The organism is Streptomyces sp. Z26 (assembly GCF_003665095.1).
Classification (GTDB): domain Bacteria; phylum Actinomycetota; class Actinomycetes; order Streptomycetales; family Streptomycetaceae; genus Streptomyces; species Streptomyces phytohabitans.
The window spans coordinates 2,578,358-2,805,496 of the sequence record NZ_RCHV01000002.1; the positions used below are offsets into that span (position 1 = coordinate 2,578,358).

Genomic DNA, 227,139 nt, shown 5'->3' on the forward strand with positions numbered 1-227,139 from the left:
GCAGGTCGTCCGTACCTCCCGCGCCCCCACCCGTATCCGTGCCCTCACCCGTGTCCGCGCCGCCCGTACGACCCGCGCCCGCGCCGCCCCCGGTGCCGGTGCGGCCCGCCGCCAGTCGTCCCGCGATGACGCGGTCGCACACCGCGTACACCTGCCGGATCGCCTCCCCCGCGCGGCGGTTGGCGGGGGTGGGCCAGTCGCGTGGCGGCTTCAGGGGCGTGTACGCGCGGTGCAGTACGTAGTCGCTGATGGTGGGGAAGCAGCGGTCGGTGACGTCGACCGCCTCCTCCAGGTCCGTGCCGAAGAGGATGCGGGTGACGGTGCGCAGGGCGAGCCGGTTCATGTCCGCCACCAGGTCGGTCACCGCGCCCCCGCCGCTCCCCCCGCTCCCGCCGTCCGCCGCGAGCGCGCGCCAGCGTGCCACGGCCAGTTCGGCCTCGGCGGCGACCGCGCCACCGTAGCCGTCGACACGGCGGCGGGTGAACAGGGGCTGTACGAGGCGGCGTTGACGCCGGTAGTCGGCGTCCTGGGCGGTGAGCAGACCGTTGCCGAAGGACTCGCGGATCTCGGCGTAGAACGGGTTGTCCTTGCGGAAGTTGGCCGCGTCCGTGGCGAGCACCTGCTGTGCGCCCGCCGCGGAGAACACGCCGTGCACGACGGTGCGCAGGCCCGGTGGCCCGGCCCGGAAGCGTACGACGTCGCCGTGCGCGGCGCGGGCGTGCAGGAAGGCGTTGAGCGAGTCCCGCTGGAGGTCGAGCATCGAGCCCACGACGGGGAGTCCGGTGGGGCCCGGAATGTCGGTGCCGGTAACGGTCATACGGCCATTCTGCCCACGACGCGACACACGCAGGGGGCTCCCCAGGGTGTGATGAGGCGCCCGCTGCGGCAACATGTGTGAAGTGCCGCGCCAGCGGAGGCGGGTGTGACCCGTGTGGCGAGCGTTGCGTGGCGAGAGATCGCCGTGCCCACAATCCAGTTGACCCGAGGACTCCGATGACCGACATACCGGTGGCCCTGACGGTGCTCACATCCGTGGGAACGATCGCCGCCGTGGCGATGGCGCCCGTACTGGCCCGTACGCGGGGGCGGTTGCGGGCGTACGGGCAACGGGCGGCCACCGCCGAGACGGACCTCGGGAACGTCACCCAGCACCGCGACGAGCTGGAGGCCCGACTCCGCACCACCGAGGCCGAGTTGCGCCACCTCGCCGGTGCGCGCCTCCCCGACCTGGCGACGTCGCTGTCACACCCGCACATGCCCGTACGGGGTCCCGCCGACGAGCGGGTCACCGGCACCGAGTTGGACCGCGCGCTGACGGAGGTGCTGGATCAGGTCGCCGACGCCGTCGGCAAGGAGCGGCTGCGGATCGACGCGGCGGCGCAGAGCGCGTTGCGCGGCACGGCGACGACGATCCAGGCGCTGCTCTACCAACTCCAGTCGCTGCTCCAGGAGATGCAGGAGCGGTACGACGAACCGGCGCTCGCGCAGGACCTGTTGGCCGCCGACTTCCTCAACGAGCAGGCCCTCCGCCGTATCCAGACCTCCGCCGTCCTCTGCGGCGCCTGGCCGGGGCTGACGCGGCAGGACTCGCACCTCACGGACATCGTGCTCGGCGCGATGTCCCGGCTCCAGGGCTACGAGCGCGTCCAGGTCACCAACCAGCTGCGTGGCCCGGCCGGTGTGGTGGCCCGCGCGGTCGAACCGGTGGCGGTGGCGCTCACCGAACTCATCGCGAACGCCCTCCACCACTCCCGCCCCGACCTGCCCGTGACCGTCACCGTGCAGCAGGGCAGCACCGGCGCGTCGGTGATCGTCGACGACGCGGGCGTCGGCATGCACGAGGACGAGGTGCAGCGCGCACAGCGGCTGATGTCGGGTCAGGAACCGGTGCTGCTGACGGAGTTGGGCGATCCCGTACGGTCCGGGTTCGCGGCGATCGGGCAGCTCGTACGGCAGTACGGCTTCAGCGTGCACGTGGAGACGTCGCCGTACGGGGGCGTACGGGCCGTACTGCACGTGCCGGGTGAGCCGCTGCTGACCATGCTGGACGAGGACGCGTACCCGCGGTCGCCCATGGCGCCGCTGCCGACGCCCCAACCGGTGCCGCCCGCCGAACCGGCGACGCCCGCGGGTCCGGCGGCACAGGAGGCGACGGGCCGGGAGACGGCGGCCCAAGAGGCACCGGGCCAGGAGGAGTTGCCGCGTCGGCGCCGCCGCAGACCGGCACGGCAGACCCCGGCACCGGCCCCGCAGGCGCCGCACCCGTACCCCCACCCCCGCCCGGTGAACGACGACACCGTGACCCTCCGCGCCGCGGACATCGCCGCCGAGGCCGAACGGTGGTCGCGCGGGGCGGCGTCGGCGCCGCCGCCTCCGGAGATCGAGGCGGAGGCCGAGCGGAGCGCCGCCCGGTGGGGCGACTTCCAGCGCGGCACCACGTCCGGCCGCGCCGCCTCGACCGGTGACACGGGCGAGTACCCGCTCCCGCCGCACCCCGGCCCCGGCCCCGCCACGGACGGTCCGAGCGCCGCGAACGGCCCGACCGCCGCCCCCACAACCCCCGACCCCGACCCCGCCAGCGAAGGGAACCCCACCGTATGACCCATCCCGCCCGGCGCCCGGTGCACGAGGACATGTCCTGGGTGCTCGGTCCGCTCCTCGAACTCCCGCACGTGGTGCACGCCGCCGTGATCTCCGGTGACGGCCTCATCCAGGGCCGCTCGCCCGGCCTGGAGCGGGAGCCCGCCGAGGGGGTGGCCGCGATGATGTCGGCGCTCCAGGGCGCGGCCCGTACGACCACGGCGGCGTTCTCCGGCGCGGAGGACGTACGGCTGCGGCAGACCGTCGTCGAGTCCGACCGCGGCTGGGTCTTCGCCATCCCCGCGGGTGAGAACACCTGCCTCGCCGTCTTCGCCGCCCACGACGTCAACATGCGGGTCGTCACGCACCAGATGCAGGTGCAGGTCGCCACGCTCGGCGCGAAGGCGATGAGCAGCCCGCCCCGCGACGACGTACCGGCATGACCGGCGCGAGCGGACGCCCCCGGCCCGGTCGGCGTCTCGTACCGGCGTACCTCGCCGCGTACGGCCGCGCCGGACCGGCCCGCACCCTGGACCGGCTGTCGCTGCTGCACCTGGCCGCGACGCCCGACGGCCCCCCGCGCCCCGGCGCCACCGGTCCCGCCACCGCCCCGGCCGTGGCCCCTCCGTCCGCCGCCGCGCTCCGCCCGGAGGAGCGGCGGCTGCTCGAAGTCCTGCGGCCGGGCGCCCTGCCGCTCGCCGAGGCCGCGGTGCATCTGCGGCTCCCCCTCAGCGTGGTACGGGTGTTGGTGGCCGGTCTGGTGGACGCCGGACACCTCCACGCCCGCCCGCCCGTGCCCCGACACCTCATGCCCGAACGCGAGATACTGGAGAAGGTTCTCGATGGACTCCGCACTCTCAAGTCCTGCTAGCGGCCCCGCCGGCGGTCATCTGGCCGACATGGACCAGACGTTGGTGAAGCTGCTCGTGGCGGGCCCGTTCGGAGTCGGCAAGACGACCTTCATCCGTACGTTGTCCGAGATCGCCCCCTTACACACCGAGGAGGTCATGACGCGCGGCGGCGCCCTGGTGGACGACCTGGCGGGGCTGCGCGAGAAGTCCACGACGACGGTCGCGATCGACTTCGGCCGCCGTACGCTCCCGGGGGACGTGGTGCTGTACCTCTTCGGGGCGCCCGGCCAGCGGCGGTTCCAGCCGCTGTGGCAGGACATCGCGCGGGGCGCGCTCGGCGCGCTGGTGCTGGTGGACACGCGGCGGTTGGACGACTCGTTCGAGGTGATGGACCTGGTCGAGGAGGCCGGGCTGCGGTACGCGGTCGCCGTCAACCCGTTCCCCGGCGCGCCCTCGCACAGCACCGAGAAGCTGCGCGACCACCTGGACCTGCACCCGGACACGCCGCTGGTGCACTGCGACGCGCGGGAACGGGAGCAGGCGACGGACGCGCTGATAGCGCTCGTGGAGCACGTGCTCGCGCACACGCCGGAGCGCGGCGCGCACACGCCGCCGTCCGGGGAGCCCGTATGACCTCCCCCTCCGCGGCGTTCCCGGTCGCGGACGCGGAGACGGCGGCCCGAACCGCCCTGTACGGGCCGGAGTTCGCGGCCGACCCGTACCGCGTGTACGAGGGGCTGCGCGCGTACGGCCCGGTCGCACCCGTGGAGATCGCCCCGGGCGTCGGCGCCCTGCTCGTCACCGACCACCGCGCGGCGCTGGACCTGCTGCGCGACCCGGAGACCTGGTCGAAGGACCCCCGGCGGTGGCAGGAGACCGTGCCCGCCGACGCGCCCGTACTGCCCGCGCTGGGCTGGCGGCCCGACGCGCTCGCCAACGACGGTACGGCGCACCGCCGTTACCGCCGCGTCGTCACCGACAGCTTCGCGCTGGTGCCGCCGCACGAACTGCGCGAGCACACGCGGCAGGTGGCCGAGCAGCTGATCGCGCGCTTCGCCGGGAACGGGCGGGCCGACCTGGTCGCCGAGTACGCGAGCAGGCTGCCCGTGCTCCTCCTCAACCGCCTGCTCGGCGCGCCCGAGGAGCAGAGCGACCGGCTGGCCGCCGCGTTCAGCGGGATGCTCGCCGCCGCGACGGCGGAGGAGTCGGTGGCGGCGAAGGCGCTGTTCTTCGGTTACGTCGACGAGTTGATCGCGCTGGGCGGGCTGCGCGGCGGGCCCGACCTGACGTCGCGGTTCGTGGACCATCCCGCGCGGCTGACGCACGAGGAGTTGCAGGCGCAGATCGTGCTGACGGTGACGATGGGGCACACCGCGACCGCCAACCTCATCGGGAACGCCCTCGCCCGCATGCTGTCCGACGACCGCTACTACGGCAGCCTGTCGGGCGGCGGCCTCACCGCGCGCGACGCGCTGCACGACGTGCTGCACAACGACCCGCCGCTGGCCAACCTCTCCCCGCACTTCGCGCGGCACGACACCGACCTGCACGGCACGCCGGTACGGGCGGGGCAGCTCGTCCTCGTGTCGTACGCCGCCGCCAACACCCAGCGCGGGCGCACCCGTCCGGGCGAGTCCGGGGGCGCGGGCGGTTCCGGTGGCGGCGCGCACCTGGCGTGGGCGGCCGGGCCGCACGCGTGTCCGGTGCAGAACCCGGCGCTGCTCGTGGCGACCACCGCCATCGAACGGCTCACCGCCTGGTTGTCGGACATCGAACTGACCGTGCCGCACCCCGAACTGGCCTGGCGGCAGGGCCCGTTCCACCGCGCGCTGGTCGAACTGCCCGCGCGCTTCTCCCCGATCACGCCCGCGGAGGCCGGGGTCCCGCGCCCGTTCGGCTGAGGCGCGGGGGGTCGGCGTCCGGAGCGTCGGTGCGTGGGACGCCTGCGTACGGGTGCACGGGCCGACCGGTCACGCGCGCCCCACCCGTACGCCCCCGTGCACCCGTACGCCGCCCGTCGCCTTCCGCCTCCCGCGCCCCGTACGCCACGCCCGCCGGACGTACGCGGCCCCGGCGCCGGGCCGGGGCACCGCGGGCCCCAAGTCGCTCACGGGGAAAGCGTTTTCGCCAGAAGGGCGGATCTCGGTCACCGGAGGCGCGGAAGCGGCGCATCCAGGCCGGAACGCGGCGGATGAGGCCGGTACCGTGCTGACGCGGGCAGCCCCGACAGGGCAGACTGGCCGCTGCGGAAGCGGAGCGCACGACGGCAGGGGGCACCATGGGCGCCGAGGGCCATACGGGACGCGACACCGGGCAGCGGTCGGAGCTGCGGTTCACGGTGCTCGGGCCCGTCCGGGCATGGCGTGGTGAGAGCGCTCTCCAGACCGGCTCGCCACAGCAACGGGCCCTGCTGGCCGCCCTGTTGCTGCGCGGCGGCCGTACGGCGACCGCCGAGGAGCTGATCGACGGCCTGTGGGGTGAGGAGCCGCCGGAGCAGGCCAAGGCCACGCTGCGCACGTACGCGTCCCGCATCCGGAAGGCCCTGGCGCCGGACTCGGACCTGCTGGTCAGCGAGTCCGGCGGGTACGCGACGCGCACCCACGCCTACGGCGCCGTCCTCGACGTGGACGTCGCCACCACCCTCGCCAACGACGCCGACAAGTGCGCCGCCGCGGGCGACCGCTGCCGCGCGCGCGAGCTGTACGACGCGGCGCTGGCCCAGTGGGACGGCGAGCCGCTGGCGCACCTGCCCGGCCCGTACGCGGAGGCGCAGCGCGCCCGGCTCGTCGAGTGGCGGCTGGGGCTCCAGGAGCACCGGCTCGACCTGGACCTCCAGGTCGGCTGCCACGCCGAGGCCGTGTCGGAGCTGACGGCGCTGACCGCCGCGCACCCGCTGCGCGAACGGCTGCGCGAGCTGCTGATGCTGGCGCTCTACCGCAGCGGGCGGCAGGCGGAGGCGCTGGCCGTGTACGCGGACACCCGGCGGCTGCTGGCCGAGGAACTGGGCGTCGACCCCCGGCCCGAACTGGCCGAGCTGCAACGGCGCATCCTCGACGCGGACGCCGGACTGGCCCTCGTCTCGGCCAAGTCGGCGCGTACCGACACCGAGGACGCCGTACGTCCCGCCCAACTTCCGGCCACCGTGGCCGACTTCACCGGCCGTACGGACTTCGTCGCGGAGCTGAGCGAGCAACTGGCCGCCGCCGAGGGCACGGTGATGGCGGTGTCGGCGGTCGCGGGTATCGGCGGCGTCGGCAAGACGACGCTGGCGGTGCACGTCGCGCACGCCGCGGCCCGGCACTTCCCGGACGGCCAGCTGTACGTCGACCTCCAGGGCGCGGGCCGCAGCGTCGCGGAGCCGGAGGCGGTCCTCGGCGCGTTCCTGCGGGCCCTGGGCACGCCGGACACGTCGATCCCGGACGGGGTGGAGGAGCGCGCCGCGATGTACCGTTCGCGGCTCGCCGGGCGCCGCGTGCTGACCCTCCTCGACAACGCCCGCGACGCCGCGCAGGTACGCCCGCTGCTGCCCGGTACGGCGGGCTGCGCGGCGCTCGTCACCAGCCGCGCCCGGATGGTCGACCTGGCGGGCGCGCACCTCGTGGACCTCGACGTGATGAGCCCCGACGAGGCCCTGACCCTCTTCACCCGCATCGTCGGTGAGGAGCGGGTCGCCACCGAACGGCAGGCCGCGCGGGACGTCGTGGCCGCCTGCGGCTTCCTGCCGCTGGCCCTGCGGATCGCCGCGGCGCGGCTGGCGGCACGGCGCACCTGGACCGTCTCGATCCTCGCCAGCAAGCTCGCGGACGAGCGACGTCGCCTCGACGAACTCCAGGCGGGCGACCAGGCCGTGAAGGCCACCTTCGAGCTGGGCTACAGCCAGCTCGACGCCGAACAGGCCCGTGCCTTCCGGCTGTTGGGTCTCGCCGAGGGCCCGGACCTGTCCCTGCACGCCGCCGCCGCGATGCTCGACCGCGACCCGGAGCGCGCCGAGGACCTGCTCGAATCCCTCGTCGACACCTCGCTGCTGGAGTCCGCCGCGCCCGGCCGCTACCGCTTCCACGACCTCGTACGGCTCTACGCGCGCACCTGCGCGGAGCGCGACGAGTTCCCGCCGTCCGAACGGGACGCGGCGCTGGCCCGGTTGCTGGACTACTACCTGGCGACGGCCACCGCCGTGCACAGACTCGACCGGCCGGGCGAACGGATGGTGGACCACCTGGAGGACACCGGCGTCCAACGCGGCCTGGCGTTCACCGAGTTGGCCGCCGCCACCAGCTGGCTGTTCACGGAGTCCGGCTGCTTCCTCGCGTGCGCCCGGCAGTTGGCCGCGGGCCCGACGCTGCGCCGTGCGGTGGACCTGCTGCTCGTCACCAGCGACCTGGCCGAGGCGGGCGTCAACATCCGGCAGTACGAACTGGTGGCAAGCGAACTCCAGAACGCCGCCCATGAGTTGGGCGACGCGCACGCCGAGGCGCGCGCCCGCGCGGTGCTCGCGCTGATCTGCCTCACGACTGGCAGCTTCGAGCGCGCGGACCAGGAGGCCAGCCGGGCCGGGCTGCTGGGGCAGGCGGCGGGCGACCCGATCTCGTACTCGTACGCGCTCAACGACCGTTCCATCGCCGCCAACTACCTGGGGCGGCACGCGGAGGCCGAGGAGTACGTCACCCAGGCCCTCGTCACCTTCCGCGAGACCGGCAACCGGCCCTCCGAGGCCAGCGCCCTGTGCAACCTCTCCCGCGCCCGCATGGCGCTGGGCCGCACCACCAGCGCGATCGAACTCGCCCACCAGGGCGTGGCGATCTACGCCGACATGGGCCTCACCCTCCGCCTCGCCAACGGGCGTTACACACTCGGCGTCGCGCTCGTGAACTCGGGCCGGGTCGCGGAGGGGCTGGGGCAGCTGAACGAGGCGCTGGCCATCTTCCACGAGAGCCGGCAGAGCCTCTGGGAGGGCGTCACCCACTTCCGTATCGCGGAGGCGCACCTGGCGGACCGGCGCCCCGCGCAGTGCGCCGCCCACGCCGAACAGGCCCTCGCCCTGCACGGGATCGGCGGCGAGTGGCGGCGCGGCACCGTGCTGCTGTGCCTCGGCAAGGCCCTGGACTCGCTGGGCCAGTCGGACCGTGCGCGCGCCTGCTGGCGGGAGGCGCTGGCCATCTTCGAGCGGCACGGGTCGGTGGAGGCCGCGGACGTACGGGAGTTGCTGGCGCCGTCGGTGGCCGCGTAACGGTCGAGGAGGCACGGCGGAGGGTCGTACCGGGTCGGCCGGGCGGCCCTCTCCGGTGTTCCCGGCCGGACGCGTCTCGGGCACGACCCGGGCACGGCCTGGCCCCGTACGGGCGGGTGGTGGCCCTTCGTTGCCCGACTCCCTTGCGCACGGCGGGAGTTGGGGCGGGCGTCGGCCCAGGTCGGCGGCGCTGTCGCAGAACGGAGACGGCCCGGGGACGGCGCGGCGACGGACTCAGGACGGAACGCCAACGATACGTTCATCGATCGTTTATCGCCCTCCGGCATTCTCTTACCCATCGAGCCGTCGCCTCGGGGGGCAGGCGGATCGATGGGGGAAGGTCGTTGTCCCGTACGGGTCCGCGGCCCTGAAGCGCCCGTCCGGCGGCCCACGGGGGAGCCGCTGGGCGGGCCCTGCCACCGATCAAGGAGCAGTGAGCATGAGCACGCAGCAGAACACCGTGACCGACATCGAAGAGGCCGCCGAGAAGAAGCGCAAGAAGGCGCGCGAGGCGGACGGGATCAGCACGCAGGGGGACCACCACGGCTCCAGCGAGCCCGCGAACCTGGGCGCGCAGGGGGACCACCACGGTTCCAGCGAGCCCGCCAACTAGACCACAGCGCACGGGGGGCAGGCGGCCCGGCATCGGCGGCGTAGAGGGGGTGCCGCCGGTGCCGGGCCGCACTGTGTCCGGGGCGGGGCGTTCACGTCAGGGTGTGTCCAAAAGAGGAAACTGTCCGGATTCCATCACTAAGCGGATATCTGGCGGGCACAGACTGTCATAGACGCCCTTCACCGGTCCGGTGGCCGGACCGCACGGGTGCCCTCGCCCCAGCCACAAGGAGTTGTTGTGACCGCCGCAAAGAAGTTCCTCGCCCTCGCCGCCGCCACGGTCGGCGTCCTCGCCGCCACCGCCGGTCCGGCGCTCGCGCACACGCCGCAGGGCCCGCACATATCCGACCGGCAGGCGCAGGTCACCACGCTGGACCACCACGGCGCCGGTGAACCCGCCCAGGGTGACCACCACGGCGCCTGAGCCCCGCGCGCGGCCCCGGGGACCGGCCCGGCCCTCGGGGCCCGGCCCCACCACCGCGCCCCGCCGTCCGTCGGCCACCCCACCTCCGTACGCCCACGCCGTACGCGCACCCGTGCCCGTACGCACCGACTCCGTACGCGCCCGCCCGCGCGCGGGAGCGCGGAGGGTGACGGAGTGCGGAGGGTGACCACGGCCCCGCCCGTTTCCGGCCACGCCACGCGCCACGCGCGCGGGGCGTGCCGACGGGGGCGTACGGACGTGGGCGTACGCGCCCGGAGGCTCGGGGTACGCCGACTCCGGTTCCGCCCGCCGCGGGCGCGGCATGCCGCGCAACTGACGAAGTGTCCCCGAGGGTGGATCCGGCCGCTCCGGCAGAGGCCCTGACACGGCGGGAGGGTCGACCGCCGGATGCCCGCGCCGGGCCCCGCCCGGCGGTCGCGGTGGCGGGGTCGTGGGGGCGGGCGTAGCGTCGGGGACGGACGACGCACGGTGCGCACCCGTACGGGAAGCGAGGCGACGCCGGTGATGACCAGGAGAAACGTACTCGGCTCCCTGCTCGCCCTGCTGGGCGCGGCGCTCGCGGTGTGGAGCCCCTTCCTCGACTGGTACGGCGGCCGGGAAGGCCGTGACTTCCGCGTCGGGGAGCTGTTCACGTCGGACGGTGTGTCCGGCGTCGACGCGACACTGCTGCGCGGGCTGTTCCTGCCGATGGCGGTCGCCGCCGTCGTCGCGCTCGTGGGCGTGCTGCTGCGGTCGATCCTGCTGCTCGGCCTGGCCGGGCTCGCGGTGCTGGCCTTCACCGTGCTGTGGATGGTGCGCCAGGGGCAGGCCGCGGGCAGCATCGCCGTCGGTGAGGGGCCGAGCCTCGGGGCGGGTGTCGCGCTGGCCTTCTGCGGCGGACTGGTGCTGCTGGGCGGCGCGTTGGGCGTACGCGGCCGCCGCAGGCGGCGGGGCCGCCACCGCGTCGCGGACGACAACGGCTCCGGCGTGCGCGAGGGGCGTACGGCGCGGGGCGTACGGGGTCCCGCCGGGGTGACGGCGGGCACGGAGGCGGCGCGCGGCGCCGGGGAGCGTACGGAGAGTGCGCCGGTGACGGCGCCGTACCCCGAGGCGCGCGGACCGGCGGAGGGCGCGGACGTACGGGAGGCGGGGGCGGGTACGGGCGCGGGCCCGCGACGTGACGCGCCTCCCCCGGCGGCCGACAGAACCGACGCGGAGGGTCCGGCCGCCACGGAGCACGTGGTCGAGCCCGGCGACGGCGTCGGGTTCCGGGACGACACGGCGGCGGCGACCACGGAACCGGAGCGGGAGGCGGAGCCCGAACCGGAGCCGGAAGCGGAACGGGAGCCCCAGCCCGCCGCGGGCGGCACCCGGCTCCGCGCGGCCGAAGCCGCCGAGCCGGACGAGCCGGACGAGCCGGACGGACAGGCCGACGACGCAGGCGCGTACCCCGCCGGGGAGGACGACGACCGGGGCGGCCGGAGGGAGACCCTCCCCCGGCGCCTGCTGCACCGCATGCACCGCGGCCACCACGACCACCGCGACGCGGCCTGAAGCCGCCGCCACCCACCTCAAGCCGCCGCCACCGGGCCCGCGCCGGGCCCGGTGGGGTCAGCCCTGGCGGGACTGGCCGGTGCCCTTGGCCGCGTCCAGGGCGTACACGCAGCGGTCCTTGCTGCACGCGTAGACCACGCCGCCGACGGCCACCGGCGAACCGGTGATCTCCCCGCCCGTGGCGAGCTTCCAGCGGAGCTGGCCGCCGACCGCGTCCAGGGTGTAGAGGCAGTGGTCGGCGGAACCGAAGTGGACGCGGCCCGCGGCCACGACCGGAGCGCCGATCACGTCCCCGCCCGCCGCGAAGCGCCAACGCGGGGTGCCGCTGACGGCGTCCAGCGTGTACAGCGCGCCGCCGCTGCCCAGGTGCACCAGCCCGTCGGCGACGACCACGGACTCCGTGGAGTGCCGCGACTCCGTCGCGATGCGCCACCGGTCGTGGCCGGTCGTGGCGTCCAGGGCGTAGACGGTGCCGAGGTAGTCCGCGAGGTACACGCCGCCGCCCGCGACCGCCGGGCCGGGGACGAAGGTGGGGGCGCAGAGGTACGCGGCGGGCGCGTCGAACCGCCAGCGCTCCGCGCCGCTCGCCACGTCCAGCGCGAACACGCGGGAGCCCGCGCAGACGTACACCGCGCCGTCCCCCGCGACGGTGAGCCGTACGGGAACGCCGCCGGTCGCGGACGAGTCGCCCACCGGGTACGCCCAGCGTTCCGCGCCGGTGCGCGCCTCCATCGCGTAGAGGCGGCCGTCGCCCCAGGCGTAGACGGTGCCGTCGTGGATGACGGGGCCCGCCTCCGGGGTCTCGAAGTCGGCCTGCGCGCCGGTGAGTTCCCACAGCTGTTCGCCGGTGGCGGCCTCCCACGCCTGGACGCCGCCGCCGCGGGTGCCGGTGACGACGGTGCCGCGGTCGACCTTCAGGGAGTAGACCCAGCCCTCAGTGCCCAGGCGCCAGCGCTCGGCGCCGTCGGAGGCGTCCAGCGCGTACAGGCTGGGCCCGTCCGAGGCGTGCACGCGGCCCCCGGACACCGCCATGGACCAGGCGACCTCGCGGGTCTTGAACTGCCGCCGCCCGGTGGCCACGTCCAGCGCGTGCACCTCGAACGACGTGACGTACAGCAGCTCGTCGGCGACCACCGGGGTGCCCCACACGTCGTTCGACATGCGGAAGCGCCACGGCCGCCAGCGCGCCGGGGCGACCCCGTCCGCCGCCGCGGCCGTCTGCGGCGGCGGCAGCGGCTGGGCGGGGGCGGCGTGCGCCGGGGCGGACGGCGGGCCGTGCGGCGCGGTGGCGCCGCCGGGCGGGCGCACCCAGCCGGTGGCGGGCCCGGCCTCGGAGTCGCGCACGTCGTCGGTACGGCGCGGGCCGGGGCCGATGGGCACCTGCGCGTTGGGCAGCCGTACGGGGGTGCCGTCGGGTCCGGGCACGCTCGGCGGTACGACGGGGGGCGAGGCCACGGAGGCCGCCGCGGCGCCGGAGCCGTACGCCCCGGCGTTCGAGCCGAGCGCCGCCGGGCCGCCGGGCCCGGCCGGGAAGCTCGGCGCGTGGGGGCCGCCGGGACCGTACGCGCCGCGGGGCGCGGGCGCGTCGGCCCGCCAGGCGGAGTCCCAGTCGGTGCCGCCGGGCGGGCTCGCGTGCCCGGCGGGCGCGTACGGGGCGTGCTCCGGCGGCGCGTGGCCGGGGCCGTGCCCCCCGGGGGGCGACGGGGGCCTGGACGGCACCGGCGGCATCGCCGCCAGGTCCGGACCGGCGGGGCCCGCGTGGCGGGGCCCGGATCCGTGGCCGCCGGAGGGGTCCGCGGCGCGCGCACGGGGCGCGCGGGCGCCGCGCTTGCGCTCGATCAGCGCGACCGCGCCGCCCGGCAGCCAGGCCGAGGCGGTGCCGCTGTCGTCGCCGCCGGAGGAGAAGAGGTGCGGGGCCAGCTGCGTCTGGAGGTCGGCTGGGCTGGGCCGCTCGTCGGCCGTCATGCGCATGCAGGACTCGATGAGCGGGCGCAGCTCCTCCGGCATGCCCTCCGTGTCGGGCCCCTCGCGCAGCAGCATGAAGACGGTCTCGACGGGGTTGGCGCCGTGGAACGGCGCGTGCCCGGTGGCGGCGAAGACGAGGGTGGAGGCGAGCGAGAAGATGTCGCTCGCCCCGGTGACGCTGCGGGAGTCGCGGGCCTGCTCGGGCGACATGTACGCGGGGGTGCCGACGGCGACGTTGGTCATCGTCAGCCGGGTGTTGGAGACGCCGGAGGCGATGCCGAAGTCGATGACCCGCGGGCCGTCCTCCACGACGAGCACGTTGGACGGCTTCAGGTCGCGGTGCACCAGACCGGCGCCGTGGATGGAGTGCAGCGCCTCCGCGATGCCCGCCGCCAGCCAGCGCACCGCCTGCACGGGCAGCGGCCCGCACTCGTTGACTATCTCCTCCAACGAGGGGGCCGGTACGTACGCGGTCGCCAGCCACGGCACGGCGGCGCGCGGGTCGGCGTCGACCACGGCCGCGGTGTAGAAGCCGCTGACCGCGCGGGCGGCCTCGACCTCGCGGGTGAAGCGCACGCGGAACAGCTGGTCCTCGGCGAGCTCGGTCCGGACCGTCTTGATCGCCACCCGGCGTCCGGACGCCGAGCGTGCGAGATACACCAGCCCCATGCCGCCGGCGCCGAGACGGCCGAGCACCTCGAACGGCCCGATCCGGCGCGGATCGTGCTGCGTCAGCTGCTCCACCACTTGCCTGCCACCTCCCCGTAGGGGCGTCCTGGTCGTACCCGCCCCGTGCAGCTTCTCACTGCCGTACCGGACCCCGGGGTCCGAGGCCGATTCTTCCTGGCAAAGCCGACGGTTGCGAACCCGGGGGGCGGCCCGGCCGTGTCGCGTCCACGCGCCGGCAGCGCACAAACAGGCGGAAAACAGGCGTACCCCTCCGCTCCGCCGTCAGGCGGCGTCGTCGGGAGCGCCCGTGTCCTCCGTGGTGAGGACGGCGAAAGTCGCGCCCTGGTTGTCCACCAGCAGCGCGTTCCGCCCGTACGGGGAGTCCTCGGGGCCGCGCAGCGTACGGCCGCCCAGCCGCTCCGCCGTACGGACCGCCTCGTCGCAGTCCCGTACGGCGAAGTACGTGCGGAAGTGGGCGGGCATCTCGGCCGGGTAGCGGTCGTCGAGGAGGCAGCGGCCGCCGATGGCGTGCTCCTCGTCGACCAGCTCGTTGCGGGGTGTCCACATCAGGTAGTCCTCGCCCAGGACGGCCGACAGGTCCGTGCCGCCGAAGCCGAACACCGAGGCGTAGAAGGCGTCGGCGGCCTCGGCGTCCCGGGTGAAGACCTCCGCCCAGGCGTACGCCCCCGGCTCGCCCCGTGCCTCGAAGCCGTCGTGCAGGCCGGGCTGCCACAGCTGGAAGACGGCGCCGCCCGGGTCGGCGGCGACCGCGGTGACCCCGGCGTCACCGAGCGCGAACGGCTCCGTCATGACCTGCCCGCCCGCGGCCCGTACGCGTCCCACCGCCGCGGTGACGTCCTCGGTCGCGAGGTGGAGCAGCCACTCCGTGGGCATCCGGCCGTCCGGCTTGGCGAGGAGCCCGGCGACGGGGCGGCCGTCGAGGAGGGCCACCGTGTAGCCGTGGCGGTCGGCGCCCGCGTCGGCGCGTACGTCGGCGCGTACGTCGGCGGCGTCGGTCTCGGGGCGGGGCTCGACGAAGGTCCAGCCGAACAGCTCGCCGTAGAAGCGTCTGCCCGCCGCCGCGTCGGGCAGCATGGCGACGACCCAGCAGGGTGCGCCCTCGGGGCTTCCAGCCATCCTCGACCACCTCCGGTCGTGCTGTCGTGACCGCGCTCGGTGAGCAACGTGGTCCAGGGGAAAAGCGCCGAACAACCGCACGCTAACCGGCTGGACCGACAACCGCAGGAGCGCGCGCACCCGTTTGCCGTCGCCAGATCGCGCGCCGATCACCCGTCGGTAAGCTGACGACATGACAGGACAGGTGCGAACCGTCGACGGCCGCGTGGCCGGGCGCCGCGGGCAGGCGACGCGGCAGAAACTGCTCGACTGCCTCGGCGAGATGCTCAACTCCTCGCCGTACCGCGATGTCAGGGTCATCGATGTCGCGCGCAAGGCGGGCACGTCCCCCGCGACCTTCTATCAGTACTTCCCCGACGTCGAGGGCGCGGTGCTGGAACTGGCCGAGTCCATGGCCCGGGAGAGCGCGCGGCTGAGCGAGCTGGTGGCGGGCCGTTCCTGGGCGGGCAAGTCGGGGAAACAGACCGCGGACGCGTTGGTGGAAGGTTTCCTCACCTTCTGGCGCCGGAACGAGGCCATCCTGCGCGTCGTCGATCTGGGCGCGGCGGAGGGCGACAAACGGTTCCACAAGATCCGTACGCGCATCCTCAACTCGATCGCCAACCCGCTCGCCGGGAGCGTCAAGGAGTTGCAGGCCAAGGGCCGGGGCGCGGACCCCGACGTGAGCGCGAACGCGATCGCGGGCTCGCTCGTGGCGATGCTCGCCGCGGCGGCGGGGCAGCAGAAAGGTTTCCAGAGCTCCGGCGTGAAGCAGAGCGAACTCAGGCCCAGCCTGGCGCTGTTGGTGCATCTGGGAGTGACCGGCCGGAAGCCCGTGAAGTAGCGCGGGGACGGTACGGGCCGTCCCGCCCGCGCGCGGGTGCGCGCGGACGGGGAGCCGCTGAAACGTTCTGGCTCGACGCTCGGAAACGCTCGGAAACGCCCGGAAGCACTCGGCGCCCGGAAGCGCTCGGGCCTCAGAAGCGGCTGTACAGCAGCTTGTTGGGCGACGAGGTGCCCGCCGAGCCGACCTTGCCCGCGCTGCTCGCGTCGAGCAGCGCCTCGCTGACGGTGGCCGGTGACGCGCCGGGGTGCGCGCCGAGGTAGAGCGCGGCGGCGCCGGTGACGTGCGGGGTGGCCATCGACGTACCGCTCATGGTCGCGTTCGCCGTGTCCGACGCCCGTCCCGCCGAGACGATCTGGTGGCCGGGGGCGAACAGGTCCACGCACTTGCCGTAGTTGGACGAGGGCCAGCGCGCGTCCGCGTCCGTGGTCGCGGCGACGGTCAGCACGTCCGGGGCGCGGGCCGGGGACTGCTGGCAGGAGTCGGTGTTGTTGTTGCCCGCCGAGACGGCCACGGTGACACCGGCCTTGACCATCCCGGTGACCGCCGCGTCCTTGGCGTCGGTGGCGGCGCCGCCGATGCTGACGTTGGCGACGGCGGGCTTGACCGCGTTGGCGGTGACCCACTCGTAGCCCGCGATGACGTCGGCGGTGGTGCCCGCGTTCTCGCAGTCCAGCACGCGGACGGCGATCAGCTTGGCGGACTTGGCGACGCCGTACGTGGCACCACCCACCGTCCCGGCGACGTGCGTGCCGTGCCCGTGGCAGTCGTCGGCCTTCGCGTCGTCGTCGACCAGGTCGACGCCGTAGCTGGCGCGGCCCCCGAACTCCTCGTGGCTGACGCGGATCCCGGAGTCGACGATGTACGCGTTGACGTCGCCCGCCTCGGAGTCGTACGCGTAGCTCCCGCTGAGCGGCAGGTCGCGCTGGTCGATCCGGTCCAGGCCCCAGGTGGGGTCGTCCTGGCTGCCGTCACCGCGCTCGACGCGGTTCTGCTCGACGTACGCCACGGCGGGGTCGGCGGCGAGCCGGCGTGCCTCGTCGGGTGCCGCGGTGACCGCGAAGCCCTTGAGGGCGCTGCTGTACGCGCGCCGCACGGTGGCGCCGGACGCGTCCGCGTCGTCGAGCAGGCTGTCCGCCAACTGCCGTACGGACGTACGGGACTTGAGCTGTGCCGCGCCCGCGGCCCGCTGGCCCGACTCCTTCATCACGACGATGTACTCGCCGTCGACGGTGCCGGGGGCGTCCGCGCCGCGTATCTCCCCGGTGGCGGCCGGGTCCGGCGTGTCCCCGGTGCCCACGGCGCCCGCGCCGACGGCGGTGCCGCCGAGCACGAGGAGCGCCGCCGCCGAGGCGAGGGCTATTCGGGACTTCTTCTTCGTTCTCTTCGCGTGCTGCAACGGAGCCAGCCCTTTCGGTAAGGAGCCTTTCGGTCGGGCGTGCGATGGCTGCTCCGTTCTAGCCGTACACATGTGGCACTAAGGGCACATGTACGGCATAGCCGACTTCTCAGGGGAAGTTAGTTATCTAATCGTTATCTCGCCTGTCGGGAGGGTGGTCAAACACCCGCGCACGAGGTGATTGCGGGACATCGGCCGGGGAGGCGGCGACGGCGGTGACCGGACACACGGGGAGGGGCGCGCGTAGGGGGTGTCGGAGGGGGAAGAACTCCCGTTCAGCGGGCGGCGATAGCACATCTGACGGACCGGCGCGAGTGACGCAAAACCGCCCGACTACGCTTCTCGGCATGCACATGTCCATGCGCAGGTCCGAGCATGGGACCCCCGTCCACGTCATCGGCGGCGGCCCCGGCGGCCTCGCCACCGCCGCCGCCCTTCGCGAGCGCGGTTTCCGGGCGGTCGTCCTGGAGAAGTCCCCCTCCGTGGGCGCCTCGTGGCGCGCCCACCACGACCGGCTGCGGCTGCACAGCACGCGCCGCTGGTCCGCCCTCCCGGGGCTGTCCATACCCCGGTCGTACGGGCGTTGGGTCGCGCGCGACGACTACGTCCGCTACCTGGAGGACTACGCCGCGCACCACCACGTCGAGGTGGCCACCGGCGTCGCGGTCGACCGCGTCGAGCGCACCGGCGACGAGTGGACGCTGCACGCCAACGGCGGGCGGCTGCTGCACGCGTCGGCGGTCGTCGTGGCCACCGGCTTCCACCACACGCCCCACGTGCCCGACTGGCCCGGCCGTCCGGGCTTCACCGGGGACGTCGTGCCCGCGTCCGCCTTCGGCGCCGCGGAGGCGTACGAGGGCCGGGACGTGCTCGTCGTCGGCGCGGGCGGCACCGGTACGGAGCTGGCCGCCGAACTCGCGCGCCGGGGCGCCGCGTCCGTACGGCTCGCCGTACGGACGCCGCCGCACGTCGTCCGCCGCTCCACGCTGGGCTGGCCCGCGCAGGCGCGCGGCGTCCTCTTCCGGCGGGTCCCCGTCCGCGTGGGCGACCGGCTCACCGCTCGCACCGACCGGCTGACACCGGCACCCCGTACGGAGCCCGTGCCCGAGCCCGCGCGGGCGTCCGAGCCCGTACCCGCGCCGGAGCCGGACGCCGCGCCGGACGCCGTACCGGCGCTGGCCGGGGCGGTGGCGCCCGGCGGGGCGGCCGACGGGGCCGCGCCGTCCGCCGCGGCCGAACCGGCCGGGCGGCTCGCGGGGCCGGAACGGCTCGGGGAGGAACGCGTCCGGGAACTGGCGGAGTGGCAGGAGCTGGAGGCGTCCTTCGACGCTCCGGGGCGGCGGACGACCGTGGACGCGGACCCGGCGCCCGTACCCGCCGCCGGGCTCTACACGCGGGCGTCGCGCGGCACGTTGCCGGTGCTGGACACCGGCATCCGGAAGGCCGTGCGCAAGGGGCGGGTCGAACTGGTCGCGGCGGTACGGGAGTTCGACGGCGCGGACGTCGTCCTCGCGGACGGTACGCGGGTCTCGCCCGACGTGGTCGTCGTGGCGACGGGGTACCGGCACGACCTGGCGCCGCTGGTCGGGCACCTCGGCGTGCTGGACTCCGACGGCCTGCCGCTGGTCCACGGCCCGCGCACCCACCCGACGGCGCCGGGGCTGCACTTCACCGGCTTCACCACCCCGCTCAGCGGCGCCCTGCGCGAACTGTCCCGCGACGCGCGGCGCATCGCGCGGGCGATCAACCGCAACGCGGTGTGAGCCCGCCCGCGCCCCGCCCCGGCAACCGGCCCGCGTCGGCCCGTACGTGCGCCGCGACGCCCGTGCGTCCGGGGGCGGCGGAGGGGCGCAGGACCAGGTCCCCGTCGTAGTCGCCGCCCGCCTCGCGCCGGTACGGGATCGGCGCGGCGGTCGGCAACTCCCGCAGGCGCGCGCGGAGTTCGGCCACCCGTGCCCGCGCCTCGGGCGCGGTGAGGCGGTCGGCGCCGTACACCGCGTACGGCGGCAGCGGCGCCATGCCCGTGTACCAGAACGTGCCGTGCAGCAGCGGGAACAGCACCTCGTCGAGCTGCCCGTGCACGCCGCGCGGCCCGAAGCCGGAGGCGCGGGCGCCGACCGAGGTGACGGCCAGGGCGCGCTTCCCGGCGAGGCCGCCGTCGCCGTAGCGGCGGGTGCGGCCGTGCCCGTCCCGGACGCCGAACGCGAAGCCCTGCACCAGCACCCGGTCGAACCAGCCCTTCAGGATCGCGGGCGGACCGAACCACCACAGCGGGAACTGGAACACCAGCGCGTCCGCCCAGCCGACCTTCTCCTGCTCGGTACGGATGTCGGCGCTCAACGCACCGCGCTCGTACGCCCGTTGCTGCTCCTCGCCGACGAACAGCCGCTCCCCCGCCCCGGCGCCGTCCGGCCGTACGTCACCGGCGCCGAGCACCGGGTCCCAGCCCATGGCGTACAGGTCCGACTCGCGGTGCTCGTGCCCGTACGCGCCCAGCGCGCGCAGGCCCTCGGTGCGGAGGTGGGCGTTGAGGGAGCGGCGTTCGGGGTGTGCGGAGATCCAGAGAACCTTCATGCCTCCGAGCGTGCGGCGCGGCCCACGACCGGCGACAGTGGCCGGATGGACCGACTGTGAAAGAATCCGGCCATGCCCCGGGAACCCCGACCGCGCCCCCGGAACGCGGACGCGCCGCCGCACCGCGTGGCCGTCCTCGTGCGGGACGGCGTGCTGCCGCTCGAACTCGGCCTCGTGCACCAGCTGTTCGGCGCCGCCGTCGCCCCGCCGGGCGCACCGGACGCGGGGCGGCGGCTGTACGCGGTGGTGACCTGCGCGCCCGCACCCGGCGAGGTGCGCACGGACGCGGACTTCCCCGTCCTGGTCCGGCACGGCCTGGAGGCGCTGGCCGAGGCGGACACGGTGCTCGTACCGGCCTCGCACGGGCCCGACGAGCCGGACGTCCGGGGCGGGTCGGACCCCCGGCTGGCGGCGGCGCTGGCGCGCGTACGGCCCGGCACCCGTACGGCGTCGATCTGCACCGGCGCGTTCGTGCTGGCCGCCGCCGGGCTGCTCGACGGGCGGCGCGCGACCACCCACTGGAAGTCCGCGGCGCGGTTCCGCGCGCTGTTCCCGGGCGTACGGCTCGACCCCGACGTGCTCTACACCGACGACGGCGACGTGCTCACCTCCGCCGGTGAGGCCGCGGGCATCGACCTGTGCCTGCACATGATCCGGCGCGACCACGGCGCGGCCGTCGCCAACGACGTGGCGCGGTCGACGGTCGTACCGCCCCACCGGGACGGCGGGCAGGCGCAGTTCATCGCGCGGCCGGTCCCGGAGCCGGAGCGGCGCGCGTCCACCGGCGCGGCGCGGGCGTGGGCCCTGGAGCACCTCGAACGGCCTTTGACGCTGCGGGAGTTGGCGGAACGGGAGGCGATGAGCGTACGGACCTTCACCCGGCGCTTCCACGAGGAGGTGGGCGTCACGCCGCTGCGGTGGCTCAACCGGCAACGCGTCGAACGGGCCCGGCAGTTGCTGGAGGAGACGGACCTGCCCGTCGACCGGGTCGCGGCGGACGCGGGCTTCGGCACGGGCGCCTCGCTGCGGCAGCACATGCGGGCGGCGCTGGGGGTGTCGCCGCGCGCCTACCGCGCGACGTTCCGCGGCCCGGCGGCGCTGCCCACCGACGCGGAGGTCACGCCGCCGCCGTGACCTCCGGGCGGCGCCGGATCACCAGCGCCATCAGCGCGGCAGACGCGCACAGCGCGCCCGACGCGATCCACACCACGTCGTACGAGCCGGTCGCGTCCCGCGTGACCCCGGCCAGGAACGCCACCATCGAGGCGCCCGCCTGGTGCGAGGCGAGGACCCAGCCGAAGACGATCGCGCCGTCCGCGCCGAAGTGCTCGCGGCACAGCGCGATGGTCGGCGGCACGGTGGCCACCCAGTCCAGGCCGTAGAAGACGACGAAGAACAGCATCGACGGCCGTACGTCGCCCGCGAACAGCAGCGGCAGGAACAGCAGCGAGACGCCGCGCAGCGCGTAGTAGACGGCCAGCAGCCTGCGCGCGTCGAAGCGGTCCGTGAACCAGCCGGACGCGACCGTGCCCACCAGGTCGAAGACGCCGATGACGGCGAGCAGCGAGGCGGCGGCGGGCACGGGCATGCCGTGGTCGTGCGCGGCCGGTACGAAGTGGACGCCGACCAGGCCGTTCGTACTGGCGCCGCAGATCGCGAAGGTGCCCGCGAGCAGCCAGAACACCTTCGTACGGGCCGCCGACGACAACGCGCCCAGCGTCCGCCGCGCGGCGCCCGACGACGGCTCCACGGGCCGGACGTGATCGTCGCCCGCGCCGTACGGGCGCAGGCCCACGTCCTCCGGGTGGTCCCGCAGCAGCCACACCACCAGCGGGACGACGGCGAGCGCCGCGCCGCACACCGCCAGCGACGCCGTACGCCAGCCCGGCCCCTCCACCAGCACCGCGACCAGCGGCAGGAACACCAGCTGGCCCGCGGCGCCACCCGCCGTGAGCACACCGGTGACCAGACCGCGGCGGGCCACGAACCAGCGGTTGGTGACCGTCGCGGCGAACGCGAGCGCCATCGAGCCGCTGCCGAGTCCGACGAGCACGCCCCAGCACAGGAACAGTTGCCACGGCGCGGTCATGAAGACGGTCAGCCCGCTGCCCGCGGCGATCAGCAGCAGCGCGCAGGCGACGACGCGGCGGATGCCGTAGCGCTCCATCAGGGCGGACGCGAAGGGCGCGGTGAGGCCGTACAGCAGGACGTTGACGGAGACCGCGCCCGAGACGGTGCCGCTGGACCAGCCGAACTCGTCCTTCAGCGGGTCGATGAAGACGCTCGGCGTCGCGCGGAAACCGGCCGCGCCGACCAGCGCGACGAACGCCACGACCGCGACCCACCAGGCGCGGTGGACGCGCGGACGGCGACCGGGCGCGGGAACGGGCGTGGGCGTGGGAACGGGCGCGGGAGCGGCCTCGGTGGGCGACGGGGGCGCGGGGGACGGCGGGCCGGGCGGGAGCGTGTGGGTCACGCGACCAGCCTGGCCGTGGCGGCCGTACGGAACGAGTGGCCCGAAGGCCATGATGTGCGAGGATCGGGCCATGAGCGTGTTCCGGCACCCGGGGCGCCACCGCGTCGCCGTCCTCGTACGGCACGGCCTGCTCCCCCTCGAACTCGGCATCCCGCACCGCGTGTTGGGCCAGGCCCGGAGCGCGGCGGGCGAGCCGCTGTACTCCGTCGCGACCTGCTCCCCGACGCCCGGCGCGGTGCGTACGGACGCGGACTTCACCGTCGACGTCCCGCACGGCCCGGAGGCGCTGGCCGAGGCGGACACGGTGCTCGTCCCCGCGTCACACGGGCCCGACGAGCCGTACGCCCGGGGCGCGTTGGAGCCCCCGCTGGCGGCGGCGCTGGAACGGGTACGGCCCGGCGCCCGGATCGCCTCCATCTGCACCGGCGCGTTCGTGCTGGCCGCCGCCGGGCTGCTCGACGGGCGGCGCGCGACCACCCACTGGGCGTCCTGCGCCCGGCTCCAACGCCTCTTCCCCGACGTACGCGTCGACCCGGACGTGCTCTACGTCGCCGACGGCCCGGTGTGGACGTCCGCGGGCGTCGCCTCCGGGATCGACCTGTGCCTGCACATGGTGCGCGAGGACTTCGGCGCGGCCGTCGCCAACGCGGTGGCGCGCCGCACCGTCGTACCGCCCCACCGGGACGGCGGGCAGGCGCAGTTCGTCGAACGGCCCGTCCCCGAGCCCGGCACGTCCGGCACCGGCGCGGCGCGGGCATGGGCGCTGAAGCACCTCGAACGGCCGCTGACGCTACGGGAGTTGGCGGAACGGGAGGCGATGAGCGTACGGACCTTCACGCGCCGTTTCCGGGCGGAGGTCGGCGTGAGCCCGCAGCAGTGGCTCACCCGGCAGCGCGTCGAACGGGCCCGGCAGTTGCTGGAGGAGACGGACCTGCCCGTCGACCGGGTCGCGGCGGACGCGGGCTTCGGTTCGGCGTCGGCGCTCCGGGCGCACCTCCAGACGGCGTTGGGGGTGTCACCGAGCGCGTACCGGCGGACGTTCCGCGCGACGGCGACGCGTACGGCGGGGACGGCGACCACAGCGGGTACGACGGCAGGTACGGCGGCGGGCTGAGGCGTACGGGCGGGTCGGGTGGCGGCGCACCCGCGCCCACCGCGAGCGGGGCACGGCGGAACCGCCACCCGGCCCCGGCGTCGGACCCTGCCTCCGGAGGGAGGCCGGCGCCGACCGCGACCCGTACTCGTCGAGGCGTCCGGCGACCCTCGGCGTCCCCTCACGACGCGCCGCTTCACCCAAGAGTGAGGAACCGTGCACAGTACGTCAACACCCGGCGTCCGCCCGGCGGTCCGGACCGTACGCCCCCCAGGCGGCGTCCGTCACGCCTCGGTCGCGGGCCCCAGCTCGCACCAGATGCGCTTGCCGCCGCTCTCGCGGTGCCAGCCCCAGCGGTCCGCGAGGCCGGAGACCAGCTCCAGGCCACGCCCGTTGGTGTCGTCGCCGTCCGCGTGCCGGGGGCGGGGCGCGCGGCTGCTGGCGTCGTCGACCTCCAGCCGTACGGCACCCGTGCCCGCGTCGGTGCCGGCGCCGGAGTGCGGATGCGGCAGCAGCATGCGGAGGACGGCGGGGCAACCGGTGTGCACGACGGCGTTCGTGACCAGCTCGGAGATGAGCAGCACCACGGTCTCCGCCAGCGGCTCGTCCTGCCCGATCCCGCACCCCGCCAGCCGCGCGCGGGCCCAGCGGCGGGCGCGGCCGACCTCGGCCGGATCGGCTCCGATCTCCAGGACCTGAAGCACCTGTACCCCTCACACCACCTGGACGCCTGGACGTGTCACCTCGCGCGTCCGCCCCGCGACGGCACGCGCACCCGGCCGGGAGCGGTCCGTACGCCCCGGCCTCCCCGTACGGGAGACCTCCGGGGTCACCGGCGCACCGCGGCGGAAAGGCCGCGCTCCGCGGCCCCGCCGTCACCGGGCGTCGTACGGCGCCGGGGGCACCGCCGCGCGCTCGGTGCACCGCGGGGCGGCTCACACGCCAGGGAGCGTACCCGATATCCCACAAAGTGCCGCAGTGCCGGAATTCCGCACGGAATCACGGGGAGCACGCGGCGGGCGCACGGTCCCGCGCGCCGGGCGCTCAGGCGGAGAGCGGACCGGCGGTCGCGCTGCGGCCGGTGTCGGTGGCCGCGTCCAGGTCCGGGTAGCAGTCGAACAGCCGACGCACGCCGAGCGCCGCCAGCACGCGGTTGACGTGGGAGCCGTCCTCGGCGCCGCGCGCCGGGAGGATCAGCCGCAACTGGCCCGCGCAAGACCGCATCAGTCGACGCGACGCGATCAGGACACCCACACCGCTGGAGTCGCAGAAAAGGACCTCGGACAGGTCCAGCACCAGGCTGCGCCGACCGTCCGCGACCGCGTCGTGGACGTGCTGCCGTACGGCGGGCGACGTGACCAGGTCCATCTCGCCCGACACACGGAGGACCGCCCACTCCCCCCGTTCCTCCTCGCACACTTTCAACGACACGTGTCCCATTCCCTTTCGCTCGCCGGGCCCGCTCACCACGCGGCGGGCCCCCGACCGCCCTGCCGGGAGTCATCCCTTCCCGGCTCGGCTGCCCGACCGGTGACGGCCGAAACTGCTCGCGCGTACGACCCTATGCCGCGACTCTATGCCGCGCTCGACCCGTTCCTCCCTTTGGTTCCGACCGGAACCGCGCAACGGGAAGGCATATTCCCCCCGTTCACGGGGGACGGAGATCGATACGGGCCACCGTAAAGTGACGGGATCGGCACCAACAGCGATCCCCGTGACCGGCACATTGCCGCAAAGGGGCGTACCTTGTCAGCCCCCCGGACTACATTCGGGGCGGAGACGGGGTGACGTGGCGCTATGGGGAGCGGAGCCGTATGGCACAGGACACACCACCACGCTGGGACCGGAAGATGCAGCAGCGGCTGGCGCGCGGTGAGGCCGCCGCGCTGAGCGAGCTGTACGACCGGTTCGCCCCGCTCGTGCACGGTCTCGCGCACCGCGTCCTGGACGACGAGGACGCGGCGGACAGCACCACCCGGGACGTCTTCGCGTACGTGTGGGAACACCCCGACGCGTACGACCCGCGGCGGGGGCCGCTGCGTTCGTGGATCGCCGCGCTGACACAGGAACGGGCGGCGGGCAGACTCCGCAGACAGGAGCGCGAGGGCTCCCCGGAGCAGATCGAGGAGAAGGTGCGCACCGCCTCGGCGGCGGCCCGCGCCGACTACATCGTGACATCGATGCCCGCCTCGCTGCGCGCCGCGCTGGAGCTGGCGTACTTCCAGCGCCGTGACTACCGGCAGACCGCCGAACGGCTCGGCGTCACCGAGGACGAGGCCCGCCGACGGCTCCGTCTCGGGCTGCAACTCCTCTCCTCCGCCACGACGCGCGGCCTGCCCGCCGCGTCGGCGGCGCCGCCCCGCGTACCGCCGGGCGTCGGGCGGCCGCGGTGAGCGGGCGCGACGGAGCGCGGGGGACGGGGCGCGAGGGGACGACGACGAGTCGGACGGCTGCCCAGGCCCGGACGGGGCCCGGGGCGACGGCGGCGAGGACGGGCGCGACGGCGGCCCGGACGACGGCGGTCCGGAGGGCGTGGCGCGGCTGCCGCGCATACCCACGCCGCGCAAACCCGCCGAGGACGGCGACTGGCCCGCGCGGGCGTCGGTGCCCCGGCCGCGGACGGGTGCGGGCGGCGACGCCGAGACGGCGGCGGAACCGGCCGCGGGACCCCGTACGGAACGGATGGAACGTACGGAACAAGCCGAGCGCGCGGAACGGACGGCACGGAGCGCGCCCGACGCGCCCGCCGATCCGGACCGACCGGCCGAGGGCGCCGGGCCCGACGCGGCGCCCGAGTACGACCACGTCCTGCTCAAGTCCCTGCTCGGCGCCTGGGCGTTGGCCGCCTGCTCCGCCGAGGAGACCACCGCCCTGGAGTCGCACCTCACCCGGTGCGGCGCCTGCGCGGACGAGGCGCTGCGGCTGCGCGACGCCGTCGGGCTGCTGCACCACGAGGACAGCCTCGACCTGGACCCGACGCTGCGTTCGCGGGTCCTCGACGGCTGCCTGGACCGCCGCCCCGCGCGGGTGCCCATCCCGGAGTGGGCGGTGCCGTACGACGCCGAGTCCGCGCGGCTGGAGGCGCTGCTGCACGACATGGCCGAGGCGGAGTGGCGCGCGCCCGTACGGCTGCGCTGGTTCGACGGGCGGGCGAGCGCCGTACGGGAGACGACGGTGGCCGGGGTGATCGGCCACCTCCTCGCCGTGGACGGGCTGGTGGCCGTCGCGCTGGGGCTGCCCGACCCGCTGGCGGCGCTGCCGCTGCCGAAGGCGGCGGGCCCGTCGGCGCGCACGGAGGCGCTGTGGAGCGCGGGCGGACTGCCCGACCTGGAGGGGGCGTTCGGCGGGGTGCCGGGCGCGGCCGCGCGCCCCGGGCGGGCGGCGGAGGCGCGCGCGGACCCGGAGGCGGAGGCGTACGGCGGGCTGTTCACGGGGCACGCGGCGGCACCGGCGGCGCGTGCCGTACGGGCGCGGTGGCGGGACCAGGGGCACACGCTGCTGCGTACGATCTCCTTCGCCGGCCCCGGCGTGACCGGGCTCGACGTGGCGTACCACGACTTCCGGCTCCCCCTGAAGGACGCCCTCCTGGAGCGCGCCTTCGAGTGCTGGGTGCACGCCGGTGACATCGCGGAGGCGGTCGACTACCCGTACGAGCCGCCCGCGGGCCCGCACCTCAACCTGATGGTCGACCTCGCCGCGCGGCAGCTGCCCGGCACCATCGCGCACCGCCGCCGGGCCGGACTGGCCGCGCCCGCGCGGCGGTTGTCCGCGGCGGGGGCGCCGGGGCGGACGCTGCACCTGGAGGTCGAGGGGGCGGGCGGCGGCCACTGGTACATCCCGCTGGACTCGCCCGGCACGGCCGCGACGCCGGAGGCGGCGGTGGCCCATGTGGCGCTGGACGGCGCGGAGTTCTGCCAGCTGGCGGCCGGGCACGTGCCGCCGCAGGAGGCGGCGGCGGGGCAGGAGGGCGACCGGGAGGCGATCCGCGACGTGCTGTACGCGGCGGCCTCGCTGTCCCGGCTGTAGCGCGCGGCGGTACGTCCCGGCCGCGACCGTACGACGCCGCCCGGCCCCCGCGTCCGTACGCGCGGGGGCCGGGCGGCGCGCCGCGTCAGGTGAAGACGACCGTGCGGTGCCCGTTCAGCAGGACCCGGTGCTCGCTGTGCCACTTCACCGCGCGGGCCAGCGCCTGGCACTCGACGTCCCGGCCGACGGCGACGAGTTCGTCGGGGGTGAGGTCGTGCTCGACCCGTTCCACCTCCTGCTCGATGATCGGGCCCTCGTCCAGCTCGGCCGTCACGTAGTGCGCGGTCGCCCCGATGAGCTTCACGCCGCGCGCGTGCGCCTGGTGGTAGGGCTTGGCGCCCTTGAAGCTCGGCAGGAACGAGTGGTGGATGTTGATGATCCGGCCGGACAGCGCCTTGCACAGGTCGTCGGAGAGCACCTGCATGTAGCGGGCGAGGACGACGAGTTCGACGTCCTCCTCCTCGACCAGTCGCAGCAGCTCCGCCTCCGCCTCCGGCTTGCCGTCCTTGGTCACGGGGATGTGCCGGAACGGGATGCCGTACGAGCCGACGAGTTCCTCGAAGTCGGTGTGGTTGGAGACGACGGCCGCCACCTCGACCGGGAGCGCGCCGATCCGGGAGCGGAACAGCAGGTCGTTCAGGCAGTGCCCGAACCGGCTGACCATCAGCACCACCCGCATCCGCGCGCCCGCCCGGTGCAGCTGCCAGTCCATGCGGAACGAGTCGCCTATGGCGGCGAATCCGGCGCGCAGCTTGTCGAGCGTGACGGGTGCGGCCGACCCCTCGTCGGCGCGACCCGTACCGGCGCTGAAGTGGACGCGCATGAAGAACAGGCCGGTGCCGCGGTCGCCGAACTGCCGGCTGTCCTCGATGTTGCACCCGGTCATGAACAGGTAGCTGGAGACTGCGTGCACGATGCCCTGCTTGTCCGGGCACGAAAGGGTGAGGACGTACTCCTCCGGCTCGCTCATGCCCCACAGCGTGGCACACGGAGGGCCGTTCGCGCCCGGGTCCGGCGGACCCCGTATCGCGGACCCGCCACGGCGCCGTCCCGACCGGTCCGGTCCGGGTCCCGCCCGGGTCCCGCCCCGGTCAGACGGTGCGGAGCGACACCGCGAGCGCGTCCAGGGAGCGCGGGCGCTCGTCCGGGTCCTCGCCGTCGTTCGCCGCGAGCCGCACGTGCGCGTCCCGCGCGGCGCGTACGGCCTCGGGCCAGGCGTGGTGCTGCATGTACGTGCCGACGGGGGCGTCCGCGCCGACCTGGTGCATGATGCGCAGCACCCGGAGCACGGCGGTGTCCACGAGGGCGGCCTCCTGCGAGTCCCGGAAGATCGTCCCCACGTACTTCTCGGCCGACCAGCTGTCCAGCCAGGTGTCCTCGACGAGGCGGTAGACCGCGTCGGTCACGTCGCCGTAGCCGGGTACACCCGCCGCCCAGCACTCCTGCTGGAAGACGGGGTCGGAGAGCATGTGCAGGGCCGAGCGCACGTTGCTGCGCCAGCGCCACCAGGGCATGTCGTTGACGGGCATGCCGTCCATGGTGGTGGACCGGCGCCCACGGCGGGAAGGGTTCTCCGAAGCTCGCTGCATGATGCTCGACCATACGTTCCCGGGCGTCCCCACGGTTCGGCCCCCCGCAATTCATCCGCACGTCACCGCCCCGTGACCGGACGGCACCGCCCGGTTCCCGGCGGCCCGGCATCGTCGTGCCACATGACTGCCCGGCGCCGCTCCACCCAGGTCACCGCCCTCGCCGCCGCGGCGGTCGCGTGCGTCTCGCTGCTGTCCGGCTGCGGGGCGCTGCCCGGTACGGCGGAGGCCGACGACGACGGGATCGCCGTGATGACCTGGGCGCCGGAGGGCACCCGGGCCACCGACGTGCCCGGCATGCCCGCCATGGCGCAGGCGTTCGCGCGCTGGGTCAACGCGGAGGGCGGCATCCACGGCCGCCGCCTGGAGGTCTTCACCTGCGACGACCACAACGAGTCGGTGGGCGCCGCCCGTTGCGCGGCCCGCGCGGTGGAGGAGGACGTCGTCGCGGTCGTCGGCTCGTACAGCCAGCACGGGCGGTCCTTCATGTCGCCGCTGGAGGGCGCCGCGATCCCCTACCTCGGCGGATACGGCCTCACCGAGGAGGAGTTCACCAGCCCGCTGTCGTACCCGGTGAACGGCGGCCTCCCCGCGCTCGTCGCGGGCAACGGGCAGCAGCTGGCCGCCGGGCGGTGCGACCGCGTCGCGCTGGTACGGCCCGACAACGTCGGCGGCGACCAGCTCCCCCGTCTCCTCGACGCGGGCCTGCGCGGGGGCGGCGCGACCGCCGCGGTGCCCGCCGCGGACGTCCGGGCCCCGGAGGACGCCACCTCGTACCGGGACGCGGCGCGGCAGGCGCTGGAGGGCTCCGCCACCGGGTCGAAGGGCGGCGGGCGGTCCTGTGTGACGGCGATGCTCGGCGGGCGTACGGGCACGTTCTTCGACTCGTTCCGGCGGCTGGTCGACGCGGACGCGCCGGTCCGTACGGCGTCGGTGGTCGGCGGGGTGCAGCAGTCGCTGGTGGACCGTACGGGCGGCTCGGCCAGCCCGCTGGAGGGCACGTACGCGACGGGCTGGTACCCGGCGGGGAGCGACGGGCGCTGGGACGCGATGCGGAAGGTCGTGCGCGAGCACGCGTTCGGGGACAACCGCATCGACACCGACGACCCCGGCGTACAGACCACCTGGGTCGCGTACACCGCGCTGCGGGCGGCCCTGGAGTCGCTGGACGCCGACGAGGCCGTCACGGCGGACACGGTGCGGGACGCCCTCGACAACGGCGGCGCCATCCGTACGGGCGGCCTGACGCCCCCGCTGCGCTGGCACTACGAGGACCTGCTCGCCGCCCACGACTTCCCGCGGATCGTCAACACCAGCGTCACGTACCAGCGGGTCGACGAGGGCCGACTGGCAGCCGTACGCGACGGCTTCGTGGACGTGGAACGCACCCTGGAGGGCGGCGCGGCGGACCTGTAGGGGCGCGCGCGTCCGGGCGGTGCGTCAGAGCTGGGTGATCTCGCGCGCGCTCAGACCGTACTTCGCGGCGGTCGGGTTCCACAGGCCCGCCGCCTCCTTCTTGGCCGTCGTCGCCTCGCCGCTGGCGCGGTTGCCCGCCGCGTGCTTGTCCGTCGAACGGGCCTTGCCCTTCGGGCAGCCCTTCTTGCCCGCGACCTGCCCGGCCCAGGCGGCGTACGCGGAGTCGGCCTCGGCGGACGCCTTCCAGGCTCTGGTGAGCGCGGTGTTGAGGGCCTCGCTGTCGGGCAGTTCGCCGGTCTCCAGCTCGCCGAGGCTGGTGACCAGCCCGTTGCGCTGCTTCGCGGCGGCGCGCAGGTCCGCGGCCGCCTCCGGGAGCTTCTTGCAGGACTTGATGTTGGCCACCGCGTTGATCACGGACGTACGGCTGTTGTTGCTGCTCTCCAGCAGCTTGTCGAGCGCCTTGGCCTGCTTCTCCGCGGGGTCGGCCGGTGCGACCGACTTGTCGCCGCCGTCCGCGCCGGGCGCGGTCGGGGTCGCGTCGGACGAGGAGTCGGAGTCGCCGTCCCCGCCCATGCTCATCACGGCGCCGGCGGTGAGCCCGATGACGGCGACGACCGCGACGCCGATGAGCACCGGCGGCGAGAGCGGCCCCCGGTCCCGTTCCCGCCCGGCGCTGCGCCGTGCGGCACGCCCCTGCGGCGGCTGCCCGCCGTACGCGCCGTGCCCGCCCGGCCCGTTGGGGCCGCCCGGCCCGCCGGGCGGCGGGGTGCCGTGGCCGACGCGTGGCATGTTGCGGGTGGCGCCCGTACCGCCGGTGCCGCCCGCGGCGGGCGCTCCGGGCGCGGGGTCGCTGCGGAAGAGGCTGTCGAACTCGGCGAGCGGCTTGCGCTCCTCGGGCGGCCCGGGGTGGATGCCGTACGTGTCGGGGGCGGGCGCCTGCCGGGGCGCGGCGGCGGGCGGGTGGCCGGGGTCGGTGCCCGGCCCGGGGCCCGCACCGGACGCGGCGCGGTCGCCGGTCCCCGCCTCCGGCGGGAGGGGGCTGCGGAGCGGCGCGGCGGCGGCGTTCGGGTCCGGGGCGGCGACCGGCGGGATGAGCTGGGTGGAGACGGAGTCGGGGTTGCCACCGGGCGCCTGCGCACCGTACGCGGCGGGGTCGGGGACGGGGCCGCCGTGCGTGCCGTGACCGCCGTACGTGCCGTGGGTGTCCTGGCCGTGCGGGCCGGGGTAGCCGTAGCCGCCCGTGCCGCCGGGCTGCCCGTCCGCCCCCATCGAGGGCAGCAGCTGCGTCGCCTCGGCGTGGTCGCCGTGGCCGCCCGCGTCGGATGCCTGCGGCCCGTCGGGTATCCCGTACGACGGGCCGCCGGGTATGTACGGCGCCGGGAGCCCGTCGCCGCCCGTGCCCGGTACGCCGGGCTGCGGCCAGCCGTTCGCCGCGCCGCCGCCGGTGCCGTACGCGGGCGTGCCCGGGTCCTGCGGCGGGATCAGCTGCGTGGCCTCGGAGTCGGCGGCGCCCGGCGGTCGCACCGCGTACTCGGGTCCCTCGGAGCCCTCCGGCACGCGCAGGGCGTCCAGCCCGTCGAAGCTCTGCGTCTGCCCGGACCACGCGCCGGACCCCCCGCCCGGCTGCCCGCCGTCCTGCGGCCCGTACCCGGGCGCCGGGGCGTACCCGGGCGCGGGCGGGGCCTGCGGCGGGGGCGTGTGTCCGGCGTCGGGCGCGCCCGGCAGCCCGTACGGCGCCTGTCCGTCGGCCGGGGGCAGCGCGCCCGGCGGACCGGCCGTCCCGCTCGGGTCGCCGTCCGCGCCGGGCGCCGGGGCCGCCTCCGGGCCCCACGGCTGTCCCCAGGGCTGGCCTTGGGCGGGTTGGGGCGTGGCGGCGGCGGCCTGCCGCTGCTGCTCGATGGTCCACGGCTCGCCGTTCGCGGGCAGCACGACACCTTCGTACGGCGGCTCGGCGCCCTGTCCGTGTCCGTGTCCGCTGTGCGTTGTCACCGGGACTCCTCGATCGCGTGTCGCCTGACTGCCGATCCGGCCGTCCGACCGACCGGCGGAGGCCGGGCGACCGACTGCCCTCACGGCGGACTGCCGAAACCAACGGCTCACGCTACCGGTTCGCTCGGACTGCCCACCACGTCCCTGATCAGAGGCCCGTGGACGTTCACCGCATTACGGCACCAAGCGTGCGAACAGGTCGTATCACCCCTCCTCCCCCGTCCCGGAGCGCGGCGTCCGGGCGGTCTTCCCGGGCCCTCGAAGACCGCCCGGCCACCACCTACGCGACCGCCGGTTCCAGCCGGGCGGTGAAGTCGCGGACGACCGGCACCTTCGCGTACGGCTCCAACCTCTGCTGGAAGTCGTCCAGGTACTCGCCACCGCGGTCCGACCGCAGGTCGGTGATGATTTCCACCGCTTTCGTCCCGGTATGGCAGGCGTGTTCCACCTCACCCTGCTGCAACTGCCCCTCCGCGAGGAGGAAGAGGCCGATGGCCCGCCGCCGCGCGCGCCCCTCGGGGTGCCCGGCGAGCGCCTCCTCCGCCCGTTCGACCGTGCCCTTGGACTGCTGGAGGTCGCGGTGGCAGTGGGCGAGTTCGTCCGCGAGGTACGCGCGGTCGAAGTGCGCGATCCACACCGGGTCGTCGCCGGAGTCCCCCTGCCCCTCCGCGCGCTCCAGGGCGGAGAGCGCGTGATCGGCGGCCTCGCGGCAGGCGCGCCCGTCGCTCATCAGGGCGTGCCCGCGCGCCTCCGCGGCGTGGAACATCGCCTCCGCGCGCGGCGTGACCTGCCCGCGCGCGCCCTCCTGCGCCGCGCGCGCGAGCTGGGTGATCTCGCGCGGGTTGCCGAGGGTGGCGGCGAGGTGGCTCATGCTCGCGGCGAGCACGTATCCGCCGTACGCGCGGTCCCCGGCGGCGTGCGCGAGCCGCAGCGCCTGGATGTAGTAGCGCTGGGCGAGCGCAGGTTGCCCGGTGTCCACCGCCATGTACCCGGCCAGTTCGGTGAGTTGGGCGACGGCGGAGAACAGGTCGCGGCCGACGGACTCGCGGTACGAGCCCGCGAGCAGTCCGGACACCACGCTGTTCAGGTAGTGCACGACGACCGGCCGTACGTGCCCGCTGCCGTGCCGGTGGTCCAGCTCGGAGAGCGCGCGGCTCATGGAGCGCACGGCGGCGACGTCGGCGGCGCCCACGCGCGGCCCGTTCGTACGGGCGACCTGTTCGTCCTGGCCCGTGATCAGCCAGTCCCGGCTCGGTTCCACGAGGGCGGCGGCGGCCACGTTGGAGCCGGTGAGGAAGTCCCGGCGCCCTATGTCGCTGCGCCACAGCTCGCAGACCTGCTCGACGGCGCCCGCGACCGTGGGCGCGAACTGGAGGCCGACACCGGAGGCGAGGTTCTTGCCGTCGGCCATGCCGATCTCGTCGAGCGTGACGGTGCGGTCGAGCTTGCGTCCCAGCGCCTCGGCGATGACGGCGGGCGCCCGGCCACGCGGCTGCTGTCCACGCAGCCAGCGGGCCACCGAGGTCTTGTCGTAGCGGAAGTCCAGGCCGTGTTCGGCGCCGCACAGGTTGACCCTGCGGGCGAGCCCGGCGTTGGAGCACCCGGCTTCCTGGATGAGTGTCTGCAGCCTCTCGTTCGGCTGCCTTGCGACCAGCGGCCTCGCGGCCATGCGATTCCCCTCCTGATGAAGGCACTTGAATGATCACTGCCCTGGCCGATCACTGCCCACCGCAAATGCCAAGAATTCCGGCAGTACGCGGCAATACACCGGAGGGGGACTACCCGTTCCCGCTCCGTCCTCCTTGCACGCGCCCCCGCGCATGCACCCGTGCGCCCCAAATGCGGGCGCGTCGTCGCTGATCGGAGCGCCGCCACGCCGTAACCCCGGCCCGGAGCAGGAGTTGTGACGGTCGTGGAGAACGCCATGGGAGTCACCTCGTCCGCCGTCACCTCGCCCGGAAACGCCTCGTCAGAGGCCGTACGGGACCGTACGGAACCCGCCGTTTCCGACTCGGAGCACGGGGGCGTACCGCTTCCGCGCCCCCCGCGGTCCGCGCACACCCCGCGCCCCCGCCAGCGCCCCGACGCGCCCCTGGAGCACGCGGTGAGCTACGCCGGGGAACTCGGCTGGGACGTCTTCCCCGGCACCTGGCTGGAGGTGCCCGCCGGGGTGCCGGTGTGCAGCTGCGGCGACGCGCGCTGCGCCGCGCCCGGCGCGCACCCGGCCGGGCCCGGCTGGGCGGGCGAGGCGACGCACAGCCCGGGGGCAGTGCGGCGGCTGTGGTCGAAGGAGCGGCGGGCGGCCGTACTGCTGCCCACGGGGCGCGCGTTCGACGTGCTCGACGTGCCCGAGACGGCGGGCTGCCTGGCGCTGGCCCGGCTGGAGCGGCTCGTGCCGCAGCCCGGTCCGGTGATCAGCAGCCCCGACGGGCGCATGTACTTCCTGGCGCTGCCCGGCACCGCCGCGAAGGTGTCCGACCTGCTGCGGGGGTGGGGCTGGTCGCCCGGCGGGCTGGACCTGTCCGTACGCGGCGAGGGCGCGTGGGTGGCGGCCCCGCCGACCCGGCTGGGCGCGCGCGGCGCGGTGCGCTGGGCCTCCGGGCCCGGTTCGGCGGGCCGCGCGCTGCCGGACGCGGAGACGCTGGTGCCGGCGCTGGCGTACGCGTGCGGGCGCGCGGCCACGGAGCAGGCGACGGCGCGTACGGAGCGGGAGCCGACGCGGGGGCGTACGGCGGGCGCGCGGCACCGGTCGGGCAGGTGAGGCGTACGCGCCGGGTGCGGCGGACGGGGGCCTGAGCGGGCCGGGCGCGCGGCCGTACGGGCCGGGCAACGGGCCGTGGCGGCGCGGGAGTCGCGGCCCGCACCGCCACGGCCCGTACGGGTGCGGCCGCCGTCAGCCCCGGCTGACCGCCGCCAGGATCTCCGGCAGCCGCGCCGCCGTCCGCGGCGCCATCACGCGCAGCGTCACGGCGCACACGCCCGCGCCGTACAGCACGCCCGCGGGCAGCACCACCCACAGCGCGCCGTGCGCGTCCGACACGTGCAGCCAGACCGTCAGCGCCAGCAGCGGCGCGCAGGCGAGGGCGCCGCCCAGCATGCCGCCGAATATGCTCAGGTACGCCAGCGAGCCCTGGCCGGGCGCGACGTTCTTGGTGCCCTCCTCCGGGATCGAGTACGCGAAGTACGTCGACGAGCAGACGCCCGTGGCCAGCAGCACCCCGAGCAGCCCGAGCGCCAGCCCCAGCACCTCCGGCAGCCGGTCCCACGCCCCGAGCAGCAGCGCGGAGAGCACCGACACCGCGCACACGTACGGCACGGCGACCAGCGCGATGGCGAGCATCCGCGCGCGCAGCTCCACGTACGCGTCGCGGGTGGAGGCGATCGTCGAGGCGACCATCCAGAAGCCGGAGTGGTCCTGCCCGAACTGGTTGTACATCTGGATGCCGAGCATGCCCGCCGCCCAACAGGCGTTGTACGGGCTGCCGTTGCCCTGGATCGCGAAGACGACCGGCAGCAGCACCCCGACGCCCAGCGACGACGCCCAGCCGACCTTCGTCTTCGGGTCGCGCCAGGCGTAGCGCAGGGTGCGGACGATCACCGCGCCCGTACGGCCCTCCGGCAGCAGCGCGAGGGGCCCGCGGACCGCCGTGCCGCGCGTGGCGCCGGTCGGCTCCTCGGCGGCCTGGAGCGTCGACACGTCCGGCGACACCATCAGCCGGTGCAGCGTCCGCTGCCACCACCACAGGGTCACCGCCAGCGCGGCGCAGGAGAGCGCGAACTGCGCGAGCGCCAGGGCGTACTCGCCGTCGCTCACGGCCCGTACGGCGCCCACCGCGGCGGCGGGCGGCACCCAGCGGAGGACCTCGGCGGCGGGCTCCAGCACGGACAGGCCGTCGGGCTCGGACAGCTTCTGGAGGCCCAGGTTGACGACCTGGGCGCCGACCGCGATCAACAGGCCGCTGAGGACGGCGAGATCGCGGCCGCGGCGGCTGGTGAGCAGCCGTACGTTCGCCGTCGCGACCGCGCGCGCGAACGCCACGCACGTCAGCAGCGTCAGCGGCAGCGCGAGCAGCGCCACGACCGCCGCCGCCGGGCCGTGCGCGACGGCGACGACCGCGCCGAGCAGCAGCGTGCACGTGAACGCCGGGCCGATGCCCACCAGCGAGGCCCCGAGCATCGCGCCGACGAGCCGCTGCGGGCGCAGCGGCAGCATCGCCAGCCGCGTCGGGTCGAGCGTCTCGTCGCCGTCCGCGAAGAACAGCGGCATCACGGCCCAGCCCAGCGCCAGCAGCGCGGTGAGCGGGACGACGACGGCCTCCGCGTACTCGTTGCCGCGCAGCAGCACCAGCCCGAGCAGTTGGAAGGCGGCGACGAGCGCGGCCAGCACGATGGAGGTGACGAACGCGGCGGTACGGCCGGTGGACTGGCGCAGCCCGTTCCGCAGCAGCGAGAGCTTGATCCGTACGAAGACGGACAGGAGCGTCGCGGCGGAGACGGTGGCGGTGGGGGCACGGCCCGGTACGGGCGCGGGTCCGGTCGCCGGTCCGGGCACGGCGCTCACCGGGCGTCCCCGCCCAGCCAGTCGAGGCTGTCCCCGGCCGTGGCGGACGTACCGGCGCGGGCGCCGACCAGTTCCAGGAACGCCTCCTGGAGCGAGCCCGCGTCGCCCCGCACCTCCGCCAGCGTGCCGTGCGCGCGGATGCGGCCGGTGGCCAGCACCGCGACCCAGTCGCAGAGCGACTCGACCAGCTCCATCACGTGGCTGGAGAAGACGACGGTCGCGCCCGAGCCCGTGTAGCGCTCCAGCACGCCCCGGATGGTCTGCGCGGACACCGGGTCGACGCCCTCGAACGGCTCGTCCAGGAACAACACTTCGGGGTTGTGCAGCAGCGCGGCGGCCAGCCCGATCTTCTTGCGCATGCCGGTGGAGTAGTCGATGACGAGCTTGCTCTGCGCGCCCGCCAGGTCGAGCACGTGCAGCAGCTGCGACGTACGGCGCTCCACCTCGGCGTCGGGGAGGCCGCGCAGGGCGCCCATGTAGGTGAGGAGTTCGCGGCCGGAGAGCCGTTCGAAGAGGCGCAGGCCCTCGGGCAGCACGCCTATCCGGGACTTGACCGCGACCGGGTCCTGCCACACGTCGTGCCCGGCGATGCGCACGGTGCCGGAGTCCGGCCGCAGCAGGCCCGTCACCATGGAGAGGGTGGTGGTCTTGCCCGCGCCGTTCGGGCCGACGAGGCCGACGAACTGGCCCGCCGGGATCTCCAGGTCGATCCCGGCGACGGCGACCTGCTGCCCGAACTCCTTGCGCAGGCCCCGGATGCTGACGGCGGGCACCGCGTCCGTACGCGCCGCCGCGTCCGTACGCTCCGCCGGGGCGCCGTCGCCCGTACCGCCGAACTCCGGGCCTCCGGGGTCCGTACCGCCGGGTCCCGTGCCGTCCCGCCCCGTACCGTCCTGGTCGCCTGCCATGCCGCCGCGCCTTCCGCCGTCCCCGTGGGCCGTGGGGGACGTGCCGCGCCCCCCGCCGGCGTCCACCATAGCCACGGGCCCGGGGACGGCCACGGGTGCGGGGCGGCGGCGTACGCGCGGGGCGGCCCGCCCGTACGGCCCGCGCGGGGGCCCGCGTACGCCCGCGCCCGTACGCCGCGACCCGGGCCGGGTCAGCCGACCGGCGGCAGCGTCGCCTGGAGGAAGGGCTCGACGACGCGCCGCCAGCCCTCCGGCTGGTCGTAGTGGATCAGGTGACCGGCGTCGGGGACCTCCGCGTAGATGCCACGGGGCAGCACGCGCACCATCTCCTGCGCCTCCGCCCGCCCCAGCTCGCCGTCGATGCCGCGCACGACGAGCGTCGGGCACTGCACCTGCGCCAGCTCGTCCCAGTGCGCGTCGTGCACCCAGGTCTCGCGGGCCCGCAGCATGTGCTCCGTGGAGAACACCGGCCGCCAGCCGTCCGCCGCCTCGGTCATGACCTCCGCGAAGAACTTCCCGCGCGACGGCCGGGGCCGCTCCAGCCGCGGATCGTCCTCGCCGAACCACTTGCGCACGTCCGCGAGCGTCGCGAACGGCACCGGCCACGACTCGTACCAGGCGGCCCACTCGCGCTGCGACTGCTCACCGAGCGCGGACGCCCGCATGTCGCAGATCACCAGGGACTGCACCAGGTCGGGGCGCTTGGCGGCGAGCTGCCAGGCCGTCAGGGCGCCCATGGAGTGGCCGACGAGGGCGAGCGGGGCGAGGTCGAGCTGCTCGATGGCGGCCTCGGCGTCGGCGACGTACGACTCCCGGTCGTACCCGGCGTCCTCCGGCTTGTCGCTGCGGCCGTGGCCGCGCTGGTCGAGACCGATGGCGTGGTAGCGGGAGGAGAGCCAGCGCGCGGTGTCGGCCCAGTGCGCGGCGCGGCCCATCAGGCCGTGCAGGAGGAGTACGCCGTGGGGTTTGCGCGGGCCGCCCGACGCCGGGTCGGCGGGCCCGTGCTCCGCGCGGTGCTCCCCGTCCGGCTCGTGCCCGCCCTTGGGCGGGTCCGCGAACTCCCACGCGGCGAGACGGATTCCCTCCCGCCCCGTCACGTCGATACGTCGCACCATGCGTCCTGGCACCCCCACTCCGTCTGACCGCTGCGCAGATTATCGAACTTCTATTCGAACAAACCGTGCTTCCCGCCAACACCCCTCGTTCGAGTGACCGCGCCCCGGGGTTGGCCACGGGCCCCGGGGGGAGACAGTCTCCGGAGAGGGGGACCGACCTCGGGTGCTCGGGGCTCCGGGTCGGCGCGGGGGGGGGCACGAGGGGGCGGGGCTCCGGCCGCCGAAAGCACCGGAACCCCGCCTTCCGGCCCATCCCGCACCGACTGCCGTACAGCTCACGGACCGCGCCATCACCGGCTCCCCTCCGCCCGCCTCTCCGTGCGTAGCGACAGGGTGACACGACGCGGTCATCACCGCTCGCATTCCGGCAACTTGGTTGGACGTAAAGGGAGTTGGCCGGTCACGCACGGCGGACGACGCGCGGCCCCGGAGCTCCCCGGCCCTCACCCGCCCCCGTGCGTACGCGGCCCCCGCACCCGCCCCGTCGGCGTCCGGCCGCGGCGTCAGCGCTTGGCCACGAAGACGTGCGCCGCGACCCCCGGCTCCAGCTCCGCCGCCTCACCGCTGCTGCCCACGTGCACGCTCCCCGCGGTGCCCGTCGTCACGCTGACCACCGCGCCCGGCTGCACACCGGCCCGCCGCAGCGTGTACATCAGCTGGGCGTCCGCCTGGATCGGCTCCCCGATGCGGCGCACCACCACGTTCTTCCCGTCCGCGCCCGGCCGCAGCTCCGAGAGGCTGACCATGCCGTCGTCCAGGAACGGGTCGGCCTCCGCCTTCTCCCCCAGCTCCTCCAGCCCGGGGATCGGATTGCCGTACGGCGACTCGCTCGGGTGCCGCAGCAGCTCCAGCACGCGGCGCTCGACGGCCTCGCTCATCACGTGCTCCCAGCGGCACGCCTCCGCGTGCACCTGCTCCCACTCCAGGCCGATCACGTCGACCAGCAGGCACTCCGCGAGCCGGTGCTTGCGCATCACGCGCGTCGCCAGCCGACGGCCCTCGTCGGTCAGCTCCAGGTGCCGGTCGCCCGCCACCGTGACCAGGCCGTCCCGCTCCATCCGCGCCACCGTCTGGCTCACCGTGGGGCCGCTCTGGTCGAGCCGCTCCGCGATGCGGGCACGCATGGGCACGACGCCCTCCTCCTCCAGCTCGAGGATGGTGCGGAGATACATCTCCGTGGTGTCGATCAGTCCGGACATGCGCGCCCCTCGTCAGTTCGTGCGGTGGCCCTGCCCCAATTCTGACGCATCGCACCGACAACCGTGCGGGTCCGGTCGGTTTGCCGTATTGACAGCGCACTGGTCCAGACCTCAACGTGAGCGCGGCAGCGGCCGCGGCCCCCCGGCACAAGGCCATCACCCCGACCCGAAAGGCCGCGTGTCATGGGCCAGAACGAGCTTGCGGCGGACTTCTTCGATGCGGCGATCGGCCTGTTGCGGCAGGTCAGAGACGCGGAGGCGGACAGCGTACGGGCCGCGGGCGAGCTGGTCGCGGACACCGTCGAGGAGGGTGGCCGCCTCTTCGCGTTCGGCGCCGGGCACTCGGCGCTCCCCGCGCAGGACGTCGTCTACCGCGCGGGCGGCTTCGCCGTCATGAACCTGCTGTCGGTCCCCGGCATGGTGGGCGTGGACGTGCGGCCCGCCACCCTCGGCAGCGCGCTCGAACGCGTCGAGGGGCTGGCCACCACCGTCCTGGACGCCGGACCGGCGCGCTCCGGCGACCTGCTGGTGCTGATCTCGCTGTCCGGCCGGAACGCGTTCCCGGTGGAGCTGGCGCGGCACGCCCGTTCGCTCGGGATGAAGGTGGTCGGCGTGACCTCGGTGGCGTACGCGCGGGAGACCACGCCGCGGAACCCGTCGGGCACGTTCCTCAAGGACCACTGCGACGTGGTCCTCGACAGCCACATCCCGGTCGGTGACGCGGAGTTGACCGCGCCGGGCATCCCGGCGCCGTTCGCGCCCGCCTCGACCGTCGTCACCAGCGCGCTGATGCAGGCGGTGATGGCCACCGCGGCGGGCGCGCTCGCCGCGCGGGGTGTCACGCCGCCGCTGCTGCGCTCCGGGAACGTGGACGGGGGCCTCGCCTGGAACGACAAGGTGATGGCGGAGAACGCGGACCGGATCTTCCACCACCACTGAGCGGCACGCGGGACACGGCACGCGGGGCACGGACGGACCCGCGCGCCGCCCGGTGCGCGGAACCCGGGCGGCGCGCGGTCGTACGGGCGGCGGCCGTACGTGCGTCGGAACTGCCGTACGCCGTACGGCAGTCACGCCCTACGGGTCGCCGACCCGCCCGTCAGGCCCCGCAGTTGCCCTGCGTCGCCTCTCCGGCGAAGCGGGCGCCGAGCCAGTCCAGCGCCGGCCCGTTGCCCTCGATCGCCGCCTGTACGTGGGCGGCGCCGGGGAACGACTGCCACTGCACCGCCACGCCCTGGTCGCACCAGGCGCCGCGCAGCCCCGTGCCCAGCTCGTACGGGATCGTGGTGTCGGCCTCGCCGTGGTAGAGGAAGACGGGTGCCGACGGCTTCTTCGTGCCGATGTCGTTGGCGCCGATCTTCTCCTTCCAGTCGGGCTGTTCGAGGGGGTTGCTGACGGTGTAGTCCTCGATCTTCTTGCCCTTGGCGGCCTCCTGGATCTCCCCGAGGCAGCCCTCCCGCACCGTCTCGACGAGCGCGCGGCCGTCGTCGTTCAGGTACTTGTCGAGGTCCAGCTCCGGGTAGGCGGTGTCGTGGCCGATGGCGGCCATCGCGATGTACCCGGCCTCGTCACCGCCGTTGACGTGCTCGGCGACCTTCATCAGGTCGGCCGGGACGCCGCCGCTCGCCGTGCCCTTGACCTTCAGCTCCGGGGCGTACGACGGCTGGAGCTCCGCCGCCCAGGCGCTGGCCTGGCCGCCCTGCGAGTAGCCCATGATGCCGACGGGCGACTCGGTGCTGACGCCCAACTGCTGTGCCTCGGGCATGCGTTGGGCCGCGCGGGCCGCGTCGAGGAGGGCGGTGCCCTCGGCCTGCGCGACGGTGTACGTGTGGTCGCCGGGGGTGCCGAGGCCCTCGTAGTCGGTGACGGCGACGGCGAAGCCCCGCACGAGCGCCGCGTTGATCAGCGGCGCCTCGGTCGTGCTGCCGTCGTGGAACCCGGCGGAGGGCGCGCACTTGTCGCCCATGCCGACCGAGCCGGCCGCGTACGCGACGAGCGGGCGGGGGCCGGTCTTGCCGTCCTTGGGCACGACGACGGTGCCCGAGACGGTGTTCTCCCCGCCGGTGGCGGTGGTCGAGGTGTACTGGATCTTCCAGGCGGTGGCGTCGGCCGGGTAGCCGGGCCAGTACTGGAAGTCGGTGGGCTCCGAGCTGACGACGTCCCCGGGCGCCGCCGTGTCCGGCGCTTCGGGTGCGGCGGTCGGCTGCTGCGCGTGCGCGCCGCCCGTACCCCCGAGCACACCCAGGACGGACAGCGCGAGCGCGGCGGTGACCGCCCCCGCTCTGTGCCGTCGGGGCGCCGGTGATGAGGTCTTCATACGGGTCTCCCAACTCTCCTGCGACAGGGGTGGTGGGCAGCACCGTACTGACTCGTCAGTAGCGCCGCCATGGTGCGTGCGGTCAATTCCCCCGTACGCGTACGTCCGTACGGGCACGGGGCGCGTACGGGCGTCGGCGCGCGTACGGGCCCCGGCTCACCGTTCCGGCTCCGGCCCGCGTACGGCGTCCGCGGCGCGGGCCGCCAACCGGCGTGTGGCGCGGGCCAGTTCGGGCGGTGACTCCACCGCGTACGGGACGCCGACCGCCGCGACGGCGCCCGCGAGCCAGTCCCAGTCGTCCGGGCCGGTGACGTAGCGGCAGCGGTCCGGGCCCGCGGGGCGGAGCGTCCCGGCGCGGGCCGCGAGCGCGCGGGCGACCCGCGCGGCCGGGGCCTCGAACAGCACCGACCCCACCGGGGCGGCGCCCTCGCCGCCCGCCTCCGAGCCCGTCGCCGGGTACGCCGCCGCGAAGACGGGCCCCGCGCCGGGCGGCGGGGGTGGGCGCGGCACGAAGGTGCTGCCGGGGACGGCGACGCGGCGCACCCGGTCGAGGCGGAAGGCGCGCCAGGCGGCGCGGTCGAGGTCCCAGGCGAGCAGGTACCAGCGGTCGGCGCACAGCACCTGCCGGTACGGCTCGACGCGGCGTTCGCGTTCCCGCCCGTCGCGGCCGGTGTGCAGGAAGCGCGCGTGGCAGCGGACGTGCGCGGCCGAGGCGAGCAGCCCGAACGCAGCGAGCCCGCCCGCGCCGTCGCCGCCCGCCGGGCCGAACCCCCGCGCGGCGGGCGCGGATTGGGTCGCGGGCCCCGCCGACTCCCGTGCGGCGGGCGCCGGTTCGGTCGCGGCGCGCACCGCGCCCAGCCGGGGCCGCAGCCGGTCCGGCAGGCTCCGTTCGATGCGGCGCAGCGCCGTCGCCGCGGGCCCCTCCCCCGCACCCGCGGCGTCGCCCGCCGCCGTCTCGTGCGCCGCGACGTGCCGCAGCCCGACGACCGCGGCGACGGCCTCCTCGTACGACAGCGCCAGCGGCGGCACCTCCCGGCCGGGCAGCAGGCGGTAGCCGCCGCCGGTGCCGCGCGCGGCCGCGACCTCGTAGCCGAGGCCGCGCAGCCGGTCGATGTCGCGGCGGAGCGTGCGCGGCGGCACGCCGAGCGCGGCGGCCAGCGCGGGCCCGCTCCAGACGCGCCGGGACTGGAGGAGCGACAGCAGGTCCAACACGCGCGTGCTCGGACTTCCCATCCGCGCAGCGTGGCATTGCGGCCGGGATCCGGCCACAAGGTTCCGTACGGTCCGGGGGAGAGCACCGCGCACGAAGCCACGGACGGAAGGACCAGCGACATGACCATCGCCGTCACCACCCCCACCGGCCACGTCGGCTCCCGCGTCGTACGGCTGCTGCTCCAGGCGGGCGTACGGCCGCGGCTCCTCGTCCGCGACCCCGCCCGGCTCGACGCGGCGACCCGCGAACGCGCCGACGTACGGCGCGGGGACCTGACCGACGCGGCGTTCGTACGGGAGGCGGTCGCGGGCGCCCGCAGCGTCCTGTGGGTGGACCCGACGCCGCACACCTGCGCCGAACCCGTCGAGACCTCGCGGCGTACGGGCACGGCCGTCGCGGACGCCGCCCGCGCGGGGGACGTGGGGCGGGTGGTGCTGCTCAGCAGCGTCGGCGCGGAGAAGCGGCACGGCGCGGGGCACCTCGACGGGCTGGCGCGGATCGAGGAGCAGCTCGACGCGAGCGGCGCCGACGTGCTCCACCTCCGCTGCGGCTACTTCTTCAGCAACCTCGCCCTCGACCTCGCCGGACTCGCGGACGGCGTGCTCACCACCTCCGCCGACCCGCACCGGCCGCTGCCGTGGGTCGCGCCGGGCGACATCGGCGAGGTGGCCGCCGCCCGGCTCCTCGCGGACGGCTGGCGGGGGCGCGTGGTGCAGGCCGTGCACGGGCCGGAGGACCTGAGCTTCACGGACGTGGCGACGGTCCTCACCGGCGCGCTCGGGCGGCCCGTACGGCTGAACGCGGTCGGGGACGACGACGTACGCGCGACGCTGCGGGCGGCGGGGCTGCCGCCGGGCGCGGTGGAGGGGATCGTCGGCATGACGGCGGGCACCCGCGACCTGGTGCCGGAGCAGCCGCGCGACGTCGTCACCACGACGCCCACCACGCTGGCGGGCTGGGCGTACGCGCACCTGCGCCCGCTCCTGGCCTGACCACGCGCGCCCCCGGGCCCCGGGGACGCCCGCCCGTCAGGCGCGCGGCAGGACGTGCGCCAGGTCGACGGCGGCGGCGACGCGTACGGCGACGTCCTCCGCGTACGTCGCGTCCACCCGGTCGAAGCCCCGGCGGCTCGCGCCCCGCAGGAACGTGGCGACGCCGAGCGTACGGCCGCGGCTGCGCAGCACCACGCACAGCCCGTGCACGGTGCCCTCCGGCCACTTCCGCGCGGCCGCCCAGTCCGCGAGGGCGTCCCCGATCCCCTGCTCGCCGGAGCGGCCCTGCTGGAGGGCGGAGGCGGCGACGCCGCCGATGCTGGTACGGACGGAGCCGCCGCGTTCCAGCGCCTGGACGGCGGGGTGGCTGCCGCCGTAGCCCACGGGTATGCCGTGCCACACGTCCGGCTCGACGGGCGGGCAGGGCCCGGGGACGGTGGTGGGCGTCGCGGCGGCCCGTACGAGCCGGGCGGAGGCGGCGGACGCGCCGGGGCCCGTGACCGGGGCGCCGGATGTCGCGCCGCCGGGGGTGCCGGAGGTCGCGGCGTCCGCGCCCGGGTGCGGGTACGGGTCCGCGACGAGGTCGAGCAGCGCGTGGTCCGCGAAGCCCGCGAGGGCGAAGTCCAGATGGACGGTCGCGGCCTCCATCGGGTCCTCGCACTCGGCGGCGGCCCGCGCGGCCCGGTGCAGCTGGTTGTCGCGGAAGCGGAGGCGGGCGACGTCCTGCTCGTTCCGCTTCGGCTGCGTCACGTCCTGGAACAACCAGGCCACCCCCAGCGGCACCGGCTCCTCCGCGAGCGGCGAGGCCAGCCGCAGGAAGCCGCTGCGCCAGCAGCGCCGCGCGGCGCCCTCCGCGTCGTCCCGCGCGCTCTCGGCGCCGACCGCGCTCCCGCCGCCGCCACCGGCGTCCCGGTCGGCGCGGAGCGTCACCCACAGCTCGGTGGGCGCGGGCGGGGTGCCCTGCGAGAGGACGTGGTGGAGCGCGTTCTCCAGCTCCTCCAGGCCCTGGTCGAGCAGTTCGCCGAGCGGCCGTCCGAGCATCGCGGCGCGGGGCGCCCGCAGGGAACGGGCCGCGTGCGCGTTGACGACGACCGGCCGCAGGTCCGCGTCCACGAGGACCACGCCCCAGGTGGCGTCCTCGAACAGCGCCTCGCTGAGCGCGATCGAACGCTCCAGGTCGATCTGGGTGTGCACCTCGCTGAACGCGCAGTACACGCCGGAGGCGCTGCCGTCCGTCCCGTTCACCCCCGACGACTGGGTGCGGACGAGCACGCGGCGGCCGTCCTTCGTCAGCAGCGCGAACTCGTGCACCTGGCGGCCCGGCGCCTCCATCGCGCCGAACAGCCGCCCCTCCACGTCCGGGGCGTCGGCCTTGAGCACCGCCCAGCCCGCGAGTCCGCGGCGGCCGACGGCCTCCTCCTGGGTCCAGCCGAGGATGCGTTCCGCCTCGCGGTTCCAGTGGGTGACGACACCGTCGGCGTCGAAGGCGCAGAGGGCCGCGTCCATGCCGTCGAGCAGTGCGGCGAGCAGCAGTTCGTCGTCCGCGCCGCCGCCCCCGGGCCGGTCACCGGCCGCGCCGTCTCCCGGCACCGCACGTCCTCCGCCGCCTGAGGCGGAGTGTTCGGAGTGGGTCTCGGACTGAGCGGTCACCTGGCACCCCCTGCTGGACGACGCCTGCTACGAACGCGCGGCACGCACGGATCATTCAACTCGAACGTGACTCAGGGCACACCCGGTTCCCGCAAATCGTTGCCGCCCCGAAATTCCCTTGCGGGCCCCCGCGCCCCTTGCCTAGCGTGCGGGGTACACGAGAAGGGAGGTGGTTCGGCCAGATGTACGACAACCGGACGCGTGAGGTGACTGCGGCCTAGGGGCCGTCGTCACAGCGTGACGCCGGCTCCGCCGGCCAATCCCATTGCAGTCACCCGGCCCGTGGGCCCGTCGGACTCGTCCGACCGGCGCCCTTCCGCCGCCCCGAGGTTCCGCCTCGGCGCCCGGAGGGGAGCAGCCCACGGGCCGCCTGCTGTCCGCGACCCGTTTCCCGGGTCCGTTCCCGTACGGGTCCCGCCCGGGGCCTGACAGCGGCACCTGACCACGGCGCCTCACACCGCCTAGCCGCGCCCGTACGCGTTCCCGCCCGCCCCGTGCCGCCCCAGCGTGCGGACGAGCACGCCGAGCAGGGCCGCCTGCACCAGCGCGGAGAGGACGACCGAGACGAGCAGCAGCGCGCCGGACGTCTCGCCGCCGGGTACGAGGCTCTCGGCCGCGAGGGGCAGCATGACCGTGGGGAACGTGAGCAGCACCATCCACACCCCGGCCAGCGACGCGTCGGGGTGGCTGACGAAGGCGGCGTCGACCAGCGCGAACACGAACGCCGCCGCGACCAGCCCGAGGTAGGCGAGCGGGACCGGGTGGCCGAGTACGTGGCGGGCGCGGCCGTACAGGTGGTGCGCGGCGCCGCCCAGTCGCGTGCGGATGTCCATGGTGGTTCCTCCCGGCTGCTCCGGACCGGTTGCCGCGCGCCCGCCGGATCGCGGGCGCGTCCGCCGGAGCGGTACGTGCTTCCAGCGTGCGCCGGGCCCGTACGCGGCGCCTGAGTACGGATACTCATTCGAGTACGCGCGCACCCGTGCGAGCGACGTCCCGCCGGGTGGGACGGGGTCAGGGGCAGAGCCGTTCGACGTCCCAGCCCGCGTCCGTACGGACGTAGCGCAGCCGGTCGTGCAGCCGGTTCTCGCGGCCCTGCCAGAACTCGACGGAGTCGGCGGCCACCCGGTAGCCGCCCCAGTGCGGCGGCGCGGGCACGTCCTCGCCCTCCGGGTAGCGGGCGGCCAGCTCCGCGTACATCCGGTCCAGCTCCTCCCGGGCGGCCACGCGCGAGGACTGCTCGCTGGCCCAGGCGCCCAGCTGGGAGCCGTGCGGGCGGGTACGGAAGTACGCGGCGGTCTCGTCGCGGCCGATGTGCTCGGCGCGGCCGGACACGATGACCTGGCGGGCCACCCCGTGCCACGGGAAGAGGAGCGACACCAGCGGGTTCCCCGCGATCTCGCGGCCCTTGCGCGAGCCGTGGTTGGTGAAGAAGACGAAGCCGCGCTCGTCATACCGCTTGAGCAGCACCGTACGGGAGCTGGGGCGGCCGTCGGGCGCGGCGGTCGAGAGGATCATCGCGTTCGGCTCGTGCAGGCCGCTCCCGGCGGCCTCCTCGAACCAGCGGGTGAACTGCGCGTACGGTTCGGGCGCCAGCGCGTCCTCGTCGAGCCCCCGCGCGCGGTACCGCGCGCGCATCGCGGCGGGGTCGAGGGTCGGTTCGTCCGCGAGGGCGCGGGCGCGGGCTCGGGCGGCACGGGCTGGGGCGTCGTCGGCTTGTGGCACGCGCATATCTTGTCGTACCGACCGCGGAGAAGTGCGGGTCCTCCCGCTCTTCGCCGGGCGTACACCTGCCGGAGCGGCATCGCGCCGTGTGCCGCCTCTCACCGATCGGCGCCCGCCCCGTACCCGTGGAAACCGCTTCAGGCCCGCTGTGGCCTCCGTACACCGCGCGTTATCGTGGCCGTCCGGCCGCGCGGGCGGACCGGACGGGCGGGACGGACCGCGCGACCCCGACCGCGCGCGGGGGTACGGCGGCCCGGGTGGCCCGTACCCGTACGAGGGCGGAGGCCGCGTCCCCGAGGCCGTACCGCGCCCGGGGCCCCGGAGGCGCGCACGGGCGCGGCGACCACGCCCACCGGCGCGGTCACGACCGCGCGCACGACCACGACCACGAAGCACGCTCACGACCACGAGGAGCCGCCTGATGTCCGATTTCGTACCCGGCCTGGAGGGCGTCGTCGCGTTCGAGACGGAGATCGCGGAGCCCGACAAGGAGGGCGGCGCGCTCCGCTACCGCGGCGTGGACATCGAGGACCTCGTCGGGCACGTCTCCTTCGGGAACGTGTGGGGCCTGCTGGTCGACGGCGCCTTCAACCCCGGCCTGCCGCCCGCCGAGCCGTTCCCCATCCCGGTGCACTCCGGCGACATCCGCGTCGACGTGCAGTCGGCGCTGGCGATGCTCGCGCCCGTGTGGGGGCTGCGCCCGCTGCTGGACATCGACGAGGCGCAGGCGCGCGAGGACCTGGCGCGGGCGGCCGTCATGGCGCTGTCGTACGTGGCGCAGTCCGCGCGCGGGCAGGGCCAGCCGATGGTGCCGCAGCGGGAGATCGACAAGGCCGACACCGTCGTGGAGCGCTTCATGCGCCGGTGGCGCGGCGAGCCGGACCCGAAGCACGTCGCGGCGGTGGACGCGTACTGGACGTCGGCCGCCGAACACGGTCTGAACGCCTCGACGTTCACCGCCCGCGTCATCGCCTCCACCGGCGCGGACGTCGCCGCGTCGCTGTCCGGGGCGGTCGGCGCGATGTCCGGGCCGCTGCACGGCGGGGCGCCCTCGCGGGTGCTCGGCATGATCGAGGAGATCGAGCGCACGGGCGACGCGGTCGGCTACGTGAAGCGCCAACTCGACCGCGGTGAGCGGCTGATGGGCTTCGGGCACCGCGTGTACCGCGCGGAGGACCCGCGGGCGCGGGTGCTGCGGCGTACGGCGAAGGAGCTGGACGCGCCCCGGTTCGAGGTGGCGGAGGCGCTGGAACGGGCGGCGCTGGCGGAGCTGCACGAGCGGCGCCCGGACCGGGTACTGGCCACGAACGTGGAGTTCTGGGCGGCGATCATGCTGGACTTCGCGGAGGTCCCGGCGCACATGTTCACGTCGATGTTCACCTGCGCCCGTACGGCGGGCTGGTCGGCGCACGTGCTGGAGCAGAAGCGGACGGGTCGGCTGGTCCGGCCCTCCGCGCGGTACGTGGGGCCGGGGCCGCGCGACCCGCGGGACGTCGAGGGGTACCACGACACGGCGGGCTGAGCGGCCGTTCCCGTACGGGCGGCCCGACCCGCGACGGGCGGCCCCCGTACGGGAGTTCAGCCCGCCGGGGTCCCGGGCGCGCGGGCATCCGACGCCGCCGCGCCCGGCTCCGCCGCGTCGGCAGTGCCCGTACCGGCGGGCGTGGCCGCCGTCTCCGGGTCGGTGCCGAGCGAGTCGATCAGCGCGTCGCGGTCCGCGTTCCCGTCCGGCAGCACCAGCGCGATGCCGACGTACAGCACCAGCGACGTCACCAGCGGCAGCCCCACGACGGTCGCCTGCGCCTGGCCGTCCAGCACCCACTTGACGACCGTCCACACCCCCATGCCACCGGCCCAGGAGACGAGGGCGGCGAGCGGTCCGGCCGTACGGAACCAGGGCAGCATGCCGAGCATCAGCGGGATGGAGATGGGCCCCATGGTCGCGGCGACCATGGACACCACGACGTCGAGGACGAAGCCCTCACCGCCCGTCGCGATGGCGATCGTCATGCTGAACGCGACGAAGACGACGGTCGTGACCCGCGCGAACGTCAACTGGGCGGACTCCGCGAGGGACTTGACCCGCGGCACCAGTACGGGCGCGATGTCGCGGGTGATGACGGCGGTGATGACGTTGGTGTCGGAGGCCACCATGGACATGGTGTTGGAGAAGAACCCGGCCAGCAGCAGCCCGATGAGCCCGGCGGGCAGCAGCTCCTGGGCCATCTCGATGTAGGACCGCTCGGAGTTCTCCAGGCCGGGGACGATCAGCGGCGCCGCGAACATCGGCAGGAAGAGGATGAACGGCCACACCAGCCACAGCCCGCTGGACAGCAGCGCCGAGCGCCGGGCCTGGGAGCCGGAGGGCGCGGACATGTAGCGCTGGGCGAGGTTCCACATGCCGCCGTTGTACTCGAACGTCTTGACCAGCAGGAACGCCATGATCAGCGTCGTGGAGACGGGCCCGGCGACCGGGTCGGAGTGGCTCTCCGGCAGGTCGTCCCACATCGTCCAGAGCGAGGAGAAGCCGCCGAGTTCGCTCATCGTGGCGAACAGCATGGTGAACCCGGCGGTCAGTTGGATGAGGAACTGCCCGAAGTCCGTGAGCACGTCGGCCCACAGGCCGCCGACGGCCATGTACGCCATGGTGGCGACGCCCGTGATGCCGATGCCCCACGCCATCGGGATGTCCGCGAAGCCCTGCAACAGCACGGAGATCGCGACCCACTTGGAGGCGATGTCCACGACCTTGAGCGCCGCGCCGCTGTACGCGAGGACCTGTTGCGTGGGCAGGTCGTAGCGGCGGGCGAGGTACTCCAGCGGGGACTTGACGCCGTGCTTGGAGCGGAGCCGGTTCCAGCGCGGGGCGAACAGGAAGGCGCCGACGCCGACGCCGAGTCCGATGGTCAGCGCCCACCAGACGTACACGGTCAGCCCGTGGTCGTACGCGACGGCCGCGAAGGCGACGAAGAGGACGGCGCTGTAGCCGGACACGTGGTGCGAGATGCCGGAGAGCCACCAGGGGATGCGGCCGTCGCCGGTGAAGAAGTCGGCGATGTTCCGCACCCGGCGCTTCGACCACCAGCCGATCGCGACCATCACGAAGAAGTAGGCACCGATCACGACCCAGTCGATGACGGACATCAGCAACTCTCCCTGTTGTTCACTGACATGAACAAACACCAGATGCCTGAACAGCCTTGGTCACAGTAGGAGGGGCCCATGGGGGCGTCAAGACTCCTGACACGGACGGCATTCACGCGTCTGAACGGGGTACGGATCAGGGGCGCACGCCGCCGAACTCGCTTCGGCGGTACGGGGGTTGTGGCGTACGCGGGCCGGGAGGGGCGCGGCTCAGCGGCCGAGCACGTCGTCCAGGACGCGCGCCCACTGCGCGACGACGCGGCTCCTGCGCGCGCTGTCGTCGCTGAGCAGGTTGGCCAGACCGAGCCCGCGCGCCATGTCCAACAGGCCCTGCACGGTCTCCCGTACGCCCGGCTCCCGCTCGTCCGCGCCCAGCAGCCCGACCGCCATCCGGTGCGTCTCCCGGCCGATGCGGGACTCCAACGCGCCCACGCGCGGGCCGAGTTGCGGCTCGTACGAGGCGGCCACCCACAGTTGCAGGGCGGCGCGGAACAGCGGCCCCGTGTAGAGCGCCACGATCTGCTCGACGGCCGCGTGCGTGCTGCCCGGCGCGGGCAGGTCGCGGAGCGCCGCCGAACGCTCCTCGGCCACGTACTCCACCGCCGCCGTGAACAGGTCCTCGCGCGTGGGGAAATGGTGCTGCGCCGCGCCGCGCGAGACGCCCGCGTGCTCCGCGACGACCGTGACCGTACTGCCCGACCAGCCGCGTTCCGCGAGGCAGGTCACGGCGGACTCCAGCAGCCGCTGCCGGGTGGCGCGGCTGCGGTCCTGCTTCGGGGGCGCGCCGCGCGCGGTCAGCTCACCCATCGCGGTTCCCGTCGTTCGAGGAAGGCGGTCATGCCCTCGCGTGCCTCCTCGGAGGCGAAGAGGCGCGCGGAGCGCTCCGCGAGGCTATCGGTCCCCTCGTCGAACGCCCGCAGCACCTCCGCCGTGGCCAGCCGTTTCGACTCGGCGAGGCCCTGCGGCGAGCCGCGCCGCAACCCGTCCAGCACGGGTGCCAGCGCCGCGTCCGGGTCGTCGGCCGCGAGGGTCACCAGGCCGATACGGGCGGCCTCGGCGGCGTCGAAGCGTTCACCGGTGAGGAAGTACCGCCCCGCCGCGCGCGGTTCGAGGCGCGGCAGCAGCGGCATCGAGATGACGGCGGGCGCCAGCCCGATCCGCGCCTCCGTGAACGCGAACGTCGCGCCCGGCCCCGCCACCGCGATGTCGCACGCGCCCAGCAGGCCCGTGCCGCCCGCCCGTACGTGCCCGTCCGCCCGGCCGACCACCGGCTTCGGGAAGGCGACGAGCGCGCGGAGCAGCCGCGCCAGGTCCAGCGCCGCGCCCGCCCCGTCCCGTGGCGCGGCCGCCGCCTCGCTCAGGTCGGCGCCCGCGCAGAACGTGCCGCCGGTGTGCGTGAGCAGCACCGCGCGCGTGGCGTCGTCCCGTTCGGCCGCCGCGAGCGCCGCGTACAGCTCCGCGACGAGGCGCACGGACAGCGCGTTGCGGTTGTGCGGCGAGTCCAACGTGACGGTGGTGACGCCGCGTTCGTACGCCGTACGCACCAGCGGCGTGGTCGCCGCCGCCTCGTCGTGGTCCTCGGGTGTGCCCTGCTGCGTCGTCACGAACGCCGCTCCCTCTCCCGTTCCCTGTCCCGCAGCTGCCGCCGCAGGATCTTGCCGCTGGTGGCGCGCGGCACGACGCCGACGAACTCCACGCGCCGCACCTTCTTGTACGCCGCCACGCGCTCCGCCACGTACTCCAGCACCTCCGCGGCCGACAGCCCGGAGCCACGGCGCGCGACGACGAACGCCTTGGGGATCTCGTTCCCCTCGCCGTCCGGGACGCCGATGACCGCCGCGTCCACGACACCCGGGTGCGTGAGCAGCGCGGCCTCCAGGTCGGCGGGGGCCACCTGGTGGCCCTTGTACTTGATGAGTTCCTTGACCCGGTCGACCACGTGCAGCCAGCCGTCCGCGTCCACCCGCCCGACGTCGCCGGTGTGCAGCCAGCCGTCGGCGTCGATCAGCGCGTCGGTCTCGCCCGCGCGGCCCAGGTAGCCCTTCATCACCTGCGGGCCGCGGATGAGGATCTCGCCCTCCTCGTCCACCGCCAGGTCCCGCCCGCCGTCCGTACCGTCCCCACCGCCCGTACCGTTCCCGTCGCCGCCGCCGTCCAGGGCCACGATCCGCATCTCCGTGCCGGGCAGCAGCTTCCCCACGGTGCCCGGCGGCACCTCGCGCGCGTCGCGCGGCACCACGTGCGTGCCCGGCGACAGCTCCGTCATGCCGTACGCCTGCCGCACCGACGGCAGCCCCAGCCGCCGCGCGCACAGCGCGCTCAGCCCGGCGTCGAGCGGGGCGGCGGCGCTCACCAGGTGCTCGACGGACGACAGGTCGTACGCGTCGACCACCGGGTGCTTCGCGAGCGCCAGCACGATCGGGGGTGCGACGTACACGGCGTTGACGCGGTGCGTCTCGATCGCGGCGAGGAACTGCTCCAGCTCGAAGCGCGGCAGCACGATCACCGTCGCGCCCGCCCGCAGCGGGGCGTTCATCAGCGCGGTGAGCCCGTAGATGTGGAAGAACGGCAGCACCGCCAGCACCCGGTCGCCCGGCCCGCTCGGGGCGACGGGGTGCAGCTGGGCGAGGTTCGTGGCGATGTTGCGGTGGGTGAGCATCACGCCTTTGGGCGACGCCGTGGTGCCCGAGGAGTACGGCAGCACGGCCACGTCCGTCGCCGGGTCCACCACCGGGTGCGGCACGGGCGCCGTCGAGCGCCGCAGATCCCGTACGGAACGGTGGCCGTCCGCCTCGTCGCAGACGAACACCTCCCGTACGCCGCCGGTCCGTTCGGCGGCCGTACGCACCGTGTCCAGCAGCCCCGCCACGGTCACCACCCAGCGCGCGTCCGCGTCGCGCAGCTGGCGCGCGACGTCGTCGGCCGTGGCCAGCGGGTGGACGGGGGTGACGACCGCCCCGGCCATGGTCGCGGCGTAGAACACCGCTGGCCAGACGAGGCTGTTGGGGCTGTGCAGCGCGAGCACGTCCCCCGGGCGCACCCCCGCGTCCGCGAACCCCGCCGCGAGCCCGCGCGTGAACGCGGCGAGCTCCGCGTAGCTGAGCGAGCTGCCGTCCACGGCGTCGATCAGGGCCGTACGGTCCCCGTACTCGGCCGTGGAACGGGCCAACACCGCCTCGTGGATGGGCAGATCGACGGGCGGGACGTCCGCGTACTCGCTCTGGAACACCATGGCGGTCCCTCCGGTTGCGGGCCGCCGGACACCCCGGTCGGCCGGTTCGGGTGGTACGGGCCGTGCTCGTGCGCGGTGGGGGTGCGGGGGGGGTGGTGCGGTGCGGATGGGCGGGTGCGGTGCGGTGCGGTCGGTGGCCGGGCTGGGCGGGCGGTGCGGGTGGAACGGGCGGTCACGACTTCCGACAGTGGCAGCAGGCGCGGAACCAATCAAGCGTGCATGCATCATTCGTCACCCGGCGGCCCTCCACACGAGGCCGGACTTGAGCTGCCCAGAGTTTCGTAGAGTCCGATCACCGAGGCTGAGTCCGTTGGAGCCCCACAGCTGGCAGGGGAGCACAGGAGGTGTGCCGAGCGGTCCGGACACTCCACACTTCGTCGAGGTGGGGCCCGTCCGCGTAGCCTCTTGCGATGGTGACTGCTTTCGCATTCGACATCGGCGAGACGCTTGTCCGCGATGACCGCTACTGGGGTCGATGGGCCGACTGGCTGGACATCCCCCGTCACACTCTTTCCGCTCTGGTCGGTGCCGTTGTCGCCCAGGGCCGCGACAACGCAGACGCCCTTCGCATGTTGCGGCCGGACATCGATACCGCCGCCGAATACGACGCGCGCGAGGCGGCCGGCAAAGGCGAGGAGTTGGAGGAGGGGGACCTGTACCCGGACGTCCGTCCGACTCTCGGCGGTCTGCGAGCGGCAGGCTTCCGCGTCGTGATCGCGGGCAACCAGACCTCGAAGATGGGCGAGCTGCTAAGGGCGTTGGACCTGCCCGCCGACCGGATCGTCACGTCAGGCGAGTGGGGCGTCGCCAAGCCCGACCCCGAGTTCTTCGCCCGGGTGGCCGAGGCCGCCGGGGCCGCGCCTCACCAGATCGTGTACGTCGGCGACCACCCCGCCAACGACGTCGAACCAGCGCGAACGGCTGGACTGCGTACCGCGCACCTGCGGCGCGGCCCTTGGGGGAATCTGTGGGCTGACGCCCCGGAAGCGGAGGCAGCGGACTGGCGCATCGATTCGCTGCACGACCTGCTCGCCGTCGACTTCGGATAGCGGGCAAACAGCGGTCGCCCCCGCTTCCCTGCACGGAGAAGCGGGGGCGAAGCCGTACCGGCGGGTACCGTCCGAGCGGCGGCACGGAACGGAGTACAGCATGCCCGCACACGAGGATCGCGAGGTAGGGCTCAGAATCGCCGTCGCCCGACGTCTCGCCCGCATGACTCAGCAGGAGCTCGCGGACTCGTCGGCCGTCTCGTACGGCACGGTGCGCGCGGTGGAGCGTGGCGCGAGGGTGCCCAGCGACGAGGTCCTGGAAGAGCTCGGGGCTGCTCTCGGTGTCGATCCGTCTCGGCTGCGCGGCGGCCAGGGCGCCAGCGACTCCCGTATCCGCTCGATCCTCCCAGCCGTGTCCGCGACGATCGCGGCCTACGACGCTCCCTCAGACGGCTCGGTCCGGTCGGAGGGCGAACTACGTGCGGCGGTCACGGAGATGGTGACGTGGCGTCTGGGCTCCCAGTACCTGCGTGTGGCCCGGGAAGCACCGTCCCTGTTGGCCGAGTTGCTGCGCGCACTGCACGGAGCTGGAGGGCAGGAACGGCGGGAACACGCCCGGCTGCTCACCAACGCCCTGCGATCTGCGGACGCTGTGGCGTACAAGACAGGGCAGCTCGACCTGTCGGCACGACTGATCGAACTGATGCGCTGGGCTTCAGCCTTCGCCGAGGACCCTCTACTGGATGCGTCCGTGGCGTACGTACGCGGGGAAGTGTTCCTCGCCGCGCGAGCGCACGAAGCTGGCCTGCGGGTGCTGGAGGCGGCGATCGACCGAGCCCCTGCGCCACACGACGCGCCCGCCACAGCGGCGAGGGGCGCTCTGCACATGCGGGCCGCCGTCGTGGCAGGCAGGGCCGGTGACCCAGAAGGCGCCGACGTTCATCTCGCCGAGGCCCGTCGTCTGGGCGACCCCCTGCCGGAAGACATCTACGGTGGTACGGCGTTCGGGTCGTCGTCGGTACGTATCCACGAGGTGTCGGTGGCGGTCGCCTTGGGTGGGCAGCATCTCAGCCGCGCACTGGATATTGCGGCCGAGTGGTCGCCTCCACTGGACCTTCCTGCGGAGCGACGCTCCTCGTTCTACATCGAGTTGGGGCGGGCGCAGCTCTGGTCAGGGTTGCGCGATGACGCATTCGAGTCGCTGAAGGTCGCTCGACGTACCGCTCCCCAGCACACGCGTGATCATCGATGGGTACGGGAGGACATCGCGACGCTGCGCAGGTTGAAGCGGGGGCACTGCGAGGAGCTATCGAATTTCGCCGAGTGGTGCCACGCGATCTGAGCACTGCTACAAGCGGTAGCAGTTCCGCGACTTACAGCGGGTGACCATCTGTTCCACGCAGGGAAAGCAGATGGGACTCGAAGATGATGACCTCCAGCGCGGAGTGCGCACACGTACGGCCTCAGCACATCAGCATCGCTCGTCTGCACGGCGAAGCATGCATCGACTGCGGTTCCGTATTCGGGCGTCCGTCGAGGGCGGCCCGTGAGGCTGCCGCTGACCTCCGGGACACGCTGGGCGTCGCTGGTCTGGGCTCGCTGTCGCCCATGTACGGCGAGCACGAACTCGAAGCACCGGACGCGGCCCAGCAGGTGGCGGCCCGCCTCCGTCGCGCCTTTCAGGAAGCCACCGGGGGCGGCTTCCTCGACCTGATCACGCATCCCTGGTGCCAGCGGTGCGGGGCCGAGGCGGCGATCGAACTGGGCGACCTTCCTCTCGACACCGCGCGACGGCTCGTGCGCGCCCTTCAGAGGGAGGAAGCGTGATGACGGCGGTACGTGTACCGGAGATCGCGCAAAGCCTTCTGGAACGGGCGGCGGCAACGCGCGAGTACCGTGCCTCGCTCCTTCTTCTTCAGCTCAGCGCTGCCGAGGTCGACAGCGGTCGGGAGGCGGAGCGCGAGAACGCCGAGTACCTGCGGCACGTCAGCACGGCTCACGGGTGGCCCGGACGGAGCTTGGTGGGTGAGGAGGCCGCGGAAGCGGCCTTCACCATCGCCCTGCACGCGGGCCACGACCCGGCGGTGCAAGGCACGTTGCTGCGGATGCTCGGGGAAGCGGCCCGACGCGGGGAAGCGCAGCTCGTGCAGTGGGCGCACGTGTACGACGGCGTGCTCGTCCAGTCCCACCGGCCGCAGTTCTACGGCACGCAGTACCGCGTCGGGCCTACGGGGGTCGTGCCCGTACGGATCGCTGAGCCCGCCCACCTCGACCGGCGGCGGGCCAGCGTGGGGCTGCCGACGTACGCCGAGCAGACCGAAGCCCTGCTGCGCCGGTTCATGGACCCGTCGGCCGCTGCCACGACGTCGCCGCCGGGGTTCGGCCGTACCTCCGGTGCCGGCCGTCGGACGGCCCGGTACGGGGAGGGGCTGCGCTCCGGCACATAGACCCCCGTCCGGCGACCCGGAGGTGACGGGCCGGGTCGCCAGGCGGTTACCACGCCACACCCTTGAACCGCACGACCAGGAGAGATCGCGTGAATGACGTTCCCGGCATGACGACCGACAGCGCCGCCCAACCGGCCCCTTCCGAGCAGCAGTTGCGGGATGCGCTCGCGCGGAAACTGATCGAGTCGGGTGCGGCGCGCAGCCCTCGTGTGGTGGAGGCGGTGCGGACCGTACGGCGGCATCTGGCGACGCCGGATGCGGACATGGCCCTTACGTACGAGCCGGAGGTCGCCACGGTCACCAAGACGGACTCCGACGGCGTCGACATCAGCTCGGTGTCCGCTCCCCGTGTGCAGGCGATGCAGCTGGAACAGGCCGAACTCGCTCCCGGGCACACGGTGTTGGAGATCGGCTCGGGCGGCCCGAACGCCGCCTACCTCGCCGAGGTCGTCGGCGCGGGCGGCCGTGTGGTGACGGTGGACATCGACGCCGAGGTGACCGACCGTGCCGCCCGCTTCCTGGAGGCGACCGGTTACCGGAACGTCACCGTGCTCACCGCCGACGCCGAGAATGGTGCCCCCGAGCACGGGCCCTTCGACCGGATCGTGGTCACGGTGCAGGCCGCGGACATCCCTCCGGCCTGGCGCGACCAGCTCAAGGACGGCGGGCGTCTCGTCGTGCCGCTGCGGATGCGTGGGCTGACGCGGACGGTCGCCTTCGTACGCGACGGCGACACGCTCGTCAGCGACGGCTTCGAGCTGTGCGGCTTCGTCCCCATGCAAGGGATCGGGGAGAACCGCGTGCGCCTCGCCGTTCTCCACGACGTAGCCGGTGAGGAGATCGCCCTGCGTCTGGACGGCCACTCCGAACCGGACACCGCCGCGCTCGCGAGCGCCTTGATGTTGCCGCAGGAGAAGGCGTGGTCCGGCGTGACCCTCGGCGGTGAGGAGTCCAACGAACACCTCGACCTGTGGTTGACCACCGCGCTCGACAACCTCCCGCTGCTGGCGGCGAAGCCCCGTGCGCGGGACCACGGGCTGGTCGCCTCGGCCTCCCCGCTCGGCATCCCCACGCTCGTGGACGGCGACAGCTTCGCCTATCGCACCGTACGGGCGACCGGCGAGGAGGACCGCTACGAGCTGGGCGCCATCGGGCACGGCCCGCGCGGGCGGCAGCTCGCCGAGCGCCTGGTCGAGGAGATCCGCGTCTGGGACCGCGGCCACCGTGGTGACCGGGCCCGTATCACGGTCCGCCCGGCGGGCACGCCGGACGACCGCCTTCCCGCCGACGGCCGCGTCATCGAGCGCCGTCACTCGCGGGTCACGATCACCTGGCCGTAGCCGCCGAGAGGCGCGGTCCAGGTAGCCCAGCACATCCCTACGACTCCCTTTGGAGAGCGAGATGGCACAGGCACAGCAGACCGGTTCCGGCACGGCATGGAAGGCGGCGACCGACTACGGCGGAGCGGGCGGCGGGGACTTCGATCTGAGGATCGAGACCATCGCGTCCGCGCCCGTCCTCGGCGCGCTGCTGAACGACACCAGCGACAACTGCACCGCGACCTGTTCGTCCGCCTGCTCGAACAGCACGTGCATCGGCGGCTGACCGAGCAGCACCCGTAGTGGACGGGCCCGGGGGTGGGCGCCCGGTCGGACGCCCACCCCCGGGGGGTCGCGGCGAATCGGAGGAGTACGCATGCGCTACCGCAGTGTTGACGCGAGCATGATCAGGGCTTCGGTGTTCCCGCTCGTCGACGACGCGCCCGCGTGGCCCGGCGAGGCAGCGGGTGTCGAAGAGGTCCGCGCGTGGGTGGAACAGGTCTGGGCGGACAGCCGATGCGCCGAGGCCGTGGCCCACGCCTCCCCGCGGCTGGCTGCCGCTGTCCGGGAGGTGGCCGAGGGTTCCGCGGGGGCCTCGCGCGTACGACGCACCGGCCGGTCGCTGGCCCGCTACCTGCTGCGGATGCGCTACCGCGCGACGCCGTTCGGGCTGTTCGCCGGTCCCACCGTCGCCCGCACCGGCCCCGTGGCGCGCGCCAACTGGGGCACGGGGGATCGGGCGTTCGCGCGCGCGTCGGCCGCCTGGTTGCAGCAGGTCTCCGCCGCCCTGGAGCACGACCCGGAGGTGCTGCGGCACCTGACCGTGGTGGCCGACCCCGCAACCACCGTGCGCGGTGCGCGCATCACGGTGCTGAACCAGCCGGGCCCGGACGGCCCCACGGACACCTCCCTGCGGCGTACGCCGGTCAGCGAGGCCGCGGTGGTGCTGGCCCGTTCCCCGCTGCCCGTCCACGTCCTGGTGGCCAAGCTCAACGCCACCTACCCCGACGCCCCGAAGAAGGTCATCGAGGCGATGGTGGGCGACCTGGTCGCGCACCGCGTGCTGCTGACCGAGCTAGAGGCCCCGATGACCTGCCCCGATGCGCTGGACCACCTGGTGACCCTGCTCGACGAGAGCGACGCCGACGTACGGACCGCCGTCGGTCTGTGTTCCCTGGTCCAGCTCCTCGACCAGCACAACCGCGCCCGCCCCGAGGAGCAAACGGAGTTGCGCGCGAACGTCGCCGGGGCGATGACCGCCCTGGCCCCGGTGACCGATCGACCGCTCATGGTCGACGTCCGCCCGGACGGCGACCTCGTCCTACCGCACGCGGTCGCCCGCGAAGCCGAGCGCGCCCTGACGGTGATGGCCCGGATCACGCCGTACCCCCACGGGTCGGCGGCGTGGAAGGACTACCGGTCCCGGTTCCTGGAGCGGTACAGCACCGGAACCGTCGTCCCCGTACGCGAGTTGACCGACCCGGACACCGGTCTCGGCTTCCCCGTCGGGTACCGCGGCACGGTCCTGCCCCGGCCCGTCCTGGCCACCACGGCCCGGGACGAGCACCTGCTCGCCCTCGCCCAGGACGCGGCCCTCACCCAGCAGCGCACGATCACCTTGACCGAGGACGACCTCCGCGCGCTCAGCCTGGGCGACCCCGCAGCCGTGCCCGCCCACGTCGAGCTGTGCTTCAGCGTGCTGGCGGAGTCCACCCGCGCTCTGGACGAAGGCCGCTTCCACCTCTCCACCACCGGCCTGTCGCTGGCCGCCGGAGCCCTCGACGGCCGCTTCCTGCCCCTGCTGGAGAAGGCGGACCGGGACCGGATGACCGCCGCGTACGAGGCGCTGCCCACGCTCACCGAAGACGCGACCCGGGTGCAGCTCTCCGCTCCGCCGCTGCGGCACCACACCCACAACGTCGCCCGCACGCCCCAAACGGCCCCGGAAGTCCTGTCCGTGGGCGAACACCATCCGGCCGCCACGATCGACATCGACGACCTGGGCGTGACCGCTGAGGACGGGCGGCTGTGCCTCGTCTCCCTGTCCACCGGCCGCTGCCTGGAACCCGCGGTGATGAGCGCGGTCGAACTGAGCACCGCGACACACCCGTTGGTCCGCTTCCTGTCCGAGGTCCACCGCTCCCACGCCGCCGTCCTCGCCCCCTTCGCCTGGGGTACGGCAGCCTCGCTGCCGTACCTGCCCGAAGTCCGCCACGGCCGTACGATCCTCTCCGCCGCGTGCTGGCGCCTGCGCGCCCGCGACCTCGACGGCCACGGCAGCTGGGAGCAGCGGTTCCTCGCCTGGCGGCTGCGCTACGGCCCCCCGCAGACGGTCTACGCGGGCTCCAGCGACCGGCAGCTGCGCCTCGACCTCGACGTGCGCGGCCACCGCGACCTGCTGCGCGCCGAGTTGGCCCGGCACGACACCGTCGCCCTGCACGAAGCGCCCCCGGAGAGCGCGTACGGCTGGATCGGCCGCGCCCACGAGGTGACCATGTCCTTCGCCACCCAGCAACCCGCCGCCCCCGCTCCCGCGCGGTACGCGGTCGCCCGGCGCGACGACGGCCGTACTCCCGGCATCGCGGACGACGCGTACGTGAAGCTGTACGGCAGCACGGCCCGCGCCGACGAGGTCCTGACCCACCACCTGCCGCGCCTCCTCGACGACGTGACGACGCTGTTCCGGGGGACGTTCACCGATGGGCTGCTGTCCGCGGAACTGGTCGAGGACATGTCCGCGCCGGGCGCGTGGTTCATCCGGTACGCCGACCCCGAACCGCACCTGCGCGTGCGGCTGAGCCTGCCCCGCCCCGCGGACTTCGGCGCCGTGGCCTGGGAACTGGCACGGTGGGCGGACGCACTACGGACGGAAGGGCTCCTCCAACGCGTGCAGTGGGACACCTACGTCCCCGAACACGGCCGCTACGGCACCGGCCCCGCCCTGAAAGCCGCCGAGGACTACTTCGCCGCCGACTCGACCGCCGCGCTGGCCCAGCTGCGCATGGACCTCCCCCCTGGCCTGCGCCCGGCCGTGACCGCCGGCTCGTACGTGGACATCGCCACCGGACTCCTCGACTCCCCCACCGCCGCCCGCTCCTGGCTGATCCGGCACCTGCCGCGCGGCGACGGCCCCGCGACGCCCCGCCCCGCGCAGGCCCTCGCCGTACGGCTGGTCGAGGACGACCCCGGTTCGGTCCTCCGCGACCTCCCCGGCGGCCACGCCGTCCACGACGCCTGGCAGCACCGTCGCAACGCGCTCGCCCGCTACCGCCAGGCCCTGGACACCGCCGGGCTCCCGCCGGGCACCGTGCTGCCGTCCCTGCTGCACATGCACCACAACCGAGTCGCCGGGATCGACACCGACGCCGAGTCCGCCTGTCGGCGTACGGCCCGCGCCGCCGCCTTGTCCTGGACCGTCCGCCGCGAAGGAGAACAGCGGTGACCGCCGCCCCAGCACCCCGCGAAACCGGCCTCTCCCAGCGGCAGTCCCTCGCGCACGGACCGCTCAGCACCGCCCTGCTCCACGTCGAACGCGCCCGCCGCGGCACCGAGGACTGGCACGAAGCACGCCGTCTGCTCGCGACCACCGGCCCGTTGATCGACGGCCCCGACGCCGGATTGTTCCTCGGCGCTCCCGCCCTGTGCTTCGTGCTGCACCTGGCCGCCGACGGCACCGACCGCTACGCGCGCGCCCTGCACACCCTCGACCGTGCGGTGGCCGCACACACCCGTACCCGGCTGGCCGCCGCACACGACCGGATCGACACCGGCCGCCGCCCCGCCTTCGCTGAGTACGACCTCTTCCGCGGCCTGACCGGCATCGGCGCGCTGCTCCTGCTCCGCCACCCCACCGGCGCCGAGCTACGGGACGTCCTGGAGTACCTGGTCCGCCTCACCGAACCGTTCACCGACCCGAACGGACAGGCCCTACCGGGCTGGTGGGTGGCACACGCCCCGGCCAGCGACCCGACCGCCACCCCCGGCGGACACGCCAACGCCGGACTCGCACACGGCATCACCGGCCCCCTCGCCCTTCTCGCCCTGGCCATACGCGCAGGCGTCACCGTCGACGGGCACGAGAACGCCATCCGCCGCATCTGCCGATGGCTCGACCAGATCCGGCAGAACGACCACCACGGGCTGCACTGGCCACCCTGGACCACCCACCACAGCACCCCACCGACCCGACCGGCCACACCCGGCTGGTGCTACGGCACCCCCGGCCTCGTACGCGCCCAACAACTCGCCGCCATCGTCCTCGAAGACGCCGCGCGCAAGCGCATGGCCGAACGCGCCCTCACCTCCTGCCTCACCAGCACCCGTCAGCTCGACAAGGTCACCGACCGCGGCCTGTGCCACGGCCTCGGCGGCATCCTCCGCACCGTTCAACGCGTCGCCCAGGACGCCGAACACCCCGCCGAGTACGACCGCCAACTCGGCGTCCTCGCCCACCGGTTCGCAGCAGCACCCGAACCCGAAGACGACGGCTTCCTCCTCGGCAAGACCGGAGCAGCACTCGCCTTCCAAGACGCCGCCGGACCCCGAGGGCAGTGGGACACCTGCCTGCTCCTGACATGACCAGCCACGACCCCGACCATGTCGAGGACGCCGTCCTCGCCATCCTCGGCGGCGCCCCCGTCGAGGACACGGCCCGCACGACCGGCATCTCCGCACCCCAACTCGCCGCAGCCGTCGAGCAGTACCGGACAGCGGGCCGCGCCGCGCTCGACACCGCGCGAACCGGATGGCACCAGGTCAACATCCGCTTCGCGGACCACGAACACGCAGAGCGCGCGTTCCGCGCCTATCTCGCCCCCGCACTGCGCGCCGAACCCGTCGACCTGTGGTGGTTCCTGCGGAAAGCCCCGTACTGGCGCCTGCGCTACCACCCCGCACCCGGCACGAGCACGCAGGACGCCATCGACCACGTCACCAGCGCACTCGACAGCTCCGTCTCCTGGGGCGTCACCTCCCACTGGAAACCCGCACTCTACGAACCGGAGACCGTCGCCTTCGGCGGCCCGACCGGACTCCCCCTCGCACACGCGCTGTTCCACACCGACAGCAACGGCGTACTCGACTACCTCCACACCACGCAAACCGAACCCTCCCGGGTGCTGGAACCCCGAGAAACCTCCCTGCTGGCCATGACCACACTCCTGCGCGCCGCACGACTGGAGCTCGGCGAACAGGGCGACGTCTGGGCACACGTCGAACAACGCCGCCCACTCCCCAACGACATCGCTCCTGAGCGGATCGACTCCATGGTGAAACCGATGGAACGCCTCCTGCTCACCGACACAGGCCCGTTGGTCGACTCCGGCCCCCTCGCACCCGTACGAACGTGGTTTAAGGCCCTGGACGACAGCGGCCGACGCCTGACGGACGCCGCCGAGGACGGACAACTCACCGCAGGCAAACGCGCCATCCTCGCGCGACACATCCTCTTCCACTGGAACCGCATGGGCTTCACCACCCGACAACAGGCCATCTGGGCCCGCGCGGCACGGCAAGCAGCAACCGGCGAGACGCCGACCAGACGACCGGACTGAAGTAGCGATTCGTTGAGAGTATGGTCACCCGCCACAAGATGAAGTGTTGGCCGTGTGGGCGACAGCCGGCGCCCCTCGAACTCACTCAGAATACGGTCCCGAGCCGCTTATGTAGCATCGGCAAGTGAACGACGACTGCGCGATAGGAGCTTTGCACTCTGCACGTACGGGTTGAATGCACACCTTGCGCTCGAGCACGAACAGCTTCTTCCTCTACTATCCTCGATCGACATATGTCAGACTAGCGTCGTGAGTGAACTCGTGACCGCGATCGCCAGTGGGACGGCTGTTCTCGCCGTCGGAGGAGCAGCCTCGACTGTTCAGGTATGGAAGGTGAAGAAAAGCGCTGCTGAAGCTAGCATGACCCGTAAGCACGGGACGCGCAATTGATTGGATAGATTCGGACCGCAGGGCAAGCGTGGATTGACTACCTCCTGCAAACATGAACACGACCAGCAGACGGACAGAGCGTTGACGAGCCATCATTCACGGTCCACACGAACGAATTACGTGAAGCCACTTACCGAGCGATGGAAAAATCCCACATAAAAACAGTGACGACTTCTCCTACGGGCCCTTTGGCAACCGGATTAGGCAATTGCAACAACAGGTTGAGGAAGTCGTAAGACGCGATGATTAAAACCTTGCGAGGCACTTACTCTCCGCCGACCCAAACCTTGACATTTCCAATCGGGATGCCTTCACGTACGTGCAATTGGAACAGGGCATCTCGACAAAACGCCTGAACCACAGCCCAAAGCTGCGACCATTACGAATGGAGCACTTCGGAGATCCGATATTTATTCCATCGTGATCCCGCACTATCGAAGCAACGTGAGTATATATTACGACGACACGCAAGGAGACGAAGGTGATAGAACTACTAATAAGTGCGATCATCGGCGCGATCATTTCCTGGGTAATAGCAGTACTAATTCACCCTTTGTCAAAGCACCTTGAGACAACTTCTCGAAGACTATACCGACTGAAGCCAATTAGCGTCCACGTCGAACGCGACCCATCGCTGGCTTGGTCTGGGTTCCCCAACTGGATTCCTTCCTTTGTCTACTTTCCTGCACTTCCTCAGAGCCCACCTCCTGAACACCCCCACGATTGGTACAGATGGGCAGTTGAGCACGGAGGAGTTGACGCTTGGAGGACCGTCTTGAAGGTGACGATTACTTCACGTGAATCCGTTAGCGTCGTGGTGGAACCCCCAAAACTACGCCCCCTAGAAACGCGCGTTCGAAATCTTGAAAGTGGCATTATTGCGGTATCCCCGGTCGGTGGTGCCGCAGTGAGTCCAAGACGAATCGAGATCAACCTTGAAGTCCCATGCGCTCAGTGGGTTGACGTAGACAGTGAACCGATAGAGCCCCTGTCTTTACTTCTAGGTCCAGGCGAGACCGAACAGTTCCACATCTTTGTGGAGGCGCAGAGTGGTCGCCACGAGTGGCGCCTGGAAATTCCCGTGCTAGTGGACGGCAAGAGAATGACTGTACCGGTGAGGGACACCAAGCAACTCGATTTTGTCACATGTGGCCCTGAAGGCTTGGAGGAGTATTGGTGGACCGATGACGGTTGGATTCGAAACTCTTCATTCGGTAACACGGCATGAATTTATAGAAGCACTACGGAGGTCACCTCCAGTGTGGAATATCCTTGTTTTCAAATGTCTCCGTACCGGGGGTCGACAGATCTGCTTCGGGAACAACGACGATGAAGACGCATCAGCGTCAAACCGGCTGGGGCCCACTTCGCGAGCGGAACGCCAACTCGGCCTGAAGACCGGACGCGCAATGCTCGGCGCCGCGCGACGTGCTGCGTGCCTTGGTGGCCTCGGCGCGTAGCAGCTTGGCTGTCTGGTTGTCCTTGTAGTTGGCATGGTGCAGGAGCTTGTGCTTCTCGTGCCGTGGCGTGGTCGCTTTGGTGAGCACGGCTTCATGCTCGCCGGCGGGCCCGTCTGCTGGGCAAGAGCGTAGTGCCGCGTGTTCAGCTGCTCCAGTTCCCGCCCGAACTCTGCGCACGTGCGGAGCAGTTCGATACGGTCCGCCTCAGCAGCCGCCCGTTCGTTCCCGCGGAGTACGGGGCGCCCGAAGCGACCGGTCGCGGTTAGCTGCTGGTCGAGTGCTTCGAGGCGCGTCTGAGCGTCGTGCAGTTGAGCGGTGCGTTCAGTGATCGTGGTTTCCAGCGCTCGGGCTTCACGGACGGCCACCGCACGTTCGGCAACGTCTTGATTCCGACGGCCGAGCGCGAGCGCGTTCGGGCTCGCTCCAGCACCGGCCTGCTGTTCAGCGTGGGCGCCAGCGGCCTCCGCCTTCGCGGCTGCTGCCGTGGTGGCGCGTGCGGACGTGGCCGCCATGCGCGCGGCGTCGCGTAGAGACGTGTCGCTGAGGTGCGCGTACGGGCGGCCGCTCGTCGGTTCGGCTCGCGCGGGCCTTTACGGCGCGCAGGAGCGCGCGGGCATCGATGTGGCCGCCCACCTCGGCGGCCACGGCCTTCTCCAACGTCTCCTCGCCGTACAGGTCGACGGCGTTCACGCCGACCGCGTCGGCGAGCTTGAGCAGGGTGGAGGCGGGGACGCGGTGCGATTCCCCGAACCGCTTGAGTTGGCTCTCGATCCTGCGGTACGTGTCCTGCTTCCGCTTGGAGTCCAGCAACGTCGCGGGGTCCACGCTGTGTTCGGCGACGACACGGCGAACGGCGCGGGCCACTACGGCTCCGGACGGGTGTGTGAACGGACGTGCTGTCAGTAGGACTTGGGGAGGCCCAGGGACTGGTGGGAGACGTAGTTGAGGATCATCTCCCGGCTGACCGGGGCGATACGGGCGACGCGGGCCGCCGTGACGAGGGAGGCGAGGCCGTACTCGCGGGTGAGGCCGTTGCCGCCAAGGGTGTGCACCGCCTGGTCGACGGCGCGTACGGCGGCCTCGCCGGCCGCGTACTTCGCCATGTTCGCCGCCTCGCCCGCACCCGCGTCGTCGCCCGCGTCGTAGAGCTGGGCCGCCTTGCGGGTCATCAGCCGGGCCAGCTCGATCTCGATGTGCGCCTGCGCGAGCGGGTGCGCGATCGCCTGGTGGGCACCGATCGGCTCCTTCCACACCTGGCGCGTGGTCGCGTACTCGACGGCCCGGTCCACCGCGTACCGCGCCATGCCCAGGGCGAAGGCGGCGGTCATGACGCGTTCCGGGTTGAGGCCCGCGAACAGCTGGAGGAGACCGGCGTCCTCGTCCCCGACGAGTGCGGATGACGGCAGCCGTACGTCGTCGAGCGCCAGCTCGAACTGCTTCTCCGGCGCGGCGAGTTCCATGTCGATCATGCGGCGGGTGAAGCCGGGGGCGTCGCGCGGTACGACGAAAAGGCACGGCTTCAGCCGGCCGGTCCGCGCGTCCTCGGTGCGGCCCACGACGAGCGTCGCGTCCGCGATGTCGACGCCGGAGACGAAGACCTTGCGGCCGGTGAGCAGCCAGTCGGCGCCGTCGCGGCGGGCGGTGGTGGTGATGCGGTGGGAGTTGGAGCCCGCGTCCGGCTCGGTGATGCCGAACGCCATCGTGCGGGTGCCGTCGGCGAGTCCGGGCAGCCACTCGCGGCGCTGCTCCTCCGTGCCGAAGCGGGCGATGACGGTGCCGCAGATGGCGGGCGACACGATGAGCATCAGCAGTGGGCAGCCCACCGTGCCCAACTCCTCCAGCACGATGGACAGTTCGGTGATCCCGGCACCGCCGCCGCCGTACTCCTCGGGGAGGTTCACGCCGAGGTAGCCCGCCTTGGCGGCGTCCGCCCAGAGCGCGTCGGTGTGCCCGCCCTCGCGGACGACGTCGGTGAAGTACGTACGGCCGTAGCGCTTGCCGAGCGCGGCGACGGCGGCGCGCAGGGCGCGCTGTTCGTCGGTCTCCAGCAGGGTGCCGAGCGCTGCGGCGGGTCGGGCGTCGGTGCGGCTGGCGGTCATACGGGGCCCCCTCGGGTCGGTCGGTACGGCGGATGCGGCGGGTACGGAGCAACTGGGCTCGTGCGTACGGGTGTCGGCGCGCACGCACCGGGTCGGTACGGGCGCGGGGTACGGGTACGGGTCAGGGCGGGTCGGCGTCCGCGCCGGGGTCGCCGGGGGCGTCGCCGGGGTCCTCGTCCGGGTCCGCGACGACCGCGAGCACCGTGCCCACCTCCACCTGCGCGCCCACCTCGGCACGCAGCGCCCGCAGGACGCCCGCCGTTGGGGCCGTGAAACGGTGCTCCATCTTCATGGCCTCCAGCCACAGCAGCGGCTGCCCGGCCACCACCGGGTCGCCCACCTTCAGCCCGTCCGCGATCCGCACGACGGTGCCGGGCAGCTGCGCGAGCAGTGAACCGGGCTCCGTACGGGCCTCGTGGTCGGGGAAGCGCGGCAGCGCGGTGAACGCGAAGGCGCCCAGCGGCGAGTCGACGAAGACCCGAACAGCCGTGCCGGGCGCGGCCGTCGCGGTCCCCGCGCCGGGCCGCGCGCGGACCTCCTCCGGGTACGCGCCCACCTCGAAGGTCCGCCGCACCCCGGCCACGTCCAGGACGACGCGGTCCGGCGCGGCGTCCAACAGCCGTACGCCCGGGAAGCCTTCGGCGGTGAGCCCGGCGCGGGTCAGCGCGTACGAGACGGTGAGCACGGTGCCGTCCGGCTCGGCGCGGTACTCCTTGCGCTGCGGCTGCGACGGTACGTTCCGCCAGCCGCCGACGCGGGCCGGTACGCCCGGCGCCCCGCCCCCGTACGCCCCCTGCCGCCGCGCCGCCGCGTCGGCGAGCGCCGCCGCAAGGGCGGCGAGCCCCCGCGGGTCGGGCGCGTCGGGCACGGCGGCCGACGCGGGCGCGGTGAGGGCGGCCAGGTGCCGGTCGTAGAAGCCGGTGTCGGGGGTCCCGGCGGCGAACTCCGGGTGCCGCAGGGAACGTACGAGCAGGTCGCGGTTGGTCACCGGCCCGTGCACGCGGGCGCGTTCCAGCGCGCGGGCGAGGGCGCGTACGGCCTCGGCGCGGGTCGGCGCCCAGGCGATCACCTTGGCGAGCATGGGGTCGTAGTGCACGGACACCGTGTCGCCGTCCGTGACGCCGGAGTCGAGCCGCAGCCCGTGCGTACCGCCCGTGCCTCCGCGAACGCCTGCCCCGCCAGGGCCCGTTCCGCCACCGGCCGTTCCGCCACCGGCGACCGCGCCCGGTACGTCCAGCCGGTGCAGCACGCCGGTCTGCGGCTGCCAGTCGCGCGCCGGGTCCTCCGCGTACAGCCGCGCCTCGACGGCGTGCCCGCGCGGCGACGGCGGTTCCGGGGGCAGCCGTTCGCCCTCGGCCACGCGGATCTGGAGGGCCACCAGGTCGAGCCCGTACACGCACTCCGTGACGGGGTGCTCCACCTGGAGGCGGGTGTTCATCTCCAGGAAGTACGCCTCGCCGCCCGCGTGTGCGCCGCCGTCACCGCCGTCACCGCCGTCACCGCCGGACGCGGGCAGCAGGAACTCCACCGTGCCGGCGCCCTCGTAGCCGACCGCGCGCGCCGCCCGTACCGCCGCCTCGTGCAGCGCCGCCCGCCGCGCCTCGCCCAACTCCGGTGCGGGCGCCTCCTCGACGACCTTCTGGTGGCGGCGCTGCAACGAGCAGTCGCGCGTGCCGAGCGCCCACACCGTGCCGTGCCCGTCCGCGAGCACCTGCACCTCGACGTGGCGGCCACGTTCGACGTACGGCTCGACGAATACCTCGCCGTCCCCGAACGCCGCCTCCGCCTCGGCCCGTGCGGCGGTGATCTCCCCGTCCAGCGCGGCGAGTTCGCGTACGACGCGCATGCCGCGTCCGCCGCCGCCCGCCGACGCCTTGACCAGCAGCGGGAGTTGGTCCGCGCGGGCGTCCTCGGGGCGTACGGGGGCGAGCAGCGGTACGCCCGCCGCCGCCATCAGCTCCTTGGCGCGGGTCTTGGACGCCATCGCGTCCATGGCGTCCGGCGGCGGGCCGATCCACACCAGGCCCGCGTCCCGTACGGCACGGGCGAACTCCGCGTGCTCGGACAGGAATCCGTAGCCGGGGTGCACGGCGTCCGCGCCCGCCGCGAGGGCCGCCCGGACGATCAGGTCGCCGCGCAGATAGGTGTCCGCGGGGGTGCGGCCCGGCAGCCGTACGGTGGCGTCGGCCTCCCGTACGTGCGGGGCGTCCGTGTCCTCGTCGGAGTGGACCGCGACCGTGGCCAGGCCCAGTTCGCGGCAGGTGCGCAGGACGCGCCGGGCGATCTCGCCGCGGTTCGCCACCAGTACGGTCCCGATCACCGCGCCACCCCTCCGTACCGCGTCGTGCTCCTGCCCACTGCTCCGCCCTCCGCCCGGTCCGTCCAAGTCCCTGTCCTGGCCCGCCTGTTCACGCCAAGCGCGCCACACGCGACGCGGGGCGCCGCCCGTCGCCCGTCACATCCGGAACACCCCGAAACCGCCGCGCGCGCCCGCCACCGGCGCCGTGTGGATCGCCGACAGGCACAGGCCCAGCACGGTGCGGGTGTCGCGCGGGTCGATCACGCCGTCGTCGTAGAGCCGCCCGGACAGGAACACCGGCAGCGACTCGGCCTCGATCTGCTGCTCGACCATCGCGCGCAGCGCCGCGTCCTGCTCCTCGTCGTAGGGGCGGCCCTTCGCCGCCGCCGACTCCCGCATCACGATGGACATCACACCCGCCAGCTGCTGCGGGCCCATCACGGCGGACTTGGCGCTCGGCCAGGCGAAGAGGAAGCGCGGGTCGTAGGCGCGGCCGCACATGCCGTAGTGCCCGGCGCCGTAGCTGGCGCCCATCAGCACGGACAGGTGCGGGACCTTCGAGTTGGAGACCGCGTTGATCATCATGGCGCCGTGCTTGATGATGCCGCCCTGCTCGTACTCCCGGCCGACCATGTAGCCGGTGGTGTTGTGCAGGAACAGCAGCGGGATGTCGCGCTGGTTCGCCAACTGGATGAACTGCGTGGCCTTCTGGGACTCCTCGCTGAACAGCACCCCTTGGGCGTTCGCCAGGACGCCGACCGGATAGCCGTGCAGCCGTGCCCAACCGGTCGCCAGGCTGGGCCCGTAGAGCGGCTTGAACTCGTCGAACTCCGAGCCGTCCACGATCCGCGCGATCACCTCGCGCGGGTCGAACGGCGTCTTCAGGTCGCCCGGCACGATGCCCAGCAGCTCGTCCTCGTCGTGGCGGGGCGGTACGGCGGGCGGCGGATCGGCGTGCGCCTTGCGCCAGTTGAGGCGCGCGACGACCCGGCGGGCGCGGCGCAGGGCGTCCGGCTCGTCCAGCGCGAAGTGGTCCGCGAGGCCGGACGTACGGGCGTGCATGTCGGCGCCGCCCAACTCCTCGTCGCCGGACTCCTCGCCGGTGGCCATCCTCACCAGCGGCGGTCCGCCGAGGAACACCTTGGCGCGTTCCCTGACCATGATGACGTGGTCCGACATGCCGGGGACGTACGCGCCGCCCGCCGTGGAGTTGCCGAACACCACGGCCACGGTGGGGATTCCGGCCTCCGACAGGCGGGTGAGGTCGCGGAAGAGGGCCCCGCCGGGGATGAAGATCTCCTTCTGGCTGGGCAGGTCGGCGCCGCCGGACTCGACGAGGCTGACGCACGGCAGCCGGTTCGCGCGGGCGATCTCGTTCGCGCGCAGCGCCTTCTTCAGCGTCCACGGGTTGCTGGCGCCGCCGCGTACGGTCGGGTCGTTGGCCGTGATGAGGCACTCGACGCCGGACACCGTGCCGATGCCGGTGACGAGGGAGGCGCCCACCGCGTAGTCGCTGCCCCAGGCGGCCAGCGGCGACAGTTCGAGGAAGGGCGTGTCCGGGTCGATCAGCAGCTCGACGCGCTCCCTGGCCAGCAGCTTCCCCCGGTCCCGGTGGCGTGCCACGTACTTCTCGCCGCCGCCCGCCACCGCCCGCGCGTGCTCGGCGTCCAGCTCCGTGAGCCGGGCGAGCATCGCGGCGCGGTTCTCGGCGTACGCGGCCGACGCGGTGTCGAGCGCGGAGCGCAGTACGGGCGCGGGGCCGGTCGGGTCGGCGGCGACGTGTCGCACGGTGGGGGCGGCGGTCGGGTCCGAGGCGGTGGTCACGGCAGCAGTTCCTCCGGTATGTCGACGTACCGCGCCCGCAGCCACTCGCCGAGCGCCTTCGCCTGCGGGTCGAAGCGGGCCTGCGCGGCGACGCCCTCGCCGAGGAGGCCGTCGACGACGAAGTTGACGGCCCGCAGCCGCGGCAACAGGTGCCGGGTGACGGGCAGTTCGCGGATCTCGGGCAGCAGCGCGCGCAGCCGGTCCACGGTCAGCTCGTGGGCCAGCCAGCGCCAGGCCGCGTCGTCGCGGACCCAGACGCCGACGTTCGCGCTGCCGCCCTTGTCGCCGCTGCGCGCGCCCGCCACCTCACCGAGCGGCACGCGCCGTACGGGTCCGGGTGGCAGCGGCGGTGGCGGCTCCGGGTCCGGTACGGGCGCCAACTCCCGTGTACGGGCGGGGTGTCGGAGCGTCAGCCGTTCGCCGTCCGGCAGTACGGCCGTGTGCGGCACCTCGTCCGCCGGGACGTGGACCGCCTCGAACACCCCGTAGGGCGCGCCCTTCCCGGGCGGCGCGGTGACGTGGAAGCCGGGGTAGCTGGCGAGGGCCAGCTCGACGGCGGCGGCGCTCACCGCGCGCCCGACGACGGCCTGGTCGGGGTCGCGGACGACGAGCCGGAGCAGCGCACCGGCCTCCTCCTGCACGTCGGCGTCGGCCCGGTCCGTACGGGCGAGGGTCCAACGCACCTCGGTGGGAGGGGCGTTGGTGGCGCCCGTGAGGTGCGCGGTCATCTGCTCCCGTACGAGCGCGGCCTTCGCCTCGACGTCCAGGCCGGTGAGGACGAACACCACCTCGTTGCGGTAGCCGCCGAGGCGCGTCAGCCCCGCCTTCAGCGTCGGCGGCGGCGCCTCCCCGCGCACCCCGGCGATCCGCACCCGGTCCGGGCCGTCGGCCGCGAGCCGTACGGTGTCCAGCCGCGCGGTCACGTCCGGCCCGGCGTACCGGGCGCCGCCCGTCTCGTACAGCAGCTGCGCGGTGACCGTGCCCACGGTCACCGCGCCTCCCGTACCGGGGTGCTTGGTGATCACCGACGTGCCGTCGCGGTGGATCTCCGCGAGCGGGAAACCGGGGTGGCGCGCGTCGATCCCGTCGCGCGCGAAGAACGCGTAGTTGCCGCCGGTCGCCTGCGTGCCGCACTCCAGCACGTGCCCGGCGACGACGGCCCCGGCGAGGGCGTCCAGGTCGTCGTCGCCCCAGCCGAAGTGCGCGGCGGCGGCGCCGGTGACGAGCGCCGCGTCGGTGACGCGGCCGGTGACGACGACGTCGGCGCCCGCGCGGAGGCAGGCGGCGATGCCCGCGCCGCCGAGGTAGGCGTTGGCGGTGAGGTACGGGGCGGGGGCGCCGTCCCGCTGGGGCAGCAGGTCGGGCCGGGACAGCAGGTCGTCGCCCTCGACGTGCGCCACGTGCACGGGCACGCCGAGGCGCGCGGCCAACTCCCGTACGGCGTGGGCCAACGCGGCCGGGTTGAGGCCGCCCGCGTTGGTGACGAGCCGTACGCCCCGCTCGTGCGCGAGGCCGAGGCAGGTCTCCAACTGGCGCGGGAACGTACGGGCCCAGCCGCCGCCGGGGTCCTTCATCCGGTCGCGGGCGAGGAGGAGCATGGTCAGCTCGGCGAGGTAGTCGCCGGTGAGCACGTCGAGCGGGCCGCCGGTGAGCATCTCGTGGACGGCGTCGAAGCGGTCGCCGTAGAAGCCGGAGGCGTTGCCGACGCGCAGCGGGGCGACGTGCGCGGGGCCGGTCACGGGCGCTCCTCCCCCGTACGGGCGGCGGCCTTCCGGCCGTGCGGCGCCCGTCCCGGGCCGGGTGGACCGGCGAACGCCTGGGCGAGGTCCAGCCACCGGTCGGCGTCGGCGCCCGTGGCGGTGAGCGCGGTGTCGTCCCGGTGGACGCGCTGGGTGACGAGGCGGCAGAAGTCCACGGCGGGACCGGTGACGCGCTGCGCGGCGTCCTCCGGCCCGTACGCCCACACCGCGCCGCCACCGTCCGACGCGTCCGGGCCGTCCGACGCGTCCGGCGCCGACGGCGGGTCCAGCTCGACGCGGAACGGCGCGTCCGGCGGCTCCAGTCCGCGCACCACGTACGCGAAGTCCCGGGTCCGCACGCCGATCCAGGCGACGTGCCGCAGCCGTACGGTCGGCGCGCGGCGTACGCCCAGTGCCTCCGCGACGTCCTCGCCGTGCGCCCACGTCTCCATCAGCCGCGCCGTCGCCATGGCCGTGCCGCTCATCGGCGGCCCGAACCACGGCACCCGTACGCCGCGCGGCAGTTGACCCAGCGCGCGCCCCAACTCGGCGCGCTCGCGCCGCCATCGGTCCAGCAGTTCGGCGGGCGGCAGCGCGGCGCCCTCGGCGGCGCCGTCGTCGACGAACGCGTGCGGCGCGGCGAGCGCCTTCTCCGTCTCCCGCCGGAACGCGTCCGCGTCCCGTACGGCGAGCAGCGCGCACCGGTCCGTCCACAGCAGGTGGGCGATCTGGTGGGCGACGGTCCAGCCGGGGGCGGGGGTGGGCGACCGCCAGTCGCCGGGCGGCAGTGGGGCGACGAGGCGGTCCAGGTCGTCGCCCTCGGCCCGCAGTTCCCCGACGACCGCGCCCGCGTCCGTACCCGCTCCGGTCACGCCGCACTCCCGTCACTCGCCGCTGTCGCGCGTCCTGTCGTCGTTGCCGTTCCGGCCGTCGCCGTCGGTCCGGTTCCAGGCCGGGTCCGACCCGGTCCGGTCCGAGCGTGGCAGCCGAACCGAAAACAATCAAGCATGCCTGCATGATTTTCTGTCCGCAGACGCCGAGGGACCCCGGGGCGCGACGCCCCGGGGTCCCCGGTGCCGTGTCCGCGCGGGCGGACCCGGCGGAGAGCCGTGCTCCTCGCGGAGGTCAGCCCTCCTTGATGAAGCCCTCCTTCACCATCCAGTCGAGCGCGACCTGGTGCGGGTCCTCACCGTCCACGTCGACCTTGGCGTTGAGCTCCTGCGCCACCGTGTTGTTCAGCTTCTTGGTGATCGGCGCCAGGACCTCCGCGATCTCCGGGTACTTCTTCAGCGTCGAGGAGTGGATCTCCGGCGCGACGTTGTAGAGCGGGAAGAACTTCCGGTCGTCCTCCAGCACCTTCAGCTTCAGCGCCTTGATCCGGCCGTCCGTCGTGAAGACCTCGCCGAACGTGCAGGCGCCGCTGTCGACCTGGGTGTAGATGACGCCCGTGCTCATCTTCTTGATCTGCGACGGCGCCAGCTTCATGCCGTACTTCTTCGACATGCCGGGCAGGCCGTCGTTCCGCGCGGCGAACTCGCTCTCCACGCAGATCGACACGGCCTTCGGGTCCTTCTTCGCCAGCGCGGCGACGTCCGAGAGCGTGCGCAGCCCGTACTTCTGCTGGGTCTTCTCGGTGATCGCGAGGGCGTACGTGTTGTTGAGCGAGGAGTACGGCAGCCAGCTCAGGCCGTTCTTCCGGTCCTCCTTCTTCACCGCCTCGTACATCTTCTGCGCGTCCGGGATCGGGTTCTCGTGCCCGAGGTGGGTGATCCAACCCGTGCCCGTGTACTCGTACATGGCGTCCGCCGCACCGGTGCGGACGGCCTCGCGGGAACCGATCGTGCCCTGGATGTTGGTCTTGTCGATGACCGTGGCCCCGGCGGCCTGGAAGGCGAGGCCGAGGATGTTGCCGAGGATGATCTGCTCGGTGAACTCCTTGGAGGTCACCGTCAGTTCGGCCCCGTCGAGGGGCTTGCCCTGCCCGACCGAGCCCGGCTGCACGTCGTCGGTCATCGGGCTGCCGCTGACCAGGCCGCAGCCCGCGAGCAGCGAGGCCGACAGCAGCAGCGCCGAGACCCGGCGCACACGTACGGTCCGGAACGTACCGGCGCTCATGTCCGCACCTCCAAACCCTTGGGACGGAGCAGCAGTTCGGCCACACCCGCCAGCCAGTCGATGAGCAGTGCCAGCGCGACGGCCAGCACGGAGCCGAGGAACAGCACCGGCATCCGCTGGTTGGTGATGCCCGCGGTGATCAGGTCGCCCAGACCGCCGCCGCCGCCGAACGTGGCGAGGGTGGCGGTGCCGACGTTCAGCACCAGGGCCGTACGCACACCGGCGAGGATCAGCGGTACGGCCAGGGGCAGTTCGACCCGGCGCAGCACCTCCGAGCCGGACATGCCGATGCCCTTGGCGGCCTCGGTCAGCTGCGGGTCGATGGCCTGGAGCCCGGCGATGGTGTTGGCCAGGACGGGCAGCGCGGCGTAGATGACGATGCCGATGATGGCGGTCTCCGCGCCGATGCCGCGCCAGATGACGAGCAGCACCAGCAGACCCAGGGCCGGTACGGCCTGCCCGAGGTTGGCGACGGCCAGCACGTACGGGGCGGCCCCGCGCAGGGCGCGCCGGGTCAGGGCGATGCCCAGCGGGATGGCGATGATGAGCACCAACACCGTGGAGATCGCGGTGAGTTCGATGTGCTCGCGCACCCGGGGCCAGACGTTCCCCTCGATGGACTGCTTGGCGATGGAGTCGAGTTCGGCCCCGCGGTACCACATCCAGGTGGCGAGCAGGACGACCGCGACCACGGCCGGTACGACGGCGACCCGCTGCCAGGTCAGGCGGTCCAGGACCCGTTCGCCGGTGGCGGGAGCGGCCTCGCGGTCCTGCCGCTCGCGCTCCAGCTCGGCGACCAGGGCGCGGTCCTTGTCGCGGAGTTCGGCCGGACGGTCCTCGGTGGAGGCCGACGGCTTCGAGGGCGTGTCGCTGCTCACAGGCCCTCCTGTTCCTCGCTGGTCTGCCGCGCCTTGTGCTCGGCCAGCTCCTGGGCGTGCTCGCGGGCGTCCATGCGGTCCGCCTCCAGCAGCTCGTGGACGGAGTTCATCAGCGTCTCCAGGTCGACGACGCCGATGTACTCGCCGCGCCGCCCGGTCACCGGGACCCGGCCGGAGCTGTCGGTGAGGACGGCCTCCAGCGCGTCGCGGAGGGTGGCGTCCCGGGTCACGGTGTCGTTCACCGGGGTGCCCGCGCGCGCCAGGGAGTCCTTGACCAGGCCGAGGTCGTTGCGGCGCAGCCACTTGTGCGGGCGGCGGCGGTTGTCGAGGACGAGGACCTCGTTGGTGGAGCCGGACCGCAGCAGGTCGAAGATCTTCTGGAGCGGGTCGTCGGTGGTGACGGTCGGGAAGTCCACGACCTCCACGTCCCGTACGCGGCTGAGGTTGAGCCGCTTCAGGGCGGCACCGGCGCCGACGAAGCCGGAGACGAAGTCGTCCGCCGGGTTGGTGAGGATCGCCTCGGGGGTGTCGAACTGGGCGATGTGCGAACGTTCGCGGAGCACCGCGATCCGGTCGCCGAGCTTGATGGCCTCGTCGAAGTCGTGGGTGACGAAGACGATGGTCTTCTGGAGTTCGTGCTGGAGCCGGATCAGCTCGTCCTGGAGGTGGTCGCGGGTGATCGGGTCGACCGCGCCGAACGGCTCGTCCATCAGCAGGACGGGCGGGTCGGCGGCCAACGCCCGTGCCACGCCGACGCGCTGCTGCTGGCCGCCGGAGAGCTGGCGGGGGTAGCGGCCGCGGAACTCGGCGGGGTCCAGGCCGACGAGGTCGAGCATCTCCTCGACGCGGTTCTTGGTCTTGTTGTTGTCCCAGCCGACCATCTTCGGTACGAGGGCGATGTTCTGCGCCACCGTCATGTGCGGGAAGAGGCCGGAGGACTGGATCGCGTAGCCGATGCTGCGGCGCAGCTTGACCGGGTCCATGTCGGTGACGTCCTCGCCGCCGATGCGGATACGGCCGGAGGACGGCTCGATCAGCCGGTTGATCATCTTCAGGGTGGTGGACTTGCCGCACCCGGAGGGGCCGACCAGAATAACCGTTTCGCCCGCCTTGATGTTCATGTGGACGTTGTCCACGGCGGGGGCGGGGGTGCCCGGGTAGTGCTTGGTGAGGCCCTCCAGCTGGATGCTGGCCCCGGCCGCCTCGCCGTTGCCGCCGTTGGCCTTGCCGTCGGCTGCGCTGCCGGTGGACACGCTGGTCGCGGTGGTCTCAGGCACGGATCCCCCTCGGGATGGTCAGACGCCCGATGAGGACGTACACGGCGTCGAAGAGCAGCGCGAGGATGACGATCCCCAGCGTGCCCGCGAGCACCTGGTTGATGGCGTTGGCGCTGCCCAGGGAGGCGACGCCGCGGAAGATGATGTTGCCGAGGCCCGGCCCGGAGGCGAAGGCGGCGATGGCCGCGATGCCCATGAGCATCTGGGTGGCGACCCGGATGCCGGTGAGGATCGGCGGCCACGCGAGCGGCAGTTCGACCCGTAGCAGTTGGGCGAGGCGCGACATCCCGATCCCTCGCGCCGCGTCCACCAGCTGCGGGTCCACACCGCGCAGGCCGACGATGGCGTTGCGCACGATGGGGAGCAGGCCGTACAGGGTGAGGGCGATGACCGTGGGGGCCACCCCGAGCCCGACGACGGGCACCAGCAGACCGATCATGGCCAGCGAGGGGATGGTCAGGATGGTCGCGGTGGTTGCGGTGGCGAAGTTGCCCGCCAGCTCGCTCCGGTAGGTCGCCACTCCGATCAGTACGCCGATGACCGTGGCCAGCACCATGCACTGGAACACGGCGCTGGCATGCTGAAGGGTGTCGGTCAGCAGTTGCTGGTGCCGACTTTCCAGAAACTCCCAGAAGTTCATCCAGCTCGCCCCCGTTCTTCTGTTCTTGCCATCCGGTTCGGTTTCTCCGGTGGGTGATCGTTCAGTGGACGAACTCTGTTCTAGCCGCTCGGCAAGCGTTTGGCGCGCTTCGTTACCGGATCGGTCGCGAAGGTTTACGGGTGAAGCATGCGTATCCGTTCGGACACGGCACCCTCGGTCACCTGGGCGGCACGCACGGCGAGGGCCCGTACGGGTGCCGTACGGGCCCTCGCGGCGCGGAGGTCGGTCGGCGCCGTCACTCCAGGTGCGCGGCCAGCACCTCCGCCAGGTGGCGGCTGTTCCGGCCGCCGAGCTGCGCCAGCTGGGTGCGGCAGGAGTAGCCGTCGGCCAGCAGCTCCGTGTCCGGGTCGGCGGCCAGCGCGGACCGTACGGCGGGCAGCAGCTGGTCGTCGGCACAGGCCGCGGAGACGTCGTAGTGGCCCTTCTCGAAGCCGAAGTTGCCCGCCAGCCCGCAGCAGCCGCCGCTCAGCTCCCCGGTCAGCCCGGCCCGTTCGCGCAACCTGCGCTCCGCCCCGTCGCCGAGCACGGCGTGCTGGTGGCAGTGGTTCTGCCCGGCGACGGGCCGGTCGACGCGGGGCGGCGCCCAGTGCGGCGCGTACTCCTCCAGGGTCTGCGCGAAGGTCCGTACGGAGTCCGCCAGCCGCCGCGCGCGCGGGTCGTCGGACAGCAGCTCGGGCAGGTCCGTACGGAGCGCCGCCGCGCACGGCGGCTCCAGCACGGTCACGGGCAGCCCGGCGTCGAGTGCCGGTTCGACGCGGTCCAGGGTGCGGCGCATGACCTTCCGCGCCTCGTCGAGCTGCCCGGTGGAGACGTACGTGAGGCCGCAGCAGACCGACCGGGGCGGTACGGCGACGGCCAGCCGCGCGTCGCGCAGCACCCGTACGGCCGCCGTCCCGGCCTCCGGCGACAGGTGGTCGGTGAAGGTGTCGGGCCACAGCAGGACGGTGCGGACGTCGTCCGCGCGCGCGGCGCGCAGTTCGCCGCCGCGCTGCCGCCGCCACCAGCGGGTGAACGACGTACGGGGCAGCTCCGGCAGGTCCCGTTCCGGCGCGAGGCCGCCGAGGCGCTTGCCGAGGGCGGCCAACGGGCCGATCCGGGCGCCCGCGTTGACCAGCGGCGCCGTACGGGTCGCGGACGCGAGGCGCAGCCACTGCGGGAGCCTGCCCATGGAGTAGTGGGCGGCGGGGCGGCGGCGCCCGGCGTAGTGGTGGTGCAGGAACTCCGCCTTGTACGTGGCCATGTCCACGCCCACCGGGCAGTCGCTGCGGCAGCCCTTGCACGACAGGCACAGGTCCAGCGCGTCCCGTACCTCCTCCGACCGCCAGCCGTCCGTGACGACCTCGCCCGCCAGCATCTCGTGCAGCAGCCGGGCACGGCCCCGCGTGGAGTGCCGCTCCTCCCCGGTGACGCGGAACGAGGGGCACATGACGCCCGCGCCCGCCGCCGTGTCGCGGCACTTGGCGACGCCCACGCAGCGGCGTACGGCCGCGGAGAAGTCGCCGCCGTCGTGCGGGTAGCCGAACTCCACGTCGACGGGCTGCCGGGGCAGCGGCGCGAAGCGCAGGTTGTCGTCCATCCGGTCGGGGCGCACCAGCATGCCCGGGTTGAGCCCGCCGTCCGGGTCCCACAGGTCCTTGAACCGGCCGAAGAGGCCGACCAGTTCGGGCCCGTACATGCGCGGCAGCAGCTCCGCCCGCGCCTGCCCGTCGCCGTGCTCGCCGGACAGCGAGCCGCCGTGCGCGACGACGACGTCCGCGAGGTCGTGCGAGAAGGCGCGGAAGCGTCGGACGCCGCCCTCGGTGAGCAGGTCGAAGTCGATCCGCACGTGGATGCAGCCGTCCCCGAAGTGCCCGTACGGCAGCCCGCGCAGCCCGTGCTCGCGCAGCAGCGCGCGGAAGTCCCGGAGGTACGCGCCGAGCCGCGCGGGCGGTACGGCGCAGTCCTCCCAGCCGGGCCACGCCTCGCTGCCGTCGGGCATGCGGGTCGCGGTGCCGGAGGCGTCCTCCCGTACGCGCCACAGCGCCCGCTGCCCGGCCGGGTCCGCGACCACCGTGTGGCCGGTGGTGCCCCCGGCCGCCGCGCGGCACAGCTCCTCGGCGCGGGCCCGCGCCTCCGCCGGTCCGGCGCCGCCCGCCTCGGCGAACAGCCAGGCGCCGCCCCTCGGCAGCGCCGCGCGCGCGGAGTCGCCCACCAGGTCCTCGGCCATGCCCTCGACGGTCAGCGGGCCGTACGGCAGGAGGGAGGCGGCGGCCTCGGCGGCGGCGCTCTCGTCGGCGTAGCCGAGGACGGCCAGGGCGCGGGCGGCGGGCGCCTCGACCAGCCGTACGGTGGCCTGCGTCAGCACGCCGAGCGTGCCCTCGCTGCCGGTGAAGGCGCGGGCCCAGTCCTCGCCGTTCTCGGGCAGCAGCTCGTCCAGCGCGTAGCCGGAGATGCGGCGGGGCAGCTCCGGGAAGCCGGTGCGCAGGCGGGCGAGGTCGCCCTCGACGAGCGCCCGCGCCCCGGCGCGCAGCCGCTGCGGCACGCCCCCGCCGCCGCGGCCGAGGACGGCGCGTTCGCCGCCGTAGGTGAGGACGTCCAGCTCGCGCACGTTGTCGGCGGTGGTGCCCCAGGCGACGGAGTGGGAGCCGCAGGAGTTGTTGCCGATCATGCCGCCGAGGGTGCAGCGGCTGTGCGTGGACGGGTCCGGGCCGAACGTCAGCCCGTGCGGGGCGACCGCCGCGCGCAGGTCGTCCAGGATCACGCCGGGCTGTACGAGGGCGGTGCGCGCCTGCGGGTCGACGGCCTCGACGCGGTTCATGTGGCGGGTCAGGTCGAGGACGACGCCGACGCCGGTGGCCTGCCCGGCGATGGACGTACCGGCCCCGCGCGCGACCACGGGCACCCCGCGCGCGCGGCAGGCGGCGAGGACCGCGGCGACGTCGTCGGCGTCGCGCGGGGCGACGACGCCGAGCGGCACGCGGCGGTAGTTGGAGGCGTCCATGGTGGTCAGCGCCCTGGCGGTGGTGTCGAAGCGCACCTCGCCGCGTACGGAGTCGCGCAGCGCCCGCAGCAGGTCCGCCGTGGCGGCCGGGTCGCCGTACGGGGGCGGGGCGCCCGGGGCGGGTGGGGGCGGTGCGTCGGGGGTGTGCGGTGTGCCGGGGGTGTCTGCCGCGTCTGCTGCCATGTCCCCAGCGTGCCCGCTGGGGCGCGGCTCACCGCACCGCCTCACCGCGCCGCGCCGGGGCGGCCGGTTGCGGCGCGCGGGGCGCGGTAGTTGGCTGGCCCCCGTACGGCGGCGACCGCGCCGGGCACGACGGCAGGGAGGGCAGCGTGGGGTCCGACGGGAGCGGGGACGGCGGCGGGGCGTACGGGGGCGGGGCTTACGGGGGCACCGGGCTGTACGAGGTCCACGACCCGCGGTTCGAGGAGTGCGCCCTCGGCGACGACCGGCTGGAGACCCTGTACGACGGCTGCCGCTGGGCCGAGGGCCCGCTGTACGTACCCGCCGGCCGCTACCTCCTGTGGAGCGACATCCCCAACGACCGTCTGCTGCGCTGGGACGAGACGACGGGCGCCGTCGGGGAGTTCCGCGCCCCGGCGGGCTTCGCGAACGGCAACACCCTCGACCGGCGGGGCCGCCTCGTCAGCTGCGAGCAGGGCGACCGGCGCGTGACCCGTACGGAACACGACGGCACCGTCACCGTGCTCGCCGACCGCCACGAGGGCAGGCGCCTGAACGGCCCGAACGACGCCGCCGTCCGCTCGGACGGCTCGGTGTGGTTCTCCGACCCGGACTTCGGCCTGCTCAGCGACTACGAGGGCCACCGCGGCGAGAGCGAGACCGGCGGCCTCCACGTCTACCGGATCGACCCCGCGACCGGCGCCGTCCGCCGGGTCGCGGACGGCTTCGCGGGCCCCAACGGGTTGGTGTTCTCCCCCGACGAGCACCGCCTGTACGTCTCCGACAGCCGCGCCAACCACGTCCGCGTCTTCGACGTGACGGCGGACGGGGACGCGCTGCGCGGCGACGGCGAGGTGTTCGCGCGGTGCCCGGAGGGGCGGTTCGACAACATCCGCTTCGACGACCGGGGCCGCCTGTGGGCGGCAGCGCTGGACGGCGGCGCGCAGTGCTTCGCGGACGACGGCACGTACCTCGGGCGCGTCCGCACGCCGGAGCCCGTCGCCAACCTGGCCTTCGGGGGCGCCCGCCGCAACCGGATCTTCCTCACGGCGACCACGTCGCTCTACTCCCTGGTCTCGTCCGTCACCGGGCCGCGCCCGCGGTTCGCGTAACGGGACCGCCCCGAACGTCACAGGAAGCGCGTCACCCGTGACGGGGTACAACCCTCCCCCGGCTCCGACTGTCTTGTTGGGCAAAGCGAAGAACACGTCGGTACGGGGCGGAATACGCGGTTCGTCCGCGTACGGGTGCGCGGTGGCGCGCGCCCGCCGTCCGGCCGGGCGACATTCCGTAGGGGGACACCATGGACACGACCACATCGCGCGCGGACCACGCGGACAACGGGGTACGGGGGCCGGGCCGCGGCGGGCTCGTACGGCGGGCGGCGCTGGTCGCCGCGACGGCCGCGCTCACCGCCGTCGCCGGGGCGGCGGGGGCGGCCGGGGCGGCGGGCACCTCGGCCGGCGGGACGGACGCGGCGGGGACGAGAGGGGCGACCGGCGCGGAGACCCGGCAGATCGCGTCGTCCGTACTCGGCCAGGACTACAAGGTCACGCTCACCGCGCTCCGTTCGACCGCCGACCCGTACGCCGCCTCCGTCCGGATGCGCGCCTTCACGTGGCAGGACGGCGCCTGGCGGGAGAGCGACCGGGTCACGGTGGGCGAAGCGGACGGCTGGTTCTGGTTCCCGCTGACCGGCGGGCACGCGGTGTGCGCGTTCTCGACGTCGGGCGGCGAGCCCGCGCCCGTGTCGGTGAGCCTGCTGCGGACGCCGTCGCTGGGCTGCTCGGAGAGCGAGCACTTCGAGCTGCGGGACGGGCGCTTCCACCGCCCGTGACCCGGCCGGGGGCCGGGTGACGTCCCGCGCGTGAGGCGCCGACGGCGGCGCGCGGGGCGTCCGTACGATCGGGGTATGCCAGCCGACGCGCCGCTCACCCGCTCCTCGTTCCGCAAGCTCAGCCGGATCACCGCACCGCAGCAGCTGCCCGAGCTGCCCGAACGCCACTGGACGGACGCCGAGTTGACGCGCGTACGGCGTGGCGTGCGGGCCCGGGGCATGGACGAGCGGTGGCACGTCTTCGCCGAGGACGACACCGTGTTCGTGCACCGCAGCTGGAGCGGGCACGGCATCTACGAGGTGACCTTCGCGCCCGTGACGGAGGACGGCTCCGAGGACGGCGGCGGGTGGCGGATCGCGTCGGCCGTCGTGGAGGCGGACCCGCAGCGCTACCGCAGCCGGGGCGCCGAGTTCGAGCGCGTCACCCTCGAACTCGTCCTCAGCGCCGCCGTCCTGGGCGAGCCCGCCGAGGAACTCCGGGCCCGCCAGGAGAAGTTGCTCGCGCTGCCCGCCGACGGACTGCCCGGGTCCCCGTAGCGGGACCCGGGCGGGCCGGGCCGGTCGCGCGGGCCCGTACCGGCGGTCAGCTCACGGCGCGGGCGAACAGCCGCCGCGACGAGAGGTAGCCGCCGACGCCGGTCACCACGCACCAGGCCAGCGCGACCCAGCCGTCGTTCCCGATCGCGGAGCCGGACAGCAGCCCGCGCAGGGTCTCGGTCACCGGCGTGAACGGCTGGTGCTCCGCGAACCAGCGCAGCCCCGGCGACATCGACTCCGCCGGTACGAACGCCGACCCGAGGAACGGCAGGAACTGCACCAGCAGCGGCTTGTTGCTGGCCGACTCGACGGTCCGGGACATCAGCCCGAGCGCGGCGGCGAGCCAGGTCACGGCGAAGGCGACGGCCGTCAGCAGACCGGCGGCGGCCAGCCACTCCGGCACGGTGGCGTCGGACCGGAAGCCGACGGCGTACGCGACGCCGACGACCAGTACGGCGCTGAGCATCGTCTGGAGGACGCTGCCGACGACGTGGCCCGTCATGAACGACGACCGGGCGATGTTCATGGTGCGGAAGCGGTTGACGATGCCCTCGGTCATGTCGGAGCAGACCGCGACCGAGGTGGCGAGCGCGCCCGCGGCCACGCCCATCACCATGATGCCGGGGGTGAGGTAGTCCAGGTACGCGTCCCGGCCGCCGCCACCCGTACCGCCGCCGGGCGCGCCCGCCGTACCGGCGACCATCCCGGCGCCGAGCGAGTCCCCGAACGCGAAGACGAACAGCAGCAGCATCATGATCGGCAGCATGAAACTGCCGAGACTGACGGCCGGGTAGCGGACCGCGTGCCGCAGGTTGCGCCGCAGCATCGTCGCGGAGTCCCGTACGGCGTGCGCGAGGGTGGGGGCGGGGGCGGGGGTGCTCGTCGTACTCATCGGAGGTTCTCCTTCGCGGGGGACGCGGTGCCGGTCGGGGCGGTGGTGGCGGTCGGGGCGACCGCGCCGGCTCCGGTCGTGGCGCCGTCGCCGGTCAGCGCGAGGAACACGTCGTCCAGGTCGGGGGTGTGCACGGAGAACCCGGCCGCGCGCACGCCCGCGGCGTCGAGCCGCCCCAACAGGGCGCGCAGCGCGTCGAGTCCGCCGTCGCCCGCGACCCGCAGGGCGAGTCGTTCGTCGTCGCGGACGGCGCCGGGGAAGGCGGCGGCGGCGTGCTCGTACGCGTCGGTGGCGTCGAAGTCGAGCCGTACGTGGCTGCCGGGAACGCGCGCCTTCAGCTCCCCCGCGGTGCCCTCCGCGACGATCCGGCCGCCGTCGAGCACGGCGATCCGGTCCGCCAACTGGTCGGCCTCCTCCAGGTACTGGGTGGTGAGGAAGACGGTCACCCCGCCCTCGACCAGCCCGCGCACGGTGTCCCACATGGTGCGGCGGCTGCGCGGGTCGAGGCCGGTCGTCGGCTCGTCGAGGAAGAGCACGCGCGGGTCACCGACCAGCGTCATGGCGAGGTCGAGCCGCCGCCGCATACCGCCGGAGAAGTGGGCGGCGCGCTTCCGCGCGACGTCCGCGAGACCGAAGCGCGCGAGCAACTCCCGCGTACGCGCCCGGCCTTCACGCCTGCCGAGCCGCAGCAGGTCGGCCATGAGGAGGAGGTTCTCCTCGGCGGTGAGCAGGTCGTCGAGGGCGGCGAACTGGCCGGTGACACCGATCGCGGCGCGTACGCCGTCGGGCGACGCGGCGACGTCGTGGCCCGCGACCTGGGCGCTGCCGCCGTCGGCGGGGACGAGCGTGGACAGGATGCGCACGGTGGTGGTCTTGCCCGCGCCGTTGGGGCCGAGGAGCGCGAAGACCGTACCGGCGGGGATGGCGAGGTCGATGCCGTCGAGGACGGTCGTCCCGCCGTACGACTTGCGCAGGTCCGCGGCGGATACGGCGAGGGGCGGGGCGGGGGCGCCCGGCGGAATGGACGTGGACATGACAGACGAAGGCATGGAGTTCTCCCGTTCGGAGGCAGGGTGCGGCGGCGCGCGGCACGGCGCGCGGGGGCACGTCGTACGGGTGCGGCGTACGGGCAGGTCGTTCGGGGTGGGTGGCGTACGGGGCGGGGCGGCGCGGGCGGGTCAGGCGCGGGCGCGGGCGCGGCGGATCTCGATGGTGCCGAAGCGCGTACGGGCCCGGACCTCGACGGTCTCCTCCGCGTCGCCCGGCCCGTCGGCGGCGCCGAGCGCGTTGAGCACCTGCCCGGACCGCGAACTGGCGTCGACCCAGGCGGCCGTGCCCTCCCGGACACCGACCTCGATGGCGCCGAACGAGGTCTCCAGCGACACGTCCCCGGCCGCTACCTCCTCCACCCGCAGCGCCCCGTGGGCCGTGGTGAGGGCGACGGTGCCCGCGGCGCGGCCGACGAGGATGTCCCCGTTGGCTCCCCGGGCCCGCAGTCCGGCGGGGGCGGCGCCGACGGTCGTGGTGCCGTGCGAGTTCTTGAGCACGACCGGGCCGTCCGCGCTGCCGAGGCGCAGACTGCCGGAGCTGATGGTGATCTCGGCGGCGCCCTCGACGCGTTCCACGGTGATGCTGCCGTGCGAGGCCGTCAGACGCAGCGGACCGGTGGTGTCGAGGCGTACGTCACCCGACGAGGTCTTCACCCGGACCTCCCCGAGCCGCCCCTCGCCGTGGACCTGGGTCCAGGAGCCGGTGGCCTCCACCCGCGACCCGGCGGGCAGTTCGACGGTGACGTCCACGGTGCCGGTACGGCCGACGAGGTAGCGCTGCTTGGGCGTCCGGAGGGTCAACACCCCCTTCTCGTACCGCACTTCGGTCTGCTCGGCCGCCCGTACGTCCAGGTCCTTCTTCGGGTCGCGGGGCAGCACCTCGACGGCCGTGTCGGGGCGGTCGGCGGCGACCAGCCGGAGGGAGCCCGCCTCCACGTGGGCGGTGAGGGAGATGGCTTCGGGCGTGTCGTAAGAAGGCATGGTGGTCCCGTCCTCCTGGGTCTCGGTGACGTCCCCGCTGGTGGGGGACGGGTGCGCAAGTGGCGCTGAACGGTGCGGTGTTGGTGCGTCGGGCCGTTCGGGTGTCGGGGGCGGCGGCACGGTCGGTCCGGTGCCGCGCGGGTGGGCCGGGTCCGCTAGCGGACCCACCCCGTGAAGCTCTGGCCGACCGTGCGGTGACCGCGGGACCGCTCACCCGTACGGGTCTGGGCCCCGCCGCCGTCGACCGCGGCCGAGACCGCCCGTACGAGCCAGGCGTTGACCGACAGGCCCTCGCGGCCCGCGGCCTCCTCGGCGCGCGCCTTGAGGTGGGCGGGCAGCCGCAGGTTCACCCGGGCGGTGCCGCCCTCGTCGCCGTCGGCGGCGGGCGCGGGAGTCAACGGGGGTGCGCCGGGCGGGAGTTGACCGACGGACTCGTGTCCGGCGGGCGCCTCGTCGGCGGCGGGCCGCGTCACCACGAAGTCGGGGTCGAGGCCGCGCAGCCGTACGTCGACGGAACCCGGCGCGAGGTCCACGGTGATCTCGTCCATCGCGGCGGAGAGCACCTGGAGCATCGCCAGCCGGGTCGCCGACTCCAGCGGCGCGGTCAGCCGCTCGGCCAGCTCGCGGGCTTCGTCGCCACCGGCCTCGGCGGCCACCGCCAGCTCGCGGCGGAGGTTGTCGACATACGGCGTGAGGTCCATGACGCCATAGTGGCACCACAATGGCGCCAAGTGCAAGCGCGCTCGGAGGACGAGCACGGAAGGATTCCGCGAGCACGGCTCTGAGCTGCGAGAACGTCCGGAAAATCCATCGGGCCCCACTGGCGCCACCAGGGCCACCGCCCCCCGGTGACACCTTCAGGTGACACCACGTGGTGCCACCTGATGCCATTCGGTGCCACGGTGTCGCCGTGGCGCTAGCGGCGGGCGTTACCGGCGGCGGGCGCGGCGCTCCTCGATCTCGGTCAGCGCCTCCCGGGCGCCCTCGTCGCCGCTCTCCGCGACGGGGCGTATCAGGCTCTCGGCCTCGTCGAGGTCCCCCCGGTCCAGGTACATCGTGCCGAGCGCCACCGACCCCATCGGGTCGCCGTGGCTCACCGACCTGCGGAGCCAGCCCTCGGCCTCGGCGTCGCGCCCGACGTTCCCCAGCCCGATGCCGTACACCACCATGCCCTGCACCGACCCCGACTCGGCGGCGCGGGCCGCGTCCTGCATGGAGATCGGATGCCCGTCGTCGTACGCCGCGCGCACGAGCCGCGACAGCGCCGCCTCCGGCGTGGCCGGTACCCGTACGACATGAGGGCGTCTGCCCTGTTGCGGCCAAAATCCCATGTTGCCCCCCTCTGTCCCGGAGCACCATTGTGCGGGCGGCGGACGGACGGCGAGCAGTCCGGTCTGAGCCAACTTGGCGCGTTCGCCGGGGACATGGCCGATTAGGGCGCCGTACACGCGTACGCGCCTCGCACACCGCCCCGTATGCGCGTACGGGCGCCGGCGCACGCCCCCGTGCGCCCCCCGGTACGGGTCAGGAGGGGGTCGGGGCCACCGAGCGGGCGAGCGGGACGACCGTCGCGGGCTGCGCCGGGGCGGGCTGCCAGTCGGTCTCCAGGATCGAGTAGAGGACGAGATCGTGCCAGACACCGTCCGCGTGGCAGTAGTCGCGCAGCACACCCTCCCGCGTCATGCCCGACTTGTCGGCGGCGCGCTGCGCGGCGACGTTCGACGGGAGGAAGCCGGTCCAGATGCGGTGCAGGCCGAGGCGTTCGAAGCCGAGGACCGCGAGCAGGTGGCCGACCTCCAGGCTCAGGCCCTTGTTGGTCAGGTCCGAGCGGAGCGCGCAGCCGACCTCGGCGCTGCGGTACCCGGTCGTGACGATCTCGCCCTCGGGCGACTCCTCCACGATCAGCTTGACGGAGCCGAGGAGTTCGCCCGTACGGATGCTGCTGACCGCCAACCGGTAGAGGGTGCGCGGCCGTTGGCGGGCGGCGGTGACGGCCTGCTCCACCAGGGCCGCGGCGTCGCGACGGGTGAAGGGCCGCATCCCGAACTGCCGCGTGGTGAGCGGGTCCCCGAAGATGGCCAGCACCCCGTCCACGTCGCGCGGCGCGAACTCCCGCAGCCGCAGCTCCGTCCCGTCCACGAAGACGGGGCGGGGGGCGGCCGTCGCCCCGGCGCCCGTTCCGGCCCCGGCGTTCTCCGCCGCGCCGACCGTCCGTACCCGCTGGGTCACGCTCATCGCTGCTCTCCCTCGACGTGTTCCGGAACCGCGCTGTCCCCGGCCCCGCTGGTCCCGCTGTCTCCGGCGCCCGCGGCGGCACCCGCCCCCGGCTCACCCGTGTCGCCGCCCGCCGGGCCGAACTCCACCCGCGTGATCCACAGCGGCCTGCGCGCCCGCAGCCCCGGCAGCCGGGACAGCAGCGGCAGCAGCACGCCGCACACGAGGCCGCGCCCGCGCGCCGCGTCCACGCTCCGCACCCCGGCCACGTTCGGGTGCACGGCGCGGAGCTTCCGCTCCTCCACCGCGTCCATGCCCCACGGCATGGGCGGCGGCCGGTAGCCCGCCGGGTAGCGCCAACTGCCGCGCACCGTACGGTCGGTGACCCAGCTCGGCGGCGCGTCGAAGACCAGCGCGGCGCCGGGGAATCGGGCCGCGCACTCCGCCACCAGGCCGTACGCCTCGTCCGGGCGGAGGTACATCAACACCCCCTGCGCCGTGACCAGTACGCCGCGCGAGGCGTCCACCTCGTCCATCCAGCGCGGGTCGACGGCCGAGCGGGCGAGCGTCCGCCGACGGTCGGTGTCCGGCAGCAACCGCCGCCGGAGCGCGGCGACTTCGGGCAGGTCGACGCTGAGCCAGCGCACCCGGCCGTTGTCCACCCGCCAGAACTGCGTCTCCAGGCCCTCGCCGAGCGCCACCACCGTGCCCTCCGGGTGCCGCGCGAGGAAGCGGCGCACCTCGTCGTCGTACGTGAGGGCGCGCAGCCCCGCTCCCTGCGCCTGGCCCCAACTCCCGTCGCCGAAGCGGTCCTCGAAGGGGTGGTCCAGCGCGTCGAGCAGCTCCACGGCCTTCGGATCGTGCAGCGCGGAGCGGGGATCGCGGGCGTCGAGCACACGGTGGTACAGCGTCCACAACGTCGTCTCGGCCACGCCCGTGAGGGCGGTGTCCGCGCCCCGCTCCCGTACGTCCACGTCCATGGAATCCATCGGGCGAGAGTGGCAACGACGGCGATCCCGGCACAACGCGCGTCACTCCACCGGGGACGAACGCCACTCGTCCGGGCCACTTGTCGTTCCGGTACGGCCCGTTCGCGGACACGTACCGCCTACGTGGGGCACACCCGTACGCCCGCCCGACGCGCCCTCCCCCCGCTCCCGCGCCCGGCTGGACTCCCGTGCGCCGCCGGGCGAATCCCGTTGCGCGCGCCGGGCGGCGTACGGACACTGTGCCGGTGCTGATCAGACGCGAGACGCCCGCCGACCGCCCCGCCGTGACCGCCGTGACGGCCGCCGCCTTCGCCGTACCCGACGGGTCGGTGCCCGTCGAGGTCACCCTCCTCGACGCGCTGCGCGACTGCCCCGACTGGCTGCCCGCCCTCTCCCTGGTCGCGGCGCGGGCGCCGGAAGGCACCGAACCGCCCGTGGACGGCGGCCCGGAGGACGAGGTGCTCGGCCACGTCGTGTGCACCCGGGGCCATGTCGACGGCGTCCCCGCGCTGGGTCTCGGCCCCCTCAGCGTCCGCCCCGACCAGCAGCGGCGCGGCGTGGGCCACGCGCTCGTGCACACGGTGCTCGGCGCCGCCGACGCGCTCGGGGAACCGCTCGTCGCGCTCCTCGGCAGCCCCGCGTACTACGGCCGGTACGGCTTCCGCCCCGCCACCGCGTACGGCATCGAGCCGCCGGAGGCGGCCTGGGGCGCGTACTTCCAGGTGCGCGCCCTGAGCGCGTACGAACCGGGCACGCGCGGCACGTTCGCGTACGCGGAGCCGTTCCGCGCGCTGTGACCGGACGGGGACGGGGCACCCCGCGCACGCCCCCGCCGTACGCCGCGCGCACACCGTCCCGTACGCCGCCACGCCCGCCGCACTCCCCCCACCCGCCCCTCGCACCACCCTCTGTGCTGCGGTGATCCGTCTCGCGGTACGGACCGCGTCGGGCCGGCGGGCCGCGACGCACTAGGCTGCGCCGCGTGGCTGATATCGAGATTCCCGCTGACATCAAGCCCGCCGACGGTCGGTTCGGCTCGGGTCCCTCCAAGGTGCGCACGGAGGCGTTGAACGCCCTCGCCGCCACCGGTACGTCACTCCTCGGCACCTCCCACCGGCAGGCCCCGGTGAAGAACCTGGTGGGCCGGGTGCGCGAGGGCGTCTCCTCGCTGTTCTCCCTGCCCGACGGCTACGAGGTCGTCCTCGGCAACGGCGGCACCACCGCCTTCTGGGACATCGCGACGCACGGCCTGATCGAGCAGCGGTCGCAGCACCTGTCGTTCGGTGAGTTCTCGTCCAAGTTCGCCAAGGCCGCCAAGCTCGCCCCGTGGCTCGACGAGCCCTCCGTGATCCAGTCCGAGCCGGGCACGCACCCCGACGCCCGCGCGGAGGCGGGTGTCGACGTGTACGCGCTCACCCACAACGAGACCTCCACCGGCGTCGCGGCGCCGGTCCGCCGCGTGGCGGGGGCCGACGACGGCGCGCTGGTGCTGGTGGACGCGACGTCCGGCGCGGGCGGCCTGCCCGTGGACATCGCGGAGACCGACGTCTACTACTTCGCGCCGCAGAAGTCGTTCGCCGCCGACGGCGGCCTGTGGATCGCCGTGTTCTCCCCCGCCGCGATCGAGCGCGCCGAGCGCCTCGCCGCGTCGGACCGGCACGTCCCGGAGTTCTTCAACCTGCACACGGCGATCGACAACTCCCGCAAGAACCAGACGTACAACACCCCCGCCCTCGCCACGTTCTTCCTGCTCGCCGAGCAGCTGGACTGGCTCAACGGGCAGGGCGGCCTGGACTGGGCCGTCGCGCGCACCGCCGACTCGGCGGGGCGGCTGTACGGCTGGGCCGAGGGCTCGAAGCACGCGACGCCCTTCGTCACGGACCCGGCGCAGCGCTCGCAGGTCGTCGGGACCATCGACTTCGACGACAGCGTGGACGCGGCCGCCGTCGCGAAGGCGCTGCGCGCGAACGGCGTCGTGGACACCGACCCGTACCGCAAGCTGGGGCGCAACCAGCTGCGCGTGGCGATGTTCCCGGCCGTGGAGCCCGCCGACGTGGAGGCGCTGACCGTGTGCGTCGACCACGTCGTCGAGCGCCTGTAGCGGCGGTAGCGGCGGTAGCCGCTGGAGCGACGACGACGCGGCGCGCGTACGGGCCGGGGCGCACCCGGTCGGTACGCGCGCCGCCGCGCGTACGGGAGGGACCCGCGCGCCGTCAGTCCCGGCGCCCGAAGAGGCGCCGCAGGCCCGTCCACGCCAGGTACGCCGCCGCCAGGGTGGCCGCGCCGACGGCCAGGTCCCCGTTGTCCCCGGCGGACTCGCCGTCCGCGTCGCCGCCGCCGCGCTTCTCGTCGGCCGCCTTGGCCTTGGCGGCCTGCTCCGAGAGGACCTCGTCCTCCAGCTCGACCGGCTCGACGTCGCTGGCCTCGCCCTCCGAGCCGAACATCAGGTACCGCCCGTCGAGCGTGAACGTGACGGACTCGCCCTGCCGTTGCATCGGCACCCGTACCGTGTCGATCGGCTTCGGGCGCCCCTCGGCGGTCCAGCGGTACATCTCCGCGCCCATGTAGGTGCGCAGGATCAGCCGGGTGCCGTCCGGGGAGAACGCGCCGTCGGTGGCCCATATCTCGGTGTCGCCGACCCGGCGGAAGGTGTTCACCCCGAACGTGCTCAGCTTCTCCGGGCCCGCGTAGACGCCGCCCTTGCCCTCCCGGTTCTTGCTCGCGACGTACACCCGGCCGGTCTTCGGGTGCACCATCAACGACTCGGCGTCGCGCGGCCCGTCGGCGTAGCGCACCGTGTAGCGGGTGGGGGTCAGCGTGGTGTCGCGGAGCTTCTTCGGCTCGGGGAAGCGGTAGATCCACACCTCGCTCCAGCGTCCGCCGAGGTTGTCCCCGATGTCGCCCACGTACAGGTCGCCGTCCGGGCCGAGGGAGATGCCCTCCACGTCGCGCGGCATGATGCCGCGCAGCGAGACGGTCGCGACGGTCTTCCCGGAGCGGCTGTCCACGGCGTAGACGTACGGGCCGTCCTCGCTGTCGTTGTGCGTCCAGTACACGCCGGGGTGCGCGCGGCTGGCGGCCAGGCCGCTGGACTCGGTGATCCGCGGGTCCTCGATGGTGAAGTCGTCGGGTCCGTCGGCCAGTGCCGGCCCGGCGGCGGCGACCCCCAGCAGCCCCAGTGCGGCCAGCGCGCCCGCAAGGGCGGCGGCCCGCCGCGCGCGGCGCCCGCCGCGCGGCTCCGCCGGGGCGGAACGGGCGTACGGCGTACGGGAGTCGGCGGCGCCGGGGCCGTACGGGCCGCCGGACGGGGCCGGGCCGTACGCGGCGGCTCGCGGGTCGTGCGGACGTCTGTGCCGGTCGCCGTACGGGCCGCCCGGAACGCGGGCCCGGAGGGAACCGGCCCGGGGAGGGCCGGCCCGGAAGGAAGGTGCGCGCATGCCGCAAGCCTGCCATCCCGGGCCGGGTGACCGGCATCATGTCGCCGGCCGTCCTCCGTTCCGGGAGGATGGCCCGATGCGCATCATGTTCGTCGGTGACTCGATGACCGTCGGCAGCGCGGGCGACCTCACCTGGCGCTACCGGATGTGGCAGCACCTCAACGCGACGCACGGCGGCCCGTACCGCATCGTCGGCCCCCGCACCGAACTGCACGAGGGCTCCGTCGCCTACGCCGACCCCGACTTCCCCGGGCACGCCCGGCGCCATCTCGCGGGCTGGGGCGAGGGGTGGCTGCATCTGGCGCCGCTCGTCGGGGACGCGGTGCGCCGCGCCAAGGCGGACACGCTGCTGGTCTCCCTCGGCCTGATCGACCTGGGTTTCTACACGGACGTGCCGCAGACCACCGCGAACGTCCGCCGCTTCCTCGCCGAGGCGCGCGCCGCCAACCCGCGGGTACGCGCGGTGCTGCTGCCCGTCGCGCCCAACATCCGTGCCCTGACGGACGGTTCGTTCGCGGCGACGCGCGAGGAGTTCAACGAGCAGTTGGCGAAGACCGTCGCGGACCTGTCCACGCCGGGCGCCCCGCTGCTGCTGGCGTCGTCGCCCGCGGACTGGACGCCGGACCGCGACACGTACGACGGCACGCACCCGTCCGCCGAGGGCGAGCACCGGATGGCGGCGGCGTTCGCGGACGCGCTGCACCAGGGGTGGGGCGTGGGCGGACCGTACCGGGAGCCGTACGGCGCGGGCACGTACGGCGGCGGGACGTACGGCGGCGGGTCGGGCGGCGACCCGTACGGCGCGGGGCCGGAGGCGTACGGGCGCGGGCGGCGGACGGACGGGCGCGAGCGGGGCGGGCGGGGCGCGCGGCGGGGTCGCCGGGCGGCGCCCGGCGGGAAATCCGGCGGGCCGGAACGCACAGACGCGCCCGAACGGCGGCGCCGCGCGCGGGGGTTCGACTCTCGCGGCTGACAACTTCCGCGCGGGGAGCGGGTGTTGGCCAAAGAAAACACCGGAGGCTCCCTTGTTTTCTGCCGTGCCCCGGGCCTCAATGTTCACCGTCGGCATGACGGCCCGTCAGTGCGCGCGGCCCGTACGGGGGTACGGACCCGTGGTCACCACGGCTCCCCGGCACGCCGGCACGGTGCGGCACCGCACGCGGCACACGTACCGCCCCGCAACACCCGTACCACCTGGCAACACCCGTACCACCTGCGTCACACGCGACACCCGTACCGCGCGCGGCACCCCGCACTCGCGTCACCACTGCACCCCCCAGCGCCGCGTCCCCGGACGCGGCGGCCCGGAAAGTCCCCCAACGACCGGAAGGCAGTCGGAATGAAGCGGAACATCATCGGAATCGGTACGGCAGGCGCGGCGGCCCTCGCCCTGGGCGCGTTTGTCCTGGCACCCTCGGCCTCGGCCGTCGACCCCACCACCGCCACCATCCAGGCGGACTGCGGGAGCATCGGCTCCGGCGAGGTCAAGCTGGAGGCCACGCAGGACGGCACGGCGGCGACCATCACCCTCTCCTCCTCCGCGGTGAAGGTGCCGATCGCCATCCCGGCGAACTCGGTCGAGACGACCCTGACCCTCGCCAAGGCGGACGGCAGCGAGGTCACGTTCAGCGGCAACGCCAACCCCGCCCTCAACTCCGGCGACGACGTGAACTCCGGTCCGCTGGCCGGCACCGTCGCCGCGGGCGACTCGCTGGAGGCCAAGTCCGCCACCATCAAGGTGCTGGGCCTCACGGTGAACTGCACCGGCACGTCGGCGCAGGACCCGGGTCCGTTCACCTTCTGACCTGACGCACGACCGCCCCGCACACGGCTGACGGCGCGGGCACCCGGCACCGACCGGGTGCCCGCGACCGCGGCCGCACCGGCGCCCGTACGGCGTGCGCGTACGGGGGCGGTCGGCGCGGTGCCATCCGGCCGGTGGCATCGCACCGCCCCCGCCCCGCGCCCGCCTCCGCTCGTCGCGGACGGGTCACCTCACCAGGCGAACGCCTCGGGGGACGGACCGGGGCCGGGGAAGATCTCGTCCAGACCCGTCAACAGCTCCTCGCCCAGCTCCAGTTCGAGGGCGCGCAACGCCGAGTCCAGCTGCTCCCGCGTACGGGGGCCGACGATCGGGCCGGTGACGCCGGGCCGGGTCAGCAGCCAGGCGAGCGCCGCTTCGCCGGGCTCCAGGCCGTGGTCGTCGAGGAGGTTCTCGTACGACTGGATCTTCTCGCGCGTCCCGGGGTCGTCGAGCGCGTCGGCGGCGCGGCCGCTCGCCCGGCGCCCCCGCGTGGCCTCCTTCTTGAGGACGCCGCCGAGCAGCCCGCCGTGCAGCGGGGACCAGGGGATGACACCGAGGCCGTAGTCCCGCGCCGCAGGGACGACCTCCATCTCGGCGCGGCGCTCCGCGAGGTTGTAGAGGCACTGCTCGCTGACCAGGCCCACGCGGCCGTGCCGGGCGGCCAGTTCGTTGGCCTGGGCGATCTTGTAGCCGGGGAAGTTGGACGAACCGGCGTAGAGGATCTTGCCCTGCCGGACCAGTACGTCGATCGCCTGCCAGATCTCCTCGAACGGCGTGGACCGGTCGATGTGGTGGAACTGGTACACGTCGATGTAGTCGGTCCGGAGCCGCTGGAGGGAGGCGTCCACGGCCCGGCGGATGTTCACGGCGGAGAGCTTGTCGTGGTTGGGCCAGACCTCGCCGTCGCCCGCCATGTTCCCGTACACCTTGGTGGCGAGGACCGTCCGGTCGCGCCGCCCGCCGCCCTGGGCGAACCAGGAGCCGACGATCTCCTCGGTGCGGCCCTTGTTCTCACCCCAGCCGTAGACGTTCGCCGTGTCGAAGAAGTTCAGCCCGGCGTCGTGGGCGGCGTCCATGATGCCGTGGCTGGTGGGTTCGTCTGTCTGCGGACCGAAGTTCATCGTGCCGAGAACGAGTCGGCTGACCTTGAGTCCGGTGCGTCCGAGCTGCGTGTACTCCATGTCGGCAAGCCAACGCCTTCGAGCGTGCTCCAGGCAAGGGCATCGGGCGGCGCGGCCGGGGGTCGTCCTCGTGGGGCCGGGCGGGCACGCGTACGGGCGCGGCGGGCCGGACCGTACGGGCCGAGGGTGGGCTCGTCGGACGGGGGCGGCGCGGGGTCAGCCGCCGAAGGCGGCGGCGACGGCCACCACGAGGAACAGCATGACGAGCGCGCCGCTGACGATCCGGATTCGGGTCTTCGCATTCACGCCCCCACCGTAACCGGGGTGCTCAGCCGCCCAGCCGCCAGGCCGCCGCCGTACGGTAACGGGGCCGCCCACCAGGCACGTCGCCCCCGTCCACGGGGAGGCTGCGGACGAGCGCCAGCTCCCCGGCCGTCCAGGGCGTGCCACGGAAGGCGGCCAGCGCGTCCACGTACGGCGCGACACCTCCCGTACCTCTGGCACCTCCCGTACCGCCGGGCGTGCTCCGCGCCAGCGTGAGGTGCGCGCGGAACGGGCGGTCGTCCATGGGGAGTCCGCTCTCCCGGCCGACCGCCGAGGCCGCCGCCGCCAGCTCCGCCAGCCGCCCGTCCCCGGTGGCGACGCCCGCCCACAGCACGCGCTCCCCGAAGCGGCCCGCCCCGGCGACGCGCACCGTGGGCGGGCGGGCGTCCGCGGCGGCGCGGGCGAGGCGGCGTTCCAGCGCGGGGCGTACGGGCGCGGGCACCTCGCCGTAGAAGGCGAGGGTGACGTGCCAGTCCGCGCGGTGCGTCCAGCGGGGCCGGTCCGCGCCGGGCGGGGCGGGGAGCGCGTCGAGGGCGGCGGCGAGTTCGGCGACTGCGGCGGGCGGGGGCAGCAGGGCGGCGAAGAGCCTCACGCGGACAACCTGCCCGCCGTACGCCGCTCCCGGCCCGGCCCCGCGTCCGTCGCCACCTCGTCCGTCTCCACCGCGTCCGTACCGGCGGCCTCCGGCGCCTCGCGCGGCTCGAACACCACGCCCCGGCCACCGCCGGGCCCGCGCCCGACCCGTACGCGTACCCGCAGCCCGCTCGCCCGCGCCAGCGCGAAGCCCACCGCCACCGCGACCGCCGCCGAGATGAACGCGCCCGCCAGCAGCCCGGCGCGCGGGCCGTACGAGTCGGTGATCCAGCCCATGAGCGGGCCGCCGATGGGGGTGCCGCCGACGAACACCATCATGTAGAGGCTCATCACCCGCCCCCGCATCACCGGATCGGAGGCGAGCTGCACGCTGGCGTTCGCCGTGACGTTGAACGTGAGCCCCATCGCGCCCGCGGGCAGCATCAGCGCCGCGAACAGCCAGAACCACGGCGTGACCGCCGCCAGCCCCAGCAGCAGCCCGAACAGCACCGCCGCGCCGACCATCAGCCGCATGCTGGACGACGAGCGCCGCGCGGCGAGCAGCGCGCCGGTGACGGAGCCGACCGCCATCAACGTGTTGAGCAGCCCGTACGTCCCCGCGCCCGAGTCGAAGACCCGGTCGGTGAACGCGGTGAGCCAGATCGGGAAGTTGTAGCCGAACGTGCCGACGAAGCCGACGAGGACGATGGGCCACAGCAGCTCGGGGTGCGTCCGCACGTAGCTCAGACCCTCGCGCAGCTGGCCCTTCGTACGGGGTGCCCGTTCCGTCGGGTGCATCTCGTCCGTACGCATCAGCAGCAGCCCGGCGAGCGGCGCCAGGAACGACAGCCCGTTCAGCAGGAACGCCCAGCCGCTGCCCACGGCGGTGATGAGGACACCGGCGACGGCGGGGCCGACGAGGCGGGCGCTCTGGAAGTTGGCGGAGTTGAGGGAGACGGCGTTGCGCAGCTGGTCGGGGCCGACCAGCTCCGCGACGAACGTCTGCCGCGTCGGGTTGTCGACGACGGTGGCGAGGCCGAGGGCGAAGGCGAGCACGTAGACGTGGGTGACGTGCACGTGGCCGCTGAGGGTAAGCGCCGCCAGTACGAGCCCGGTGAGGCCCATGGCGGACTGGGTGACGAGCAGCACCTTCCGCTTGGCGCACCGGTCGGCGATGACGCCGCCCCACAGGCCGAACAGCAGCATCGGCAGGAACTGGAGCGCGGTCGTGACGCCGACGGCGGTGGCGGAGCCGGTGAGGCTGAGGACCAGCCAGTCCTGGGCGATGCGCTGCATCCAGGTGCCGGTGTTGGACACGGCCTGGCCGAGGGCGAAGATCCGGTAGTTCCGGATGCGCAGGGAGCTGAACATCGAGGTGCGGGTGGCGGCCGGGGCGTCCGGCCCACCGGCACCGGCGTCGCTCGTACCGCCGTCGCTCGTGCCGCCGGTGTCCGACGGGTCGGCCGGGGCGCCGGGCGGCGGTGCGCCCGTACGGTCACGGGGTGCGGGTACGGGTGCGGGTGCGGAGTCCTCTCCGTGGCCCGGACTCAACGGCGCTTCGCCTCCTTCTGCTGCGGTGCTCGTCCTCGTACGGTGCCGTGCGCGGTGGTGCCTTCTCGTACGTCCTCCTCGGTGCGGGGCCTCGGGTACGTGGGTGGGTGCGGGTGCGGGCCCGGGGTGCGGGGGTACGCCCGCCCGCGGGCTCACAGGTGCGCGAGCTTCTCCAGTACGGGCGCCGCGTCGCGCAGCTTCGCCCACTCGTCGTCGTCCAGCTGCCCGGCCAGCTCCGCGAGCCAGGCGTTCCGCTTGGTGCGGCTCGCGGCGAGCATGGACTCGGCGCGTTCGGTCTGGGTGACCACCTTCTGACGGCGGTCGTCGGGGTGCGGCCCGAGGCGTACGAGGCCCTTGGCCTCCAGCATCGCGACGATGCGGGTCATCGACGGCGGCTGTACGTGTTCCTTGCGGGCCAGCTCGCTGGGGGTGGCCGAGCCGCAGCGGGCCAGGGTGCCGAGCACCGACATCTCGGTGGGGCTCAGCGACTCGTCGACCCGCTGGTGCCGGAGGCGTCTGGAGAGACGCATCACGGCGGTGCGGAGCGAGTTCACGGCGGCGTCGTCGTCGCCAGGGGCGCCTGCGGTCGGTTCCGGCATTTGTTTAGCGTAACTCATTACCCCGGCTAACAACCACCCCCGGTGAGCAGCCCCGTTCCCCCCGGAGCGCCGCCCGGCGGCCCAAACCCCGCGTCACACCTTCGGGTGAGGTCGCACAGAAAAGCACCCCGGCGCTCCCGGATCGGCGGGGACGGTGGGTGCATGACATCTACGGTGCTCAGCCTGCGCGTGGACAGCGAGCTGCTCGACCGGCTCCACGGCCACGCCGCCAAACGCGGCATGAGTGTCCAGGACTACGTGGTCCGGACGCTCGTCAGGGACGACTTCGACGAACGGTTCCACACCGCCGTCGAGGAGACGGAACGGTTCTACGGGGCGGACGCGCCGCCGCACGCCACACCGCCGCCCTCGGCCCGGCGGACCTGACACCGCCGGGCCCCGGGACTTCGCGGGCTTTCGGCCCTTCCCGGGACCGGTGCCTCCAGGCCCGAGACCGTCGGGGTGGCGGGGATCGATAGGCTGGGTGGAGGACGCGAGCCGCGACCCGGCCCGGACACCGCCCGCAGCCCCGCAGCCCCGCAGCCCCGCAGCCCGACGAAGGAGCCGGTTCGATGGGCCTCATCAGCAAGTGGACCGACGGCGGGCGCGTGGCCCCCGAGCCGCTGGAGGGCGACGTCGTCCGCACCGTGCGGATCGGCACGGCGGTGTGGTGCGTGCTGCTCGTCGTCCAGCTCCCCTTCTACGGCTGGATCTCCGACCACGGCCACACGTGGTGGCTCGGCACGTGCGCGGTCGGCATCGCGCTGGGACTGTTCGGCCTCTGGTACGTGGTGCGGCGCGAGCGCGCCCTCGCCGCCTCGGCGGCGGACGGGGACGCGGCGGACGGGGACACGGCGGAGGGGTCGGCGGCGGTCCCCGGAGCGGAGCCCGGGGACGGACCGGCGTAGCCCGCCCCCGTTCCCGTAGGTCGGACCCGTACCGTTCCGCCCCCGCGGGTCACTCGTGCCAGCGCGCCCGCGCCAGCTCGTCCGTACGCGTCGGGTCCTCCAGCAGCGCCGCCGTCTCGAACCGGCGCCCCCAGTGGCCCGCCGCCCAGGCCAGCCCGGCCGCGACCCCCTCCAGGGTGGCGGCGTGCAGCACGCCGTCGCCCGTCAGGTGCCAGTCCAACTCGACGCCGTCGACGAGCAGTTCCTCGTGCTCCAGGTACGCCGTCGGCGCCCCCGGCAGCAGCACCCGTACGGCGTCGGGCACGACCCGTTCCGTACCCGCGTCCCCGCTGACCGTGCGGCCCGCGACCGCGCCCAGGCGCCGTACGTCCAGCAGCGCGGCCAACTCGGCGGCCAGCGCGGGCCGTACGGGCAGCAGCGGGCGCCCGGCGGCCAGCGGCATCAGGTCGGGGACGTCCGCCACCAGCGCGTCGGCGGCGTCGACCACCCGCACCTCGTCGCCGACGACGGCCCGCAACTCGTCCGGCAGAGTGACCTCTTCGGGGTCGAGGGCGGCCAACAGACCGTAGAGGCCATGCAGTTGGTCCGGCGTGACGGGCAACTCCGGGTCGGCCAGGCGACCCAGCAGTTCGGCCGCGCCGCCCGGCTCGTCCAACAGGGCGGCGGCGGAGGTGCGTACGCCCAGGGCCCGCAGGACCTGCGCGTCCGGCTCGCCGTCGACGGTGAGCGCGGACGCGTCCGCCTCCTCGTACAGCCCGGCCAGCAGCGCGTCGCCCCCGGCCGCCCGCAGCCCGGCCGGGCGCCGCCCGTCCAGCACGGGGTGACCGCGCAACCACCAGGCGGTGTACGGGCGTACGGTCTCGGTCACGCCGTCCGGCAGCAGCACCCGTACGGGCGCGGTGAGGGCGTCGCGCAGCGGCGGCCGGGCCAGCATCGCGAGGGCCTGCGGCCAGCAGTCGTCGTCGACGAGGTCCAGGTCCCGTACGGCGACGAGTTCGGCGGCGACGGGCGGCACGGACGGCTCGTACGGGAGGCCGTCCAGGACGTCCTCGCACCAGACGTCGGCGGCGTCGAGGAGGCCGGTGTCGTCGGGCCGCGCCCAGTCGCCGTCCTGCGGCTCGGCGATCTCGTCCGGGTCGAGGACGACGTCGGTCGCGCGGACGAGCGCGAAGTCCGCGAGCACCCCGACGGCGGCCAGCGGGCGTTCGCCCCAGCGGTCGGCCAACGCGGCGTCACAGGCGGCGAGTTCGCCTTCGCGGATGACCTGCTCGAACGGGCTGCCGGGGAAGACGAGTTCACCGGCGGGCGCGAGTTCGCCGTCCTCGTCGGGGAGCGCGAGCGCGCCGAGCCACGGCTCGTCGCCGGGCTCCAGGCCCGCGTCGCGGACGAGCGTCAGCACGGTCTCGGCCAGCTCGTCGGCGTCGGGGGTGTCGGCGTCCTCGTCCCAGATCTCGCCCGCGTCCAGCGACCCGGCGACGGCCGCGCGCACCTGCGGCGTGGTGAGCACGGCGCGGGGCGAGGCGGGGGTGGCGCCCAGCTTGTCGAGCAGCGGGTGGGCCGCGTCCGGGTGCGCCACCCGGAGGCCGAGGCGGGCGAGGGCGCCGTGCCGCCGCGAGGCGTCGGCACCGGCGTCGGCACCGGCCTCGGAGGCCGCCGTACCGCCGTCCCCGGGGGCGGGCAGCAGCACCTGCCGCGGCCCGACCGCCGTACGGCCGTCCGCCAGCGGCACCGGCAGTCCGGCGAGCCGGTCGGGGTCGACGCCCGCGAGGGAGTCGTACAGCCGCCACCACCAGCCCGGCAACCGCCGTACGCCCGCCAGCCGGTCGACCACCTCGCCGAGGGGAACGCGCGGGACGTCCAGCAGGCGGAGTTCCGGGCGGCGTTCGAGTCCGGCGGGCAGCAGGCTGGGGAAGAGTTCGGAGAGGACGACGACCGTGTCGGCGCCCGCGCCCTCGACGACCTCCGCCTCGCGGGGCCGCAGCGCGGCGCCCGACTCCGCCCCGTCCAGGCCCACTTCGGTGTCACCGGCCCCGGCGCCCGGTACGGTCTCCGGCGCGGCGTCCGGTACGGCGCCCGCCGTCGCGACCGGCGGCGCGGTGTCCGCCGCGCGCGGCAGGAACGGCACCGCGGGTAGCCGGTCGAGGACCGACCGCCGCAGCACACCGTCGAGTTCGCCCTCGCCCAGCGGCCCGCGCACCAGGTCGAGCGTGCCCGTGCCGACCGGGCGCCAGCCCGCGATCAGGTCCGTGTACGCCTCGGCCGCCCGCGCCGCCAGGAAGTCCGTCAGCGGGCCCGGCGCGACGTGCCGCCGCGTCGGCTCCAGCGGGAACGACGCGATGAGCAGCGCGGGCAGCCCCAGCGGCTCGTCCGTGGGCGTCGGCGCGTGCACGACGGGCGCGGTGGACGGCCGTTCGGGGGCGCCCTCCGCGTCGACCGGCACCGCCCACGTCACCGACCACCAGGGGCGTTCCCGCTCCTCCAGCGGCCGGTCCGCGAACAGCGCGTCGTCGGCCCGGCCGCTGGCCCGCGTGACGCGCCAGCGCGTGCGCCGTACGGCGGTGGCGGCGCCCGGCGCGGCGGGCGCGGTGCCGTCCTCGACGAGGACGTACGTGCCGCCCGCGGGCGCCGGTTCCACGCCGCGCGTCAGCGTACGGACGAACTCCGGTGTGTCCACGACGACTTCGGCCAGGCCGGGCAGTGTGAGCAGCAGCGCGTCGTCCACGGCCGCGAGCAGGCGCGCGGCCAGTTCCTCCGCGGCGGCGTCGCGCAGCGGCAGCACGACGGCCGTGTCGTAGCCCTCGGGGGCGGTGCCCTCCGCCGCGAACGGCAGCCGCAGCAGCGGGACATGGCCGTCGCGGCGGCGCAGCTCGTCGGCGAGGCCACCGCCCGGCGCCCCCGCACCGGCGCCCCCGCCCGCGTCCGTACCGCGCGCCGCGTCCGCCGCCAGCCCGCGTGCCTCCTCCAACGACCAGCGCACGCCGCACCCGTGGCCCAGCACGGCGGGCTCGTCGCTCACCGCGAGCACCGCGGCGAACCCCACCCCGTACCGGCCGACCTGCGCGACCACGCCGTCGCCCACCACTCCCGCCGCGTCCGTGTCGCGCTTCGCGGACGCGCGGAGCGTCGCCAGCGACTCGACGCCGACGGCGTCCAGCGCGGCGCCCGTGTTGGCGGCGACCAGCACGCCGTCGCGCAGCGTGAAGCGGATGCGGCCCGGCTGTCCGGCGCGGGCGGCGGCGTCGGCGGCGTTCTGCGCCAGTTCGACGACCAGCCGGTCGCGGTAACCGCCGTACGCCAGGTCCTGTTCGGCGTTGGCGTCCTCCCGGAAGCGGGCCGGGGAGGCGGTCCACGCGTCCAGCACGCCCCGCCGCAGTCGCGCGGTCCCGAACGGGTCCTCTCCGGAACCCCGCACACTCACCGTGCCGCCGCTCACGCCGCCGCCTCCTCGCCTCGTCCGCGGGCGCGCCGGGCGCCCGTCCGTTCCGTGACCGTACGGCATCACCGTGACGCCGGGGTACGGAGCACACCGCCCGCCGGACGGCCGTACGCGCGGGTGCCGTTACGCTCGCTGCCCGTGCCCGGAACCACGTTCTTCCTCCTCGCCGGTGCGGCCGTGCTGCTCGGCTCCGCCGTCCAGTCCGCCGTCGGGCTGGGGCTGGGTCTGGTGGCCGCCCCGGTGTTCGTCGTGCTGGAGCCGTCGCTCATGCCCGGCACGCTGCTGACGACGACGGTGCTGCTGCCGCTGCTGACCGTCCGCGCGGAGTGGCGGCACGTCGACTGGCACGGCCTGCGCTGGGGGCTGCCCGCGCGGCTGCCGGGCGCCGTGGCCGGGGCCTGGCTGCTGACGGCGACCGATCCGCGGCTGCTGGGCGCGCTGGTCGGGTCGATGGTGCTGGTGGCGGTGGCCGCGTCGCTGTACGGCACGCGCCGGGCGGGCGGCCCCGGGGCCGAAGTGGGGCAGGGGACGCGGCGGTTCAGCCCCGCCGCGCTGGTCGCCGTGGGCGCCGCGGCCGGGCTGACGGGCACGGCCACGTCGATCGCCGGGCCGCCGCTGGCGCTGCTCTACCAGCGCCAGCCGCCCGCACGCGTACGCGCCACCCTCGGCGGCTTCTTCCTCGGCGGCACGCTCATCTCGCTGCTGACCCTGGCGGGCGCGGGCGAACTGACGGCGCGGCAGGTGGGTACGGGGCTGCTGCTGGTGCCGTTCGTCGTCGCCGGGTTCGCGGCGGGACGGCCGCTGGCCCGCCGTCTCGGGCCCGCGCGGCTGCGTACGGCGGTGCTGGCGGTGGTGTCGCTGTCCGGCGCGGCGCTGCTGGTCCGCTCGCTCCCGCTGTGAACGGGCGGCCCGACCGGCGCCGCGCGTAAGGGCGTTGACGGTCGGTGAGGAGGCACGCGGTCAGCGCGACGTGCCGCCGCCCTCGCCGCCGCCCTCGCCGTCCGGACCGGCACCGTCGCCGTCGTGCAGCGGCAGCGCGTCCGCCCGCGTCTCGTCGATCACCGGCGGGGGCGGCTGCGGCGGGGGCGGCATGACGGCGGCCTCGGAGTGCGCCCCGCAGCCGTACGACAGCGCGACGACCTGCCCGTCCGCCGGGCCGAACTCGTTCGCGCACACCCCGAACGCCTGCCGCAGCGAGCCCGCCAGCGGCACCAGGAACCCGCAGCTGAGGCAGGACGCGGGCGCCGCCTGCGCCATCGGGCTGTCCGGCCCGTGCGCCTCCTCCCAGCGGTCGGCCGCCGTGTGCAGCCCGTACCGGGAGAGGACGCGCGTACGGCCCATGCCCAGTTCCTCGGCCACGGCCCGGATGCTGCCGCGCTCCGGCGGCGGCGCCAGCTCGCGCGACCAGCCGGAGGCGGGATCGGCCGCCGTGGCCGCGTCGCCGCCGTCGTCCGCCGGGTCCGCCGTGGCGTCCGGGGCCTCCTCGGCCGCCGACTCGCCCCGCTCGGCGGGGAGTTGGGCGCCGGGGGCGGCGGGCGCGTTCGGCGGTTCCTCGGCGTCGGCCGAGAAGCCGGGCTCCAGGCGCAGGTCCTCGGGCTCCGAGGGCAGCAGGTCGCCCGGCCCCAGGTCGCCCGGCCGGAGCCGTTCGCTCCAGGGCAGCCACTGGGGCGCGAGCAGCGCGTCGGGGCCGGGCAGCAGCACGGTCTCGTCCAGGGTCACGACCTTGGCGCGGGACGCGCGGGCCACGGTGGCGGCCCAGCGCCAGCCGCGGTAGCCGGGCTCCTGGCACTCGAAGAAATGGGTGACCACCCGGTCCCCGTCCGCGACGGCCTCGATCCACTCGCCGACCTTGCCGGGGGCGGCGGCTTCCTGGGCGGCCTCCCGCGCCAGTTCGACGGCGTCGGCGCACAGCTTGTCGGGCGTACGGCGGTTACGCGTCGCGGCACTCATGCAGCACTCACAAGAATCGTCTCTCCTACGCCGTAGCGCCGTCATAGCCGAATCGGTGTGCGCCGACGTACGACCGGGCGGGGCGTGGGGAACGGACGGAGCGGAACCAGGCGAGCCGCTGCGACGTCCGCGACCGCGCTCTCGGGCCGTGCGGAGGGCACTGTCCGCCCACGCTACCCCAACCCCGGCCGGCCGCCTCAGCGCGGTGGCCCCTTCGCGCCCGCGGCGGGCCGGGCTCGGCGTGCGTCCGCCTCCTCCGTACGGCACCCGTGGCGGGCTCCCGGTGCCGTAGGGGACACCGCCGGAACTCCCGTTCCCCGTACGGCCGACGGGCGGTGACCACATCCGTGGCCGCGCTCCGGGCCCGACCGCGCCCCGGCCCCGGCACCCGCCGTTCCCGTCGCCGTTCCCGCGCGGGGCGGTGACCGGCCGTATCTGGGGCACACTGAACGTCGTGGCCGTAGACAAGCCGTACCAGGACGTCACGGACCGGACCGCCCCGCCCGCCGGACCGACCGGTCCGCCGGACAGGCCGCCCGGTCGCTTCCGGCGCACCGCGCGCGCCGCCCGTCGGCCACCCGCCGCGCTGGTGCGCCGCCTCCGGCGGGCCACGCACGCGCAGGGCGCGGGCGAGTCCGGCCTCGGCAAGCTGATCGAGCTGCACGCCGTCAACTCCGCGGGCGACATGCTGATCACGGTCGCCCTCGCCTCCACCGTCTTCTTCTCCGTACCGACGGGCGAGGCACGCGGCCGCGTAGCGCTCTACCTGCTGGTGACCATGGCCCCGTTCGCCCTGCTGGCGCCCGTCATCGGCCCGCTGCTCGACCGCGTCCCGCACGGGCGGCGCGCGGCGATGGCCGCGGCGATGCTGGCGCGGTCCGTGCTCGCGCTGGCGATGGCGGGCGCGGTGGCGGGCGGCGGCCTGGAGCTGTACCCGGCGGCGCTCGGCGTCCTGGTCTCCTCCAAGGCGTACGGGGTGGTGCGGTCCGCCGTCGTCCCCCGGCTGCTGCCACCACGGATCTCCCTGGTGAAGGCCAACTCGCGGGTCACCCTCTCCGGGCTGCTCGCCACCGGGCTGGCGGCGCCGATCGGGGCGGGCCTGCACACCCTCGGCCCGGCGTGGCCGCTGTACGGGGCGTGCGTGGTGTTCCTCGGCGGCGCGGCCCTGTCGTTCTCGCTGGACCGCAAGGTGGACTCCGCGAAGGGCGAGTCGACGGCGCGCCTGGTCGCGCAGACGTCGTACGAGCGGAAGGGCACGGCGGGCGGTACGGAGAAGCGGCGGCGACGGCTGGGCCTGCGCGCGGCCGGGTCGTCGGTACGGACGGGCCTCGTCGCCAACGCGTCGTCCCGCGCGCTGTCCGGCTTCCTCACGTTCTTCCTGGCGTTCCTGCTGCGGGAGCACCCGTTGCCGGGCATGACGGCGGAGTTCTCGCTCGGCATGGTGGCGGTCGCGGCGGGCGGCGGGAACGCGCTCGGCACCGCGCTCGGCGCGTGGCTGCGCGACCGCGGCCCGGAGCTGATCATCGCCACGGTGCTGGCGTGCGCGCTGACCGTGACCGTCGTGGCCACCGCGCTCTACAGCACCGTGGCGATCGCGGCGGTGGCCGCCACCGCCGGGATCACGCAGGCGCTGGGCAAGCTGTCGCTGGACGCGCTGATCCAGCGGGACATGCCGGAGGCGTTCCGTACGTCCGCCTTCGCCCGCTCGGAGACGCTGCTCCAGATGTCGTGGGTGGCGGGCGGCGCGATCGGCATCTCGCTGCCGCTGACCCTGCCGTGGGTGGGCATGGCGGTGGGCGCGGGCATCGTGGCGCTGGGCGCCTCGCTGACCGTACGGGGGCTGCTGGCCGCGGCCCGGCGCGGCCCGGCCCGGCCGCGGGTGGCGTGACGCGTACGGGCGGGGCGTACGGGCGGGGGCGGGCCGTACGGCGGTGAGCGCGCGGCGCGGGCCGGTGCGGAGCCGCCGGTCGGCGGGCCCGGACCGCCCGGTAGCCTGCCCGTATGACCATTGCGATCTCGGGCTCACGGCGTGGGCGGGTGCTCCGCGCCGCCACCGCCGTCGGCAGCGTCACCCTGGGCCTCCTCGCCCTCTCCGCCTGCGAGAAGCCGACCCCGCTGGCGACGGTGACCGTCAACGGCGAGACGGTGACCGCCGAGGCCGCCTGCTACGAGGACGGCAAAACCATCGCCGAGGCCGAGGCGAAGAAGTGCGCCGACAAGAAGGCCGAGAAGACGATCAGCGTCGGCCCCGGCGACAAGATCCGCATCGGCGTCGAACCGGACATGGCGGAGGAGGGCTGGATGCTCTTCGTCAACGACCAGTCCGTGCTGCCGAAGCCGACCGAGAAGACGTACTACTCGTTCCCCGGCGACGCCTTCTTCCAGAAGCAGGGCGCGACCGGGCAGCCGGAGCCCACGGAGGACGCCCGGATCAGCGTCATCATGACGAAGGGCGGCGACTTCAAGGGCGCCTGGCACATCAAGGCCGAGCAGGAGAAGTGACGGCGACGGCGGTGCCGGTGAGGCCGGCGCCCGGAGCTGCGCGCGCGACGGCGGTACGGGACCGATGCGCGTCCTGACCGTCACGGCCGTGGCCGCCGAACGGGACGCGGTGGTACGGGCGTTCGCCGCCCCGCCGGACGCGGGCCCCGACGCCGGTGCCACCCCCGCGCATGTACGGCTGCCCGGCGGGCCGACCGCGCACCGCGTACGGGTGTCGGCCGCCGGGACGGTCGTGGAGCTGGACGCCGTCGCGGCCGGGGTCGGCACCGGGGCGGCCGCCGCCGGAACGGCCACCGCGCTGACGGCGGCGGCGCTCGGCGGCGCCCCGTACGACCTGGTCGTCTCGGCGGGCATCGGCGGCGGCTTCGCGGGCGGCGGGCTGCCGGAGGACGGAACCGCGGGCGGCGACGGACGTGCCGGCGGCCCCGTACCCGGCGCCACCGTGGTCGCGTCGGTCGTCGTGGCCGCCGACCTGGGCGCGCAGACCGCGGAGCCCGGCGGCTTCGTCCCGGTGACGGAGCTGGGCTTCGGCACCGTCACGCACCTGCCGCCCCCCGCGCTCGTACGGGCCGTCGCTGCCGCCACCGGCGCCGTGACCGGCCCCGTCCTCACCGTGTCCACCGTGACGGGCACCGCCGCACGCGCCGCCGAGCTGGCCGCGCGGCACCCCGGCGCCGCCGTCGAGGCCATGGAGGGCTTCGGGGTGGCGGAGGCCGCCGCGGCCCACGGCGTCCCCGTGCTCGAACTGCGCACCGTCTCCAACCCCGTGGGCCCCCGCGACCGCGCCGCCTGGCGCGTCCCGGACGCGCTGCGCGCGCTCACGACGGCGTACGCGGCGGCCGTACCGGCGCTGGCGGACTGGCACGCGACGCGCCGTACGGACGAGGCGTACGGTACGGGCCCGTCGCACCGTACGGACGAGGAACAGCACCAGCCGGACGAGCAAGGACAGGCGGAACGAGCATGACCGAGCAGCCCCTGCGGATCGCGTACTCCCCGTGCCCCAACGACACGTTCACCTTCGACGCGTGGGCGCACGGCCGCGTGCCCGGGGCGCCGCCGCTGGACGTCACGTTCGCGGACATCGACGTCACCAACGGCATGGCGGAGCGCGGCGAGCACGACGTGCTGAAGGTGTCCTACGCGGTGCTGCCGTGGGTCCTGGAGGAGTACGCGCTGCTGCCGTGCGGCGGGGCGCTGGGGCGCGGTTGCGGGCCGCTCGTCCTCACCCGGCCCGAGGACGCCGACACCGGGCTGGGCGGCCGTACGGTCGCCGTGCCGAGCGAACGCTCCACCGCCTACCTGCTGTTCCGGCTCTGGGCCGCCGCCGAGGTGCCGGGCGGGGTCGGGAAGATCGTGGTGCTGCCGTTCCACGAGATCATGCCCGCCGTGCGCGACGGCCGGGTGGACGCCGGGCTCGTCATCCACGAGGCCCGCTTCACGTACCAGGACTTCGGCCTGCACCGCCTCGCGGACATGGGCGAGCACTGGGAGTCCACGACGGGGCTGCCCATCCCGCTCGGCGCGATCATCGCCCGCCGCGCGCTCGGCACGGAGACGCTGCACGCGCTGGCCGAGGCGGCGCGGACGTCCGTACGGATGGCCTGGGACGACCCGGAGGCGTCCCGGCCGTACGTGCTGGAGCACGCGCAGGAGATGGACCCGAACGTCGCGGACCAGCACATCGGCCTGTACGTCAACGAGTTCACCGCCGACCTCGGCGACGCCGGCTACGCGGCCGTACGCGGGCTGCTCACCCGCGCGGCCGCCGAGGGCCTGGTGCCGCCGCTCGCCCCGGACGCGCTGCGCTTCCCCTGAGGGGACCCTGACGGCCCGTCAGCAGGGCCGGTCGTACGGGAGGGCGCCGCCGCACGGGAGGGTGCGGCGGCGTCGAACCGCCGTGCTCAGACGTCGAGTTGGTCCGCGACCGCCCGCAGCATGCCCGCGATCTTCCGGCCGTGCGGCTTGTCCGGGTACCGGCCGCGCTCCAGGGACTGGGACACCCCGTCCAGCAGCGTCGTCAGGTCCTGCACGATCGACGCCAGCTCGTCCGGCTTGCGGCGCTGCGCGGCGGCGACGGACGGGGCGGGCTCCAGCAGACTGACCGAGAGTGCCTGGTCACCACGTTGCCCCGCGACGACTCCGAACTCCACGCGCTGCCCCGGCTTCAGCGCGTCGACGCCGTTCGGGAGCACCGACGAGTGCACGAAGACGTCGCCGCCGTCGTCGCGGGAGAGAAAGCCGAAGCCCTTCTCGGTGTTGAACCATTTCACCTTGCCGGTAGGCACGTCCGTCCTCGTCCTCGTACTCGTCGGGGCAGCCCGCGCGGGCTGCTCGCGGGGGAACCGGGTGGCTCGTCGGAACTGATCACGTCGGAACTGCTGGTGGAACGGCTCCCGAGAGCAGTCGAGCGGGTCGTGGGACCCGCCACCAGCAAGGCTAATGGTCCGCGGCCCGGTGACAAGACGCCTTTTCCGGAGCGGTTGGTTCGTCGCCTGCCCACCGATCTACCCTGACCGGGTGAACGCTGAAACGCCCCGGGCTCCCGGGGATCTGCTGGTACGGGCGGGCGGTGTCGTCTTCGCGGTCGGCGCGCTCGCGACGCTGGTCACGGTGGCCCCGCTGTTCCTGGACGCGGAGCCGTTCCCGGCCCCGGCCTACTTCGTGTGCATGCTGATGGGCGTCGGCTTCGCCCTGGCCGCCGCCGGGCTGCTGCGCTCCGCCGCGGCGGAGCGGCGCGCGGCCCGGGCCGCGGTCTCCGGCCCGGCCGCCTGAGCGACGGCCCGACCGCCGGTCCGGACCTGAGCGGCCCGGCGGTACGGGCGGCCCGCGCCGTACCGCGTGCGCCCGCCCGTACGCGTAGGCCCGCCCGTACCCGGACCCTCGACCGCCCCGGTCGGGCCCCGGCTCACGCCCGCGTGGACGCGGCGCCTCCCCGCGCGGTGTGCGCCGCCAGCCAGGCCGGGAAGTCGGCCAGGCCACCGGTCAGCACCACGTCCGCGCCCGCCGCGCGCAGCTCCGCCGCGGCGCACGGCCCGGTCGGCACGGCGACGGACACGGCGCCCGCGGCGCGCGCGCCCCGTACGTCGCCGGTGTGGTCACCGACGTACACCGTCGCGCCGTGCTCCCGCAGCGCCCCCGCCTTCGCCTCCGCCCACAGCGAGCCGACGACGGCGTCCGGCGCGAGGCCGACGTGGTCGAGGTGCAGCCGCGCGTTCGGCTCGTACTTGGCGGTGACGACGACCGTACGGCCGCCCGCCTCCCGTACGGCCCGCAGCGCGTCGAGCGCGCCCGGCAGCGCGGGGGACGGGGGGACGGCGAGCGCGGGGTACGTCGCGCGGTAGCGGTCGGCCATCTCCGGCACCCGCTCGGCGGGGAACCACTCGGCCAACTCCCGTTCCAGCGGCGGGCCGAGGCGGGAGACCGCCAGGTCGGCGTCGATGCGTGTGCCGGTCTCGGCGGCCAGCGCCTCGTAGGCGGCCCTGATGCCGGGGCGGGTGTCGATCAGCGTCATGTCGAGGTCGAAGCCGACCGTCAGGGCGTACGAAGGCATGTCCGCATTCTGCCTGCCGCGCGGGCGGCGCGGCCATGGTCCCCGGGCCCGGCCCGTGACCCCGTACCCGCGTCCGCGCCCGCCGCCGTCCTCCGTCGCCGAGCAGCGGTCAGCCCACCGCCAGCCCTCCGCCGTCAGGCGCGTCCGCCGTCCGCCGTACGTCAGTCCTCCGGCAACGGCCGCCGCGCCCGCCACAGCAGGAACAGCGCGCTGGCCGCCGCCGCCAGCCGCAGCACCACCGGCCACGCGTCCCCGAGCGCGTCGCTCATCGCGCCCTCCGCGTCGGGGATCGCCGCTCCCCACCGCCCGTCGGAACGGCCCCAGAGCCAGACGCCCGTGCAGACCGCGACCAGCCCCGGCATGCCCACCGCGGCCCACTGCGCCTCCGTACGGCTGAGCCGCGGCGACCACCACGCCAGCAGCCAGCCCGCGCCGAGCAGCGCCAGATGGCCGACGACGGTGCCCGCCGCGAGCAGCGCGACACCCAGCAGCTCGACCAGGCCGCCCACGCGCGGGCCGCCCGCGCCGCGTTCGCCGCCGAACGGCCGGAAGCGCTTGGGGCGCCCGGCCTGCTCCACGGGCCCGTCCGGCGGCCCAGTGACGGGCGCCTCGGGGGCGCCCCCGGCCCGCTCCATCCCCGGCACGCCGGGGCGCGGGCCCGGTACGGACGGGCGTTCCGGCGCGCCGTCGGCGCCGTCCTCGTCGTCGGACTGCTTGAGCAGCTCGGGGAGTTCGATGCCGCCGACGAAACCGGGCACGATGTCGTTGCCCGGCCGCTCGGGGCCGTGCTGCCCGCCGCCCTCGTACGGGCCGCCGCGCTCGTACGGGCCACGGGCGTGCGGATCGGTGCGCCACCAGTCCGGGTCGCTCTCCTCCGGGCCCAGCTCGTCGATCCCCGCCAGGTGGGGCGGCGAGGCGCCGCGTGACGCGGTGGCGGTGGGCTCGGCGGGCGGCGCCGGGTCGCGCGGCTCCTTCCGCAACTGCTGCGGCAGGCGCGGGAGTCGGGCCGTCCACGGCCCGGAGCCGGTACCGGCCGTACCGCCCGTGCCACCGCTCGTACCGGCCGCGCCGCCCGTGCCGCCGGAGCCGCCCGTACCGCCGAAACCGAGGCCGCCGAGCCCGGCGAGACCGCCCAACCCGCCGCCCCTGCGCGGCCGTTCACCACCGCCACCACCGCCACCACCGCCGCTGTCGGCGGGGCGCGGGGCGGGGACACCGGGGACGGAGCCGCCGCCGTTGGCGGCGGACACCAGGTCCTCCGGCGTGCCCAGCTGGTCCAGGATTCTGCGTACGGCCGCCTTGGAGTCGGCACCGCCCTGCTCGGCCCGTATCCGGTCGATGTCCGCGCGCAACCCGCTCACCAGCCGCGCCCGTTCGGCAGCGGTCATCCGCGTGCCGTGAGCCAGGTCGCCCACCCGGCTCAGATAGTCGAACACGAGCTGGTCGCTTTCGATCCCCACGATTCCCCAACGGCTGCTCACTGATGACACCCGGCCACCCCGACCGTACCGCGCGCCCCCTCCCCCGGGCCCCTTCCACCACCCCCGGGCACCCGCTGGGCCACCACCGCGTGGGTGGCCCGTGGCGGGTCGCGTCGTGACCGTCCTGTGCGGCTCCGGTGAACGGGCGCGCGCACGCCGACGGCCAACTGCGGTGCTGTCGTAGGGTGTTCACCTGTTCACCGTGCGCACGCGCGGGCACCCGCGACCGGCACGCCCCTCCGGGTCCGGTACGCGCCACCGCCGCGTGCCCGCGCCCGGCGCCGGTCCCCCGCACGTCACAGGAGCTTCCCCCGCCATGCCCGAACACCGCCACCAGCCGGACCGACCCGACCACGACGCTTCGATGCCGCTTCCCGAGGACGATCCGGGGGCGGTGGACGATCCGAAGGTGGCGCGCACCGTCCACGTACGGGCCGGGAGTGCCACCACGACGTGGTTCAACGGGGAGGTGATGGACGTCCTCCTCACCGCCGAGCAGACCGGCGGCGTGCTGGGCCTCGTGGAGGCGACGGTGCCGCCCGGTGCCGGGCCCGGCCCGCACGTGCACCCGTACGCCGACGAGACCTTCTACCTCGTGTCCGGCGAGTTGGAGTTCCTCGACGGCGACCGGGTCTTCACCGCGGGGCCCGGCGACGCGGTGCACATCCCGCGCGGCACCGTGCACCGCTTCCTCAACAGGGGTGTGCACACGGCGAAGTTGCTGTTCTGCTACACCCCCGGCGGCGGCGAGGGCCTGTTCGCGGAGGGCGGCGACGCGCCCCGCGCGGGCGAGCAGGCGCCGTTGTGGGGGCCGGGGCACTTCGACGACCGGATGCGGGGGCTGTTCGAGAAGTACGGCTGCCGCTACGGCCTCGCGGCGACGGCCCCGGCTGACGGCTGACGTACGCGCCCCGTACGCGCCGGAGTCCCCTCCGCCCGGACGGGGGCGGAGAGGACTCCGGAACGCGGGCCGTACGCCCGTCAGTCGGGCGTCACGGCTTGTACACCGCGTCGCTGCCGTACAGCTCCCTGGTGAAGCTGGAGACGTAGCCCCCTCGGTCCGAGCCGTCGAGGTTGTACGTGAGGAAGACCCCGTAGCCCTCGCTGACGGTGCGCTTCGCGAGGTCGGTCGCGGTGCCCTCCGGCGTGCTGCCGATCTGGACGGCGGCGGGCGACATCTTCTCCTTGGGCAGGGAGATGCCGGGGACGCCCCACGTGCCGTAGTACGGGTTCCAGGCGTAGTCGAACTTCGTGGCGAGGTCCACGCCGTCGTAGGACAGGCGGTCGGCAGCCGGGCCGATGTCGTAGAGGGAGATCAGCTTGTCGGGCATCTGGTCGCGCAGGGACGAGACGAGGTGCACGAACGAGCTGTCGTTGGGCTGGCCGGTGCCGTTGTTGCCGTAGTCGGCGTACTCGTCGTCGAAGTCGATGCCGTCCAGGCCGTACTTCTCGACGGTGTCGGACAGTTGGGTGGCGAACGCCGAAGCCGCGTCCTTGGAGGGGAAGTTGGCGAAGCCCGCGCCCTCGTGGTTGCCGAGGACGGACAGCATCACCTTGATGCCCTTGTCCTGGAGCGGCCGGATCTGGTTCTCGGCGTCGTCGAGCACGCGCTGCACGTTCTCGTTGAAGTGCAGGTAGGCGGACTGCTCGTCGGTGTTGTAGTTGATGTTGGCGGCGAAGATGATCGCGACGTCGAAGACGTTGCTGCCGTCGCTGGCGAGCTGGTACTTGCCGACGTTCAGCATGCTCTCGTTGTTCACCTCGACGTACGCGATCGAGGTCGGGCCGTCCTTCGCCCGCGGCGCCGCGGGCTTCGCGGCCTCGGCGGGCTCCGGGGTGGCCGCGGGGCTGGCGGCGGCGCCACCGGTGATCAGTGCCGCCGCGGCCAGGAACGAGAGGATCGCTGTCAGAGCTCTGCCGCGACCAGTGGGGGAAGTCATGGGCCGGTCTCCTGTCGGTGGGACGCCGTCGTGAACGGGCGCCGGGACAACTGCCGTTGGTGGCTCGGCGCCGTGGTGGCTCGATGCCTTGAGCCGTGGTGCCGTCGAGCCGTGGTGCCGTCGAACCGTGCCGCGCCCCGGGTGTCCGCGCTCCGACGCCCGCCGGAGCCGTACGCACACACCCGCGGTGCGCGCTCCCATGTTCCCCGCCGGAGGCGCGGAACGCACCGGCATCCGCGGAACGGATCGCGCGGAACGGCCGCCGGGCCCGCCCCCGGGGGCTGTCCGGAGCGGGTCCGGAGCCGGGCCGGGGCGGCCCGACGGCCGTACGGCGGCGGGGAGTTCAGTGCGCGTACCGGCGGACGGACTCCGGGTGGAGGACCAGCCGGACCTGGTCGGCGGCGAGGATCGGGGCGAGGTCGGCGGCGCTCGCCGGGTCCGCCGGGTCCCAGTAGCGGGCGGCCAGCCGCCGCGCCAGGTCGTGGGCGCCGTCCGGCTCCACCGTGACGGGGCCGGTCACCGACACCCAGCGTTCGCGCTCGCCCACGGGGGCGGCGACGACGAGCGAGGCGCGCGGATCGCCGCGCAGGCGCCGTACCTTGAGCGAGTCGGGGGCGGTGAACAGCTGGAGCGTACGGTCCCCCGCGCCCGTCTCCGCGACCTCGAACCAGACCGGCCGGGGCTCGGGCGGCAGCGGTCCCCCGGCCACGGTGAGGAAGCCGTGCAGGGGCCGCCGGAGGAGGTCGAGGTCCGCCGGGGTCAGGCTGGCCGCGGCGGTACGGGCGGGGGCTTCGGTACGGGTGTCGGTACGGGCGTCGTCGGTACGCGCGTCGTCGGTACGGGCGTCGGTGGTCATCGGCGGTGTCCTTCCGTGGTGCGCGGCTACGGGAACGGATGCGGGTACGGGAGCGGGGAGCCCGGCCGGTCAGCGGTGCCAGGCACCCGCCGCCGCGGCCCGTACGGCGTACTCCTCGAACGTGCCGGGCGCCCGCCCCAGCAGCGCGCCCAGGTCGTCGGTGGTCGCGGCGAGCAGCCCGCGCTCCATCAGCACGAACATCTCCGCGACGTGGTGCGCGTCCTCCTCCCCGACGCCCTCCCCGACCAGCGCCTCGGCGTACTCGCCGGGGGTCGTCCGCCGGTACGCGATCCCGCGCCCCGACGCCCGCGCGATCACCTCCACCGCCTCGGCGAAGGTGAGTGCGCGCGGCCCGGTCAGCTCGTACGTGCGTCCCGCGTGCCGACCGGGCTCGGTCAGTACGGTGGCGGCGGCCTCCGCGACGTCGTCCACGTCGACGAACGGTTCGGGCACGGCACCGGCCGGGAGCGCCAACTCCCCGGCGAGCAGGGCCGGGTGGAAGACGTCCTCGTCGAAGTTCTGGGCGAAGTTCGACGGGCGCAGCACGGTCCACTCCAGTGCCGAACGGCGTACGGCGTCCTCGGCCGAGCGCATGTCCAGGCCGAACGGCGAGTCGCCCCAGGTGTCGGCGCCGTGTCCGGACAGCAGCACCAGGCGCCGCACCCCGGCGGCCTCGGCGCGGGCGGTGAAGTCGTGCACGGGGCCCGGTACGCGCGGCGGCACCACGTAGACGGTGGTGGTGCCGCGCAGGGCCGCGTCCCAGGTCGCGGGCGGGGCGGACCAGTCGAAGCGCGTCGGGCTCGACCGGGACGCCGTACGCACCGGGACGCCGCGTACGCGCAGCCGCGCGGCGACGCGGCGGCCGGTCTTGCCGGTCGCGCCGAGGACGAGGACGGGTTCGCCGCCGGTGGCGTCGGTGGTGTCGTTGCTCATGGACCCGATTCAACGCGAGCGGCTCGGACCATCCCATGGGTGGAACGCCGGATCGCCTGTCCGTACGTCCAGCCCACCCGGAGGGCCGCTCCGGTTAACCTCGCCGGTGTGGACGTGTTCAGTGATCTGATCCGCGGTGTACGGGCCCACGGCTCGCTGTTCGGCAGCACGGCCCTGTCGCCGCCCTGGGCCCTGCGCTTCGTGGACGGCGCCCCGTTGACGCTGTGCACCGTGCTCGGCGGGGCGGGCTGGATCGTGCCGGAGGGCGGCCACCCGCCGGTGGCGCTCCGGTCGCGCGAGACGGTGATCGTGCGCGGGCCCGCCCCGTTCGCGTTCGTCGACGAGGTGGGGACCGCCGCCGAGCCGCTCGCGTGCGGCGAGCACTGCGCGACGCCGGAGCACGGCGGGACGCGGCACCGGCTGGGCTGGCACGACCCGGGCGGGCCCGGAGAGGCGGACGGGGTGGCCGGAGCGGGGGCGACGACGCTGATCGTCGGCGCGTACCCCGTACGCGGCGAGATCAGCCGTCGGCTGCTCGACGCGCTCCCCGTCGTCCTGCACGTACCGGCGGACGGAGCGGACGGAGCGGACACGGCGGACGGAGCGGGCGCGGCGGGTGGCGGGGGCACCGGGGACGCCGTGCTGGACCATCTCGCCGCCGAGGTCGCCGTGGACGCGCCGGGCCAACAGGTGGTGCTCGACCGGCTGTTGGACTGGATGCTGGTCTGCACGCTCCGCGAGTGGTTCGACCGGCCCGGCGGCGAGCCCCCGGCCTGGTGGGCGGCCCAGCGGGACCCGGTGGTGGGCGGCGCGCTGCGCCTGCTGCACGCCGAACCGGCGGAGCCGTGGACGGTGGCCGCGCTGGCCCGGCGGACGGGGGTGTCGCGCTCGACCCTGGCCAAGCGGTTCGCCGACCTGGTGGGCGAGCCCCCGCTGACGTACCTCACCCGCTGGCGCATGACCCTCGCGGCGGACCTGCTGGTCGAACGGGCGGACGCGACGGTGGCGGACGTCGCCCGTACGGTCGGCTACTCCGACGCGTTCGGCTTCAGCGCCGCGTTCAAGCGGGTGCGGGGCGCCAACCCGAGCGAGTTCCGGCGGACCACCGCCGCCGGGCCAGCGGCCGTACCCGCGGCCGTACCCGCGGCCGTGCGCGTCTGAACGAAGGGCGGGCGGTGGCGCACGGTTCGTACGCGGAAGGGGAACGGCGGGGGGCGGCGCTAACGTGGTACGGATGAGCACCGACCAGCGGAGCGGCTGCGCCCCACCCCGTACGCTCGCGGACGACCTCCGCGCGCGCGACGACGACGCGCTCGCCGCGCTCCTGCACAGCCGCCCCGACCTGCTCTCCCCCGTCCCGAACGACCTCACGCAGCTCGCCACCCGCGCCGGGACCCGCGCGTCGGTGGTACGGGCGGTCGAGCGGCTGGACCGGTTCGCGCTCCAGGTGGCGGAGGCGCTGGCCGTGGCGGCGGACCCCTGCCCGTACGACGAGCTGCTGGCGCTGCTCACGGGCGACGGGCGGCCGGACCTGGAACGGGCGGCGGGTACGGACCCGGCCCCGGACGCCGGAACCGGCCCGGACGGCGACCCCGCCCCCGAACCCGGCCCCGACACGTACGCCCGGTGCGCCGAGCGGCTGCCGCGCGCGCTGCGCACCCTCCGCGACCGGGCGCTGCTGTGGGGCGGGGACGACCGGCTGCGGCTCGTACGGACCGCGCGCGAGGTGCTGGCGCCCAGCGCCTCCAGCCCGTCGCCGACCGGGCTGGGGCCCACGTTCGCCGAGGCCACCTCGGGCATGCCGCCCGGCCGCCTCCAGGAGATCCTGGCCGCCGCCGGGCTGGGCGCGACGCACGACTCGGTGAGCGCGCTGGCCGCGCTCACCGGGCTGTTCGCCGACGCGGACCGCGCGGCGGCGCTGCTCGCCGCCGCGCCCGGACAGAGCGGCGCCGTACTGGAGAAGCTGGTGTGGGGGCCGCCGTACGGCACCGCCGAACACCGTACGCCCAGCCCGGCCCTCGGCTGGCTGCTGGACCGGGGGCTGCTGCTCCCGGCGGGCGACCGTACGGTCGTGCTGCCCCGCGAGATCGCGCTCCGCCTGCGCGGCGGGCGCGCGCACCGGCGGCCGGAGCCGGTGCCGCCCGCCGTGGCACCGCGCCGTACGCACCCGCCGGAGACGGTGGACGCGACGGCGGCGGCGCAGGCGTACGGGGCGCTGGACGTGCTGGAGGAGCTGCTCGGCGGCTGGGAGACCGAGCCGGTGCCGGTGCTGCGGGCCGGGGGGCTCGGCATGCGGGACCTGAAGCGGACGGCCGTACGGCTCGACCTGCCGGAGCCGGTGACCGCGTTCTGGGTCGAACTCGCCTACGCGGCGGGCCTGGTGGCCTCCGACGGCACCGCCGACGAGTGCTACGCGCCGACGCCCGCGTACGACGACTGGCTCGGGCAGCCGCCCGGTACGCGCTGGGCGCGGCTGGTGACGGCCTGGCTCCCGGCGACGCGCGTGCCGGGGCTGGCGGGCGCGCGCGACGGCAAGGGGCGCGTGCTGTCCGCGCTCGGGCCCGGCCTGGACCGGGGACCGGCGCCGGACGTGCGGCACCGGACGCTGGCGCTGCTCGCGGGCCTCGCGCCGGGCGGGGCGCCCGCGCCCGACGACGTGGTGGCCCGCATCGGCTGGGAGCGGCCGCTGCGCGGCGCGGCCCCGGCGGCGGCGGACGGCGCCGAGGGCGCGGGCGCCGCGCCCGGCACCCGGGCGGCGAACGGCGGCCATGGGGAGGCGCTGCGCGCGCGGCTCGTCCGTACGACGCTCACCGAGGCCGAGCTGCTGGGCCTGACGGGCCGGGGCGCGCTGGCGGCGTACGCGCGCGAGCTGCTGCCCCCGGCGGAGGCGGCGGGGACGACGGGCACGACCGGGACGACGGACGCCGACGCCACGGGCGACCCGGACGACACCGAGGACGACCGCCCCGGCGCCTGGGGTCGGCACCTCACCGCGCAGGAGCTGCCCGCCGCCGCCGCGCGCGCCGCGCGCGGCCTGGCCCCCCTCCTCCCCGAACCGGTCGACCACGTGCTGCTCCAGGCCGACCTGACCGCCGTCGCGCCCGGCCCGCTGGAGCGGGTCCTCGGCCTGACGCTGCGCGTCCTCGCGGACGTCGAGTCGACGGGCGGCGCGACCGTCTACCGCTTCACGCCCGAGTCCGTACGCCGCGCGCTGGACGCGGGCCGTACGGCGGCGGACCTGCACGCGTTCCTCGCCGCGCACTCCCGTACGCCCGTACCGCAGCCGCTCGCGTACCTGATCGACGACGTGGCGCGGCGGCACGGGCGGCTGCGCGTGGGCGCCGCGTCGTCGTACGTGCGGTGCGACGACGACGCGGTGCTCGCGGAGATCGTGGCGGACCGGCGTTCCGCGCCGCTGCGCCCCCGGCTGCTCGCCCCCACCGTGCTGGCCTCCCCCCTGCCGCCGGACCAACTCCTCGCGCGGCTGCGGGAGATGGGCTACGCGCCCGCCGCCGAGTCCGCCGACGGCGACGTGCTGATCGCGCGCGCGGACGCCCACCGGACCCCGCCCCGTACGGCCCCCGAGCCGTCACCGGACGGCCCGCCGGTGCCTGACCGTACGCTGCTCGGCGCGGCCGTACGCGCCATCCGCGCCGGGGACCACGCGGTGACGGCCGCGCACCGGCCGAACCCGCACAAGGCCAAGGTGGCGTCCGGCGCCCGCGCGCCCGGCGGCGGACTGCCGCGCACCGACTCCCCGGACACCCTCGCCACCATGCAGTCCGCGGCCCTCACCGGCTCCGCCGTGTGGATCGGCTACGTCAACGCCGACGGCGCCGCCAGCCAGCGCGTGATCGCGCCGGTACGGGTGGAGGGCGGCTTCGTCACCGGCTACGACCACACCGCCGACGAGGTGCGCACGTACCCGCTGCACCGCATCACGGGGGTCGCGGAGCTGGCGGAGGACTGACCCGTACGGCGCTCCGGCCCGTACGGCGCGCCCGTACCACCGTCCGAGGGCCCCTGGACAGGGCGGCGGGCGCGGGCACGATGGAGCGATGACCACCGACTCCCGCACGCCGCAAGGCTCCCCCGGGTCCCACGACTCCCCCGGGCCGCACGGCTCCCGCCCGCCGCGCGCCCTGTCGTTCGACGCCGCCGCGGGGCAGTACGCCGCGAACCGGCCGTCGTACCCGCCGTCCGTCCTGGACGCCGTACGGGACGTCGCGGGCCTGCCGCTGGCGGGCGCCCGTACCGCCGACGTCGGCGCGGGCACCGGGATCGCCACCGCCCTGCTGCGCGAGCGGGGCGCCGACGTGCTCGCCGTCGAACCGGGCGCCGGCATGGCCGCGCAGCTGCGGCGCGCCCTGCCCGACGTACGGCTGGTGCGCGGCGACGGCAACGCGCTGCCGCTCGCGGACGGCTCCCGCGACCTCGTCACGTACGCGCAGTCCTGGCACTGGACCGACCCGGCGCGGTCCGTACCGGAGGCGCTGCGGGTGCTGCGCCCCGGCGGCGCGCTCGCGCTGTGGCGGAACACCAACGCCGACGACGTGCCGTGGATCGCCGCGCAGGGGGACCGCGTCCTGCGGCACTGCGGGGCGGACGCGGTCACGGGCGGGCACTCCATGGGCGCCGGGCGACCGGCGGACGACGCGGAGGCGGCGCGGCTCCTGGGCGTCGCCGGGCTGGACTGGACGCGGCGGCAGCTGCCGTGGCGCCGCACGGTGACCGTGGACACGCACCTCGCCAACCTCGGCAGCCACTCGGTGTTCCTCGTCCAGGACCCGGAGCGGCGACGGCGGTTCATGGCGGAGGAGCGCGCCCACCTCGCGGACGTCTTCCCGGGCGGCGAGGTCGAGGAGGCGTACGTGGTGGACCTGCTGGTGGTACGCCGCCCGTGACCCCGCAGGGGCGTACGCGCGCCGCCGGGGGCGGTGTGCGCGGGCACACGCTCCGGCACCGTACCGGCAGGTGTTTCACTTGTCGGGGGTGCCGGGCGTACCGCCGGTACCGCCACCCGTAGCCGTCCGCGGAGGTAACGCGTGTCCTGCTTGATCGTGCAGAGCGACAAGACCCTGCTGCTGGAGGTCGACCACGAGCAGGCCGACGCGTGCCGCCGGGCCATCGCCCCGTTCGCGGAGCTGGAGCGGGCGCCCGAGCACATCCACACGTACCGCGTGACGCCGCTGGGCCTGTGGAACGCGCGCGCCGCCGGGCACGACGCCGAGCAGGTCGTGGACGCGCTCGTGGAGTTCTCCCGCTACCCGGTGCCGCACGCGCTGCTCGTCGACGTCGCCGAGACCATGGCGCGCTACGGGCGGCTCCAGCTGGTCAAGCACCCCGGGCACGGGCTGGTGCTGGTCTCCACCGACCGGCCGGTGCTGGAGGAGGTGCTGCGGTCGAAGAAGATCCAACCGCTCGTCGGCGCCCGCCTCGACCCCGACACCGTGGCGGTGCACCCGTCCGAGCGCGGCCAGATCAAGCAGGTGCTGCTCAAGCTGGGCTGGCCCGCGGAGGACCTGGCCGGGTACGTGGACGGGGAGGCGCACCCGATCGAGCTGGCCGAGGACGGCTGGTCGCTGCGCCCGTACCAGACGCAGGCCGTGGAGGGCTTCTGGCACGGCGGCTCCGGGGTCGTGGTGCTGCCGTGCGGCGCGGGCAAGACGCTGGTCGGCGCGGGCGCGATGGCGCGGGCGCGGGCCACGACGTTGATCCTGGTGACGAACACGGTGTCGGCCCGGCAGTGGAAGCACGAGCTGGTGCGGCGCACGTCGCTGACGGAGGAGGAGATCGGGGAGTACAGCGGCACGCGCAAGGAGATCCGGCCCGTCACCATCGCCACGTACCAGGTGCTGACGACCCGGCGGAAGGGCGTCTACCCGCACCTGGAGCTGTTCGACTCCCGGGACTGGGGCCTGGTCGTCTACGACGAGGTGCACCTGCTGCCCGCGCCCGTGTTCAAGTTCACGGCCGACCTCCAGGCCCGGCGGCGGCTGGGGCTGACGGCGACGCTCGTACGGGAGGACGGCCGCGAGTCGGACGTGTTCTCGCTGATCGGACCGAAACGTTTCGACGCGCCCTGGAAGGAGATCGAGGCGCAGGGCTACATCGCGCCCGCCGACTGCGTCGAGGTACGGGTCAACCTCACCGACTCCGAACGCCTCGCCTACGCCACGGCCGAGACCGAGGAGAAGTACCGCTACTGCGCCACGACCGCCTCCAAGCGCCGGGTCACCGAGGCGCTGGTACGGCGGCACCAGGGGCAGCAGACGCTCGTCATCGGGCAGTACATCGACCAGCTGGACGAGCTGGGCGAGCACCTGGGCGCCCCCGTCATCAAGGGCGACACCCCGAACGCGCAGCGGGAGAAGCTGTTCGAGGCGTTCCGGCAGGGCGAGTTGAGCGTGCTGGTGGTGTCGAAGGTGGCGAACTTCTCGGTGGACCTGCCGGAGGCCACCGTGGCGATCCAGGTGTCCGGCACGTTCGGGTCGCGGCAGGAGGAGGCGCAGCGGCTGGGCCGGGTGCTGCGGCCGAAGGCGGACGGGCACGAGGCGCGGTTCTACTCGGTGGTCGCGCGCGACACGGTCGACCAGGACTTCGCGGCGCACCGGCAGCGGTTCCTGGCGGAGCAGGGCTACGCGTACCGGATCGTCGACTCGACGGAGCTGCTCGCGGGCGACGACGCCTGAGCGGGGGGTTCGGCGGGTTCGGCGGGTACGGCGGGTACGGCGGGTGCCGGGTACGGCGGACGCACGTGGGTGCGGGCCGGGTACGGCGGGGCGGCGGTGTCAGACGGCCGGGTGGGCGGAGCGCGTACGGACGAGCGGGTCGGCGGCCGGGCGGCCGTCGTACTGCCCGAGGACGGCGACGCTGAACGCCGTTCCGGCGAACACCCGGACCGCCCGTACGGCATTGCCGAACAGGTGCCGCGGATGACGTACGGCGTCCCCCGTGACGGCGGTGCCGAGCGCGGTCGCGCCGCGGCCCGGGACGGAGACGGCGGGCTGGTGGATCGATGCGGTGGTCATGTGACCAGCATCGTTTCCGGCCGTGCCCGGGTCATCGGCCCACGGGCGTAAACGCGGTGACCGGCGGCTAAGCCTTTGGGAGAGGTTCTCGTCCCCTGGGTGTACGCCGTGGGGTGGGCACCCCCGTAGGGGGGACCGCACCGGACGCGGGCGCGGACGCCGGGGTACGGGACGCGGCGCGGCTACGGGAACGGGCTGCGGGAACGGCCGCGGGGCTCCGCGTACGGGCGGGGGTGGCGGGCCGCGCGAAAAGCGTTCGTGCGCGCGCCGGACGCCGCCTACAATCGCCCGTCTGCCTCCTCCCGTTCCGGGACGGACGCCGCCCGTTCGGAAACCGGCCGGCGACCCGGGCGCGTACCCGCGCTCACCCTTCTCGTACCCGTACAGACCCCCGCCGGAGGCGACCCGTGCCCGCGCACGCCCCCACTCCCGACCTGCCCGAACAGCCCGCGCCACCCGACCCCGCCGACGTGCCGGGCCCACCCGGGGAGCCCGGCCCGCTCGACGCCGAGCGCGCCCACCTGGCCGCGTCCCGCACGGCGCTGCGCGCGATGCGCGCCGACGCCGAGGCCCTCGACATCGGGGACGTCACCGCGAACTGGGTGAACGCCGCCGTCCTCCAGTCCGAGATCGACCTGCGCGTCAAGTCGCTCGCGGACCTCGCGCACGCCCCGCTGTTCTTCGGCCGCCTCGACTTCGACGGCTTCCCCGACCCCTACGGGGCACCCGTACCCGCCGCGGACACCGCGCCCGACGACACCGGCGAGCGGCACACGTTCTACATCGGCCGCCGCCACGTCCACGACCACGACGGCGACCCCATGGTCATCGACTGGCGCGCCCCCGTCTCCCAGCCCTTCTACCGCGCCTCCGGCAAGGACCCGCAGGGCGTGGCACTGCGCCGCCGATTCGGCTACACGGCCGGGGAGTTGACCGCGTACGAGGACGAGCGGCTGAGCGGTCCCGGCGCGGACGCGGCCTCCGGGCCCGCCGCGAGCACGCTCCTCCAACGCGAGATCGAGCGGCCCCGCGTCGGCCCGATGCGGGACATCGTCGCCACCATCCAGCCCGAACAGGACACCCTCGTACGGGCGAGCGTCGACGGCACCGTCTGTGTCCAGGGCGCCCCCGGCACCGGCAAGACCGCCGTCGGCCTGCACCGCGTCGCGTACCTCCTCTACACCCACCGCGAACGGCTCGCCCGCACCGGCACCCTGGTCGTCGGGCCGAACCGCTCGTTCCTGCACTACATCGAGCAGGTGCTGCCCGCCCTGGGCGAGTTGGACGTCAAGCAGGCGACGGTGGACGACCTGGTGCGGCACCCGCAGATCACCGTGCGGTCCCGCGACTCCGCCGAGGCGGCGGGCCTCAAGGGCGACGCCCGGATGGCGCGCGTACTGCGCCGCGCGGTGCGCTCCGGCGTGACCGTGCCGACGGAGCCGTGCGTGGTCGTACGGGGCTCGCGGCGCTGGCGGGTCCCGGCGTACGAACTGGAGGAGATCGTCCGGGAGTTGCTCGACCGCGACATGCGGTACGGCGCCGCCCGCGACGCCCTGCCGCAGCGCGTCGCGCACCACGTGCTCGTCCGCATGGAACAGGCCGGGGAGGCCCCCGACGACCGGGTGCAGGACGCCGTCGCGCGGAACGCCGCCGTGAAGGCCCTGGTCAAGACCGTCTGGCCGCAGGTCGACCCGGCGAAGCTGGTGCTGCGGCTGCTGTCCGACGCGGACTTCCTCGCCGCGCAGGCCGACGGCGTCCTGACGCCCGAGGAGCAGCGCGCCGTGCTGTGGCCCAAGCCCGCCCGGGGCGTACGGACCGCGCCGTGGTCGGCGGCCGACGCCGTACTGGTCGACGAGGCGGCCGACCTGATCGCCCGTACGCCCTCCCTCGGCCATGTCGTACTGGACGAGGCGCAGGACCTGTCGCCCATGCAGTACCGCGCGGTGGGACGGCGCTGCTCGACGGGTTCGGCGACGGTGCTCGGCGACATCGCGCAGGGCACCACGCCCTGGGCGACGGCGAGTTGGGCGGAGGCGCTGACGCACCTCGGCAAGCCGGGCTCGGTGGTGGAGGAGCTGACGCAGGGCTTCCGGGTACCGCGCGACGTCATCGCGTTCGCGTCCCGGCTGCTGCCGGAGATCGCCCCGGACCTGACGGAGGCGACGTCCGTACGGGAGTCGCCCGGCGACTTCGCCGTACTGCGCCACGCGCCCGACGCGCTGACCGGCGCGGTCGTCGAGGCGTGCCGGGCGGCGCTCCGGCGGGAGGGCTCCGTCGGCCTGATCGCCGCCGACGCCCGTACGGAGGAGCTGGGCGCGGCGCTGCGGGAGGCCGGGCTGACACCCCTGGGACCGGGCGAGGAGACGACGGCGGACTCCCGGCTGACGCTCGTACCGGCCACGCTGGCCAAGGGGCTGGAGTACGACCACGTGGTGCTCGACGAGCCCCGCGCGATCGTGGACGGCGAGCCCGACGCGCGCACCGGGCTGCGCCGCCTCTACGTCGCCCTGACCCGCGCCGTCTCCGGGCTGACCGTGCTGCACGCGGCACCGCTGCCCGGCGCGCTCGCCGCCCCCTCCCCCGCGTGGGAGGACTGAGGCGGCGGGCGGGTCGGGCGTACGGGGTCGGGCGTACGGGGCGGCGGGGTCGGGGCGGCGGCTCAGCCCTGCGGCTGCGGGGGCTGCTGCGGGGTGTCGGGGAGTTCGGGCGTACTGGCGAACAGGTCGAAGTACATGCCGAGGGACACCAACAGCCCCAGCACGCCGAGGATCAGCCCGCCGAGCGCGACGGCCTTGACCCACGAACGGGTCTCCGCGCGCTTCACCAGCATCCCCAGCACCACACCGCCGATGATCACGGCGGTGGCGGCGAAGATCCCGTTCAGCAGGGCGGCGGTGTGCCAGGGCGCGCTGTAGAACGCGTCGATCTGGTCGTCCCCGGCGCCGCCGCCACCGCCCGTGCTGGACTCGATCTGCCCGATCAACTCCTTGCGGGAGCGCAGCATCTCGCCGAGGGACGTACCGGTCAGCGAGCTGAGGCCGAGCCCGGCGCTGACGATCGCCGCCGCACCGGCGGCGAAGCCGCCGCGGTCCGCGGCGCCGGACGCGGTGTACGGGACGGCGCCCCCGTCGAGCCCGTCGGCGTCGAGGAGGTCCTCGTCCTCGTCGTGGGAGGAGATCAGCTCCGGCTCACCGACACCGGCCGCGCCGGTGCCGTCGCGGTCGGCGCCGTCCTTGCCGCCCTTGCCGTCCTTGGCGAACGACGTGGTGGCGGGGGCGCCTTCCGGCGCCGCCCCCGCCTCGTCCGCCGCCTTCTCGGCGTCGGCGGTAGTCTGCGACCGCGGCGCGGCGGTCGGCTCGTGGGGGGTCTCCGACTCGGCGTCGCCGGTGGCGCCGGTGGGGTCGTCGTTGTTGCTGGGGTCGGTAGCCATAGGGCGCAACCCTAAGGGGCATGGCTAAGACGCGGGTAAGAGCGCGCGCACGGAATCACGTACGGGATCGCGGCGGTGACGGCGGCCGTGAGCGCGCGACGACCGCGCGGCTCCCGCACGACTCGCGCGCGGCGCCGGCGCGGTGCTCGCGCCCGGGAAGCGGGCCGCGCGGGTACGGGCCGGGGTGCGGGCGTACGGAGGGGCAAGGGCCGTACGGGGCGCGGTCGTTCACCGTACGGGCGCGCGACTCCCGTACGGCAGGCGTCCGTTCGGGCGAGGTCGACGCGATGGCCGCCTCCCCCGGCTCGATCCCGATGCCGGGGCGGGACCTCACGGCCCCGCGCCGGTACCCTCGATGGCCCGGCCGCGGGCCCCTCGGCGCCCGGTGGGTGCCCGGGGCCGCCGGACCACGGGACCGCTCCCGTACACCGGGCCGACGCGTCGAGCACGGGGGAACCCCGGGAGGCGTGAGAGCGATCTCCTCGGGCCGGGCGCCGACACCCACCAGGCGAAGGAGTCCCGTGGCAACGATCAGCGACGTGGCGCGGGCGGCGGGTGTCTCCCCGGCGACCGTCTCCCGGGTCCTCAACGGCGGCCGGGTCAGCCCCGAACGTGCCGAACGCGTCCGCCGGGTCGCCTCCGAACTGGGCTTCTCCCCGAACCGGGTGGCACGCTCCCTGCGCACCCAACAGGCCAGCGTGATCGGGCTGTTGATCCCCGACATCGAGAACCCGTTCTTCACCGCCCTCGCCCGCGGCGTCGAGGACGCGTCCCGGCGCACCCACCTCTCCGTCGTCCTCTGCAACACCGACGAGGACGTGGAGAAGGAGGCCCGCTACCTCGACGTCGCCCTCGCCGAACAGATGGCGGGCGTCATCGTCGCCGCCGCCTCCCCGCGCCGCTCCGACTTCTCCGCACTCGACGCACGCGGCACGCCCGTCGTCGCCGTCGACCGGCGGCCCGGCGCGGCCACGGTCGACGCGGTGATGGTCGACGACCAGCGCGGCGGCGACGAGGCCACCGCCCACCTCCTCGACCGCGGCTACCGCCGCGTCGCCTGCGTCACCGGCCCCGCCGACACCGCCGCCTCCGAGGAACGCCTCGCGGGCCACCGCGCGGCCATGCGCGCGGCGGGCACCCCCGACGCGTGGATACGCGCCCACACCCGGCACGCCGACCTCCGCGTCGAGGGCGGCCGTACGGCCATGGCGGAACTGCTCACCCTCCCCGAACCGCCCGACGCCGTCCTGGTCACCCACGACCTGCTGACGGTCGGCGCCCTCGAAGCCCTCCGTACGGCCGGGGTCGAGCCGCCCGCGTTCGGCGTCCTGTCGTTCGGGGACGTCCCGTGGGCGTCGCTCGTACGCCCGCCGCTGACCACGGTGCGGCTCCCCTCGTACGACCTGGGCGTGGCCGCGGCCACCCTCCTCCAGGAACGCATCGCGGGCTCGACCGGGCCCCGCCGGACGGTGACCCTCCGCCCTGACCTCCACCCCCGCGCGAGCACCTCGGGCCCGACGCCCGGTTGAGGGGGCGGGTAGTGGGTCATGAGCCGCCCGGAAACCTCGGGGGTGTCACGGTGAAGCGCGTGCGGTATATCGCCGCATGGGTACACTTGATATATACCCATAGCGTCTAGAGATACCGGAGGACTGCGATGTCTCGCACAGTGATCGACCTCGACGACGAGCTGGTGACCCAGGCCGCCGACATACTGGGCACCACGACCAAACGCGCCACCGTGAACGGCGCACTCGAGGAGTTCGTCGCCGCGGCCAAACGGCGGCAGTTCCTGGAACTGGTGGACGAAGGCGTCTTCGACGACCTCGCGGACGACGAGGTGATGGCGGGCGCATGGCGGTAGCGACGCACCTCGTCGACAAGAGCGCATGGGCGCGGTCGAAGCAACCCGCCGTCAGAGCCGCGCTGTTGCCCCTGCTCGACCGCGGTCTCCTGGCCACCTGCGCGGTGGTCGACCTGGAGGTGCTCTACAGCACACGAAACGCCACCGACCACGCACGCGGGCGCGCGATGCGGTCGGGCTTCGAGTGGTTGCCCCTCACGGATGAGATCGGCTCCCGTGCCATCGAGGTGCAGGCGCTTCTCGCCGCGCAGGGACACCACCGGGCGGCATCCGTTCCGGATCTCCTGATCGCGGCCACGGCGGAACGCCACGGGGTGACGGTGCTCCACTACGACGCCGACTTCGACACCATCGCCGCGGTGACGGGTCAACCCAGTCAGTGGGTGGTTCCGGCGGGCACCGCCGACTGATGGCGGGCGCACGGCGGTGACGCCCCCGCCCCGGCCTCGGGGCTGCGGGGTCAGGCGTCGAGGGTCGTGCGCCAGGCGCGTACGGCCGTCGCGCTGACCGGGGACGTCCAGCCCGCCGTACGGGCCGCGCCACCGATGTGGAACGCGTCGACGCCCGCCGCGCGCAGCACCGGTACGTGCTCCAGGCGGAGGCCGCCGCCCGCCAGGAGGCGCGGGCCGTAGCCCGGCTCGCGGTCGGCCCCGCGGGCGGCCTCGGTGCGCAGCACCTCCAGGCCGTCGTCGACGCCGCGCGGCGAGCCCGCCGTCAGGTACGTGTCCAGGCCGGGCAGGTCCGCGAGCTGCTTGCGCAGGCCGTCGCGGTCGGCGGCGCGGTCGATCGCGCGGTGGAACGTCCAGGGGCTGCCGTCCGTCGCCGCGACGAGCGCCTCGACGACCCGCAGGTCCGGCTGGCCGGACTCGTCGAGGAAGCCGAGCACGAACTCGTCGGCGCCCGCGGCCCGCAGGGCTCGGGCGCGGGCGAGGAGCGCGTCCAGCGCGGCGGGGCCGCCGGAGGTGAAGCCGTCGGCCGCGCGCAGCATGACGCGGAGCGGGAGGTCGACGGCCGAACGGACGCGGTCGAACGTCTCGTCGCTGGGGGTGAGGCCGTCGGCGGCCATGTCGGCGACCAGTTCGAGGCGGTCGGCGCCACCGGCCCGCGCGGCACGCGCGTCGTCGGCGTCGAGGGCGATCACTTCGAGGATTGGTCTAGACATATCGCCAAGACTGCCACAGGCCCGGCGCACCCGGTAGGTGGCCCCCACAATTGGGTGCCATGAGTACCGCGCACACCCCTCGCCCGGACGACGGCCTGCTGGAACGGTGGACCGCCACGCTCACCCGCGCCCGCGCCCACCCCCGCTCCGGGGACGCGCCCGACCCCGCACGCGCACCCGGCCCCGTACCCGACCCCACCCCGTACGGCGAGAACCTGCTCGCCCGCTGGGCCGAACCCCAGCGCCGCTACCACACCACCGCCCACCTGCGGGCCGTCCTCGACCACGTCGACGCGCTCGCCGGGCACGCCGCCGACCCCGACGCCGTACGGCTCGCCGCCTGGTTCCACGACGCCGTCTACCGCCCCGACCGCAGCGAGAACGAGGAGCGCAGCGCCCGCCTCGCGGAGCGCGCCCTCACCGAGGCCGGGGTCCCGGCGGGGCGTACGGCCGAGGTGGCGCGACTCGTCCGGCTCACCACCGGCCACGACCCGGCCGACGGCGACACGAACGGCGAGACCCTGTGCGACGCCGACCTGGCCGTGCTGGCCGGGTCACCGGAGGAGTACGCGCACTACGCCGCGGCCGTACGGCAGGAGTACGGCTTCGTGCCGGACGACGCGTTCCGTACGGGCCGCGCGGCCGTGCTGCGCCAACTCCTCGCGCTGCCGCGGCTGTTCCGGACGCCGCACGGCCGCGCGCGGTGGGAGCCGACGGCGCGGCACAACCTGCGCGGGGAGCTGGACCTGCTCGGCGGCTGAGCGGCGCGCAGGCGGTGAAGGGGCGGGAACGGCAACGGGCGCACGCGGGAACGGGCCGCCCGTCACCACGACCGCGGGCGCCGCAGCCCCGCCGAGGTGAGCCGCAGCAGCAGCTCCTTGCTGCCCACCTCGACCGCGCCGTGCCGCACGGCCGTCGCGTACCGCTCCGAGGGCACGTCGTAGTGGTCCTGGTCGAACGCCCGCCGCGGGCTGCCGATCACCTCCGCGAAGGCGTGCAGCTCCTCGTACGAGCTGTCGCTCACCATGTGCGACCACATCCGGCCGTGGCCGGGCCAGGTGGGCGGGTCGATGTAGACCGTCACGGCAGCCGTCCCAGTCCCCCCACGGGCGCGACGGCCGTGGCGGTCTTCGCGCACACCCAGTGCGGGTCCGCACCCAGCTCCGGCTCGACCTCCAGGGCGTGCAGGTCGGCGCCGCCGCAGGCGGGGCAGAGGGGCCAGCGGCCGTACCGCTCCAGCAGCGCGTCCTGCACGTCCTGCGCCACGAGCCCGTCCACGAAGGCGATGCCGTCCGGCCACTGCTCGACCCACCAGCGCCGGTGCGCCACCGCGTCCTCCACCAGGGAGACGACGTCGGCCTGGTCGACGTCGGCGGCGCGCAGGTCGGCGAGGATGCGGGCGCGGGCCGCGTGCAGGGCCTGTTCGAGGGCCTGGGCCCGGGGTGGTTGCTGCTCCATGTCTCAATTGGACCAAAGTTCCGGGCGGTGTGGGCGGTCGCCGGATTCCGCCGCCGACGCGGGGTTGACCCCCCACGGGGCCGAAAATATCTTTTTCCCGTGAGCCACAACCTGAAGGAAACTTTCGCCGACCGCGGCGGGCCACCACCCGGCCCCGCCCACGGACCCCCTCCGACCTCCCCGACCTCCCCGGGCGCCGTCGCGCAGAGCCGCGCGCCCGGCCCGCCGAGCCCGCCCGGTCCCGCCGCGCTCGCCGCGAAGGTGCGCACCATGGCGCCGTCGATGACGCGCTCGATGCAGCGCGTGGCCGAGACCGTCGCGCACGACCCGGCGGGCTGCGCGCGCCTGACGGTGACGGGGCTGGCGGAACGTACGGGCACGAGCGAGGCCACCGTCGTCCGCACCTCGCGGCTGCTGGGCTACCCCGGCTACCGCGACCTCCGACTCGCGCTCGCCGGGCTGGCGGCGCAGCAGGAGTCGGGCGCGGCGCCGTCCGTCACCGCCGACATCGCGGTGGACGACCCGATCGGCGAGGTGATCGGCAAGCTCGCGCACGACGAGCGGCAGACCCTCGCGGACACGGCCGCCGGGCTGGACACCGCGCAGGTCGAGGCGGCCGTGGGCGCGTTGGCGACCGCCCGCCGGGTGGACGTGTACGGGGCGGCGGCGTCCGCGCTCGTCGGGCAGGACCTCGCGCAGAAGCTGCTGCGGATCGGCCTGGTGGCGCACGCGCACGCGGACCCGCACCTCGCGGTGACCAACGCGGTGCAGCTGCGCGCCGGTGACGTGGCGATCGCGATCACGCACTCGGGCCGTACGGTCGACGTGATCGAGCCGCTGCGCGTCGCGTTCGACCACGGGGCGACGACCATCGCGATCACGGGCCGCCCGGACGGCGAGGTCGCGCAGTACGCGGACCACGTGCTGACCACGTCCACCGCCCGCGAGAGCGAGCTGCGACCGGCCGCGATGTCGAGCCGTACGAGTCAACTGCTCGTCGTGGACTGCCTGTTCATCGGTGTGGCGCAGCGGACGTACGAGACGGCGGCCCCGGCGCTGTCCGCGTCGTACGAGGCGCTGGCGCACCGCCACTCGCCCCGCGTGCGCTGACGGCGGCGGCCCGGGTGGCGCCCCGGGCACCGGCCGTACGGCACACCCCGGCGTACGCGGAGGCGTTGCTTCCACTACTCTTCACACTTCCCCCGCACGTGGCCCCCGGCCCAGCCGGAGGGCGCGGGCCCCGCAGGACCCCCGCAGTCCCCCGCAGACCCTCGTACTCCCCGACGACCGCAGACCGCAGACCCGCTCACGGCACGCGCGCCCGGCACCGGCACTGGCGGACCACCCGCACCACCCCCGTCCAGCACGGCACCGGCAGCAACGGATAGATCCGCATCCGCACCCGCACCGGAAAGAGCAGCTCCTCGCCATGACCTCCACCGCCGACTCGTCGTCGTACCACGCCCTGCGCTCCCAGCTGGACAGCATGACCACCGAGGCGTTCCGCAGTGAGCTGTCGGAGATCGACCGGCTGCCCACGCTGGAGATCGCCAAGATCATGAACGGGGAGGACGCCACCGTCCCCACCGCCGTCGCCTCCGCCCTGCCGCGGATCGCCGACGCCATCGACGCCATCGCCGCACGCATGGCCCGCGGCGGGCGGCTCGTCTACGCCGGGGCCGGTACGGCCGGGCGGATGGGCCTGCTGGACGCCAGCGAGTGCCCGCCCACGTTCAACACCGGCCCGGACGAGGTCATGGGCCTCATCGCGGGCGGCCCGTCCGCCATGGTCAAGTCCGTGGAGGGCGCGGAGGACAGCGCCCGGCTGGCCGCCTCGGACCTGGACGGACTGGGCGTGGGCCCGGCTGACACCGTTGTCGGGATCTCCGCCTCGGGCCGTACGCCGTACGCCGTGGGCGCCGTCGAGCACGCGCGCTCCCTGGGCGCGCTGACGCTCGGGCTGTCCTGCAACGCGGGCTCCGCCCTGGCGGCGGCCGCCGACCACGGCATCGAGATCGTCGTCGGGCCGGAGCTGCTGACCGGTTCGACGCGCCTCAAGGCGGGCACCGCGCAGAAGCTCGTCCTCAACATGCTGTCGACGATCACCATGATCCGGCTGGGCAAGACGTACGGGAACCTGATGGTCGACGTACGCGCCTCCAACGAGAAGCTGCACGCCCGTTCACGCCGGATCGTGTCGCTGGCCACGGGCGCCGCGGACGACGAGATCGAACGGGCGCTGGAGGCCACGGACGGCGAGGTGAAGCACGCGATCCTCGCCATCCTCGGCCGTGTCGACGGGCCGACCGCCGCCCGGCTGCTCACCGACGCGCACGGCCATCTGCGCGCGGCGCTCCAGGCCGCGGGCGACGCCTGACCGCCCGCCCCTCCCGGCCGCGCCGGTCGGCCTGCCCGGCCCGTCCGGCCCGGCGTACGACGAGGCCCCCGCCGGCAGCGGCGGGGGCCCGGTCGCGCGGGCGTCGGGCGCGGGGGTCAGCGCACCTCGACGGTCATCGGCGCGGAGACGGCGGTGCCGTCGCGGCCGGTGACCGTACGGAGCTGGTTCTCACCGCGCATGCCCAGCTTGACGCGCATGCGGTACGAGCCGTCGCGGTTGACGACCGTCGAGACCGGCAGCGCCTTCCACTCCGCGCCCTGCTTCTGCTGGAGCAGCACGGTGTAGCCGGGGCGGACGCCCTCGGTACGGCCCTGGACGCGGAACTCCTCCCACGTCTTCACGGTGGGGGCGTCGGACCGCGCGGTGATCAGCTCGTTGCCCGGGTCGACGGCGTCGGCGGCCGCGGCGTGCGCGCCCGCGGCGCCCGTACCCAGCACGCCCAGGGCGAGGAGACCGGCGACGACGGGGCGGGCGGCGGTGGTTCGGTTCATGCGACTTCCTGTTCCGAGAGGGAAAGTGAGGACACATCAGAGGAAACAGGAAAATACGACCGCGATCATCGGCTGATCGGTCAGTCTTGAACACCCGCCCCCGGTCCGCCTGAACGTACGATCGCGATGCCCCGCGACGCGCCCCGCGTACGCCCTCGCGATCCCCCCGCCCCCGCACCCGCCGCCGGTACGCCCGTACACGCCCCGCGCCGCGACACGTACGGCCCGGAGCGCGCACGCCGAAGGGCGGTCCCCCGGTGGGGAACCGCCCTCGACGTGCGCGTGACGCGCGTGGTGCGTGCCGTACGGACCCGGCGCGCGTGCCGGGTCCGTACGGCGATACCGCGATACCGCGGAGCCGCTGATCCGGGACGGATCAGAAGCCCATGTCACCGCCCATGCCACCGGTCGGGTCGGCGGCACCGGCCGACGCCTTCTCGGGCTTGTCGGCGATGACGGCCTCGGTGGTGAGGAACAGCGCCGCGATGGAGGCGGCGTTCTGGAGCGCGGAGCGCGTGACCTTGGCCGGGTCGTTGATGCCCTCGGCCAGCATGTCGACGTACTCGCCGGTCGCGGCGTTGAGGCCGTGGCCCGGGGTCAGGTTGCGCACCTTCTCCGTGACGACGCCGCCCTCGAGACCGGCGTTGACCGCGATCTGCTTGAGCGGGGCCTCCAGCGCGAGCTTGACGGCCTGGGCACCGGTGGCCTCGTCGCCCTCCAGCTCCAGCTTGTCGAAGACCGCGGACGCCTGGAGCAGGGCCACGCCGCCACCGGCGACGATGCCCTCCTCGACGGCGGCCTTGGCGTTGCGCACCGCGTCCTCGATGCGGTGCTTGCGCTCCTTCAGCTCCACCTCGGTGGCGGCACCGGCCTTGATGACGGCCACGCCGCCGGCCAGCTTCGCGAGGCGCTCCTGGAGCTTCTCGCGGTCGTAGTCCGAGTCGGAGTTGTCGATCTCGGCGCGGATCTGGTTGACCCGGCCCTGGACCTGCTCGGTGTCACCGGCGCCGTCCACGATCGTGGTCTCGTCCTTGGTGATGACGACCTTGCGCGCGCGGCCGAGCAGTTCGAGACCGGCGTTCTCCAGCTTGAGGCCGACCTCCTCGGAGATGACCTGGCCACCGGTGAGGATGGCGATGTCGCCGAGCATGGCCTTGCGGCGGTCGCCGAAGCCCGGGGCCTTGACGGCGACGGACTTGAAGGTGCCGCGGATCTTGTTGACGACCAGCGTGGACAGGGCCTCGCCCTCGACGTCCTCAGCGATGATCAGCAGCGCCTTACCGGACTGCATGACCTTCTCCAGCAGCGGAAGGAGGTCCTTCACGCTGCTGATCTTGGAGTTGACGATGAGGATGTACGGGTCCTCGAGCTCCGACTCCATCCGCTCCATGTCGGTGGCGAAGTAGGCGGAGATGTAGCCCTTGTCGAAGCGCATGCCCTCGGTGAGCTCGAGCTCGAGCCCGAAGGTCTGCGACTCCTCGACGGTGATGACGCCTTCCTTGCCGACCTTGTCCATCGCCTCGGCGATCAGCTCGCCGATCTGCGTGTCACCGGCGGAGATGGAGGCGGTGGAGGCGATCTGCTCCTTCGTCTCCACGTCCTTCGCCTGCTCCAGCAGGGCGGCGGAGACGGCCTCGGTGGCCTTCTCGATGCCGCGCTTGAGCGCCATCGGGTTGGCGCCGGCGGCGACGTTGCGGAGGCCCTCCTTCACGAGCGCCTGGGCGAGGACGGTGGCGGTCGTCGTGCCGTCACCGGCGACGTCGTCCGTCTTCTTCGCGACCTCCTTGACCAGCTCGGCGCCGATCTTCTCGTAGGAGTCCTCGAGCTCGATCTCCTTGGCGATCGAGACACCGTCGTTGGTGATCGTGGGGGCGCCCCACTTCTTCTCCAGGACGACGTTGCGGCCCTTGGGGCCGAGCGTGACCTTGACGGCGTCGGCGAGCTGGTTCATCCCGCGCTCAAGGCCGCGCCGCGCCTCCTCGTCGAACGCGATGATCTTGGCCATGTGAAGTGGTCCTCCCGGACGTCGGAGATCCCCCCGACACCTGGTACGAGGGGGCGCTTTTCTCCGGACCGCGCTGGCGCCCGCGACGGACGGCCCACACGCCGGATGGGTCTCTGCCCCACCCCGCCCGCGGACCTCACCGAACCGGTCCTTCTGTCACTCTCACCTTCAGAGTGCTAACGCCCATGATTAGCACTCGACCCCTCCGAGTGCAAGCGCGGCCCCCGGGCGACGGCAAGCGGAAGGGCCCGCTCCGCGATCGTGGTGATCACGGAACGGGCCCTCGTGAAGCTGTCGCGTCTGGTCGGCGCCTCAGCTCGCCACGCGGACCATGTCCGCCTGCGGCCCTTTCTGACCCTGCGAGATCTCGAACTCGACCCGCTGTCCTTCTTCCAGGGTGCGGTAGCCGTCCATCTGGATCGCGCTGTAGTGGACGAACACGTCCGCACCACCGTCGACCGCGATGAAGCCGTACCCCTTCTCCGCGTTGAACCACTTGACGGTGCCCTGAGCCATGCCTAACTCCCCTATTACTGGCCCCTCCGCGGACCCGCACTTCGCGAACCCGGGTCAGAACTCACCACCGGCCGTCAGCCGGGGATGTGCGCCGGAGCGCGTCGACCGCCGCTGAATGTATCTGCCCGAACGCCGTGTGCAACAGGTCAATTCGACGAGAATTCTGGGCAGGACATTTCCGCCATGAGCCGCAATACTCCGCAAAAGGAGGGCAATTGGGATCGGGCATAGGGAACCAACGCGACAAATGCGGCAGGAATTGCCGGGCAACTCGTCGCGTTCTCTGTGCGTGCTTGCACGCTGAGGGGGAGCGCCTTCCACTCTACTCTCTCCCTAAACCTCTGATTGCCCTTCCGGAATTCACCGGAAGGGCAATCAGGGAAACGGCCGGGAGCCGTGACGCGGCGTCAACCGCCGTGCGGCGGAGCCTCGTTGGCGGGCCGCCGGGCCGGGTACGGGGCCGGGCCGACCACGAGGCGCCGGGCCTCGCCCCGGTCAGCCGCCCGCGACGGCCGGGATGATCGAGATGCCCGCGCCGTCCGGCGTCGGCGTCTCCAGCCCCTCGGCGAAGCGCACGTCGTCGTCGTTCACGTAGACGTTCACGAACCGGCGCAGCTTCCCCGCGTCGTCCAGGACGCGCGCGCCGATCCCGGCGTGCTTCGCCTCCAGGTCCGCGAGCACCTCGGCCAACGTCGCGCCCTCGGCGGGGACTTCGCTCTGACCGCCGGTGTAGGTACGCAGGATGGTCGGGATTCGGACGTTCACGCTCATGCGGTTTTCACCTTCCGTGGTTCGGGGAGAGAGGGCGTTGCGGGTCGCGGGGTGCGGTGGCGCGCGGAGGGCACAGGCGGGACGGGACCCGCACGGTCACGTACGGGAGCCGCACGACGCGTACGGCTCAGGCGAGTCCGGCGGCGCGGAAGGCCTCCAGGCTCGGCCTGATCGTCGCGGTCGGGCCGGTCGTCGGCGCCACCGCGTCGAGCGTCTTGAGCCCGTCGCCCGTGTTCAGCACGACCGTGGTGAGCGACGGGTCCAGCACCCCGTCCTCCAACAACTTCTTCGTGACGCCGACGGTCACGCCGCCAGCCGTCTCCGCGAAGATGCCCTCCGTACGGGCCAGCAGCTTGATGGCGTCGACGATCCGCCCGTCGTCCACGTCCTCCACGGCGCCGCCCGTGCGGCGGGCGATGTCCAGGACGTACGGGCCGTCCGCCGGGTTGCCGATGGCGAGGGACTTGGCGATGGTGTCGGGCCGTACGGGCCGTACGACGTCGTGCCCGTCCTTGAACGCGCGGGACACCGGGGAGCAGCCCTCGGCCTGCGCGCCGAAGATCCTGTACGGGCGGTCCTCGACGAGGCCGAGCGCGATCAGCTCCTTCAGCCCCTTGTCGATCTTCGTGAGCTGCGAGCCGGAGGCGATCGGGACGACCAGCTGGTCGGGCAGCCGCCAGCCGAGCTGTTCGCAGATCTCGTAGGCGAGGGTCTTGGAGCCCTCGCCGTAGTACGGGCGGAGGTTGACGTTGACGAAGCCCCAGCCCTCGCCGAGCGGGTCGCCGATCAGCTCGGAGCAGAAGCGGTTCACGTCGTCGTAGTTGCCCTCGATGCCGACGAGTTCACCGCCGTACACCGCCGCCATCACGACCTTGCCCTGCTCCAGGTCGTGCGGGATGAAGACGCACGAGCGGAACCCGGCGCGCGCGGCGGCGGCGCCGACGGCGCCCGCGAGGTTGCCGGTGGAGGAGCAGGAGAGGGTGGTGAACCCGAAAGCGCGGGCGGCCTCGACGGCGATGGCGACGACGCGGTCCTTGAAGGAGTGCGTCGGGTTGCCGGAGTCGTCCTTGATGTGCAGGGAGCCGGTGACGCCCAGCTCGCGGGCGAGGTTGCGGGCCTCGACGAGCTTGGTGAAGCCGGGGTTGGTGCTGGTGGCGGGCCGGTCGACGACGTCGGCGGGGACGGGCAGCAGCGGGGCGTAGCGCCAGATGCTGTTCGGTCCGGCCTCGATGCGGCGCCGCAGGCCCTCGGGGTCGCCGGTCGGCAGGTCGTACGCGATCTCCAGCGGACCGAAACACGCCTCGCACGCGAAGATCGGGCCGAGCGGGAAGCGTTCGCCGCACTCGCGGCAGGAGAGCGCCGAGGCGGGGCCGAGCGAGACGGTGTCGCCGGCGGGCTTCTCGTGGGTTTGCACAGCCATGAAGGCGAGGCCCTTTCTCCTCATCTTCCCCGTGGCGTATCTCGCCACGAGACGGACTTGGCACCTTCCCTAGCCGGGAGCCCCGCAGTACGCGCAGGCCGGCCGGAGGGTTGCCGGGGCTTCAACGGGCCGTTCCCTCTGCCCCTCTGGATGAGCGGTGTGAAGTTGTCGTACGGGGTGCCCGGCGGTCGTCCGCGGGTCCCTCTCCGGTCCGGCCCCGGGCATGCTGGGGCGGTCACCGTTGTTCAAGACTGTAACCGAAGGCCATGGGGCGGGAGACAGCCGTCCGTACCGCGAGATGGATCACAGAGGGAGCGCACGTGCTGGACGAGGTCGGCCACTGGCTCGAACGGCGCTCCTGGTCAGCGGCCGATCGCCCCCTGTCCGCGCTGCTCGACGCGAAGCGGGCGGGCGGCGCCGACAGCGGCGTCAGCGTGGTGCTCCCGGCCCTGAACGAGGAGCGCACGGTCGGTGCCATCGTCTCCGCCATCCGCCGCGACCTGATGACCGACGCCGTGCCGCTCGTGGACGAGCTGGTGGTGCTGGACTCGGGTTCCACGGACCGTACGGCGGCGGTGGCGGGCGACGCGGGCGCGAAGGTCGTGCACCGGGACGAGGTGCTGCCGCGGCTGCCCGCGCTGCCCGGCAAGGGCGAGGTGCTGTGGCGGTCGCTGCTGGCGACGAGCGGCGAGATCGTCTGCTTCGTGGACGCGGACCTGCGGGACTTCTCGTCCCGCTTCGTGTCGGGGGTGGTCGGGCCGCTGCTGACGGAGCCGGACGTACGGCTGGTGAAGGCGGTGTACGACCGGCCGCTGGGGCCGGTGCCGTACGAGCCGGAGGCGTACGGGCCGGAGGCGTACGGGCCGGAGGCGGGCGCGCGCGAGGAGCCGGGTACGGCACGCGGCGGGGACGTGGGCGCGGGCGGCGGGCCCGGGGGCGGGCGGGTCACGGAGCTGGTGGCGCGGCCGCTGCTGAACCTGCACTGGCCGCTGCTGGCGGGCTTCGTGCAGCCGCTCGGCGGCGAGTACGCGGCCCGGCGCGAGCTGCTGGAACGGCTGCCGTTCCCCGTCGGCTACGGCGTGGAGCTGGGCCTGCTGATCGACGCGCTGCACACCGCCGGGCTGGACGCGCTGGCCCAGGTCGACGTGGGCGTACGGCGGCACCGGCACCAGGACGGGCAGGCGCTGGGCCGGATGGCGGCGGCGATCTACCGCACGGCGCAGCAGCGGCTGTCGGGCGGGCCGCTCGTACGGCCGCGGCTGACGCAGTTCGAGCGGGCGGCGTCGGGGCGGTTCGCGGCCCGTACGCACGCCGTGGACACGGAGGAGCGGCCGCCGATGCGGGACGTGCCGGAGTACGCGGCGCGGCGGCGCGCGGCGTGAGGCGCGGCGCGGCGGTGGCGGGCGGGTCGGCTGGGGCGTCCGGGGCGGGTGGGAGGCCCCGTTCCCTTTTCCGGGCGGACGACTACGCTGCGGACCATGGTCACTGAGCGTTCCGCACAGGTGGTTGTCGCGTCGAACCGGGGCCCCGTGGCCCACGCGTTCGCGGAGGACGGCGGTCTCACCGCCCGGCGCGGAGGGGGTGGGCTGGTCTCCGGGCTGAGCGCCATCGGACCCGACACGGACGCCGTGTGGGTGTGCGCCGCCCTCGGCGACGCCGACCGCGAGGCGGTACGGCGGGCCGGGCGGCGGCTTGACGCGGACGACACCGGCGGGCAGTCCGTACGGATGCTGGACATCCCGCCGGAGATCTTCGGCGCCGCGTACAACGGGGTCGCCAACTCGGTGCTGTGGTTCACGCACCACCTGCTCTACCAGACGCCGTTGGAGCCGTCGTTCGACGCGGAGGCCGCCGGGCGGTGGGCCGCGTACGAGGCGTACAACACGGCGTTCGCCGACGCCCTCGCGGAGGAGGCGGCCGAGGGCGCCGCCGTGCTCGTGCAGGACTACCACCTCGCCCTCACCCCCGCCCTGCTCCGCGAGCGCCGCCCCGACCTGCGCGTCGGCCACTTCTCGCACACGCCCTGGGCGCCGCCGGACTACTTCCGGCTGCTCCCCGACGCGACCGCCGCCGCCGTGCTGCGGGGCGTGCTCGGCGCCGACCGGGCGGCGTTCCTGACCCGGCGCTGGGCGGACGCGTTCACGGCGTGCTGCGCGGAGGTGCTGGGCGCGGAGGTCTCGTACGGCACCGGGGACGGGGACGGCACCGGGGACGGCGGGGACACGGAGACGCGGATCACGTACGCGGGCCGTACGACGCGGATCGGCGTGCACGGGCTCGGCGCGGACGGGCGCTTCCTGCGGGAGCGGTCGCGCCGCCCGGACGTGGCGGAGCGGATGGCGGAGCTGCGGGCGGAGATCGGCCCGGACCGGCGGACGATCGTACGGGTGGACCGCACGGAGCTGTCGAAGAACATCGTGCGCGGCCTGCACGCGTACCGCGAGCTGCTGACCGAGCGGCCGGAGTGGCGCGAACGGGTCGTCCACGTCGCCCTCGCCTACCCCTCCCGGCAGGACCTCGCCGTCTACCGCGACTACACCGCCGAGGTCGGCCGCGTCGCGGAGAAGATCAACGCGGACTTCGGCACCCCCGGCTGGACGCCCGTCGTACTGCACGTGAGGGACGACTTCGCGCGCTCCCTGGCCGCGTACCGGCTCGCGGACGTCGCCCTCGTCAACCCCATCCGGGACGGCATGAACCTGGTCGCGAAGGAGGTCCCCGTCGTCTCCGACGCGGGGTGCGCGCTGGTCCTGTCGCGGGAGGCGGGCGCGCACGAGGAGCTGGGCGCGGACGCGCTCACGGTCAACCCGTACGACGTGACCGCGACCGCGCACGCGCTGCACGACGCGCTGACGATGGAACCGGAGGAGCGTACGGAGCGGAACGTGCGCCTCGCGGCGGCGGCCACGGCGCTGCCGCCCGCGAAGTGGTTCCTGCGGCAGCTGGACGCGCTGCGGGAGGACTGACCGGCGGGGCCGGTCGGGCGCCCGGGTCGGGCCGGGCGCCCGACCGGGTCAGGCGCCCAGCGCCCCGGCGAGCGCGTCGAGCAGGTCGACCACCCCGGCGGGGCCGTCGACCACCAGGTCGGCGCGGGCGGCGAGTTCGGCCACCTCGTCGCTGCCGCTGCACACGAGCAGGCCGTGGCCGCCCTCGGCGCGCAGCGCCTCGACGGCGGCGAAGGCGGCGAGGTCACCGAGGTCGTCCCCCGCGTAGAGCACCGCCTCGGCGCCGGTCTCCCGTACGAACTCCCGCAGCGCCACGCCCTTGTCCATCCCCGGCGGCCGCAACTCCAGCACCAGCCGCCCCGGTTCGACGACCAGCCCGTGGCGGGCGGCGAGCGCGTCGAGCGGCTCGCGCAGCAGCGCGAAGGCCGCCGCCGGGTCGGGCGCGCGGCGGGTGTGCACGGCGAGCGCGCCGCCCTTGTCCTCGACGTGCACGGCGTCGGCCCCCGGGCCGCCGTTCACGACGCCGGTGCCGGGCAGCAGTTCCGCGAGGAGTACGGGCAGGGCCTGCCGTACGGCCTCGACGCCCGCGTGCGGCGGGGGCAGCCGCAGGGTGCCGGTGGCGGCGTCCCAGCGCTCCGCGCCGTACGCGCCGAGCACGGTGAGGCCCGGCAGGCCGGGCACGGGGACGCCGGTCGCGTCGGCGACGCCGGTGTAGCGCACGGCGAGTTCGGCGGGCCGTCCGGTGATCACGGCGACGGCGGCGAGGTGCGGGGCGAGCCGCGTGAAGGCCGGTACGGCGCCGGGGTGGGCGCGGGCGCGGGACGGGTCGGGGACGATCGGGGCGAGCGTGCCGTCGAAGTCGGCGGCGACCACGGCCTTCCCCGGTTGGGCGAGGAGGGCGGCGAGTCCGTCCCGTCCGGCGGCCGTGCCGGGGACGGGGAGGGCGGCTGCGGGCGTACGGGAACCGGGCTGCGCGGCGCTGTCCATGCGGCGGACCCTACCCCCGGCAAGCCGGACGGGACACGGGGAGCGGGTGAAGCCCCGACGAACGCCGTGGCGCCGGGGCGGCGCCGGGGTCCTACGCGCGGCGGGCGCGGCGCGCGGCGCGGCGGGCGCGGAGGCGGTTGACGGTCACCGGGTCGTGGGCGAGCGCGCGGGGGTCGTCGAGGAGGGCGTTGAGCAGCTGGTAGTAGCGCGTCGGGGAGATGCCGAGGCGCTCCCGGATGGCGCGCTCCTTCGTGCCGGGCCCGGACCAGCCGCGGCGCTCCACGGCGAGGACGGCCCTGTCCCGTGCGGACAGCTCCTCCTCGGCGGCGCCCTCCGGCTCCCGGTCCCGGTCCTCCTCAGCCATGTCTCCAAGCTACCGGCCGCCGCGGACACGCACCCCCCGCCGCGCGCCCCGCCCGCTACCGGGCGGCGCCCGCCGACTCCTCCGTCTCCGCCGTCTGCTGGAGCGTGCGGAGGATGTTGCCGGGGTCGACGCCCTCCTCGACCGCGCGCCCGATGGTCCGCTTGATCTCCGCGCTGACCTTTCCCCAGGACACCTTCCCCACCGGGTAGAACTCGGCGGTGGGCAGCTGGTCCAGGAATCGGCGCATGTTCTGGTGCGCGTCGTCGGCCCGCATCCGCGCGGACGCGGACGTGGTGACGGGCAGCAGGTCGTAGCGGCCGACGAAGTCGTAGTGGTGGTCGACGTCGAAGGCGTACGCGAGGAACTTCCCGGCGGCGTCCCCGTTCCCGTTCGCCTTGAAGGCCATGGCCCAGTCCGCGACGCCCATCGTCGACCCGGCGGGCCCGTTCCGGCCGGGCAGTACGGCGGTGCCGTACTCGACGCCCTGCCGGTCGGCCTGCTGCATCAGCGTGGGGTGTCCGTTGAGCATGCCGACCTCGCCGCGTCCGAAGGCGTCGAAGACGTCCTGCCGGTTGGTCTCGGCGGGCGCCTTCGCGCCGGTGAGCCCGGCGCCCACCAGCTCGTCGCGGAGCCACTCGAAGGTGGCGATGTTCTCCGGCGAGTCCAGGACGTAGCTGTCGCCGTTGTCGGTGTACGAACCGCCGCCGCCGAGCAGCCACATCATGGTCTCGGCCGGTGCCTCCTCGGGCCCGAGCGGCAGCCCGTACGGGATCGGCACGCCGTCCGCCTTCAGCTTCCGCGCCGCGCTCCGCAGCTCGGCCCAGCTGCGGGGTGGGGCGTCGGGGTCGATGCCCGCGTCGGCGAAGAGGGCCTTGTTGTAGAACAGCAGCCGGGTGCTGGAGACGAACGGCAGGCCGTACTGCGCGCGGTTCACCTCGCCCGCGTCCGCGAGCGCCGGGAGGTAGTCGGCCTGCACGGGGATGGGCAGCAGCTGGGCGACGTCGTAGAGGCGGCCCTGGGCGGCGTAGTCGGCGTACGAGCCGATCTGCGCGATGTCCGGCGGCTCGCCGTCCGCGACCATGGCGGCGACCTTCTCGTCCACGTCATTCCAGCTGAGGACGGTGACGTCGACGGCGACGCCGGGGTTCTTCTTGCGGAAGCCGCGGGCGAGTTCGTCCCAGTACGCCTGGGAGCCGTTGCCGCCGCCCGGGTCGCCGTAGTCGGCGGCGACCACCTTGAGGGTGACGTCGTCGCCGCCCGGCCCCGTACCGCCGCCGCACGCCGAGGCCGTCACACCCGTCGCGCCCGCCAGTCCCGCGGCCGCCATCCCCAGGAACCGACGCCGCTGCACCGCGCTCCCCCTTCCGGTCCGGTGCGCCGCGGACCGGGCGCTCTCCCGTGCCGCCCGGTCCGTGCGCGTTGCTCTGCGTTCCACCGCGGGGCCCACGCCGTCCACCCGGTGTTCCGTCCCTCGACAGCGCCCGAGTGTCCCCCGGCGGGCGGCCGAGGTCTACACCACTGCCGGTATCGCTTCCGCATCGGCCCGCGCGGCGCGGCGGCGCGGGCCGTGGGCCGGTGGTGGGGGCGGGTCCGGCGGGGCGGATCACGTAAGTGGACTAGACCTTTATGCGGTCTCCGGGCGAGACTGTGTGCTGTGAGTCCCTACGTCATCGCCCTCGACGTGGGCGGCACCGGCATGAAGGCCGCACTGATCGGCCCCGCCCCGGAGCACCGCCCGCTGTACGAGGCACGCCGCGGCACACCCCGCGAGGCGGGCCCCGACGCCGTCGTCGCGGCGGTGCTCGACTTCGCCGCGGAGCTGCGCGCGTACGGCGTCGCGCACCTCGGCGCCGAGCCCGTCGCGGCGGGCGTCTGCCTGCCCGGGATCATCGACGAGGCCGCCGGGGTCGCCGTCTTCGCCGCCAACCTCGGCTGGCGCGACGTGCCGCTGCGCGACCAGCTGCGCGCACGCCTCAACGCCCCGCACCCCGACGACGCCCCCACGGCCACGGGCGCGGGCATCCCCGTCGTCCTCAGCCACGACGTCCGTACGGGCGGCCTCGCGGAGGGCCGGATCGGCGCGGGCAAGGGCGTGGACCGCTTCCTCTTCGTGCCGCTCGGCACCGGCATCGCCGGGGCCATCGGCATCGACGGCCGCGTCGAACCGGGCGCCCACGGCGGCGCGGGCGAGATCGGCCACATCGTCGTACGCCCCGACGGGCCGCCCTGCGGCTGCGGGCAGCGCGGCTGCCTGGAGACGCTCTGCTCCGCCGCCGCCGTCGGCCGCGACTGGGCGGCGGCGTGCGGCGACCCGACGGCCACCGCCGCCGACGCCGCCGCGGCCGTCGCGGCCGGCGACCCGCGCGCCGAGGCCGTCTGGCAGGCCGCCGTCGACGCGCTCGCCGACGGCCTCCTCACCGGCCTCACGCTGCTCGACCCGCGCACCCTGATCATCGGCGGCGGCCTGGCCGAAGCGGGCGAGACGCTGTTCGCGCCGCTGCGCCGGGCCGTGCGCGAGCGGGTCACGTTCCAGCGGCTCCCCACGATCGTCCCGGCCGCCCTGGGGGACGCAGCCGGGTGCCTGGGCGCGGGACTTCTCGCCTGGGACCGACACTCCGCGGAGGTTTCCAGCCGATGACGGCGATGACACGCAAGGTGCTGACCGGGGCACGGGTGGTGCTCCCCTCCGGCGTGGCCGAGGACGCGCGGGTGGCCGTCGAGGGCCGTACGCTCGCCGTCCCCGACCTGCCGGGCGCGTACGACGGGGCGGACCCGTACGGCGCGACCGCCGGGGACGACATGTACGAGCTGGCCGGGCACTGGATCGTGCCCGGCTTCGTGGACATGCACGTCCACGGCGGCGGCGGCGCGTCCTTCTCGGCGGGCACCGCCGAGGAGGCGCTGGAGGTCGTCGACGCGCACCGGCGGCACGGCAGCACCACGATGGTCGCCTCGACCGTCACCGGCGACCTGGACGACCTGGCCCGGCAGGCCGCCGTGCTCAGCGAACTCGTCGAGCAGGGCGACCTGGCGGGCGTGCACTTCGAGGGCCCGTTCATCGCCCCCGGCCGCTGCGGCGCGCACGACCCGACGCTGCTGCGGGCGCCCGACCCGGCCGACGTACGGAAGCTGCTCGACGCCGCGCGCGGCACCGCCCGGATGCTGACGCTCGCGCCGGAGCTGCGCGGCGGCCTGGAGTCCGTACGGCTGCTGGCGGAGCACGGCGTCATCGCGGCCGTCGGCCACACCGACGCCACGTACGACGCGACGCGGCAGGCGATCGACGCGGGCGCGACGGTCGCCACGCACCTGTTCAACGCCATGCCGGGGCTGGGCCACCGGGCGCCGGGGCCGATCGCCGCGCTGCTGGAGGACGAGCGGGTCACCGTCGAGCTGATCAACGACGGCACGCACCTGCACCAGGCGGTGCTGGAGATGGCGTTCCGGCACGCGGGCGCGGACCGGGTCGCGTTCATCACGGACGCGATGGGCGCGGCGGCCGTCGGCGACGGCGTGTACCCGCTGGGCCCGCTCACGGTGGAGGTACGGGACGGGGTGGCGCGGGTCGTCGGGACCGGCTCCATCGCGGGCTCGACGCTCACGATGGACCAGGCGTTCCGGCGGGCGGTGACGGTCGACGGGCTGCCGGTGGCGGACGCCGTACGGGCGCTGTCGACGAACCCGGCGCGGCTGCTGGGCGTCGGTGACCGGGTCGGCAGCCTGGAGCCCGGCAAGGACGCGGACCTGGTGGTGCTGGACGCCGACTTCACGCCGGTGGGCGTGATGCGGAAGGGCGAGTGGGTCGTTCAGCCCGCGTGCGTGTGAGCACGGTGGGATGATGCCGTGCGAGGGGTGTGCGCACGGAGGTGCGCGGACGACGACGCGGTGGAGGAGCCATGCGCGGCGGAGCACACGGGGGCCGGAGGCCGCGCTGCGGCCGGTACGGCGCCCGCGCGGGTGTCCGGCGCGGGGCCGGGCGGGCCGCGGCGGTACGGGGTGCGGGGACGACCCGGGGTGGGGGACAGCGGGACGGGCGCCTTCCGGGCTGGGCGGACGGCCGTACCGACACCACCCGCCGAGCCGTGCGGGGGTGGTCCGCGTGATCCTCACGGTGACGCTCAACACGGCGGTCGACCTCACCTACCGGGTGCCCCGGCTGGAGCCGCACTGCGTCCACCACGTCCACGACGTGACGGAACGGCCGGGCGGCAAGGGCCTGAACGTCGCGCGCGTCCTCGCCGCCCTCGGCCACGACACGGTGGTGACGGGCTTCGCGGGCGGCCGTACGGGCGAGGAGCTGCACGCCCTGCTCCGTACGGCGCCCGGCTCGCACCGGGTGACGGACGCGCTCACGGCCGTACGGGGCAACACCCGCCGCACCGTCGCCGTCGTGGACGACACGACCGGTGACACCACGCAGCTCAACGAGCCCGGCCCGCAGGTCTCCGCGGAGGAGTGGACGGCGTTCGTCACCACGTACGAGCGGCTGCTGCCGGACGCGTCGGCCGTCGCGCTCTGCGGGAGCATGCCGCGGGGGCTGCCCGTGGGGGCGTACGCGGCGCTCGTACGGGAGGCGCGTGTCGCGGGCGTACCGGTGCTGCTGGACACCAGCGGCGAGCCGCTGCTGCGCGGCCTCGCCGCCCGGCCCGACGTCGTCAAGCCGAACATCGACGAGCTGGCCGGGATCACCGGCACCAGCGAGCCGCTGCGCGCCGCGTACGAGGCGCGGCGGCGCGGCGCGAACGCCGTCGCCGCGTCGCTCGGCGCGGACGGCGTGCTGCTGGTCACCCCGGACGGCGCGTGGCGGGCCGCCCCGCCGAGCCGCCTGGTGGGGAACCCGACGGGCGCGGGCGACTCGGCCGTCGCCGGGCTGCTGTCCGGCCTGGTCGAGGGGTTGCCGTGGCCGGACCGGTTGGCGCGGGCGGTGGCGCTGTCGGCGGCGACCGTACGGGCGCCGGTGGCGGGCGAGTTCGACACGGCGACGTACGCGGACCTGCTGCCCCGGGTCGTCGTGACGGAGCAGGCGCGGGTGGGCTGACGCGCCCGGCCGCACCGGCCCCGGGGCGGGTGCCGTGCCGGGGCCGGTGCGGGGGTGCTCGCTGGGTGCGGTGCGTGCGCGGGGTGGCGGCGGCCGGTCAGGCCGTGGGGCGGGTGAGGTCGTAGAGCGTGGTGCCGTCCACCGTGACCTCCGTGAAGTGGCCCCGGACCCACGCGCTGATCTCCGCGGCCGTGCCCGATCCCCCGGCGCCCGGCCCGCCGAACCCCGCGCCGCCGCCGGGGCCGCGGCCTTCGGGAGCGCCGTCCTCGCCACGGCCGTCCGCGACGAAGTAGCGCACACGGCCGTCCGCCACGTACTCCCGGAACTCGGCGAGCGTCGGTGACGGGTCGCTGCCGTTGAAACCGCCGAGGGCCATCACCGGTTCGCCGGTGGCGAGTTGGTAGCTGGCGGCGTTCTGCGCGCCGACGGCCGCGGCGGCCCAGGTGTGGTCGTCCGCGTCGCGGGACAGCGTCGCGGCCACCTCGGCGCCGACCCGCTGCCCGTTCAGCAGACCGCCACCGCCACCGTTGCCACCGCCACCGCCACCGCCACCGCCGCCGGGCCCGTTGCCCGGCCCGCCGCCCGGCGGCAGGGCGCGGGCCTGCCGCCCGCCGCCGGGGCCGCCCGGCGCGGCGCCGGGGGGCCGCGCGCGCTCCGCGCCCGGCCCCGGGCCGAGGCGCGCGCCGCCCATCGGCCCGCCCCCGCCGGGGCCGCCGCGTGCGGCCGGACCGGCCGTGACGATCGAGCCCTGGTGGCCGGTGCCGACGGTGTGCAGGGTGTACGCCGTGGGCCCGGCCAGGCAGGCCGCCAGCGCGAGGCAGGCGCCCCCGGCGGCGACCGCCCCGGCCCACCGCCGCGCCCGACCCGTGCGCGCGCCGGGCACCGTACCCGCACGACCCGCCGTACGACCGTCCGCGCACGACTCCCGTACGGCGTCCGCCCGTTCGGGCCGCCCCAGCCGTACGGCGAGCGGCAGCGCGACCGCCGCCGCCAGCCCGGCCGCGAGCACCAGCGGGCGCAGCCAGGGCAGCCAGTCCGGGGTGCGGTCCAGCAGGACGTACGACCAGAGGGCGGTCACGGCGACCGTACCGGCGAGGGTCAGCGCGGCGGCGTACGTGTCGCGCCGCTCCCACAGCGCGGCCGTGCCCGCGCCGACGAGCGCGGCGACGTACGGGGCGAGGGCCACGGTGTAGTACTCGTGGAAGATCCCGGCCATGAGGCTGAACACCCCGGCCGTCACCAGCAGCGCGCCGCCCCAGGCGAGGAACGCCGCCCGCCGCGCGTCCGTGCGCGGCGCCCGCCGGGTGGCCACCAGCCCGGCCACGAGCAGCAGCAGCGCGGCGGGCAGCAGCCACGAGATCTGGCCGCCCACCGCGTCGCCGAACATCCGCCCGAGGCCGCTCTCCCCCCAGGCGCCGCCACCGCCACCGGGTCCGCCACCGCCGGGGCCGCCGCCCACGCTGCCGGTCTCGTCGCCGTTGAGGCGGCCCAACCCGTTGTAGCCCAGGGTGAGTTCGAGGAAGCTGTCGTGCTGCGAGCCGCCGACGTACGGGCGGGACGAGGCGGGCCACAGCTCCACCACGGCCACCCACCAGCCGCCCGCGACCACCAACGCCAGTCCGGCGGCCGCGAGTTGGACGAGCCGCCTGCGCACGGGAGTCGGCGCGCACACCGCGTACAGCAGCGCGAGCGGCGGCAGCACCACGAACGCCTGGAGCGTCTTCGCCAGGAACGCGGCGCCGACCGCGGCCCCCGCCCCCACCAGCCACCCCGTCCGCGCGTCCTCCAGCGCGCGCAGCACGCAGGCCACGGCGACGGTCATCAGCAACGCCAGCAGCGCGTCCGGGTTGTTGAAGCGGAACATCAGCGCGGCCACCGGCGTGAGCGCCAGCACCGCACCGGCCGACAGGCCCGCCGCCGGGCCGAAGCGGCGCCGTACGGACGCGTGCAGCACGGCGACCGTGGCCACGCCCATCAGCACCTGCGGCAGCAGGATCTGCCACGAGCCGAGGCCGAACAGCCGGACGGACAGGGCCATCGGCCAGAGCGCGGCGGGCGGCTTGTCGACGGTGATGGCGTTGCCCGCGTCGAGCGAGCCGAAGAAGAACGCCTTCCAGCTCTCGCTGCCCGCCTGGACGGCCGCGGAATAGAAGGAGTTGGCGTAGCCGGAGGCGCTGAGGTGCCAGGCGTAGAGCAGGCCGGTGGCGAGCAGCAGCGCCACGTGGGCGGGCCGCGCCCAGCGCGGCGGGGCGGGGGCGGCCGGTGCGGGCGCGGGCTCGGGCACGGCGGCCGGAACGGTCGTGGCGGCGGTCATCGCGCGCCTCCCTCGGGGGCGGTGCGCTCCGGCGTGGTGTGCTCGGGGGCGTACGCGCCCCCTTCCGCCGCGTCCCGTTCCGCCGCGCCGTCCGGGAACACCCAGCCCCGCAGCAGCAGGAACCGTACGACCGTCGCCGCGAGGTTGGCGGCGACCAGCACGGACAGTTCGGCGCCGTGCGACACGGCGCCGCCCGCCGGCTCCAGGGCGGCGAGCGAACCGCTGGTCAGCGCGAGACCGACGCCGAACACGACGAGCCCCTGCGCCTGGTGGCGTACGGCACGGGCCCGGCCGCGTACCCCGAAGGTGAACCTCCGGTTGGCGGCGGTGTTGCCGAGCGCGGACAGCAGCAGCGCCAGGGCGTTGGCGGCCTGGGCGCCCGTACCGAGCCGGAACAGCGAGTACAGCCCGAGGTGGACCAGCGTGCTGACCACGCCGACCGCGCAGAAGCCGAGCAGCTGCCGCGCCAACCCGCGCGGCACGTCGGCCAGTTCGCGGTCGCGCGGGTCGTCCCCGAAGGGGCGGCGCAGGCGCGCGAGCGGGAGTGCGCCGGTGGCCAGCGCGCCGCCCACGCGCCACACGCCGCGCAGGTCCTCGACGGCGGTACGGACGAGGTCCACCCGGCTGTCCGGGTCGTCGACCCAGTCGACGGGCACCTCGTGGACGCGCAGCCCGGCGCGTTCGGCGAGCACGAGCAGCTCGGTGTCGAAGAACCAGCCGGTGTCCTCGACCAGCGGCAGCAGCCGTTCCGCGACGTCCTTCCGTACCGCCTTGAAGCCGCACTGCGCGTCGGAGAAGCGGGTGGCGAGGCTGCCGCGCAGGAGGAGGTTGTACGCGCGCGAGATCAGTTCCCGGCGCGGCCCGCGCACCACCCGGGCGTTCCGCGCGAGGCGCGAGCCGATCGCGAGGTCCGAGTGCCCCGACAGCAGGGGCGCGACGACGGGCAGCAGGGCGTTCAGGTCGGTGGACAGGTCGACGTCCATGTACGCGAGCACGGGCGCGGGCGACCCCGCCCAGACCGTACGCAGCGCGCGCCCCCGCCCCTTCTCCTCCAGCCGTACGGCCACCACCTCCGCGATCCGGTCGTCGAGCCGCGCGGCGATCTCCGGCGTGCCGTCCGTGCTGGCGTTGTCGGCCACGGTGATGCGGAAGCGGTACGGGAAGCCCGCCGTCAGGTGCGCGTGCAGGCGCAGCACGCTCCGTTCCAGGCCGTGCGCCTCGTTGTGGACGGGGATCACGACGTCGAGCACGGGCGTGTCCGGCGCGTCCGTGCGCACCGGCGTGCGCGCGGGGAGCGCGGCCGGGGGTACGGCGTGCGGCGGTACGTCGTGCGGGCACCCGTACGGCGACGGGGCGGACGGCTCGGGCGGGGTGGGCGGGGTGGGCGGCGGGGCCGCCGGTGGCCTGGTCTCCATGCCGCGACCCTCGCCAACGGGCCTGTACGGGCCGTGTGTCGCGGCTATGCGTCAGCTGTGAGTACGGGCGCGGGCAGCGGGCGCGGCCCGTCCGCGCCGCCGCCGGGCGGGCGCGTGGCGGGCAGCCGTACGGCGAACACCGTGGCGCCCGGGGCGCTCCGCACCGTCACCTCGCCGCGGTGCGCGGCGACGACGGCGGCCACGATGGCGAGGCCGAGACCCGTACCGGCGCCCACGCCCGTACCGGCGGCGGCGTCACCCGCGGGCGTACGCTCCGCCGCGCCCGAACCCGTACCCGCGCCCGTATCCGCGCCGCCCGGTGCGCGCGAGCGGGACGCGTCCCCGCGCGCGAACCGCTCGAAGACGTGCGGCAGCGTCGCCGCCGGTACGCCCGGCCCGTCGTCCGCCACCTCCAGCAGCACGTCCGCCCCCTGCCGCCGTACGCGCGCCGTGACCGTGGTGCCGGGCGGGGTGTGCGCGGCGGCGTTGCCGAGGAGGTTGACGAGCACCTGGTGCAGCCGGGCGCCGTCGCCGGTCACCGTGGCGGGCTCGGCGGGCAGTTCGAGCCGCCACGCGTGCCCGCGCGCGGCGGCGCGCGCGTCCCCGACCGCGTCCACGACGAGCGGCGAGAGGTCCACGTCCTGCCGGGCCAGCGGCCGCCCGGCGTCCAGCCGCGCCAGCAGCAGCAGGTCCTCCACCAGGCCCGTCATCCGCTCCGCCTCCGCCTCGATCCGGCCGAGCGCGTGCCGCGTGGCGGGACCGGTCGGCTCGGGTCCGCGCCGGGTCAGCTCCGCGTAGCCGCGGATCGACGCCAGCGGCGTACGCAGCTCGTGGCTGGCGTCCGCGACGAACCGCCGTACCCGCAGCTCGCTCGCGTGCCGTGCCGCCAGCGCCGAACCGACGTGCCCCAGCAGCCTGTTGAGCGCGCCACCGACCTGCCCGACCTCCGTACCGGGGTCGGTGTCGGCCGCCGGCACCCGCTCGTGGAGCACCACCTCGCCCCGGTCCAGGCGGAGTTCGGACACCCGCGTCGCGGTGGCGGCGACCCGGCGCAGCGGCCGCAGCGCGATGCGCACCATGGCCGCGCCCGCCAGCCCGGACGCGGCGACGCCCGCCGCCGCGACGCACAACTCCACGACGACCAGCGTGCCGAGGGTGTCCCGCACCGACTCCAGCGGCAGCCCGACGACGACGGTGCCGTCGGGCGTACGCACCGAGTCGACGCGGTACGCGCCGAGCCCCGGGAGGTCCACGGTGTGGGCGCGGCCGTCACGCGGGACGGCGGCGAGGGCGGAGTCCTGCGCGGGGGTGAGGAGTTCGGCGCGGTCGGCCGGGGACAGGCGCGGGGCGTCGTCCACGAAGACGGCGCCGCGCACCGGAGCGTCCCCGTCCGGTGCGTCGCGGACCCGCGCGCCGACCGTACCCAGGTCCTGCCCCGGCATCGCGACGAAGCCGAGGGCGCCTCCCGGCCCGTGGCGCGGCGTCCCGGCGGAGCGGACGGCCGCCGCCTGGAGCCGGTCGTCCAACTGCCCGTGCAGGTACGACCGCAGGGCGATCGTCGTCACCGTGCCGATCACCGCGCAGACCACGGCGGTCAGCACGACGGACGAGACGACCAGCCGCCCGCGCAACGACCAGCGCCGCCAGGGCGCGCCGGGCCGGGGAGGACGTACGGACCGGGGAACGCGTACGGGCACGGGCGCGCTCACTCCCCCGGCTTGATCAGGTAACCCGCCCCGCGCCGCGTGTGGATCATCGGGCTGCGTCCGGCGTCGATCTTTCGGCGCAGGTACGAGATGTACAGCTCGACGACGTTCGCCTGCCCGCCGAAGTCGTAGGACCAGACGTGGTCCAGGATCTGCGCCTTGCTCAGCACCCGGCGCGGGTTGCGCATCAGATAGCGCAGCAGCTCGAACTCCGTCGCCGTCAGGTCCACGGGCACGCCCGCCCGTTCGACCTCGTGGCTGTCCTCGTCGAGCACCAGGTCACCGACCGCGATCGTCGACTCCGCGCGCGCCGCCGCCGCGCCCGAACGGCGCAGCAGCCCGCGCAGCCGCGCGACGACCTCCTCCAGGCTGAACGGCTTGGTGACGTAGTCGTCGCCGCCCGCCGTCAGCCCCGCGACGCGGTCCTCGACCGAGTCGCGCGCCGTGAGGAACAGCACCGGCACGTCGGGCAGCAGCGCGCGCAGCCTGCCGAGCACCGCCAGCCCGTCCTGGTCGGGCAGCATCACGTCGAGCACGACGGCGTCCGGCCGGAAGTCGCGCGCCGCGCGCACGGCGCCCGCGCCGTCGCCCGCGCTGCGCACCTCCCAGCCCTCGTAGCGGAAGGCGAGGGAGAGCAGTTCGGCGAGGGCGGCCTCGTCCTCCACCACCAGGAGGCGGACGGCGCTGCCGTCCGGGCGGAGCCGTACGGCGGGGGCGGACGCCGCGGCGGGGGACGGTCCGGGGGACGGGGTGCCGGTCATGGCACCAGGGTGGGGGCGCGGGCTGAGAGGAGGCTTTCGGTTTCCTGTGCGTTCCCTGAGAACGGCTGCCCGCGCCGCTCGCGCCCGTACGCGCCGACGCCCCGGGAACCGGCACCGGAACCGGGGCGGGCGGGGTGGTCCGCGGCTCAGCCCGCGGGCTTCAACCAGACCTGGTCGAGGTTGACGGTGCACTTGTCGCCGTCGCCGCAGCTGATCGCGAAGCTGTTCTCGCCCTTCTTCACCTGCACGGTGGCGAAGGTGTACGTCCAGCCCTTCTCCCAGTCGCCCTTCTCGGCCTTGGCGAAGTTCTTCATCTTCAGGCCCGTGGGATGCGGCTCGTCGTTCACGCCGAGGGAGAGGTGCATGTCCTCGCCGGGCACGGCGTACCGGACGTAGAGGTCGTACGTGCCGCCGTCCGACACCTCCGTCGTCCACTTCGCGGTCGCCCCGGCGGCGTCCATGCCCGCGACGTACGTGCCGTTCCTAGCCTTCGCGCCGGGCACCGAGCCCTCGACGCGCGCGCCGCCCTCCAGCCGGAGCGTGGACGCGTCCTCCTTCGGCGGCGCCTTCTCCTCCTGCTCGCCGTCGCCGCTGCCGCCCTGCGGCTCGTCCTCCGGGGCGTCGCCGTTGCCCTGGTCGGGCTCCTGCGTCTGCTCGGAGCCGTTGGCCTTCGCGTCGCCGCCGTCGTCGTTGAACACCATGGCGGCGCCGATCCCGATCACCACGGCCGCGACGACGGCGACCGCGCCTATCAGCAGCCCGTTCCGGCTGCCGCCGCGCCCGCCCTGCCCGCCGCGTCCGGCGGCCTGCTGGCGCGTGGCGGCACGCCCGCCGGGCATCGTCTCGGGAGCGGCGTAGTGGGCGCTGGGCTGGCCCTGACCGGAGGACGCCGAGCCGTACGCGCCGGGCTGCTGCTGCGCGACCGTCTGCGCGAACTGCTGGCCCTGACCGCCGTGTTGGGCGCCGTACTGGTGCTGACCCACGGCCCGCACCTGGTGGTACGAGCGACGGGGCACGCCGCGCTGCTGCTGTGCCGAGGCCGCACCGCCGTCCGCACCGCCGCCTTCCGAGCGGTACAGATAGGCGAACGGGTCGTCGTCCTGCGGCGCACCCGTGCCGTTGTTCTCGGCGGTCATGCCCAGTCACTCCCTACTGCTCAGGTATCCGGCCGAGCCTACATCCATGGGGTGTCCCGTACGCCACCGCAGAAATGATCAGAGACTGGCCGCCACGTGAAGTTTTCGGCCACTCTCGGAGCCCGTCCCCGGACATCCCCGCACCCCGGCTCCACGCGCTCTCCCCGGGGCACCATACGGCCCCGACTACCCTGCTCTGCGCTGCCCCTTGGAGCGCGAACGCTTCTCCACGTACATCCGCTGGTCGGCGGACTGGAGCACTTCCTCGGCCGTCATCCCGCAGCCCGCCCAGCCGATGCCGAAGCTCGCCCCGACCCGTACCGCGCGGCCGTCCACGCGGATCGGCGGGATGATCGCGTTCCGCAGCCGTACGGCCAGGTCCTGCGCCTCCGCGGGGCCCACACCGTCCGCCAGCACCACGAACTCGTCGCCGCCCAGCCGCGCCACCGTGTCGTTGTCCCGCACCAGCCCGGAGAGCCGCCGCGCGACCTCGATCAGCACGGCGTCGCCGCAGTGGTGGCCGAAACGGTCGTTGATGGACTTGAATCCGTCCAGGTCGCAGAAGAGGACGGCGAGACCCTTCTCACCCGGCCCGTCCCCCTGCGGCGGCACCTCGTGCACGTGGTGCGAGTCGTACGGCGCCGGGCCGCCGCCCGGCATCTCCGGCAGGCCGCCCGGCGGCGTACCGGCGAACGGGTCGTCCACCGCGTAGCCGTCGAAGTCCTCGCCGAGTCCCGCCGCGCCGCCCGAGCGCGCCGGACCGGCCGCGGAGGGGTCCGGGTTGGAACAGAGGCGGCTGTTGAGGCGGGCGCGCAGCTCGGCGCTGTTGGGCAGGCCGGTCAGCGAGTCGTGGCTGGCGCGGTGGGCGAGTTGCAGCTCGCGGCGCTTGCGGTCCTCGATGTCCTCGACGTGCGTGAGCAGGAAGCGCGGCCCGTCGGCGGCGTCGGCCACCACCGAGTTGCGCAGCGAGACCCACACGTACGAGCCGTCGCGGCGCGCGAGCCGCAGCTCGGCCCGGCCGCCCTCGGCGGAGGTGCGCAGCAGCGTGCCGATGTCCTCGGGGTGCACGAGGTCGGAGAAGGAGTACCGGCGCAGCGACGACGCCGTACGCCCCAGCAGTCGGCACAGCGCGTCGTTCGTCCGCACCAGACGCCCGTGCTGGTCGCCGCCCATCTCCGCGACGGCCATGCCGCTGGGCGCGTACTCGAACGCCTGCCGGAAGCTCTCCTCGCTGGACCGCAGCGCCTGCTGCTCCCGCTCCAGCCGTACGAGCGCGCGCTGCATGTTGGAGCGCAGCCGCGCGTTGCTGAGCGCGATGGCGGCCTGCGACGAGTACATCTGGAGCGCCTCGCGGCGCCAGGCGCCGGGGCGGCGGCCGTTGTCGGGGCGGTCGACGGAGATCACGCCGAGCAGCTCGCCGGCGGTGTCGTAGAGCGGTGCGAGCAGCAGGTCCGAGGGGTGCCACTCGTCGGGGGTCGTCGGCGCGGGCGCCGTGGCGTACCAGCCCGGCACGTCGTCGTCCTCCAGCACCCAGCTCTCGGTGTACGGGATGAAGCGCAGCTCGCCCCAGCGCTCCCCCATGGAGAGCCGCCGGTCCCAGGAGGCGCGCGAGCCGCTCCGCCCGGCCATGGTGGCCTCGGCGGCCTCGCTGCCCGCGACGGCGGCGACGACGAGGTCGCCGTCGGAGCGGACGAGGTTCACGGCGCACAGCCGGAAGCCCAGCCCGTCGACGACTCCGTCGGCGATGGCCTGGAGGGTGTCGGCGAGGCTGCGCGCGGTGTTCAGCTGCGACACGACCTGGTGCAGTTTCCGCAGGCTGGCGAGGCGTACGTAGGGCTCCGACTCGGTCTCCATCGCCTCCCCCTGAGCGTCGACGTCCGGCTTCCCGATCCCGTTCTCCGACCAATCCTCCACGTGCACATGCACGTGCAAGCCCACTGAATCACAGTCAGCTGCTCCCCCGGTACACAGGGTCAGCGCTAAATGCCCTCTGTGACTCAAGTCACAACTGTGCGCGCATAAACGACTCCGCTCCGTGGGAGCGCTCCGACCGGCGGGAAGACCGCGCGCGGGCCGTACGACGACCGTAGAGGGTCCGGCGACCTAGGACCGGGCGCACCCGCGCTCGTACCAGCGCCCGATGCGCGTACCGGCACCCGGCGGATAGCTTTCGGGATGTGTCACACGCAGTGCAAGGTCAGGCCGCAGCCGGAGTCCCGCATCCTGGAGGGGTGAGCGAGGACGAGTTCAGAGCTGCCATGGCACGGTTGGTCGCGGGCGTGGTGCTGGTGACGGCACACGACCCGGAGGAGGGACCGAGAGGCGAGGACGTCGGCATGACGGCGACCGCCTTCATGTCGGTCTCCCTGGACCCACCGCTGGTCATGGTCAGCGTCCGGGACGGCTCCCGCATGGACGAACTACTGGAACGGCAGCCCCTCTGGGCCGCCTCGCTCCTCACCGACGGGCAGCGCCAGACGGCGGGCCGGTTCGCGATGAAGGGGCGGCTGAGCGACCGGCTCCTCTTCCAGGAGGTGCCGCACACGCGCGGCGAGCACACCGGGGCGCCGCTGGTGGACGGCGCCCTCGCGGTGGTCGAGTGCGCCACGGAGCAGCGCGTACGGGCCGGGGACCACACGCTGGTCGTCGCGCGCGTCCTGGGCGCCGCCCTGCCGCACCTGCCGGACGCCGAGCCGCTGACGTACTACCGGGGGCGGTACCGCTCGCTGTCCTGAGCGGACCCCGGGCCTCCGGGGGCCGCGGGTTTCCGGGCGCGCGGGCACGGGCCGGGAGCCTCCGGGCGGGCGGGCACGGGCCGTTGTCAGTGGCGGGGTGCACCCTGGGGGCATGGCGAAACCCACGGCTTCCGCGGGCCCCTCGGCGCGCGCGGTGGCGCCCGTACGGCGGCCCGAGCTGGCGCTGCCCGAGCTGCGGCCGCACGACGCGGACGCGCTGCGCCCGGACGGCGACCACGACGGCGCGTCCTTCACCGACCTCGACCTCGACTGCGCGGACGGCGGGGGCAGCACGTTCCTGGAGTGCGCGCTCCGCGGCTGCTCCCTGAACGGCACGAGACTCACCCGCGCCCGGCTGCTCGACTCCGAGCTGACGGGTGTGCGGGGCGTCGGCACGGAGCTGGCGGGCGCGGAGATACGGGACGTGGAGCTGACGGACGCCCGGCTGGGCGGGACCCAGCTGCACGGCGCCCGGCTGACCCGCGTGGTGGTGCGCGGCGGGAAGATCGACTTCCTGAACCTGCGGCAGTCGACGCTGACCGACGTCGCCTTCGAGGGCTGCGTGCTGGTCGAGCCCGACCTCGCGGGCGCCCGGCTGGAGCGGGTCAGCTTCACCGACTGCGCCCTGCGCGGGGTCGACCTCTCCGGCGCCACGCTGCGCGACGTCGACCTGCGCGGCGTCGCGGAGCTGGACATCGCGGCGGGCTTCGACCGGCTGGCCGGGGCGGTCGTCAGCACCGTCCAACTGATGGATCTGGCACCGGCGTTCGCGGCCCAGCTGGGGGTGCGGGTGGAGGACTGACGCGGCGGGCGTACGGGGGCGGGCGTACGGGCCCGCGGGGAGGGCCGAGGCGGGGCGCGCGAGCCACCGCGGGGCGGCGCGCGTACGAACGGCGGCGGGCGCGCGTACGGGAGCCGTACGGCCGCCAGGTGGCGCCTCCCGGGCGCGCGTCGACGGGCGGGCGGGCGAACGGCCCTCGGGGGCACGGGCGTTCAGCGGCCCGTCGCTCCGTCGATCAGCTCCCGGAGGATGTCCGCGTGACCGGCGTGCCGCCCGGTCTCCTCGACCATGTGCGTCAAGGCCCAGCGGACGCTGGGCGCGGACCGCCCCGGCCGGGACCACGGCAGCGGCGCCGCGAGGTCGGCGCAGCCGTCGAGCACGGCGTTCGCCTCCGCGACGGCCGCCCGGTAGCGGGCCACGACGTCCGCCACCCGGTCACCGGGCGCCGCCCGGAACGTCGCCTGCCAGTCCGTCACCCGCTCCCCGAGGAAGGTGGCGCGTTCGACGTGCGTGAGGTGGTGGAGCAGGCCCAGCAGGTTCGTGCCGGACGGCACCCCGGCCGTACGGACCCCCGGTTCGGGCGCGTCCTCGACCTTGGCGGCGACGGAGTCCCGCAGGTGGTCGAGGAAGCCGCGCAGGGTCTCGGCCTCGGTGTTCCCCGTCCGGGGCGGCGGGGTGTCGCGACGGCGGGCGGGACGGGCAGGTCGGTCGGTACGGGCGGTGGCGGCCATGGGGCTCTCCTCGCGGTACGGGTGGGGGCGCGGGTACGGGCAGGGGCGGCACGGTCGGCGGCCGTCCGCCCGTGCGGCGGTCAGTGTGGACGGCTCCCGCCCGCACCGGCACGGAATCTTGCGGTTCCGGCAAGCCACCGCTCTGGCAGGCTGAACCCATGAACGGCGGACAGCACGGCCACGGGCGCCCGGACGGCGACGGCACGGACCGGCACCCGGCGGGCGGGGCGCCGGACGCGGGCACCGACGACGTACTCGACGCGGTGGGCCCCCGGCTGCGCGCCCTGCGCCGCGAGCGCGGCATCACCCTCGCGGACCTGTCGTCGACGACGGGGGTGTCGGAGAGCACCCTGTCCCGGCTGGAGAGCGGGCGGCGCCGCGCCACCCTGGAACTGCTCCTGCCGCTCGCCCGCACCTACGGCGTACCGCTGGACGACCTCGTGGGGGCACCGCGTACGGGCGACCCCCGCATCCATCTGAAGCCCCTCACCCGGCACGGCATGGTCTTCGTCCCGCTGTCCCGACGGCCGGGCGCGACACAGGCGTTCAAGATGATGATCCCGGCCGTGGCCGAGCCACGGGAGCCGACACCGCAGACGCACGAGGGCTTCGAGTGGCTGTACGTCCTGAGCGGCCGCCTGCGGCTGCTGCTCGGGGAACGGGACCTGACGCTGACGGCGGGCGAGGCCGCCGAGTTCGACACGTCCCTGCCGCACTGGCTGGGCAGCGCGGACGGCGGCGCGGTCGAACTGCTCATCCTGTTCGGGCCGCAGGGGGCGCGCGCGCATCTGCGGGCCAGCCCCCGGCGGTCCCCGGCGGCCGGGCGCGAGGCGTGAACCCGAACTCCCGGCGCCGGGCCCGCGACGGCGGGCGCGGGCCGCGTGGCTAGACGCGCGGGAAGCGCGCCTGGAGCTGCCACACCGTGGGGTTGTCCGCCAGCCCCTCGTGCATGTCCGCGAGGTCCTCGATCAGGTCGTGCAGGAAGTCGCGCGCCTCACGCCGCACCGTCGCGTACGGGAAGACGAGCGGCGGATCGTCCACGTACTGCCAGTCCGCGGTGATCTCCACGCGCCCGCCCCGCTCCTCCAGCAGCAGGCAGTCGGTGGTCTCGGTGAAGTCCAGCTCGGCGCGGCGGGCCGGGGCGCTCGTCGGCGTACCGGTGGTGCCGGGTCCCAGCCGGTCGACGACCTCGCACAGCGCCCACCCGAAGTCCAGCACCGGCAACCATCCCCAGGCTGTGGACAGTTCGATCCCCGCCTTGGTGTCCGCGAGGTGGACGTCGCCGCAGAACAGGTCGTGGCGCAGGGTCCGTACGTCCGCCGCGCGGTAGTCCGTCTGCGGCGGGTCCGGGAAGCGGGGGGACAGGGAGTAGCCGATGTCGAGCACGACGCGATGGTGTCACGCGGCACGGCGGGCCGGACCCGGCGGCGTCGACTGCCGCGCGGGCGGGGTGACTTGGGGTGACCGGCTTGCGACGAGGCGTTGTCGCGGACTAGCGTTCCGGGACGGAATCCGCCGCGCGGCCCGGCAGCGGCACCCGCGGCCATGGCGCGTACAGCACGGCCGCTGTACGGTCGACGCATGTCGAAGCACGTCACGATCCGCCTGGACGAGGAGTTCCACGAGCGCCTCAAGGCTCGCGCGGCGGAGCAGGGCACCACGGTCACCGCGCTGATCACCGAAGCGACGAAACGGGAGCTGGACGAGGACAGGGCGAGGTTCCTCGCCGGGGTCGACGAGTTCGCCGAGCATTGGGACTACTTCCAGGAGCGATTCGGACTGTGAAGATCACCATGGAGTGGGCGTGGAGCGCGCTGGCGCAACACCTCCCCTCCGACCCCACCGTCTGGGACCCCTCGGGGGTGGTGGCCGCCGTCGCGCGGCATCAGAACGATCTCGTGCTCGTGGCCGACCAGCCGGAGCCGGACATGGCCTGGCGCGCGGCCGCCTTCCTGCACACGCTGGCGGTCTGCCCGCCGCTGGAATCACCGATGAACGAGTTCTACGCGGCCGCCGCGACCCGCTCGTACCTCCGCGTCGCGGGCGCCAAGGAGCTGCCGGACGCCGAGACCTTCGCCGACCTGGTGGAGGCGGCGAAGCAGGGGCGGGCGGACATCGCGGCCGTCGCGGACGAGCTGCGCACGCGCCTCGGCGACTGACCCCGCCGACCCGCCCACCGCACGGCGGCACCGCACGTCACACCACACCACGACGCGGCACCCCCGTCCCGTACGGCAGGCACCCGTACGGCACCGCGGCGGCGCTCCCGTACGGGGAGACGCCGCCGCGTGACGGCCGAACGTCAGACGTTCACACCGAAGTCCTGCGCGATGCCCGCGAGACCGGCGGCGTAACCCTGGCCGACCGCGCGGAACTTCCACTCCGCGCCGTTGCGGTACAGCTCGCCGAAGACCATGGCGGTCTCCGTGGCGGCGTCCTCGCTCAGGTCGTAGCGGGCGATCTCGGTGCCCCCGGCCTGGTTGACCACGCGGATGTACGCGTTGCGGACCTGGCCGAAGTTCTGACTGCGGGAGTCCGCGTCGTAGATCGAGACCGGGAAGACGATCTTGTCGATCTCGGCGGGCAGACCCTGGAGGTTGACGTTGATCTGCTCGTCGTCGCCCTCGCCCTGACCGGTCGTGTTGTCACCGGAGTGCACGATGGTCTGGTCGGGCGTGGCCTTGTTGTTGAAGAAGATGAAGTGCTGGTCCGAGTAGACCTTGCCCTGCGCGTTGACCGCGATGGCGCTCGCGTCGAGGTCGAAGTCGGTGCCCGTGGTGCTGCGGACGTCCCAGCCGAGGCCGACCGTGACGGCGGTGAGACCGGGCGCCTCCTTCGTGAGTGAGACGTTGCCGCCCTTGGACAGGCTTACAGCCATGGGGATGCCCTTCTCTGTGTGGATTTCAGCGGGTTCGGAATACCTTCACCCTCTCACCCTCCACAACGCAGCCGGGCCCTGGGCGGGTTCCAGGTTTCTTTACGTTCTTTGCCGTCCCGCCGCCCCGGCCCCTCCCCGGTCCGACCCCGCCCCGGAAACCAGGTGACGGCGGGCGCGCGAGGCGGGACCATGGACACATGTCCGGGCCCCACATCATCCGCGGTTCGGTCTCCCTGCCGGAGGCCGAGCTGAGTTGGCGCTTCACGAAGTCGTCGGGACCCGGCGGCCAGCACGTCAACACCACCGACAGCGCCGCCGAGTTGCGCTTCGACCTCGCCCGCACCGAGGCGCTGCCCCCGGTGTGGAAGGACCGCGCGCTGGAACGGCTCGCCGGGCGCCTCACCGGCGGTGTCCTGGTCGTCCGCGCCTCCGAGCACCGCTCGCAGTGGCGCAACCGCGAGACCGCGGCCGTACGGATGGCCGCGCTCCTCGCGGAGGCCACCGCGCCGCCGCCGCGGCAGCGGCGCAAGCGGAAGGTGCCGAGGGGGATCAACGAGCGGCGGCTGCGCGAGAAGAAGCAGCGCGCGGACGTGAAGCGCGGGCGCTCGGGCCGCGACTGGTCCTGACGGCGCCCACGGGCCCGCCGGGCACGCCGTCAGCGGACGGCGTGCCGCCCCCGCCGCCGGGACTTCCGGCCGCCGCCGCCACCGGCGGCGCCCGTCCCCGTACCGGCCGCGCCGCCGGTCCCGGCGTCACCGCCCTCGCCGTCGCCGTCGTCCTTCGCGGACGAACGCCGCGCCCGCAGGTACTCGATGGCGATCGGCAGCACCGAGATCAGCACGATGAGGATCAGGATGCTCTCGATGTGCGCGTGGACGAACTCCACCTTGCCCAGGCTGGCGCCCAGCAGCGTGACACCGGCGCCCCAGAGGGTGGCCCCGACCACGTTGAAGATCACGAACGTGCGGTAGTGCATCTGGCTGACGCCCGCGATGATCGGCGTGAACGTCCGCACGATCGGCACGAAGCGCGCCAGCACCAGGGACTTGGGGCCGTACTTCTCGAAGAACTCGTGCGCCTTCTCGACGTTCTCCTGCTTGAACAGGCGTGAGTCGGGGCGCTTGAAGAGGGACGGGCCGACCTTGCGCCCGAAGAGGTATCCGACCTGGTCGCCGAGGATCGCGGCGATCACCACGAGCAGGCAGACGAGCCAGAGCGGCTGGTGCAGGTACTTGCCGGTGGTCACCAGCAGGCCGGTCGTGAACAGCAGCGAGTCGCCGGGCAGGAAGAAGCCGATCAGCAGCCCCGACTCGGCGAACACGATGGTCAGGATGCCGATCAGCCCGAAGGTCTGGATCAGGTAGTCCGGGTCGAGCCAACTGGGCCCGAGTGCGAGGTCGGTCACCGGGCAGTCTCCTGGTCGGACGGAAGAAGGTGCGGGCCGCCCCGGGCGGCCCGGACGGACGGCGCCGCCCACGAGAGCCGCCTGTCGGATTCGAACCGACGACCTTCTGTTTACAAGACAGATGCTCTAACCAGCTGAGCTAAGGCGGCGTGCACGTGCAGTGTACCCGGCCGCGACGACGCGACGACGGGGAGTTTCCCCCGCTCTCGAGTGCTGACAACCGGACCACCTCCGGGTTAACGTCCACGCAACGTTCCTCGGGAAGAGGAGCGGACCTTTACCACGGATCGTCCGGCACGTACCTGCCGGTGAAGGAGACAACAGCATGGCCACGGTCACGTACGACTCGGCGTCCCGGATCTACCCGGGCGGCACCAAGGCAGCCGTCGACAAGCTCAACATCGACATCGCGGACGGTGAGTTCCTCGTCCTCGTCGGTCCCTCCGGCTGCGGCAAGTCGACGTCCCTGCGGATGCTCGCGGGTCTGGAGGACGTCGACGGCGGCGCCATCCGGATCGGTGACCGCGACGTCACCCACCTCCCGCCGAAGGACCGGGACATCGCCATGGTGTTCCAGAACTACGCGCTCTACCCGCACATGACGGTCGCGGACAACATGGGCTTCGCGCTCAAGATCGCCGGCGTCAACAAGGCCGACATCCGCAAGAAGGTCGAGGACGCGGCGAAGATCCTGGACCTCACGGAGTACCTGGACCGCAAGCCGAAGGCCCTCTCCGGCGGTCAGCGCCAGCGTGTGGCGATGGGCCGCGCGATCGTCCGTGAGCCGCAGGTCTTCCTCATGGACGAGCCGCTGTCGAACCTCGACGCGAAGCTCCGCGTGCAGACCCGTACGCAGATCGCCAGCCTCCAGCGCCGTCTCGGCATCACCACCGTCTACGTGACCCACGACCAGGTCGAGGCCATGACGATGGGCGACCGCGTGGCCGTGCTGAAGGACGGCCTGCTCCAGCAGGTCGACTCCCCGCGGAACATGTACGACAAGCCCAAGAACCTCTTCGTCGCGGGCTTCATCGGCTCCCCCGCCATGAACCTGGTCGAGGTCCCGATCACCGACGGCGGCGTGAAGTTCGGCAACAGCGTCGTGCAGGTCGAGCGCGAGGCCCTGACGGCCGCGGGCAACAAGGGCGACAAGACGGTCACCGTCGGCTGCCGCCCGGAGCACTTCGACATCGTCGGCGGCGGGGACAAGTCCCTGTCGAAGGACGGCCCGGCCGGCCTCGCGGTGACGGTGAACGTCGTCGAGGAACTGGGCGCCGACGCGTACGTCTTCGGCTCCGCCGACCTCGGTGGCTCGCACGAGGACCTGGTCATCCGGGTCAACGGCCGCGACGTGCCGGAGAAGGGCTCCGTGCTCCACGTCGTCCCGCGCGCGGGCGAGACGCACGTCTTCTCCACCTCGACCGGCGAGCGTCTCAGCGACTGAGTCTCCCGCCCCACGGGGCAAGCGACTTGGGGCCGTATCTCCCGAACGAACCGGGAGGTACGGCCCCGTTTCGGTCCCGGACGTCAACACGCGACTCGAACGGCGAAAGTTCTTGTCGCTCAACATGGTGACCAAATGTCGCCAAATCCTCACTGTTCGCTACCATCGCCCGCGTGAACCACGTAGCCCGCCGTATCGGCCGATCCCTCGCCCTCGTCCTCCCGGTCGTCCTGGTCCTGTCCGGGACGCTCGCGGTCGCCCGCGTCCCGTGGGCCGCCGCACCCTCCGACTCCCAGGCGCTGAGCGCGTCCGCGGACGGCGCCTCCTCGCGGCAGAGCGAGGCGCGCACGCCGCAGGACGTCCTGCGCGACCGTCTCGTCGCCCAACTCCAGCAGGAGGACCCGGGCGTCGCGCTCACCGGCCTCCAGCGGGAGGTGGACCGCAAGCCGTCGCTCGCCCGCCACTGCAAGGCCATCGCCAAGGCACTGGGCCGCGCGGCGGTCGAGAAGTACGGCACCGCGCAGCGCGCGCAGGCGTTCTCCCGCCCGGTGTGCGACACGGCGTTCGCCACCGGCGTCGCGCAGCTGCGCTGACGTACGGGCCGGACGGGACGTACGGCCGGACGCGGGGCCGCGGCGCGCGCCGCCCGGCCCGCGTGCGGGTGCGCGCGCGGCGTGCGCGGCGTGCGCGGCCCGCGTACGGGCGCCGGGCGTACGGGAGTCGGCCGTGCGCGCCGCCCACCACCGCCGCCCGCCCTCACCGACCGCCGCCGCCACCCGCCGCCGTGCCCCGGCCCCGCGCGGGCGGGGCCACCGGCCGCCGGGTGCCGGGGCCATAGGGTGCGGAGGCATGACCCGTGACCCGCACGACGCGACGTACCCCAGCCAAGCCGTGGTCCTGGCCGGAGGCCAGGGGACCCGGCTGCGGCCCTACACCGACGACCGTCCCAAGCCGATGGTCGAGATCCCCGGCACCGGCGTGCCGATCATCGGCCACCAACTGGCCTGGCTCGCCGCCGAGGGCGTCACGGACGCCGTGGTCTCGTGCGGGCACCTCGCCGAGGTGCTGGAGGAGTGGCTCGCCGCCACCGAACTGCCGTTGCGCGTCAGCACGGTGATCGAGAAGGAGCCGCTGGGCCGGGGCGGCGGCCTGAAGTACGCCGCCGCGTCGCTGCCGCGCCCCGACGAGCCGTGGTACGCCACCAACGGCGACATCTGGACCCGTTTCCCGCTGCGCGAGTTCGCCGCCTTCCACGCCGAACGGGACGCCACCGCCACCCTCGCGCTCGCCCGGCCGCGCATCCCGTGGGGCGCCGTGGAGACCGACGAGTTCGGGCACGTGCTGGACTTCATCGAGTCGCCGCCGTCGCCGTACCTGATCAACGCGGGCGTGTACGTCTTCTCCGCCGCCTTCGCCGGGCTGCTGCCGGACCGCGGCGACCACGAGCGCACCACCTTCCCGCGGCTGGCGCGGGAGCGCAGGCTGGCGGGGTTCCCGCTGCCGCAGGGCGCGTACTGGCGCGCGATCGACACCGCGAAGGATCTGACGGAGGCGGCGAAGGAGCTGGCGCGCACGGGGCCTTCGGGCGCCTGAGCCGTCTCCGCACGCCGTACGTCCGCCACCCGCGCTCCGCTCACACGCCGCCCGTCCGGCTGGAGCGGGTCGCCAACGGGCGTGCGCCCCGCCCCCGTTGACGCGAAAGGGCGGGGCGGCCCCTGACCGCCCCGCCCGTCTCTTCGCCTCGGCCGCGTCCCCGCGGCGTCCCCGCCGGAACGCCGCCGCCCGCCGCCTCGGCCGCCCGGGGTCAGCCGCCCCCGAGGAGCCCGCCGAGCGCGCCGCGCCCGCCGCCGCTGCCACCGCCCGCGTCGCCGCCGCCACCGGCGCCGTCACCGCCGCCCGTGGAGCCGCCGGACGTACCGCCGGGCGTGGTGCTGTCGTTCGTGCCGCTGCGCCCGTTGGGCACCTGCGACCCGCCGGAGCCGCCCGTGCTCCCCGTCGTGCCCGACGTCGGCTGGGTCGCCGCCGGGGGCTGCTCCTGCGGCGCCGCCGTGGACTGCTGCGGCTCCTGCACGGTCTGCCGCTGGCCGGGGGACGACGGGTCGCCGCGCCGCTGTCCGGCCGCGCCGGAGGTGGACGCCGACGGGTTCGGCGAACGGCGCGTGTCGGGAGCGCGCGAGCCGGGCGCGCGGTCGTCCCGCGCCGTGCGCTGTCCGGGCTCGCCGGGCAGCGGCGAACCGGGCAGGTGGTTCGACGGGGGCTCGCCCGGCTCGGGCACGGTGACGGTCTGCGAGGACCGTACGGCGCCGCCGAGGAGCGCGCCGAGCAGCAGCGCCGCCCCGGCCACGAACGTCGCCAGGACCGTGCCGCGCCGCAGCACGCGCCGCCGCAGGTCCAGCACCTCGACGCGGGGGCCGAGCGTCCGCCACGCCTCACCGGCGAGACGGGCGTCCATCGAGTAGACGGGGGCGCCCGCGATGATCAACGGGCTCCAGGCGGCGAGGTAGACGATGTCCGGCATGTCGTAGGCGGGCACCGTGCGCCAGCTGACGGTGACGATCAGGGCGGCGGAGATCAGCACGCCGAACCCGGCGGCGAGGCGCTGCCAGAGGCCGCAGATCGTCAGGACGCCGACGATCACCTGGAGGAACGCGACCGTGAGCCCGGAACCGACCGGGTGCGCCAGCGCGAAGTCGTGCAGCGGCGTCGCGATCGTCCACGGCTCCAGCGAGTTGAGCCAGGTCACCATGGAGCCGCGGGCGCCGCCGTCGAAGTAGACGGGGTCGCAGAGCTTGCCCATCCCGGCGTAGATGGAGATGAAGCCGAGGAAGATCCGCAGGGGCAGCAGCACCACCCCGAGGTTCATCCGCCGCCCCGGGTAGTACGCGTGCTTCACCGCGTCGTTGCGGCGCTGCCCGCCCGCGGACCTGCCGGAGTCCGCGCGCGTACGGTCGCCGCGCGGGGCGTCGTCCCCGTACGGGTCGCCGTACGCGCCGCCCGCGTGCGGGCCGTCGTCGTACGCGCCGCGCACCGGCCGCACCCCGACGAGCATCGGCTGCCCGGTGGTCTCCGGGGGGCGCGGGTCGCGCGGGCCGACGACCAACGGGGCCGTCCGCGCGGCCCGTTCGGCGTCCGGGTCCTCGATGCGGGGCAGCGTCTGCGTGGAGGCGTCGGCGGGCTCGGGGGCGTGTTCCCGTACGGCCGTGCCGACGCGTCCGGCCGGGGTGCCGAGGGTGTCGGCCCCGGCGGCGGACGGCCGTACGGCGGCCTGGAGCAGCCGTGTCGCCCCGGTGTCCTCCGGGTTGGTGTGCCCGCTCCACACGACGGGCGCGCGCCGCCGCGCGCCCGCGCGCGCGCCGGTGGCGCCCGCACCCGCTCTGCCCGCGGACGCCGGAGCCGCCACCGGCACGCCGGCGGCGGAGGCGCGGCGGCGGGCGGCGGCGTCGAGCGCGTCGTTCCGGGGCACGGGGGCGGCCAGCCGCACCCGGAAGCTCGCGTGGTTCACGATGACCTGCGCGGGGTCGGACGGGACCTTGACCGTGCTCAGTACGGTGTCGTCCTCGGTGAAGCCGCGCGTCGCGCCCCCGGCGGAACCCGAGGGGGTGGGTGTGCGGGGTGTTCTGGTGTCCACACTCATCTAACCGAGTGATGGACGTTTAAGACACTGCCTTGACCGCCCCAACTGTCGGGGGCCCGTCAAGGCTCCCGCCCGGCTCCGCCCCAACGACCGCGGCCGGGAAGCCCGTTCGGCCGCGCGGCGGTTCCCGACGCGGACCGGAAACGGACCGACACGTTCCGGAGCCCGTCGCGCACCCCGACCGGGCACCACTTCCCGGCCCGCCGCGCGATCCCGGCACCGGCACCGGTACGTACGGCGACGGCCCGGGCCCGCCCCCGTACGGCCGCGGGCCTCAGCCCCGCAGCCGCGCCGCCTCGTACAGCACGACGCCCGCCGCGACACCCGCGTTCAACGACTCCGAACCGCCCGGCATCGAAATGCGCACCCGCAGGTCGCACGTCTCGCCCACCAGCCGCGACAGGCCCTTGCCCTCCGAGCCGACGACCACCACGACCGGCCCCTCCAGCGCCTCCAGGTCGTGCAGCGTCGCGTCGCCGTCCGCCGCCAGGCCGACGACCTGGAGCCCCGCCTTCTGGTACGACTCCAGCGCCCGCGTCAGGTTCGAGGCGCGCGCCACGGGCGTACGGGCCGCCGCGCCCGCCGAGGTCTTCCACGCGCCGGCCGTCATGCCCGCCGCGCGACGCTCGGGGATGACCACGCCGTGGCCGCCGAAGGCCGCCACGGAACGGATCACCGCGCCGAGGTTGCGCGGGTCGGTCACGCCGTCGAGGGCGACGATCAGCGGCTCCTCGCCGTCGTCGTAGGCCGCGGCGGGCAGGTCGTCCGGGTGCGCGTACTCGTACGGCGGGATCTGGAGCACCACGCCCTGGTGGTTCAGCCCGTTCGTCATCCGGTCCAGCTCGGGGCGCGGCGCCTCCATCAGGTGGATGCCGCCGCGCTCCGTCGCGTAGCGCACGGCGTCGCGCACCCGCTCGTCGTTGTCGATGAACTGCTGCACGTAGAGCGTGCTCGCCGGAACGCCCTCGCGCAGGGCCTCCATCACCGAGTTCCGCCCGACGACCATCTCCGACGGGGACTTGCCGCCGTGCCTGCCCTGCGTACGGCCGCCACCGCCGCCGCCCTGCGCGCGGCGCGCCTTGGCCTGCGCCGCGCGCTGCTTGGCGTGGCCCTTGCGCATCTCGGCGGGCGGCGTCGGGCCGCGGCCCTCCAGCCCGCGACGGCGCTGGCCGCCGCTGCCGACCTGCGCGCCCTTCTTGTTGGACGTGCGCCGGTTGCGGCGCTGGCTGTTCCCGGCCATGAGGCCACCCACTTCTCTGCTTGCTGCTGCTTCTGCCGTCGCGGACGCCGTACGGCACGTACGGTCCGTGCGCCCCGCGGCGCCCGTACGACCGCGCCCGCCGACGGCCGTGTCCGGCGGTCCCGAGCGGTGGCTGCGATGTGTTGTGACGTACAAGCCTAAAGGCGGACCGCACCGGCCCGCCCACCCGGCGGTCCGGGCGTACGGGCCGGGGGGCGGCCCGGTGGCTACGCGCCGCCGTCCAGCTCCCAACGCGGACCCGCCGGGGTGTCCTCGATGACCAGGCCGGAACGCTGCAACCGGTCCCGGATCGCGTCCGCCGCCGCGTAGTCCTTCCGCTCCCGCGCCGCCTGCCGCTGCTCCAGCACCAGCGACACCAGCGAGTCGACGACGCCGTGCAGCGCGTCACCACGCCCGCCCGCGCCACCGCCGTCGGCCGACCAGCGCGCGTCCAGCGGGTCGAGGCCCAACACGCCGAGCATCGCGCGCAGTTCGGCGCCGCGGGCGACGGCGGTGTCCTTGTCGTCGGCGGTGAGCGCCGAGTTGCCCTGCCGTACGGTCGTGTGCACGACGGCGAGCGCCTGCGGCACGCCCAGGTCGTCGTCCATCGCCTCCGCGAACGCGGTCGGCACCTCGGCCGCGGGCGCGACCTCCCCGGCCAGCTCCACGACGCGCTGGAGGAAGCCCTCGATGCGGGCGAACGCCGTCTCGGCCTCGCGCAGCGACTCCTCGCCGTACTCGATGGTGGAGCGGTAGTGCGGGGTGCCCAGGTAGTAGCGCAGCACGATCGGGCGCCACTGCTTGACCATCTCGGCCACCAGCACCGAGTTGCCGAGCGACTTGCTCATCTTCTCGCCGCTCATGGTGACCCAGGCGTTGTGCGCCCAGTACCGCGCGAACTCGTCGCCGTACGCGCGGGACTGCGCGATCTCGTTCTCGTGGTGCGGGAAGACCAGGTCGACGCCGCCGCCGTGGATGTCGAAGGCGCCGCCGAGGTACTTGTGCGCCATCGCGGAGCACTCCAGGTGCCAGCCGGGACGGCCGGGGCCCCACGGCGTCTCCCAGCTGGGCTCGCCGGGCCGCGCCGCCTTCCACATCGCGAAGTCGCGCGGGTCGCGCTTGCCGGTCTCGCCCTCGCCCTCGGGCTGGCGGAGGTTGTCCAGCTCCTGGTTGGAGAGGGCGAGGTAGTCCTCGTACGACCGGACGGCGAAGTAGACGTTGCCCTCGGCGGCGTACGCGTGGCCGCGCTCGATGAGGACCCGCATCATCTCGATCATCTCGGGGATGTGGCCGGTGGCCCGCGGCTCGTTGGTCGGCGGCAGGCAACCCAGCGCGTCGTACGCGGAGTTGAACGCCCGCTCGTTCGCGTACCCGATGGCCCACCAGGGGCGGCCCAGGTCCGCCGACTTGGCGATGATCTTGTCGTCGATGTCCGTGACGTTCCGTACGAAGGTCACGTCGAAGCCGCGGTACGTGAGCCAGCGGCGCATGATGTCGAAGTTCAGCCCCGACCGTACGTGGCCGATGTGCGGGGGCGCCTGGACCGTGGCGCCGCAGAGGTAGATCGAGACGCAGCCCGGGACGAGCGGGACGAAGTCACGGATCTGCCGGGCGCTGGTGTCGTACAGGCGAAGAGTCACGCGTCAAGGGTAGTGGGCGCGGGGCGCCCCCGCGCCCCTCGCCCACCGCGCTTTCCCGGGGCCCGCCCCCGCCGTCCGCCGTACGGCGCGCGGGACTTCGGCGGGACCCCCGGTGTCGCGTCAGAGGCGACCGGCCACCTTGCGCGGCGTGATCCGCACGACGACGCGCTCGGCGTCCTGCCCGGAGTCCGGGTTGAACTCGCCGTAGCTCTTGCCCACGTACTTCCGCGCCAGCTCGTCGATCAGCTCCTGACCGCCGTCCGTCGTCATGGTGACGGTGCCGCGGATCTCCGCGTACGTGTACGGGTTGTCCGCGGGCTGCACCACGACCGTGGCACGCGGGTCGCGGCGGAGGTTGAGCGTCTTGCGGCGGTCGACGGTGGTCGAGATCAGCACGTCGTCGCCGTCCCGCTTCACCCACACCGGGGACGCCTGAGGGCTGCCGTCGGGCTGGATGGTGACGAGGGTGACGAACACCGTGTCGTCGAGGGTCTTCTTCAGGTTGTCGGAGAGCGTGGCTGACACGTGGGGTCCTCTCGTGGTTCTCGGACGGGCGGACGCTGCGAGTACCGCGATTATGCGAACGTCACGCGCGCACGCTGTGTTCCCACGCGGTGACACGGCCGTACGCCCGCCCCGCGTGACCCGTACCGACCCGACGCGCGCCCCGCTACGCGCGGACGAGCAGCGCCGTCGCGACGGCCGCGAGCCCCTCCGCCCGGCCGGTGAGCCCCAGCCCGTCCGTGGTCGTACCGGACACGGAGACCGGGGCGCCCACCGCCGCCGACAGCACGCGCTGCGCCTCCGCGCGGCGCCGCCCGATCTTCGGCCGTACGCCGATGACCTGGATCGCGACGTTCCCGACGTGGAAGCCCTCGACCCGTACGATCCGCGCCGCCTCCGCGAGGAGCGTCGGCCCGGAGGCACCGGCCCACTCGGGGCGGCCGGTGCCGAAGTGGGCACCGAGGTCGCCCACGGCGGCGGCGGAGAACAGCGCGTCGCAGGCGGCGTGGGCGGCGACGTCGCCGTCCGAGTGCCCGGCGAGCCCGTACTCCTCGCCCTCCCACAGAAGCCCGGCGCACCACAGCGGGCGACCGCGCTCGAAGGCGTGCACGTCCGTGCCGACGCCGACGAGCGGCAGGCCGGGGAGCGCCGCCGCCGTCGCTCCGGGGGGTGTCGGTTCAGAAGCCATCGGTGATCCTCCGGCGGGCGAGCACGGCCTCGGCCAGCACCAGGTCCAGGGGCCGGGTCACCTTGAACGCCTCCTCGTGCCCCGGTACGACCACCACCGGCACCCCGAGCCGTTCGACCATCCCCGCGTCGTCGGTGGCGCCCTCGCCCTCGCGGGCGATCTGCTCGTGCGCGGCGGCCAGCGTCCCGCGCGCGAAGCCCTGCGGGGTCTGGACGGCGCGCAGCAGCGACCGGTCCGGCGTGCCGACGACCGGTTCGGGCCCGCCGGTCTCCGCGGCGGCCGCGACCTGCTTGACGGTGTCCGCGACGGGCAGCGCCGGTACGACGGCGGGCGCCCCGTCCCGTACGGCCGCGGCGACCGCGTCCACGGTCTCGACCGGTACGAGGGGGCGGGCCGCGTCGTGCACCAGGACGGTGCCGATGTCGTCGGGGAGGGCGGCGAGGCCGAGCCGTACGGAGTCCTGCCGCGTGTCGCCGCCGGGCACCACCACGACCTCGACGCCGTCGAGGGTCTCGGGCAGCAGCCAGCCGCTCAGCAGGGTGCGGACCTCGGTGGCCCCGTCGGGGGGCGCGACCACGACGACGAGGGACACGGCACGGGCGCGGGCCATGGCGCGCACGGCGTGCACCAGCATGGGCGTCCCGTTCAGCGCGCGGAGCGCCTTGGGGGCGCCGGGGCCGAGCCGTACGCCCCGGCCTGCTGCCGGAATCACCGCTGCGGTACGGGAGTTGAGCGGCTCAGATGACATTGGTTGCACGTTCAGGTTTGTTTCCTCGACCGTGATGGGTATGGCCACAGCGTGTCGGGCACGACGCCTCGATCGGACCCTTCCGTGACGGCCGGTCGAGCCAGCAGTCCGGGTCCGGCACGCCAGCAGGACACGGAGCGCACCTTACCCAGGCGCCCGTGGCGTCCCGCCCGCAGGGACGTGAAGTCCATAGCGAAGCAGGCCCCCCGGCAGCAGGACCCCGCGGCGCGTCCGCCGGGGCCCGGCGCCTTCCTGAGCACCCACATCCCGTACCCGCACCCATGAGCCGACGGCGACCCGCCGACCCCGGCCGACCACCGCTGCTCGTGGGACACGCCGATGCCGCGAGCCGACATACCGCGAAGGGGACCGTACCGACGGATCGCATACCGAAGGGCCCGGTTACGGACGCGAGTCCCCGGGCCACCACGGTATGGAGGTGTGCTGGTGACGCATGACGGTCGCACGCACCGTGCGGTCGTACGCAGTGCCGTCCTACGCGGCGCTGCCGTACGGCACGGGACGGGGCGAGCCGTCCGGTGTCAGGAAGCGAGGACCTCGTCGAGCAGGGCCTCGGCCTTGTCCTCGTTGGTCTTCTCCGCCAGGGCCAACTCGCTCACCAGGATCTGGCGGGCCTTGGCGAGCATGCGCTTCTCTCCGGCGGAGAGGCCGCGCTCACGCTCACGGCGCCACAGGTCGCGGACGACCTCGGCAACCTTGATCACATCTCCGGAGGCGAGCTTCTCGAGGTTCGCCTTGTAACGCCTGGACCAGTTGGTCGGCTCCTCGGCGTACGGTGCGCGCAGCACCTCGAAGACCCTGTCCAGCCCGTCCGAACCGACAACATCCCGAACGCCCACGAACTCGGCATTGTCCGCCGGGACACGCACCGTAAGATCGCCCTGCGCGACCTTCAGAACCAAGTAGGTCATGTCCACGCCTTTGATCTGGCGAGTTTCGATAGCCTCGATCAGCGCGGCCCCGTGATGGGGATAGACCACGGTGTCGCCAACCTTGAACGTCATGTGTCAGGTACCCCTTCCGTGGCTATCCATGCTAACACGTGAACGGCCCGTTCTGAATGACGTTTTCGCAGGTCAGGGCATATTTCGGGGCTTGACAAGGGGCCCCGTATCGTGCTGTGAACAGTGTGTGCGGCGGGGTATTCGCAGGTCGGGGGCGGTCCGCGAGGGGCGTGAAACGCATGGGTCACGGCGGGGTAAACCTTGATTCGTGGTGTGTTATGCCCGTTTTGTCCGTGCTGGGAGTGCCGACCGTTCGGCTGTTCCCGGGAATTGGTCCCGCGTTCGAGTTGATCAATTCCCCCGGGCCTTCCCACCGGGCCGCGCATTCTTTCCGGAGAATCGCGCACAAGGACGTGCCGGCGATATCCGCCCGCCGTACGGCAGCACCCGTACGGCGCCACACGCCCGCCCGGGGAGGGGTGGGTGCGGGCCGGAGGACCCGGGGTCGGTAGCCTGAGCCGTCAGCAGACCACCGTCCGCGACCGGGCACGCCGTTCGGCCGCCAGAGCTCGTCCTAGGAGATGCCGCCGCCGTGAGCAGCAGCCTTCGACGCGGCGTCCTCGCCGCCAGCGCCCTCGCGCTCTCCGTCGCCACTCTCACCGCCTGCGGTGCCGGGAACAACGCCGAGACCCTCGGCGTGAAGCCGGACAACGCCGCCGCCTCCGAGGGCGACATCGAGGTCCAGGCCGCCAACGTCATCACGTCCGGTGACGGCTCCGGTCCGGCCGCCGTCACCGCGCGGATCTTCAACGCGGGCGACAAGGACCAGACGTTGAGGCAGGTCCGCCTCAACGGGACCGCCCTCAAGGTGGAGTTGACCCCCGCCAAGGGCGAGAAGGGCAAGGCCCTGCGCGTACCCGCCGGGGGCGAGCTGGCGCTCGGCGGCGCGGGCAACGCCTCCGCCGTCGTCGTCGAGGGCGCGTCGGCGCTCAAGAACGGCTCGGCGCAGTCGGTGACGTTCGACCTCAGCTCGACCGGCGACGTGAAGCTGCGGGCGCTCGTCGTGCCGGACGACCACGGCACGTACAAGTCGTTCGGGCCGAGCGTCCAGCCGTCCGTCCCCGCCGGGGAGTCGCCGTCCGGGAAGCCGGACGCGAAGAACCCGAGCGGCTCGCCGTCCCCCTCGGACGGCGCGGGCACCGAGGGCGGCACCGACGCGGACGCCGGTGACCAGGAGCGCCGGCCGGGCGGCGGCGAGTCGCCCCAGCCGGGCGCCACGGCGGGCGCCGGTACGAACGGCGGCGCCGAGTCCGGGGCGGGCGCCGAGGAGCCCGCGGCGGGCGCGGGCGGCGACGAGCACGCCGGGCACTGACGGCACACGGCGCCGCGGGCGCCGTTCGCGGCCGGTCCGTACGTACCGTTCACGCGGTCACGGACCGGCCGCGCCGTACGTACGGAGCGCGGCGTACGTGACTCCCCCGGGCGTCCGGACACCGGAACGGCGCCGCGCCGTGGCACCCACCCCGGTGACGGGGGCGGGGACCGCGGCGCGGCGCCGTGTACGGGCGTACGTGCGCCCGGCCGTACGTGCTCCGGGTCGGCTCAGGGCTCGAACTTGTAGCCCAGGCCGCGCACCGTCACCAGGTACCGGGGAGCGCCCGGGTCCGGCTCGATCTTCGCGCGCAGCCGCTTCACGTGGACGTCCAGCGTCTTGGTGTCACCCACGTAGTCCGCGCCCCAGACCCGGTCGATCAGCTGCATGCGGGTCAGCACCCGGCCCGCGTTCCGCAGCAGCATCTCCAGCAGGTCGAACTCCTTCAGCGGCAGGTCGACCTTGCCGCCGCCGACCGTGACGACGTGCCGGTCCACGTCCATCCGGACCGGGCCCGCCTCCAGCGCCGCCGGGGTGACCTCCTCGGGCTCGCCGCGGCGCCGCAGCACCGCCCGTACCCGCGCGACCAGCTCGCGGGACGAGAAGGGCTTCGTCACGTAGTCGTCGGCTCCTATCTCCAGCCCGACGACCTTGTCGATCTCGCTGTCCTTCGCCGTCACCATGATCACCGGCACGTTGGAACGGCCGCGCAGCTGGCGGCACACCTCCGTGCCCGGCAGCCCCGGCAGCATCAGGTCCAGCAGCACCAGGTCGGCGCCGTTCCGCTCGAACTCGTCGAGCCCTTCCGGCCCCGTGGCCGCGATCGCGACCTCGAAGCCTTCCTTGCGCAGCATGTACGACAGTGCGTCGCTGAACGATTCCTCGTCCTCGACGACGAGCACTCGGGTCACGGGAGGACCTCCGGGGCAGAAAGGTGTCGGTCGGAAGTGAAGGTCTCTTCGCCGTCCTCGTCCTCGAAGTCGGCGGGGTCCTGAAGTGCGCCGCTCAGGCGGTTCCGGCCGCGCCGGTGCGCCTCGGCCTTCTCCCGCGCGCTGCCCGCCTCCGGCAGCCGCAGGGTGAAGGTGGAGCCCTGTCCTTCGGCGCTCCACACCGTGACCTCCCCGCCGTGCGAGGCAGCCACGTGCTTGACGATGGCGAGGCCGAGGCCGGTCCCGCCCGTCGCCCGGGAACGGGCGGGATCGACGCGGTAGAACCGCTCGAAGATCCGCTCCCTGTCGACCGACGAGATCCCGATGCCCTGGTCGGTCACCGCGATCTCGATCAGGTCGCCGCCGGGCGCCGCTATCCGCCGCCCGGCGATGCCGACCCGCGTACGGGGCGGCGAGTAGTTGACGGCGTTCTCGACGAGGTTGCCGAGGGCCGCCGCGAGCTGGCCGCGGTTGCCCCACACGTGCAAGTCGGCGATGCCGCCGGCGGCCAACGTGATCTGCTTGCTGCCCGCCGTCTGACGACAGCGGTCGACGGCCTCGTCGACCAGCCCGGCCACCGAGATCGGCTCGGAGTCCTCCAGCGGGTCGTCGTTCTGCACCCGCGAGAGGTCGATCAGCTCCTGCACCAGACTGGTCAGCCGGGTCGCCTCGATCTGCATCCGCCCGGCGAACCGCGTCACCGCCTCCGGGTCCTCGGCCGCGTCCGACACGGCCTCGGAGAGCAGCGACAGGGCGCCGACCGGGGTCTTCAGCTCGTGGCTGACGTTCGCCACGAAGTCCCGCCGTACGGCCTCGATCCGGCGGGCCTCCGTCAGGTCCTCCACCAGCAGCAGGACCAGGCGCGAGCCCAGCGGCGCGACCCGCGCCGAGACCGCGAGGGCGTCGCCGCGGCTGGAACCGCGCCGGGGCAGGTCCAGCTCGATCTGGCGTATCTCGCCGTCGCGGCGGGTGTCGCGCGCCATCAGGAGCATCGGCTCGACGGCGAGCTGCCCGCCGCGTACCAGCCCCAGGGCGTACGCGGCGGAGCTGGCCTTGACGACGGCGTCCGACTCGTCGAGGACGACGGCGGAGGAACGGAGCACGGAGAGGACGGTGTCGACACCGGGCGGCAGCACGGCTTCGGAGTGCAGTGACGTCCGGGTGGGCCGGGCCTGCTCCCGTTCGCTCCAGCGGAACGCCAACACGGCGATCACACCGGTGCAGACACCGGCGATCGCTGCCGCTGCGGCAACCGCCGCGTTCACGTCCATGCGTCCAGGTTATGCGGGATCTGCGACCCCGCCCCAGCCCTTCCCGCCCCGACTCGAACACTCGTCCCTCAGAGTTCACCTCGGTGTCGGGGCTGATTCACTTAGGAGGACGGAAGCGGACGCATTGCCGCTCGACGGTGGGACCGCCGGGGGCCCCGCTCCCAAGTTTTACGCCATGCGAGGGAAGGACACTCATGCGGGACGCGTACCACGAGGAGCTGGACTCCATCAGCGACAGCCTGGTCGAGATGGCCCGGCTGGTCGGCTCCGCCATCGGCCGCGCCACGACGGCGATGCTGGACGCGGACCTCAACCTGGCCGAGAGCGTCATCGCCGCCGACGAGAAGGTGGACGTCCTCCAGCGCGACCTGGAGAGCCGCGCCATCCAGCTGCTGGCCCGGCAGCAGCCCGTCGCCACCGACCTGCGGATCGTCGTGACCTCGCTGCGGATGAGCGCCGACCTGGAGCGCTCCGGCGACCTGGCGCAGCACGTCGCCAAGGTGACCCGGCTGCGCTTCCCCGCCTCGCCCGTACCGCGCGACCTCCAGGCCACGCTGCTGGAGATGGGGCAGCTGGCGCAGCGGCTGATGGCGAAGGCGGCCGAGGTCATCATCACGAAGGACGTCGACCTGGCGCTCCAGTTGGAGCAGGACGACGACAAGATGGACGACCTGCACCGCACCCTCTTCCAGCACCTGATCGACGAGCGCTGGAAGCACGGCATCGAGACCGCAGTGGACGTCACCCTCCTCGGCCGCTACTACGAGCGCTTCGCGGACCACGCCGTCTCCGTCGCCCGCCGCGTCGTGTACCTGGTGACCGGTGACTACGCGGACGAGATGGACGGCGTCGCCACCACCGACGGCACGGCCCCCGTCGAGAGCGCCTGACGCGCCCCGGCGTACTCCCGTACCGCCGTACCGCCGCACCGCCGCACCGCCGTACTCCCGGAGGGCGGGGCCCCGCCCTCCGGTGTGGTGGGCGGCGTCTGTTTGGATCGCGGCATGGGTGAAGAGAACGTGAAGAGGATCGGGATCCTGCTGTTCCCGGACGTCGAGGAGCTGGACGCCGTCGGGCCGTGGGAGGTCCTGTCGTACTGGACGCGCAACTTTCCCGCCGACGGCTGGCAGGTGTGCTGCCTCTCCCCCGACGGGGAGCCCGTGACCTGCGCCAAGGGGCTCACGATCGCCGCGCACCACGCGGCGGCGGAGGCGCCCGCGCTGGACGTGCTGCTGCACCCCGGCGGCCAGGGCACGCGGCCGCAGCTGACGGACGAACGGCATCTGGAATGGGTACGGGAGCAGCGGCGGACGGTGCCGCTGATGACGAGCGTCTGCACCGGTTCGCTGGTCTACGCCGCGGCCGGACTGCTGGCGGGGCGACCGGCGACGACGCACTGGGCGTCGCTGGAGCGGCTGGCGGAGCTGGACCCGACGATCGACGTACGGGCCGAGGAACGGTTCGTCGACGACGGCGACGTGGTGACGTCGGCCGGGGTCTCGGCGGGCATCGACATGGCCCTGCACCTGGTGTCCCGGCTGGCGTCGCCGGAACGGGCACGCCAGGTGCGCCGCGGCATCCAGTACGACCCCCGGCCCCCGGTCTGACCCACCGCGGCCCCGGGCCGCGCCACGCACCTAAGGGCGCGGAACGGGGGCCGGGGCACGAAGCTGCTTCTTCTTGCCCTGGGTTCTCACTACCCGACCTTTTGTTCGGAACGGTTTGTCGCTCCCGACGCGAACAACTTCGGCGTCACCGAGCAACGACACTCCGTCCGTCCGCTGCGAACGGGTGGGAGATGTTCGGTACGGTTTCTCATCTTCAGACCGAACAAATTGGGGTGGATCGTGGGCAGGCCGTCACGAGCAAGCGTCTACCAGGGGATGTACGACGCGGTCCAAGAGCTCAAGGAGCGGTTCGGGGGGCTCCCCACCCCTGCCGAGGCCGAAGACATCTGGTCCGACCTGTGGCACGAGGAAGCCCACAACAGCACAGCGCTCGAAGGCAACACGCTGGTACTGCGGGAGGTGGCGAAGCTACTGGAAGACGGCAAGGCCGTCGGCGCCAAGCCGCTTCGCGACTACATGGAGGTACGGGGCTACGGTGACGCCGCCCAGTGGGTCTACGGCCAAGCCCTCGATCCGGGTGATTGGTCGGACGGATCCATCATCACCGTGCAAGAAGTACGGCACATCCACCATGTCCTCATGACTCCCGTCTGGACCGTCGAGCCGCACCCTGACGCTTCGGACTTCGAAGGGCCCGGCAACTTCCGACAGCACGAGATCGCCGCCTTCAGCGAAGGCATGAAGCCACCGCCCTGGACGGAGGTCGACCACCTCGTACGGGACTGGGTGGCAGACGGAGACGCTTTGCGGATGGAGAACGACGAGGTCACCACACCCGAGAAGTTGGCACGTCTCCACAATCGATTCGAACAGATCCACCCGTTTCTGGATGGAAATGGCAGAACGGGTCGCCTCGTCATGAACCTCCTACTCGGCCGCATGGGCTACCCTCCCGCGATCATTCACAAGCGCGACCGGGACAAGTACCTGAAGGCCATGCACAGAGCCGACAAGGGGGAAGACGGCCCACTCGCTGAGCTGATCGCCCGGAGTGTGACCACCAACCTCTACCGCTTCGTCCTGCCAGCGGTGGCGGGGCCTGTGAAGCTCGTACCGCTGGCTGCTCTGGCGACGGACGGCATCTCGGAGAACGCCCTGCGCGTGGCTGCCGCACGGGGACGGTTGAGAGCGGTCAAGGCCGAGAACGGCTCATGGCGCAGCAGCAGGAAGTGGCTGGAGCAGTATGTGGAGTCGAAGTACCAAAGGACGAGCAAGAGCGCAGTGAGCTGACGCTCCACGGTCCGCGGACGGCCCACGTCCAGCAAGAAGCCCCCTCCCCGGCGGCAGAACCGCGGGCAGGGGGCTCTCGTGTGCCGGGCTACTTCTTCTTGCCCTGGTTCTTGACCGCCTCGATGGCCGCCTTCGCCGCGTCCGGGTCGAGGTAGGTGCCGCCCGCGGTGACGGGGCGGAAGTCGGCGTCCAGCTCGTACGCGAGGGGGATGCCGGTGGGGATGTTCAGGCCGGAGATGTCCGTGTCCGAGATGCCGTCGAGGTGCTTGACCAGGGCGCGCAGCGAGTTGCCGTGCGCCGCGACCAGGACGGTGCGGCCGGTGAGGAGGTCCGGGAGGATGCCGTCGTACCAGTACGGCAGCATGCGCGTGACGACGTCCTTCAGGCACTCGGTGCGCGGGCGCAGTTCGCCGGGGATGTCGGCGTAGCGCGGGTCGGCGCTCTGCGACCACTCGGCGCCGTCGGCCAGCTCGGGCGGCGGGGTGTCGTACGAGCGGCGCCACAGCATGAACTGTTCCTCGCCGAACTCGGCGAGCGTCTGCGCCTTGTCCTTGCCCTGGAGCGCGCCGTAGTGCCGCTCGTTCAGCCGCCAGCTGCGGTGCACGGGGATCCAGTGCCGGTCGGCGGCGGTCAGCGCGAGGTTCGCGGTGCGGATGGCGCGCTTCTGGAGGGAGGTGTGCACGACGTCGGGGAGGAGTCCGGCGTCCTTCAGCAGCTCACCGCCGCGGACCGCCTCCTTCTCGCCCTTCTCGTTGAGATTGACGTCCACCCAGCCGGTGAACAGGTTCTTCGCGTTCCACTCGCTCTCGCCGTGGCGGAGGAGGATCAGCTTGTACGGTGCGTCGGCCATGCCCCGAGACTAATCGACCCGTGGTACAGGGGTTCGGGTGCCCTCGGCGGGTCCGGAACGGGTCCGGAACGGGTGCGGTGGCGCGTTCAGCGGGCGTCGCCGCCGTCCGGCGCCGCGTCCGGCGAGGCGTCCCGTTCGCCGGTGAGGTGGGTGAACGCGGCCAGGTTGCGGGTGGACTCGCCGCGGGAGGCGCGCCACGCGTACTCGCGGCGGATCGCCGTGGCGAACCCCATCTCCAGCAGGGTGTTGAACGAGCCGTCGGCGTTCTCCAGGACCGTGCCGAGCAGCTGGTCGACGCCCTCCGGGGTGACGGCGGCGAGCGGCAGGCGGCCGACGAGGTAGATGTCGCCGAGCCGGTCGATCGCGTAACTCACGCCGTACAGCCGGGTGTTGCGCTCCAGGAGCCAGCGGTGGACGGCGGCGTGGTTCTCGTCGGGGCTGCGGACGACGAACGCCTGGACGGAGAGGGAGTGCCGACCGACCGCGAGCGAGCAGGTCGTGGAGAGCTTGCGGGTGCCGGGGAGCGTGACGACGTACGTGCCGTCCGACGGGCTCTCCCACTCCAGTCCGGCGTCGCGGAGGGCGCCTTCGAGCACGGCGGAGGGGGAGTCCGGGTCGGAGGGGTTCGGCTCGGTGGGGTTCGGCTCAGCCATGCACGGATCGTAGGCGACCGTCCTCCTCCCGCATCGCCTCGGCGTACACCTCGGCGGTGCCCGCCGCCGTCGCGTCCCAGCCGAAGTCCCGCGCGTGCCGGGCCGCCGCCGCGCCCATCCGGGCCACGCGCGGGGCGTCGTCGACGAAGCGGCGGAGGGCGCGGGCGTACGCGGCGGGGTCGTGCCCGTCGACGAGGTAGCCGGTGTGCCCGTCCCGTACGGCCACGGGCAGGCCGCCGACGGACGCCGCGACCACGGGTGTGCCGCACGCCTGGGCCTCGACGGCGACCAGCCCGAACGACTCGCTGTACGACGGCATGACCAGCGCGCTCGCCGCCCGGTACCAGTCCGCGAGCCGCTCCTGCCCGACCGGCGGCCGGAAGTGCACGAGGTCCGCGATGCCCAGCCGGGCGGCCAGCTTCTGGAGTTTCTCCGGCTTGGCCAGGCCGGAGCCGCTGGGGCCGCCGACGACGGGTACGAGGAGGCGGCCGCGCAGCGAGGGCTGCTCCCGTACGAGGGCGGCGACGGCGCGCAGGAGGATGTCGGGCGCCTTGAGGGGCTGTATGCGGCCCGCGAACAGCGGGATCAGCGCGTGCTGCGGCAGGCCGAGGCGGGCGCGGGCGGCGGCGCGGCCGTCGGCGGGGTGGAAGCGTTCGAGGTTGACGCCGGGGTGGACGACGGCGGTCTCGCGGGGGTCGGCGTCGTAGTGGCGTACCAGCTCGTCGGCCTCCTCGGCGGTGTTCGCGATGAGGCGGTGGGCGGCCCGTACGATCTGCGTCTCCCCGATCACGCGCGCGGCCGGTTCGGGGGTGTCGCCCTCGGCGAGCGCGGCGTTCTTGACCTTCGCCATGGTGTGCATGGTGTGCACGAGGGGGACGCCCCAGCGCTGGGAGGCGAGCCAGCCGACGTGCCCGGACAGCCAGTAGTGCGAGTGCACCAGGTCGTAGTGGCCGGGGCGGTGGCCCGCCCACGCCTGCATCACGCCGTGGGTGAACGCGCAGAGCTGCGCGGGCAGTTCCTCCTTGGCGAGGCCCTCGTACGGACCCGCGTCGACGTGGCGTACGAGGACGCCCGGCGCGAGTTCCACGGCGGGGGCCAGCTCGGCGGTGGTGGCGCGGGTGAAGACCTCGACCTCGATGTCGAGGGCGGCGAGCTGCCGGGCCAGTTCGACGATGTAGACGTTCATGCCGCCCGCGTCGCCCGTACCGGGCTGGTGCAGGGGTGAGGTGTGCACGCTGAGCATCGCCACGCGGCGCGGGCGGCGGGCCCGGCCGAGGGCGCGGGGCGGGCGCGACGCGGCGGTGAGGCGGGGTGAGGGGGCGGGGTCGGCGGCGAACCCGGGGGCTTCCGGCGCGGCGGCGGACGGAGGCGGTACGGGCTCGTACGGCGGTGGGCCCGGCGGGGTGGCGGGTGTGCCGTGGGTAGGGTCGTCCGGGCCGTCGGGCCCGGGTGCCTGCTGGCTCACTCTCCGTTGCCTCCTCGTGGTGACCTGCGCCCACGTCGCCCACGGCTCCGGCCATGGACCGTGCTGGGCCACAGGTCTCAACACCGGGAGGGTTGCCCGGCATTTCGACTTTGCCGAATCTTGACCGAAGGGCGTCGGCGGGACGGTGGCGCACGGGCGGCCACCCGGCCGCCTCGCGGCCACCGCCTAAGCTCTCCGCATGCCCCCGACCGGCCCCGTGCCCGCGCGCCGCCCCGTCGGGACGGTGACCCGGGGCACGACCCACCCCAACCGGCTGCGCCGCATGGACCGTTGGATCGCCCGTACCCACGGCCCGGCCCTCCGCCGCTGCGACGGCCCGCCGCTCGCGGTCGACCTCGGCTACGGCGCCGCCCCCTGGACCGCCGTCGAACTGCTGCTGCGGCTGCGTCGCGTACGCGGTGACGCGGAGGTCGCCGGGCTGGAGATCGAGCCGGAACGGGTTGCGGTGGCGAAGCCGTACGAGCGCCCCGGGCTGACCTTCCGGCACGGCGGCTTCGAGGTCCCGCTGCCGCGCGCGCCGCTGCTGATCCGGGCGGCGAACGTGCTGCGGCAGTACGCCGAGGACGAGGTCCCGGCCGCGTGGGAGCGGCTGTGCGGGCGGCTGGCGCCGGGCGGGCTGCTGGTGGAGGGGACGTGCGACGAGATCGGGCGGCGGCACGTGTGGGTGGCGCTCGGGCCGGAGGGGCCGCGTACGGTGACGTTCGCCGCACGGCTCGCTTCGCTGGAGCAACCCTCCGACCTGGCCGAGCGGCTACCGAAGGCGCTGATCCACCGGAACGTGCCGGGAGAGCCCGTGCACGCGTTCCTGCGCGACTTCGACCGCGCGTGGGCGACGGCCGCGCCGTACGCCCCGTACGGCGCGCGCCAGCGCTGGGTACGCGCGGTGGCGGCGCTGGCCGCGCGGTGGCCGGTCGCGGACGGGCCGCGGCGGTGGCGGTACGGCGAGGTGACGGTGCCGTGGGCGGCGCTGGCGCCGGCGGGCGGACCGGCGCGCGGCTGAACGGCGGGCGCGGGGGCCGTGGGCCCCGCACCGGTCCCGGCGGGCCGGGCCCGTCAGGGCGCGTGCGGGGTGCCGAGCGCGGCGAGGAGGGCGTCGACCAGCTCGCGGTCCCGCTCGTACGTCAGCCGCACGCGCGCGGCCTCGGGCGTCAGCCAGACCACGCGGTCGACCTCGCTGTTGGGGAGGAAGGCTCCGCCGGTCGCCTCGGCGGCCCAGTAGCGGACCTCCTTCGGGCGGCACTGGGACTCGTAGCGCGCGGTCGGCAGCCGTACCCCCGGCACGCACTCCATGCCGGTCTCCTCGCGCACCTCGCGCAGCGCGCCGTCCAGCGGGTCCTCGCCGCGCTTGAGCTTGCCCTTCGGGTGCGACCAGTCGTCGTACTTGGGCCGGTGCACCAGGGCCAGCTCGATGCCGCCGCGTCCGTTCCGCCCGCCGCGCCCGTTCCGCCCACCGCCACCGTTCCCGCCGTCCCCGGCCGTGCGGCGCCACAGCACGCACCCGGCGGCCAGCACCGGCCTGCCGGGCCCGCTCCCGGCGGGGCCGCCGGGCCCGTGAGGAGTCGCCGCCGTCACCGCGTGCCTCCCCGCTCCCCCGTACGCGCCGTCCACAGCCGCCCGAACGCGAACCGCGCCGCCTCCACCTCGTGCCGCTGGTCGGCGTGCAGCACGCCCAGGGCGTACGCCGTCGCGGGCGCGATGCGCGGGGTGCGCGCCGCCGACGCTGCGGCCGAAGCCGCCTCCGCCGCGTCGCGGTGCCGGTCGAGCGCCCGGCTGGCCGGGGCGAGCCGCTGGTCGGCGTACGGGTCGACGGCCGCGCGAGCGTGCCCGTCCGGCCCGTGTGGGCCGCCCGCGCCCCGCCGCGTACGGGCCGTCCCGGCCGCGTCCGGCGCGGGCGGCTGCTCCGCGTCCGCCGCGTCGCCCTCGTCGGCGTCCATCCGCAGCAGCACCTCCTGCGCGTAGCGGTGCAGCCGCAGCAGCAGCCGTACCTGGTGCCAGGACGTGTCCCCCTGCACCTCGGCGGCGAGCGAACGGGACAGGGCCTCCGCGTTGTACGGGTGCTCCGCGCGCGCCAGCGGCAGCATGTCCACGGCGTCGTTCAGCCGCCGGCGCGCCGCCTCCGCGAGCGGCGGCAGCACCTCCTCGGCCGTACGCCCGTCGGTGTCCGGCGCGATCGGCGCCTCCGAGGCGAGCACGGCGACGGCGTCGGCGACGGCGTGGAAGCGGGACGAGCCGAGCGCCTGGAGCGCCGCCGAGTGCGCCCGCGTACGGGCCAGCGTGAGCTGCCGCTCCAGCAGCGCGCCCGCGCGCGCGGCGCCCACCGGGAGCGCGCCGCCCGCGGCCGTCCCGCCCTTGCCCGCCGGGGCGAAGCCGGGTCCGCTGCCGTCGCTCGCCAGCCGGTGCAGCGCGGCGAGCAGCCGGTCGAGGCGGGCGGCGTACGCGTACTCGCGCGCCAACGTGCCCGACAGCCAGCTGAGTTCCGTACGGAGGTGGTCGGCCCACCCCGTGTCGACGAGCGGGCGGTACGTGTGCAGCGCCCCGCTCATCCGCCGCGCCGACCGGCGCAGCTGGAGCACGGCCGCCGTGGCCTCCGCCGCCGCCTCCGGGCTGCCCGCGCTCTCGCCGTGGACGCGCAGGCTGCGCAGGAAGCCGGTGGCCTCGGTGTGCAGGTACGCGCCGAGCACGTCACCGGCCGCCGCACCCGGCCCCGTACCGGCCGTGGTCGGCGCGGCCCCGGCCGCCGGGGCCCCGGTCGCCGCCGCCGGTCCCGGCACGGTGATCGCCCGCGCGCCCGCCGCGCCCCCGACCCCCGCCGCACCCGCCGCGCCGTCCGGCGTCGGCCGGGCCGCCGCCCGCGCCGCGACGCCCGCGCGGCCCCCGGCCGCGTCGCGCGCGGCGCGGAGGGGCGGTCTGCCCGGCCGGGCGCCCACCCGCTCACCCGTGGCCGGTGCGCCCGTGTCCCCCTGCTGCCCCATCACTCCCCCTCCCGGGCACCGGACGTGCCGCGATGCCGTTCCCCCGGTCGGCCCGCGGCCCCCGCCGCGGCCCGGACCACGGCGCTCGCGCCGTCCGTACGTGCCGCGGCCGCCCCGGCGTGGGGCGGGTGCGGCGGGTCAGGTCGCCGGGGCACGTCGGCGCCTCCGGGCGTCGATCAGCGTTTCCTGGATGTTGCGCAGCGGCCGTCCGTCCGCGTCGTGGGCGACGCGCGTCCAGTCGCCGTCGGGGCCGAGGTGCCAGGACGCGGTGGTGTCCGCCGTCCCGGTGTCCAGCAGCCCGTTCAGCGAGGCGCGGTGCGCCGGGTCGGTGACCCGGACCAGCGCCTCCATGCGGCGGTCGAGGTTGCGGTGCATCATGTCGGCGCTCCCGAACCACACCTCGGGGTCGCCGCCGTTGCCGAAGACGAAGACCCGGGAGTGTTCGAGGAAGCGCCCGAGTATGGAGCGCACCCGGATGTGTTCGCTGAGCCCCGGCACCCCGGGGCGGAGCGCGCAGATGCCGCGCACCCAGATGTCGACCGGTACGCCCGCCCGCGACGCGTGGTACAGGGCGTCGATCACGTCCTCGTCCACCATCGAGTTGACCTTGATGCGGACGTACGCGGGGCGGCCCGCGCGGTGCTGGGTGGCCTCCCGCTGGATACGGGTGACCAGGCCGTCGCGGAGCGAGCTGGGCGCGACGAGCAGGCGGCGGTAGGTGGCGCGGCGGGAGTACCCGCTGAGCCGGTTGAACAGGTCCGAGAGGTCCGCGCCGACCTGCGGGTCGGCGGTGAGCAGCCCCAGGTCCTCGTAGACGCGGGCGGTCTTCGGGTGGTAGTTGCCGGTGCCGACGTGCGCGTAGCGGCGCAGGGTGTCGCCCTCCTGGCGGACCACGAGCGACAGCTTGCAGTGCGTCTTCAGGCCCACGAGCCCGTAGACGACGTGGCAGCCGGACTCCTCCAGCTTCCGCGCCCACTTGATGTTCGCCTGCTCGTCGAAGCGGGCCTTCAGCTCGACGAGCACCAGCACCTGCTTGCCGGACTCGGCGGCGTCGATGAGGGCGTCCACGATCGGGGAGTCGCCGGAGGTCCGGTAGAGCGTCTGCTTGATCGCCAGCACGTCCGGGTCGGCGGCGGCCTGCTCCAGGAACGCCTGCACGGACGTGGAGAAGGAGTCGTACGGGTGGTGCAGCAGTACGTCGCGTTCGCGAAGGGCCGCGAAGATGTCCGGGGCCGACGCCGACTCCACCTCGGCCAGGTCCCGGTGCGTGCCCGCGACGAACTTGCGGTACTTCAGGTCCGGCCGCTCCATCGCCGACGCGATCCCGGACAGCCCCGTCAGGTCCAGCGGGCCCGGCAGCGGGTACACCTCCGCGTCCCGCACCTTCAGCTCGCGGATCAGCAGGTCCAGCACGTACGGGTCGATGGACTCCTCGACCTCCAGCCGTACGGGGGGCCCGAAGCGGCGGCGCATCAGTTCCTTCTCCAGCGCCTGGAGGAGGTTCTCGGTGTCGTCCTCCTCCACCTCCAGGTCCTCGTTCCGCGTGACCCGGAACATGTGGTGCCCCAGCACCTCCATGCCGGGGAACAGCTCCTCCAGGTGCGCCGCGATCACGTCCTCCAGCGGCACGTACCGCTGCGGCGACGCCTCCAGGAACCGCGACAGCAGCGGCGGCACCTTCACGCGTGCGAAGTGTGTGTGGCCGGTGACCGGGTTCCGTACGACGACGGCGAGGTTGAGCGAGAGGCCCGAGATGTACGGGAAGGGGTGCGCCGGGTCCACGGCCAGCGGCGTCAGCACCGGGTAGATCTGCTGCCGGAAGAGGGTGAACAGGCGCGCCTGCTCCTTCTCCGTCAGCTCCGGCCAGCGGACGAGGTGCAGGCCCTCCTCCGCCAGGGCGGGCGCGATGTCCTGCTGGAAGCAGGCGGCGTGCCGCGCCATCAGCTCCCGCGAACGGTTCCAGATCAGCTCCAGCACGTCGCGCGGCTGGAGCCCGGACGCGGAGCGCGTCGCGACGCCCGTCGCGATGCGGCGCTTCAGCCCGGCCACGCGGACCATGAAGAACTCGTCGAGGTTGCTGGCGAAGATGGCCAGGAAGTTGGCCCGTTCCAGCAGCGGCGTCTCCGGGTCCTCGGCCAGCTCCAGCACCCGCTCGTTGAACGCGAGCCAGCTGCGTTCCCGGTCCAGGAAGCGGCCCGCGGGCAGGTCGCCGGTCGCGTCGTCGGGGCCGCGGCCCTCCTCGTACGTGTCCGGGTCGGAGTCGAGGTCCGGGTCCAGGTCCGGCCCGTCGCCGCCGGAGCCCGCCGTACGGCCCGCGACGTCGGGGCGGGGCCGGGCGGCGGCGTGCGGCCGGTGCGCGGCGATCGCGCCGACGGACGGCTGGGGGCGGGCGGCGGCGGACGGGCGGGGGTCCGGCGTGGGGGCGTTCTCCGTACGGGAGTCGCCCGTACGGGAGTCCCGCGTACGGGAGTCCTGCGTACGGGAGTCCTGCGAGCGCGTTTCCTGCGGGCGGGTCCGGGGGCCGGTGGCGTCGGCGGGCTGCGGCACGGCTGGCTGGCTCATGTACCCATTGTTCCGCCCGCTCACCGCGCCCGGCGCGGTGAGCGGCGTGCCTCCGGTGGGGCGCGGCGCCCGGCCGGGGCGCGGCGAGCTGGCGGCTGGCTGCATTCCGCGATGCTCGCAAGCGAGTCTGAATCGATGGTTAAGCGAACATGGCGGCCAGGGGATCACCGTGTTGCCGGGCAGGACGCGCGGGTCCGGTGCGCGGGGCGCCCGTACGAGCGCGTCCCCGGGCCCCCGGCGCTCAGCTCTCCGTGCGGTACATGAGGTCCGTCTCGTGCGTACGGAAGCCCAGCCGTTCGTACACCGTCACCGCCGGCACGTTGTCCGCGTCCACGTACAGCATCGCCGTCGGCAGCCCCCGGTCCAGCGCGAGGTGGCGCAGGCCGAGCGCCGTCAGCGCGCGGCCCAGACCGCCGCCCTGCTCCCCCGGCGCGACGCCGAGCACGTACACCTCGCCCAACTGCTCCGCGCTGTGCACCTTCGTCCAGTGGAACCCGACGAGCCGCCCCCCGCGCTCGGCCAGGAAGAAGCCGCCGGGATCGAACCAGGGCTGGCCCTTGCGGTCGTCCAGGTCGCGCTGCCCCAGGCCGCCCTGCTCCGGATGGTGCGCGAACGCGGCCGAGTTGAGCGCCAGCCAGGCCGCGTCGTCCCCGCCCGGCACGAAGGTCCGTACGGTGACGCCCGCCGGGAGCACGGGCTCCGGCAGGTCGAGGTCGGCCAGCGGGCGGCGCATCTGCCGCAGTTCGCGGAAGAGGGTCAGGCCGAGCAGCTGCGCGAGGTGCCGCGCGCCGGGGTGGCCGCCGTGCGCCCACACCCGCAGCCGCTTGCCGGACAGGGACAGCAGCGCCTCGCCGAGCCGCCGCCCGTAGCCGCGGCCGCGGTGGCCGGGGTGCACGACGAGTTCGGCGGCGGGCGCCTCGACGGGGTCGGTGTCCTCCAGCTGCGCGTAGCCGACGAGTTCGCCGTCGTGCCGCAGGAGCAGATGGCGTACGCCCTCGCGCGCGCCGCCGCGCAGCTGGAGCCTGCCCTGCTCGGAGACGGCCGCCTGCCCGTCCGTACGGGCCGCCGCGTCGATCAGGTCCTGGGCCTCCCGTACGACAGCGGGCGACACCTCTTCCACCACCAGCACGTCGCTCATGGGAAGGAGCCTAGACGCTGCCCGCGCGCGGGTGCCGATCGGTCGGCGCTGAAGGGTGCCCACGGCGCGCTCCGCCGAAACCAAGACTTCACCGTCGGGGCCCTGACACGCTACGCGCGTGGACCGTAAGCTGCCGTCGGCCGCCGACGAGCCACCGCGGACGAGCCACCACCATCCGAGGGGATCCAGGACATGGCAGCGACTTCCCAACGCAGGCGCCACGCGGGCCGGTTGACGATCACGGCCGCCGCGCTGGCCACGGCAGCCGGGCTGCTGTCGGCGGCGGTGCCGGCGAGCGCGGACACGGCCGCGCGGGACGCGGGGCACGAGCACGGCGGCGGGCACGGGCACGGCCGTACGGTCGACGTGCAGATGCTGTCGTTCAACGACTTCCACGGGAACCTCGAACCGCCCCAGGGCTCCTCCGGCAAGGTCACCGAACTCCAGCCGGACGGCTCCACGAAGGACGTCGAGGCGGGCGGCGTCGAGTACCTCGCCTCCAGCCTCCGCACCGCCCGCGAGGGCCACCGCTACTCGGTGACCGCCGCCGCCGGCGACATGGTCGGCGGCAGCCCGCTGCTCTCCGGCCTCTTCCACGACGAGCCGACCGTCGAGGCGATGAACGGGCTGGACCTGGACGTCACCTCCGTGGGGAACCACGAATTCGACGAGGGACGCGCCGAGTTGGAACGCCTCCAGAACGGCGGCTGCCACCCCGAGGACGGCTGCGCCGAGAAGGGGAAGAAGTTCGGCGGCGCCGACTACCCGTACCTCGCGGCCAACGTCACCGACGAGAAGACCGGCGAGCCCATCCTCCGCCCGTACCACGTGTGGAAGCACAAGGGCGTGAAGATCGGCTTCATCGGCGTCACGCTGGAGGGCACGCCGGACATCGTGTCGGCGGACGGCGTGAAGGGCCTGAAGTTCCACGACGAGGTCGAGACCATCGACAAGTACGCCAAGGTGCTGAAGCGCAAGGGCGTCAACGCGGTCGTCGCGCTCGTCCACGAGGGCGGCTCCCCGGCCAGCCCCGCGTACAACTACGACTGCGACAGCCCCGGCGGCGGCGACGGCATCTCCGGTCCCATCGCGGCCATCGCGGAGAAGACCACCTCGAAGGTCGACGCGTTCGTCACCGGGCACACCCACCAGGCGTACGCCTGCACCATCCCGGACCCGTCGGGCACACCGCGTACGGTCACCTCGGCCGCGTCGTTCGGCAAGCTCTACACGGACACCACCCTCACGTACGACCGCGCCACCAAGGACATCGTCCGCACGGAGGTCGGCAGCGCGAACCACGTGGTGAGCCGCGAACAGCCCAAGGCCGAGGACATGACCGAACTCATCAGCCGCTGGGGCGAGTTGGCCGCACCCATCGCGAAGCGCCCGATCGGCTGGATCTCCGAGGACATCGCGGGACGCGACGGCGGAGCGGCCGAGTTCCCCCTCGGTGACCTGGTGGCGGACGCCCAACTCGCCCACGCCAAGGAGCAGGACGACAGCGCCGACCTCGCGCTGATGAACCCCGGCGGCATCCGCGCCGACCTCGTCCACGCCGCCTCCGGCGACGAGGGCGACGGCGTGGTCACGTACGAGGAGGGCTTCACCGTCCAGCCGTTCTCCAACACCGTCAACCTCACGGACCTCACCGGCGAACAGCTGCTCCAGGTGCTGCGCGAGCAGGTCAGCGGCGACAACGAGGAGTCACCCAAGGTGCTCCAGCCGTCCGCCGGTCTCACGTACACCCTCGACATGACGAAGTCCGGCGCCGACCGCGTCGTGGCCGACTCGGTGAAGCTGAACGACGAGCCGCTGGATGCGGGCGCCACCTACCGCGTCGCCGTGAACAGCTTCCTCGCGGGCGGCGGCGACGGCTTCCCCACCCTGGCGGAGGGCGCGAACCCGCTGGTCGGCGGCGACGACCTGGCGGCGCTGGAGACGTACCTGACGGCCAACTCCTCGGCGGACGAGCCGCTGGACGCACCGTCGGCGGACCGCATCGAGGTCGTGGAGTAACCCCCTCGCGACCGTACTCACGACGCGCGGCCCCCGTCCGGAACACCTCCGCTTGGGTTCTAACGGTCCTCGCAACACCTGCGATCTGTGGGAGTTGCGAGGACCGTGGCTGTTGGGCGTGATGATCTTGCAGGGTTGAGGGAGCGTTTCCTTGCGCGGCTGGATGTCGTGGGGAATGTGACCGTGGTGGCGCGTGAGCTGGGGGTGAACCGGAACACGGCTTTCGGTTGGGCTCGGAAGGCCGGACGGATTTCGGTGCGTCTGCCGCGCCGGCATCCCGGGCGTGACGAGTACGAGCGGCTTCGGGCCGCTGGTGTCGCACGGCGGGTGGCGGCCCGGCAGGTTGGTGTGAACGAGCGCACGGCCAAGGACTGGGACTGGGGCGTCAAGAAGACCAGTTCTTCGCGCACTTATGCCGACGGGCGCCGTGTCGACTACGCCACCGGGACCGTCACGATGTGCGGTGTGACCACAGCACCGGTGGGCCTGACGGCCCTGGACAAGCAGCTCGACCCGCGGTTTCTGACACTGGCCGAGCGTGAACGGATCCGCGATCTGCGCGCGACAGGCACGTCGCTGCGGGCGATCGGACGCGCCCTGGGACGGTCGGCGAGCACCGTCAAGCGGGAGATCGACGCGAACTCGGGCAGCGAGGGCTACCAGCCCTACGCGGCCCACCGGGCGGCCGCCTCGCGCAGGCCCCGGCCCAAGGACCGCAAGCTGCTGCGCGAGGGACGGCTGCGACGCTTCGTGAAGGACGGACTGCGCAGGCGGTGGTCACCGGAACAGATCTGCCACGCTCTACGCAGGGAACATCCCGACGACGAGAGCATGCGGGTGAGCGTGGAAACGATCTACCAGGCGCTGTATTTCCAGGCTCGCGGCGGCCTGAAGCGGGAAGTACAGGCAGCCATCCGCTCCGGCCGGACCCGCCGCAAACCACGCCGGGACCCCCAGCGGCGCACACCGCGGTTCAACGACCCGATGATCATGATCAGCGACCGGCCCGCCGACGTCGAGGACCGGGCCGTGCCCGGTCACTGGGAAGGCGACCTGATCATCGGCGCAAACGGCCGTTCCGCGATCGCCACCCTGGTCGAGCGCAGCACCCGCTACACCATGCTGGTCCACCTGCCGGGCGGAGCCCACGACGCCGAGACCGTCCGCGACGGCCTCGTCACCACGGTCCAGACCCTGCCCGCCCACCTGCGCGGCTCCCTCACCTGGGACCAGGGCAGCGAGATGGCACGCCACAAGCAGTTCAGCACGGCCACCGACATGCCCGTCTACTTCTGCGCCCCGGCATCCCCCTGGCAACGCGGCTCCAACGAGAACACCAACGGACTGCTCCGCCAGTACTTCCCCAAGGGCACCGATCTGAGCGCGCACAGCCCCGAAGACCTCGAACACGTCGCCCAGGAACTCAACGGACGCCCACGCAAGACGCTCGGCTGGGATACCCCAGCCGAGCGTCTACGTGATCTACTCACCACCTAAAACCAAGTGGTGTTGCAACGACCCCTCGAACCCAAGCCGGGCGGGGGCCGTGTGTGCGTGGGGGCGCGGCTGGTCAGGCGCCGAAGGCCTCGCCCTTGACCGCCGCGACGAACGACGACCACACACCGGACTCGAACGCCAACGCCGTGCGGTGCGGGTCCTTGCTGTCGCGGACGGGTACGACGCCACGCGCGACGGCGAGGTTGGTGGCGACCTCGACGCACTGGCCGCCGTTACCGCTGTACGAGGACGTGAACCAACGGGGGGTCTCGGTCGTCACGGGATGCCCTTTCGCAACTGCTCGATCATGGCTACGGATTCCGCCTGGGAGTGGGCCTCGGCCTGCAACTGATGGTAGGCCTTGAGCACGGGCAGCACGGAGGCTCCGTCCCGTTCGAGATGGCCCCGTTGCGTCGACTCGGCGTACGACATGATCGAGCGATCGGCCATGGTGAGCACCGTGACGGGCAGGCTGAACGGTCAGCGCTCGCCCATGGAGAACGGGGCCACCTGAAGCACGGTGTTCGGCTGCTCGGCGAATGCCAGCAGGCGTTCGAACTGGGCCTGCATCACCTCGGGTTCACCCATCGGTCGCCGGACGCAGCTCTCATCGAGCACCGCGATGAGCAGCGGTGACGGGGTGCGGACACGCGCGGCTTGCCTGCGCATCGCCAACTCGACCCTCTCCTCGGCTTGTTCGGGAGAGATGGCTTCCCGTCGTACCGCGTCGGCCTCCAATACCGCGGCGTACTCGGGGGTCTGGAGCAGGCCGGGGATGACGCCCACTTCGTACAGGCGGATCTCCGCCGCCCGCGCCTCGTGGTCGACGTACTCCGGGAAGCCCTCCAGCAGGCTGCCGTGCCGGATGTCGCGCCACTCGCGCTCGAACGTGTCCGTGCCCTCTATGCCGAACGCTCGGTCGACGCTGCGTGTGAAGCGAAGAGTCGGAGGCTTCCGGGCGGTCTCCACGGCCGAGATGTGGACGCTGGAGTACTGGATGCGTTCAGCGAGATCCTCCTGGGTCCACTTGCACGCCTCGCGCATGTCGCGCAGACGTGCGCCGAAGGCTGCCCGAGGAGAGCTGTCCGGGTTCAACTCCTTGCGGTTCAAGGTGGTGCCACCAATCTTTCGTTCCCGTATGAACGGTTGAATGGTTCTCCCACAGCTTAGAACAAGCCGACTGCGCCCGGTAGTTGTGCGACCACGGAGCGAGTTCGCGCGGGCGTCACGCACGGGCGGACGCCGTACGGCCTCCCGTTCCGTACGGCGTCCGCCTCCCTCGCGGGCCCGTCGGGGCCCGACTCCCGGTGTCCACCGGTCAGTTGCCGGGGCCGCCCTGGCCCGCGCTGCCGATCGGGCCGACGAAGACGCCGGGGCCCGGCTCGGAGCCGTCGGTCACGGGCAGCGAGGAGCCGCCCGGCCATTCGAGGGTGACCGACTTCGAGTCCCCGGGCGGGGTCACGACCAGGCCCGTGACGCGGATGCCGGAGCCGCCGGAGTCGTTCATCGGGTAGCCGACGGTGAAGGAGATGGTCTTGCCCGGCTTGAGGATCGTCGGGTCGGCGGGCTCGCCCTTGCGGGTCGCGGACAGCGTGCCCTCGGCGGTCTTCAGGTCGACGCCCGCGAAGCCGGAGAGGCGGCAGCCGGTGTCGGTCTTGTTCGTGAAATCCACGGCGACGGAGCCGGTCGTGTCACCGCCGATGGTGCTGTCGCTCGCCTTGATCGTCAGGTCGTCCGTGACGCACTTGGCGAAGCCCTTGGTGGACGAGGAGCCGGAACCGTCGTCCTGCGCCGTGTCCTTCCCGCCGTCCTCGTCGGCACCACCGGAGCCCTCGGCGTCGTCCGAGCCGTCCGCACCATCGGAGTCCGCGCCGCCCTCCGCGGCCTGCGTGGTGGACTCGGACGACGAGTCGTCCTTCGCGTTGCCGTCGTCGTCACCCTGGCAGGCCGTGAGCGAGAGACCGGCGGCGACGGCCACGGCGGCGATGGTCAGCTTGCGAGCACGCATCGTTCTTCCTCGAATTCGTCGGGGTCGCGGCCACCCGGTACGCGTCGCGACGGACCGTCGGTGGCCTTTACGGGGACTAGGAGGCGCCGCGCCGGGCGGAATGTTGCACTCCGCCGCCCCTCCCTACATGCCTGTGACACGCACAGTCGGCTTCACAGGCGCACAACCCGTGGGAACAGCGGATTCCGCGCCGGTTCCGCCGCCTTTCCGCGTACGCCCGTACACCCCGGCCGCTGCTACAGGCCCGTGACCCGGCGGTCCTTGACCCGGTTCGCGGCGTGGCCCGACCCGCGCACGCGCGCGGAGGGGTTCGGGGGCGCATCGGTTCATCCGTTCCGGGGCCCGGAATTCTTTGTTGGGTAACTCCCAGACGCCCGGAATGGGGTGAGGTCCGCCGCGATCCCGTCCCTACAGTGGATTCCTGCTGACGCGCGCGCGTAACGGCGTACCGGACATCAGGTATCGGGTACCGGCAAGTGCCGTGGGAATTCCGGTGGTTGCCCGCCGTGTCGCCGTACGTCGACCGACCGGTACGGACCCCCACACGTATGGGAGAACACGGCAGTGCGGAAGAGAGCGATGAACCTGGCGGTGGCCGCGGCGTGCACCGGCGCCGTCGTCCTGGGCGCGGGCGCCCCCGCGAACGCGGCGGACGGGAACGGCCCGCACCTCACGAACAGCGCGGCGCGGGCGGCGGACACGGCCGCGGTCGCGGCCGAGCAGGACGTCATCCCCATCGACCTGCTCCTGGCGGGCTCCTACGCGGAGCCGGTCCGGGAGGCGATCGAGATCTGGAACAAGGCCGTCCCGCAGATCAAGTTCGTCGAGCAGGACAGCCCGGCGAGCCTGCGCGTCAAGGAGTACACGACGGCGAACGGGACCGGCTCCCACGCGTACGTCAACGGCCTCGGCAAGGGCTGGGTCTACCTGGAGACGGGCGACGCGAAGACGTACGAGCCGACCCGCGTCGCCACACACGAGCTGGGCCACCTGCTGTCGCTGCCCGACCTGGGCCCCGGCAGCGTCTGCTCGAAGATCATGTCCGGTGCCTGGGCCGGGCCGGAGTGCACCAACACCCAGCCGGACGCCGAGGAGATCGCGCAGGTCTCGGACTTCTTCGTGCGGAACGACCTCGGCGACCCGGTCCCGGGCTGGCCGGACCCCACGGACTGACCCCGCTGCCGGACCCCGGCACCGGTCCCGGCACCTCCCGCCGGGTGGCCCGCCGGGTGTCACACCCCGGCGGGCGGCGCGGCCAGCGTGGCGGACGCGGCACGGTGCGCGGCGCCGAACCGGCCCCCGGGGTCAACCGGGCTCGCCGTACGGGGACTTGGTGCGGGCCTCGCGCAACGCCGTGGCCCACCACGCCAGTTGGGCGAGCATGCCGGCGGCGGCCGTGCCGCTGCCGGCCGTGTCCTTCGGGCGGCCGTCCGGGCCGAACGCGCCGCCCGCGTTGTGGAAGCTGAGGGCGTCGCGGACGGTGACGGCGTGGAGTTCGGCGAAGACCTGCCGCAGTTGCTCGACGGCGCGGAGGCCGCCGCTGACGCCGCCGTACGCGACGAACCCGACCGGCTTGGCCTGCCATTCGGTGTGGAACCAGTCGATGGCGTTCTTCAGGGACGCCGGGAAGCTGTGGTTGTACTCGGGCGTGACGACGACGAACGCGTCCGCCGCGGCGAGCCGTTCGGACAGGCCCTGCCGTACGCGTGCCGTGTCCGGCTGCGGGGCGGCGCGGAAGTCCGGGAAGGCCAGGGGGAGTTCGTGGTCCGCGAGGTCGATGACGTCGACCTCCGCGAAGCCGCCGTGCCGCTCCGCCTCGCCCGCGAACCAGCCGCCGACGACGGGCCCGAACCGGCCCTCCCGCACGCTCCCGTAGATCACCGCGAGCCGCGCGCCCGTACGGTCCTGGCCGCCCGTACGGGTCCCGGCACCGGTACGCGTCTCCGCCTCGGGCTGTGCGCTGCTGACGACGGGCATGGTTCCTCCTCGGTGGGGCGGCGCGGTCCGACGCCGCGCCGCGCGACACCGACGACGATGCGACTTGAAGTGAAGTTCAAGTCAAGCGCCGCCGTGCCCGGCACGCCCCCGCTCAGGCCCCGTCCTCCGCGCCCCACCCCGGCGGCGGCTGCCCCGCTCCCGGCAGCCGCAGCAGCGCCTCCGTACCGCCGCCCTCCGGGCGGTCCAGCCGCACCTCGCCGCCCGCCTGCCGCACGGTGCGCGCCACGATGGACAGCCCCAGGCCCGACCCCGGCAGGCCGCGCGCGGACGGCGAGCGCCAGAACCGGTCGAAGACGTGCGGGAGTTCGTCGGCCGCGACGCCCGGCCCCCAGTCCCGTACCCGCAGCGTGCCCGGCCCGCCGGCCACGCCCGCGCCGGAAGCCGCCCCACCCTCGGCCCCCTCCAGCGTCACCGCCACCGTGCCGCCCGCCGGGCTGAACTTCACGGCGTTGTCCAGCAGGTTGACCACCGCCCGTTCCAGCGCGGCCGGTTCGGCCCGTACGTACCAGGGGGCGAGCCGCGCGGTGACGGTGATGCCGGAGTCCCGCAGGCGTACGCGCTCCACCGCCCGTTCGACCGTCTCGTGCAGCGCGAGGACGGCCACGGACGCGCCGGAGCCCGGTGCCGCGTCCGGGCGGGACAGCTCCTGGAGGTCACCGATCAGGTCGCCCAACTCGGTGAGCTGCGCCTTCACGGAGGTGAGCAGCGCCGTACGGTCGGCGGGCGGCAGTTGGCGACCGGTCTGCTCGCTCCGTACGAGCAGGTCGATGTTGGTCCGCAGCGAGGTGAGGGGCGTCCGCAGCTCGTGCCCGGCGTCGGCGATCAGCTGCTGCTGGAGTTCGCGCGAGGAGGCGAGCGAGGCGGTCATGGAGTTGAACGAGCGGGAGAGGCGGGCGATCTCGTCGTCGCCCTCGACGGGGATCTGCACGGTGAGGTCCTCGGTACGGGCGATGTGCTCCACCGCGCCCGTCAGCCGGTACACGGGCCGCAGCCCCGCGCGGGCCAGCGCGACCCCGGCGCCCGCCGCGCCCAGTACGCCCGCGGCGGCGACCAGGCCGAGCACGAGCGCGAGGGTGTCGAGCGACCGTTCCACCTCGGTCATCGGGCGGGCCACGGAGACGGCCGCGTTGGTGCCCTCCAGCGGGCGGGTCAGCACCCGGTAGTCCTCGCCGTCGGCGTGCGCGGTGTGCAGCGCCTCGCGGCCGTCGCCGCGCGCGACCCGTACGTCGTCGGCGGTGACGGGCAGCGGCTGGTCGCCGAAGGCCATGCAGCTGGTGCCGTTGACGTCGACGATCTGCACGGTGGACTCGAACGGGTTCGGCACCGCCTCCCGCTGCTTCTCCGGTACGGCGCGGCACTCGCCGGACTCGACCTGCCGGATGACGGCCTGGCCCGGTACGCGGTTGTCGCGGAGGGCGTCGTCGAGCGAGTTGACGAGTTCGGCGCGGACGAGCAGCCACGCCACCATCGCGCACGCGGCGACGGCGACCGCGACGGCCACGGCCACCAGCAGCGCGAGGCGCGAGCGCAGCGGCAGCGCGTTGAAGCGGCGCCGCACTACGCCCGCCCCCGGGGACCGCCGGGCCGCGCCGGACCGCCGTGACCCGGACCGGTCTGCCCCGCCCCGCCGTGCCCCGGACCTGCCGGAGCGCCCCGCCCCGCGTCGGCCTCGCGCAGCACGAAGCCGACGCCCCGTACGGTCTGCACGAGGCGCGGTTCACCGGCCGCCTCGGTCTTGCGGCGCAGGTACATCACGTACACGTCCAGGGAGTTGGACGTCGGCTCGAAGTCGAAGCCCCAGACGGCCTTCAGGATCTGCTCCCGCGTCAGCACCTGCCGGGGGTGCGACAGCAGCATCTCCAGCAGCATGAACTCCGTACGCGTCAGCTCCACCGACCGCCCGCCCCGCGTCACCTCGCGGCTGCCGAGGTCCATCCGCAGGTCCGCGAAGGCCAGCACGCCGGGCGCGGCCACGGGGGCGCCCGGCGCCGCCGCCGTACCCGTCGCGCCACCGCCCGCCTGCTCGGCGTACGAGCTGCGGCGCAGCAACGCGCGGATGCGGGCGAGGAGTTCGTCCAGCTCGAACGGTTTGACGAGGTAGTCGTCGGCGCCCGCGTCCAGGCCCGTCACGCGGTCCCCCACGGTGTCGCGCGCGGTCAGCATGAGGATCGGCACCCGTACGCCCGCGGCCCGCAGGCGTCGGGCCGCGGTGAGGCCGTCCATGCGGGGCATCAGCACGTCGAGGATGATCAACTCCGGCTCGTGCGCGGCCGCCTGCTCCAGGGCGTCGAGCCCGTCGACGGCGAGCAGGGTCTCGTAGCCCTCGAAGCTGAGGCTGCGGCGGAGGGCGTCCCGCACCGCGGGCTCGTCGTCGACGATCAGTACGCTCATGCCCTCCAGCATGCCCTCCGCGTACGGCTCGACGGCGGGCACGTCCACCGCGTACGGGTCGGCGTACGGCTCCGGGCCCCCGCCCGCGTACGGGTCCGGGTACGGCTCCGGGCCGGGGCCCGCGTACGGCTCCGCGCCGCCGCCCGTACGCGGGGCCGCGTACCGCCGGTCAGTCGTTTCCGGCACGGAGCTCGCCCAGTACCTGCTTCACGGCGTTCACGGGGATGGCGAAGCCGAGCCCGGCGCTGCTCGCCTGCGAGCCGGAGGCGCCGTCGCCGCCGTCGCCGTACATCGCGGAGTTGATGCCCACGACCTGGCCCGCCATGTTCACCAGCGGGCCGCCGGAGTTGCCGGGGTTCAGCGAGGCGTCCGTCTGGAGCGCCTTGTACGTGGTGGTCTCCGTGCCGACGTCGCCGTTGTACCGGCCGCCGCCGAACTCGAACGGCCACCGGCCGTCCTGACCGCCGCCGCCCTGACCGGAGCCGCCGCTCTCCTTCTGCACCTTCACCTCGCGGTCCTTCGCCGAGATGATTCCGCTGGTGACCGTCCCGGTCAGGCCCTCGGGCGAGCCGAACGCCACCACCTCGTCACCGACACCGATCCGGTCGGAGTCACCGAGGGGCGCGGGCTTCAGGCCGCTGACGCCGTCCACCTTCACGAGCGCCATGTCCAGGTCGGGGTCGGTGCCGACCACGTCGCCGGTGACCTTCTTGCCGTTCTCGAACGTGACCTGGACCTTGTCGGAGCCCGCGACCACGTGGTTGTTGGTGAGTATCTCGCCGTCCTTGGTGATCACCACGCCGGAGCCGGTGGACTCGCCCTCGGCGGAGGTGGCGTTGATCTCGACGACGCTCGGGCTGACGGACTCGGCGACCTCACCGACCGACCCGTTCCGCGCGGAGGTCTGCGTCACGGACGCGGCGGAGCTGCCGCCGCCCCCGTCCGACCCGCCCCCGTACGCGCCCTCGACGAGCGCCCCCGTACCGCCCCCGACCAGCGCCGCCACCACGGCGACGGCCGCGAGCAGGGCGCCGGGACGGCGGGCCCGGTGACGCGGCGGCGCGGGCGCAGGGGCCGCCGGGGGCGGCCAGGCGGCGTGCGGCGGTACGGGGGGCTGCTCGGGCGGGGGCGGTACGGCGCCGGGGTGCTGGGCGTCGGAGGGGTGCGGGTCCGGGCGGTGCGGGTCGTATGCGTTCATGGGGATCAGCGTGCTGGCCCCGCATGAGATTCGTCTGAGGGCCCGCTGAGCTTGCCGTGTGTTTCCGCGCGGGCGCCGGGCCCGCGGTGCGCGCCGGGCCCGGACACGCTCCGGAGGGGCTACGTCGGCTGGTACGCCTGCTGGTACGCCGCCGCCGCGCCCTCCCGTACGGCCGGGGTGTCGCCCCACTCGTGCAGGATGCCGTCCCAGTCGTGGGTGGCGGTGGCGGTCTCGCCCGCGTACGCCTGCCCGCTCCCGTACTCCTGCGCCGCCGGCCCCTGGCCGTGCTCCTGCCCCCAGCCCTGGTGCCCGCCGGTCCCCCAGGCCGCCTGGTCCGCCGCGACGGTGGCGTCCCACGCGGACGACGTCTGCTGGGCCGGGATGGTGCAGGTGTCGGCCCGCGTCGCGCCGGTGCCCGCCCCCGCGCCGCGGCGGTGGCGCCCGCCGGTCTCCTCCTGGCCGTACCCGGCGCGGTGCGGGCCGAGCCTGCCCTGCACGGACAGCTGCTGCGCGCGGGACACCAGGCGCGGCAGGTCCAGCCCGAACTCGGTGGCGAGCACCTGGAGGTCGACGCCGGTCTGCCAGCCGCCGACCAGTACGGCGTCCATCGCCGCCGACCACACCGGCTCCCCGCCCGGACCACCCGCACCGCCGCCGGTCGCGCCGACCACCGTGACCTGCGGCGGCGCCGACGGCGGCGGGGGCGGCGGGGGCGCCTGCTGCGGCGGCGGGGGCACGTACGCCGTGCCCTCCGCCCCGCCCTCGTCCGCGTACGGCTCCTCCGCGGCCGGCGCCGTCGGGAGCGGCGGCAGGGGCGCGGCGAGCAGTTCGTCCGCGACCGCGCGGGCGTCCTCCTTGCCCACCGTGCGCCGGGCGACGCGCACCTCCCGCTCGGTCAGCCCGAGGAGGTCGGCCACGGCGCCGTCGTTCCGTACGGTCACGGCCAGCGCCGCGAGCGTCCGCGACCTGGTGGCCTGCGCGTCGTCGAGGGTGCCCTGGACGTCTCTCACGTTCTCGTCGCTACGGCAGAACGCCTCTGCCAGTACCGCGTTGCGATCCCAAAGCTGCCTCGGTTCCATGTACCGCTCAACGGGCGCACTCCCCCGAACGCATCCGTTTTCCGCCGTGGATCACACCAACGGCCGCGAACCCTTCGGGTGGCGTTGGGCCGTCCGAAGGAGCCCAGGTCACACGGTCGGAGCAAGGGGGCGGGCGCGGCGGGCGCGGCCGGTGCGGTGCTACGCGCAGCCGCAGGAGCGCCGTACGACCAGCCCCGACGGGAACTGCCGTACGCGCTCGCGCCGCGACCCCAGCACCCGCAGCCCGTCGTCCAGCACCAGATCGACGGCGGCCCGCGCCATCGCCGGGCGGTCGGAGGCGACGGTGGTGAGCGGCGGGTCGGTGAGCGCCGCCTCCTTCACGTCGTCGAAGCCCGCCACCGCCAGCTCGCCGGGCACGTCGAGGTCCAGCTCGCGGGCGGCCCGCAGGACGCCGATCGCCTGGTCGTCGGTGGCGCAGAACAGCGCGGTCGGCCGGTCCGGGCGGGACAGCAGGTCGAGGGCGAGCTTGTACGTGTCGTAGCGGTTGTACGGGGCCTTCACCAGGCGGCCCTCCACCGGGCGGCCCGCCTCGCTCATCGCGCGGGCCCAGCCGTCGACGTGGTCGGTGACCGGGTCGCCGTTCTCCGGGGTGGAGTCGACGCCGCCGAGGCAGGTCACGGACTCGTGCCCGTGCTCCAGCAGGTGGCGGGTGGCGAGCTGCGCGCCGCCGACGTCGTCGAGGACGACCGCCACGTCGTCGATGGCCTCGGGGCGGCGGTGCAGGAGGACGACGCGGGCGTCCCAGGCGTCGATCTCCGTCGCGGAGTGCTCGCTCGGCCCCTGGCTGATGAGGATGAGGCCGGAGACCCGCATGCCGAGGAACGCGCGGAGGTAGTGCACCTCGCGTTCGTCGAGGTAGTCGGAGTTGCCGACGAGGACCATCTTCCCGCGGTCCGCCGCGGCCTGCTCGACCGCGTGGGCCATCTCCGCGAAGAACGGCTGGCGCGCGTCCGGGACGATCAGACCTATCAGGTCGGTCCGGCGGGAGGCCATGGCCTGCGCGACGCGGTCGGGGCGGTACCCCAGCTCCTTGATGGCCGCGAGCACCCGTTCCTTGGTGGCCGGGGCCACCGGGCGGGGCCCGTTGTTGATCACATAGCTGACCACCGCGGTCGACGTACCCGCCAGCCTTGCCACATCGTCCCGCGTCACCTTGGCCACAGCCGTCAGTCTACGCGGGGGGCGTCCGCCGTCCCCCCGTGCGCGCACGGTTCGTACGGCGGCCCCGCCCGCGCCCCGCCCCCGAAGGAGGCGGGGCACTCGGGGGGCGTGCGGTCAGCGCGTACGGCCGGAGTCCGCCGCCTGCCGGGTGACCGCCTCGGCGGCCTCGGTGACGCTGCGGGAGCCCGCGTCCTTCTTGCCGCCCGCGGCGGACGCCTTGTCGCCCTTCTCGGCGGAGACGAAGCGGTAGCCCACGTTCCGCACGGTGCCGATCAGCGACTCGTACTCCGGGCCGAGCTTCGCGCGCAGCCGCCGCACGTGGACGTCCACGGTGCGGGTGCCGCCGAAGTAGTCGTAGCCCCAGACCTCCTGGAGCAGCTGGGCCCGGGTGAAGACCCGGCCGGGGTGCTGCGCCAGGTACTTGAGCAGCTCGAACTCCTTGAACGTGAGGTCGAGCACCCGCCCCTTCAGCTTCGCGCTGTACGTGGCCTCGTCGACCGAGAGGTCGCCGTTGCGGATCTCCATCGGGCTGTCGTCGGCGGTGATCTGCTGGCGGCCGGTCGCCAGCCGCAGCCGCGCCTCGACCTCGGCCGGGCCCGCGGTGTCGAGCAGTACGTCGTCGACGCCCCACTCGGCGGTGACGGCGGCGAGCCCGCCCTCGGTGACGACGAGGACCAGCGGGCAGCCGGGCCCGGTGGACCGCAGCAGCTGGCAGAGGGCCCGGACCTGCGGCAGGTCGCGGCGGCCGTCGACGAGGACGACGTCGGCGCCGGGGGCGTTCACCAGCGCGGGGCCCTCGGCGGGGGCCACGCGTACGTTGTGCAGGAGGAGTCCCAGTGCCGGGAGCACCTCGGTGGACGGCTGGAGGGCGTTGGTGAGCAGGAGGAGCGAACTCATACGCTCCCACCTCCCGTTCGCGGCGTTCGGTGTCCGGCTCGTCGACCCATGGTGGGTTCCTTCCTCGGTCCCGCGAGGACGTCGGCGGCACCGCGTCGTGCCGCCCGTGAAAGCACGAAAGGACCCGGGGGCTACGCTGCCCAGGTCCCTCATTCGCAGCAGAATATCGCACCGGGCCCGGCAACGGCAGTGTGAGATGTCCGACCTGCCCGGCACGCGTGAACGGAAAGTGACGGTCGCCCGTACGTCCCGTCACCCGCACACCCTCCGGATACGGGACGGAAGCGGACATGGGGACGATGCGGCCCGCGCGGCACGCGACACCCCGGCGAGGCGCCATCATGGGACCCGCACCGGAACCGGCGAGAGGGACCACAGCATGGCGAGCGGCACGATCCGCTACTGGGCGGCGGCCAAGTCCGCGGCCGGGCTCGCGGAGGAGAGGTACGACGCCGCGACGCTCGCCGACGCGCTCGCCGACGCGCGGGAACGGCACACCGGGCGGCCCGAGTTCGCGCGCGTGCTGCTGCGCTGCTCGTACCTCGTGGACGGTACGCCCGTCGGCACGCGCACGCACGAGATCGTGCGGCTGAGCGAGGGCGGCACCGTCGAGGTGCTGCCGCCGTTCGCGGGCGGTGCGCGGTGACGGGCGGGACGCCGGGCCCGGGACAGGGGCAGGGTCCGTACGGCGGGCAGGGTCCGTACGGCGGGCAGGGTCCGTACGGGGGTGGGCCGTACGGGCAGCAGCAGCCGCCCGTGACGTACCCGCGGGACGCGTCGCACCCGGCGCCGCCGGACCGGGGGCAGGGGCAGGGGTACGTACCGCCGCAGCACGCGCAGCCACCGCACGTACCGCCGCACGCGCAGCAGACCCAGCCGCAGCCGCGGGTCCGGCCGGAACCCGAGCCCGCGCCCGCCTCCGAGCCCGCGCCCCGCGCGGCGGGTTCCTCGCGCCGCGCCCGCCCCAGCCCGATCATCGCGCCCGGACTCCAACCGGCCGCCGTCACCGCCGTACTGGCGCTGCTGCTGGCCGCCACCGCGCCGCTGCCGCGCGCCGCGCTCGCGGGCGCCGTGGTGCTGCTCCAGGCGGTGACGGCCGCGGGCTGGTTCCGGCTGAACGGGATGTGGCCCGCGCGGCAGGGCATCGTGCTGGCGTTCCTCGCGGGCGTCACGGCGGACGTCGCGCTGCTGACCGCCGGACGGGAGCACACGGGCGCCGCGATCGTCGGCTCGCTCGGCGGCTGGCTCGTGCTGGCGCTCGTCCTGCACCTGCGCAACCAGTCGAGCCCGGACGAGCGGCTGTACGCCCTCACCGCCTCGTTCACCGCCACCGCCCTCACCGTGGTCGCCGCCGGGCACCTGGCGATCGCCCCGACGAGCACCGACGCGGTCGGCGTGGGCGCGGCGGCGGTCGGCGTCGCCGTACTGGCGCGCGCGGTGCCGCTGCCCGCGTTCGTCTCGCCCGCCGTGGCGCTGCTCGCGGCGACCGGCGCGGGCATCGCGGCGGGCCGGATCACCGGCTTCGCCGCCGACGGCGCGGCGGGCGCGCTGCTGGGGCTGGCCGCCGGGGTGTGCGCGCTGGTCGGCCTGCGGGTGGCCAGTTACGACTTCCCGTCCCGTTTCGTGCACATGACGGCCGGGGTGGCGCTGCCGCTGACGTTGGCCGCGCCCGCGGTGTACGTGCTGGGCCGCGCCCTGGGCTGACCCCGGCGGGCGGACCCGGGCGGGCGGAGCGCCGCGCGGGTGTACCGGCTTCGCCACGGAGCCGTACCCCTCCCGTTCCGGGCCGCCGACCGGGCGGGACACCGCGTTACGCTCACGGGAGTCGAACTCCTGGGGGACGCGCGTATGCGGGCATTGCGGATCAGTCTTGTCGTCCTCGTGGTGCTCGCGGCCCTGTTGACCGCCGCCGACCGCGTCGCCCTGAAGCTGACGGAGGACGAGGCGGCCGAGCAGGTCAGGGCGGCGCAGGGGGTCTCCGGTACGGACTCCGCCTCCGTGGAGATCCACGGCTTCCCGTTCCTCACGCAGCTCGCCGCCCGTGAACTGGACGACGTGGACGTGGAGCTGACGGGCATGACCGCCGCCGCGAGCGGCCAGGAGGTCAAGGTCGCGCGGGTCGACGCGGAGCTGTCGGGCGTACGGGTCGACGGGGCCTTCGACAGCGCCACGGCGGACGAGGCCAGCGGCACGGCGGACGTCTCGTACCGGGACCTGAACGCGCTCGCCCCGCGCGGCGTGCGCGTCGCGTACGCGGGCGAGGAGCGCGCCGCGAAGAACCAGGTGAAGATCACCGCCCGCGTCGACGTGCTGGGCCGGGAGTTCGAGCTGCCGTCGCCCGTCTACAGCACCGTGCGGGTCGCCGAGGGGAACGTGCTGCGGCTGCACGCCGACACGATCCCGGGCTCCGGCATCCCCGGCGCGGAGCGCGAGGTCCGGCGGAACGTGGACTTCCAGTCCGACGTGACCGGCTTCCCGAAGGGGCTGGAGCTGAAGGAGGCGGACGTGACGGCCGACGGCGTGACCTTCGCGCTGGACGGCAGGGACGTGGAGCTGACGCGGTAGCGCGACCGGCCGGGAGGCGGCGGGCGACCGCCGCCGTGTACCCGCCGTCCACGGGCCGAGACGACGGGGTCCGCCGTACGGTTGCCGCACCCCGGAAGGCGTCCGCCGCCCGCGCCGCGGGGCATCCCGAGCGGCACCAGATCCCGTATGGCGGACCCTTCCGTCTCATCATGCGGATTCCCGGTGACAGTGCCCCGTGCCTCTCCTACGATCGAAGGCATGAAGCGACAGGCGGTTCTCACGAAGCGACGCGCAGTCGACCTGTGCCGCGTCGCCGCCATGCTCTGTCGCGGCGCCGTCTGACGGCCGTCCTCCGCCGCCGCGCGCGCCCGGGACCGCCGACGTACCGCACCGTACGCACGCCCCCTTCCGCACCATCCGCCGCCAGCCCCCGCTCGTGCGCGCACCGCCCCGTGCCGTGCGCGGACGACGACGTGTGAGCGCCGTTCCACGCAGAGTCCGCACGCACCCAACCTGCCCTCCGGAGGAGAACCCATGAGCCGCAGTGACGTCCTGGTGGACGCCGACTGGGTCGAGGCCCGCATCAACGACCCGAAGACGGTCATCGTCGAGGTGGACGAGGACACCTCCGCGTACGAGAAGAACCACATCACGAACGCCGTCCGGATCGACTGGAAGCAGGACCTCCAGGACCCGGTGCGCCGCGACTTCGTCGACCAGGCGGGCTTCGAGAAGCTGCTCTCGGAGAAGGGCATCGCCAACGACGACACCGTCGTCCTCTACGGCGGGAACAACAACTGGTTCGCCGCCTACGCCTACTGGTACTTCAAGCTCTACGGCCACCAGGACGTGAAGCTCCTCGACGGCGGCCGCAAGAAGTGGGAGCTGGACTCCCGCGACCTGGTCGCGGCGGTGCCGGAGCGGAGCCGCACCGAGTACCGGGCGCAGCCGCAGGACACCTCCATCCGCGCGTTCCGCGACGAGGCCGTGGCGGCGATCGGCGAGAAGAACCTGGTCGACGTGCGCTCCCCCGACGAGTTCAGCGGCAAGCTGCTCGCCCCGGCGCACCTCCCGCAGGAGCAGTCGCAGCGCCCCGGGCACATCCCGAGCGCGCGGAACATCCCGTGGTCCAAGTCGGCCAACGACGACGGCACCTTCAAGGCGGACGACGAGCTGAAGGAGCTGTACGAGGCGGAGGGCGTGGACCTGGGCAAGGACACCATCGCGTACTGCCGCATCGGTGAGCGGTCGGCCCACACCTGGTTCGTGCTGCACGAGCTGCTGGGCCAGCCCAACGTGAAGAACTACGACGGTTCCTGGACCGAGTACGGCTCGCTCGTCGGCGTCCCCGTGGAGCTGGGCTCCAACTGAGCGGTGGCGCGCGCCGCACGCGTGCGGCGCGCGCGGCGGCGGACAGGGTGACGCGTACAGAGCGGCAGAGCAGAGAAGCGGAAGAAAGGGGACCGTATCCATGTGCGGTGCACAGGCAGGCGGCCCGGACGCCTCCACCATCAAGCCCGGCGAGACGACGATCCAGGGCAGCGTGACCCGTGACGGCCAGCCCGTCACCGGCTACGTGCGGCTGCTCGACGCGACGGGCGAGTTCACGGCGGAGGTGCCGACGTCCGCGACGGGCCAGTTCCGCTTCTACGCGGCCGAGGGCACGTGGACCGTCCGCGCGCTCGTCCCGGGCGGCACCGCCGACCGTACGGTGGTCGCGCGGGACGGCGGTCTGGCGGAGGTCGCGATCGCGGTCTGAGCCGTCACGGCCACCGCGCGCGGACGGGACGAGACGAGGGCCGCGGCCCGCACCGGTGACACACCGGGCGGGCCGCGGCCCTCGCGCCGTACGGGCCCGGGGGCACCGCCGCGGGCCCGGCTACCGTGGGCGCATGGCGAAGAAGCTCGTGCTCAAGGTGACAGCCGGGGCAGACGCCCCGGAACGGTGCTCGCAGGCGTTCACGGTGGCGGCCGTCGCCGTGGCCAGCGGGGTCGAGGTGTCGCTGTGGCTGACCGGCGAGTCGGCGTGGTTCGCACTGCCGGGCCGCGCCACGGAGTTCGCGCTGCCGCACGCGGCGCCGCTGCCGGAGCTGCTCGACGGCGTGCTGGCGGACGGCCGGGTCACGCTCTGCACGCAGTGCGCCGCGCGCAGGGGCATCGAGGAGAAGGACGTGCTGCCGGGCGTACGGATCGCGGGCGCGCAGGTCTTCGTGAGCGAGGCGCTGGGGGACGACGTACAGGCGCTGGTGTACTGACCCGCCGCCCGTACGTGCGCGTGGGGCGGCGGTGTCAGCCGTCCCCGGCGGCCGGGCCGTGCGGCTCGGCGGAGAGCAGGTCGACGGCGCGGCCGTCGAGGAGGCGCTGCGTCGCGGCGGAGCGGGGCAGCATCGTCTTCTCGTAGGCCCGTACGGCGTCGGCGGGGGTGTCGTGGGTGGCGAGCGCGAGGGCGAGTTCGCAGGCGTCGAGCATCGCGAGGTTGACGCCGACGCCCAGCGGGGGCATCAGATGGGCCGCGTCGCCCAGCAGCGTGACGGTCGGGCTCGGCTCCCAGGTGTGCGGGACGGGCAGCGCGTACAGGGGGCGGTCGACGTACGGGCCGTCGTTGTCGCCGACCAGTCGGCGCAGCCCGGGTGACCAGTCGCGGTAGCGGTCGAGCAGCAGGGCGCGCAGGGCGTCGGTGTCCCCGGCGGTGAGCCCGGCGGCGGCGAGCCAGTCGGCCCGTACCCGCTGGACGCAGTACACGCGGACGTGGCCGCCGCTGGCGCGCTGCGCGAACAGGCCGCGCTCGCCGTCGGCCGCGGCGGCGCTGCCGCCGCCGACCAGGGCGGCGACCTCCGGGTGGCGGCGGTCGACGTCGTGGAACGACGCCTCCAGGAAGCTGACGCCCGTGTAGCGCGGGGTGGCCGGGGAGACCGCGCGGCGGACCCGCGACCAGGCGCCGTCGGCCCCGATGACCAGGTCGGCCTCGGCCGTGCCGCCGTCGGCGAAGCGCAGCAGCCGCGGGCCGTCGTCCGGCCCCTCGACGGCGCGCAGCGTACGACCCCAGCGCACCGTGCCGGGCTCCAGCGCGCGCAGCAGCAGGTCGCGCAGCTGGCCGCGGTCGATCTCGGGCTTGAACCGCTCGCCCTCGGCCGGGACGTGGTGGAAGCCGAGCGCGCCCGTCGCCGCGTCCAGCTGCCGCATCTCCTGCCCCTCGGGGCGGGCGAGGCGGTGGAAGGCGTCCAGCAGTCCGGCCTCGCGCAGGGCGAGCTGCCCCTGGTCCTCGTGCAGGTCGAGGGTGCCGCCCTGGTCGCGGGCGTCGGGCCCGGCGTCGGCGTCGTGGACGGTGACGGCGACGCCGTGCCGCTGGAGGACGCGCGCGCAGGTCAGGCCGCCGGGTCCGGCGCCGACGACGGCGATGCGGGGAGTGGTGGTCATGGGGGTGGTGCTCCGTTCGTACGGGGTGGGGTGCCGGGCCGTACGGCGATCGCGCGGCACCCCACCAGAAAAGCACAACGGATGAACAAGTGCAACGAGTCAACTTTTTTATCAGGGCAACCCATGCGGTAGCGTGCCCCCATGCCAGCCCCGAGCCCGCGGCACGGCGGCACCGCCCCCGAGCCGCCCGAGCCGCCCGCACCCTCCGCGTCCCCCGCGCCCCCGGGGCGCCGCGAACGCAAGAAGGCCGCCACCCGCCAGGCCATCGCGGACGCCGCGCTGCGCCTCTTCCTCGCCCGTGGCTACGACGACGTGGGCATCCGCGAGATCGCCGACGCCGCCGACGTGTCGACCACGACGCTGTTCAAGCACTTCCCGGTGAAGGAGGCCCTCGTCTTCGACCGGGACGCCGACATGGAGGCCGGTCTCCTGGCCGCCGTACGGGACCGGGCCCGGGGCGAGTCCATCCCGGTCGCCCTCCGGGAGCACGCCCTGCGCCACCGCGGCGCGGACCCCGGCGGCGACCCGCGTTTCGCGGCGTTCCTGGAGCTGGTGAACGGCACCCCCGCCCTCCGCGACTACCACCAGGCGATGTGGCTGCGGCACACCGCCGCCCTCGCCGCGGTCATCGCGGACGAGAGCGGGCTCCCCGCCGACGACGCCGCCTGCACCGCCCTCGCCCACTACGCGCTGGAGGCGCCCCGCGCCGCCCGCGCCCACGGCGGCGGCCGCGAGGCCCTGGTGCGGACGTTCCAGCTGCTGGACCAGGGCTGGCGTTCGCTGGCGCCCCCGCGCCCGTAGCGGCGGCGGCGCACCTCACGGCGACGGGTCGGGAGCGGGCGACCAGGTGGTGTCCGGGCGGCCCTTGAGGGGGTGGCTCGCGGCGTCGGATGCGGTGCGGCGCAAGGCGGAGGATCGCCCTCGTACCGGGTCGTACGTGGACGACTGCGACAACGCGGCGAGGTGCCGTAGCCGTCGTCGCGAGCCCGAGGAGATCGCCCGGACATCGCCTAGACTCGACGGGGGCCGTCATCGCAGGAGGCCCCGTGACACCGCACAAGGAGAGCCCCCGTGCTTGAGGTCTTCTTCACCACGCTGATGGTCCTGGTCGCCGTCGGAACGGCCGCGTTCGCCGGCCTCACCGTCAAGAAGCTCTACCAGGGCCAGCGCTGAACGCCTCCCTGCCCGCCGTCCCCGCTACAGATCGCCTGAGCCAGCCATGATCGAGATCCCGTCCGACCTCCACCCGGACCTCGTGCCCCTCGCCTTCCTCCTCGGCAACTGGACCGGTGCCGGAGTGGCCGCCCTCGACGGCGAGGAGGGCCCCGGCACGGGCAAGTGCAACTTCGGGCAGGAGGTCGCGTTCAGCCACGACGGCCGCGACTTCCTGGAGTACGTCTCGCACAGCTGGGTCCTCGACGCCGAGGGCCGCAAGACGTCCCCGTTGGAGACCGAGAGCGGCTACTGGCGCATCGACAAGGACCGCCAGGTCGAGGTCGTCATGATCCGCGACCAGGGTGTCGCGGAGGTCTGGTACGGGGAGATGGCGCACCAGAAGCCGCAGATCGACCTCGCCACGGACGCCCTCGCGCGGACCGCCTCGGCCGGTCCGTACAGCGGCGGCAAGCGCCTCTACGGCTACGTCAACGGCGACCTGATGTGGGTCGGGGAGCGGGCGACGCCGGAGCGGGAGCTGTACCCGTACATGTCGGCGCAGCTCAAGAAGGTCGTCGACCCGAGCGAGTGGGCGAAGGACCTCAAGGACCTGCCGGACGACGGCATCGCGTTCTTCCGCTAGAGACGCCACCGCCCCGCCCCCGCCGCCCGCCGTCTCCGGCGGCCTCGGCACGTACGGGGGCGCGCGGTACGCTGAAACGCGCCCCGTGGGGGAAGCCGGTCGGAATCCGGCGCTGACCCGCAACGGTAGGTGGTGCCCCCGCGGCACCGCGAGCCCGAATGCCCACGGCGGCGCACGCTCCTGACACTCGCCGTGGTCTGCGAGGGGAAGCCGCGCGGACCGTCGCGGGCGGGCAGTACGACGCCGGTGGCACCCGGGCAGCGCATGCCCGGACCTCCGCGGCCCGACGCGAAGGCGGACCGCGATGCCCCCGCCCACCAGCCCCCGCGAGGCCGCCCCGGCGCCGCCCGCCGAGGCGCGCGACGGGGACCCCGGCGGAGCCGGCCCCGGGACCGCCGCCGCCCGTGCCCCCGCGAAGGACGTACGTCCGGACGCCGCCGTCGAGGCGTTCCGGCGGGCCGCGCCCGGCCGCCTGCCCGTGCCGCTGCTCGCCGCCGTACTGGCCGCCGCGCTGCTGCTGTCCCTGCTGTGCGCCGTCGCGCTCGGCGCCTCCGGCATCGGCTGGGACGACACGACGCGGTACCTGCGCGCGGGCCTCACCGGCGGGCGCGTCACCGCCGAGGAGCGCCCCGCGTACACCATCGTGTGGGAGCTGCGCTTCCCGCGCGCCCTCCTCGCCGCCGTCGTCGGCGCCGGGCTGGCGGCCGTCGGGGTCGCCGTGCAGGCGATGGTGCGGAACGCGCTGGCCGACCCGTTCGTCCTCGGCATCTCCTCCGGCGCGGCGGTCGGCGCGAACGCGGTGCTGCTGTTCGGCGCGTTCGCCGGGCTCGGGGTGTGGGCGCTGTCGGCGGGGGCGTTCGTCGCCGCGCTCGGCGCGATGGGCCTGGTGTACGCCGTCGCCCGCACCGCGTACGGGCTGACGCCGCTGCGGCTGGTCCTCACCGGCACCGCCCTCTACTACGCCTTCACCGCCGTCACCACGCTGATGGTCTTCGCCGCCGAGCACGGCGAGGCCGCGCGCTCCGCCATGATGTGGCTGCTCGGCGGTCTCGGCGGCGCGTCCTGGGCGTCGCTGCCGATCGCGGCCGCCGCCGTCGCCGCCGGACTCGCCCACCTCCTCCTGGCCGCCGGTCGGCTCAACGCCCTCGCCATGGGCGACGAGACCGCCGCCGCCCTCGGCGTGGACGCGCCCCGGCTGCGCCGCGAACTCTTCCTGACGACCGCCGCCGTCACCGGCGCCGTCGTCGCCGTCAGCGGCGCGATCGGCTTCGTCGGGCTGATGGTGCCGCACGCCACGCGCATGCTGATCGGCGCCGACCACCGGCGCGTACTGGTGGTGGCGCCGCTGCTCGGCGCGGTGCTGCTGGTCTGGGTCGACGTGCTGTCCCGCACGGTGCTCGCGCCGACGGAGCTGCCCGTCGGCGTGCTCACGGCCGTCATCGGGGTGCCGTGCTTCCTGCTGCTGATGCGACGGCGGGGCGGCGGCCCCGCGTTCGGGGGTGCGTGATGCGGGTCGACGTCGACGCGGTGACGGTGGAGGCCGCGGGCGCCACGCTCGTACGGGACGTGACGCTGCACGCCGGGAACGGCGAGCTGGTCGGGCTCGTCGGCCCCAACGGCAGCGGCAAGTCCAGCCTGCTGCGCTGCGTCTACCGCGCCGCGCGGCCCAGCGCGGGCACCGTACGGCTCGACGGGGACGACCTCCGCGCGCTGACGCCCCGCGAGAGCGCCCGGCGGTTGGCGGCGCTGCCGCAGGAGGGGGTCGGGGAGTTCGCGTTCACGGTGGCCGAGGTGGTGGAGATGGGCCGACTGCCGCGGCAGCGGGCGACGGCCCGTACGACCGACGCGGACCGGCGCGTGTGCGCGGCGGCGCTGGCGCGGGTCGGCGCCGCGCACCTCGCGGGGCGCGGCTACCCGGAGCTGTCCGGCGGCGAGAAGCAGCGGGTGCTCATCGCGCGCGCCCTCGCGCAGGAGCCGCGCGTGCTGGTCCTCGACGAACCCACCAACCACCTGGACATCGCCCAGCAGTTGGAGGTCCTGGCGCTGGTACGGGCCAGTGGCCTGACCGTGCTCACCGCGCTGCACGACCTGAACCTGGCCGCCGTCCACTGCGACCGGCTGCACGTCATCGACCACGGCGCGATCGTCGCCTCCGGCCCACCGCACGACGTGCTGACGCCGGAGCTGCTGGCGGACGTGTTCGGCGTACGGGCGCACCGCGTGCGGCACCCGGAGTCGGGCGCGGTGCAGCTGCTGTTCGACCGGCTCCCGCGCTAGCCCCACGCCCCGCCCCCGCCCACTCCCCGGAGGAGAGACCCATGCGCACCCGCGCCCGTACCCTCGCCCTCGCGCTGTCGCTCGGCGCGCTCGCCCTCACCAGTGCCGCCTGCGGCGCCGACGTGGAGGACGACCCGAAGTCCGGTGCCGACGAGGCCGTCACGCTGACCAACTGCGGGCGGGAGGTGACGTACGAGAAGGTGCCGGAACGCGTGGTGACGTACGACGTCGGGATCACCGAGATCATGTTCGCGCTCGGGCTGAGCGACCGGATGGCCGGTTACGCGATGGCCGACGACAAGGGCGACCTGGACGGCGTCGCCTGGCGGGACGGCTACGAGCGGACGAAGTGGCTGTCGAAGAAGCGCGTCAACAAGGAGCTGGTGCTGGACGCCCGCGCCGACTTCGTCTTCGCCGGGTGGAACTACGGCTTCGACGAGGGCGAGGGCTTCACCCCGGCGGTGCTCGACAAGCTGGGTGTCGACTCGTACGTGCTCTCCGAGTCCTGCCGCAACGGCGGCGAGACCTCGCGCGGCCGGAGCCGCGGCGTGATGCCGCCGCTCGACGCGCTCTACACCGACCTGCGGAATCTGGGGAAGCTGTTCGGCGTCGAGGACCGGGCGGAGTCGCTGATCCGGAGGTTCCGCGCGCAGGTGGCGAGGACGGAGGCGGGCGTACCGGAGGACCGCGAGCGGCCGACGGTGTTCCTCTACGACGACGGGCGGGACAAGCCGTTCACCTCGGGCCGGTACGCGGGGCCGCACTCGATCATCACCAAGGCGGGCGGCGACCACGTGATGAAGGACCTCGAGGACAGCTGGACGACGGTCGGCTGGGAGACGGTCGTGGACCGGAACCCGGACGTCATCGTGATCAACGACTACGGCGACGTGTCCGCCGCGGCGAAGAAGCGCTTCCTGACGTCGTACGGCCCGCTGCGGAACGTCTCCGCGATCAAGCACGACCGGATCTTCACGCTGGACTACGCCGACCTCGTCGAGAGCCCCCGGAACCCGGCGGCGATCGCGGAGTTGGCGGCGTACCTGCGGAAGCTGCCGGACTGAGCCGCGCGAGGGGCCGCCGGGTGCGTGACGGCCGGGCGCGGGCCCGCCGGGCGCCCGTAGACTGGGCGCGTGGTGACCACCGACTGGCAGAGTGACCTGAGGGCGCGCGGGTACCGGCTCACGCCGCAGCGCCAGCTCGTGCTGGAGGCCGTGGACAAGCTCGAACACTCCACGCCGGACGACATCCTGGCCGAGGTCCGGCGGACGGCGGGCGGCGTCAACATCTCCACCGTCTACCGCACGCTGGAGCTGCTGGAGGAGCTGGGCCTCGTCTCGCACGCGCACCTCGGGCACGGCGCGCCCACGTACCACCTGGCCGACCGGCACCACCACATGCACCTCGTCTGCCGCGACTGCACGGACGTGATCGAGGCGGACCTGTCGGTGGCGGAGCCGTTCGCGGCGGCGCTGCGCGAGCGGTTCGGCTTCGAGACGGACATGCGGCACTTCGCGATCTTCGGTCGGTGCGGCACGTGCGAGGCGAAGCAGGCGGACGCGGAGGCCGACGGCGAGGGCCCCGAGGCGGGCGCGGGTACGGGCCCGGCGGCCGGTACGGGCGCGGGCACCGGCGGCTGACCGGCGTACGGTACGGGCGGCGCGCGCCGTAGGCTGGACGGTATGAAGAGTCCGCTGCTCTCCCTCCCCGGTGCCGTCCCCGCGGAAGCCCCCGACGAGGGGGTGGCCGCGCACTACGGCGACCTGTTCCGCGAGCAACGCGCCCTCGCCGACGGCAAGGGTTTCGTGGACCTCTCGCACCGCGGCGTCGTCACCGTCTCGGGCGCCGACCGCCTCACCTGGCTGCACCTGCTGCTGACGCAGCACGTCAGCGAGCTGGAGCCGGGCCACGCCGCGGACGCGCTGATCCTCTCCGCGAACGGGCACGTGGAGCAGGCCGTCTACCTGGTCGACGACGGCACCACGACCTGGCTGCACACCGAGCCGGACCGGCAGGGCGAGCTGGTCGCGTACCTGGAGAGCATGCGGTTCTTCTACCGCGTCGAGGTCGTGGACCGCACCGCCGGGTACGCGGTCACGCACCTCCCCGCGGGCTCCATCGCGGCCCCCCCGGCGGACGCGGTGGTGCGCGAGACGTCGTACGGGCGGGACCTGTTCGTGCCGCGCGACGGGCTCCGCGCGTTCGCCGACACGTACGGGCCCGCCGTGGGCGTGCTGGCGCACGAGGCGCTGCGCGTCGAGGCGCACCGGCCGCGGCTGGGGCTGGAGACGGACCACCGTACGATCCCGCACGAGGTGGGCTGGATCGGGTCGGCCGTGCACCTCCAGAAGGGGTGCTACCGGGGGCAGGAGACCGTCGCGCGCGTGCAGAACCTCGGCAAGCCGCCGCGGCGGCTGGTCTTCCTGCACCTCGACGGCAGCGACGTGCGGATTCCCGTGCACGGCGACGATGTGCGGCTCGCGTCGGACGGGCCCGAGGGGCGGAAGCTGGGCTTCGTCACCACGTCGGTGCGCCACCACGAGCTGGGGCCCATCGCGTTGGCGCTGGTCAAGCGGAACCTTCCGGCCGACGCCGGGCTGATCGTCGGCGCGGACGCGACGGCGGCGGCGCAGGAGGTCGTGGTCGCCCCCTGAGGCGTACGGGGTACGCGGGGCGGGACGTACGCGGGGCGGGGCGTACGGGGCGGGGCGCCGCTCAGATGTCCAGCTGCACGGTGAACGGGCCGTCGTTCACCAGCGACACACGCATCGCCGCGCCGAACCGGCCCGTCGCCACCTCCGCCCCCAACGACCGCAGTCGCGCCACGACTTCGTCCACGAGCGGTTCGGCGACGGGGCGCGGCGCGGCGGCGTTCCAGGTGGGGCGGCGGCCCTTGCGGGCGTCGCCGTAGAGCGTGAACTGGCTGATCACCAGCAGCGGCGCGCCCACGTCCGAGCAGGACTGCTCGCTCCCGCCGGGCTGTTCGGGCTCGAAGAGGCGTACCGACCAGAGTTTTCTGGCCAGTTGGGCGGCCTTCTCCTCGGTGTCGTCGTGCGTGACCCCGACGAGTACGCACAGGCCACGGCCCTTGATCTCCCCGACGGTCTCCCCGTCCACGGTGACGGCCGCGCCGTCCACCCTCTGCACCACAGCTCGCATGGCGCCATCATGCCGTGTCCGCCCACGGCTGGAACGCGTGCGTCCGTATGGGTGCGCCTCCGCTGCGCGTCCCGGCGGAGCAGTGGCACCATGCGGTACGAGATCCGCACACGCGGTGCGTAGCATGGCGACTGCGGCCAAAAGGGGATGAGGGGTCGTAAAACGATGAACAACACTGGTTCCGGACCGACGCCTTCGGGTGCGCCCGGTGTCCCGGGTCCCGCCGAGCCGTTCGCCTCCCCGGCCCTCTCCCCCGCCCGGGTCCCCGTACCGGTCCCGGCCCCCGCGCCGGCCGCCGGGAGCGCCCGCGTCGTCGCGCCCGCGCCCCCGTCCGAGCCGCGCGTGGAGGTCGACCTGTACGCGCTGCGGCTCGCGGAGGTGCGCGAACTGCGGCGTACGGCGCAGCAGGACGAGGCGGACCTCAGCTACGTACGGCGGATGCTCCAGGGCCGGATCGACATCCTGCGGGCGGAGGTGGCACGGCGTACGGCGCCGACGTCCGCGCTGCTCGACCGGCTGCCGGAGATCCTCACGGACATGCCGTCGCGGCACCGCTCGTCGGCCCGGCACGTGACGCTCGGCACACCGCACGGCGAGGAGTACCGGCGGCTGGCCGAAACGATGCTCTCCGAGGTGGAGCTGTCCGACCTCTCCGCGCGTACGGACGGCGAACTGCACGACGCCATGCGGCGGTTGGTCGGCTACGAGCAGGAGGTGTCGCAGGGCCGCGCGGCGCTCCAGCGGACGGCGGACGGGTGCAGCGCGGAGATCGCCCGCCGCTACCGGGAGGGCGAGGCCCAGGTCGACGACCTGCTGCCGCGGGACCTGCCACGGGACGACCGGCTCCCGTGACGCGGTTCCGGGCGGCGGCGGGCGGCCGGTTAACGTAAGGAACGTCCCCCGTTCCACTCCTGGCACGGCGCCCTGCCGCCGCGCGAACGCGCCACCGGAGGCCCCCATGTCCGCCGACACCCCCGCAGGCCCCCTGCCCCCCGAGCAGCCGACGCCCGCCGACCCGCACGCCGGCGCACACCGCGACCCGCACCCCGGCCCGTACGCCGACGTGGTGCTCGCCGAGGTCGTACGCTCCGGGTTCGTCGAGGGCACGCACCGCGGCTCGCTGGTCGAGCTGGCCGCCGACGGGAGCGTGACGCGGGCGCTGGGCGACGTGGTGTCCCCGATGTACCCGCGGTCCTCCAACAAGCCGGTCCAGGCCGCCGCCACCCTGCACGCCGGGCTCGACCTCGCCGGGGAGCGGCTCGCGCTCGCGGCCGCCAGCCACTCCGGCGAAAGGTTCCATCTGGAGCTGGTCGAGAAGCTGCTCGCCGAGCACGGGCTGACCGAGGACGACCTGCGGTGCCCGCCCGACCTGCCGCTGGACCCCGCCGTCGCGGAGGCGCACCTCGCCGCGGGCCGCGGCCGCACCCGTACGGCCATGAACTGCTCCGGCAAGCACACCGCCATGCTCGCCGCCTGCCGCGTGAACGGCTGGCCCCTCGACAGCTACCTCGACCCCGGCCACCCCCTCCAGCGGCTGATCGCGCGCACGCTGGGCGCGGCGGCCGGGGAGCCCGTCGCGCACACCGGTACGGACGGCTGCGGCGCGCCCGTGATGGCGGTGTCGCTGACCGGACTGGCGCGTACGTTCCGGCACTTCGCGCGGGCGGAGGCCGACAGCCCGGAGGGCCGGGTGGCGGCGGCGATGCGCGCGCACCCCGAGTACGTGGCGGGCACGGAGCGGCACGACACCTGGCTGATGCGGGCGGTGCCGGGCACGCTCTCGAAGATGGGCGCCGAGGCGGTGCAGGCGGTCGCGCTGCCGGACGGGCGCGCGCTGGCCTTCAAGGTCACGGACGGCGGCACCCGCACCCTGGCGCCCGTGCTGGCGCACGCGCTGACCGGCATGGGCGTGACCGGTCCGGTCGTCGACCGGCTGTACGGGGCGTCGCCGCTGCTCGGCGGCGGGGCTCAGGTGGGCGGCGTGCGCGCGGTGTTCTGAGGCGCGGGGGCGCGAGGGCGCAGGCGAGAGCGGGGCCGCGCGGGGGTGCCCGTACGGCCCGTGCGTACGGCGAAAAGCGCGTGCACGCGCGCGCGGGCGCGACCTAACTTGGCCGGATGACCCTCGACATCCGCACCCTCGCCCCCGACGACCTCCCCGAATGGCTCCGCGCCGTGTCCACCGGCTTCCTCCGCGGCCCGGAGGCAGGGGACGACGAGGTGAAGGTGCGGCGCGAGTTCGTCGACCTCGCGCGCACGCAGGGCGCGTACGACGGCGCGCGCTGCGTGGGCACGTTCCGTACGACGCCCCAGCGGCTCACCGTCCCCGGCGGCGCCGCGCTGCCGTCCTGCGCCGTGACCAACGTGACGGTCTCCGCCACGCACCGCCGCCGCGGCCTGCTCACGCGCATGATGGCGGACGCGCTCGACGCCGCGAAGGAGCGCGGCGACGCGTGCGCCACCCTGATCGCCGCCGAGTACCCGATCTACGGGCGGTACGGCTTCGGCCCCGCCTCCTGGGTCGCCGAGTACGAGGTGGACGTCGCCCGCACCGGCCTGGACCGGCGGTACGCGGGCCCGCCGACCGGCGTGGGCACCGTCGAGCTGGTCGACGGCCCCGACGTGCGCCGGATCGCGCCGGAACTGCACGACCGCTTCCGCGCGCAGGCGCACCGGCAGGGCGCGATCGACCGGACGGCACGCTGGTGGGAGAACTCCACCGGCCGGTGGCGGTACGCGGGCGACGGGTACGTGGCACCGTTCCACGTCCTCTTCCGGGACGCCGACGGCGTACCGCAGGGCCTCGCCGCCTACACCACCGACGACGCGTGGCACGACAAGCTCCCGCACAACACCGCCACCGTGCGGTACCTCTTCGGCACGACCACCGACGCCGAACGGGCCCTGTGGCACTTCCTGTTGTCCGTCGACTGGGTCAGCACGGTCCGTTCCGGCCACCGCGCGCCCGACGACGTGCTGCCGCTGCTGCTGCCGGACCCGCGCGCCGCGCGGCTGCGGACGTACGCGGACTTCCTGTGGCTGCGCCCGCTCGACGTGCCGCGGATGCTGGAGAGCCGTACGTACCCGGTGCCCGGCGAGCTGGTCCTCGACCTGCGCGACGCGGCGGGGCTCGCGGACGGCCGCTACCGGCTGGAGGCCGGGCCGGACGGGGCGCGCTGCACCCGTACCCGCGACGACGCCGATCTCACCCTGGACGTGGGCGAGTTGGGCACGCTGTACCTCGGTGACGAGGCGGCGTCCCGGCTCGTGGCGCTGGGCCGGGTCGAGGAGCACCGGGCGGGCGCTGCGGCGACGGCGGACGCGCTGCTGCGTACGGCGCGGCGGCCGTGGTGCCCCGACGTGTTCTGACGCGTTCCGGGGCGGTGCGTCCCGGGACGGTGCGGTGGGGGGTGGTGCGGTCTGCGGGGCGGCGGACAGGGACGGGGCCGGGACCGGTCAGGGCCGGGTCAGGACTGGGTGAAGAGCAGGGCCAGCACGGCCGCGCCGAGGCAGCTGCACCGCACGTTCCCTGCCTTGACCCCCACGGTCAGCAGCGCGCAGCCGACCACGCCGAGCACTCCGTAGTGCCACTGCACCAACTGCTCGAACCCTACGACGAAGGCCGCGAAAGCCAGGGTCATCACAGGCATCGCGCTCCCTCCTTCCGGAGGACGGACGAGGAGAAACGGATCCGGACGGGTGCGGGGGGTGCTCCGCCACGTCACCGGACGGACGGAACCTGTCACATTTGGCGGCCACCCTGACCACCCTTGGGTGAGTTGGTGACCAACTTCATCTAACTCATTCCCAGTTGGTGGAGCCTTCAAAGCACTTGGCAAACAACTTCCCGGACATCGCCGGAAGTTGTACCGTCAAAGCCGTGAGCCCTGAGACTCCCCCCGGCACCGGCGAGCGGCCCCCCTCGCGCGACCATGTCGCAGGCGTCCTGCGCGGACGCATCCAGGACGGCGCCTGGGGCCCCGGCACCAACCTCCCGACCCAGCAGGAGCTGGAGGCGGAGTTCGGCGTCAAGCGCACCGTCGTACGGCAGGCGCTCGGCATCCTCCAGCGCGAGGGCCTGGTCACGACGGGCCGCGGCGCCCCGGCGACGGTGGCCGAGTCGGCCGCGGCGCCGCGCGAGGCGGAGGCCCCGCGCCCGGCGGGCGTCGAGCTGGCGGACCGGGTGCGGGCCGCGCTCCAGGCCCGCGACGTCACCATCGACGCGTTCTCGCTCACCACGGAGACCCTCAACGCCGCCTTCGCGGGCGCCCTCCCCGCCATGACCAGCGGCGAACTGACGCCCCACTCGCTCACCGTACGGGTGCTGCTCCCCAGCCCCGAGGCCCGGCTCGCCTTCCCCCGCCCGGTCTCCGACGACTCCGGGGACTCGCGGCCACTGCGGCGCTCGCACGACAAGATGCGGCTCTACGCCACCACGCTGCGCGACCAGCTCCTCGGTCTCCAGGAGGTGGGGCTCGCCGAGAAGGTGTCGGTCGAGATCCGGACGGTCGCGATCACGCCGATGCACAAGCTCTACGTCCTCAACGGGACCGAGTCGCTGATCGGTTACTACCGGCTCATCGAGCACTCCGTCGAGATCGACAACGAGGAGATGGAGATCTACGACTCGTTCGGCTTCCGCGCCAAGCTGTTCCGCTCCTCCAACGGGCCGGACCGGCGCGACGAGCAGGACGCCGCGTTCGTCAAGGAGTCGCGGCGCTGGTTCGACTCGCTGTGGACGACCATCGCCCGCCCCTTCGACCTGGGCCACTGAGCGCGCGGCGCCGGGGAAGCCGGGGGATTCCGGGGAAGCCGGGGCGCGGATGCCGTCAGCCGGTCAGCGCCGCCAGCACCTGCCGCAGGTCCGACACGACGTGCGCGGCCCCGCCGACGCGCAGCCGGGCCACGGCGGCCGCGTCGCGCGCGAAGCCGAGGAAGGGCACCCCGGCCGCGTACGCCGCCTCGTGGTCGCTGGGCTGGTCGCCCACCAACAGGCACTCCCCCGCCCGGATCTCGACCCGCCGCACGGCCTGGACGACGGAGTGCGGGTCGGGCTTCATCAGCAGCGGATCTCCGGCGTCGCGGCCGATCACCCCGTCGAACTGCTCCGCGACGCCGACCCGCCGGAGGTAGTCCGAGACGGCCTCGGGCGCGTTGTTGCTGACGACCATCAGCCGGCGGCCGTTCACCCGCAGCGCGCGTACCAACTCGGCGGCGCCCGGGGTCGGTTCGGCGGAGGTGACGGCGACGCGCTCGTGGCGCGCCAGCACCCGTTCCAGCTCGGCGACGAGCGCGTCGCCGTCGCCTCCGGCGGGGGCGCCCGTGTCGGCCAACTCCTTCCGCACGCCCCACAGGATGCGGTGCGGGACGTCGGAGTCCGCCCAGTCCGGGTGCGCCTCGAACCGGCTCCGCCGCACCACGGCCCTCAGTTCGGCGGCGGCCAGCGCCGCCGGGTGCCCCGCGAACGTCCGGCACAGCGGCCCGTCGAAGTCGAAGAACACGGCGCGGGCGGCACCGACGAGGCGGACCAGATCGGGTGATGCGGGTGATGCGTTCGGGGTCACACTCACCCCGCCAGTGTGCTGGATGCCGGATTCCGGGGCCAGCTCCACCGTACGATCCACTCGAACCACCGCCGTCCGTACGGGACTTGGGGCCGTACGCCGCCACGGACCACCAGCCGTGCACCGGGCCCCGAACGCCCGGCGCGGGTCCGCGTGTTCGGCTCCGCGTTCGGCCCCGCCTCTGGCGGAGACCCCGGTACGCGGGCGTAAGGTCGTCTCCTCCCGACCGGCCGACCTGCGCGAGAGCCTCCCGATGACGCCCAGCACCCCCCGCCCGCCGACGTACGGCGGCGTGCTGGAAGGACCGCTGCGCGGTCACCACCGCCTCTGGTACGTCGTACGGGCCGACGGCGGCGACGGCGAACTGGCGGACCTGGGGCGGCTGAAGGTCGGGGAGCCCCGGGAAGGGGTGCTCTGGTACGACCGGCGCAGCTTCCCCTCCGAGGAGGCGCTGCTGGCCGAGCTGCCCCGGCTCGGTGTGCCCCGCGTCCCACCCGTACGGCGCGCGGGCGCGGGCGGTCCGGCGGTCCACGGCTTCATCGAGGGCAGCACCCTGGGCGAACTGGCCCCCGCCGGTGGGCACATGAGCGCCCGTCACCTCGACCAGATCGTCGAGCTGTTCCGCGCGCTCGCCCGCGTACGCCCCGGCGACCTGCCCCCGGCCGTGACCGGCGACGGGGCCGCCGCCCACGGCGCGGACGACAGCGCCGGTTTCCTCGGGGGCCTGCTGCGCCACACGCGCGAGCGGTGCTACGAGGAGCGGCGTCCCGAGTACGGCTGGCTGTTCGACCGACTCGGCGTCCCCCCGCACGCGTTCGACGACACCTCGCCGCTCGGCGCGCGGGCCGCGCGGCTGACCCCGCGCCCGTACTGCCTGCTCCACGGCGACCTGCACCGGGAGAACCTCATCGTCGCCCCGGACGACGCGCTGTGGACCATCGACTGGGAACTCGCCGCGCTGGGCGACCCGTTGTACGACCTCGCCACCCATCTGCACCTCACGCGCTACCCGCCGGACCAGGAGCGGGAGGTGACCGCCCGCTGGCACGAGGTGATGGCGCGGGAGCTGCCCGGCGCGACGGCGGGCACCGCCCGGGACCTGGACTGCTACCTGCGGTTCAAGCGTGCCCAGTCCGTCTGCACGGACGTGGTGCGGCACGCCGTCGCCGTACGGGAGGCGCCGCCCGCGGAGCGCGCGGGGCGGCTCGCCCTCACCGCGAAGGCCGTGCACCGGGTGCTGGCGCGGGCCGAGGAGGCCCTCGGCCTCACCGGGGTGCCGGGCCCGGGGGCCGTCGAGGAGATC

General features: G+C 74.4%; 205 protein-coding genes, 1 tRNA gene, 2 pseudogenes and 2 riboswitches (2 of these 210 only partly in view). Of the genes and pseudogenes, 97 read left to right on the forward strand and 111 right to left on the reverse strand.

The annotated features are described in order from the left end of the window. Positions 1–817: the 5' portion of a cytochrome P450 gene (locus tag D7M15_RS11365; protein ID WP_121517404.1), read on the reverse strand. The gene continues 665 nt to the left of window position 1, outside the view; only the first 817 of its 1,482 coding nucleotides appear in the window; its start codon is at positions 815–817; its stop codon lies beyond the left edge, outside the window. Between the two features lie 176 nt (positions 818–993). Here D7M15_RS11365 and D7M15_RS11370 point away from each other — a divergent pair, with 176 nt between their 5' ends. The 9 genes from D7M15_RS11370 to D7M15_RS11405 all read left to right on the forward strand — a co-directional run bounded on the left by D7M15_RS11370 (position 994) and on the right by D7M15_RS11405 (position 11,248). Next, positions 994–2,601 carry an ATP-binding protein gene (locus D7M15_RS11370; protein WP_206337350.1) on the forward strand — a complete coding sequence of 536 codons (1,608 nt, stop codon included), beginning with the start codon at positions 994–996 and terminating at the stop codon, positions 2,599–2,601. Continuing rightward, positions 2,598–3,023 carry a roadblock/LC7 domain-containing protein gene (locus tag D7M15_RS11375; RefSeq protein WP_121517405.1) on the forward strand — a complete coding sequence of 142 codons (426 nt, stop codon included), beginning with the start codon at positions 2,598–2,600 and terminating at the stop codon, positions 3,021–3,023. Before D7M15_RS11370 ends, D7M15_RS11375 begins: the two co-directional genes overlap by 4 nt. Continuing rightward, positions 3,020–3,451: a DUF742 domain-containing protein gene (locus D7M15_RS11380; protein ID WP_121517406.1), complete on the forward strand. Its 432-nt coding sequence runs from the start codon at positions 3,020–3,022 to the stop codon at positions 3,449–3,451. The genes D7M15_RS11375 and D7M15_RS11380 overlap by 4 nt, the downstream gene beginning before the upstream one ends. After that, the gene (locus tag D7M15_RS11385; protein WP_121517407.1) at positions 3,423–4,064 is read left to right on the forward strand and encodes an ATP/GTP-binding protein; all 642 of its coding nucleotides are present in this window, start codon (positions 3,423–3,425) and stop codon (positions 4,062–4,064) included. The genes D7M15_RS11380 and D7M15_RS11385 overlap by 29 nt, the downstream gene beginning before the upstream one ends. Further along, positions 4,061–5,332 (forward strand): cytochrome P450, encoded by a 1,272-nt coding sequence (locus D7M15_RS11390; protein WP_121517408.1) that lies wholly within the window; start codon positions 4,061–4,063, stop codon positions 5,330–5,332. Before D7M15_RS11385 ends, D7M15_RS11390 begins: the two co-directional genes overlap by 4 nt. Positions 5,333–5,709: 377 nt before the next feature. Next, positions 5,710–8,658 (forward strand): AfsR/SARP family transcriptional regulator, encoded by a 2,949-nt coding sequence (locus tag D7M15_RS11395; RefSeq protein WP_121517409.1) that lies wholly within the window; start codon positions 5,710–5,712, stop codon positions 8,656–8,658. 439 nt (positions 8,659–9,097) lie between these two features. Next, on the forward strand, positions 9,098–9,271 hold the full coding sequence (locus D7M15_RS28430) for a hypothetical protein (RefSeq protein WP_165906235.1): 174 nt from the start codon (positions 9,098–9,100) through the stop codon (positions 9,269–9,271). Positions 9,272–9,508: 237 nt separating this feature from the next. Continuing rightward, on the forward strand, positions 9,509–9,694 hold the full coding sequence (locus D7M15_RS11400; RefSeq protein ID WP_121517410.1) for a hypothetical protein: 186 nt from the start codon (positions 9,509–9,511) through the stop codon (positions 9,692–9,694). 525 nt (positions 9,695–10,219) lie between these two features. Continuing rightward, positions 10,220–11,248 (forward strand): hypothetical protein, encoded by a 1,029-nt coding sequence (locus D7M15_RS11405; RefSeq protein ID WP_127201737.1) that lies wholly within the window; start codon positions 10,220–10,222, stop codon positions 11,246–11,248. A 57-nt stretch (positions 11,249–11,305) separates the two neighbouring features. Here the strand turns inward: D7M15_RS11405 and D7M15_RS11410 are convergent, their stop codons facing one another. Together D7M15_RS11410 and D7M15_RS11415 are read right to left on the reverse strand one after the other, a co-directional pair. Continuing rightward, entirely contained in the window at positions 11,306–13,960 is a 2,655-nt protein-coding gene (locus D7M15_RS11410; RefSeq protein ID WP_206337351.1) for a PQQ-binding-like beta-propeller repeat protein, read from the reverse strand. A 204-nt stretch (positions 13,961–14,164) separates the two neighbouring features. After that, positions 14,165–15,019: a VOC family protein gene (locus D7M15_RS11415; protein WP_121517412.1), complete on the reverse strand. Its 855-nt coding sequence runs from the start codon at positions 15,017–15,019 to the stop codon at positions 14,165–14,167. 172 nt (positions 15,020–15,191) lie between these two features. Here D7M15_RS11415 and D7M15_RS11420 point away from each other — a divergent pair, with 172 nt between their 5' ends. Then, entirely contained in the window at positions 15,192–15,842 is a 651-nt protein-coding gene (locus D7M15_RS11420; protein ID WP_121517413.1) for a TetR family transcriptional regulator, read from the forward strand. 133 nt (positions 15,843–15,975) lie between these two features. Here the strand turns inward: D7M15_RS11420 and D7M15_RS11425 are convergent, their stop codons facing one another. Further along, a complete protein-coding gene (locus tag D7M15_RS11425) occupies positions 15,976–17,241 on the reverse strand; it encodes a S8 family peptidase (RefSeq protein WP_240649246.1) in 1,266 nt (421 codons plus the stop codon). A 359-nt stretch (positions 17,242–17,600) separates the two neighbouring features. Here D7M15_RS11425 and D7M15_RS11430 point away from each other — a divergent pair, with 359 nt between their 5' ends. Then, on the forward strand, positions 17,601–19,004 hold the full coding sequence (locus tag D7M15_RS11430) for an NAD(P)/FAD-dependent oxidoreductase (protein WP_121520611.1): 1,404 nt from the start codon (positions 17,601–17,603) through the stop codon (positions 19,002–19,004). On the opposite strand, the gene D7M15_RS11435 is transcribed toward D7M15_RS11430, so the two are convergent. Then, positions 18,985–19,815 carry an NAD(P)H-dependent oxidoreductase gene (locus D7M15_RS11435; RefSeq protein ID WP_121517415.1) on the reverse strand — a complete coding sequence of 277 codons (831 nt, stop codon included), beginning with the start codon at positions 19,813–19,815 and terminating at the stop codon, positions 18,985–18,987. The genes D7M15_RS11430 and D7M15_RS11435 overlap by 20 nt on opposite strands. Before the next feature lie 72 nt (positions 19,816–19,887). On the opposite strand from D7M15_RS11435, the gene D7M15_RS11440 reads away from it, so the two are divergent. Continuing rightward, positions 19,888–20,949, forward strand: coding sequence for a helix-turn-helix domain-containing protein (locus D7M15_RS11440; protein WP_121517416.1), 1,062 nt, complete (start codon positions 19,888–19,890; stop codon positions 20,947–20,949). On the opposite strand, the gene D7M15_RS11445 is transcribed toward D7M15_RS11440, so the two are convergent. Beyond that, positions 20,933–22,342, reverse strand: coding sequence for an MFS transporter (locus D7M15_RS11445; protein WP_121517417.1), 1,410 nt, complete (start codon positions 22,340–22,342; stop codon positions 20,933–20,935). The genes D7M15_RS11440 and D7M15_RS11445 overlap by 17 nt on opposite strands. Positions 22,343–22,361: 19 nt before the next feature. Between D7M15_RS11445 and D7M15_RS11450 the strand changes: the two genes are divergently transcribed. Continuing rightward, entirely contained in the window at positions 22,362–23,405 is a 1,044-nt protein-coding gene (locus D7M15_RS11450) for a helix-turn-helix domain-containing protein (protein ID WP_240649248.1), read from the forward strand. Between the two features lie 263 nt (positions 23,406–23,668). Here D7M15_RS11450 and D7M15_RS11455 read toward each other — a convergent pair whose 3' ends face one another. Both D7M15_RS11455 and D7M15_RS11460 read right to left on the reverse strand, forming a co-directional pair. Then, positions 23,669–24,088, reverse strand: coding sequence for an ATP-binding protein (locus D7M15_RS11455; protein WP_121517419.1), 420 nt, complete (start codon positions 24,086–24,088; stop codon positions 23,669–23,671). Positions 24,089–24,428: 340 nt separating this feature from the next. Further along, positions 24,429–24,824, reverse strand: a complete 396-nt coding sequence (locus tag D7M15_RS11460; protein ID WP_121517420.1) for an STAS domain-containing protein — start codon at positions 24,822–24,824, stop codon at positions 24,429–24,431. Positions 24,825–25,198: 374 nt separating this feature from the next. On the opposite strand from D7M15_RS11460, the gene D7M15_RS11465 reads away from it, so the two are divergent. Both D7M15_RS11465 and D7M15_RS11470 read left to right on the forward strand, forming a co-directional pair. Further along, positions 25,199–25,777, forward strand: coding sequence for a sigma-70 family RNA polymerase sigma factor (locus tag D7M15_RS11465; RefSeq protein WP_121517421.1), 579 nt, complete (start codon positions 25,199–25,201; stop codon positions 25,775–25,777). A gap of 139 nt (positions 25,778–25,916) precedes the next feature. Then, the gene (locus D7M15_RS11470; protein ID WP_240649250.1) at positions 25,917–27,410 is read left to right on the forward strand and encodes a hypothetical protein; all 1,494 of its coding nucleotides are present in this window, start codon (positions 25,917–25,919) and stop codon (positions 27,408–27,410) included. 85 nt (positions 27,411–27,495) lie between these two features. Here the strand turns inward: D7M15_RS11470 and purU are convergent, their stop codons facing one another. Further along, positions 27,496–28,380: a formyltetrahydrofolate deformylase gene (purU, locus tag D7M15_RS11475; protein WP_121517422.1), complete on the reverse strand. Its 885-nt coding sequence runs from the start codon at positions 28,378–28,380 to the stop codon at positions 27,496–27,498. 121 nt (positions 28,381–28,501) lie between these two features. After that, positions 28,502–29,002, reverse strand: a complete 501-nt coding sequence (locus D7M15_RS11480) for a hypothetical protein (RefSeq protein ID WP_121520615.1) — start codon at positions 29,000–29,002, stop codon at positions 28,502–28,504. 120 nt (positions 29,003–29,122) lie between these two features. On the opposite strand from D7M15_RS11480, the gene D7M15_RS11485 reads away from it, so the two are divergent. Then, on the forward strand, positions 29,123–30,415 hold the full coding sequence (locus tag D7M15_RS11485) for an ABC transporter substrate-binding protein (protein WP_121517423.1): 1,293 nt from the start codon (positions 29,123–29,125) through the stop codon (positions 30,413–30,415). Between the two features lie 24 nt (positions 30,416–30,439). Here the strand turns inward: D7M15_RS11485 and D7M15_RS11490 are convergent, their stop codons facing one another. Further along, a complete protein-coding gene (locus tag D7M15_RS11490; RefSeq protein WP_240649252.1) occupies positions 30,440–32,404 on the reverse strand; it encodes a hypothetical protein in 1,965 nt (654 codons plus the stop codon). A gap of 280 nt (positions 32,405–32,684) precedes the next feature. Further along, positions 32,685–34,073: a transcriptional regulator gene (locus D7M15_RS11495; protein ID WP_121517425.1), complete on the reverse strand. Its 1,389-nt coding sequence runs from the start codon at positions 34,071–34,073 to the stop codon at positions 32,685–32,687. Positions 34,074–34,328: 255 nt separating this feature from the next. Between D7M15_RS11495 and D7M15_RS11500 the strand changes: the two genes are divergently transcribed. Further along, a complete protein-coding gene (locus D7M15_RS11500) occupies positions 34,329–35,165 on the forward strand; it encodes a bifunctional DNA primase/polymerase (protein WP_121520617.1) in 837 nt (278 codons plus the stop codon). 132 nt (positions 35,166–35,297) lie between these two features. Here the strand turns inward: D7M15_RS11500 and D7M15_RS11505 are convergent, their stop codons facing one another. The 4 genes from D7M15_RS11505 to D7M15_RS11520 form a co-directional block, all read right to left on the reverse strand. Beyond that, positions 35,298–36,881, reverse strand: a complete 1,584-nt coding sequence (locus D7M15_RS11505; protein ID WP_206337477.1) for a transporter — start codon at positions 36,879–36,881, stop codon at positions 35,298–35,300. A gap of 80 nt (positions 36,882–36,961) precedes the next feature. After that, positions 36,962–37,873 carry an ABC transporter ATP-binding protein gene (locus D7M15_RS11510; RefSeq protein ID WP_121517426.1) on the reverse strand — a complete coding sequence of 304 codons (912 nt, stop codon included), beginning with the start codon at positions 37,871–37,873 and terminating at the stop codon, positions 36,962–36,964. Between the two features lie 191 nt (positions 37,874–38,064). Then, positions 38,065–38,988, reverse strand: coding sequence for an alpha/beta hydrolase (locus D7M15_RS11515; protein ID WP_121517427.1), 924 nt, complete (start codon positions 38,986–38,988; stop codon positions 38,065–38,067). A gap of 503 nt (positions 38,989–39,491) precedes the next feature. Beyond that, positions 39,492–40,187, reverse strand: coding sequence for a metal-dependent transcriptional regulator (locus D7M15_RS11520; protein ID WP_121517428.1), 696 nt, complete (start codon positions 40,185–40,187; stop codon positions 39,492–39,494). A gap of 183 nt (positions 40,188–40,370) precedes the next feature. Here D7M15_RS11520 and D7M15_RS11525 point away from each other — a divergent pair, with 183 nt between their 5' ends. Then, a complete protein-coding gene (locus tag D7M15_RS11525; RefSeq protein ID WP_121517429.1) occupies positions 40,371–41,126 on the forward strand; it encodes an SIS domain-containing protein in 756 nt (251 codons plus the stop codon). A gap of 160 nt (positions 41,127–41,286) precedes the next feature. Here the strand turns inward: D7M15_RS11525 and D7M15_RS11530 are convergent, their stop codons facing one another. Beyond that, positions 41,287–42,504, reverse strand: a complete 1,218-nt coding sequence (locus D7M15_RS11530; RefSeq protein WP_121517430.1) for a lipase family protein — start codon at positions 42,502–42,504, stop codon at positions 41,287–41,289. A gap of 156 nt (positions 42,505–42,660) precedes the next feature. Next, positions 42,661–43,737 carry a WYL domain-containing protein gene (locus tag D7M15_RS11535; RefSeq protein WP_121517431.1) on the reverse strand — a complete coding sequence of 359 codons (1,077 nt, stop codon included), beginning with the start codon at positions 43,735–43,737 and terminating at the stop codon, positions 42,661–42,663. 99 nt (positions 43,738–43,836) lie between these two features. On the opposite strand from D7M15_RS11535, the gene D7M15_RS11540 reads away from it, so the two are divergent. Then, positions 43,837–44,709 (forward strand): NAD(P)H-binding protein, encoded by an 873-nt coding sequence (locus D7M15_RS11540; RefSeq protein WP_121517432.1) that lies wholly within the window; start codon positions 43,837–43,839, stop codon positions 44,707–44,709. A gap of 36 nt (positions 44,710–44,745) precedes the next feature. Here the strand turns inward: D7M15_RS11540 and D7M15_RS11545 are convergent, their stop codons facing one another. The 3 genes from D7M15_RS11545 to pdxH form a co-directional block, all read right to left on the reverse strand. Further along, complete coding sequence (locus D7M15_RS11545; RefSeq protein ID WP_240649254.1) at positions 44,746–46,299, reverse strand: PAS domain-containing protein; 1,554 nt, start codon at positions 46,297–46,299, stop codon at positions 44,746–44,748. 521 nt (positions 46,300–46,820) lie between these two features. After that, on the reverse strand, positions 46,821–47,192 hold the full coding sequence (locus D7M15_RS11550) for a hypothetical protein (RefSeq protein WP_121517434.1): 372 nt from the start codon (positions 47,190–47,192) through the stop codon (positions 46,821–46,823). Positions 47,193–47,370: 178 nt separating this feature from the next. Further along, positions 47,371–47,994 carry a pyridoxamine 5'-phosphate oxidase gene (pdxH, locus tag D7M15_RS11555; protein ID WP_121520621.1) on the reverse strand — a complete coding sequence of 208 codons (624 nt, stop codon included), beginning with the start codon at positions 47,992–47,994 and terminating at the stop codon, positions 47,371–47,373. A 508-nt stretch (positions 47,995–48,502) separates the two neighbouring features. Between pdxH and D7M15_RS11560 the strand changes: the two genes are divergently transcribed. Beyond that, positions 48,503–49,603, forward strand: a complete 1,101-nt coding sequence (locus D7M15_RS11560) for a citrate synthase 2 (RefSeq protein WP_206337352.1) — start codon at positions 48,503–48,505, stop codon at positions 49,601–49,603. Positions 49,604–49,659: 56 nt separating this feature from the next. On the opposite strand, the gene D7M15_RS11565 is transcribed toward D7M15_RS11560, so the two are convergent. The 4 genes from D7M15_RS11565 to D7M15_RS11580 all read right to left on the reverse strand — a co-directional run bounded on the left by D7M15_RS11565 (position 49,660) and on the right by D7M15_RS11580 (position 54,457). Beyond that, entirely contained in the window at positions 49,660–51,225 is a 1,566-nt protein-coding gene (locus D7M15_RS11565; RefSeq protein ID WP_121517435.1) for a sodium:solute symporter family protein, read from the reverse strand. A 210-nt stretch (positions 51,226–51,435) separates the two neighbouring features. Then, positions 51,436–52,032 (reverse strand): TetR/AcrR family transcriptional regulator, encoded by a 597-nt coding sequence (locus D7M15_RS11570; RefSeq protein ID WP_121517436.1) that lies wholly within the window; start codon positions 52,030–52,032, stop codon positions 51,436–51,438. After that, positions 52,020–52,772: an enoyl-CoA hydratase family protein gene (locus D7M15_RS11575; protein ID WP_206337478.1), complete on the reverse strand. Its 753-nt coding sequence runs from the start codon at positions 52,770–52,772 to the stop codon at positions 52,020–52,022. The genes D7M15_RS11570 and D7M15_RS11575 overlap by 13 nt, the downstream gene beginning before the upstream one ends. A gap of 53 nt (positions 52,773–52,825) precedes the next feature. Beyond that, positions 52,826–54,457: an AMP-binding protein gene (locus tag D7M15_RS11580; protein ID WP_206337353.1), complete on the reverse strand. Its 1,632-nt coding sequence runs from the start codon at positions 54,455–54,457 to the stop codon at positions 52,826–52,828. Positions 54,458–54,867: 410 nt separating this feature from the next. Between D7M15_RS11580 and D7M15_RS11585 the strand changes: the two genes are divergently transcribed. From D7M15_RS11585 to D7M15_RS28210, 10 genes are all read left to right on the forward strand, one after another. Next, complete coding sequence (locus tag D7M15_RS11585) at positions 54,868–55,506, forward strand: HAD family hydrolase (RefSeq protein ID WP_121517438.1); 639 nt, start codon at positions 54,868–54,870, stop codon at positions 55,504–55,506. Positions 55,507–55,606: 100 nt separating this feature from the next. Further along, positions 55,607–56,788 carry a helix-turn-helix transcriptional regulator gene (locus tag D7M15_RS11590; RefSeq protein ID WP_121517439.1) on the forward strand — a complete coding sequence of 394 codons (1,182 nt, stop codon included), beginning with the start codon at positions 55,607–55,609 and terminating at the stop codon, positions 56,786–56,788. Positions 56,789–57,054: 266 nt separating this feature from the next. Then, positions 57,055–57,273, forward strand: coding sequence for a hypothetical protein (locus D7M15_RS28205; RefSeq protein ID WP_127201738.1), 219 nt, complete (start codon positions 57,055–57,057; stop codon positions 57,271–57,273). Further along, positions 57,273–57,893, forward strand: coding sequence for a DUF6624 domain-containing protein (locus D7M15_RS11600; RefSeq protein WP_121517441.1), 621 nt, complete (start codon positions 57,273–57,275; stop codon positions 57,891–57,893). The genes D7M15_RS28205 and D7M15_RS11600 overlap by 1 nt, the downstream gene beginning before the upstream one ends. A gap of 107 nt (positions 57,894–58,000) precedes the next feature. After that, positions 58,001–59,233 (forward strand): methyltransferase, FxLD system, encoded by a 1,233-nt coding sequence (gene fxlM, locus D7M15_RS11605; RefSeq protein ID WP_165906236.1) that lies wholly within the window; start codon positions 58,001–58,003, stop codon positions 59,231–59,233. A gap of 61 nt (positions 59,234–59,294) precedes the next feature. Continuing rightward, positions 59,295–59,498, forward strand: a complete 204-nt coding sequence (locus D7M15_RS11610) for an FxLD family lanthipeptide (protein WP_121517443.1) — start codon at positions 59,295–59,297, stop codon at positions 59,496–59,498. A 90-nt stretch (positions 59,499–59,588) separates the two neighbouring features. Next, positions 59,589–62,654 carry a lantibiotic dehydratase gene (locus D7M15_RS11615; RefSeq protein WP_240649256.1) on the forward strand — a complete coding sequence of 1,022 codons (3,066 nt, stop codon included), beginning with the start codon at positions 59,589–59,591 and terminating at the stop codon, positions 62,652–62,654. Further along, positions 62,651–63,790, forward strand: coding sequence for a lanthionine synthetase C family protein (locus D7M15_RS11620; protein ID WP_121517445.1), 1,140 nt, complete (start codon positions 62,651–62,653; stop codon positions 63,788–63,790). Before D7M15_RS11615 ends, D7M15_RS11620 begins: the two co-directional genes overlap by 4 nt. Next, positions 63,787–64,764: a thiopeptide-type bacteriocin biosynthesis protein gene (locus D7M15_RS11625; protein ID WP_121517446.1), complete on the forward strand. Its 978-nt coding sequence runs from the start codon at positions 63,787–63,789 to the stop codon at positions 64,762–64,764. Before D7M15_RS11620 ends, D7M15_RS11625 begins: the two co-directional genes overlap by 4 nt. 871 nt (positions 64,765–65,635) lie before the next feature. Next, positions 65,636–66,382 (forward strand): hypothetical protein, encoded by a 747-nt coding sequence (locus D7M15_RS28210; protein ID WP_127201739.1) that lies wholly within the window; start codon positions 65,636–65,638, stop codon positions 66,380–66,382. Positions 66,383–66,500: 118 nt separating this feature from the next. Here the strand turns inward: D7M15_RS28210 and D7M15_RS28215 are convergent, their stop codons facing one another. From D7M15_RS28215 to D7M15_RS11680, 12 genes are all read right to left on the reverse strand, one after another. Beyond that, entirely contained in the window at positions 66,501–66,701 is a 201-nt protein-coding gene (locus tag D7M15_RS28215; protein ID WP_127201740.1) for a hypothetical protein, read from the reverse strand. A 354-nt stretch (positions 66,702–67,055) separates the two neighbouring features. Beyond that, on the reverse strand, positions 67,056–67,478 hold the full coding sequence (locus D7M15_RS11630) for a hypothetical protein (RefSeq protein ID WP_121517447.1): 423 nt from the start codon (positions 67,476–67,478) through the stop codon (positions 67,056–67,058). A 35-nt stretch (positions 67,479–67,513) separates the two neighbouring features. Next, complete coding sequence (locus tag D7M15_RS11635; RefSeq protein ID WP_121517448.1) at positions 67,514–68,713, reverse strand: acyl-CoA dehydrogenase family protein; 1,200 nt, start codon at positions 68,711–68,713, stop codon at positions 67,514–67,516. 121 nt (positions 68,714–68,834) lie between these two features. After that, a complete protein-coding gene (locus D7M15_RS11640; protein WP_121517449.1) occupies positions 68,835–71,033 on the reverse strand; it encodes a biotin carboxylase N-terminal domain-containing protein in 2,199 nt (732 codons plus the stop codon). Between the two features lie 135 nt (positions 71,034–71,168). Next, entirely contained in the window at positions 71,169–72,800 is a 1,632-nt protein-coding gene (locus D7M15_RS11645) for a carboxyl transferase domain-containing protein (RefSeq protein WP_240649622.1), read from the reverse strand. A 32-nt stretch (positions 72,801–72,832) separates the two neighbouring features. Next, positions 72,833–74,575 carry an acyclic terpene utilization AtuA family protein gene (locus tag D7M15_RS11650; RefSeq protein ID WP_121517450.1) on the reverse strand — a complete coding sequence of 581 codons (1,743 nt, stop codon included), beginning with the start codon at positions 74,573–74,575 and terminating at the stop codon, positions 72,833–72,835. Continuing rightward, positions 74,572–75,447, reverse strand: a complete 876-nt coding sequence (locus D7M15_RS11655) for a TIGR03084 family metal-binding protein (protein ID WP_121517451.1) — start codon at positions 75,445–75,447, stop codon at positions 74,572–74,574. Before D7M15_RS11655 ends, D7M15_RS11650 begins: the two co-directional genes overlap by 4 nt. 253 nt (positions 75,448–75,700) lie before the next feature. Beyond that, positions 75,701–76,690 (reverse strand): glycine betaine ABC transporter substrate-binding protein, encoded by a 990-nt coding sequence (locus D7M15_RS11660; protein WP_121517452.1) that lies wholly within the window; start codon positions 76,688–76,690, stop codon positions 75,701–75,703. Further along, positions 76,687–77,478, reverse strand: coding sequence for an ABC transporter permease (locus D7M15_RS11665; RefSeq protein ID WP_240649623.1), 792 nt, complete (start codon positions 77,476–77,478; stop codon positions 76,687–76,689). The genes D7M15_RS11660 and D7M15_RS11665 overlap by 4 nt, the downstream gene beginning before the upstream one ends. A gap of 86 nt (positions 77,479–77,564) precedes the next feature. Next, positions 77,565–78,821: a betaine/proline/choline family ABC transporter ATP-binding protein gene (locus D7M15_RS11670; RefSeq protein WP_121520630.1), complete on the reverse strand. Its 1,257-nt coding sequence runs from the start codon at positions 78,819–78,821 to the stop codon at positions 77,565–77,567. A gap of 16 nt (positions 78,822–78,837) precedes the next feature. Next, a complete protein-coding gene (locus tag D7M15_RS11675; protein ID WP_121517453.1) occupies positions 78,838–79,485 on the reverse strand; it encodes an ABC transporter permease in 648 nt (215 codons plus the stop codon). A 256-nt stretch (positions 79,486–79,741) separates the two neighbouring features. Beyond that, positions 79,742–82,669, reverse strand: a complete 2,928-nt coding sequence (locus D7M15_RS11680) for an FAD-binding and (Fe-S)-binding domain-containing protein (protein ID WP_121517454.1) — start codon at positions 82,667–82,669, stop codon at positions 79,742–79,744. A gap of 212 nt (positions 82,670–82,881) precedes the next feature. Between D7M15_RS11680 and D7M15_RS11685 the strand changes: the two genes are divergently transcribed. From D7M15_RS11685 to D7M15_RS11695, 3 genes are all read left to right on the forward strand, one after another. Continuing rightward, positions 82,882–83,778, forward strand: coding sequence for an SMP-30/gluconolactonase/LRE family protein (locus D7M15_RS11685; protein WP_121520632.1), 897 nt, complete (start codon positions 82,882–82,884; stop codon positions 83,776–83,778). Positions 83,779–83,969: 191 nt separating this feature from the next. Further along, positions 83,970–84,503, forward strand: coding sequence for a hypothetical protein (locus D7M15_RS11690; RefSeq protein ID WP_240649258.1), 534 nt, complete (start codon positions 83,970–83,972; stop codon positions 84,501–84,503). Positions 84,504–84,578: 75 nt separating this feature from the next. Beyond that, a complete protein-coding gene (locus tag D7M15_RS11695) occupies positions 84,579–85,040 on the forward strand; it encodes a hypothetical protein (RefSeq protein ID WP_121517455.1) in 462 nt (153 codons plus the stop codon). A 46-nt stretch (positions 85,041–85,086) separates the two neighbouring features. Here D7M15_RS11695 and D7M15_RS11700 read toward each other — a convergent pair whose 3' ends face one another. From D7M15_RS11700 to D7M15_RS11730, 7 genes are all read right to left on the reverse strand, one after another. Next, positions 85,087–85,932 carry an ABC transporter permease gene (locus D7M15_RS11700; RefSeq protein WP_121517456.1) on the reverse strand — a complete coding sequence of 282 codons (846 nt, stop codon included), beginning with the start codon at positions 85,930–85,932 and terminating at the stop codon, positions 85,087–85,089. Further along, positions 85,929–86,981 (reverse strand): ATP-binding cassette domain-containing protein, encoded by a 1,053-nt coding sequence (locus tag D7M15_RS11705; RefSeq protein WP_121517457.1) that lies wholly within the window; start codon positions 86,979–86,981, stop codon positions 85,929–85,931. The genes D7M15_RS11700 and D7M15_RS11705 overlap by 4 nt, the downstream gene beginning before the upstream one ends. Positions 86,982–87,110: 129 nt before the next feature. Beyond that, positions 87,111–87,962: a DUF4097 family beta strand repeat-containing protein gene (locus D7M15_RS11710; protein ID WP_121517458.1), complete on the reverse strand. Its 852-nt coding sequence runs from the start codon at positions 87,960–87,962 to the stop codon at positions 87,111–87,113. A 155-nt stretch (positions 87,963–88,117) separates the two neighbouring features. Further along, on the reverse strand, positions 88,118–88,663 hold the full coding sequence (locus D7M15_RS11715) for a hypothetical protein (protein WP_121517459.1): 546 nt from the start codon (positions 88,661–88,663) through the stop codon (positions 88,118–88,120). Between the two features lie 228 nt (positions 88,664–88,891). Beyond that, a complete protein-coding gene (locus D7M15_RS11720; RefSeq protein WP_127201741.1) occupies positions 88,892–89,293 on the reverse strand; it encodes a sel1 repeat family protein in 402 nt (133 codons plus the stop codon). Positions 89,294–89,486: 193 nt separating this feature from the next. Next, a complete protein-coding gene (locus D7M15_RS11725; RefSeq protein ID WP_121517461.1) occupies positions 89,487–90,197 on the reverse strand; it encodes a GNAT family protein in 711 nt (236 codons plus the stop codon). After that, entirely contained in the window at positions 90,194–91,165 is a 972-nt protein-coding gene (locus D7M15_RS11730) for a class I SAM-dependent methyltransferase (RefSeq protein WP_240649260.1), read from the reverse strand. The genes D7M15_RS11725 and D7M15_RS11730 overlap by 4 nt, the downstream gene beginning before the upstream one ends. A 245-nt stretch (positions 91,166–91,410) precedes the next feature. Between D7M15_RS11730 and D7M15_RS11735 the strand changes: the two genes are divergently transcribed. Then, positions 91,411–91,962, forward strand: a complete 552-nt coding sequence (locus tag D7M15_RS11735) for an N-acetyltransferase (protein ID WP_121520636.1) — start codon at positions 91,411–91,413, stop codon at positions 91,960–91,962. Positions 91,963–92,147: 185 nt separating this feature from the next. Beyond that, positions 92,148–93,266, forward strand: a complete 1,119-nt coding sequence (gene serC / locus D7M15_RS11740) for a phosphoserine transaminase (protein ID WP_121517463.1) — start codon at positions 92,148–92,150, stop codon at positions 93,264–93,266. 112 nt (positions 93,267–93,378) lie between these two features. On the opposite strand, the gene D7M15_RS11745 is transcribed toward serC, so the two are convergent. Continuing rightward, positions 93,379–94,602 (reverse strand): hypothetical protein, encoded by a 1,224-nt coding sequence (locus D7M15_RS11745; protein WP_346428797.1) that lies wholly within the window; start codon positions 94,600–94,602, stop codon positions 93,379–93,381. A gap of 76 nt (positions 94,603–94,678) precedes the next feature. Here D7M15_RS11745 and D7M15_RS11750 point away from each other — a divergent pair. Then, positions 94,679–95,332 (forward strand): annotated as a pseudogene (locus D7M15_RS11750) (SGNH/GDSL hydrolase family protein); the annotation flags it as partial. 609 nt (positions 95,333–95,941) lie between these two features. After that, a complete protein-coding gene (locus D7M15_RS11755; protein ID WP_121517465.1) occupies positions 95,942–96,406 on the forward strand; it encodes a hypothetical protein in 465 nt (154 codons plus the stop codon). Between the two features lie 191 nt (positions 96,407–96,597). Here D7M15_RS11755 and D7M15_RS11760 read toward each other — a convergent pair whose 3' ends face one another. The 4 genes from D7M15_RS11760 to D7M15_RS11780 form a co-directional block, all read right to left on the reverse strand. Next, positions 96,598–97,587, reverse strand: a complete 990-nt coding sequence (locus tag D7M15_RS11760; RefSeq protein ID WP_121517466.1) for an aldo/keto reductase — start codon at positions 97,585–97,587, stop codon at positions 96,598–96,600. Positions 97,588–97,855: 268 nt separating this feature from the next. Beyond that, positions 97,856–98,443 (reverse strand): RNA 2',3'-cyclic phosphodiesterase, encoded by a 588-nt coding sequence (gene thpR, locus D7M15_RS11770; protein ID WP_121517468.1) that lies wholly within the window; start codon positions 98,441–98,443, stop codon positions 97,856–97,858. Next, entirely contained in the window at positions 98,440–99,975 is a 1,536-nt protein-coding gene (locus D7M15_RS11775) for an MFS transporter (RefSeq protein WP_240649262.1), read from the reverse strand. The genes thpR and D7M15_RS11775 overlap by 4 nt, the downstream gene beginning before the upstream one ends. A 152-nt stretch (positions 99,976–100,127) precedes the next feature. Further along, on the reverse strand, positions 100,128–100,574 hold the full coding sequence (locus D7M15_RS11780) for a MarR family transcriptional regulator (protein WP_121517469.1): 447 nt from the start codon (positions 100,572–100,574) through the stop codon (positions 100,128–100,130). 162 nt (positions 100,575–100,736) lie between these two features. Between D7M15_RS11780 and D7M15_RS11785 the strand changes: the two genes are divergently transcribed. Next, positions 100,737–100,961 (forward strand): hypothetical protein, encoded by a 225-nt coding sequence (locus tag D7M15_RS11785; protein ID WP_121517470.1) that lies wholly within the window; start codon positions 100,737–100,739, stop codon positions 100,959–100,961. A gap of 185 nt (positions 100,962–101,146) precedes the next feature. Next, positions 101,147–101,482 carry a DUF2530 domain-containing protein gene (locus tag D7M15_RS11790; RefSeq protein ID WP_121517471.1) on the forward strand — a complete coding sequence of 112 codons (336 nt, stop codon included), beginning with the start codon at positions 101,147–101,149 and terminating at the stop codon, positions 101,480–101,482. A 49-nt stretch (positions 101,483–101,531) separates the two neighbouring features. Here D7M15_RS11790 and D7M15_RS11795 read toward each other — a convergent pair whose 3' ends face one another. Further along, a complete protein-coding gene (locus tag D7M15_RS11795; protein ID WP_240649264.1) occupies positions 101,532–104,915 on the reverse strand; it encodes a molecular chaperone Hsp90 in 3,384 nt (1,127 codons plus the stop codon). 141 nt (positions 104,916–105,056) lie between these two features. Between D7M15_RS11795 and D7M15_RS11800 the strand changes: the two genes are divergently transcribed. Then, entirely contained in the window at positions 105,057–105,818 is a 762-nt protein-coding gene (locus tag D7M15_RS11800; RefSeq protein WP_121517472.1) for a sulfite exporter TauE/SafE family protein, read from the forward strand. Between the two features lie 60 nt (positions 105,819–105,878). Here the strand turns inward: D7M15_RS11800 and D7M15_RS11805 are convergent, their stop codons facing one another. Then, positions 105,879–106,868, reverse strand: coding sequence for a DUF3027 domain-containing protein (locus D7M15_RS11805; protein ID WP_121517473.1), 990 nt, complete (start codon positions 106,866–106,868; stop codon positions 105,879–105,881). 586 nt (positions 106,869–107,454) lie between these two features. Between D7M15_RS11805 and D7M15_RS11810 the strand changes: the two genes are divergently transcribed. The 4 genes from D7M15_RS11810 (at position 107,455) to D7M15_RS11825 (ending at position 111,188) form a co-directional block, all read left to right on the forward strand. Beyond that, positions 107,455–108,756, forward strand: coding sequence for an MFS transporter (locus D7M15_RS11810; protein WP_240649624.1), 1,302 nt, complete (start codon positions 107,455–107,457; stop codon positions 108,754–108,756). A gap of 113 nt (positions 108,757–108,869) precedes the next feature. Next, complete coding sequence (locus D7M15_RS11815) at positions 108,870–109,370, forward strand: DUF2771 domain-containing protein (RefSeq protein ID WP_121517474.1); 501 nt, start codon at positions 108,870–108,872, stop codon at positions 109,368–109,370. 64 nt (positions 109,371–109,434) lie between these two features. Next, positions 109,435–110,337: a futalosine hydrolase gene (locus tag D7M15_RS11820; RefSeq protein ID WP_121517475.1), complete on the forward strand. Its 903-nt coding sequence runs from the start codon at positions 109,435–109,437 to the stop codon at positions 110,335–110,337. After that, entirely contained in the window at positions 110,334–111,188 is an 855-nt protein-coding gene (locus D7M15_RS11825) for a 1,4-dihydroxy-6-naphthoate synthase (protein ID WP_121517476.1), read from the forward strand. Before D7M15_RS11820 ends, D7M15_RS11825 begins: the two co-directional genes overlap by 4 nt. 86 nt (positions 111,189–111,274) lie before the next feature. Here D7M15_RS11825 and D7M15_RS29390 read toward each other — a convergent pair whose 3' ends face one another. Next, positions 111,275–111,658, reverse strand: coding sequence for a cold-shock protein (locus D7M15_RS29390; protein ID WP_121517477.1), 384 nt, complete (start codon positions 111,656–111,658; stop codon positions 111,275–111,277). A 232-nt stretch (positions 111,659–111,890) separates the two neighbouring features. Between D7M15_RS29390 and D7M15_RS11835 the strand changes: the two genes are divergently transcribed. Next, positions 111,891–112,145 carry a hypothetical protein gene (locus D7M15_RS11835; RefSeq protein WP_121517478.1) on the forward strand — a complete coding sequence of 85 codons (255 nt, stop codon included), beginning with the start codon at positions 111,891–111,893 and terminating at the stop codon, positions 112,143–112,145. A gap of 133 nt (positions 112,146–112,278) precedes the next feature. Here D7M15_RS11835 and D7M15_RS11840 read toward each other — a convergent pair whose 3' ends face one another. Then, positions 112,279–112,923: an HAD family hydrolase gene (locus D7M15_RS11840; RefSeq protein WP_121517479.1), complete on the reverse strand. Its 645-nt coding sequence runs from the start codon at positions 112,921–112,923 to the stop codon at positions 112,279–112,281. 161 nt (positions 112,924–113,084) lie between these two features. Continuing rightward, on the reverse strand, positions 113,085–114,383 hold the full coding sequence (locus tag D7M15_RS11845; protein WP_121517480.1) for a hypothetical protein: 1,299 nt from the start codon (positions 114,381–114,383) through the stop codon (positions 113,085–113,087). Between the two features lie 337 nt (positions 114,384–114,720). Here D7M15_RS11845 and D7M15_RS11850 point away from each other — a divergent pair, with 337 nt between their 5' ends. Further along, a complete protein-coding gene (locus D7M15_RS11850) occupies positions 114,721–115,305 on the forward strand; it encodes a cupin domain-containing protein (RefSeq protein WP_206337354.1) in 585 nt (194 codons plus the stop codon). Positions 115,306–115,396: 91 nt separating this feature from the next. On the opposite strand, the gene D7M15_RS11855 is transcribed toward D7M15_RS11850, so the two are convergent. The 3 genes from D7M15_RS11855 to D7M15_RS11865 form a co-directional block, all read right to left on the reverse strand. Then, positions 115,397–116,344: an endo-beta-N-acetylglucosaminidase H gene (locus D7M15_RS11855; protein WP_121517481.1), complete on the reverse strand. Its 948-nt coding sequence runs from the start codon at positions 116,342–116,344 to the stop codon at positions 115,397–115,399. Between the two features lie 343 nt (positions 116,345–116,687). Beyond that, the gene (locus D7M15_RS11860; protein ID WP_121517482.1) at positions 116,688–117,200 is read right to left on the reverse strand and encodes a pyridoxamine 5'-phosphate oxidase family protein; all 513 of its coding nucleotides are present in this window, start codon (positions 117,198–117,200) and stop codon (positions 116,688–116,690) included. A 69-nt stretch (positions 117,201–117,269) separates the two neighbouring features. Then, positions 117,270–118,133 carry an NAD(P)H-binding protein gene (locus D7M15_RS11865; RefSeq protein ID WP_121517483.1) on the reverse strand — a complete coding sequence of 288 codons (864 nt, stop codon included), beginning with the start codon at positions 118,131–118,133 and terminating at the stop codon, positions 117,270–117,272. Between the two features lie 108 nt (positions 118,134–118,241). On the opposite strand from D7M15_RS11865, the gene D7M15_RS11870 reads away from it, so the two are divergent. From D7M15_RS11870 to D7M15_RS11885, 4 genes are all read left to right on the forward strand, one after another. Then, positions 118,242–119,294 carry an AraC family transcriptional regulator gene (locus D7M15_RS11870; protein ID WP_121517484.1) on the forward strand — a complete coding sequence of 351 codons (1,053 nt, stop codon included), beginning with the start codon at positions 118,242–118,244 and terminating at the stop codon, positions 119,292–119,294. 73 nt (positions 119,295–119,367) lie between these two features. Next, positions 119,368–122,103 carry a helicase C-terminal domain-containing protein gene (locus D7M15_RS11875; RefSeq protein ID WP_121517485.1) on the forward strand — a complete coding sequence of 912 codons (2,736 nt, stop codon included), beginning with the start codon at positions 119,368–119,370 and terminating at the stop codon, positions 122,101–122,103. Between the two features lie 88 nt (positions 122,104–122,191). Then, on the forward strand, positions 122,192–123,037 hold the full coding sequence (locus tag D7M15_RS11880) for a class I SAM-dependent methyltransferase (RefSeq protein WP_121517486.1): 846 nt from the start codon (positions 122,192–122,194) through the stop codon (positions 123,035–123,037). A gap of 141 nt (positions 123,038–123,178) precedes the next feature. Then, a complete protein-coding gene (locus tag D7M15_RS11885; RefSeq protein ID WP_121517487.1) occupies positions 123,179–124,825 on the forward strand; it encodes a DNA repair helicase XPB in 1,647 nt (548 codons plus the stop codon). 99 nt (positions 124,826–124,924) lie between these two features. On the opposite strand, the gene D7M15_RS11890 is transcribed toward D7M15_RS11885, so the two are convergent. Next, a complete protein-coding gene (locus D7M15_RS11890) occupies positions 124,925–125,164 on the reverse strand; it encodes a hypothetical protein (protein WP_121517488.1) in 240 nt (79 codons plus the stop codon). Positions 125,165–125,634: 470 nt separating this feature from the next. Here D7M15_RS11890 and D7M15_RS11895 point away from each other — a divergent pair, with 470 nt between their 5' ends. Further along, positions 125,635–127,761, forward strand: a complete 2,127-nt coding sequence (locus tag D7M15_RS11895; RefSeq protein WP_240649625.1) for an AAA family ATPase — start codon at positions 125,635–125,637, stop codon at positions 127,759–127,761. A gap of 62 nt (positions 127,762–127,823) precedes the next feature. Here D7M15_RS11895 and D7M15_RS11900 read toward each other — a convergent pair whose 3' ends face one another. Continuing rightward, entirely contained in the window at positions 127,824–128,594 is a 771-nt protein-coding gene (locus D7M15_RS11900) for a hypothetical protein (RefSeq protein ID WP_121517489.1), read from the reverse strand. A 521-nt stretch (positions 128,595–129,115) separates the two neighbouring features. Here D7M15_RS11900 and D7M15_RS11905 point away from each other — a divergent pair. The 3 genes from D7M15_RS11905 (at position 129,116) to D7M15_RS11915 (ending at position 130,868) form a co-directional block, all read left to right on the forward strand. Further along, entirely contained in the window at positions 129,116–130,123 is a 1,008-nt protein-coding gene (locus D7M15_RS11905; protein ID WP_121517490.1) for a LacI family DNA-binding transcriptional regulator, read from the forward strand. 128 nt (positions 130,124–130,251) lie between these two features. After that, positions 130,252–130,458 (forward strand): type II toxin-antitoxin system VapB family antitoxin, encoded by a 207-nt coding sequence (locus D7M15_RS11910; RefSeq protein ID WP_121517491.1) that lies wholly within the window; start codon positions 130,252–130,254, stop codon positions 130,456–130,458. Further along, on the forward strand, positions 130,449–130,868 hold the full coding sequence (locus tag D7M15_RS11915; RefSeq protein WP_121517492.1) for a PIN domain nuclease: 420 nt from the start codon (positions 130,449–130,451) through the stop codon (positions 130,866–130,868). Before D7M15_RS11910 ends, D7M15_RS11915 begins: the two co-directional genes overlap by 10 nt. Before the next feature lie 50 nt (positions 130,869–130,918). Here the strand turns inward: D7M15_RS11915 and D7M15_RS11920 are convergent, their stop codons facing one another. Then, on the reverse strand, positions 130,919–131,620 hold the full coding sequence (locus D7M15_RS11920) for a copper homeostasis protein CutC (protein WP_121517493.1): 702 nt from the start codon (positions 131,618–131,620) through the stop codon (positions 130,919–130,921). A gap of 59 nt (positions 131,621–131,679) precedes the next feature. Between D7M15_RS11920 and D7M15_RS11925 the strand changes: the two genes are divergently transcribed. Next, on the forward strand, positions 131,680–132,381 hold the full coding sequence (locus D7M15_RS11925; RefSeq protein ID WP_121517494.1) for a hypothetical protein: 702 nt from the start codon (positions 131,680–131,682) through the stop codon (positions 132,379–132,381). 62 nt (positions 132,382–132,443) lie between these two features. Here the strand turns inward: D7M15_RS11925 and D7M15_RS11930 are convergent, their stop codons facing one another. Then, positions 132,444–132,704 carry a DUF4031 domain-containing protein gene (locus D7M15_RS11930; protein ID WP_121517495.1) on the reverse strand — a complete coding sequence of 87 codons (261 nt, stop codon included), beginning with the start codon at positions 132,702–132,704 and terminating at the stop codon, positions 132,444–132,446. Continuing rightward, positions 132,701–133,078 (reverse strand): hypothetical protein, encoded by a 378-nt coding sequence (locus tag D7M15_RS11935; RefSeq protein ID WP_121517496.1) that lies wholly within the window; start codon positions 133,076–133,078, stop codon positions 132,701–132,703. Before D7M15_RS11935 ends, D7M15_RS11930 begins: the two co-directional genes overlap by 4 nt. Positions 133,079–133,339: 261 nt before the next feature. Here D7M15_RS11935 and D7M15_RS11940 point away from each other — a divergent pair, with 261 nt between their 5' ends. After that, complete coding sequence (locus D7M15_RS11940; protein WP_121520650.1) at positions 133,340–134,188, forward strand: MurR/RpiR family transcriptional regulator; 849 nt, start codon at positions 133,340–133,342, stop codon at positions 134,186–134,188. A gap of 319 nt (positions 134,189–134,507) precedes the next feature. Next, positions 134,508–135,455 (forward strand): N-acetylmuramic acid 6-phosphate etherase, encoded by a 948-nt coding sequence (gene murQ / locus D7M15_RS11945; RefSeq protein ID WP_121517497.1) that lies wholly within the window; start codon positions 134,508–134,510, stop codon positions 135,453–135,455. Positions 135,456–135,571: 116 nt separating this feature from the next. On the opposite strand, the gene D7M15_RS11950 is transcribed toward murQ, so the two are convergent. The 5 genes from D7M15_RS11950 to thrC all read right to left on the reverse strand — a co-directional run bounded on the left by D7M15_RS11950 (position 135,572) and on the right by thrC (position 140,679). Beyond that, a complete protein-coding gene (locus D7M15_RS11950) occupies positions 135,572–135,967 on the reverse strand; it encodes a hypothetical protein (protein WP_121517498.1) in 396 nt (131 codons plus the stop codon). Positions 135,968–136,343: 376 nt separating this feature from the next. After that, on the reverse strand, positions 136,344–137,972 hold the full coding sequence (groL, locus tag D7M15_RS11955; protein WP_121517499.1) for a chaperonin GroEL: 1,629 nt from the start codon (positions 137,970–137,972) through the stop codon (positions 136,344–136,346). Between the two features lie 312 nt (positions 137,973–138,284). Continuing rightward, positions 138,285–138,488 (reverse strand): cold-shock protein, encoded by a 204-nt coding sequence (locus D7M15_RS11960; protein ID WP_121517500.1) that lies wholly within the window; start codon positions 138,486–138,488, stop codon positions 138,285–138,287. Between the two features lie 495 nt (positions 138,489–138,983). After that, complete coding sequence (locus D7M15_RS11965) at positions 138,984–139,259, reverse strand: MoaD/ThiS family protein (protein ID WP_121517501.1); 276 nt, start codon at positions 139,257–139,259, stop codon at positions 138,984–138,986. A 127-nt stretch (positions 139,260–139,386) separates the two neighbouring features. Then, positions 139,387–140,679, reverse strand: a complete 1,293-nt coding sequence (gene thrC, locus D7M15_RS11970) for a threonine synthase (protein WP_240649266.1) — start codon at positions 140,677–140,679, stop codon at positions 139,387–139,389. 17 nt (positions 140,680–140,696) lie between these two features. Continuing rightward, positions 140,697–140,836: riboswitch (SAM riboswitch) on the reverse strand. Between the two features lie 163 nt (positions 140,837–140,999). On the opposite strand from thrC, the gene D7M15_RS11975 reads away from it, so the two are divergent. Next, positions 141,000–142,061, forward strand: coding sequence for a glucosyl-3-phosphoglycerate synthase (locus D7M15_RS11975; protein ID WP_121517503.1), 1,062 nt, complete (start codon positions 141,000–141,002; stop codon positions 142,059–142,061). Positions 142,062–142,157: 96 nt separating this feature from the next. Then, entirely contained in the window at positions 142,158–143,645 is a 1,488-nt protein-coding gene (locus D7M15_RS11980) for a trehalose-6-phosphate synthase (protein WP_121517504.1), read from the forward strand. A gap of 48 nt (positions 143,646–143,693) precedes the next feature. Here D7M15_RS11980 and otsB read toward each other — a convergent pair whose 3' ends face one another. From otsB to D7M15_RS11995, 3 genes are all read right to left on the reverse strand, one after another. Further along, positions 143,694–144,611, reverse strand: coding sequence for a trehalose-phosphatase (otsB, locus tag D7M15_RS11985; RefSeq protein WP_121517505.1), 918 nt, complete (start codon positions 144,609–144,611; stop codon positions 143,694–143,696). Positions 144,612–144,702: 91 nt separating this feature from the next. Beyond that, positions 144,703–144,975, reverse strand: coding sequence for a DUF3263 domain-containing protein (locus tag D7M15_RS11990; protein ID WP_121517506.1), 273 nt, complete (start codon positions 144,973–144,975; stop codon positions 144,703–144,705). 55 nt (positions 144,976–145,030) lie between these two features. Next, positions 145,031–146,326, reverse strand: coding sequence for an extracellular solute-binding protein (locus tag D7M15_RS11995; RefSeq protein ID WP_121517507.1), 1,296 nt, complete (start codon positions 146,324–146,326; stop codon positions 145,031–145,033). Positions 146,327–146,629: 303 nt separating this feature from the next. On the opposite strand from D7M15_RS11995, the gene D7M15_RS12000 reads away from it, so the two are divergent. The 3 genes from D7M15_RS12000 (at position 146,630) to D7M15_RS12010 (ending at position 150,013) form a co-directional block, all read left to right on the forward strand. Further along, positions 146,630–147,613, forward strand: a complete 984-nt coding sequence (locus D7M15_RS12000) for an ROK family protein (protein ID WP_121517508.1) — start codon at positions 146,630–146,632, stop codon at positions 147,611–147,613. Further along, on the forward strand, positions 147,610–148,800 hold the full coding sequence (nagA, locus tag D7M15_RS12005; protein WP_121517509.1) for an N-acetylglucosamine-6-phosphate deacetylase: 1,191 nt from the start codon (positions 147,610–147,612) through the stop codon (positions 148,798–148,800). The genes D7M15_RS12000 and nagA overlap by 4 nt, the downstream gene beginning before the upstream one ends. 274 nt (positions 148,801–149,074) lie before the next feature. Next, positions 149,075–150,013 carry a 1-phosphofructokinase family hexose kinase gene (locus D7M15_RS12010; RefSeq protein ID WP_121520652.1) on the forward strand — a complete coding sequence of 313 codons (939 nt, stop codon included), beginning with the start codon at positions 149,075–149,077 and terminating at the stop codon, positions 150,011–150,013. Between the two features lie 97 nt (positions 150,014–150,110). Here the strand turns inward: D7M15_RS12010 and D7M15_RS12015 are convergent, their stop codons facing one another. The 6 genes from D7M15_RS12015 to cdgB all read right to left on the reverse strand — a co-directional run bounded on the left by D7M15_RS12015 (position 150,111) and on the right by cdgB (position 159,199). Further along, positions 150,111–152,327 carry a glycosyltransferase family 39 protein gene (locus tag D7M15_RS12015; RefSeq protein WP_121517510.1) on the reverse strand — a complete coding sequence of 739 codons (2,217 nt, stop codon included), beginning with the start codon at positions 152,325–152,327 and terminating at the stop codon, positions 150,111–150,113. Continuing rightward, positions 152,324–153,742: a bifunctional glycosyltransferase family 2/GtrA family protein gene (locus tag D7M15_RS12020; protein ID WP_121517511.1), complete on the reverse strand. Its 1,419-nt coding sequence runs from the start codon at positions 153,740–153,742 to the stop codon at positions 152,324–152,326. Before D7M15_RS12020 ends, D7M15_RS12015 begins: the two co-directional genes overlap by 4 nt. Positions 153,743–153,786: 44 nt before the next feature. Continuing rightward, entirely contained in the window at positions 153,787–155,439 is a 1,653-nt protein-coding gene (locus tag D7M15_RS12025; protein WP_240649268.1) for an ATP-binding protein, read from the reverse strand. Positions 155,440–155,447: 8 nt separating this feature from the next. Next, the gene (locus tag D7M15_RS12030; protein ID WP_121517512.1) at positions 155,448–156,209 is read right to left on the reverse strand and encodes a response regulator transcription factor; all 762 of its coding nucleotides are present in this window, start codon (positions 156,207–156,209) and stop codon (positions 155,448–155,450) included. A gap of 146 nt (positions 156,210–156,355) precedes the next feature. Beyond that, positions 156,356–157,345, reverse strand: coding sequence for a hypothetical protein (locus D7M15_RS12035; protein WP_121517513.1), 990 nt, complete (start codon positions 157,343–157,345; stop codon positions 156,356–156,358). Between the two features lie 186 nt (positions 157,346–157,531). After that, positions 157,532–159,199, reverse strand: a complete 1,668-nt coding sequence (gene cdgB, locus D7M15_RS12040; RefSeq protein WP_121520656.1) for a diguanylate cyclase CdgB — start codon at positions 159,197–159,199, stop codon at positions 157,532–157,534. Positions 159,200–159,522: 323 nt separating this feature from the next. Between cdgB and D7M15_RS12045 the strand changes: the two genes are divergently transcribed. Further along, positions 159,523–160,080 (forward strand): flavin reductase family protein, encoded by a 558-nt coding sequence (locus tag D7M15_RS12045; protein ID WP_240649269.1) that lies wholly within the window; start codon positions 159,523–159,525, stop codon positions 160,078–160,080. Between the two features lie 112 nt (positions 160,081–160,192). Beyond that, a complete protein-coding gene (locus tag D7M15_RS12050; protein WP_121517515.1) occupies positions 160,193–160,882 on the forward strand; it encodes a pentapeptide repeat-containing protein in 690 nt (229 codons plus the stop codon). Positions 160,883–161,073: 191 nt separating this feature from the next. On the opposite strand, the gene D7M15_RS12055 is transcribed toward D7M15_RS12050, so the two are convergent. Then, complete coding sequence (locus D7M15_RS12055) at positions 161,074–161,592, reverse strand: DinB family protein (RefSeq protein ID WP_121517516.1); 519 nt, start codon at positions 161,590–161,592, stop codon at positions 161,074–161,076. 158 nt (positions 161,593–161,750) lie between these two features. Between D7M15_RS12055 and D7M15_RS12060 the strand changes: the two genes are divergently transcribed. Further along, the gene (locus tag D7M15_RS12060) at positions 161,751–162,428 is read left to right on the forward strand and encodes a helix-turn-helix transcriptional regulator (protein ID WP_121517517.1); all 678 of its coding nucleotides are present in this window, start codon (positions 161,751–161,753) and stop codon (positions 162,426–162,428) included. Positions 162,429–162,477: 49 nt separating this feature from the next. On the opposite strand, the gene D7M15_RS12065 is transcribed toward D7M15_RS12060, so the two are convergent. Continuing rightward, a complete protein-coding gene (locus tag D7M15_RS12065) occupies positions 162,478–162,978 on the reverse strand; it encodes a hypothetical protein (protein ID WP_121517518.1) in 501 nt (166 codons plus the stop codon). A gap of 195 nt (positions 162,979–163,173) precedes the next feature. On the opposite strand from D7M15_RS12065, the gene D7M15_RS12070 reads away from it, so the two are divergent. Both D7M15_RS12070 and D7M15_RS12075 read left to right on the forward strand, forming a co-directional pair. Next, positions 163,174–163,377 (forward strand): plasmid partition protein ParG, encoded by a 204-nt coding sequence (locus D7M15_RS12070; RefSeq protein WP_121517519.1) that lies wholly within the window; start codon positions 163,174–163,176, stop codon positions 163,375–163,377. After that, complete coding sequence (locus D7M15_RS12075; protein ID WP_240649270.1) at positions 163,374–163,751, forward strand: hypothetical protein; 378 nt, start codon at positions 163,374–163,376, stop codon at positions 163,749–163,751. The genes D7M15_RS12070 and D7M15_RS12075 overlap by 4 nt, the downstream gene beginning before the upstream one ends. A 143-nt stretch (positions 163,752–163,894) precedes the next feature. Here the strand turns inward: D7M15_RS12075 and D7M15_RS12080 are convergent, their stop codons facing one another. Beyond that, positions 163,895–164,470: a TerD family protein gene (locus D7M15_RS12080; RefSeq protein WP_121517520.1), complete on the reverse strand. Its 576-nt coding sequence runs from the start codon at positions 164,468–164,470 to the stop codon at positions 163,895–163,897. Between the two features lie 197 nt (positions 164,471–164,667). On the opposite strand from D7M15_RS12080, the gene arfB reads away from it, so the two are divergent. Continuing rightward, positions 164,668–165,096 (forward strand): alternative ribosome rescue aminoacyl-tRNA hydrolase ArfB, encoded by a 429-nt coding sequence (gene arfB / locus D7M15_RS12085; protein ID WP_121517521.1) that lies wholly within the window; start codon positions 164,668–164,670, stop codon positions 165,094–165,096. 29 nt (positions 165,097–165,125) lie between these two features. Here arfB and D7M15_RS12090 read toward each other — a convergent pair whose 3' ends face one another. Continuing rightward, positions 165,126–165,875 carry a VTT domain-containing protein gene (locus D7M15_RS12090; protein WP_121517522.1) on the reverse strand — a complete coding sequence of 250 codons (750 nt, stop codon included), beginning with the start codon at positions 165,873–165,875 and terminating at the stop codon, positions 165,126–165,128. A gap of 75 nt (positions 165,876–165,950) precedes the next feature. Beyond that, positions 165,951–166,024 (reverse strand) — tRNA-Thr (locus D7M15_RS12095). 176 nt (positions 166,025–166,200) lie between these two features. On the opposite strand from D7M15_RS12095, the gene ugpC reads away from it, so the two are divergent. The 3 genes from ugpC to D7M15_RS12110 all read left to right on the forward strand — a co-directional run bounded on the left by ugpC (position 166,201) and on the right by D7M15_RS12110 (position 168,912). Beyond that, complete coding sequence (ugpC, locus tag D7M15_RS12100; RefSeq protein WP_121517523.1) at positions 166,201–167,319, forward strand: sn-glycerol-3-phosphate ABC transporter ATP-binding protein UgpC; 1,119 nt, start codon at positions 166,201–166,203, stop codon at positions 167,317–167,319. A gap of 173 nt (positions 167,320–167,492) precedes the next feature. After that, entirely contained in the window at positions 167,493–167,912 is a 420-nt protein-coding gene (locus D7M15_RS12105; protein ID WP_121517524.1) for a hypothetical protein, read from the forward strand. Positions 167,913–168,168: 256 nt separating this feature from the next. Then, positions 168,169–168,912 (forward strand): nucleotidyltransferase family protein, encoded by a 744-nt coding sequence (locus D7M15_RS12110; RefSeq protein ID WP_121517525.1) that lies wholly within the window; start codon positions 168,169–168,171, stop codon positions 168,910–168,912. A 211-nt stretch (positions 168,913–169,123) separates the two neighbouring features. Here the strand turns inward: D7M15_RS12110 and D7M15_RS12115 are convergent, their stop codons facing one another. The 7 genes from D7M15_RS12115 to D7M15_RS12145 all read right to left on the reverse strand — a co-directional run bounded on the left by D7M15_RS12115 (position 169,124) and on the right by D7M15_RS12145 (position 176,798). Beyond that, complete coding sequence (locus D7M15_RS12115; RefSeq protein WP_121517526.1) at positions 169,124–170,953, reverse strand: DoxX family protein; 1,830 nt, start codon at positions 170,951–170,953, stop codon at positions 169,124–169,126. Positions 170,954–171,227: 274 nt separating this feature from the next. Beyond that, positions 171,228–172,193 (reverse strand): 23S rRNA (guanosine(2251)-2'-O)-methyltransferase RlmB, encoded by a 966-nt coding sequence (gene rlmB / locus D7M15_RS12120; RefSeq protein WP_121517527.1) that lies wholly within the window; start codon positions 172,191–172,193, stop codon positions 171,228–171,230. 227 nt (positions 172,194–172,420) lie between these two features. Beyond that, positions 172,421–173,833 (reverse strand): cysteine--tRNA ligase, encoded by a 1,413-nt coding sequence (gene cysS, locus D7M15_RS12125; protein ID WP_121517528.1) that lies wholly within the window; start codon positions 173,831–173,833, stop codon positions 172,421–172,423. 120 nt (positions 173,834–173,953) lie between these two features. Continuing rightward, positions 173,954–174,358: a PPOX class F420-dependent oxidoreductase gene (locus D7M15_RS12130; RefSeq protein WP_121517529.1), complete on the reverse strand. Its 405-nt coding sequence runs from the start codon at positions 174,356–174,358 to the stop codon at positions 173,954–173,956. A 145-nt stretch (positions 174,359–174,503) separates the two neighbouring features. Next, positions 174,504–175,025: a 2-C-methyl-D-erythritol 2,4-cyclodiphosphate synthase gene (ispF, locus tag D7M15_RS12135; protein ID WP_121517530.1), complete on the reverse strand. Its 522-nt coding sequence runs from the start codon at positions 175,023–175,025 to the stop codon at positions 174,504–174,506. Then, the gene (gene ispD, locus D7M15_RS12140) at positions 175,015–175,773 is read right to left on the reverse strand and encodes a 2-C-methyl-D-erythritol 4-phosphate cytidylyltransferase (protein WP_121517531.1); all 759 of its coding nucleotides are present in this window, start codon (positions 175,771–175,773) and stop codon (positions 175,015–175,017) included. Before ispD ends, ispF begins: the two co-directional genes overlap by 11 nt. Positions 175,774–176,315: 542 nt before the next feature. Next, positions 176,316–176,798 (reverse strand): CarD family transcriptional regulator, encoded by a 483-nt coding sequence (locus D7M15_RS12145; protein ID WP_121517532.1) that lies wholly within the window; start codon positions 176,796–176,798, stop codon positions 176,316–176,318. Positions 176,799–177,330: 532 nt separating this feature from the next. Here D7M15_RS12145 and D7M15_RS12150 point away from each other — a divergent pair. Continuing rightward, the gene (locus D7M15_RS12150) at positions 177,331–178,110 is read left to right on the forward strand and encodes a DUF461 domain-containing protein (protein ID WP_206337355.1); all 780 of its coding nucleotides are present in this window, start codon (positions 177,331–177,333) and stop codon (positions 178,108–178,110) included. Between the two features lie 230 nt (positions 178,111–178,340). Here the strand turns inward: D7M15_RS12150 and D7M15_RS12155 are convergent, their stop codons facing one another. Next, positions 178,341–179,021 carry a response regulator transcription factor gene (locus D7M15_RS12155; RefSeq protein ID WP_114024325.1) on the reverse strand — a complete coding sequence of 227 codons (681 nt, stop codon included), beginning with the start codon at positions 179,019–179,021 and terminating at the stop codon, positions 178,341–178,343. After that, positions 179,018–180,310: an ATP-binding protein gene (locus D7M15_RS12160; RefSeq protein ID WP_121517533.1), complete on the reverse strand. Its 1,293-nt coding sequence runs from the start codon at positions 180,308–180,310 to the stop codon at positions 179,018–179,020. The genes D7M15_RS12155 and D7M15_RS12160 overlap by 4 nt, the downstream gene beginning before the upstream one ends. A 194-nt stretch (positions 180,311–180,504) precedes the next feature. On the opposite strand from D7M15_RS12160, the gene phoU reads away from it, so the two are divergent. The 3 genes from phoU (at position 180,505) to D7M15_RS12175 (ending at position 183,168) form a co-directional block, all read left to right on the forward strand. Continuing rightward, the gene (gene phoU, locus D7M15_RS12165) at positions 180,505–181,200 is read left to right on the forward strand and encodes a phosphate signaling complex protein PhoU (RefSeq protein ID WP_121517534.1); all 696 of its coding nucleotides are present in this window, start codon (positions 180,505–180,507) and stop codon (positions 181,198–181,200) included. Positions 181,201–181,314: 114 nt separating this feature from the next. Then, the gene (locus D7M15_RS12170) at positions 181,315–181,917 is read left to right on the forward strand and encodes a DJ-1/PfpI family protein (protein ID WP_206337356.1); all 603 of its coding nucleotides are present in this window, start codon (positions 181,315–181,317) and stop codon (positions 181,915–181,917) included. Positions 181,918–182,193: 276 nt separating this feature from the next. Further along, positions 182,194–183,168, forward strand: a complete 975-nt coding sequence (locus D7M15_RS12175) for a Fic family protein (protein WP_121517535.1) — start codon at positions 182,194–182,196, stop codon at positions 183,166–183,168. A gap of 88 nt (positions 183,169–183,256) precedes the next feature. Here D7M15_RS12175 and D7M15_RS12180 read toward each other — a convergent pair whose 3' ends face one another. The 3 genes from D7M15_RS12180 to mshA form a co-directional block, all read right to left on the reverse strand. After that, positions 183,257–184,018 (reverse strand): phosphoglyceromutase, encoded by a 762-nt coding sequence (locus tag D7M15_RS12180; protein ID WP_121517536.1) that lies wholly within the window; start codon positions 184,016–184,018, stop codon positions 183,257–183,259. 86 nt (positions 184,019–184,104) lie between these two features. Next, entirely contained in the window at positions 184,105–184,671 is a 567-nt protein-coding gene (locus tag D7M15_RS12185) for a YbjN domain-containing protein (protein ID WP_121517537.1), read from the reverse strand. Further along, complete coding sequence (gene mshA, locus D7M15_RS12190) at positions 184,664–185,914, reverse strand: D-inositol-3-phosphate glycosyltransferase (RefSeq protein ID WP_121520661.1); 1,251 nt, start codon at positions 185,912–185,914, stop codon at positions 184,664–184,666. The genes D7M15_RS12185 and mshA overlap by 8 nt, the downstream gene beginning before the upstream one ends. A gap of 421 nt (positions 185,915–186,335) precedes the next feature. Here mshA and D7M15_RS12195 point away from each other — a divergent pair, with 421 nt between their 5' ends. Next, positions 186,336–187,157, forward strand: a complete 822-nt coding sequence (locus D7M15_RS12195; protein ID WP_206337357.1) for a class I SAM-dependent methyltransferase — start codon at positions 186,336–186,338, stop codon at positions 187,155–187,157. Between the two features lie 53 nt (positions 187,158–187,210). Here the strand turns inward: D7M15_RS12195 and D7M15_RS12200 are convergent, their stop codons facing one another. From D7M15_RS12200 to mshD, 4 genes are all read right to left on the reverse strand, one after another. Continuing rightward, complete coding sequence (locus tag D7M15_RS12200) at positions 187,211–187,729, reverse strand: NUDIX hydrolase (protein ID WP_240649271.1); 519 nt, start codon at positions 187,727–187,729, stop codon at positions 187,211–187,213. Continuing rightward, positions 187,726–189,129, reverse strand: coding sequence for a CHAD domain-containing protein (locus D7M15_RS12210; RefSeq protein WP_240649276.1), 1,404 nt, complete (start codon positions 189,127–189,129; stop codon positions 187,726–187,728). Before D7M15_RS12210 ends, D7M15_RS12200 begins: the two co-directional genes overlap by 4 nt. A 138-nt stretch (positions 189,130–189,267) precedes the next feature. Further along, positions 189,268–191,691 (reverse strand): RNA degradosome polyphosphate kinase, encoded by a 2,424-nt coding sequence (locus tag D7M15_RS12215; RefSeq protein WP_240649278.1) that lies wholly within the window; start codon positions 191,689–191,691, stop codon positions 189,268–189,270. Between the two features lie 241 nt (positions 191,692–191,932). Then, positions 191,933–192,829: a mycothiol synthase gene (mshD, locus tag D7M15_RS12220; protein WP_121517538.1), complete on the reverse strand. Its 897-nt coding sequence runs from the start codon at positions 192,827–192,829 to the stop codon at positions 191,933–191,935. A gap of 192 nt (positions 192,830–193,021) precedes the next feature. Here mshD and D7M15_RS12225 point away from each other — a divergent pair, with 192 nt between their 5' ends. Further along, complete coding sequence (locus D7M15_RS12225) at positions 193,022–194,848, forward strand: bifunctional metallophosphatase/5'-nucleotidase (protein WP_121517539.1); 1,827 nt, start codon at positions 193,022–193,024, stop codon at positions 194,846–194,848. Positions 194,849–195,304: 456 nt separating this feature from the next. Next, positions 195,305–196,345, forward strand: a complete 1,041-nt coding sequence (locus D7M15_RS12230) for an IS30 family transposase (protein WP_165906359.1) — start codon at positions 195,305–195,307, stop codon at positions 196,343–196,345. A gap of 73 nt (positions 196,346–196,418) precedes the next feature. Here D7M15_RS12230 and D7M15_RS12235 read toward each other — a convergent pair whose 3' ends face one another. The 3 genes and pseudogenes from D7M15_RS12235 to D7M15_RS12245 form a co-directional block, all read right to left on the reverse strand. After that, positions 196,419–196,625 carry a DUF397 domain-containing protein gene (locus D7M15_RS12235; protein ID WP_121517540.1) on the reverse strand — a complete coding sequence of 69 codons (207 nt, stop codon included), beginning with the start codon at positions 196,623–196,625 and terminating at the stop codon, positions 196,419–196,421. Continuing rightward, a pseudogene (locus tag D7M15_RS12240) lies at positions 196,622–197,455 on the reverse strand (Scr1 family TA system antitoxin-like transcriptional regulator). Before D7M15_RS12240 ends, D7M15_RS12235 begins: the two are co-directional and overlap by 4 nt. 208 nt (positions 197,456–197,663) lie before the next feature. Beyond that, positions 197,664–198,353, reverse strand: a complete 690-nt coding sequence (locus tag D7M15_RS12245; RefSeq protein ID WP_121517541.1) for a DUF4232 domain-containing protein — start codon at positions 198,351–198,353, stop codon at positions 197,664–197,666. Positions 198,354–198,932: 579 nt separating this feature from the next. Between D7M15_RS12245 and D7M15_RS12250 the strand changes: the two genes are divergently transcribed. After that, complete coding sequence (locus tag D7M15_RS12250) at positions 198,933–199,526, forward strand: snapalysin family zinc-dependent metalloprotease (RefSeq protein ID WP_240649280.1); 594 nt, start codon at positions 198,933–198,935, stop codon at positions 199,524–199,526. 132 nt (positions 199,527–199,658) lie between these two features. On the opposite strand, the gene D7M15_RS12255 is transcribed toward D7M15_RS12250, so the two are convergent. The 7 genes from D7M15_RS12255 to D7M15_RS12285 all read right to left on the reverse strand — a co-directional run bounded on the left by D7M15_RS12255 (position 199,659) and on the right by D7M15_RS12285 (position 207,098). Further along, positions 199,659–200,330 (reverse strand): NAD(P)H-dependent oxidoreductase, encoded by a 672-nt coding sequence (locus D7M15_RS12255; protein WP_121517543.1) that lies wholly within the window; start codon positions 200,328–200,330, stop codon positions 199,659–199,661. 112 nt (positions 200,331–200,442) lie between these two features. After that, complete coding sequence (locus D7M15_RS12260) at positions 200,443–201,909, reverse strand: HAMP domain-containing sensor histidine kinase (RefSeq protein ID WP_240649281.1); 1,467 nt, start codon at positions 201,907–201,909, stop codon at positions 200,443–200,445. Then, on the reverse strand, positions 201,909–202,754 hold the full coding sequence (locus tag D7M15_RS12265; RefSeq protein ID WP_121520670.1) for a response regulator transcription factor: 846 nt from the start codon (positions 202,752–202,754) through the stop codon (positions 201,909–201,911). Before D7M15_RS12265 ends, D7M15_RS12260 begins: the two co-directional genes overlap by 1 nt. A gap of 157 nt (positions 202,755–202,911) precedes the next feature. After that, positions 202,912–203,940, reverse strand: coding sequence for a trypsin-like peptidase domain-containing protein (locus D7M15_RS12270; protein WP_121517544.1), 1,029 nt, complete (start codon positions 203,938–203,940; stop codon positions 202,912–202,914). A gap of 119 nt (positions 203,941–204,059) precedes the next feature. Continuing rightward, complete coding sequence (locus tag D7M15_RS12275; protein WP_121517545.1) at positions 204,060–204,950, reverse strand: hypothetical protein; 891 nt, start codon at positions 204,948–204,950, stop codon at positions 204,060–204,062. Positions 204,951–205,178: 228 nt separating this feature from the next. Next, positions 205,179–206,201 carry a LacI family DNA-binding transcriptional regulator gene (locus tag D7M15_RS12280; RefSeq protein ID WP_121517546.1) on the reverse strand — a complete coding sequence of 341 codons (1,023 nt, stop codon included), beginning with the start codon at positions 206,199–206,201 and terminating at the stop codon, positions 205,179–205,181. Positions 206,202–206,315: 114 nt separating this feature from the next. Beyond that, on the reverse strand, positions 206,316–207,098 hold the full coding sequence (locus D7M15_RS12285; RefSeq protein ID WP_121517547.1) for a response regulator transcription factor: 783 nt from the start codon (positions 207,096–207,098) through the stop codon (positions 206,316–206,318). Between the two features lie 379 nt (positions 207,099–207,477). On the opposite strand from D7M15_RS12285, the gene D7M15_RS12290 reads away from it, so the two are divergent. The 6 genes from D7M15_RS12290 (at position 207,478) to D7M15_RS12315 (ending at position 211,879) form a co-directional block, all read left to right on the forward strand. Then, the gene (locus D7M15_RS12290) at positions 207,478–207,744 is read left to right on the forward strand and encodes a MoaD/ThiS family protein (protein WP_121517548.1); all 267 of its coding nucleotides are present in this window, start codon (positions 207,478–207,480) and stop codon (positions 207,742–207,744) included. After that, positions 207,741–208,802: a hypothetical protein gene (locus tag D7M15_RS12295; RefSeq protein ID WP_121517549.1), complete on the forward strand. Its 1,062-nt coding sequence runs from the start codon at positions 207,741–207,743 to the stop codon at positions 208,800–208,802. Before D7M15_RS12290 ends, D7M15_RS12295 begins: the two co-directional genes overlap by 4 nt. A gap of 144 nt (positions 208,803–208,946) precedes the next feature. Continuing rightward, on the forward strand, positions 208,947–209,663 hold the full coding sequence (locus tag D7M15_RS12300) for a DUF2993 domain-containing protein (RefSeq protein ID WP_121517550.1): 717 nt from the start codon (positions 208,947–208,949) through the stop codon (positions 209,661–209,663). A 495-nt stretch (positions 209,664–210,158) separates the two neighbouring features. Then, entirely contained in the window at positions 210,159–210,995 is an 837-nt protein-coding gene (locus tag D7M15_RS12305; RefSeq protein ID WP_121517551.1) for a sulfurtransferase, read from the forward strand. A gap of 100 nt (positions 210,996–211,095) precedes the next feature. Then, positions 211,096–211,383: a DUF1416 domain-containing protein gene (locus tag D7M15_RS12310; RefSeq protein WP_121517552.1), complete on the forward strand. Its 288-nt coding sequence runs from the start codon at positions 211,096–211,098 to the stop codon at positions 211,381–211,383. 133 nt (positions 211,384–211,516) lie between these two features. Next, on the forward strand, positions 211,517–211,879 hold the full coding sequence (locus tag D7M15_RS12315; RefSeq protein WP_121517553.1) for a DsrE family protein: 363 nt from the start codon (positions 211,517–211,519) through the stop codon (positions 211,877–211,879). A gap of 34 nt (positions 211,880–211,913) precedes the next feature. Here the strand turns inward: D7M15_RS12315 and D7M15_RS12320 are convergent, their stop codons facing one another. Further along, positions 211,914–213,041 carry an NAD(P)/FAD-dependent oxidoreductase gene (locus tag D7M15_RS12320; RefSeq protein WP_121517554.1) on the reverse strand — a complete coding sequence of 376 codons (1,128 nt, stop codon included), beginning with the start codon at positions 213,039–213,041 and terminating at the stop codon, positions 211,914–211,916. A 141-nt stretch (positions 213,042–213,182) separates the two neighbouring features. Here D7M15_RS12320 and D7M15_RS12325 point away from each other — a divergent pair, with 141 nt between their 5' ends. From D7M15_RS12325 to D7M15_RS12360, 7 genes are all read left to right on the forward strand, one after another. Continuing rightward, entirely contained in the window at positions 213,183–213,842 is a 660-nt protein-coding gene (locus tag D7M15_RS12325; RefSeq protein ID WP_121517555.1) for a TetR/AcrR family transcriptional regulator, read from the forward strand. Positions 213,843–214,260: 418 nt separating this feature from the next. After that, a complete protein-coding gene (locus tag D7M15_RS12335) occupies positions 214,261–214,839 on the forward strand; it encodes an FABP family protein (RefSeq protein ID WP_121517556.1) in 579 nt (192 codons plus the stop codon). 88 nt (positions 214,840–214,927) lie between these two features. Further along, a riboswitch (cobalamin riboswitch) is annotated at positions 214,928–215,003 on the forward strand. 140 nt (positions 215,004–215,143) lie between these two features. After that, positions 215,144–216,346, forward strand: a complete 1,203-nt coding sequence (locus D7M15_RS12340) for an iron ABC transporter permease (protein WP_121517557.1) — start codon at positions 215,144–215,146, stop codon at positions 216,344–216,346. After that, a complete protein-coding gene (locus tag D7M15_RS12345; RefSeq protein WP_165906239.1) occupies positions 216,346–217,116 on the forward strand; it encodes an ABC transporter ATP-binding protein in 771 nt (256 codons plus the stop codon). Before D7M15_RS12340 ends, D7M15_RS12345 begins: the two co-directional genes overlap by 1 nt. Before the next feature lie 41 nt (positions 217,117–217,157). After that, positions 217,158–218,180 carry an ABC transporter substrate-binding protein gene (locus tag D7M15_RS12350; RefSeq protein WP_121517559.1) on the forward strand — a complete coding sequence of 341 codons (1,023 nt, stop codon included), beginning with the start codon at positions 217,158–217,160 and terminating at the stop codon, positions 218,178–218,180. Positions 218,181–218,249: 69 nt separating this feature from the next. Further along, positions 218,250–218,756: a Fur family transcriptional regulator gene (locus D7M15_RS12355; protein ID WP_121517560.1), complete on the forward strand. Its 507-nt coding sequence runs from the start codon at positions 218,250–218,252 to the stop codon at positions 218,754–218,756. Between the two features lie 42 nt (positions 218,757–218,798). Next, positions 218,799–219,770 carry a folate-binding protein YgfZ gene (locus D7M15_RS12360; protein ID WP_121517561.1) on the forward strand — a complete coding sequence of 324 codons (972 nt, stop codon included), beginning with the start codon at positions 218,799–218,801 and terminating at the stop codon, positions 219,768–219,770. Positions 219,771–219,831: 61 nt separating this feature from the next. Here the strand turns inward: D7M15_RS12360 and dtd are convergent, their stop codons facing one another. Then, positions 219,832–220,275: a D-aminoacyl-tRNA deacylase gene (dtd, locus tag D7M15_RS12365; RefSeq protein ID WP_121517562.1), complete on the reverse strand. Its 444-nt coding sequence runs from the start codon at positions 220,273–220,275 to the stop codon at positions 219,832–219,834. A gap of 165 nt (positions 220,276–220,440) precedes the next feature. On the opposite strand from dtd, the gene D7M15_RS12370 reads away from it, so the two are divergent. The 3 genes from D7M15_RS12370 to D7M15_RS12380 all read left to right on the forward strand — a co-directional run bounded on the left by D7M15_RS12370 (position 220,441) and on the right by D7M15_RS12380 (position 223,641). After that, entirely contained in the window at positions 220,441–221,127 is a 687-nt protein-coding gene (locus D7M15_RS12370) for a hypothetical protein (protein ID WP_121517563.1), read from the forward strand. A 106-nt stretch (positions 221,128–221,233) separates the two neighbouring features. Then, complete coding sequence (locus tag D7M15_RS12375) at positions 221,234–222,274, forward strand: asparaginase (protein WP_121517564.1); 1,041 nt, start codon at positions 221,234–221,236, stop codon at positions 222,272–222,274. Positions 222,275–222,390: 116 nt separating this feature from the next. Then, on the forward strand, positions 222,391–223,641 hold the full coding sequence (locus tag D7M15_RS12380; protein WP_121517565.1) for a GNAT family N-acetyltransferase: 1,251 nt from the start codon (positions 222,391–222,393) through the stop codon (positions 223,639–223,641). A gap of 98 nt (positions 223,642–223,739) precedes the next feature. Here the strand turns inward: D7M15_RS12380 and D7M15_RS12385 are convergent, their stop codons facing one another. Then, a complete protein-coding gene (locus D7M15_RS12385; protein ID WP_121517566.1) occupies positions 223,740–223,922 on the reverse strand; it encodes a hypothetical protein in 183 nt (60 codons plus the stop codon). A gap of 230 nt (positions 223,923–224,152) precedes the next feature. On the opposite strand from D7M15_RS12385, the gene D7M15_RS12390 reads away from it, so the two are divergent. Then, positions 224,153–225,046 (forward strand): winged helix-turn-helix domain-containing protein, encoded by an 894-nt coding sequence (locus D7M15_RS12390; RefSeq protein WP_121517567.1) that lies wholly within the window; start codon positions 224,153–224,155, stop codon positions 225,044–225,046. Between the two features lie 55 nt (positions 225,047–225,101). On the opposite strand, the gene D7M15_RS12395 is transcribed toward D7M15_RS12390, so the two are convergent. Then, positions 225,102–225,842 carry an HAD family hydrolase gene (locus tag D7M15_RS12395; RefSeq protein WP_165906241.1) on the reverse strand — a complete coding sequence of 247 codons (741 nt, stop codon included), beginning with the start codon at positions 225,840–225,842 and terminating at the stop codon, positions 225,102–225,104. 247 nt (positions 225,843–226,089) lie between these two features. Here D7M15_RS12395 and D7M15_RS12400 point away from each other — a divergent pair, with 247 nt between their 5' ends. After that, positions 226,090–227,139, forward strand: the 5' portion of a protein-coding gene (locus tag D7M15_RS12400) for an aminoglycoside phosphotransferase family protein (RefSeq protein ID WP_165906242.1). 36 nt of this gene lie beyond the right edge of the window; only the first 1,050 of its 1,086 coding nucleotides appear in the window; its start codon is at positions 226,090–226,092; the stop codon falls past the right edge of the window.

Bases quoted from the DNA above. Each gene is read 5' to 3' on its own strand.
- D7M15_RS11695 (WP_121517455.1), top strand. From the start codon at position 84,579: ATGCCAGCCGACGCGCCGCTCACCCGCTCCTCGTTCCGCAAGCTCAGC.
- D7M15_RS11415 (WP_121517412.1), bottom strand. From the start codon at position 15,019: ATGGCTGGAAGCCCCGAGGGCGCACCCTGCTGGGTCGTCGCCATGCTG.
- D7M15_RS11600 (WP_121517441.1), top strand. From the start codon at position 57,273: ATGACGGCGGTACGTGTACCGGAGATCGCGCAAAGCCTTCTGGAACGG.
- D7M15_RS11720 (WP_127201741.1), bottom strand. From the start codon at position 89,293: ATGGGATTTTGGCCGCAACAGGGCAGACGCCCTCATGTCGTACGGGTA.
- D7M15_RS11840 (WP_121517479.1), bottom strand. From the start codon at position 112,923: ATGCCTTCGTACGCCCTGACGGTCGGCTTCGACCTCGACATGACGCTG.
- D7M15_RS11510 (WP_121517426.1), bottom strand. From the start codon at position 37,873: ATGGCAGGCGACCAGGACGGTACGGGGCGGGACGGCACGGGACCCGGC.
- D7M15_RS12145 (WP_121517532.1), bottom strand. From the start codon at position 176,798: ATGACGTTCAAGGTTGGCGACACCGTGGTCTATCCCCATCACGGGGCC.
- arfB (WP_121517521.1), top strand. From the start codon at position 164,668: ATGTCCGGGCCCCACATCATCCGCGGTTCGGTCTCCCTGCCGGAGGCC.
- D7M15_RS11745 (WP_346428797.1), bottom strand. From the start codon at position 94,602: ATGCGCGCACCTTCCTTCCGGGCCGGCCCTCCCCGGGCCGGTTCCCTC.
- D7M15_RS12350 (WP_121517559.1), top strand. From the start codon at position 217,158: ATGCGCACCCGCGCCCGTACCCTCGCCCTCGCGCTGTCGCTCGGCGCG.
- phoU (WP_121517534.1), top strand. From the start codon at position 180,505: ATGCGGGACGCGTACCACGAGGAGCTGGACTCCATCAGCGACAGCCTG.
- D7M15_RS12385 (WP_121517566.1), bottom strand. From the start codon at position 223,922: ATGCCTGTGATGACCCTGGCTTTCGCGGCCTTCGTCGTAGGGTTCGAG.
- cdgB (WP_121520656.1), bottom strand. From the start codon at position 159,199: ATGGAGACCGAGTCGGAGCCCTACGTACGCCTCGCCAGCCTGCGGAAA.
- D7M15_RS11540 (WP_121517432.1), top strand. From the start codon at position 43,837: ATGACCATCGCCGTCACCACCCCCACCGGCCACGTCGGCTCCCGCGTC.
- D7M15_RS11960 (WP_121517500.1), bottom strand. From the start codon at position 138,488: ATGGCTCAGGGCACCGTCAAGTGGTTCAACGCGGAGAAGGGGTACGGC.
- dtd (WP_121517562.1), bottom strand. From the start codon at position 220,275: ATGCGAGCTGTGGTGCAGAGGGTGGACGGCGCGGCCGTCACCGTGGAC.
- D7M15_RS11990 (WP_121517506.1), bottom strand. From the start codon at position 144,975: ATGGCTGAGGAGGACCGGGACCGGGAGCCGGAGGGCGCCGCCGAGGAG.
- D7M15_RS12315 (WP_121517553.1), top strand. From the start codon at position 211,517: ATGGCGAAGAAGCTCGTGCTCAAGGTGACAGCCGGGGCAGACGCCCCG.
- D7M15_RS11790 (WP_121517471.1), top strand. From the start codon at position 101,147: ATGGGCCTCATCAGCAAGTGGACCGACGGCGGGCGCGTGGCCCCCGAG.
- thrC (WP_240649266.1), bottom strand. From the start codon at position 140,679: ATGGCTGTGCAAACCCACGAGAAGCCCGCCGGCGACACCGTCTCGCTC.
- D7M15_RS12055 (WP_121517516.1), bottom strand. From the start codon at position 161,592: ATGGCCGCCACCGCCCGTACCGACCGACCTGCCCGTCCCGCCCGCCGT.
- D7M15_RS12255 (WP_121517543.1), bottom strand. From the start codon at position 200,330: ATGCCCGTCGTCAGCAGCGCACAGCCCGAGGCGGAGACGCGTACCGGT.
- D7M15_RS11485 (WP_121517423.1), top strand. From the start codon at position 29,123: ATGACTGCCCGGCGCCGCTCCACCCAGGTCACCGCCCTCGCCGCCGCG.
- D7M15_RS12265 (WP_121520670.1), bottom strand. From the start codon at position 202,754: ATGCTGGAGGGCATGAGCGTACTGATCGTCGACGACGAGCCCGCGGTG.
- D7M15_RS12030 (WP_121517512.1), bottom strand. From the start codon at position 156,209: ATGACCGGCACCCCGTCCCCCGGACCGTCCCCCGCCGCGGCGTCCGCC.
- D7M15_RS11610 (WP_121517443.1), top strand. From the start codon at position 59,295: ATGGCACAGGCACAGCAGACCGGTTCCGGCACGGCATGGAAGGCGGCG.
- D7M15_RS11915 (WP_121517492.1), top strand. From the start codon at position 130,449: ATGGCGGTAGCGACGCACCTCGTCGACAAGAGCGCATGGGCGCGGTCG.
- D7M15_RS12060 (WP_121517517.1), top strand. From the start codon at position 161,751: ATGAACGGCGGACAGCACGGCCACGGGCGCCCGGACGGCGACGGCACG.
- ugpC (WP_121517523.1), top strand. From the start codon at position 166,201: ATGGCCACGGTCACGTACGACTCGGCGTCCCGGATCTACCCGGGCGGC.
- D7M15_RS11950 (WP_121517498.1), bottom strand. From the start codon at position 135,967: ATGAACCGAACCACCGCCGCCCGCCCCGTCGTCGCCGGTCTCCTCGCC.
- pdxH (WP_121520621.1), bottom strand. From the start codon at position 47,994: ATGCGCGCGCGGTACCGCGCGCGGGGGCTCGACGAGGACGCGCTGGCG.
- D7M15_RS11715 (WP_121517459.1), bottom strand. From the start codon at position 88,663: ATGGACCTCACGCCGTATGTCGACAACCTCCGCCGCGAGCTGGCGGTG.
- D7M15_RS12380 (WP_121517565.1), top strand. From the start codon at position 222,391: ATGACCCTCGACATCCGCACCCTCGCCCCCGACGACCTCCCCGAATGG.
- groL (WP_121517499.1), bottom strand. From the start codon at position 137,972: ATGGCCAAGATCATCGCGTTCGACGAGGAGGCGCGGCGCGGCCTTGAG.
- D7M15_RS11875 (WP_121517485.1), top strand. From the start codon at position 119,368: ATGAGCACCGACCAGCGGAGCGGCTGCGCCCCACCCCGTACGCTCGCG.
- D7M15_RS11675 (WP_121517453.1), bottom strand. From the start codon at position 79,485: ATGAACTTCTGGGAGTTTCTGGAAAGTCGGCACCAGCAACTGCTGACC.
- D7M15_RS11465 (WP_121517421.1), top strand. From the start codon at position 25,199: ATGGCACAGGACACACCACCACGCTGGGACCGGAAGATGCAGCAGCGG.
- D7M15_RS11405 (WP_127201737.1), top strand. From the start codon at position 10,220: ATGACCAGGAGAAACGTACTCGGCTCCCTGCTCGCCCTGCTGGGCGCG.
- D7M15_RS12230 (WP_165906359.1), top strand. From the start codon at position 195,305: ATGTGCGGTGTGACCACAGCACCGGTGGGCCTGACGGCCCTGGACAAG.
- D7M15_RS11815 (WP_121517474.1), top strand. From the start codon at position 108,870: ATGACCATTGCGATCTCGGGCTCACGGCGTGGGCGGGTGCTCCGCGCC.
- D7M15_RS11760 (WP_121517466.1), bottom strand. From the start codon at position 97,587: ATGGAGTACACGCAGCTCGGACGCACCGGACTCAAGGTCAGCCGACTC.
- D7M15_RS11825 (WP_121517476.1), top strand. From the start codon at position 110,334: ATGACCGAGCAGCCCCTGCGGATCGCGTACTCCCCGTGCCCCAACGAC.
- D7M15_RS11535 (WP_121517431.1), bottom strand. From the start codon at position 43,737: ATGGGAAGTCCGAGCACGCGCGTGTTGGACCTGCTGTCGCTCCTCCAG.
- D7M15_RS12115 (WP_121517526.1), bottom strand. From the start codon at position 170,953: ATGAGTGTGGACACCAGAACACCCCGCACACCCACCCCCTCGGGTTCC.
- D7M15_RS12070 (WP_121517519.1), top strand. From the start codon at position 163,174: ATGTCGAAGCACGTCACGATCCGCCTGGACGAGGAGTTCCACGAGCGC.
- D7M15_RS28205 (WP_127201738.1), top strand. From the start codon at position 57,055: ATGTACGGCGAGCACGAACTCGAAGCACCGGACGCGGCCCAGCAGGTG.
- D7M15_RS11500 (WP_121520617.1), top strand. From the start codon at position 34,329: ATGGGAGTCACCTCGTCCGCCGTCACCTCGCCCGGAAACGCCTCGTCA.
- D7M15_RS11385 (WP_121517407.1), top strand. From the start codon at position 3,423: ATGGACTCCGCACTCTCAAGTCCTGCTAGCGGCCCCGCCGGCGGTCAT.
- ispF (WP_121517530.1), bottom strand. From the start codon at position 175,025: ATGGCTTCTGAACCGACACCCCCCGGAGCGACGGCGGCGGCGCTCCCC.
- D7M15_RS11590 (WP_121517439.1), top strand. From the start codon at position 55,607: ATGCCCGCACACGAGGATCGCGAGGTAGGGCTCAGAATCGCCGTCGCC.
- D7M15_RS11560 (WP_206337352.1), top strand. From the start codon at position 48,503: ATGTCCGATTTCGTACCCGGCCTGGAGGGCGTCGTCGCGTTCGAGACG.
- D7M15_RS11785 (WP_121517470.1), top strand. From the start codon at position 100,737: ATGACATCTACGGTGCTCAGCCTGCGCGTGGACAGCGAGCTGCTCGAC.
- D7M15_RS11865 (WP_121517483.1), bottom strand. From the start codon at position 118,133: ATGAGCAACGACACCACCGACGCCACCGGCGGCGAACCCGTCCTCGTC.
- D7M15_RS12215 (WP_240649278.1), bottom strand. From the start codon at position 191,691: ATGAGCCAGCCAGCCGTGCCGCAGCCCGCCGACGCCACCGGCCCCCGG.
- D7M15_RS12320 (WP_121517554.1), bottom strand. From the start codon at position 213,041: ATGACCACCACTCCCCGCATCGCCGTCGTCGGCGCCGGACCCGGCGGC.
- D7M15_RS11520 (WP_121517428.1), bottom strand. From the start codon at position 40,187: ATGTCCGGACTGATCGACACCACGGAGATGTATCTCCGCACCATCCTC.
- mshD (WP_121517538.1), bottom strand. From the start codon at position 192,829: ATGAGCGACGTGCTGGTGGTGGAAGAGGTGTCGCCCGCTGTCGTACGG.
- D7M15_RS12245 (WP_121517541.1), bottom strand. From the start codon at position 198,353: ATGCGTGCTCGCAAGCTGACCATCGCCGCCGTGGCCGTCGCCGCCGGT.
- D7M15_RS11690 (WP_240649258.1), top strand. From the start codon at position 83,970: ATGGACACGACCACATCGCGCGCGGACCACGCGGACAACGGGGTACGG.
- D7M15_RS11880 (WP_121517486.1), top strand. From the start codon at position 122,192: ATGACCACCGACTCCCGCACGCCGCAAGGCTCCCCCGGGTCCCACGAC.
- D7M15_RS11900 (WP_121517489.1), bottom strand. From the start codon at position 128,594: ATGGCTACCGACCCCAGCAACAACGACGACCCCACCGGCGCCACCGGC.
- D7M15_RS11850 (WP_206337354.1), top strand. From the start codon at position 114,721: ATGCCCGAACACCGCCACCAGCCGGACCGACCCGACCACGACGCTTCG.
- D7M15_RS11725 (WP_121517461.1), bottom strand. From the start codon at position 90,197: ATGAGCGTGACCCAGCGGGTACGGACGGTCGGCGCGGCGGAGAACGCC.
- D7M15_RS11635 (WP_121517448.1), bottom strand. From the start codon at position 68,713: ATGACCGCCAGCCGCACCGACGCCCGACCCGCCGCAGCGCTCGGCACC.
- D7M15_RS11550 (WP_121517434.1), bottom strand. From the start codon at position 47,192: ATGGACATCCGCACGCGACTGGGCGGCGCCGCGCACCACCTGTACGGC.
- D7M15_RS11530 (WP_121517430.1), bottom strand. From the start codon at position 42,504: ATGAAGACCTCATCACCGGCGCCCCGACGGCACAGAGCGGGGGCGGTC.
- murQ (WP_121517497.1), top strand. From the start codon at position 134,508: ATGACCTCCACCGCCGACTCGTCGTCGTACCACGCCCTGCGCTCCCAG.
- fxlM (WP_165906236.1), top strand. From the start codon at position 58,001: ATGACGACCGACAGCGCCGCCCAACCGGCCCCTTCCGAGCAGCAGTTG.
- D7M15_RS28430 (WP_165906235.1), top strand. From the start codon at position 9,098: ATGAGCACGCAGCAGAACACCGTGACCGACATCGAAGAGGCCGCCGAG.
- D7M15_RS12360 (WP_121517561.1), top strand. From the start codon at position 218,799: ATGAAGAGTCCGCTGCTCTCCCTCCCCGGTGCCGTCCCCGCGGAAGCC.
- D7M15_RS11565 (WP_121517435.1), bottom strand. From the start codon at position 51,225: ATGTCCGTCATCGACTGGGTCGTGATCGGTGCCTACTTCTTCGTGATG.
- D7M15_RS12335 (WP_121517556.1), top strand. From the start codon at position 214,261: ATGATCGAGATCCCGTCCGACCTCCACCCGGACCTCGTGCCCCTCGCC.
- D7M15_RS12185 (WP_121517537.1), bottom strand. From the start codon at position 184,671: ATGGCTGAGCCGAACCCCACCGAGCCGAACCCCTCCGACCCGGACTCC.
- D7M15_RS11380 (WP_121517406.1), top strand. From the start codon at position 3,020: ATGACCGGCGCGAGCGGACGCCCCCGGCCCGGTCGGCGTCTCGTACCG.
- D7M15_RS11780 (WP_121517469.1), bottom strand. From the start codon at position 100,574: ATGCCGGAACCGACCGCAGGCGCCCCTGGCGACGACGACGCCGCCGTG.
- D7M15_RS12310 (WP_121517552.1), top strand. From the start codon at position 211,096: ATGTGCGGTGCACAGGCAGGCGGCCCGGACGCCTCCACCATCAAGCCC.
- D7M15_RS11705 (WP_121517457.1), bottom strand. From the start codon at position 86,981: ATGCCTTCGTCTGTCATGTCCACGTCCATTCCGCCGGGCGCCCCCGCC.
- D7M15_RS12195 (WP_206337357.1), top strand. From the start codon at position 186,336: ATGCCCCCGACCGGCCCCGTGCCCGCGCGCCGCCCCGTCGGGACGGTG.
- D7M15_RS11910 (WP_121517491.1), top strand. From the start codon at position 130,252: ATGTCTCGCACAGTGATCGACCTCGACGACGAGCTGGTGACCCAGGCC.
- D7M15_RS11390 (WP_121517408.1), top strand. From the start codon at position 4,061: ATGACCTCCCCCTCCGCGGCGTTCCCGGTCGCGGACGCGGAGACGGCG.
- D7M15_RS11820 (WP_121517475.1), top strand. From the start codon at position 109,435: ATGCGCGTCCTGACCGTCACGGCCGTGGCCGCCGAACGGGACGCGGTG.
- purU (WP_121517422.1), bottom strand. From the start codon at position 28,380: ATGAGCGAGCCGGAGGAGTACGTCCTCACCCTTTCGTGCCCGGACAAG.
- D7M15_RS11445 (WP_121517417.1), bottom strand. From the start codon at position 22,342: ATGGCCTTCGGGCCACTCGTTCCGTACGGCCGCCACGGCCAGGCTGGT.
- D7M15_RS12270 (WP_121517544.1), bottom strand. From the start codon at position 203,940: ATGAACGCATACGACCCGCACCGCCCGGACCCGCACCCCTCCGACGCC.
- D7M15_RS11420 (WP_121517413.1), top strand. From the start codon at position 15,192: ATGACAGGACAGGTGCGAACCGTCGACGGCCGCGTGGCCGGGCGCCGC.
- D7M15_RS11375 (WP_121517405.1), top strand. From the start codon at position 2,598: ATGACCCATCCCGCCCGGCGCCCGGTGCACGAGGACATGTCCTGGGTG.
- mshA (WP_121520661.1), bottom strand. From the start codon at position 185,914: ATGCTCAGCGTGCACACCTCACCCCTGCACCAGCCCGGTACGGGCGAC.
- D7M15_RS11615 (WP_240649256.1), top strand. From the start codon at position 59,589: ATGCGCTACCGCAGTGTTGACGCGAGCATGATCAGGGCTTCGGTGTTC.
- D7M15_RS11495 (WP_121517425.1), bottom strand. From the start codon at position 34,073: ATGGCCGCGAGGCCGCTGGTCGCAAGGCAGCCGAACGAGAGGCTGCAG.
- D7M15_RS11935 (WP_121517496.1), bottom strand. From the start codon at position 133,078: ATGGAGCAGCAACCACCCCGGGCCCAGGCCCTCGAACAGGCCCTGCAC.
- D7M15_RS12285 (WP_121517547.1), bottom strand. From the start codon at position 207,098: ATGAGTTCGCTCCTCCTGCTCACCAACGCCCTCCAGCCGTCCACCGAG.
- D7M15_RS11370 (WP_206337350.1), top strand. From the start codon at position 994: ATGACCGACATACCGGTGGCCCTGACGGTGCTCACATCCGTGGGAACG.
- D7M15_RS11710 (WP_121517458.1), bottom strand. From the start codon at position 87,962: ATGCCTTCTTACGACACGCCCGAAGCCATCTCCCTCACCGCCCACGTG.
- D7M15_RS11730 (WP_240649260.1), bottom strand. From the start codon at position 91,165: ATGGATTCCATGGACGTGGACGTACGGGAGCGGGGCGCGGACACCGCC.
- D7M15_RS12180 (WP_121517536.1), bottom strand. From the start codon at position 184,018: ATGGCCGACGCACCGTACAAGCTGATCCTCCTCCGCCACGGCGAGAGC.
- D7M15_RS11920 (WP_121517493.1), bottom strand. From the start codon at position 131,620: ATGTCTAGACCAATCCTCGAAGTGATCGCCCTCGACGCCGACGACGCG.
- D7M15_RS11890 (WP_121517488.1), bottom strand. From the start codon at position 125,164: ATGACCACCGCATCGATCCACCAGCCCGCCGTCTCCGTCCCGGGCCGC.
- D7M15_RS11860 (WP_121517482.1), bottom strand. From the start codon at position 117,200: ATGACCACCGACGCCCGTACCGACGACGCGCGTACCGACGACGCCCGT.
- D7M15_RS12250 (WP_240649280.1), top strand. From the start codon at position 198,933: ATGAACCTGGCGGTGGCCGCGGCGTGCACCGGCGCCGTCGTCCTGGGC.
- D7M15_RS11680 (WP_121517454.1), bottom strand. From the start codon at position 82,669: ATGGCAGCAGACGCGGCAGACACCCCCGGCACACCGCACACCCCCGAC.
- rlmB (WP_121517527.1), bottom strand. From the start codon at position 172,193: ATGGCCGGGAACAGCCAGCGCCGCAACCGGCGCACGTCCAACAAGAAG.
- D7M15_RS11805 (WP_121517473.1), bottom strand. From the start codon at position 106,868: ATGAGTGCCGCGACGCGTAACCGCCGTACGCCCGACAAGCTGTGCGCC.
- D7M15_RS11580 (WP_206337353.1), bottom strand. From the start codon at position 54,457: ATGGTGTTCCAGAGCGAGTACGCGGACGTCCCGCCCGTCGATCTGCCC.
- D7M15_RS12225 (WP_121517539.1), top strand. From the start codon at position 193,022: ATGGCAGCGACTTCCCAACGCAGGCGCCACGCGGGCCGGTTGACGATC.
- D7M15_RS12170 (WP_206337356.1), top strand. From the start codon at position 181,315: ATGGGTGAAGAGAACGTGAAGAGGATCGGGATCCTGCTGTTCCCGGAC.
- D7M15_RS12345 (WP_165906239.1), top strand. From the start codon at position 216,346: ATGCGGGTCGACGTCGACGCGGTGACGGTGGAGGCCGCGGGCGCCACG.
- D7M15_RS12290 (WP_121517548.1), top strand. From the start codon at position 207,478: ATGGCGAGCGGCACGATCCGCTACTGGGCGGCGGCCAAGTCCGCGGCC.
- D7M15_RS11855 (WP_121517481.1), bottom strand. From the start codon at position 116,344: ATGACTTCCCCCACTGGTCGCGGCAGAGCTCTGACAGCGATCCTCTCG.
- D7M15_RS11450 (WP_240649248.1), top strand. From the start codon at position 22,362: ATGAGCGTGTTCCGGCACCCGGGGCGCCACCGCGTCGCCGTCCTCGTA.
- D7M15_RS11440 (WP_121517416.1), top strand. From the start codon at position 19,888: ATGCCCCGGGAACCCCGACCGCGCCCCCGGAACGCGGACGCGCCGCCG.
- D7M15_RS12020 (WP_121517511.1), bottom strand. From the start codon at position 153,742: ATGGAGACCAGGCCACCGGCGGCCCCGCCGCCCACCCCGCCCACCCCG.
- ispD (WP_121517531.1), bottom strand. From the start codon at position 175,773: ATGTCATCTGAGCCGCTCAACTCCCGTACCGCAGCGGTGATTCCGGCA.
- D7M15_RS12080 (WP_121517520.1), bottom strand. From the start codon at position 164,470: ATGGCTGTAAGCCTGTCCAAGGGCGGCAACGTCTCACTCACGAAGGAG.
- otsB (WP_121517505.1), bottom strand. From the start codon at position 144,611: ATGGACAGCGCCGCGCAGCCCGGTTCCCGTACGCCCGCAGCCGCCCTC.
- D7M15_RS12175 (WP_121517535.1), top strand. From the start codon at position 182,194: ATGTACGACGCGGTCCAAGAGCTCAAGGAGCGGTTCGGGGGGCTCCCC.
- D7M15_RS12035 (WP_121517513.1), bottom strand. From the start codon at position 157,345: ATGACCGCCGAGAACAACGGCACGGGTGCGCCGCAGGACGACGACCCG.
- D7M15_RS12210 (WP_240649276.1), bottom strand. From the start codon at position 189,129: ATGGGGCAGCAGGGGGACACGGGCGCACCGGCCACGGGTGAGCGGGTG.
- D7M15_RS11435 (WP_121517415.1), bottom strand. From the start codon at position 19,815: ATGAAGGTTCTCTGGATCTCCGCACACCCCGAACGCCGCTCCCTCAAC.
- D7M15_RS12375 (WP_121517564.1), top strand. From the start codon at position 221,234: ATGTCCGCCGACACCCCCGCAGGCCCCCTGCCCCCCGAGCAGCCGACG.
- D7M15_RS12370 (WP_121517563.1), top strand. From the start codon at position 220,441: ATGAACAACACTGGTTCCGGACCGACGCCTTCGGGTGCGCCCGGTGTC.
- D7M15_RS11525 (WP_121517429.1), top strand. From the start codon at position 40,371: ATGGGCCAGAACGAGCTTGCGGCGGACTTCTTCGATGCGGCGATCGGC.
- D7M15_RS11925 (WP_121517494.1), top strand. From the start codon at position 131,680: ATGAGTACCGCGCACACCCCTCGCCCGGACGACGGCCTGCTGGAACGG.
- D7M15_RS11515 (WP_121517427.1), bottom strand. From the start codon at position 38,988: ATGGTGCGACGTATCGACGTGACGGGGCGGGAGGGAATCCGTCTCGCC.
- D7M15_RS12110 (WP_121517525.1), top strand. From the start codon at position 168,169: ATGACCCGTGACCCGCACGACGCGACGTACCCCAGCCAAGCCGTGGTC.
- D7M15_RS11570 (WP_121517436.1), bottom strand. From the start codon at position 52,032: ATGGGTGAGCTGACCGCGCGCGGCGCGCCCCCGAAGCAGGACCGCAGC.
- D7M15_RS11430 (WP_121520611.1), top strand. From the start codon at position 17,601: ATGCGCAGGTCCGAGCATGGGACCCCCGTCCACGTCATCGGCGGCGGC.
- D7M15_RS12300 (WP_121517550.1), top strand. From the start codon at position 208,947: ATGCGGGCATTGCGGATCAGTCTTGTCGTCCTCGTGGTGCTCGCGGCC.
- D7M15_RS11700 (WP_121517456.1), bottom strand. From the start codon at position 85,932: ATGAGTACGACGAGCACCCCCGCCCCCGCCCCCACCCTCGCGCACGCC.
- D7M15_RS12340 (WP_121517557.1), top strand. From the start codon at position 215,144: ATGCCCCCGCCCACCAGCCCCCGCGAGGCCGCCCCGGCGCCGCCCGCC.
- D7M15_RS12305 (WP_121517551.1), top strand. From the start codon at position 210,159: ATGAGCCGCAGTGACGTCCTGGTGGACGCCGACTGGGTCGAGGCCCGC.
- D7M15_RS12015 (WP_121517510.1), bottom strand. From the start codon at position 152,327: ATGACCGCCGCCACGACCGTTCCGGCCGCCGTGCCCGAGCCCGCGCCC.
- D7M15_RS12050 (WP_121517515.1), top strand. From the start codon at position 160,193: ATGGCGAAACCCACGGCTTCCGCGGGCCCCTCGGCGCGCGCGGTGGCG.
- D7M15_RS11585 (WP_121517438.1), top strand. From the start codon at position 54,868: ATGGTGACTGCTTTCGCATTCGACATCGGCGAGACGCTTGTCCGCGAT.
- D7M15_RS11395 (WP_121517409.1), top strand. From the start codon at position 5,710: ATGGGCGCCGAGGGCCATACGGGACGCGACACCGGGCAGCGGTCGGAG.
- D7M15_RS11965 (WP_121517501.1), bottom strand. From the start codon at position 139,259: ATGAGCGTGAACGTCCGAATCCCGACCATCCTGCGTACCTACACCGGC.
- D7M15_RS11660 (WP_121517452.1), bottom strand. From the start codon at position 76,690: ATGAGCGCCGGTACGTTCCGGACCGTACGTGTGCGCCGGGTCTCGGCG.
- D7M15_RS11980 (WP_121517504.1), top strand. From the start codon at position 142,158: ATGGTCACTGAGCGTTCCGCACAGGTGGTTGTCGCGTCGAACCGGGGC.
- D7M15_RS11625 (WP_121517446.1), top strand. From the start codon at position 63,787: ATGACCAGCCACGACCCCGACCATGTCGAGGACGCCGTCCTCGCCATC.
- nagA (WP_121517509.1), top strand. From the start codon at position 147,610: ATGACGGCGATGACACGCAAGGTGCTGACCGGGGCACGGGTGGTGCTC.
- D7M15_RS12325 (WP_121517555.1), top strand. From the start codon at position 213,183: ATGCCAGCCCCGAGCCCGCGGCACGGCGGCACCGCCCCCGAGCCGCCC.
- D7M15_RS12160 (WP_121517533.1), bottom strand. From the start codon at position 180,310: ATGGACGTGAACGCGGCGGTTGCCGCAGCGGCAGCGATCGCCGGTGTC.
- D7M15_RS11755 (WP_121517465.1), top strand. From the start codon at position 95,942: ATGAAGCGGAACATCATCGGAATCGGTACGGCAGGCGCGGCGGCCCTC.
- D7M15_RS11460 (WP_121517420.1), bottom strand. From the start codon at position 24,824: ATGGGACACGTGTCGTTGAAAGTGTGCGAGGAGGAACGGGGGGAGTGG.